Origin of the sequence: Pseudomonas sp. 09C 129 (assembly GCF_002843625.1) — a bacterium.
GTDB lineage: Bacteria > Pseudomonadota > Gammaproteobacteria > Pseudomonadales > Pseudomonadaceae > Aquipseudomonas > Aquipseudomonas chlororaphis.
Genome location: NZ_CP025261.1, coordinates 55,038 through 279,543, shown reverse-complemented (window position 1 = coordinate 279,543; position 224,506 = coordinate 55,038). Strand labels below are relative to the sequence as shown.

The 224,506-nt window shown below is 63.1% G+C and carries 207 protein-coding genes, 1 other RNA gene and 5 pseudogenes (2 of these 213 only partly in view); 126 read left to right on the top strand and 87 right to left on the bottom strand.

Annotated features, from left to right (window positions below):
* From CXQ81_RS01360 to CXQ81_RS01250, 22 genes are all read left to right on the top strand, one after another.
* Positions 1-119, top strand: partial view of a PAAR domain-containing protein gene (locus tag CXQ81_RS01360; RefSeq protein ID WP_087087495.1) — the end only. Its footprint begins 388 nt before the window's first position; 119 of the gene's 507 nt are visible here — the last part of the coding sequence; its start codon lies beyond the left edge, outside the window; its stop codon occupies positions 117-119.
* Positions 120-122: 3 nt separating this feature from the next.
* Positions 123-962, top strand: a complete 840-nt coding sequence (locus tag CXQ81_RS01355) for a hypothetical protein (RefSeq protein ID WP_101336285.1) — start codon at positions 123-125, stop codon at positions 960-962.
* 420 nt (positions 963-1,382) lie between these two features.
* On the top strand, positions 1,383-1,733 hold the full coding sequence (locus CXQ81_RS01345) for a hypothetical protein (protein ID WP_256583122.1): 351 nt from the start codon (positions 1,383-1,385) through the stop codon (positions 1,731-1,733).
* Between the two features lie 20 nt (positions 1,734-1,753).
* Complete coding sequence (locus tag CXQ81_RS01340; RefSeq protein ID WP_157832228.1) at positions 1,754-2,173, top strand: hypothetical protein; 420 nt, start codon at positions 1,754-1,756, stop codon at positions 2,171-2,173.
* Positions 2,174-2,197: 24 nt separating this feature from the next.
* Positions 2,198-3,985, top strand: coding sequence for a type VI secretion system baseplate subunit TssF (gene tssF, locus CXQ81_RS01335; RefSeq protein WP_101336283.1), 1,788 nt, complete (start codon positions 2,198-2,200; stop codon positions 3,983-3,985).
* Positions 3,949-4,956: a type VI secretion system baseplate subunit TssG gene (tssG, locus tag CXQ81_RS01330; RefSeq protein ID WP_007930277.1), complete on the top strand. Its 1,008-nt coding sequence runs from the start codon at positions 3,949-3,951 to the stop codon at positions 4,954-4,956. The genes tssF and tssG overlap by 37 nt, the downstream gene beginning before the upstream one ends.
* Positions 4,957-4,967: 11 nt before the next feature.
* Positions 4,968-7,622 carry a type VI secretion system ATPase TssH gene (gene tssH, locus CXQ81_RS01325; RefSeq protein ID WP_007930275.1) on the top strand — a complete coding sequence of 885 codons (2,655 nt, stop codon included), beginning with the start codon at positions 4,968-4,970 and terminating at the stop codon, positions 7,620-7,622.
* Between the two features lie 10 nt (positions 7,623-7,632).
* Positions 7,633-9,150, top strand: coding sequence for a sigma-54-dependent Fis family transcriptional regulator (locus CXQ81_RS01320; protein ID WP_062824223.1), 1,518 nt, complete (start codon positions 7,633-7,635; stop codon positions 9,148-9,150).
* A gap of 95 nt (positions 9,151-9,245) precedes the next feature.
* On the top strand, positions 9,246-9,386 hold the full coding sequence (locus tag CXQ81_RS01315) for a hypothetical protein (protein WP_007930271.1): 141 nt from the start codon (positions 9,246-9,248) through the stop codon (positions 9,384-9,386).
* A 17-nt stretch (positions 9,387-9,403) separates the two neighbouring features.
* Positions 9,404-10,597, top strand: coding sequence for a type VI secretion system-associated FHA domain protein TagH (gene tagH / locus CXQ81_RS01310; protein WP_101336282.1), 1,194 nt, complete (start codon positions 9,404-9,406; stop codon positions 10,595-10,597).
* Between the two features lie 5 nt (positions 10,598-10,602).
* Complete coding sequence (tssJ, locus tag CXQ81_RS01305; protein WP_007930268.1) at positions 10,603-11,103, top strand: type VI secretion system lipoprotein TssJ; 501 nt, start codon at positions 10,603-10,605, stop codon at positions 11,101-11,103.
* A gap of 2 nt (positions 11,104-11,105) precedes the next feature.
* Positions 11,106-12,437 (top strand): type VI secretion system baseplate subunit TssK, encoded by a 1,332-nt coding sequence (gene tssK, locus CXQ81_RS01300; RefSeq protein WP_007930267.1) that lies wholly within the window; start codon positions 11,106-11,108, stop codon positions 12,435-12,437.
* A gap of 5 nt (positions 12,438-12,442) precedes the next feature.
* The gene (gene icmH / locus CXQ81_RS01295; protein WP_007930266.1) at positions 12,443-13,312 is read left to right on the top strand and encodes a type IVB secretion system protein IcmH/DotU; all 870 of its coding nucleotides are present in this window, start codon (positions 12,443-12,445) and stop codon (positions 13,310-13,312) included.
* Positions 13,313-13,326: 14 nt separating this feature from the next.
* Positions 13,327-16,854, top strand: a complete 3,528-nt coding sequence (tssM, locus tag CXQ81_RS01290; RefSeq protein ID WP_101336281.1) for a type VI secretion system membrane subunit TssM — start codon at positions 13,327-13,329, stop codon at positions 16,852-16,854.
* Positions 16,854-17,582 carry a PP2C family serine/threonine-protein phosphatase gene (locus CXQ81_RS01285; RefSeq protein ID WP_007930264.1) on the top strand — a complete coding sequence of 243 codons (729 nt, stop codon included), beginning with the start codon at positions 16,854-16,856 and terminating at the stop codon, positions 17,580-17,582. The genes tssM and CXQ81_RS01285 overlap by 1 nt, the downstream gene beginning before the upstream one ends.
* Positions 17,579-18,643 (top strand): serine/threonine-protein kinase, encoded by a 1,065-nt coding sequence (locus CXQ81_RS01280; protein WP_101336280.1) that lies wholly within the window; start codon positions 17,579-17,581, stop codon positions 18,641-18,643. Before CXQ81_RS01285 ends, CXQ81_RS01280 begins: the two co-directional genes overlap by 4 nt.
* Before the next feature lie 21 nt (positions 18,644-18,664).
* Positions 18,665-21,025 (top strand): type VI secretion system tip protein VgrG, encoded by a 2,361-nt coding sequence (locus CXQ81_RS01275; RefSeq protein ID WP_101336279.1) that lies wholly within the window; start codon positions 18,665-18,667, stop codon positions 21,023-21,025.
* A gap of 12 nt (positions 21,026-21,037) precedes the next feature.
* A complete protein-coding gene (locus tag CXQ81_RS31395; protein WP_101336278.1) occupies positions 21,038-23,224 on the top strand; it encodes a phospholipase D-like domain-containing protein in 2,187 nt (728 codons plus the stop codon).
* Between the two features lie 43 nt (positions 23,225-23,267).
* Positions 23,268-24,077 carry a tetratricopeptide repeat protein gene (locus tag CXQ81_RS01265; RefSeq protein WP_178081039.1) on the top strand — a complete coding sequence of 270 codons (810 nt, stop codon included), beginning with the start codon at positions 23,268-23,270 and terminating at the stop codon, positions 24,075-24,077.
* On the top strand, positions 24,064-24,930 hold the full coding sequence (locus tag CXQ81_RS01260; RefSeq protein WP_101336276.1) for a tetratricopeptide repeat protein: 867 nt from the start codon (positions 24,064-24,066) through the stop codon (positions 24,928-24,930). Before CXQ81_RS01265 ends, CXQ81_RS01260 begins: the two co-directional genes overlap by 14 nt.
* A 103-nt stretch (positions 24,931-25,033) precedes the next feature.
* Positions 25,034-25,243 carry a hypothetical protein gene (locus CXQ81_RS01255; protein ID WP_101336275.1) on the top strand — a complete coding sequence of 70 codons (210 nt, stop codon included), beginning with the start codon at positions 25,034-25,036 and terminating at the stop codon, positions 25,241-25,243.
* A gap of 200 nt (positions 25,244-25,443) precedes the next feature.
* Complete coding sequence (locus CXQ81_RS01250) at positions 25,444-25,827, top strand: hypothetical protein (protein ID WP_007921172.1); 384 nt, start codon at positions 25,444-25,446, stop codon at positions 25,825-25,827.
* A 76-nt stretch (positions 25,828-25,903) separates the two neighbouring features.
* Here the strand turns inward: CXQ81_RS01250 and CXQ81_RS01245 are convergent, their stop codons facing one another.
* From CXQ81_RS01245 to exbB, 6 genes are all read right to left on the bottom strand, one after another.
* Positions 25,904-27,304, bottom strand: coding sequence for an aminoacyl-tRNA deacylase and HDOD domain-containing protein (locus CXQ81_RS01245; RefSeq protein WP_007921151.1), 1,401 nt, complete (start codon positions 27,302-27,304; stop codon positions 25,904-25,906).
* Between the two features lie 78 nt (positions 27,305-27,382).
* Complete coding sequence (gene recG, locus CXQ81_RS01240) at positions 27,383-29,458, bottom strand: ATP-dependent DNA helicase RecG (RefSeq protein WP_101336274.1); 2,076 nt, start codon at positions 29,456-29,458, stop codon at positions 27,383-27,385.
* A gap of 9 nt (positions 29,459-29,467) precedes the next feature.
* Positions 29,468-30,388: a hydrogen peroxide-inducible genes activator gene (locus CXQ81_RS01235; RefSeq protein WP_009046190.1), complete on the bottom strand. Its 921-nt coding sequence runs from the start codon at positions 30,386-30,388 to the stop codon at positions 29,468-29,470.
* 169 nt (positions 30,389-30,557) lie between these two features.
* Positions 30,558-31,304, bottom strand: coding sequence for an energy transducer TonB (locus CXQ81_RS01230; RefSeq protein ID WP_007921144.1), 747 nt, complete (start codon positions 31,302-31,304; stop codon positions 30,558-30,560).
* Positions 31,301-31,729, bottom strand: a complete 429-nt coding sequence (gene exbD / locus CXQ81_RS01225; RefSeq protein ID WP_007921142.1) for a TonB system transport protein ExbD — start codon at positions 31,727-31,729, stop codon at positions 31,301-31,303. The genes CXQ81_RS01230 and exbD overlap by 4 nt, the downstream gene beginning before the upstream one ends.
* A gap of 6 nt (positions 31,730-31,735) precedes the next feature.
* Positions 31,736-32,722, bottom strand: coding sequence for a tonB-system energizer ExbB (gene exbB, locus CXQ81_RS01220; protein ID WP_101336273.1), 987 nt, complete (start codon positions 32,720-32,722; stop codon positions 31,736-31,738).
* Between the two features lie 187 nt (positions 32,723-32,909).
* On the opposite strand from exbB, the gene CXQ81_RS01215 reads away from it, so the two are divergent.
* Positions 32,910-33,767 carry an SDR family oxidoreductase gene (locus tag CXQ81_RS01215; protein WP_007921137.1) on the top strand — a complete coding sequence of 286 codons (858 nt, stop codon included), beginning with the start codon at positions 32,910-32,912 and terminating at the stop codon, positions 33,765-33,767.
* A 50-nt stretch (positions 33,768-33,817) separates the two neighbouring features.
* Here the strand turns inward: CXQ81_RS01215 and CXQ81_RS01210 are convergent, their stop codons facing one another.
* The 6 genes from CXQ81_RS01210 to CXQ81_RS01185 all read right to left on the bottom strand — a co-directional run bounded on the left by CXQ81_RS01210 (position 33,818) and on the right by CXQ81_RS01185 (position 39,121).
* Positions 33,818-34,558 carry a hypothetical protein gene (locus CXQ81_RS01210; protein ID WP_007921135.1) on the bottom strand — a complete coding sequence of 247 codons (741 nt, stop codon included), beginning with the start codon at positions 34,556-34,558 and terminating at the stop codon, positions 33,818-33,820.
* A 55-nt stretch (positions 34,559-34,613) separates the two neighbouring features.
* On the bottom strand, positions 34,614-34,994 hold the full coding sequence (locus tag CXQ81_RS01205; protein WP_007921133.1) for a RidA family protein: 381 nt from the start codon (positions 34,992-34,994) through the stop codon (positions 34,614-34,616).
* A 36-nt stretch (positions 34,995-35,030) separates the two neighbouring features.
* On the bottom strand, positions 35,031-37,136 hold the full coding sequence (gene spoT, locus CXQ81_RS01200; protein WP_007921131.1) for a bifunctional GTP diphosphokinase/guanosine-3',5'-bis pyrophosphate 3'-pyrophosphohydrolase: 2,106 nt from the start codon (positions 37,134-37,136) through the stop codon (positions 35,031-35,033).
* Between the two features lie 57 nt (positions 37,137-37,193).
* On the bottom strand, positions 37,194-37,457 hold the full coding sequence (rpoZ, locus tag CXQ81_RS01195) for a DNA-directed RNA polymerase subunit omega (RefSeq protein ID WP_007921129.1): 264 nt from the start codon (positions 37,455-37,457) through the stop codon (positions 37,194-37,196).
* A gap of 167 nt (positions 37,458-37,624) precedes the next feature.
* Entirely contained in the window at positions 37,625-38,245 is a 621-nt protein-coding gene (gmk, locus tag CXQ81_RS01190; RefSeq protein WP_007921126.1) for a guanylate kinase, read from the bottom strand.
* A gap of 12 nt (positions 38,246-38,257) precedes the next feature.
* The gene (locus tag CXQ81_RS01185) at positions 38,258-39,121 is read right to left on the bottom strand and encodes a YicC/YloC family endoribonuclease (RefSeq protein ID WP_007921125.1); all 864 of its coding nucleotides are present in this window, start codon (positions 39,119-39,121) and stop codon (positions 38,258-38,260) included.
* 270 nt (positions 39,122-39,391) lie between these two features.
* On the opposite strand from CXQ81_RS01185, the gene rph reads away from it, so the two are divergent.
* Positions 39,392-40,114 (top strand): ribonuclease PH, encoded by a 723-nt coding sequence (gene rph / locus CXQ81_RS01180; protein ID WP_101336272.1) that lies wholly within the window; start codon positions 39,392-39,394, stop codon positions 40,112-40,114.
* 31 nt (positions 40,115-40,145) lie between these two features.
* Complete coding sequence (locus CXQ81_RS01175) at positions 40,146-40,514, top strand: DUF4870 domain-containing protein (protein WP_007921123.1); 369 nt, start codon at positions 40,146-40,148, stop codon at positions 40,512-40,514.
* 61 nt (positions 40,515-40,575) lie between these two features.
* On the opposite strand, the gene CXQ81_RS01170 is transcribed toward CXQ81_RS01175, so the two are convergent.
* Positions 40,576-41,355 carry an exodeoxyribonuclease III gene (locus CXQ81_RS01170; protein ID WP_003176915.1) on the bottom strand — a complete coding sequence of 260 codons (780 nt, stop codon included), beginning with the start codon at positions 41,353-41,355 and terminating at the stop codon, positions 40,576-40,578.
* 81 nt (positions 41,356-41,436) lie between these two features.
* On the opposite strand from CXQ81_RS01170, the gene pyrE reads away from it, so the two are divergent.
* Positions 41,437-42,081 (top strand): orotate phosphoribosyltransferase, encoded by a 645-nt coding sequence (gene pyrE / locus CXQ81_RS01165; protein WP_007921122.1) that lies wholly within the window; start codon positions 41,437-41,439, stop codon positions 42,079-42,081.
* A gap of 138 nt (positions 42,082-42,219) precedes the next feature.
* On the opposite strand, the gene argB is transcribed toward pyrE, so the two are convergent.
* The 4 genes and pseudogenes from argB to coaBC all read right to left on the bottom strand — a co-directional run bounded on the left by argB (position 42,220) and on the right by coaBC (position 46,489).
* Positions 42,220-43,125, bottom strand: a complete 906-nt coding sequence (gene argB / locus CXQ81_RS01160) for an acetylglutamate kinase (RefSeq protein WP_007921120.1) — start codon at positions 43,123-43,125, stop codon at positions 42,220-42,222.
* A 39-nt stretch (positions 43,126-43,164) separates the two neighbouring features.
* Positions 43,165-44,568: pseudogene (locus CXQ81_RS01155) on the bottom strand (phosphomannomutase/phosphoglucomutase); the annotation flags it as partial.
* A gap of 251 nt (positions 44,569-44,819) precedes the next feature.
* Entirely contained in the window at positions 44,820-45,275 is a 456-nt protein-coding gene (gene dut, locus CXQ81_RS01150) for a dUTP diphosphatase (protein WP_009046184.1), read from the bottom strand.
* A gap of 5 nt (positions 45,276-45,280) precedes the next feature.
* On the bottom strand, positions 45,281-46,489 hold the full coding sequence (gene coaBC / locus CXQ81_RS01145) for a bifunctional phosphopantothenoylcysteine decarboxylase/phosphopantothenate--cysteine ligase CoaBC (protein WP_007921117.1): 1,209 nt from the start codon (positions 46,487-46,489) through the stop codon (positions 45,281-45,283).
* A gap of 131 nt (positions 46,490-46,620) precedes the next feature.
* Here coaBC and radC point away from each other — a divergent pair, with 131 nt between their 5' ends.
* Positions 46,621-47,295: a DNA repair protein RadC gene (radC, locus tag CXQ81_RS01140; RefSeq protein ID WP_007921116.1), complete on the top strand. Its 675-nt coding sequence runs from the start codon at positions 46,621-46,623 to the stop codon at positions 47,293-47,295.
* 95 nt (positions 47,296-47,390) lie between these two features.
* Here the strand turns inward: radC and CXQ81_RS01135 are convergent, their stop codons facing one another.
* Complete coding sequence (locus CXQ81_RS01135; protein WP_101336271.1) at positions 47,391-48,977, bottom strand: ABC transporter substrate-binding protein; 1,587 nt, start codon at positions 48,975-48,977, stop codon at positions 47,391-47,393.
* A 546-nt stretch (positions 48,978-49,523) separates the two neighbouring features.
* On the opposite strand from CXQ81_RS01135, the gene rpmB reads away from it, so the two are divergent.
* Complete coding sequence (rpmB, locus tag CXQ81_RS01130) at positions 49,524-49,757, top strand: 50S ribosomal protein L28 (protein ID WP_007921114.1); 234 nt, start codon at positions 49,524-49,526, stop codon at positions 49,755-49,757.
* An 11-nt stretch (positions 49,758-49,768) separates the two neighbouring features.
* Positions 49,769-49,924, top strand: coding sequence for a 50S ribosomal protein L33 (rpmG, locus tag CXQ81_RS01125; protein WP_003177274.1), 156 nt, complete (start codon positions 49,769-49,771; stop codon positions 49,922-49,924).
* A 58-nt stretch (positions 49,925-49,982) separates the two neighbouring features.
* On the opposite strand, the gene CXQ81_RS01120 is transcribed toward rpmG, so the two are convergent.
* The gene (locus CXQ81_RS01120) at positions 49,983-50,345 is read right to left on the bottom strand and encodes a cupin domain-containing protein (RefSeq protein ID WP_007921102.1); all 363 of its coding nucleotides are present in this window, start codon (positions 50,343-50,345) and stop codon (positions 49,983-49,985) included.
* A gap of 235 nt (positions 50,346-50,580) precedes the next feature.
* Here CXQ81_RS01120 and CXQ81_RS01115 point away from each other — a divergent pair, with 235 nt between their 5' ends.
* Both CXQ81_RS01115 and CXQ81_RS01110 read left to right on the top strand, forming a co-directional pair.
* On the top strand, positions 50,581-52,074 hold the full coding sequence (locus tag CXQ81_RS01115) for an aldehyde dehydrogenase (protein WP_101336270.1): 1,494 nt from the start codon (positions 50,581-50,583) through the stop codon (positions 52,072-52,074).
* A gap of 142 nt (positions 52,075-52,216) precedes the next feature.
* Positions 52,217-53,365 carry an MFS transporter gene (locus tag CXQ81_RS01110; protein ID WP_053263102.1) on the top strand — a complete coding sequence of 383 codons (1,149 nt, stop codon included), beginning with the start codon at positions 52,217-52,219 and terminating at the stop codon, positions 53,363-53,365.
* A gap of 97 nt (positions 53,366-53,462) precedes the next feature.
* On the opposite strand, the gene CXQ81_RS01105 is transcribed toward CXQ81_RS01110, so the two are convergent.
* Positions 53,463-55,031: a phospholipase D family protein gene (locus tag CXQ81_RS01105; RefSeq protein WP_101336269.1), complete on the bottom strand. Its 1,569-nt coding sequence runs from the start codon at positions 55,029-55,031 to the stop codon at positions 53,463-53,465.
* A 60-nt stretch (positions 55,032-55,091) separates the two neighbouring features.
* Entirely contained in the window at positions 55,092-56,522 is a 1,431-nt protein-coding gene (locus CXQ81_RS01100; RefSeq protein ID WP_007921095.1) for a PLP-dependent aminotransferase family protein, read from the bottom strand.
* A 180-nt stretch (positions 56,523-56,702) separates the two neighbouring features.
* Between CXQ81_RS01100 and CXQ81_RS01095 the strand changes: the two genes are divergently transcribed.
* Entirely contained in the window at positions 56,703-56,948 is a 246-nt protein-coding gene (locus tag CXQ81_RS01095; RefSeq protein ID WP_007921094.1) for a DUF1127 domain-containing protein, read from the top strand.
* 126 nt (positions 56,949-57,074) lie between these two features.
* On the opposite strand, the gene CXQ81_RS01090 is transcribed toward CXQ81_RS01095, so the two are convergent.
* A complete protein-coding gene (locus CXQ81_RS01090; RefSeq protein WP_101336268.1) occupies positions 57,075-58,388 on the bottom strand; it encodes an FAD-binding oxidoreductase in 1,314 nt (437 codons plus the stop codon).
* A 148-nt stretch (positions 58,389-58,536) separates the two neighbouring features.
* Between CXQ81_RS01090 and CXQ81_RS01085 the strand changes: the two genes are divergently transcribed.
* Entirely contained in the window at positions 58,537-58,890 is a 354-nt protein-coding gene (locus tag CXQ81_RS01085; protein ID WP_007932445.1) for a YkgJ family cysteine cluster protein, read from the top strand.
* 124 nt (positions 58,891-59,014) lie between these two features.
* Here the strand turns inward: CXQ81_RS01085 and CXQ81_RS01080 are convergent, their stop codons facing one another.
* Entirely contained in the window at positions 59,015-59,503 is a 489-nt protein-coding gene (locus tag CXQ81_RS01080; protein WP_007932443.1) for an Lrp/AsnC ligand binding domain-containing protein, read from the bottom strand.
* A gap of 156 nt (positions 59,504-59,659) precedes the next feature.
* Here CXQ81_RS01080 and dadA point away from each other — a divergent pair, with 156 nt between their 5' ends.
* The 6 genes from dadA (at position 59,660) to CXQ81_RS01050 (ending at position 65,793) form a co-directional block, all read left to right on the top strand.
* Positions 59,660-60,961 carry a D-amino acid dehydrogenase gene (gene dadA / locus CXQ81_RS01075; RefSeq protein ID WP_053263273.1) on the top strand — a complete coding sequence of 434 codons (1,302 nt, stop codon included), beginning with the start codon at positions 59,660-59,662 and terminating at the stop codon, positions 60,959-60,961.
* Complete coding sequence (locus CXQ81_RS01070) at positions 60,933-61,286, top strand: RidA family protein (RefSeq protein ID WP_009046176.1); 354 nt, start codon at positions 60,933-60,935, stop codon at positions 61,284-61,286. Before dadA ends, CXQ81_RS01070 begins: the two co-directional genes overlap by 29 nt.
* A gap of 95 nt (positions 61,287-61,381) precedes the next feature.
* A complete protein-coding gene (alr, locus tag CXQ81_RS01065; protein WP_009046175.1) occupies positions 61,382-62,458 on the top strand; it encodes an alanine racemase in 1,077 nt (358 codons plus the stop codon).
* A 128-nt stretch (positions 62,459-62,586) separates the two neighbouring features.
* On the top strand, positions 62,587-63,135 hold the full coding sequence (locus CXQ81_RS01060; protein WP_007932420.1) for a cupin domain-containing protein: 549 nt from the start codon (positions 62,587-62,589) through the stop codon (positions 63,133-63,135).
* Between the two features lie 183 nt (positions 63,136-63,318).
* On the top strand, positions 63,319-63,732 hold the full coding sequence (locus CXQ81_RS01055; RefSeq protein WP_009046174.1) for a cytochrome c5 family protein: 414 nt from the start codon (positions 63,319-63,321) through the stop codon (positions 63,730-63,732).
* 135 nt (positions 63,733-63,867) lie between these two features.
* Positions 63,868-65,793 (top strand): acetyl-CoA hydrolase/transferase C-terminal domain-containing protein, encoded by a 1,926-nt coding sequence (locus CXQ81_RS01050; protein WP_101336267.1) that lies wholly within the window; start codon positions 63,868-63,870, stop codon positions 65,791-65,793.
* 113 nt (positions 65,794-65,906) lie between these two features.
* On the opposite strand, the gene CXQ81_RS01045 is transcribed toward CXQ81_RS01050, so the two are convergent.
* A complete protein-coding gene (locus CXQ81_RS01045) occupies positions 65,907-66,476 on the bottom strand; it encodes a xanthine phosphoribosyltransferase (protein WP_007932417.1) in 570 nt (189 codons plus the stop codon).
* Positions 66,477-66,578: 102 nt separating this feature from the next.
* Positions 66,579-68,588, bottom strand: coding sequence for a DNA helicase Rep (rep, locus tag CXQ81_RS01040; protein ID WP_007932416.1), 2,010 nt, complete (start codon positions 68,586-68,588; stop codon positions 66,579-66,581).
* A gap of 266 nt (positions 68,589-68,854) precedes the next feature.
* Between rep and CXQ81_RS01035 the strand changes: the two genes are divergently transcribed.
* Positions 68,855-70,528, top strand: a complete 1,674-nt coding sequence (locus CXQ81_RS01035; protein ID WP_007932415.1) for a bifunctional diguanylate cyclase/phosphodiesterase — start codon at positions 68,855-68,857, stop codon at positions 70,526-70,528.
* A 34-nt stretch (positions 70,529-70,562) separates the two neighbouring features.
* Here CXQ81_RS01035 and CXQ81_RS01030 read toward each other — a convergent pair whose 3' ends face one another.
* On the bottom strand, positions 70,563-71,972 hold the full coding sequence (locus CXQ81_RS01030; protein WP_178081038.1) for a NorM family multidrug efflux MATE transporter: 1,410 nt from the start codon (positions 71,970-71,972) through the stop codon (positions 70,563-70,565).
* A gap of 156 nt (positions 71,973-72,128) precedes the next feature.
* Between CXQ81_RS01030 and CXQ81_RS01025 the strand changes: the two genes are divergently transcribed.
* The 3 genes from CXQ81_RS01025 to CXQ81_RS01015 all read left to right on the top strand — a co-directional run bounded on the left by CXQ81_RS01025 (position 72,129) and on the right by CXQ81_RS01015 (position 76,300).
* Complete coding sequence (locus CXQ81_RS01025) at positions 72,129-73,049, top strand: LysR substrate-binding domain-containing protein (RefSeq protein WP_007926627.1); 921 nt, start codon at positions 72,129-72,131, stop codon at positions 73,047-73,049.
* A gap of 189 nt (positions 73,050-73,238) precedes the next feature.
* On the top strand, positions 73,239-75,215 hold the full coding sequence (locus tag CXQ81_RS01020) for a methyl-accepting chemotaxis protein (protein ID WP_101336265.1): 1,977 nt from the start codon (positions 73,239-73,241) through the stop codon (positions 75,213-75,215).
* Between the two features lie 113 nt (positions 75,216-75,328).
* Complete coding sequence (locus CXQ81_RS01015; RefSeq protein ID WP_101336264.1) at positions 75,329-76,300, top strand: Ca2+-dependent phosphoinositide-specific phospholipase C; 972 nt, start codon at positions 75,329-75,331, stop codon at positions 76,298-76,300.
* Positions 76,301-76,304: 4 nt separating this feature from the next.
* Here the strand turns inward: CXQ81_RS01015 and CXQ81_RS01010 are convergent, their stop codons facing one another.
* Positions 76,305-77,231 carry an ABC transporter six-transmembrane domain-containing protein gene (locus CXQ81_RS01010; protein ID WP_007926634.1) on the bottom strand — a complete coding sequence of 309 codons (927 nt, stop codon included), beginning with the start codon at positions 77,229-77,231 and terminating at the stop codon, positions 76,305-76,307.
* Positions 77,232-77,345: 114 nt separating this feature from the next.
* On the opposite strand from CXQ81_RS01010, the gene CXQ81_RS01005 reads away from it, so the two are divergent.
* Both CXQ81_RS01005 and CXQ81_RS01000 read left to right on the top strand, forming a co-directional pair.
* Positions 77,346-77,921 carry a TetR/AcrR family transcriptional regulator gene (locus CXQ81_RS01005; protein WP_007926636.1) on the top strand — a complete coding sequence of 192 codons (576 nt, stop codon included), beginning with the start codon at positions 77,346-77,348 and terminating at the stop codon, positions 77,919-77,921.
* 102 nt (positions 77,922-78,023) lie between these two features.
* Positions 78,024-79,238: an aldose 1-epimerase family protein gene (locus CXQ81_RS01000; RefSeq protein ID WP_101336263.1), complete on the top strand. Its 1,215-nt coding sequence runs from the start codon at positions 78,024-78,026 to the stop codon at positions 79,236-79,238.
* Between the two features lie 6 nt (positions 79,239-79,244).
* Here the strand turns inward: CXQ81_RS01000 and CXQ81_RS00995 are convergent, their stop codons facing one another.
* The 9 genes from CXQ81_RS00995 to CXQ81_RS00955 form a co-directional block, all read right to left on the bottom strand.
* Positions 79,245-80,738: a YifB family Mg chelatase-like AAA ATPase gene (locus CXQ81_RS00995; protein WP_101336262.1), complete on the bottom strand. Its 1,494-nt coding sequence runs from the start codon at positions 80,736-80,738 to the stop codon at positions 79,245-79,247.
* A 108-nt stretch (positions 80,739-80,846) separates the two neighbouring features.
* Positions 80,847-81,596: a phosphocholine cytidylyltransferase family protein gene (locus tag CXQ81_RS00990; RefSeq protein ID WP_101336261.1), complete on the bottom strand. Its 750-nt coding sequence runs from the start codon at positions 81,594-81,596 to the stop codon at positions 80,847-80,849.
* Positions 81,597-81,602: 6 nt separating this feature from the next.
* Entirely contained in the window at positions 81,603-82,235 is a 633-nt protein-coding gene (locus CXQ81_RS00985; protein WP_101336260.1) for a gamma-glutamyl-gamma-aminobutyrate hydrolase family protein, read from the bottom strand.
* Positions 82,232-84,634 (bottom strand): PEP/pyruvate-binding domain-containing protein, encoded by a 2,403-nt coding sequence (locus tag CXQ81_RS00980; RefSeq protein ID WP_101336259.1) that lies wholly within the window; start codon positions 84,632-84,634, stop codon positions 82,232-82,234. Before CXQ81_RS00980 ends, CXQ81_RS00985 begins: the two co-directional genes overlap by 4 nt.
* Positions 84,631-85,359: a formyltransferase family protein gene (locus CXQ81_RS00975; protein ID WP_101336258.1), complete on the bottom strand. Its 729-nt coding sequence runs from the start codon at positions 85,357-85,359 to the stop codon at positions 84,631-84,633. Before CXQ81_RS00975 ends, CXQ81_RS00980 begins: the two co-directional genes overlap by 4 nt.
* The gene (locus CXQ81_RS00970) at positions 85,356-85,928 is read right to left on the bottom strand and encodes a hypothetical protein (RefSeq protein ID WP_101336257.1); all 573 of its coding nucleotides are present in this window, start codon (positions 85,926-85,928) and stop codon (positions 85,356-85,358) included. The genes CXQ81_RS00975 and CXQ81_RS00970 overlap by 4 nt, the downstream gene beginning before the upstream one ends.
* Positions 85,922-86,449: an adenylyl-sulfate kinase gene (locus CXQ81_RS00965; RefSeq protein ID WP_101336256.1), complete on the bottom strand. Its 528-nt coding sequence runs from the start codon at positions 86,447-86,449 to the stop codon at positions 85,922-85,924. The genes CXQ81_RS00970 and CXQ81_RS00965 overlap by 7 nt, the downstream gene beginning before the upstream one ends.
* Before the next feature lie 4 nt (positions 86,450-86,453).
* Positions 86,454-87,515: a CDP-glycerol glycerophosphotransferase family protein gene (locus CXQ81_RS00960; RefSeq protein WP_007926647.1), complete on the bottom strand. Its 1,062-nt coding sequence runs from the start codon at positions 87,513-87,515 to the stop codon at positions 86,454-86,456.
* Between the two features lie 235 nt (positions 87,516-87,750).
* A complete protein-coding gene (locus CXQ81_RS00955; protein WP_007926648.1) occupies positions 87,751-88,011 on the bottom strand; it encodes an accessory factor UbiK family protein in 261 nt (86 codons plus the stop codon).
* 416 nt (positions 88,012-88,427) lie between these two features.
* Here CXQ81_RS00955 and glnK point away from each other — a divergent pair, with 416 nt between their 5' ends.
* From glnK to sutA, 4 genes are all read left to right on the top strand, one after another.
* Positions 88,428-88,766: a P-II family nitrogen regulator gene (glnK, locus tag CXQ81_RS00950; RefSeq protein WP_002555808.1), complete on the top strand. Its 339-nt coding sequence runs from the start codon at positions 88,428-88,430 to the stop codon at positions 88,764-88,766.
* 35 nt (positions 88,767-88,801) lie between these two features.
* Positions 88,802-90,139 (top strand): ammonium transporter, encoded by a 1,338-nt coding sequence (locus CXQ81_RS00945; protein WP_007926649.1) that lies wholly within the window; start codon positions 88,802-88,804, stop codon positions 90,137-90,139.
* Between the two features lie 210 nt (positions 90,140-90,349).
* The gene (locus CXQ81_RS00940; RefSeq protein WP_007926650.1) at positions 90,350-90,775 is read left to right on the top strand and encodes a secondary thiamine-phosphate synthase enzyme YjbQ; all 426 of its coding nucleotides are present in this window, start codon (positions 90,350-90,352) and stop codon (positions 90,773-90,775) included.
* 102 nt (positions 90,776-90,877) lie between these two features.
* Entirely contained in the window at positions 90,878-91,201 is a 324-nt protein-coding gene (sutA, locus tag CXQ81_RS00935; protein WP_007926654.1) for a transcriptional regulator SutA, read from the top strand.
* Between the two features lie 104 nt (positions 91,202-91,305).
* Here the strand turns inward: sutA and CXQ81_RS00930 are convergent, their stop codons facing one another.
* The 6 genes from CXQ81_RS00930 to CXQ81_RS00905 are packed head-to-tail and all read right to left on the bottom strand — an operon-like array spanning position 91,306 to position 95,892.
* Positions 91,306-92,010: an HAD family hydrolase gene (locus CXQ81_RS00930; protein ID WP_007926656.1), complete on the bottom strand. Its 705-nt coding sequence runs from the start codon at positions 92,008-92,010 to the stop codon at positions 91,306-91,308.
* Complete coding sequence (gene xerC, locus CXQ81_RS00925; protein ID WP_007926657.1) at positions 92,010-92,906, bottom strand: tyrosine recombinase XerC; 897 nt, start codon at positions 92,904-92,906, stop codon at positions 92,010-92,012. Before xerC ends, CXQ81_RS00930 begins: the two co-directional genes overlap by 1 nt.
* A 2-nt stretch (positions 92,907-92,908) precedes the next feature.
* Positions 92,909-93,634, bottom strand: coding sequence for a DUF484 family protein (locus tag CXQ81_RS00920; RefSeq protein WP_007926658.1), 726 nt, complete (start codon positions 93,632-93,634; stop codon positions 92,909-92,911).
* A 13-nt stretch (positions 93,635-93,647) separates the two neighbouring features.
* A complete protein-coding gene (gene dapF / locus CXQ81_RS00915; RefSeq protein ID WP_007926659.1) occupies positions 93,648-94,478 on the bottom strand; it encodes a diaminopimelate epimerase in 831 nt (276 codons plus the stop codon).
* A gap of 4 nt (positions 94,479-94,482) precedes the next feature.
* The gene (lysA, locus tag CXQ81_RS00910; protein WP_007926666.1) at positions 94,483-95,730 is read right to left on the bottom strand and encodes a diaminopimelate decarboxylase; all 1,248 of its coding nucleotides are present in this window, start codon (positions 95,728-95,730) and stop codon (positions 94,483-94,485) included.
* Between the two features lie 9 nt (positions 95,731-95,739).
* Positions 95,740-95,892, bottom strand: a complete 153-nt coding sequence (locus CXQ81_RS00905) for a lipoprotein (protein ID WP_007926668.1) — start codon at positions 95,890-95,892, stop codon at positions 95,740-95,742.
* Between the two features lie 239 nt (positions 95,893-96,131).
* On the opposite strand from CXQ81_RS00905, the gene cyaY reads away from it, so the two are divergent.
* The 3 genes from cyaY to rnk all read left to right on the top strand — a co-directional run bounded on the left by cyaY (position 96,132) and on the right by rnk (position 97,263).
* Complete coding sequence (gene cyaY, locus CXQ81_RS00900; protein ID WP_007926670.1) at positions 96,132-96,464, top strand: iron donor protein CyaY; 333 nt, start codon at positions 96,132-96,134, stop codon at positions 96,462-96,464.
* Between the two features lie 4 nt (positions 96,465-96,468).
* Positions 96,469-96,702: a DUF1289 domain-containing protein gene (locus CXQ81_RS00895; RefSeq protein ID WP_101336255.1), complete on the top strand. Its 234-nt coding sequence runs from the start codon at positions 96,469-96,471 to the stop codon at positions 96,700-96,702.
* A gap of 147 nt (positions 96,703-96,849) precedes the next feature.
* Positions 96,850-97,263, top strand: coding sequence for a nucleoside diphosphate kinase regulator (gene rnk, locus CXQ81_RS00890; RefSeq protein WP_007926672.1), 414 nt, complete (start codon positions 96,850-96,852; stop codon positions 97,261-97,263).
* Between the two features lie 17 nt (positions 97,264-97,280).
* Here rnk and CXQ81_RS00885 read toward each other — a convergent pair whose 3' ends face one another.
* From CXQ81_RS00885 to CXQ81_RS00875, 3 genes are all read right to left on the bottom strand, one after another.
* A complete protein-coding gene (locus CXQ81_RS00885) occupies positions 97,281-100,130 on the bottom strand; it encodes a class I adenylate cyclase (protein ID WP_101336254.1) in 2,850 nt (949 codons plus the stop codon).
* A 177-nt stretch (positions 100,131-100,307) separates the two neighbouring features.
* On the bottom strand, positions 100,308-100,553 hold the full coding sequence (locus CXQ81_RS00880; protein ID WP_007926676.1) for a TIGR02647 family protein: 246 nt from the start codon (positions 100,551-100,553) through the stop codon (positions 100,308-100,310).
* Positions 100,554-100,739: 186 nt separating this feature from the next.
* Complete coding sequence (locus CXQ81_RS00875; protein WP_007926685.1) at positions 100,740-101,036, bottom strand: hypothetical protein; 297 nt, start codon at positions 101,034-101,036, stop codon at positions 100,740-100,742.
* 125 nt (positions 101,037-101,161) lie between these two features.
* On the opposite strand from CXQ81_RS00875, the gene CXQ81_RS00870 reads away from it, so the two are divergent.
* Positions 101,162-101,818 carry a glutathione S-transferase family protein gene (locus CXQ81_RS00870; RefSeq protein ID WP_101336253.1) on the top strand — a complete coding sequence of 219 codons (657 nt, stop codon included), beginning with the start codon at positions 101,162-101,164 and terminating at the stop codon, positions 101,816-101,818.
* Between the two features lie 71 nt (positions 101,819-101,889).
* Here CXQ81_RS00870 and argH read toward each other — a convergent pair whose 3' ends face one another.
* Positions 101,890-103,284, bottom strand: coding sequence for an argininosuccinate lyase (gene argH, locus CXQ81_RS00865; RefSeq protein ID WP_101336252.1), 1,395 nt, complete (start codon positions 103,282-103,284; stop codon positions 101,890-101,892).
* Between the two features lie 441 nt (positions 103,285-103,725).
* Here argH and CXQ81_RS31670 point away from each other — a divergent pair.
* The 8 genes and pseudogenes from CXQ81_RS31670 to CXQ81_RS00820 form a co-directional block, all read left to right on the top strand.
* A pseudogene (locus tag CXQ81_RS31670) lies at positions 103,726-103,881 on the top strand (sensor histidine kinase); the annotation flags it as partial.
* Positions 103,878-104,624 (top strand): LytTR family DNA-binding domain-containing protein, encoded by a 747-nt coding sequence (locus CXQ81_RS00855; protein ID WP_101336251.1) that lies wholly within the window; start codon positions 103,878-103,880, stop codon positions 104,622-104,624. The pseudogene CXQ81_RS31670 and the gene CXQ81_RS00855, both read left to right, overlap by 4 nt.
* Positions 104,625-104,764: 140 nt before the next feature.
* The gene (hemC, locus tag CXQ81_RS00850; protein WP_007926692.1) at positions 104,765-105,706 is read left to right on the top strand and encodes a hydroxymethylbilane synthase; all 942 of its coding nucleotides are present in this window, start codon (positions 104,765-104,767) and stop codon (positions 105,704-105,706) included.
* On the top strand, positions 105,703-106,470 hold the full coding sequence (locus CXQ81_RS00845) for a uroporphyrinogen-III synthase (RefSeq protein WP_101336250.1): 768 nt from the start codon (positions 105,703-105,705) through the stop codon (positions 106,468-106,470). The genes hemC and CXQ81_RS00845 overlap by 4 nt, the downstream gene beginning before the upstream one ends.
* Positions 106,471-106,487: 17 nt before the next feature.
* Positions 106,488-107,627, top strand: coding sequence for a uroporphyrinogen-III C-methyltransferase (locus CXQ81_RS00840; protein ID WP_101336249.1), 1,140 nt, complete (start codon positions 106,488-106,490; stop codon positions 107,625-107,627).
* Positions 107,624-108,862, top strand: coding sequence for a heme biosynthesis protein HemY (locus tag CXQ81_RS00835; RefSeq protein ID WP_101336248.1), 1,239 nt, complete (start codon positions 107,624-107,626; stop codon positions 108,860-108,862). The genes CXQ81_RS00840 and CXQ81_RS00835 overlap by 4 nt, the downstream gene beginning before the upstream one ends.
* Positions 108,863-109,026: 164 nt before the next feature.
* The gene (locus CXQ81_RS00830; RefSeq protein ID WP_101336247.1) at positions 109,027-109,548 is read left to right on the top strand and encodes a disulfide bond formation protein B; all 522 of its coding nucleotides are present in this window, start codon (positions 109,027-109,029) and stop codon (positions 109,546-109,548) included.
* Positions 109,549-109,756: 208 nt separating this feature from the next.
* Positions 109,757-110,215 (top strand): Rsd/AlgQ family anti-sigma factor, encoded by a 459-nt coding sequence (locus CXQ81_RS00820; RefSeq protein WP_007926697.1) that lies wholly within the window; start codon positions 109,757-109,759, stop codon positions 110,213-110,215.
* 62 nt (positions 110,216-110,277) lie between these two features.
* On the opposite strand, the gene CXQ81_RS00815 is transcribed toward CXQ81_RS00820, so the two are convergent.
* Positions 110,278-110,943: an FKBP-type peptidyl-prolyl cis-trans isomerase gene (locus CXQ81_RS00815; protein ID WP_101336245.1), complete on the bottom strand. Its 666-nt coding sequence runs from the start codon at positions 110,941-110,943 to the stop codon at positions 110,278-110,280.
* A gap of 193 nt (positions 110,944-111,136) precedes the next feature.
* On the opposite strand from CXQ81_RS00815, the gene CXQ81_RS00810 reads away from it, so the two are divergent.
* Positions 111,137-112,330 (top strand): AlgP family protein, encoded by a 1,194-nt coding sequence (locus CXQ81_RS00810; protein WP_101336244.1) that lies wholly within the window; start codon positions 111,137-111,139, stop codon positions 112,328-112,330.
* On the opposite strand, the gene CXQ81_RS00805 is transcribed toward CXQ81_RS00810, so the two are convergent.
* On the bottom strand, positions 112,327-112,791 hold the full coding sequence (locus CXQ81_RS00805; protein ID WP_101336243.1) for a TIGR02444 family protein: 465 nt from the start codon (positions 112,789-112,791) through the stop codon (positions 112,327-112,329). The genes CXQ81_RS00810 and CXQ81_RS00805 overlap by 4 nt on opposite strands.
* A 50-nt stretch (positions 112,792-112,841) precedes the next feature.
* On the opposite strand from CXQ81_RS00805, the gene CXQ81_RS00800 reads away from it, so the two are divergent.
* The 5 genes from CXQ81_RS00800 (at position 112,842) to CXQ81_RS00780 (ending at position 118,921) form a co-directional block, all read left to right on the top strand.
* Entirely contained in the window at positions 112,842-114,752 is a 1,911-nt protein-coding gene (locus CXQ81_RS00800; RefSeq protein ID WP_101336242.1) for an ATP-binding cassette domain-containing protein, read from the top strand.
* Positions 114,752-115,333 carry a mechanosensitive ion channel family protein gene (locus tag CXQ81_RS00795; RefSeq protein ID WP_101336241.1) on the top strand — a complete coding sequence of 194 codons (582 nt, stop codon included), beginning with the start codon at positions 114,752-114,754 and terminating at the stop codon, positions 115,331-115,333. The genes CXQ81_RS00800 and CXQ81_RS00795 overlap by 1 nt, the downstream gene beginning before the upstream one ends.
* Before the next feature lie 238 nt (positions 115,334-115,571).
* Complete coding sequence (locus CXQ81_RS00790; RefSeq protein ID WP_007926706.1) at positions 115,572-116,204, top strand: LysE family transporter; 633 nt, start codon at positions 115,572-115,574, stop codon at positions 116,202-116,204.
* Between the two features lie 260 nt (positions 116,205-116,464).
* Entirely contained in the window at positions 116,465-118,363 is a 1,899-nt protein-coding gene (locus CXQ81_RS00785) for an FTR1 family protein (protein WP_007926707.1), read from the top strand.
* Between the two features lie 102 nt (positions 118,364-118,465).
* Positions 118,466-118,921, top strand: a complete 456-nt coding sequence (locus tag CXQ81_RS00780) for a DUF188 domain-containing protein (RefSeq protein WP_007926708.1) — start codon at positions 118,466-118,468, stop codon at positions 118,919-118,921.
* A 47-nt stretch (positions 118,922-118,968) separates the two neighbouring features.
* Here the strand turns inward: CXQ81_RS00780 and elbB are convergent, their stop codons facing one another.
* Entirely contained in the window at positions 118,969-119,637 is a 669-nt protein-coding gene (elbB, locus tag CXQ81_RS00775) for an isoprenoid biosynthesis glyoxalase ElbB (protein ID WP_007926709.1), read from the bottom strand.
* Between the two features lie 198 nt (positions 119,638-119,835).
* On the opposite strand from elbB, the pseudogene CXQ81_RS31390 reads away from it, so the two are divergent.
* Positions 119,836-120,338, top strand: a pseudogene (locus CXQ81_RS31390) (sterol desaturase family protein); the annotation flags it as partial.
* Here CXQ81_RS31390 and CXQ81_RS00765 read toward each other — a convergent pair.
* Entirely contained in the window at positions 120,319-120,951 is a 633-nt protein-coding gene (locus CXQ81_RS00765) for a DedA family protein (RefSeq protein ID WP_007926712.1), read from the bottom strand. The pseudogene CXQ81_RS31390 and the gene CXQ81_RS00765 overlap by 20 nt on opposite strands.
* Before the next feature lie 207 nt (positions 120,952-121,158).
* Between CXQ81_RS00765 and hemB the strand changes: the two genes are divergently transcribed.
* Positions 121,159-122,172, top strand: coding sequence for a porphobilinogen synthase (hemB, locus tag CXQ81_RS00760; RefSeq protein WP_101336240.1), 1,014 nt, complete (start codon positions 121,159-121,161; stop codon positions 122,170-122,172).
* An 18-nt stretch (positions 122,173-122,190) separates the two neighbouring features.
* On the top strand, positions 122,191-124,410 hold the full coding sequence (gene ppk1 / locus CXQ81_RS00755) for a polyphosphate kinase 1 (protein ID WP_007926716.1): 2,220 nt from the start codon (positions 122,191-122,193) through the stop codon (positions 124,408-124,410).
* Between the two features lie 101 nt (positions 124,411-124,511).
* Here the strand turns inward: ppk1 and ppx are convergent, their stop codons facing one another.
* The 5 genes from ppx to CXQ81_RS00730 form a co-directional block, all read right to left on the bottom strand.
* Positions 124,512-126,014 carry an exopolyphosphatase gene (ppx, locus tag CXQ81_RS00750; RefSeq protein ID WP_007926717.1) on the bottom strand — a complete coding sequence of 501 codons (1,503 nt, stop codon included), beginning with the start codon at positions 126,012-126,014 and terminating at the stop codon, positions 124,512-124,514.
* Between the two features lie 212 nt (positions 126,015-126,226).
* Positions 126,227-126,961 carry an amino acid ABC transporter ATP-binding protein gene (locus CXQ81_RS00745; protein ID WP_097134689.1) on the bottom strand — a complete coding sequence of 245 codons (735 nt, stop codon included), beginning with the start codon at positions 126,959-126,961 and terminating at the stop codon, positions 126,227-126,229.
* Positions 126,948-127,598, bottom strand: a complete 651-nt coding sequence (locus CXQ81_RS00740) for an amino acid ABC transporter permease (RefSeq protein WP_007926721.1) — start codon at positions 127,596-127,598, stop codon at positions 126,948-126,950. Before CXQ81_RS00740 ends, CXQ81_RS00745 begins: the two co-directional genes overlap by 14 nt.
* Entirely contained in the window at positions 127,595-128,263 is a 669-nt protein-coding gene (locus CXQ81_RS00735; protein ID WP_053263061.1) for an amino acid ABC transporter permease, read from the bottom strand. The genes CXQ81_RS00740 and CXQ81_RS00735 overlap by 4 nt, the downstream gene beginning before the upstream one ends.
* Positions 128,264-128,284: 21 nt before the next feature.
* Complete coding sequence (locus tag CXQ81_RS00730; RefSeq protein WP_101336239.1) at positions 128,285-129,070, bottom strand: transporter substrate-binding domain-containing protein; 786 nt, start codon at positions 129,068-129,070, stop codon at positions 128,285-128,287.
* Between the two features lie 254 nt (positions 129,071-129,324).
* Here CXQ81_RS00730 and CXQ81_RS00725 point away from each other — a divergent pair, with 254 nt between their 5' ends.
* The 6 genes from CXQ81_RS00725 (at position 129,325) to CXQ81_RS00700 (ending at position 135,422) form a co-directional block, all read left to right on the top strand.
* Positions 129,325-130,023: a FadR/GntR family transcriptional regulator gene (locus tag CXQ81_RS00725; protein ID WP_101336238.1), complete on the top strand. Its 699-nt coding sequence runs from the start codon at positions 129,325-129,327 to the stop codon at positions 130,021-130,023.
* A gap of 126 nt (positions 130,024-130,149) precedes the next feature.
* Positions 130,150-130,479, top strand: a complete 330-nt coding sequence (trxA, locus tag CXQ81_RS00720; RefSeq protein WP_003206727.1) for a thioredoxin TrxA — start codon at positions 130,150-130,152, stop codon at positions 130,477-130,479.
* 248 nt (positions 130,480-130,727) lie between these two features.
* Positions 130,728-131,987: a transcription termination factor Rho gene (gene rho, locus CXQ81_RS00715; RefSeq protein WP_007926725.1), complete on the top strand. Its 1,260-nt coding sequence runs from the start codon at positions 130,728-130,730 to the stop codon at positions 131,985-131,987.
* A gap of 140 nt (positions 131,988-132,127) precedes the next feature.
* Positions 132,128-133,594, top strand: coding sequence for a 4-hydroxy-3-polyprenylbenzoate decarboxylase (gene ubiD / locus CXQ81_RS00710; RefSeq protein WP_009046125.1), 1,467 nt, complete (start codon positions 132,128-132,130; stop codon positions 133,592-133,594).
* Positions 133,594-134,562, top strand: coding sequence for a CDP-6-deoxy-delta-3,4-glucoseen reductase (locus CXQ81_RS00705; RefSeq protein WP_007926728.1), 969 nt, complete (start codon positions 133,594-133,596; stop codon positions 134,560-134,562). Before ubiD ends, CXQ81_RS00705 begins: the two co-directional genes overlap by 1 nt.
* Positions 134,563-134,774: 212 nt before the next feature.
* Positions 134,775-135,422 carry a gamma-glutamylcyclotransferase gene (locus CXQ81_RS00700; protein WP_007926730.1) on the top strand — a complete coding sequence of 216 codons (648 nt, stop codon included), beginning with the start codon at positions 134,775-134,777 and terminating at the stop codon, positions 135,420-135,422.
* On the opposite strand, the gene glpT is transcribed toward CXQ81_RS00700, so the two are convergent.
* Positions 135,419-136,768, bottom strand: a complete 1,350-nt coding sequence (gene glpT, locus CXQ81_RS00695; RefSeq protein ID WP_007926732.1) for a glycerol-3-phosphate transporter — start codon at positions 136,766-136,768, stop codon at positions 135,419-135,421. The genes CXQ81_RS00700 and glpT overlap by 4 nt on opposite strands.
* A gap of 263 nt (positions 136,769-137,031) precedes the next feature.
* Complete coding sequence (locus CXQ81_RS00690) at positions 137,032-138,009, bottom strand: NADPH:quinone oxidoreductase family protein (RefSeq protein ID WP_007926734.1); 978 nt, start codon at positions 138,007-138,009, stop codon at positions 137,032-137,034.
* A gap of 158 nt (positions 138,010-138,167) precedes the next feature.
* Here CXQ81_RS00690 and CXQ81_RS00685 point away from each other — a divergent pair, with 158 nt between their 5' ends.
* Positions 138,168-138,575 carry a flagellar basal body-associated protein FliL gene (locus tag CXQ81_RS00685; RefSeq protein WP_007926735.1) on the top strand — a complete coding sequence of 136 codons (408 nt, stop codon included), beginning with the start codon at positions 138,168-138,170 and terminating at the stop codon, positions 138,573-138,575.
* Between the two features lie 119 nt (positions 138,576-138,694).
* On the opposite strand, the gene CXQ81_RS00680 is transcribed toward CXQ81_RS00685, so the two are convergent.
* The 4 genes from CXQ81_RS00680 to CXQ81_RS00665 all read right to left on the bottom strand — a co-directional run bounded on the left by CXQ81_RS00680 (position 138,695) and on the right by CXQ81_RS00665 (position 144,076).
* Positions 138,695-139,810, bottom strand: coding sequence for an ABC transporter permease (locus CXQ81_RS00680; protein ID WP_101336237.1), 1,116 nt, complete (start codon positions 139,808-139,810; stop codon positions 138,695-138,697).
* The gene (gene rbbA / locus CXQ81_RS00675) at positions 139,810-142,530 is read right to left on the bottom strand and encodes a ribosome-associated ATPase/putative transporter RbbA (protein ID WP_101336236.1); all 2,721 of its coding nucleotides are present in this window, start codon (positions 142,528-142,530) and stop codon (positions 139,810-139,812) included. Before rbbA ends, CXQ81_RS00680 begins: the two co-directional genes overlap by 1 nt.
* Positions 142,527-143,492 (bottom strand): HlyD family secretion protein, encoded by a 966-nt coding sequence (locus CXQ81_RS00670; protein ID WP_007926738.1) that lies wholly within the window; start codon positions 143,490-143,492, stop codon positions 142,527-142,529. The genes rbbA and CXQ81_RS00670 overlap by 4 nt, the downstream gene beginning before the upstream one ends.
* 134 nt (positions 143,493-143,626) lie before the next feature.
* Complete coding sequence (locus tag CXQ81_RS00665; RefSeq protein ID WP_087092506.1) at positions 143,627-144,076, bottom strand: EVE domain-containing protein; 450 nt, start codon at positions 144,074-144,076, stop codon at positions 143,627-143,629.
* Between the two features lie 195 nt (positions 144,077-144,271).
* On the opposite strand from CXQ81_RS00665, the gene CXQ81_RS31165 reads away from it, so the two are divergent.
* Complete coding sequence (locus CXQ81_RS31165; RefSeq protein WP_007926740.1) at positions 144,272-144,418, top strand: hypothetical protein; 147 nt, start codon at positions 144,272-144,274, stop codon at positions 144,416-144,418.
* Between the two features lie 34 nt (positions 144,419-144,452).
* On the opposite strand, the gene CXQ81_RS00660 is transcribed toward CXQ81_RS31165, so the two are convergent.
* The 4 genes from CXQ81_RS00660 to CXQ81_RS00645 all read right to left on the bottom strand — a co-directional run bounded on the left by CXQ81_RS00660 (position 144,453) and on the right by CXQ81_RS00645 (position 145,941).
* Positions 144,453-145,058 carry a 5-formyltetrahydrofolate cyclo-ligase gene (locus tag CXQ81_RS00660; RefSeq protein WP_087092505.1) on the bottom strand — a complete coding sequence of 202 codons (606 nt, stop codon included), beginning with the start codon at positions 145,056-145,058 and terminating at the stop codon, positions 144,453-144,455.
* Positions 145,059-145,208: 150 nt separating this feature from the next.
* A non-coding RNA gene (gene ssrS, locus CXQ81_RS00655) (6S RNA) lies at positions 145,209-145,387 on the bottom strand.
* Between the two features lie 24 nt (positions 145,388-145,411).
* Complete coding sequence (locus CXQ81_RS00650) at positions 145,412-145,735, bottom strand: cell division protein ZapA (RefSeq protein ID WP_007926742.1); 324 nt, start codon at positions 145,733-145,735, stop codon at positions 145,412-145,414.
* Entirely contained in the window at positions 145,732-145,941 is a 210-nt protein-coding gene (locus CXQ81_RS00645) for a TIGR02449 family protein (RefSeq protein WP_007911197.1), read from the bottom strand. Before CXQ81_RS00645 ends, CXQ81_RS00650 begins: the two co-directional genes overlap by 4 nt.
* A gap of 140 nt (positions 145,942-146,081) precedes the next feature.
* Between CXQ81_RS00645 and CXQ81_RS00640 the strand changes: the two genes are divergently transcribed.
* The 8 genes from CXQ81_RS00640 (at position 146,082) to gcvH (ending at position 155,111) form a co-directional block, all read left to right on the top strand.
* Complete coding sequence (locus CXQ81_RS00640) at positions 146,082-146,639, top strand: YecA family protein (RefSeq protein ID WP_007926743.1); 558 nt, start codon at positions 146,082-146,084, stop codon at positions 146,637-146,639.
* A gap of 27 nt (positions 146,640-146,666) precedes the next feature.
* Entirely contained in the window at positions 146,667-148,001 is a 1,335-nt protein-coding gene (pepP, locus tag CXQ81_RS00635) for a Xaa-Pro aminopeptidase (protein WP_087092504.1), read from the top strand.
* Positions 147,998-149,185: a 2-octaprenyl-6-methoxyphenyl hydroxylase gene (gene ubiH, locus CXQ81_RS00630; RefSeq protein WP_007926748.1), complete on the top strand. Its 1,188-nt coding sequence runs from the start codon at positions 147,998-148,000 to the stop codon at positions 149,183-149,185. Before pepP ends, ubiH begins: the two co-directional genes overlap by 4 nt.
* Before the next feature lie 121 nt (positions 149,186-149,306).
* Positions 149,307-150,524 carry a 2-octaprenyl-3-methyl-6-methoxy-1,4-benzoquinol hydroxylase gene (locus CXQ81_RS00625; RefSeq protein WP_178081091.1) on the top strand — a complete coding sequence of 406 codons (1,218 nt, stop codon included), beginning with the start codon at positions 149,307-149,309 and terminating at the stop codon, positions 150,522-150,524.
* Positions 150,525-150,724: 200 nt separating this feature from the next.
* Positions 150,725-151,726 (top strand): extracellular solute-binding protein, encoded by a 1,002-nt coding sequence (locus tag CXQ81_RS00620; protein WP_053263050.1) that lies wholly within the window; start codon positions 150,725-150,727, stop codon positions 151,724-151,726.
* 94 nt (positions 151,727-151,820) lie between these two features.
* Entirely contained in the window at positions 151,821-153,437 is a 1,617-nt protein-coding gene (locus CXQ81_RS00615) for an iron ABC transporter permease (protein ID WP_007926754.1), read from the top strand.
* 156 nt (positions 153,438-153,593) lie between these two features.
* Entirely contained in the window at positions 153,594-154,676 is a 1,083-nt protein-coding gene (gene gcvT, locus CXQ81_RS00610) for a glycine cleavage system aminomethyltransferase GcvT (RefSeq protein ID WP_085532918.1), read from the top strand.
* A gap of 51 nt (positions 154,677-154,727) precedes the next feature.
* Complete coding sequence (gene gcvH, locus CXQ81_RS00605; RefSeq protein WP_009046109.1) at positions 154,728-155,111, top strand: glycine cleavage system protein GcvH; 384 nt, start codon at positions 154,728-154,730, stop codon at positions 155,109-155,111.
* Positions 155,112-155,209: 98 nt separating this feature from the next.
* Here gcvH and CXQ81_RS00600 read toward each other — a convergent pair whose 3' ends face one another.
* The 3 genes from CXQ81_RS00600 to CXQ81_RS00590 all read right to left on the bottom strand — a co-directional run bounded on the left by CXQ81_RS00600 (position 155,210) and on the right by CXQ81_RS00590 (position 158,337).
* The gene (locus CXQ81_RS00600; protein ID WP_007928247.1) at positions 155,210-155,917 is read right to left on the bottom strand and encodes a hypothetical protein; all 708 of its coding nucleotides are present in this window, start codon (positions 155,915-155,917) and stop codon (positions 155,210-155,212) included.
* Between the two features lie 209 nt (positions 155,918-156,126).
* Positions 156,127-156,810 carry a hypothetical protein gene (locus tag CXQ81_RS00595; protein WP_007928255.1) on the bottom strand — a complete coding sequence of 228 codons (684 nt, stop codon included), beginning with the start codon at positions 156,808-156,810 and terminating at the stop codon, positions 156,127-156,129.
* A gap of 384 nt (positions 156,811-157,194) precedes the next feature.
* Positions 157,195-158,337 (bottom strand): DegT/DnrJ/EryC1/StrS aminotransferase family protein, encoded by a 1,143-nt coding sequence (locus CXQ81_RS00590; protein ID WP_101336234.1) that lies wholly within the window; start codon positions 158,335-158,337, stop codon positions 157,195-157,197.
* Between the two features lie 174 nt (positions 158,338-158,511).
* On the opposite strand from CXQ81_RS00590, the gene gcvP reads away from it, so the two are divergent.
* Complete coding sequence (gcvP, locus tag CXQ81_RS00585) at positions 158,512-161,385, top strand: aminomethyl-transferring glycine dehydrogenase (protein WP_101336233.1); 2,874 nt, start codon at positions 158,512-158,514, stop codon at positions 161,383-161,385.
* Positions 161,386-161,462: 77 nt separating this feature from the next.
* Here gcvP and CXQ81_RS00580 read toward each other — a convergent pair whose 3' ends face one another.
* Positions 161,463-161,777 carry a DUF2388 domain-containing protein gene (locus CXQ81_RS00580; protein ID WP_007928261.1) on the bottom strand — a complete coding sequence of 105 codons (315 nt, stop codon included), beginning with the start codon at positions 161,775-161,777 and terminating at the stop codon, positions 161,463-161,465.
* Positions 161,778-161,964: 187 nt separating this feature from the next.
* Between CXQ81_RS00580 and CXQ81_RS00575 the strand changes: the two genes are divergently transcribed.
* Positions 161,965-162,945 carry a hypothetical protein gene (locus CXQ81_RS00575; protein ID WP_101336232.1) on the top strand — a complete coding sequence of 327 codons (981 nt, stop codon included), beginning with the start codon at positions 161,965-161,967 and terminating at the stop codon, positions 162,943-162,945.
* A gap of 56 nt (positions 162,946-163,001) precedes the next feature.
* Here the strand turns inward: CXQ81_RS00575 and CXQ81_RS31665 are convergent, their stop codons facing one another.
* The 4 genes and pseudogenes from CXQ81_RS31665 to CXQ81_RS00560 form a co-directional block, all read right to left on the bottom strand.
* Complete coding sequence (locus CXQ81_RS31665) at positions 163,002-163,715, bottom strand: methyl-accepting chemotaxis protein (RefSeq protein ID WP_370686844.1); 714 nt, start codon at positions 163,713-163,715, stop codon at positions 163,002-163,004.
* 141 nt (positions 163,716-163,856) lie between these two features.
* A pseudogene (locus CXQ81_RS31660) lies at positions 163,857-164,183 on the bottom strand (HAMP domain-containing protein); the annotation flags it as partial.
* Between the two features lie 498 nt (positions 164,184-164,681).
* Complete coding sequence (locus tag CXQ81_RS00565; RefSeq protein ID WP_101336230.1) at positions 164,682-166,460, bottom strand: GspE/PulE family protein; 1,779 nt, start codon at positions 166,458-166,460, stop codon at positions 164,682-164,684.
* A 126-nt stretch (positions 166,461-166,586) separates the two neighbouring features.
* The gene (locus CXQ81_RS00560) at positions 166,587-166,907 is read right to left on the bottom strand and encodes a hypothetical protein (RefSeq protein ID WP_009046101.1); all 321 of its coding nucleotides are present in this window, start codon (positions 166,905-166,907) and stop codon (positions 166,587-166,589) included.
* 124 nt (positions 166,908-167,031) lie between these two features.
* On the opposite strand from CXQ81_RS00560, the gene CXQ81_RS00555 reads away from it, so the two are divergent.
* Complete coding sequence (locus CXQ81_RS00555; protein WP_007928270.1) at positions 167,032-167,502, top strand: Lrp/AsnC family transcriptional regulator; 471 nt, start codon at positions 167,032-167,034, stop codon at positions 167,500-167,502.
* A gap of 85 nt (positions 167,503-167,587) precedes the next feature.
* On the opposite strand, the gene CXQ81_RS00550 is transcribed toward CXQ81_RS00555, so the two are convergent.
* Positions 167,588-168,955 carry an inorganic triphosphatase gene (locus tag CXQ81_RS00550; protein ID WP_101336229.1) on the bottom strand — a complete coding sequence of 456 codons (1,368 nt, stop codon included), beginning with the start codon at positions 168,953-168,955 and terminating at the stop codon, positions 167,588-167,590.
* 159 nt (positions 168,956-169,114) lie between these two features.
* Between CXQ81_RS00550 and argE the strand changes: the two genes are divergently transcribed.
* From argE to CXQ81_RS00500, 10 genes are all read left to right on the top strand, one after another.
* Positions 169,115-170,263, top strand: a complete 1,149-nt coding sequence (gene argE, locus CXQ81_RS00545) for an acetylornithine deacetylase (RefSeq protein WP_037035237.1) — start codon at positions 169,115-169,117, stop codon at positions 170,261-170,263.
* Between the two features lie 145 nt (positions 170,264-170,408).
* The gene (gene argA / locus CXQ81_RS00540; protein WP_009046098.1) at positions 170,409-171,707 is read left to right on the top strand and encodes an amino-acid N-acetyltransferase; all 1,299 of its coding nucleotides are present in this window, start codon (positions 170,409-170,411) and stop codon (positions 171,705-171,707) included.
* Positions 171,708-172,214: 507 nt separating this feature from the next.
* Positions 172,215-173,588: an OprD family porin gene (locus tag CXQ81_RS00535; protein WP_101336228.1), complete on the top strand. Its 1,374-nt coding sequence runs from the start codon at positions 172,215-172,217 to the stop codon at positions 173,586-173,588.
* 272 nt (positions 173,589-173,860) lie between these two features.
* Positions 173,861-174,499 carry a peroxiredoxin gene (locus CXQ81_RS00530; protein WP_007928285.1) on the top strand — a complete coding sequence of 213 codons (639 nt, stop codon included), beginning with the start codon at positions 173,861-173,863 and terminating at the stop codon, positions 174,497-174,499.
* 208 nt (positions 174,500-174,707) lie between these two features.
* Positions 174,708-175,301 (top strand): NADPH-dependent FMN reductase, encoded by a 594-nt coding sequence (gene ssuE / locus CXQ81_RS00525; protein WP_007928287.1) that lies wholly within the window; start codon positions 174,708-174,710, stop codon positions 175,299-175,301.
* Positions 175,302-175,390: 89 nt separating this feature from the next.
* Positions 175,391-176,359, top strand: a complete 969-nt coding sequence (locus tag CXQ81_RS00520; RefSeq protein WP_101336227.1) for a sulfonate ABC transporter substrate-binding protein — start codon at positions 175,391-175,393, stop codon at positions 176,357-176,359.
* Between the two features lie 25 nt (positions 176,360-176,384).
* Positions 176,385-177,533: an FMNH2-dependent alkanesulfonate monooxygenase gene (gene ssuD, locus CXQ81_RS00515; RefSeq protein ID WP_101336226.1), complete on the top strand. Its 1,149-nt coding sequence runs from the start codon at positions 176,385-176,387 to the stop codon at positions 177,531-177,533.
* Between the two features lie 9 nt (positions 177,534-177,542).
* Positions 177,543-178,331, top strand: a complete 789-nt coding sequence (gene ssuC / locus CXQ81_RS00510) for an aliphatic sulfonate ABC transporter permease SsuC (protein WP_007928299.1) — start codon at positions 177,543-177,545, stop codon at positions 178,329-178,331.
* Complete coding sequence (gene ssuB / locus CXQ81_RS00505; protein ID WP_007928301.1) at positions 178,328-179,134, top strand: aliphatic sulfonates ABC transporter ATP-binding protein; 807 nt, start codon at positions 178,328-178,330, stop codon at positions 179,132-179,134. The genes ssuC and ssuB overlap by 4 nt, the downstream gene beginning before the upstream one ends.
* 108 nt (positions 179,135-179,242) lie before the next feature.
* On the top strand, positions 179,243-179,458 hold the full coding sequence (locus CXQ81_RS00500) for a molybdopterin-binding protein (RefSeq protein WP_007928303.1): 216 nt from the start codon (positions 179,243-179,245) through the stop codon (positions 179,456-179,458).
* 65 nt (positions 179,459-179,523) lie between these two features.
* Here the strand turns inward: CXQ81_RS00500 and CXQ81_RS00495 are convergent, their stop codons facing one another.
* Positions 179,524-180,159, bottom strand: coding sequence for a TetR/AcrR family transcriptional regulator (locus CXQ81_RS00495; protein WP_101336225.1), 636 nt, complete (start codon positions 180,157-180,159; stop codon positions 179,524-179,526).
* Between the two features lie 211 nt (positions 180,160-180,370).
* Positions 180,371-181,747, bottom strand: a complete 1,377-nt coding sequence (locus CXQ81_RS00490) for a glutamine synthetase family protein (RefSeq protein WP_007928314.1) — start codon at positions 181,745-181,747, stop codon at positions 180,371-180,373.
* A 268-nt stretch (positions 181,748-182,015) separates the two neighbouring features.
* Between CXQ81_RS00490 and CXQ81_RS00485 the strand changes: the two genes are divergently transcribed.
* From CXQ81_RS00485 to CXQ81_RS00450, 8 genes are all read left to right on the top strand, one after another.
* On the top strand, positions 182,016-182,813 hold the full coding sequence (locus CXQ81_RS00485) for a gamma-glutamyl-gamma-aminobutyrate hydrolase family protein (RefSeq protein WP_101336224.1): 798 nt from the start codon (positions 182,016-182,018) through the stop codon (positions 182,811-182,813).
* 30 nt (positions 182,814-182,843) lie between these two features.
* Positions 182,844-184,202, top strand: coding sequence for a glutamine synthetase family protein (locus CXQ81_RS00480; RefSeq protein ID WP_007928318.1), 1,359 nt, complete (start codon positions 182,844-182,846; stop codon positions 184,200-184,202).
* A gap of 57 nt (positions 184,203-184,259) precedes the next feature.
* Complete coding sequence (locus CXQ81_RS00475; RefSeq protein WP_087092489.1) at positions 184,260-185,624, top strand: aspartate aminotransferase family protein; 1,365 nt, start codon at positions 184,260-184,262, stop codon at positions 185,622-185,624.
* A 186-nt stretch (positions 185,625-185,810) separates the two neighbouring features.
* Positions 185,811-186,905 (top strand): polyamine ABC transporter substrate-binding protein, encoded by a 1,095-nt coding sequence (locus CXQ81_RS00470; RefSeq protein WP_053263034.1) that lies wholly within the window; start codon positions 185,811-185,813, stop codon positions 186,903-186,905.
* Between the two features lie 186 nt (positions 186,906-187,091).
* Positions 187,092-188,186, top strand: a complete 1,095-nt coding sequence (locus CXQ81_RS00465) for a polyamine ABC transporter substrate-binding protein (protein ID WP_009051375.1) — start codon at positions 187,092-187,094, stop codon at positions 188,184-188,186.
* A gap of 71 nt (positions 188,187-188,257) precedes the next feature.
* Positions 188,258-189,400, top strand: coding sequence for an ABC transporter ATP-binding protein (locus tag CXQ81_RS00460; protein ID WP_007928322.1), 1,143 nt, complete (start codon positions 188,258-188,260; stop codon positions 189,398-189,400).
* Positions 189,401-189,435: 35 nt separating this feature from the next.
* Positions 189,436-190,317, top strand: coding sequence for an ABC transporter permease subunit (locus tag CXQ81_RS00455; RefSeq protein WP_169916015.1), 882 nt, complete (start codon positions 189,436-189,438; stop codon positions 190,315-190,317).
* A complete protein-coding gene (locus CXQ81_RS00450) occupies positions 190,314-191,204 on the top strand; it encodes an ABC transporter permease subunit (RefSeq protein WP_023967929.1) in 891 nt (296 codons plus the stop codon). The genes CXQ81_RS00455 and CXQ81_RS00450 overlap by 4 nt, the downstream gene beginning before the upstream one ends.
* 143 nt (positions 191,205-191,347) lie before the next feature.
* On the opposite strand, the pseudogene CXQ81_RS31655 reads toward CXQ81_RS00450, so the two are convergent.
* The 3 genes and pseudogenes from CXQ81_RS31655 to CXQ81_RS00435 form a co-directional block, all read right to left on the bottom strand.
* Positions 191,348-191,533, bottom strand: a pseudogene (locus CXQ81_RS31655) (hypothetical protein); the annotation flags it as partial.
* A 44-nt stretch (positions 191,534-191,577) separates the two neighbouring features.
* Complete coding sequence (locus CXQ81_RS00440; RefSeq protein ID WP_101336223.1) at positions 191,578-193,989, bottom strand: penicillin acylase family protein; 2,412 nt, start codon at positions 193,987-193,989, stop codon at positions 191,578-191,580.
* 106 nt (positions 193,990-194,095) lie between these two features.
* Complete coding sequence (locus CXQ81_RS00435; RefSeq protein ID WP_053263031.1) at positions 194,096-194,674, bottom strand: DUF6436 domain-containing protein; 579 nt, start codon at positions 194,672-194,674, stop codon at positions 194,096-194,098.
* 108 nt (positions 194,675-194,782) lie between these two features.
* On the opposite strand from CXQ81_RS00435, the gene CXQ81_RS00430 reads away from it, so the two are divergent.
* Positions 194,783-195,706: an alpha/beta hydrolase gene (locus tag CXQ81_RS00430; protein ID WP_101336222.1), complete on the top strand. Its 924-nt coding sequence runs from the start codon at positions 194,783-194,785 to the stop codon at positions 195,704-195,706.
* Positions 195,707-195,842: 136 nt separating this feature from the next.
* On the opposite strand, the gene CXQ81_RS00425 is transcribed toward CXQ81_RS00430, so the two are convergent.
* The gene (locus tag CXQ81_RS00425; protein ID WP_053263029.1) at positions 195,843-196,595 is read right to left on the bottom strand and encodes a DUF2059 domain-containing protein; all 753 of its coding nucleotides are present in this window, start codon (positions 196,593-196,595) and stop codon (positions 195,843-195,845) included.
* A 171-nt stretch (positions 196,596-196,766) separates the two neighbouring features.
* Here CXQ81_RS00425 and CXQ81_RS00420 point away from each other — a divergent pair, with 171 nt between their 5' ends.
* Both CXQ81_RS00420 and CXQ81_RS00415 read left to right on the top strand, forming a co-directional pair.
* Positions 196,767-197,399 carry a 2OG-Fe(II) oxygenase gene (locus CXQ81_RS00420; RefSeq protein ID WP_037034054.1) on the top strand — a complete coding sequence of 211 codons (633 nt, stop codon included), beginning with the start codon at positions 196,767-196,769 and terminating at the stop codon, positions 197,397-197,399.
* 2 nt (positions 197,400-197,401) lie between these two features.
* Complete coding sequence (locus CXQ81_RS00415) at positions 197,402-197,884, top strand: DUF523 domain-containing protein (RefSeq protein ID WP_101336221.1); 483 nt, start codon at positions 197,402-197,404, stop codon at positions 197,882-197,884.
* A gap of 94 nt (positions 197,885-197,978) precedes the next feature.
* Here CXQ81_RS00415 and CXQ81_RS00410 read toward each other — a convergent pair whose 3' ends face one another.
* Positions 197,979-198,752, bottom strand: coding sequence for a transporter substrate-binding domain-containing protein (locus tag CXQ81_RS00410; protein ID WP_007932862.1), 774 nt, complete (start codon positions 198,750-198,752; stop codon positions 197,979-197,981).
* Between the two features lie 133 nt (positions 198,753-198,885).
* Between CXQ81_RS00410 and CXQ81_RS00405 the strand changes: the two genes are divergently transcribed.
* A complete protein-coding gene (locus CXQ81_RS00405) occupies positions 198,886-199,320 on the top strand; it encodes a DUF4399 domain-containing protein (protein WP_101336220.1) in 435 nt (144 codons plus the stop codon).
* A gap of 73 nt (positions 199,321-199,393) precedes the next feature.
* On the opposite strand, the gene serA is transcribed toward CXQ81_RS00405, so the two are convergent.
* Positions 199,394-200,623: a phosphoglycerate dehydrogenase gene (serA, locus tag CXQ81_RS00400; protein WP_007932850.1), complete on the bottom strand. Its 1,230-nt coding sequence runs from the start codon at positions 200,621-200,623 to the stop codon at positions 199,394-199,396.
* Positions 200,624-200,827: 204 nt separating this feature from the next.
* Between serA and CXQ81_RS00395 the strand changes: the two genes are divergently transcribed.
* The 4 genes from CXQ81_RS00395 to CXQ81_RS00380 all read left to right on the top strand — a co-directional run bounded on the left by CXQ81_RS00395 (position 200,828) and on the right by CXQ81_RS00380 (position 205,088).
* Entirely contained in the window at positions 200,828-202,222 is a 1,395-nt protein-coding gene (locus CXQ81_RS00395; protein ID WP_101336219.1) for an FAD-binding oxidoreductase, read from the top strand.
* Between the two features lie 55 nt (positions 202,223-202,277).
* Positions 202,278-202,943, top strand: a complete 666-nt coding sequence (locus CXQ81_RS00390) for a fumarylacetoacetate hydrolase family protein (protein WP_053263025.1) — start codon at positions 202,278-202,280, stop codon at positions 202,941-202,943.
* Between the two features lie 188 nt (positions 202,944-203,131).
* Complete coding sequence (locus CXQ81_RS00385; RefSeq protein ID WP_101336218.1) at positions 203,132-204,061, top strand: SdiA-regulated domain-containing protein; 930 nt, start codon at positions 203,132-203,134, stop codon at positions 204,059-204,061.
* A 115-nt stretch (positions 204,062-204,176) separates the two neighbouring features.
* Positions 204,177-205,088, top strand: coding sequence for an SdiA-regulated domain-containing protein (locus CXQ81_RS00380; RefSeq protein ID WP_053263023.1), 912 nt, complete (start codon positions 204,177-204,179; stop codon positions 205,086-205,088).
* 182 nt (positions 205,089-205,270) lie between these two features.
* On the opposite strand, the gene CXQ81_RS00375 is transcribed toward CXQ81_RS00380, so the two are convergent.
* Both CXQ81_RS00375 and rpiA read right to left on the bottom strand, forming a co-directional pair.
* Positions 205,271-207,223 carry an autotransporter domain-containing protein gene (locus tag CXQ81_RS00375; RefSeq protein ID WP_101336217.1) on the bottom strand — a complete coding sequence of 651 codons (1,953 nt, stop codon included), beginning with the start codon at positions 207,221-207,223 and terminating at the stop codon, positions 205,271-205,273.
* A gap of 297 nt (positions 207,224-207,520) precedes the next feature.
* Entirely contained in the window at positions 207,521-208,192 is a 672-nt protein-coding gene (gene rpiA, locus CXQ81_RS00370) for a ribose-5-phosphate isomerase RpiA (RefSeq protein ID WP_101336216.1), read from the bottom strand.
* Positions 208,193-208,477: 285 nt separating this feature from the next.
* Here rpiA and ilvA point away from each other — a divergent pair, with 285 nt between their 5' ends.
* Positions 208,478-209,992, top strand: a complete 1,515-nt coding sequence (gene ilvA, locus CXQ81_RS00365) for a threonine ammonia-lyase, biosynthetic (protein WP_101336215.1) — start codon at positions 208,478-208,480, stop codon at positions 209,990-209,992.
* A 40-nt stretch (positions 209,993-210,032) separates the two neighbouring features.
* On the top strand, positions 210,033-210,461 hold the full coding sequence (locus tag CXQ81_RS00360) for a DUF2269 family protein (protein ID WP_007927342.1): 429 nt from the start codon (positions 210,033-210,035) through the stop codon (positions 210,459-210,461).
* Positions 210,462-210,510: 49 nt separating this feature from the next.
* Here CXQ81_RS00360 and CXQ81_RS00355 read toward each other — a convergent pair whose 3' ends face one another.
* The gene (locus CXQ81_RS00355) at positions 210,511-211,167 is read right to left on the bottom strand and encodes an HAD family phosphatase (protein ID WP_007927343.1); all 657 of its coding nucleotides are present in this window, start codon (positions 211,165-211,167) and stop codon (positions 210,511-210,513) included.
* A 143-nt stretch (positions 211,168-211,310) separates the two neighbouring features.
* Between CXQ81_RS00355 and CXQ81_RS00350 the strand changes: the two genes are divergently transcribed.
* Together CXQ81_RS00350 and ptsP are read left to right on the top strand one after the other, a co-directional pair.
* Entirely contained in the window at positions 211,311-211,790 is a 480-nt protein-coding gene (locus CXQ81_RS00350; RefSeq protein ID WP_007927344.1) for an RNA pyrophosphohydrolase, read from the top strand.
* A 22-nt stretch (positions 211,791-211,812) separates the two neighbouring features.
* The gene (gene ptsP / locus CXQ81_RS00345; RefSeq protein WP_007927345.1) at positions 211,813-214,092 is read left to right on the top strand and encodes a phosphoenolpyruvate--protein phosphotransferase; all 2,280 of its coding nucleotides are present in this window, start codon (positions 211,813-211,815) and stop codon (positions 214,090-214,092) included.
* A gap of 102 nt (positions 214,093-214,194) precedes the next feature.
* Here ptsP and CXQ81_RS00340 read toward each other — a convergent pair whose 3' ends face one another.
* Entirely contained in the window at positions 214,195-214,941 is a 747-nt protein-coding gene (locus CXQ81_RS00340) for an NRDE family protein (RefSeq protein WP_101336214.1), read from the bottom strand.
* A gap of 123 nt (positions 214,942-215,064) precedes the next feature.
* Here CXQ81_RS00340 and CXQ81_RS00335 point away from each other — a divergent pair, with 123 nt between their 5' ends.
* From CXQ81_RS00335 to CXQ81_RS00325, 3 genes are all read left to right on the top strand, one after another.
* Positions 215,065-215,847, top strand: coding sequence for a sulfite exporter TauE/SafE family protein (locus tag CXQ81_RS00335; RefSeq protein WP_009046067.1), 783 nt, complete (start codon positions 215,065-215,067; stop codon positions 215,845-215,847).
* 78 nt (positions 215,848-215,925) lie between these two features.
* On the top strand, positions 215,926-216,747 hold the full coding sequence (gene lgt, locus CXQ81_RS00330; protein ID WP_007927350.1) for a prolipoprotein diacylglyceryl transferase: 822 nt from the start codon (positions 215,926-215,928) through the stop codon (positions 216,745-216,747).
* 47 nt (positions 216,748-216,794) lie between these two features.
* On the top strand, positions 216,795-217,766 hold the full coding sequence (locus CXQ81_RS00325; protein WP_053263016.1) for a thymidylate synthase: 972 nt from the start codon (positions 216,795-216,797) through the stop codon (positions 217,764-217,766).
* A gap of 138 nt (positions 217,767-217,904) precedes the next feature.
* Here the strand turns inward: CXQ81_RS00325 and cadR are convergent, their stop codons facing one another.
* The gene (gene cadR, locus CXQ81_RS00320; RefSeq protein WP_007930346.1) at positions 217,905-218,354 is read right to left on the bottom strand and encodes a Cd(II)/Pb(II)-responsive transcriptional regulator; all 450 of its coding nucleotides are present in this window, start codon (positions 218,352-218,354) and stop codon (positions 217,905-217,907) included.
* 85 nt (positions 218,355-218,439) lie between these two features.
* Here cadR and CXQ81_RS00315 point away from each other — a divergent pair, with 85 nt between their 5' ends.
* From CXQ81_RS00315 to CXQ81_RS00300, 4 genes are all read left to right on the top strand, one after another.
* Positions 218,440-220,815, top strand: coding sequence for a heavy metal translocating P-type ATPase (locus CXQ81_RS00315; protein WP_101336213.1), 2,376 nt, complete (start codon positions 218,440-218,442; stop codon positions 220,813-220,815).
* A gap of 20 nt (positions 220,816-220,835) precedes the next feature.
* Complete coding sequence (locus tag CXQ81_RS00310) at positions 220,836-221,699, top strand: LysR family transcriptional regulator (protein WP_101336212.1); 864 nt, start codon at positions 220,836-220,838, stop codon at positions 221,697-221,699.
* A gap of 230 nt (positions 221,700-221,929) precedes the next feature.
* On the top strand, positions 221,930-223,006 hold the full coding sequence (locus CXQ81_RS00305; RefSeq protein WP_101336211.1) for a putative 2-aminoethylphosphonate ABC transporter ATP-binding protein: 1,077 nt from the start codon (positions 221,930-221,932) through the stop codon (positions 223,004-223,006).
* A 1-nt stretch (position 223,007) separates the two neighbouring features.
* Positions 223,008-224,506, top strand: the 5' portion of a protein-coding gene (locus CXQ81_RS00300; RefSeq protein ID WP_101336210.1) for a putative 2-aminoethylphosphonate ABC transporter permease subunit. The gene runs 226 nt beyond the window's last position; 1,499 of the gene's 1,725 nt are visible here — the first part of the coding sequence; the start codon lies at positions 223,008-223,010; its stop codon lies off the right edge, out of view.

The window sequence follows — 224,506 nt, the reverse complement described above, 5'->3', positions numbered from 1 at the left end:
TTGTTCGCGAAGATGGCTCGCAGGAAGAAGGGATTACCAACGATGCAGGGCTTACTCATCGGCTTGCTCGACATGAGCGAGCAGAGAAAGTCGAAGTCTACGTAGCCGCGGGAAGCTGATGAATGGCCACTGATACCATCAACACTTCAAGTGGTACTTTCAAAAAAGTCGCTACGGTGCAGAGTTCCCCTACCAAAGAACTTGTGCCCAAGCCGGTTGTAGTTGAGCAAGGGCTGACCGTATTTTTGGGTGGCGCTGGGATGATTGGTGGTTATAACGCCGATATGATCAACGCATTTACCGAGACCGGCATTGCTAACGTTGTCTACGGAAACTATTCATCCCTGATCACTGGGGCCGATGAGTATGTCCATCCAATGATTGATATGCTCGCCGACGCATCGTCGGTTATTTTTTATAATCAGGACAGTAGTCGGCCGGCAGAGTTTGAATATGATCAGGTGGGCGTTGTAAAAGAAAGAACCGATTTGTATGGTTTGGTCGCTGTTAAAAGCACTATGCCGGTTATAGAAAGCCAACCTGCGGATTTTTCCCTTGCTGCCATTGGCATATCAAAGAAGATTCCGACTTCCGGGCAGTTCAATATTGTCGGGTACTCATGGGGGGCGGTAATTGCGGCGCGTAGCGCTATGTATCATGCGCGCAAGGATATTATCGTCGATCACTTGGTTCTGATCGGTGCACCGATCAATCAGGACTTGAAGGATGCGGTAACCGGGCATCCGAAAATAATCAAGACAATAATTATTGACCTGGCGGATAAGGGCGATCCGATTTATGCCGGGATGACGGATGCCGAATTGGTTGGCGTTGCACCCGAGCTTGCGGGGCAGATGTCAGGGACTAACCAAGGACACTTTTACTATTCAGGGGATGATGCAGACGGTCAATTAAGGCATCGGGAACTTGCAAAGCGGCTTTATGACGAAGGGCTTCGATAAAGTGATGCGATATTTCGTTATCTTCATTTCTCTTGTCATGCTGTCTTTGAGCTTTATCGATCCCAAAGCCCCGTGGGGGGTTAGTGTCGACTTTATGGGCTTATCGCTCCCTCAGGCGGGGTATACATTTTTTTTCGTGGTTTGTATTTTTCTTTATCTTCCGATGATAGTTGTCGGTCTTTATTATTTTGTAAAAAGTGCAGTTCGTTTGGTCAGGTTTCGAGATCTCAGGGGTGGGTTCGAGCCGTTTATTTTGTTTGCGCTCATTGTGGTGAGTTTGAGCCGGTTCGGCGATTGGGTTGTTTATGAAATTTTCTAAATTCCAACCTTGTCGCTGCAATCAATGGGTGTCCCGTGAATTGTTCTAACGGGCCAATGCCAGCCATTGCTGCACCCTCGATGAAGGGTAAGGCGTTCAGGTTGCTCAACGCATTCCTTTGCTCAGTCGGCTTGCTGGCGATTCTGCTGCTGTTTGCGCTGCTGTTTACCTGGCAGCGGGATACCCCGCCAAAACTGTTCGCTCATCCCAATGCGCTGTGGGTTGGCGCGGAGGATGGTGGTGTGTTCGTCGAAATCGCCAAGGCCGAGGCGCCGGATTATTACGTTGAGATCCGGCATGAGAATGGGGACATCTGGGGTGAAGGCTGGATTCGGTACGACGGCAAAGATGGCTTTCCGCTGAGTGCCGCGGCCATCACCGGGTTTGATGGCGAGGCGCTTTATCTACAGACCAGCGTTGCGATTACCTCTGAAAAAGCGGGGGCGCAGTAATCATGGGAGAGAGGGGTCGCATGCTCAGTGCAGGCCGCCGTCGCTTGCTTGTCACAGCCCTCTGGATTCCGCTGGCCGTTCTCCTGCTCATGCTGCTGGACGAGTGTCTGAGAGGCACCCCCTTGACCGTCGAGTTGTTCGAGACCTACGCGTCGACCATGGGCATTGTGGCGTACATCGCCTTTGCCCTTCTGGAAATGCGCCTGCTGCGTGGCAAGAGCGAGCAACAAATACTCGCGCGGGTCTGGCTCGGGCCGTTGCTGTTCATCCCTTTTTACGCCGCTTCGTGGGTGCTTTTCCGGTTGGCAAAAATGCTTGGCGGTGATGCCAGTGACGTTGCACCGATGTTGGGTTGGCTGGTTTTCATTCCGTGTGTCCTCATCGTGGGCTACGTGGTTTCCGGGCTGACGGTTGCGCTCTACAGGACGGTTTATTCATGAGATTCAATACCAGGCAGGTAACCCGTGTCCTTTAACCACTACTACCAAAGCGAACTCACCGCGCTGCGCCAGCTGGGTCGCCGTTTCGCCGAGCGTAGTCCGGCCCTGGCGCCGTTCCTGGGCCAGGCCGGGCGGGATCCGGATGTGGAGCGCCTGCTCGAAGGTTTCGCCTTTCTCACTGGTCGCCTGCGACAGAAGCTCGATGACGAGCTGCCGGAACTCAGCCACTCGCTGATGCACTTGCTGTGGCCGAACTACATGCGGCCGTTGCCGGCGTTCAGCATTCTGCAGTTCGACCCGCTGAAGCAGTCCGGGCCGGCCCTGCGCGTGGAGCGTGATACGCCGGTGGAGAGCAAGCCCATCGATGACGTGCGCTGCCGCTTCCGCACCTGCTACCCGACCGAAGTCCTGCCGCTGGACCTGACGGCGCTGAACTACTCGGTGAAAGGCGACGGCGCGCTGCTCAGCCTGCGCCTGGAGATGAGCTGCGACGGCCACCTCGGCGAGTTGAACCTGAGCCGTCTGCGCCTGCACCTGGCGGGCGAGCGCTACATCAGCCAGATGCTCTACCTGAGCCTGCTGCGCAACCTCGAAGGCATCGAGCTGGTGCCGCTGGGCATGGACGGCAAGCCGTTCCCGGGTGTCAGCGGCAATGCCATGTCGTTCAAGATGCCCGGCAACCGCGTGCAGCCGGTGGGCTTCGCCGAGGAAGAGGCGTTGATCCCGTATCCGCTGAATACCTTCCGCGGCTATCGCTACCTGCAGGAGTATTTCGCCTTCCAGGACAAGTTCCTGTTCGTCGACCTGGACGGCCTGGACCTGCTCAAATCGCTGCCGGAGGACACCCTCAAGCAGCTGCACGGCCTGGAAGTGCGCTTCGACATCCGCAAGAGCGGCATCCAGCGCCTGCGGCCGACCCTGGACAACGTGAAGCTGTATTGCACGCCGATCGCCAACCTGTTCAAGCACGACGCCCTGCCGATCCGCCTCGACGGCAAGCAGGACGAGTACCTGCTGCTGCCGGCCGAATACGACCTGGAAAACTGCGGCGTGTTCTCGGTGGAAACCGTGACCGGCTGGAAGCCCGGCGGCCTGGGTTACCAGGAATACGTGCCGTTCGAATCCTTCGAGCACGACCCGAGTTTCGACGTCCCGCAAAGCCGCCCGCACTACAGCATCCGCCAGCGTTCCTCGCTGCTGCACGACGGCCTGGACACTTACCTGAGCTTCGGCATCCGCCACACCGAAGCCCACGAAACCCTGTCCATCGAGCTGACCTGCACCAACCAGAACCTGCCGCGCCGGCTCAAGCTCGGCGAGATCAACCAGGCGTGCGAGGAAACCCCGGAGTTCCTCAGTTTCCGCAATATCACCCCGGCCACCTCGAGCTACGCGCCACCGCTGAACCGCGACTTCCTGTGGAAGCTGATCAGCAACATGTCGCTCAACTATCTGTCGCTGGCCAACGTCGATGCGCTCAAGGTGATTCTCGAAACCTACGACTTGCCGCGCTACTACGACCAGCACCTGGAAAAGGTCAGCAAGCGCCTGCTGGGCGGGCTCAAGTCGATCCGCCACGAGCATGTCGACCGGCTGCATCGGGGCCTGCCGCTGCGCGGTTTGCGCACCGAGCTGACCATCGACCCGGAAGGCTATATCGGTGAAGGCGACATGTTCGTCTTCGCCTCGGTTCTCAACGAGTTTTTCGCTCTTTACGCCAGTCTCAACTCGTACCACGAGCTGCGGGTAAAAAGTACACAGGGAGAGGTGTACCAATGGACACCACGTATGGGTCTACAGCCCCTGCTTTAAGCGGGCTGACCCGGGTCATTCGCGAGTACTCGCTGTTTCAGGCCGTGCTGCTGGTGGTGGACCGGCTGCGCGATTCCCACCCGGGCCTGAGCGAAGAGGATCTCTACGACCAGCTGGAATTCCAGGCCAATCCGAGCCTGGGTTTCCCTGGCAGCGACGTCGATCGCGTGGAGTTTTTCGAAGAGCACGGGCAGATGCGCGCGCGCCTGCGGTTCAACCTGATCGGGCTGTTCGGCTCCGGCTCGCCGCTGCCGGCGTTCTACGGTGAACAAGCCTTGGGCGACAGCGAAGACGGCAACCCGACCCGCAACTTCCTCGACCTGTTCCACCATCGCCTGCAACGGCTGATGCTGCCGATCTGGCGCAAGTACCGTTACCGCGCCAGCTTCAAGAGCGGCGCGCTCGACCCGTTTTCCGCCCAGCTGTTCGCCCTGATCGGCCTCGGCGGCGAAGACATCCGCAAGGCCAAGGAACTGAACTGGAAGCGCCTGCTGCCGTACCTCGGCCTGCTCAGCCTGCGGGCCCACTCGGCGGCATTGATCGAGGCCGTGCTGCGCTACTACTTCAAGCATGCGGACCTGGTGATCGAGCAGTGCATCGAGCGCCGGGTGGAGATTCTCGAAGAGCAGCGCAACCGCCTCGGCCGCGCCAACAGCCAGCTCGGCGAAGACCTGGTGCTGGGCGAACGGGTGCGCGACCGCAGCGGCAAGTTCCGCATCCATATCCGCCAGCTCGACTGGCAACGCTTCCACGAATTCCTGCCGATCGGTTTCGGCTACCAGCCGCTGTGCGCGCTGGTGCGGTTCACCCTGCGTGACCCGCTGGACTACGACATTCGCCTGGTCCTGCGCCAGGAAGAAATCCGCGAACTGCGCATCGGTGAGCAGAACGCCTGTCGCCTGGGGTGGACCAGTTGGCTCGGCCGCGAACGCGCGGACGGCGTGGTGACCCTGGGCAGCAAAATTCATTAAGGACAGATGACATGATCAACGTAGACCTGCAGCAACTGATCCAGGCGCTGGACGCCGAAACCCGCCGTGACCTGGAAAGCTCCGCCGAACGTTGTGTTGCCCGGGGCGGCAGCAAGATCCTGGTCGAAGACCTGCTGCTGGGCTTGCTGGAGCGTCCGCAAGGCTTGCTCGCACGCGCGTTGCAGGACGCCGAAGTGGATGCCGGCGAGCTGAGCGCGGCGCTGCAATCGCGGGTCGAACACAGTGCCTCGCGCAACCCGGTGTTCGCCCCGGAGCTGGTGCAGTGGCTGCAGGACGCCTTGCTGGTGGCCAACCTCGAACTGGGCCAGAGCCAGGTCGAGCAGGCGGCGCTGATCCTCGCGCTGCTGCGCAACCCGATGCGTTATGCCGGTAGCCGTTACCAGCCGCTGCTGGCCAAGCTGAACATCGAGCGCCTGAAGGATTTCGCCCTGTCACAGAAGGAAGAGCCGGCCAGCGGCAAGCCGGCAGCGCCGGGCGAATCGCTGTTGCAGCGCTTCACCCACAACCTGACCCAGCAGGCGCGCGAGGGCAAGCTTGACCCGGTGCTGTGCCGCGATGGCGCGATCCGCCAGATGGTCGACATCCTTGCCCGTCGCCGCAAGAACAACCCGATCGTGGTCGGCGAAGCCGGTGTCGGTAAGACCGCGGTGGTCGAAGGCCTGGCCTCGCGCATCGCCGCCGGTGAAGTGCCGCAAGTGCTCAAGGGCGTCGAGCTGCTGTCGCTGGACATGGGCCTGCTGCAAGCGGGCGCCAGTGTGAAGGGCGAGTTCGAGCGCCGCCTCAAGGGCGTGATCGACGAGGTCAAGGCTTCGCCTAAGCCGATCATTCTGTTTATCGACGAAGCCCACACCCTGATCGGCGCCGGTGGCAACGCCGGCGGCTCCGACGCGGCCAACCTGCTCAAGCCAGCCCTGGCCCGTGGCGAGCTGCGCACCATCGCCGCCACCACCTGGGCCGAGTACAAGAAGTACTTCGAGAAAGACCCGGCCCTGGCCCGTCGCTTCCAGCCGGTGCAGTTGCACGAGCCGACCGTCAGCGAGGCGGTGACCATCCTGCGTGGCCTGGCCCAGGTCTACGAGAAAAGCCACGGTATCTACCTGCGCGACGACGCGGTGGTGGCCGCGGCCGAACTGTCGGCCCGCTACCTGGCCGGCCGCCAACTGCCGGACAAGGCGGTGGACGTGCTCGACACCGCCTGTGCCCGGGTGCGCATCAGCCTGGCGGCGGCGCCGGAGAGCCTGGAGCGCCTGCGTGGCGAGCTGGCCGAAGGTGGCCGTCAGCGTCAGGCGCTGCGCCGCGACGCCGAGGCCGGCCTGGTGATCGACCAGGAAGCCCTGGACGCGCTGGAGGCCCGCCTGGCCGAGGCCGAGGCCGAGCAGCAAGCCCTGGAAACCCTGTGGAGCGAACAGCGCACCTTGGCCGAGCGCCTGCTCGAACTGCGCCAGCAACTGGCCAAGGCCCGCGAGGCCGCGGCGGTCGAGCCGACCGTCAGCGTTGAAGAAGATGCCGAAGGCACGGTGATCGAGACCCTCGCCGCCGAAGTGGAAGAGGGGCAGAGCGTCGAGGCGCTGGAAGCCGCCCTCAACGAAACCCATCGCGCCCTGAGCGATGCCCAGAGCCAGGAGCGCCTGGTCAGCTTCGAAGTCTGCCCGCGCCTGGTGGCCGAAGTGATCAGTGCCTGGACCGGCGTGCCGCTGACGCAACTGGCCCGCGAGCACAACGCCAAGGTCGCGAGTTTCGCCACCGACCTGCGCGCGCGCATTCGTGGTCAGGAGCAGGCGGTGCACGCCCTGGATCGTTCGATGCGCGCCACCGCCGCTGGCCTGAACAAGCCGGACGCGCCAGTGGGCGTGTTCCTGCTGGTGGGCCCGAGCGGCGTCGGCAAGACCGAAACCGCCCTGGCCCTGGCCGACCTGCTGTACGGCGGCGACCGCTTTATCACCACCATCAACATGTCCGAGTTCCAAGAGAAGCACACCGTGTCGCGCCTGATCGGCGCGCCTCCAGGCTACGTCGGCTACGGCGAGGGCGGGATGCTCACCGAGGCGGTGCGGCAGAAACCCTATTCGGTGATTCTGCTCGACGAGGTCGAGAAAGCCGACCCGGACGTGCTCAACCTGTTCTATCAGATCTTCGATAAAGGCGTGGCCAACGACGGCGAAGGGCGCGAGATCGACTTCCGCAACACGCTGATCCTGATGACCTCGAACCTGGCCAGCGACCGCATCAGCGCGCTGTGCGAGAACGGCGAGCGGCCGAGCGCCGAGACCCTGGAAGAGACCATTCGCCCGGTGCTCAGCAAGCACTTCAAGCCGGCGCTGCTGGCGCGCATGCGCGTGGTGCCGTACTACCCGGTGGGCGGCCCGGTGCTGCGCGAACTGATCGAAATCAAGCTGGGCCGTTTAGGTGAACGCCTGAACCGTCGCCAGCTGGATTTCACTCACTGCCAGAACCTGGTCGACCATCTGGCCGAGCGCTGCACCCAGAGCGAAAGCGGCGCGCGCCTGATCGATCATTTGCTCGATCTGCACGTACTGCCGCTGGTGGCCGACCGCCTGTTGGACGCCATGGCCACCGGCGAGAACCTCAAGCGCGTGCACGCGACGCTCGACAGCAGCGGCGGCGTGACCTGCGAGTTCGCCTGAGGTGGGTGTGATGTTCACTCGTGTACCGCAACCGCTGATCTACGCCGAGGCGCTGCTGGCGCAGTTCGCCAGCCTGTCGCGGGCGGCCGACGGTGGCGCGCTGCTGGGCGATTTCGTGCGCGGTGTGGCCGGGCTCAGCGGTTGCGAGCTGAGCCAGCTGTACCTGCTCGATGCCACTCATACCCGGCTCGGCCTCAGCGCCGAATGCCTGGGCGGCATCCTGCAACCGCGGGAAGCGGCAAGCCTGCCGGCGGACTACAACGGTGAGCAGTTGCTGCAGTTCGCCCTGTGCCAGAACCGCGTGGTGAGCCTGGTGGGGTTGAGCGGCAGCCTGCACGAAACCAGTTTTCTGCCGGCCCGGGACACGCCCTGGCAGTCGCTGTTGTGCGTGCCGCTGGTGAACACGCAAAAGGCCGTCGAGGGCCTGCTGCTGTGCGCCAGTCGCGAACATGTCGACCTGCAGGGCTTCGCCGATTCCATGGGCCAGCTGGGCTCGTTCGTGCTCGGGCAATTGCACCTGCTGCAACGCCTGCGGCGTCCGGTGGGCGACGCGGCGCCGGTGGCCAGCACCCCGGTCAGCGCCAGCGGCTACGGGCTGATCGGCAACAGCACGGCCATGCGCCAGACCTACCAGTTGATCAGCAAGGTGCTGCACAGCCCCTACACCGTATTGCTGCGCGGCGAGACCGGCACCGGCAAGGAAGTGGTGGCGCGGGCCATCCACGACTACGGCCCGCGACGCTCCCAGGCGTTCATCGTGCAGAACTGCGCGGCGTTCCCGGAGAACCTGCTGGAGAGCGAGCTGTTCGGCTACCGCAAGGGCGCCTTCACCGGCGCCGATCGCGACCGTCCGGGGCTGTTCGACGCGGCCAATGGCGGCACCCTGTTACTGGACGAAATCGGCGACATGCCGCTGTCCCTGCAGGCCAAGCTGCTGCGCGTGCTGCAGGAGGGCGAGATCCGTCCGCTGGGTTCCAACGACACCCACAAGATCGACGTGCGCATCATCGCCGCGACCCACCGCGACCTGGCGGTGCTGGTCAGCGAGGGCAAGTTCCGCGAGGACCTGTACTACCGCCTGGCGCAGTTCCCGATCGAGCTGCCGGCCCTGCGCCAGCGCGAAGGCGACATCCTCGACCTGGCCCGGCACTTCGCCGACAAGGCCTGCGCCTTCCTCCAGCGCGACCCGGTGAGCTGGTCGGAAACCGCCCTCAATCACCTCTCGGGCTACACCTTTCCGGGCAACGTGCGCGAGCTCAAGGGCCTGGTGGAGCGGGCGGTGCTGCTGTGCGAAGGCGGCGAGCTGCTGGCCGAGCATTTCTCCCTGAGCATCGAAGCGTTGCCGGAGGAACCCGGGCTGAACCTGCGCGAACGCCTGGAGAAGGTCGAGCGTCATCTGCTGCTCGATTGCCTGCGCAAGAACGACGGCAACCAGACCCTGGCGGCCCGCGAGCTGGGGTTGCCCAGGCGCACGCTGCTGTACCGCCTCGGGCGGCTGAACATCAATCTTGGCGACTTCGAGGGTTAGCGCGACATGACTTTCCCCAGCGCCTTTTTCGTTTCGCCAGGCGTCGCCCGCAAGGGTCGGCGCTTTGTGCATTGTCTACCCATGGAGACCCTCTGATGTCTGTTCGTCACTGGCAAGCCGCCCTGCTGGCTCTGATCGTTCTCAGCGGCCTCGGCGGCTGTAGCGGTAATTACAAATTCAACGACAACACCTATCGCCCATTGGGTGATCCGCAGGCGGTCAATCGCGGCAAGTGACCGCAAGGAGCATCATCATGGAACTGGTTTTCGAAATGCTGAACACCAAGCAGTTCGTGCCCACGGAGTTGAGCAGCAAAACCTTCAAGCAGGCCGGCGGGGTGATCGGGCGGGGCGAGGATTGCGACTGGATCATTCCGGACCGCAAGCGTCACCTGTCCAATCACCACGCGATCGTCAGCTACCGCGACGGTACGTTCTTCCTCACCGATACCAGCAGCAATGGTATCCAGGCCAGCGACAGCGGCGCGCGCCTGCGCAAGGGCGAGCCGCAGCGTATCGAGCACGGCAGCGTCTATGTGCTGGGGGATTTCGAGATCCGCGCGCGCCTGGTGCGCGATCCGGCGACCTTCGACACCGAAGTCGGGCGTCCGCAGGCCGCTGGCAGCATCATTCCCGATGACGCATTCCTCGACCTCGACCCGCTCAACGCGCTGGATCAGCAGGAGCGGGTGTATTCGGAAATCGACGAGCTGACCGCGCTCAACACGCCGCGCCAGGAACCACGCCAGCGCGCGGACTATGCGCGCATCGACATGGAAAGCCTGCTGGTGCCGGAACTGGTGGCGCAGCCCGAGGCACCGGTCGCCGTCGAGCCGGCCCCGGTGGAACGCCAGAGCGAAGGCTTCTGGGAGCATTTCGGCGCGGCGCTGGGGGTGGACCTCAAAGGCCTCGATCACGACGCCCGCGAAGCCCTGGCAATCGATGCCGCGCGCCTGCTCAAGCAAAGCATCGGCGGCCTGCAGCAGAGCCTGCGCACCCGCAGCGAGCTGAAAAACGAACTGCGCCTGGCCCTGACCACCGCCCAGGGCGGCAGCAAGAACCCACTGAAGTTCGCCGTGGACGCCAGCGAAGCGCTGGGCATCCTGCTGCAAGGCAACAAACCCGGCCAGTTGCCGGCCGAGCAGGCGATCTCCCGTGCCTTCCGCGATCTGCAGGCGCATCAGGTGGCGCTGCTGACCGCCAGCCGCGCGGCCGTGCGCGGCACCCTCGAGCATTTCTCGCCGCAGCAGCTGACCCTGCGTTTCGAGCGCGACAACAAGCCGTTGCTGGCCACCTCCGGCAGCCGCTGGAGAGCCTACAACCGCTATCACCAGGCCCTGCGTCAGGACGATGACTGGAGCGAACGCCTGCTGGCCCGTGACTTCGCCCAGGCCTACGAAGAACAGATCCGCCTGATCTCCACCCTTCACACCGAACACCAAGGATGATGCGCATGTCTCGCTGCTCGACCCTGTTACTCAAGACGCTGGCCATGCTGACCGCCCTGGCGTTGCTGGCCGGCTGCTCGTCGCTGTCGCCGTACTCGACCATGACCAAGCTCAACCTCAAACTGACCGCCAGCGACCAGCTCAACCCGGACCTCAACGGTCGCCCGTCGCCGATCGTGGTGCGGCTGATCGAGCTCAAGCATCCGGTGGCCTTCGAGAACGCCGATTTCTTCAGCCTCTACGAGCGCGCCAAGGAGTCCCTGGCGCCGGACATGGTGGCCAGCGAAGAACTGGAACTGCGCCCGGGTGAAACCGTGGAACTCAAGCTCAGCGTCGAAGAAGGCAGCCGCTACGTCGGCGTGCTGGCGGCCTACCGCGATATCTCCGAAGCCCAGTGGCGCTATGTGGTGCAGCTCACTCCGGTGGAGCTGACCGAAGCCGATCTGACCCTCGACCAGGCCGGTATCCGCACCAGCAACGCAACGCTCGCCAAGGCGGACAAGTAATCATGAACGTGCATAAAGTCATTTGGCAGGAAGGCATGTTGCTGCGCCCGCAGCACTTCCAGCACAACGATCGCTACTACGACTACCAGATGAAAACCCGCACCCAGTTGCTGGGCAGTTATTCCTGGGGATTCCTGAGCCTGGAGATCGACCTGCAGTTCCTCAACATGGGCAAGCTGGTGATCAGCCAGGCCTCCGGCATCCTGCCTGACGGCAGCCTGTTCGAGCTGGGCGGCAACACCGAACCGCTGGCCCTCGACGTGCCGCCGAACACCGGTAACACCCCGGTCTACCTGGCCTTGCCGCTGGTGACCGGCAACCACATCGAGTCGCGCCGTCCGGAGCAGTCCGATGTGCTGGCGCGCTACACCGCCTACGAGGCGGAAGTGGCCGACTCCAACGCCGGCGACGATTCCAGCAGCCAGGTCAGTTGCGCCCGGCCGGACTTCCGCCTGTTGCTGGGCGAGCAACAGAGCGACCAGGCCTATGTGAAGCTCAAGCTCTGCGAAGTCCTCGACACCACGCCCGACGGGGTGATCAGCCTCGACCCGGACTTCGTGCCGACCTTCATCCACGCCCATGCCTCGAGCTACCTGCTGTCGTGCCTGAAAGAAGTGATCAGCATGCTCAGCCACCGCGGCGACACCATCGCCGACCGGATCCGCTCCAACGGCAAGGTCGGCGGCGCCGAAGTCGGCGACTTCATGATGCTGCAACTGATCAACCGCACCGAACTGCTGCTGCGCCACTACCTGGGCCTGGAGCAGGTGCACCCGGAAGAGCTGTACCGCACGCTGCTGACCATGCTCGGCGATCTGGCGACCTTCGCCAGCGACAGCAAGCGCCCGCGCCTGGACAGCCGCTACCAGCACAGCGACCAGGGCGCGAGCTTTCGCAAGTTGATGGACGCGATCCGCCAGGTACTGTCGATGGTGCTCGAACAGCACGCCATCGAGCTGGTGCTGCAGGCGCGTCAGTACGGGATCATCGTGTCGCCGTTGCACGACCACAAGCTGCTGGGGTCGGCCTCGTTCGTCCTGGCCGCCAGTGCCAACTGCGACTCCGAAGAACTGCGCCATCGCTTGCCGGCGCACCTCAAGGTCGGCCCGGTGGAGCGGATTCGCCAGCTGGTCAACCTGCACCTGCCGGGGATCAAGGTCAAACCCTTGCCGGTGGCGCCACGGCAGATCGCGTTCCACTCCAACAAAACCTATTTCATCCTCGAACTCAGTTCCGAAGACCTGGCGCAACTGGAGCGTTCCGGCGGTTTCGCCTTCCACGTGTCCGGCGAATTCGCCGAGCTTGAACTGAAATTCTGGGCCATCAGGAACTGACCGACATGATCAAGGACATGGAACACAACCAGGACGACAAGACCGTCCTGCTCGATCGCCAGGGCCATGGCCCGGCGCAGAGTCCGCTGACCGATTTCGCCGCGCCGCCGCGCTTCGAGCAACTGGAAGAGCGGATGATCTACGCCGCGCGCCTGCGCCCGGCCGAGGCCTTCAACATCAGCCTGAACGCGCTGGTGGCGGCGGCCTCGGACCTGTTGTCGGAAGTGGTGCGCCTCAAGCACAGCGACACCCGCGAAGACCTGTACGCGCTCAACGAGCGCCTGACCTCGGCCCTGAAGCTGTTCGAGGTGCGCGCCCTGCACAACGGCGCCGAAAGCAGCCAGGTCATGGCCGCCCGCTACGTGCTGTGCACCGTGGTCGACGAGGCGGTGGTCACCACCCCGTGGGGCAATGAAAGCGAGTGGTCGCAGATGAGCCTGCTCAGCAGCTTCCACAACGAGACCTTCGGTGGCGAGAAGTTCTTCCAGCTGCTGGACCGGCTGTCGAAGAACCCGGTCAAGCACCTGCCGATGCTGGAGCTGATGTACCTGTGCCTGTCGCTGGGCTTCGAGGGCAAGTACCGGGTCATGGCCCGCGGCATGCTCGAACTCGAAGGCATTCGCGATGCGCTGTACCGGCAGATCCGCCAGCTGCGTGGCGACGTGCCGCGCGAGCTGTCGCCACACTGGGAAGGCTTGCACGACAAGCGCCGCAGCCTGGTGCGCATCGTGCCGTGGTGGATGGTCGCGCTGTTCACGGTGGTCTGCCTGGTGGTGATGTATTCGGGGTTCGCCTGGGTTCTGGGCGAGCAGCGCGAGACCGTTCTGCAACCTTATCAGCAGCTTGACCCGGCCGTGGTCCAGCCCCAGCCGTAATACAGGGACGTGTGATGAAAAACTTCTTCAAGAAAGTCGGCGCCTTCCTGCGCAAGACGTGGGTCTGGACGCTGTTGCTGGTGCTGTTCGTGGCACTGCTGGTGTGGTTCGTCGGGCCGCTGCTGGCGGTCAACGACTACAAGTTCTGGGAAAGCGCGACCTCGCGCCTGCTGACCATCAGCGTGCTGTTCCTGATCTGGGGCCTGACCATGGTCTTCGTCAGCTGGCGCGCCGGGGTCCGTAAGAAAGAAATGGAAGACAGCGAAGACGGCCAGGAACGCCTGCGCCGCGAAGAGCTGATCGACGAGGAACAGAAAGAGCTGCGCAGCCGCTTCAAGGAAGCCATGCGCACCCTCAAGACCTCCAGCCTGTACCGCGGGCGCAGCGAGCGCTGGCGCAACGACCTGCCCTGGTACCTGCTGATCGGTCCGCAGAGCAGCGGCAAGACCAGCCTGCTGGACTTCTCGGGCCTTGAGTTCCCGATCAACAAGATCGACCGCAAGCTGACCCGCGACACCGTCGGCACCCGGCATTGCGACTGGTACTTCGCCGACCACGGCGTGCTGATCGACACCGCCGGCCGCTACCTGACCCAGCCCGACGCGGAAGTCGACGCCAGCGCCTGGAGCACCTTGCTCAACCTGCTGCGCAAGCGCCGTCGCGGGCGTCCGCTCAATGGCGTGTTGGTGACCATTCCGGTGGAGCTGCTGCTGAGCGGCAACGAGCAGGATCTCGAGACCCTGGCGCGCCAGGTCCGCGCGCGCCTGCAGGACGTGCACCAGAAACTGCATGTCGATGTGCCGGTGTACCTGGTGCTGAGCAAGGCCGACCAGTTGCTGGGCTTCGACGAGTTCTTCGACCAGCTGAGCCGCGAGGAAAGCGACCAGGTGCTCGGCACCAGCTTCCGCAAGGAACAGAACGGCACCGACGTCGCCGTGCTGCGCCAGGAGTTCGAAGAGCTGCTGCGGCGCCTGAACAGCCAGGTGATCATGCGCATGCACCAGGAGCGCGACACCCAGCGCCGTGGCCGCATCCTCGACTTCCCGCACCAGTTGGGCCAGATCGGCGAGCGCCTGTGCCTGTTCGTCGACATGGCGTTCACCGGCAACCGCTACCAGCGGGCCAGCCAGCTGCGCGGTTTCTACCTGACCAGCGCGCCGCACCTGACCGAAAAGCTCGACCCCGACACCGCCAGCATCGGCGCCAGCCTGGGCATGGCGGCCGGCGTGCTGCCGACCCTGCGCAGCGGCCGTTCGCGCTTCATTCACCACCTACTGAGCCGGGTGATTTTCCCCGAGGCCGACCTGGCTGGCCTGGACAAGCGCGAGCGTAATCGCATCCATTGGGGCCAGCGTGCGCTGTACGTTGGCGCGCTGGTGGCCCTGGCCTTGTTCGGCCTGCTCTGGGCCGGCGGTTTCTCCGCCAACTACGAGCGCCTGGAAAACCTGCGCTCCCTGGCGCAGAACTGGAACCAGCAGCGCACCGCGCTGACCGCCCGCGACGACGCGATGGCGGCGCTCAAGACCCTGGACACCAGCTTCGAAGCCACCAAGGTGTTCCCGGCCAAGGGCGACGTCTCGCTGCACGAGCGGGTCGGCCTGTACCAGGGCGAGGAAAGCAACCCGGTGGTGCTCAGCGCCTACGAGCGTGAGCTGCAAGCGCAGCTGTTGCCACGGGTGGCGCAGATGCTCGAAGGGCAGATCCGCAGCAACATGCGCGACCGCGACCGCCTGCTCAACAGCCTGCGGGCGTACCTGATGCTGAACATGCAGGATCGCCGCGATCCGTCCTGGCTCAAGGATTGGGTGGCCACTGATTGGTCGACGCGCTACGCCGGCAACACCGCGGTGCAGAACGGCCTGGGCGCGCACTTCGAACGCCTGCTCAAGCTGCCGTTCAGCTACCCGCTCAACGACACGCTGGTGGCCCAGGCGCGCCAGGTGCTGCGCAGCGAGTCGCTGGCCAACGTGGTCTATCGCGTGCTGCGCGAACAGGCGCGGAGCCTGCCGGAGTACCGCCTGAGCCAGCACCTGGGGCCGCAGGGTAGCCTGTTCGTCGGCACCGACTACGCGATCCCGGGCTTCTACACCCAGCAGGGTTACCAGCAGTATTTCTCGGTCCAGGGCACGGCGCTGGTCACCGATATCCTGCGTGACAACTGGGTGCTGGGCGAAGGCAGCGGCATCAGCGGCATGGACCTGCGCCGCCTGATGGTGGAGCTGGAGCAGCTGTACTTCCGCGACTACGCCAACTTCTGGAGCGAAGCAGTGGGCCAGGTCGGCCTGCAGCCGTTCAACGATGCCGGCGAAGGCGCCGATCAGGTCGCTGGCCTGACCTCGGCCAACTCGCCGGTGCTGCAACTGTTGGTGGAAGTGCGTGAGAACACCCGCTTCCAGGCCATCGCCGAAAGCGCCGAAGACGTGACCGCCGCGGCGGATAAAACCGCCGAGAAGGGCGGGGCGCTGGGCAAGGTCGCGGCGGCTGCCGCGGGCAAGGCCCAGGAAGCTTTGGCCAAGAACCTGCCGGACACCGCGAAGAAGTCGCTGCAACGTCGCTTCGAACCGCTGCACCGCCTGCTGGATGACAACAACGGCCCGGCGGCGGACCTGACGCCAGCGCTGCAAGCGTTGAACGACCTGCAACTGCAACTGGCCGGCCTGGCCCGTGCCAGCGCGCCCGAGCAGGCGGCGTTCGAAATGGCCAAGACCCGCATGAGCGGCCAGCGCGATGCCCTGAGCAACCTGCGCAACGCCTCGGTGCGCCTGCCGCGTCCGGTGAGCGTGTGGTTCAACGTGCTGGCGGAAGACACCTGGCGCCTGGTGCTCAACGACTCCTACCAGTACCTGAACCAGCGCTACCAGAGCGAGCTGTACAGCTTCTATGGCAAGGCCATCAGCAAGCGTTATCCGTTCAGCGCCCACAGCACCAGCGATGTCGCGATCAGCGACTTCCGCGAGTTCTTCAAGGCCCAGGGCATCGCCGATCGCTTCTTTGAAACCTACATGCGGCCTTTCGTCAGCGGCGATCCAGGCAACTACCGCCTGCGCAGCATCGACGGCCATAGCCTGCCGATGTCCAAGGTCTACCTCGACCAGATGGCCGCGGCCCAGGTGATCCGCCAGAGCTTCTTCTCGGAGAACCCGGCGGAGCCGCAGGTGCAGTTCAAGCTGGAGCCCTACACCCTGGACCCGGCGGTGAGCCGTTCCGAGTTCCGTTTCGGCGACAAGACCATGGAATACCGCCACGGCCCGATCGTGCCGGTGTCCTTCAAGTGGCCGACCGATGCCGAAGACGGCCGCACCAGCCTGGTGCTGGACAAGATGGCCGGGCGCCCGGTGGGTATCGAAAAGAACACCGGCCCCTGGTCGCTGTTCCGTCTGTTCGACCTGATGCAGACCGAGTACCTGACCGGCCGTGACGTGCTGGTGCTCAAGGCCGACCTGGGCGGCCTGCGCGCCAACTACCTGCTGATGAGCCAGCGCACGCCGAACCCGTTCGACATGGGTGTGCTGCGTACCTTCCGCATGCCGGTGCAGCTCTGATGCTGGTTGCCAGTACCTGGCGCAGCGCTGCGCGCACCGACCCGGGCAAGGTTCGGGCGCGCAACGAAGATGCCTTCCTCGACTGTCCGGAGCAGGGGCTCTGGGTGGTCGCGGACGGCATGGGCGGGCATCAGGGTGGCGACATCGCCAGCCAGTTGATCGTCGCCAGCCTGGCCGAGTTGCCGGCGCAAGACAGCTTCGACGAGCGGCTCAAGGGCCTGCGCCAGTGCCTGCACTGGCTGAACCGGCGCCTGGGCCAGGAGTTGACCGTCACCGCCGAGCGCCACGACAGCATCATGGGCAGCACCGTGGTCGCGCTGTTGCTGGAAGGCGACCGCGCGGCGTGCATCTGGGCCGGCGACAGCCGTTGTTACCTGTGGCGCGGGCAGCGTCTGTACCAGCTGTCCAAGGACCATTCGCTGCAGCAGCAACTGATCGACGAGCAACAGATGAGCGTCGAGCAGGCGCGGGCCCATCCGGCGGCCAATGCCCTGACCCGGGCGGTGGGCGCCAGCGAGCAGCTGACCCTGGATGTGCTGGAGCTGCAGGTCTACCCCGGCGATGCCTTCCTGCTGTGCAGCGACGGCCTGTACCAGGGGTTGACCAGCGATGCGCTGGGTAATGCCCTGAGCCTGGCTTCGCCGCAGGTGGCGCTGGAGCGTCTGTTCGACGGCGCCCTGCGTGGTTCGGCGCGGGACAATCTGACAGCCGTGGTGATCCGCCAATGAGTGATCTCAAATCCGGTCTGGATAACATCCTGATGAGCGAGGAAGAGGCCAGCAACCTGACCTATTTCGCCTTCGCCAAGGCCAATGAGGCGCCGCGTCCCGTGGCGCCCAAGGCCAAGGGCAAAGGCCGCAACCGCTCCAGGAACCGCCCCCGTTCCAAGGCCCAGGCCGTGGCGCCGGTGGGCGGGTTGCCGGACGTATTGGCCGGACGTTACCGCCTCGAGCGCCTGCTCGGGGCCGGTGGCATGGGCGCGGTCTACCGCGCGCGGGACCTGCTGCATGAGCAGTTCGGCGATCCCGACCCTTACATAGCGCTCAAAGTTATGAGCGAAGAATTTTCCGAGACGCCGGATGCCAGCGCCTTGCTCTACAGCGAGTTCGCCCTGACCCGACGCCTGCGCCACCCGAACGTCGTGCGCCTGCACAGCTTCGAGGTGGACACCCAGTGCCAGCGCGCCTTCATCACCATGGAGCTGATGCGCGGCCTGACCCTGGACAAACTGCTCTGCGAGCGGCCATTGGGCCTGCCGTGGGAAGAGCTGCGCGATGTGGTGCGGCCACTGCTCGATGCCCTGGCGTACAGCCACGCTCGCGGTGTGCTGCACGGCGACCTGAAGCCGAGCAACGTGATGCTCTGCGAAGACGGCGTGCGGCTGTTCGACTTCGGCCTGAGCCAGGCCGAGGAGGGCATCCTTCCCGGCCTGCCGCAACTGAGCCGCAGCCGCTTCAACGCCTGGACGCCTGGCTATGCCGCCCCCGAATTGCTGGAGGGCGGCACCTTGTCGGCCAGCGCCGACCTGTACGCGGTGGCCTGTGTGATCTATGAACTGGCCTGCGGCAAGCACCCGTATCGACGGTTGCCGTCGACCCAGGCCCGCGACGAACGCCTGGACCGCTCGCTACAGGCGCCCAGGCATCTACCCAGACACTGTTGGCCAGCCCTGCGCGCGGCGCTGGCCTTCGACGTGGCGCAGCGCACCATCTCCGCCCAAGCATTGCGCGACACCATGCGCGCGGATTCGTCCTGGCTGCAACGCTGGTTCCATCGGCGTAACGGATGACCATCGAACAGGGAGCAAGCTATGTTCAATCCTTCCAATGAAACCCACTTCAGCCTGACGGTCGACGACTTCCAGGGTGACCTGCAGGTGCTGTCTTTCGAGGGGATCGAAGGTATCAGCCAGCCGTTCCGTTTCGATCTGGAGCTGGTCAGCGAGAACCCCGACCTGGACTTGGAAAGCCTGCTGCACAAGCAGGCTTTTCTAGCGTTTGATCCGCAAGGCAGTGGCATCCACGGGCAGATCTACCGCGTGGCCCAGGGCGATGCCGGCAAGCGCCTGACCCGCTACCAGGTGTCGCTGGTGCCGCAACTGGCTTATCTCGAACACCGCACCAACCAGCGCATCTACCAGCAGCTGTCGGCGCCGAAGATCATCGCGCTGATCCTCGAAGAGCACGGCATCCAGGGCAACGCCTACCGGTTCCAGCTCGGCACCCCGTGCCCGGAGCGTGACTACTGCGTGCAGTACGACGAGACCGACCTGCACTTCATCCAGCGCCTGTGCGAAGAGGAAGGCCTGCATTACCACTTCCAGCACAGCCCGCAGGGCCATCTGCTGGTGTTCGGCGACGACCAGACGGTGTTCCCCAAACTCGGCCAGCCCACCGCCTATATCCAGGGCAGTGGCATGGTCGCCGACGAGCCGGTGATCAAGGGTTTCAACCTGCGCCTGGAAACTCGCACCCGCCGCACCACCCGCCGCGACTACGACTTCGAGAAGCCGCGTCTGCAACTGGAGGCCGCCTATAAACCCGAGGCTGAAAGCGAAGAACCGGACCTGGAAGACTACGACTACCCGGGCCGTTTCACCGACCGCGCGCGCGGCAAGTTCCTCAGCCAGCGCGCCCTCGAACGCCACCGCGCCGACTACCAGCAGGCCGAAGGCTGGGGCGACCAGACACGCTTGGTCAGCGGCCACTTCCTGGAACTGTCCGAGCACCCGCGCAGCGAGTGGAACGACCTCTGGCTGCTGACCCATATCGTCCACGAAGGCAAGCAGCCGCAGGTGCTGGAAGAGTCGGTGACCAGCGACACCACCGACAACAAGGATGACTTCCACCAGGGCTACCGCAACCGCTTTCTCGCCACACCCTGGCAGGTGTTCTACCGTCCGGCCCTGAACCACCCGAAACCGCGTGTCCTCGGTAGCCAGACCGCCGTAGTCACCGGGCCCAAGGGTGAAGAAATCCACTGCGACCAGTACGGCCGGGTCAAGGTGCAATTCCACTGGGACCGCGAAGGCAAAGCCGACGATAAGACCAGCTGCTGGCTGCGCGTGTCCTCCAGCTGGGCCGGCGACCGCTACGGCGCCCTCGTCATCCCGCGCATCGGCATGGAAGTGCTGGTGACCTTCCTCGAAGGCGACCCCGACCAGCCGCTGATCACTGGTTGCCTGTACCACAAGGAACACCCGGTGCCGTACGCCCTGCCGGCGAACAAGACCCGCACCGTGTTCAAGTCCATGAGCTCACCAGGCGGCGGTGGCTACAACGAACTGCGTATCGAAGACAAAAAAGGCGCCGAGCAGATCTTCATCCACGCCCAGCGCGACTGGGATGAAAACATCGAGCACGACCAGAAAATCCGCATCGGCCATGAACGCCACGACACCGTGGTCAAGAACACCTACACCGAGCTCAAGGCCGAAGAACACCGCATCACCCACGCCGACCGCAAGACCGAAACCAAGGTCGACGACCACCTGACCGTGGGCGAAAACCAGCACATCAAACTCGGCACCGCGCAACTGACCAAAGCCGGCCAGGAAATCCACCTCAAGGCTGGCGCCAAGATGGTGATCGAGGCCGGCAGCGAACTGACGATCAAGGCCGGAGGCAGTTTTATCAAACTCGATGCCGGCGGCGTCACGGTGGTGGGGCCGGTGGTGAAAATCAATGCGGGGGGAGCGCCGGGGAGTGGGACCGGGATCGGCATTCTGATGCCGGGCCTGCCGGGGGCGGCCGATGCGGACAAGGCTGGCAGCCTGATGGAGGAAGCATTGGCCAACCCGGCGAAAGAAACCGTGCCGGGTCAGCTGTGCATTCGTATTTCCCCGTTGCCCAACATGCCGGGGTATCCGGATGAGCCCTATCAGCTCTACGCCGATGGCGCACTGATCGACAAAGGCTTCAGCGACGAGAAGGGCAATGTGCTTTTCCAGCATATTCCCGGTACCCGCAACTATTCGGTGGAAACGGTGAACGGACACCGTTTCAACCTGGACATGAGCGAAACCTCGACCGAACAGACGCGCCAACGCAGTGAGCGCCTGGGGCGTGAGGGATATCGCGACTTCCCGGGTGCGGCTGCCTCTCTGGAGGCGTTGAGCAGCAGTGAGGCGTTCCGCCAATTGTGGGCGGATCAAAGCGAGCAGGAAGAGTAAAGGAAGCACTCCATGACATACCTCGATCAGAAACTGTCGATCTCGCTTGAAGAAAGCGCCGCAACCCTGACTTCGGATTGGTTCGCCCACAAGAACAATCCGCTAAGCCCGCCACGTCCGGCAGGCAACGTGGTGACGCCGCTGGTGTGTGGCGAGGAAGCCTTCAAGAAGGTCTATGAATGCATCCAGGCAGCTACGAAAAGCATTGACCTTATCAGTTGGGGCTTCGACCCGGGATTGCGTCTCGACCGGGCCTCGACCGACAGCCCCAGTCTGGGAAAACTGCTCAGGCAGAAGGCCGAAAGTGGTGTCGAGGTACGGGTACTGATCTGGAACAACCGGCTGGCCCAGCTCGGTGAAAACTCGGTGATCGGCGAGGGCTGGAGCGGCGCCGGCGGAACATCGATGGGTTCCGGAATGACCGCGGGCAAGCCGGCTGACACCAGCGCCCTGGGTGAAAAACGGAAAAAGCTCCTGGAAAAACAGCAGCAGGAGCAGGCACGCCTGGAAAAACTTCCGGCAAACGACGAGGCCGGCCGACGAGCCACGCGCGACCGTCTGATCGACATCCAGCAAAGCCTGGATGCCCTGGACAGCGGTTACACCAAGGGCCGTGATTCGGGAGGGACGGTTCAAGCCCCGAACGAACAGGTCGAGACCCGAGATTGGTATCGCTGGGTACACAGCCGCGAAGCCCGCAATATCGAGTTTCGTACGCGGGACTTCAAACTCGTAGGAGAGTTGACCTACGACGATCAAAATGGCCTGCGCATGCATTGGGGGCGTCTTGCCATCCTGTGGCGACTGCTCAAGGACGAGTCTCACGATGTGCCCTTCATGCAGATGCTGGCCCTGAGCCTATTTCCCAGCCATCACCAGAAAACCCTGGTGGTCGACTACATGGACCCGCAAAAAGCGAAAGGTCTTGTGATGGGCCACAATCTGCAGCGCAACTACTGGGACACCACCGCCCACGCCTACGACGATGCAGCCGGCAAGCGCGATCTGGGCTTCGGCCCCTGGCAGGACCTTTCCCTATTTGTACGCGGTCCGGTGCTGTTCGATCTCAATCACAATTTCTGCAATGCCTGGGACAAGAGCAGCAGTTGGATACGCCGTGTCTTCAAGGGGACCCTGAATCACGAGCGGTCGTCGGTCAAACCACTGAGCCTGATCCTCGATGGTGGAGAGCCCGCGCAGATTTGCCGGACTCAACCGGAAGAAGGCCCGGAAAAAACCATTCTCGAGGTATATGAAAAGGCCCTGGGCAATGTGCATCAGTACGCCTATATCGAGAACCAATACTTCCGCTACAAACCGCTGGCCGAACGCCTGAAGAAAGTTGCCGCCGACTATGTCGCTGCCGGCAAACAACAGGACTTGCACCTGTTCGTGGTCACCAACAACCCGGAGAGCGGGCATTTCTCCAGTTCCACCTACGAGATGCTCGACACCCTTGGCCAGGGCGAACTGATGCCCCTGGCCCACCGCGACCTGCTCTACGATCAACGCCAGCTTGCCTATCGCCAGCGCGAACTGAAGGCCCGCGACGAATCGCCGACACGCGATCAGGAGCTGGCCAAGGTACAGACGCAAATGCATGAGCAGGGTATCGATCCGAGTCGCGCCGATGAACTCCTGGCCATGGACCCCAACAAACACTACAACCAGGCCGCGGCTCGCGAACTGGAGCCGGAGATGCTGCCGCCCAAGGGGTTGAAAATCATTGTCGCGACTCTGGTCAGTTGCAAGGACGGCGGCGAAACCGCTACTGCCAAGACGCGCGAGCAGCGCCAGACCGAACGCGATATCACCGAACATCTCGGCCCGGAACAAGGAATGGCGCAGTACAAGTCCATCTATGTACACAGCAAGCTGCTGCTGGTGGACGACCTCTTCTTCACCCTGGGCTCCGCCAACATCAACGAACGCAGCCTGAACTCCGACTCCGAACTGAATATCGCCATGCCAAGCCCGCAAACCACCCGGACCTGGCGGGAGCGGTTGTGGGGGATGCATTCGGGGAAAACAGTTAAAAGCAATAAGCCTACCTTGAGTGAGAATGTTGCAGATGATTATGAAATATGGGATCGAGTAATAACGGACAATTGGGAGAAACAGAAGAAAAAACTTCCGTTGGTTGGAACAGTAGTTCGATTCTGGGATGTGGTGACACCTTATGCAAAAGCTGTTGATTAATACAATATTCGCCATATTTTTTTGTTTGACTGGAGTAGAGGCCATGGCTGACGAATTTAAGTGTGTCCATGAAACAGATGTTGCACCCCCTTTAGATAAACAGGCAGATCAATTTTTTGAACAGGCTCGTACTATTAGCAAAGAACGGCTGCCGGACTGGGTGAAGGTTGCTGATTTGTATCAAAAGGCTGTAGAAAAAAACCACTGGAAAGCCATGCATAATTTGGCGGAATTATATTTGCGTGGAGATGGTGTGCCGAAAAATACAAATAAAGCTATCGATCTTTATATGCGAATGGTCGAGCTTGAGGTTCCGTTGGGCTATTACGATATGAGTGTGATGGTACAACGAGGCGTAGGAGTTGTTCAGTCCGATAAGAGTGCAATGCAGTATTTAATTAAGGCCGCAAATTTAGGTAATCCTCAGGCTTTAACCCATATTGGGTACATATATATATATGAAAAAAATAATGATCAGTTGGGGTTGAAGCTTCTTAAATGTGCTGATAGGCAACATTATGCAGATGCTAGCTATAAAATTGCATCTTATAACAGTAATGTTGATAAGAACTATCCAGTTGCAATGTATTATTATCAGCGGGCTACTGCGTTGGGCATGCGGAAGGCAGCATTGGTCATTGAAAGCACTTTTTCGGATGGCGACTTTGGTTATAAAAAAGATGCAAAAATAGCACTTGCGTACAGTAATATTTCCAGTCAGCTGTACAAAAAGCCCGACCTTCGCTTTCCTGATTTAGCCAAAGAACATCCACTTCCACCCCACCCTATTCAGGGCTATCACGCCGACAAAGACATTAATTGGAAACCTACCGGACGTGATGATGACTATTAAAGCACTGCTGGCTGTTGTGCTATTGGGCAGCAGTGGTTTTTCCATGGCATATGATTTCAAGTGCGTTCATGAAAAAGACACTGCTCCGCCCTTGGACCAGCAAGCAGATCAATGGTTTAAACAAGCTCGGGTGCTTAGTAAAGAACGTCCGGCCGACTGGAGCAAAGTGGTCAGCCTGTATCAGCAGGCAGTAGAAAAGAACCATTGGAAAGCGATGCACAATCTTGCAGAGCTGTATTTGCGTGGTGACGGGGTAAACAAAGACACCAACAAGGCCATCGACCTATATATGCAGATGGTTAAACTGGAAGTGCCGCTGGGATACTACGATATGAGTATGATGGCGCAGCGGGGTATAGGCGTAGTTCAATCCGACAAAGATGCCATGATGTTCCTGCTTAGGTCAGGAGATCTAGGTAGCCCTCTTGCTCAGACCAAGCTAGGAAACATATATATATATGAGATAAAGAAAACCAAGCCTGGAGTAGATTATTTGCGCTGTGCCGCTCACCAAGATGATGCAAAAGCAAACTACGAACTAGCCGCCTATTACAAAATAGTAGACAAGAACTTTCCTGTCGCCATGCACTACTACCAGCGATCGGCAGCCCTTGGCGATATCAAAGGAGCATTGTTTTTCGAGAACACTTTCACAAAAGGTGATCTTGGCTACCCTAAAAACATGAAGATCGCAGCTGACTATAGCCATATATATGATCAGCTTTCTGAAAATCCAGAACTCCGCTTTCCAAAAATAGCTAAAGACTACCCGCTTCCACCCCACCCTATTCAGGGCTATCACGCCGACAAAGACATCAACTGGAAGCCGACCGGACGTGATGACGACTATTAAGAGAAAGCCAATAGCGAGAAACATCCCGAAAAAATAGCTTCAACGAGCCTATGCGAATCATCAAAACGCAACTTATGGGCCGTCCCGATAAAGGAGCCGCACAATGCATAAGATATTCACGGTACTGGCGATCTTACTGCTAGCGATCTCGATACTCAGCGCGTTACTTGGGCTGGCTGGCATTGCTGGTGGGGCAAGCGGCAGTGGGAGGATCTCCGATTCCGTTGACGTTGCGTTCCTGATTGCCAAAGTACTGCTCGCCTTGAGCCTGTTGTCTGGAGTGCTGGCTATTGCCTGGCCGAGGAGTGGATGAGGATCAGGTTTCAGGATTCACAGGGCTATAAGCGGACCGCTTCTCGCCCGATTTGTAAGGTTGCTGGTAAATGAGTGTGACTTGGTAGTCATAATCCCCAATAACGCACTCATCTTCCCTTAACATTGCATAACGGTGGCGTTCCCCTCCGAAGCCGCTACACTGCGCCAGCCGTTCATTTTTCCTTTGGGGCTTTGCGCATGAAATTTCGTTTTCTTCTGTGGATGCTGGGGCTGTTGATGGGCAAGGCCAGTCGGACCAATCCGGCGTTCCAGCAGCAGTTGGGTGACAAGGAACTGGTGTTCCAGCTGCAGACGCTGGATGGCAAGGTGGCGCGGCATTTCCGGGTGAAGGATCAGCGGATTACCAGCAAGGCGGGTGTGTATCCCGAGCCAGCATTCGCCATTGCCTTCAAGGATGCGGCCTATGGTTTTGCCACGATGCAGGCGAAGAACAAGCAACTGGCCTTTATGACCGGGATCCAGGACAAGTCGATCCAGATCAAGGGCAACCCGGCGCTGGTGATCTGGTTCCAGGGGCTGACCAAGTACCTGAAGCCGAAGAAGGCCAAGCCGAAGGCTTGAAGGCGAGCGGTATACACGCCGCAAGATGATCGCGGGCAAGCCTCGCTCCTACGGGAGCGGGGCTTTTTTCTGGGTGTCAGTGCTGGCTGAACTGCGAGGCCAGTTCGCGCAGCAGCACTTCGGCTTCGAGGACTTTGCTGACCACGTCTTCGGCTTTGTCGCGGGACAGGCCGAGGCGTTCGAGCAGGGCTTCAGGGATGTCTTCGACAGGGCCGGAGCCAATGCCGCGGCTGCGCAGCAGGCGCACGGCCAGGCACACCAGGTTCGGGTATTCGGCGTAGGCGCCGTCGTAGCTTGGGTCGTGCTGGAAGCGCAGGGCGGTGGACAACTCGTCCGGCATGTCCCAGTAGCGCATCAGCCAGGCGCCGATCTGTTCGCGGCTGATGCCCAGCAGGTGCTGTTCGACGTAGCTGTGACACAGGTGCGGGTTGACCTCCAGGTGGCGGCAGATCAGCGAGAAGTGCGGCGGGAAGACGTGGGCCAGCAGCAGGTAGCCGAAGTTGTGCAGCAGGCCGGCGAGGTAGGTCAGGCCGGCTTCCGGGCGCTGGGCGCGCGGCATGGCGCGAGTCAGGCCTTCGATGACGGCGGCGGTATAGATCGACTGCTGCCAGTACGGTGTGCTGTGTTGCGGGTGGTCCTTGGGCAGGCTCAGGGTCTTGCCCAGGGCCAGGCCCAGCGCCAGGTTGATCACCAGGTCGAAGCCCAGCACGCGGACGATGGCGTCTTCCACCGAGCGGATCTTGCCCGGCGAGGCGTAGTAGGGCGAAGCCGCCCAGCTCACCACTTGCGCGGCCAGGGCCGGGTCGGTTTCCACCACGCCGGTGATGTCGTCGATGGTGGCGTTGGGGTCGACCCGCAGCTTGATGATCTTCTGCGCGGTTTCGGCGAGCGGCGGAATCTCGATGGTCGCTTCCAGGCGTTGCTGGATGCGCCGGGCGGTGAAGGCCTGCATCGCCTGGGTGATTTCCTCGCGGTCGTCGTCCGGACGGTCGAGGTTCGGGCGGATGCTGCTCAGGGCCTCGCCGAAGTTGCCGGCGCTGGCCTTGCTCAGCATGCCCTTGAAGGCGTCGCTGGTGATTTCCAGCAGTAGGCCCGGCTCGCCGGAGTTGATCAGCAGGGTCGGCTCGCGCAGCAGGCTTTCGTCATACAGGCAGGGCGAGCTGGTGAGCGCCGGCAGGCCGGGCAGCAGGCTCAGGTTGTGTTTGCCGAGCATGCGCTCCAGGCGTTCCGTGGAGACGGCGGTCAGGCGGCGGCCGGTCAGTTCGGCGAGGCGGTTGAGGTCCAGCAACTGGCTCTGTGGGAACAGCACCATCAGCGCGCCGACGGCGTCGTCCAGCAGGACCGCCTGTACCTTGCGCGCGGCCGGCAGGCCAGGATGGTCGAGGACTTCCGTGAAGCCGATGTCCAGCTTGCCGAGCAGCAGCCGGATTACAGACGGAGCGTGCGGGGCTGCGGTGGCGAGGGCAACTTCTGTCATGGTCTGTATCCGTTTTCAAACAATTTCAGGAGTATAACCAGCTTGATCGGGGCATTCGCCCCTTAACTGAGACGCTGCTCACACTTGGCCGTATTGCTGCCCGTGGCGCAGCCAGCGCTCCAGCAGCGGGCTGACGTGGTGCGGCCAGCGCTCGAGCAAGGCCTGGGCGGCATCGCGCACGGCCGGCAGCAGGTCGGCATCGCGCATCAGGTCGGCGACCTTGAATTGCAGCAGGCCGGTCTGGCGGGTGCCGAGCATCTCGCCGGGGCCGCGCAGTTCCAGGTCCTTTTCGGCGATGACAAAACCGTCGTTGGTTTCGCGCATGATGCCCAGGCGCTGGCGGCCGATCTGCGACAAGGGAGGATGGTAGAGCATGACGCAATGGCTGGCGGCGCTGCCGCGACCAACGCGACCACGCAACTGGTGCAGTTGGGCCAGGCCCAGGCGCTCGGGGTTCTCGATGATCATCAGGCTGGCGTTGGGCACATCGACGCCGACTTCGATCACGGTGGTGGCCACCAGCAGCTGCAATTCACCGGCTTTGAACCGGCCCATGACCTCGGCCTTTTCCGTCGGCTTCATGCGCCCGTGGATCAGGCCGACCCGCAGTTCGCCCAGGGCGCTGCTCAGGTCTTCGTAAGTGGTTTGCGCGGCCTGGCAGGTCAGCTCTTCGGATTCCTCGATCAGCGTGCACACCCAATAGGCCTGGCGCCCTTCGGCGCAGGCGGCGCGCACCCGCTCGATGACTTCGACCCGCCGCGAGTCGGTCACCAGCACGGTGTTCACCGGCGTACGGCCAGGGGGCAGCTCGTCGAGGATCGAAGTGTCGAGGTCGGCGTAGGCGCTCATGGCCAGGGTCCGTGGGATCGGCGTGGCGGTCATGATCAGCTGGTGCGGGCACAGGCGTCCGCCCACGCCTTTCTGGCGCAGGGCCAGGCGCTGCTGCACGCCGAAGCGGTGTTGTTCGTCGATGATCACCAGCGCCAGGTTCTTGAACTGCACTTCGTCCTGGAACAGCGCATGGGTGCCGACCACCATCGGCGCGCCGGCGGCGATCTGTTCCAGGGCCGCTGTGCGGTTCTTGCCCTTGAGCTTGCCGGCCAGCCAGGCGACTTCCAGCCCCAGCGGTTCGAGCCAGCGCTTGAAGGTGATGAAGTGCTGCTCGGCGAGGATCTCGGTCGGTGCCATCAGCGCCACCTGATAGCCAGCCTCCAGCGCCTGCAGGGCGGCGAGGGCGGCGACCACGGTCTTGCCGGCCCCCACGTCGCCCTGGATCAGCCGCAGCATCGGCTCGGGCTGGCTGAGGTCATAGGCGATCTCGTTGCCGACCCGTTGCTGCGCGCCGGTGGGTGGAAAGCCGAGGTTCTTCAGGTACAGCGCCGGCAGCCGGGTGGCCTTGGGCAGCGCCGGGGCGAGTTGCGAGCGCAGGCTTTCGCGCAGGCGCTGCTGGGACAGCTGATGGGTCAGCAGCTCTTCGAACGCCAGGCGATGCTGGGCCCAATGGTGACCCAGGGCCAGTTCGTCGACATCGGCGTCGGCCGGCGGGTGGTGCAGGTAGCGAATCGCATCGTCCAGCGGCGCCAGCTGGTAATCCCGCGCCAGCTCTTGCGGCAGCCAGTCCGGCAGGCTGCGCGGGCCGAGCAGGGCCAGGCTCTGCTGGCACAGCATGCGCAGGCGCTGCTGGGTCAGGCCTTCGGTGAGCGGGTAGATGGGGGTCAGGGTCTGGTCCACGGGCGGCGGTTCATCACCGCTGATGGCGCGGTATTCCGGGTGGTAGATTTCCAGCCCCGAGGCGCCGGGACGGGCTTCGCCATAACAGCGCACGCGGGTGCCGCGCTTGAGGCCTTCTTTCTGCGCGTTGCTGAAATGGTAGAAGCGCAGGCTGAGCCCGCCGGTGCCGTCCTGCAGGCGCACCAGCAGGCTGCGGCGCTTGCCCATTACCACGTCGGCGCCGCTGACGGTGCCTTCGATCACCGCGTCCTGCCCGGGGCGCAGCGCGCCGATCGGTACCACGCGGGTACGGTCCTGATAACGCAGGGGCAGGTGGAACAGTACGTCCTGCAGGTTCTCCAGGCCGACCTTGGCCAGCTTCTCGGCCATGGCTTCGCCGACGCCCTTGAGTGCCGTGACCGGCACGTTCGACAGCTCAGTCATCGCGACGGCTTAGCTCGCGGCAGGCGGCTTGGCCACCGAACACAGGCGGATCGAGTCGGCGAGGATCTCGATGGCTTTCGGCCGCGGGAAGCTGGCGCGCCAGGCGATCGCCACGGTGCGGAACGGCACGGGCGCGGTCAGCGGCCGCACTTCGATCACGCCCGGAGCGTAGTGATGGCTGTCCACCGCCGAGAGCGGCAGGATCGAGACGCCAAGGCCGGAAGCGACCATATGGCGGATGGTTTCCAGGGAGCTGGATTCCACCGTGGTGTGCTTGGCGCCGTCGTTGCCCTTGGTCAGGGTCGGGCAGGCTTCCAGGACCTGGTCGCGGAAACAGTGGCCTTCGCCCAGCAGCAACAGGCTCTTGTCGTTGAGCAGGTTGGCGTCGATGCTCTCTTTCTGGGTCCAGGGGTGGGTGCTTGGCATCAGCACGTAGAAGGGTTCGTCGTACAGCGGCAGGGTCAGCACGTCGGCTTCGTTGAACGGCAGGGCGATGATGATCGCATCCAGTTCGCCGTTGCGCAGCTTGTCGCGCAGCACGTGGGTGAAGTTCTCTTCGATGTACAACGGCATCTGCGGGGCAACCCGGTGCAGTTGCGGGATCAGGTGCGGGAACAGGTACGGGCCGACGGTGTAGATTGCGCCGACCTTCAGCGGGGCGGTCAGCTGGTTCTTGCCGGCCTGGGCCAGTTCGCGAATGCCCTGGGCCTGTTCGAGGACCTTTTGCGCCTGGGCGACAATGCCTTCGCCGACCGGCGTCAGACGTACCGCACTCTTGCTGCGCTCGAAAATCAGCACACCGAGTTCGTCTTCAAGCTTCTTCACGCCCACCGACAGGGTCGGCTGGCTGACATGGCAACGCTCGGCCGCGTGGCCGAAGTGCTGCTCTTGGGCGAGGGTAACGATGTAGCGTAATTCAGTAAGAGTCATAGCGGACGTCCATGAGGTTGCGGGCCAAGCATACCGGCTGCAATCGATAGACGCACGTTATCAGACTCAATGCTCGCTGTGACACCGGGCAATGCATGCCGGTCATGCCTGGAAAAGCAAAAAGGCACCTTTGGGTGCCTTTTTGCTGGGGATTGCCTGGGCGTCATGCTCAGCGGCGACGTTTCTCCAGAGAGTAAACGAAGGGCGCGACGATCTCGATCGAGCCGTTGTTGAGCATGTCCGCCGGCGGCTTGGGCAGCGGCTGGGCGCGGCGGATCATTTCCAGGGTGGCCCGGTCCAGATCGGCGTTGCCCGAGCGTCCTACCAGTTCATAGGACAGCACGTTGCCTTGCGCGTCGACCACGAAGCGCAGCCGGTTCAGGCCTTCCTTGCCGCGCGCCTGGGCACCCGGCGGGTACTTCTTGTACTTGGCCAGGTGCGCCAGCAGCGTGCCTTGCCAGCTTTCCTTGGCGGCGATCTGGGCCGGCGACGGGCCCGGAGCAGGTGCCGAGGACGGTGCCGCGGTGGGCGTCGGCGGAGCGTCGCTAGGCTTCTCTTCGCTCGGCTTTTCCTTCGGCGGTTCCGGCTTTTTCTCCACCGGTTTGGGCGGTTGCGGCTTGGGCTTGGGTTTGACCGGCTTGGGCACGGAAATCGTCGGTTTCGGCGCTTCCGCGAGTTTGGGCAGCGGCAGCTCTTCGACCGGAGCCGGCGGCTGCGGTGGCGTCACGACCTTGGGCGGCGCGGGAGGAGGCGGTGCCGGAAGCGGCGCCAGCTCGACCATCATCGCCTGCGGTGGCAGCTCGACCGGCATGGGGGAGCTCCAGTTGAGCGCGAGCAGGATCGCGACCGCATGGACCCCCAGTACGATGGCCAGGCTACCGCTGTAACGCGTCAGTTTTTGGCGCGTCGTGATCATTTCTTGGTAGCCGTCTCAAGTCCGACCAGGCCGACCTTCAGGTATCCGGCGGCCCGCAGGGCATCCATCACGCTCATCAGGTCGCCGTAATCCACGCCTTTGTCGGCCTGGAAGAAGATCGTCGTGTCTTTCTTGCCCTGGGTCTTGGCGTCGAGGGTGGCGCCGAGGGCTTCGGCCTTCACTTCGTCGTCGCCGAGATACAGGCGTTGGTCGGCCTTGACGCTGAGAAACACCGGTTTCTCGGGGCGTGGTGCCGGTTTGGCCGTCGAGGCCGGGAGATCGACCTTGATGTCCACGGTCGCCAGCGGCGCGGCGACCATGAAGATGATCAGCAGCACCAGCATCACGTCGATGAACGGCGTGACGTTGATTTCGTGGTTTTCGGCGAGATCGTCTTCTGCGCCTTCTTTCAAATGCAGGCCCATGGCGGATTACCCTACTTTGGCCACATGAGGTTGCGCAGAGCGCTCGGCGGTCGGCAGGTGATCGAGATCACGGCTGACCAGCAGCAGGACTTCCGCGGAGGCGTCAGAGACCTGGGCCTTGTAGCCGGCGATGGAGCGGGCGAAGACGTTGTAGATGACCACCGCCGGAATGGCCGCGACCAGACCCAGGGCGGTTGCCAGCAGAGCTTCGGCGATGCCGGGGGCGACGACGGCGAGGTTGGTGGTCTGGGTTTTGGCGATGCCGATGAAGCTGTTCATGATGCCCCACACGGTACCGAACAGGCCGACGAAGGGCGCGGTGGAACCGATGGTGGCGAGCACGCCGGTGCCGCTGCTCATGTTGCGGCCGCAGGCGGCTACCAGGCGCTCGAGGCGGAAGCTGACGCGTTCCTTGATGCCTTCTTTCTCGCGGCTGTTGGCCGACAGGCGCATTTCTTCCAGGGCGTCGTGGACCAGCAGGTTGGCCAGGGTGCCTTCTTTGGCGGCGGTGACGCTGGCTTCCTTGAGGGTGGTGGCCTTTTTCAGGTTGAGGATTTCACCGCGCAGACGACGCTTGGCGCCCATCAGCTCGAAGCCTTTGGCGATCCAGATGGTCCAGGTGATGATCGAGGCGATGGCCAGGCCGATCATCACGAGCTTCACGATGATGTCGGCGTTCTGGTACATGCCCCAAGGAGACAGGTCGTGGGCCATGCCCAGGGAGTTGTCCGCTTCGAGGACTTCAGGTGCATCGACGGCTGCTTCGCCTTCGGCAGGTGTCGGTGCTGCAGCGACCGGGGTGGCTACCGGCGCCGTGGCGTCGGCCGGCGCGTGGGCTGCCGCAGGTGTCGCGGCGCCAGCCGGGGCCTGCTCATCGGCGAAGGCCGCGGTCGGTGCCAGCAGCAGGCTGAACAGCAACGCTGCGGCCGCGCTCATGGCGCGCAGCGGGCTTGGGCGTTGGGTTGGCGAAGCGGAGAATTGATTGCGTGTCATGCTGGCCGGACCTGAGAGGGAAAAAGGTAAGTGTCCTTCTAGGCCTCGCAGGGCCGAGAACAAATGGGCCGTCATTATTGCAACTAATTCTTGTTAACAGAAGTAATAGAGTATCTTTTTTTCTTTGATTGCTAGCCGCTCGTCCATTGCCGACGCTAGTCTGTGCCTTTCTGATAGGAGTTTTCTGATGTCCGCCCCTTCTGTTCTGATCGCTGGCTGCGGTGATGTCGGCAGCCGTCTGGCGAAGCAACTGCTGGCTGAAAACTGGCAGGTCTACGGCCTGCGGCGCACGGTTTCGCAATTGCCGGAAGGGGTGATCGGCGTGGCGGGCGATCTTTTCAGTGAGCAGTGTCCGCCAGCCTGGCCCACCACACCGCTGGATTACCTGGTGTACAGCGCGGCCGCCACCGAGCATGACGAGGCGGGCTATCGTGCGGCCTATGTCGAGGGGCTGACCCATGTCCTGGGCTGGCTCAAGCAGAACGGGCAGTCGCCGAAACGCTTGCTGTTCGTTTCCAGCAGCAGCGTATACGGGCAGAAAAATGGCGAGTGGATCGACGAGACCTCGCCGGCCCAGGCCGACGGCTATTCCGGGCGGCTGATGCTCGAGGCCGAGCAAGTGGCCTTGCAGAGTGGCATTCCAGCCAGCCTGGTGCGGTTGACCGGGATTTACGGCCCGGGGCGGGAATGGCTGTTGAATCAGGTGCGTCAGGGTTATCGCGTCGCCATCGATCCACCGCTGTATGGCAACCGCATTCATGCCGACGATGCCGCGGGGTTGCTGGCCTTCCTGTTGCAGGCCGATCGGCGCGGCGTGGTGCTTGAGGATTGCTATATCGGGGTCGACGATGCACCGGTGCCTTTGGCCGAGGTGGTGGGCTGGCTGCGGGAGTACCTGGGCGTGACCGAGTGGGCGGACAGCTCGAGCGTGCGGCGTTCCGGCAGCAAGCGCTGCAGCAATGCCCGCGCCAGGGCCCTGGGCTGGGCGCCGCGTTATCCGAGTTTTCGCGAGGGGTATGCGCAGATTATCGAAGGGCAGGGCTGAGCCGCATCATGAATAAAGAAAAAGGAGCCTTTCGGCTCCTTTTTGCTGGATCACTGTTTTTCCAGTAGCCACTGGCGCGTACCCGGGGTGAGGGAAGGTACCTCGTTCGCCTGGGAGGCGTTGATGGGCTGGAAGATCTCCAGTTGCTTGCCGTTGCGCGCAAAGATCCACGGGTTGCCCTGGCCGTTGAGCTGCAGCCACAGGTTGTCGTAGCCGCCGCTCATCGAGGCGCAGTCGCCGGCGAGGCACAGTGCGTAGCGATCGGCGCCCGGCAGGCCCATGACCTGGCCGTTGGACTGGAACAGCACGGTGCCGCCTTCGCCCGGGCCGTTGACGATTTTCCATTCGCCGCCCAGGTAAGCCGAGTACAGGGCGCGCTCGAAGTTGGCGCCCAGTGGCGCGCCTTCCGGGGCCGGGTCCTTGGGACGATCGAAGACCTGCTCCGGCTCGTTGTCGTTGGCTTCTTGCAGCAGCTGTTTGCCGTCGCGTTTCAATTCGCTGGCGGAGCTGCCGTAGAAATCGATTTTCCAGGCGCCGGACTCTTCAGCCAGCACCTTGCCTTCGACGTTTTCGAAGCCATTGGTGTAGCGCGCCTGGCTGGCCTTGGTGTTGACGTCCCATTCCAGGTTCGGGCCGTAGCCTTGCAGGGCTTCGCGCAGCGGTCCGCCTTTGGCGGCGGCGTCGATGGCGACCTGGTTGATCCAGGTACCACTGATGTCACGGTCGGCGGGATCGCTGGCGCAGCCACCGAGGAACAGGGCGCACAACGAGAGGGCTAGCGCTTTGCGCATGAGAAAATCCTTTCAGAACGGAGACGGCACGGCCTGGGTAGCCGCGCCGGACGTGTTACTCGATGACCAGGATGGCATCCATTTCAACCTGCGCGCCTTTTGGCAGGGCGGCAACGCCGATGGCGGCACGGGCAGGGTAAGGCTGCTGGAAGTACTTGCCCATGATCTCGTTGACCTTGGCGAAGTGGCTCAGGTCGGTGAGAAAGATGTTCAGTTTGACGATGTCCTTGAACGAACCACCGGCGGCCTCGGCCACGGACTTGAGGTTCTCGAATACCTGGACGGTCTGGGCTTCGAAGCCTTCCACCAGTTCCATGGTCTTTGGATCGAGCGGGATCTGGCCGGACATGTAGACGGTGTTGCCTGCCTTGATCGCCTGGGAATAGGTGCCGATCGCGGCGGGTGCCTTGTCGCTGGTGATAACGGTCTTGGTCATGAATGACTCCTTGTAATGGGCGGGCTATATAGCGAGCTATGCACGCATGCGAGTGATGCGAATGACGCCGGTCAGGGCGCGCAGTTTCTTGATCACGCGGGCCAGGTGCACGCGGTCGTGCACGCTGACCACCAGTTGGACCACGCTGATGCGACCATCCCGTTCGTCCATGCTGATTTTCTCGATATTGCCGTCGGCCGCGTTGACGCTGCTGGCCAGCAGGGCGATCAGGCCGCGCTGGTGCTCCAGCTCGACGCGCAGCTCGACGTTGAATTCGCCGGTGACATCCTTGGCCCACGAAAGCTGGATGCATTTTTCCGGGTTGTGGCGGATTTCGCTGATGTTGCGGCAGTTGTCCAGGTGCACCACCATCCCTTTGCCCGCGGACAGATGGCCGACAATCGGGTCGCCCGGGATCGGCGTACAGCACTTGGCATAGCTCAGGACCAGGCCTTCGGTGCCGCGAATGGCCAGCGGACCTTCCGGGCTTGGCAGCTGTTCGCCTTCGCCGAGCAGACGGCGGGCGACCACATAAGCCATGCGATTGCCCAGGCCGATGTCTTCCAGCAGGTCTTCGATCAGCTCCAGGCGATACTCGGTGAGCATCGCTTGCACGCGTTCGGCCGGGATCTTTTCCAGGGCGCTGTCAAAACCGTTGAGCACCTTGTTCAGCAGGCGTTCGCCCAGGCTGATGGACTCGGAGCGGCGTTGCAGTTTCAGTGCGTGGCGGATGTGGGTGCGAGCCTTGCCGGTGACCACGAAGTTGAGCCAGGCCGGGTTGGGGCGTGCGCCCGGGGCGCTGACGATTTCCACGGTGGAGCCGCTTTGCAGCGGTTCGGACAGCGGCGCGAGGCGGCGATTGATTCGGCAGGCGATGCAGCTGTTGCCGACGTCGGTATGTACCGCATAGGCGAAGTCCACCGCCGTGGAGCCTTTGGGCAGCTCCATGATCCGGCCTTTCGGCGTGAACACGTAGACCTCGTCCGGGAACAGGTCGATCTTCACGCTTTCGATGAATTCCAGGGAGTTGCCGGCGCGTTGCTGCATCTCCAGCACGCCCTTGACCCATTGGCGAGCCCGGGCGTGGGTGCCCTTGGGCTGCTCGTCGCCGCTGGATTTGTACAGCCAGTGGGCGGCAATGCCGTTGTTGGCCATCTCTTCCATTTCGCGGGTGCGGATCTGGATCTCGATCGGCACGCCGTGCATGCCGAACAGCGTGGTATGCAGCGACTGGTAGCCGTTGGCCTTGGGGATCGCGATGTAATCCTTGAAGCGACCCGGCAGCGGCTTGTACAGGTTGTGTACGGCGCCGAGCACGCGGTAGCAGGTGTCGACCTTGTCGACGATGATCCGGAACGCGTAGACGTCCATGATCTCGTTGAAGGCCCGGCGTTTGCCGCGCATCTTTTTATAGATGCCATACAAGTGCTTCTGGCGGCCGCTGACCTCGCCCTGGATACCGTCGATGGCCAGGCAGTGGCTCAGGGATTCTTCGATCTTGTTGACGATTTCCTTGCGGTTGCCCCGGGCGCGCTTGACCGCCTGGTAGATCCGCGCGGAACGCATCGGATGCATGGCCTTGAAACCGAGGTCTTCGAATTCGATGCGGATGCTGTGCATGCCCAGGCGGTTGGCGATGGGTGCATAGATCTCCAGGGTTTCCTTGGCGATCCGCCGGCGTTTTTCGCCGGACAGCACTTCCAGGGTGCGCATGTTGTGCAGGCGGTCGGCCAGCTTGACCAGGATCACGCGAATGTCGCGCGCCATGGCCATGGCCATCTTCTGGAAGTTTTCCGCTTGGGCTTCGGCCTTGGTCTCGAAATTCATCTGGGTCAGTTTGCTGACCCCGTCGACCAGTTCGGCCACGGTTTCACCGAACTGCGCTTGCAGCGCTTCTTTGGCGATACCGGTGTCTTCGATCACGTCATGCAGCATGGCCGCCATCAGGCTCTGATGGTCCATATGCATGTCGGCGAGAATGTTTGCGACCGCTAACGGGTGCGTGACGTACGCCTCGCCGCTGCGACGGCGCTGACCGTCATGGGCTTGTTCGGCGTAGAAGTACGCTCGGCGGACCAGATTGACCTGGTCCGTGCCGAGATAGGTCGATAAGCGATCGGCGAGGGCGTCTATGCTCGGCATGATGACTCCTGCCGTAAGCTGTGATCCCGCGCCGTGCTACGTCGACCAGGCATAGGCTTAGACGGCCTCGTTGGACTCGTCCTCGAATGCAGCAAAAAGCGGTTCATCTTCAACGATTTCGGCTTCGGCGATAGCTGCGTAGTCGATCAGGCCTTCAGCGATTTCGCGCAGGGCGACGACGGTAGGCTTGTCGTTTTCCCATGCTACTTTCGGCTCTTTGCCGCCGGTTGCCAGTTGACGGGCACGCTTGGTAGAGAGCATGACCAGCTCAAAGCGGTTATCCACGTGTTCTAGACAGTCTTCAACGGTTACGCGGGCCATGGTCTTCCTCGTAGCAAATGCAATATGCGCGCTGCCCGGATGGGCGAGCGGACTCAACAGTTTAAAAAATCACCAGCGATTAGGGAAGCGCTGATTTTTTAACCAAGCTTTCCGACCCGCTACAAGTGCCAATGTAAAGCCCTTGCAGCGGGTTTGGGAAGTGCTATTCAGCCCAGCAATTCGGCGAGCAATTTGCCGAAACGCTGTTGCTGGCGCTTCTGATGCAGCTGGTTGGTGCGGAAAATCGCCTTCAGATCGTCCAGCGCATGGGCGAAATCGTCGTTGATGATCAGGTAGTCGTAGTCGACGTAGTGGCTCATCTCGCTGACCGCTTCGCGCATCCGGCCTTCGATGATCTCGTCGCTGTCCTGGCCGCGGTTGGTCAGGCGCTGGCGCAAGGCCTGCTGGGACGGCGGCAGGATGAAGATCGAACGAGCCTGGGGCATCAACTTGCGCACCTGCTCGGCGCCTTGCCAGTCGATTTCCAGGATCAGGTCGTGACCTTCGTCCAGGGTCTGCTGCAAGTGGCTTTGGGAGGTGCCATAGAGATTGCCGAAGACTTCGGCGCGCTCGAGGAAGTCGCCGTGCTCGCCCATCTTCACGAACGCTTCGCGCGAGACGAAGTGGTAGTTCACGCCGTCCACTTCGCCCGGGCGCATGGCGCGGGTGGTGTGGGACACGGAAACGCGGATCGACGGATCGGCGTCGATCAGGGCCTTGACCAGGCTGGTCTTGCCCGCGCCCGAAGGGGCGGAAATGATGTAGAGGGTGCCGGTGCTGTGGTTCATGTCGGGGTAGCCTTACTCAATATTCTGTACTTGTTCGCGCATCTGCTCGATCAACACCTTGAGGTTGACCGCAGCCTGGGTGCTGCGCGGGTCGAAGGCCTTGGAGCCCAGTGTGTTGGCTTCGCGGTTGAGTTCCTGCATCAGGAAGTCCAGGCGCCGGCCGGCGGCGCCGCCGGACTTGAGCACGCGGCGCACTTCGATGATGTGGGTGCTCAGGCGGTCCAGTTCTTCGGCGACGTCGCTCTTCTGGGCGAGCAGCACCATTTCCTGTTCCAGGCGCGTGGGGTCCAGCTCGGCCTGCATGTCGGCGAAGCGGTCGAGAACCTTCTGGCGCTGGGTGGCGAGCATCTGCGGGACCAGTTCGCGCAGGGTCACGACGTCTTCCTCGATGGAGGTCAGGCGTTCGTTGATCAGGCGGGCCAGCTCCGCGCCTTCGCGCTCGCGGCCGCTCTTCAACTCTTTCAGCCCCTGGTTGAACAGGCTCAGGGCTTCGTTGTTCAGCGCCTGCGGGTCGCTGGCATCGGCCACCAGGACGCCGGGCCAGGCCAGCACTTCCAGTGGGTTCAGCGCCGCTGGCTGCTTGATCAGGCTGGCAACGGACTCGGCTGCCGCCACCAGTTGCGCGGCGCGCTCCCGGTCGACCTGCAATGGTTTGCCGGTGGTTTCTTCGGTGAAGCGCAAGGTGCATTCGAGCTTGCCGCGCGACAGTCCCTGGCGCAGCGCCTCACGGACCGCGCCTTCCAGGTCGCGAAAGGATTCCGGCAAGCGCAGGTGCGGTTCCAGGTAACGGCTGTTGACCGAGCGCAGTTCCCAGCTCAGGGTGCCCTGAGTGCCGGCCCGTTCTACCCGGGCGAAGGCGGTCATGCTGTGCACCATGGAGGTACCTCCGATACAGGTCCGCCGCCAACCGCGGAGGGTTGCACGGGCCCGATATGAATGAATTGAAGCCGACAGGCTGCGAAGGCGCAGGATTGTAGCGCAGTGCGGTGGATGCTCCCAAACTGCGGGTGTGACAAAGCGCTGCGGGGCGACCGGAGGGCCGTTCCAGAGGCGTCGCCGACGGGCCGGGGTTTTTAGAACTGCCCAGGCAGGGCCGCGGGCTCTATAATGATCGGCAGTTTTCCGTCCCCGTACAGGTATTTCCCTATGAAACGTCCAAGTGGTCGCGCTGCCGATCAGCTCCGCTCGATCCGCATCACCCGCAACTACACCAAACACGCCGAGGGATCTGTACTGGTCGAGTTCGGTGATACCAAAGTGATCTGCACGGTCAGCGTCGAGAACGGCGTGCCCCGCTTCCTCAAGGGTCAGGGCCAGGGTTGGTTGACCGCCGAATACGGCATGCTGCCGCGCGCCACCGGCGAGCGTAACCAGCGTGAAGCCAGTCGCGGCAAGCAAGGCGGCCGCACCCTGGAGATCCAGCGTCTGATCGGCCGTTCCCTGCGCGCTGCGCTGGACATGAGCAAGCTGGGCGACGTCACCCTGTATGTCGACTGCGATGTGATCCAGGCCGATGGCGGTACCCGTACCGCGTCGATCACCGGTGCCATGGTGGCCCTGGTGGATGCGCTGAAAGTGATCAAGAAGCGGGGCGGCCTGAAGGGCGGCGACCCGATCAAGCAAATGATCGCAGCGGTGTCCGTGGGCATGTACCAGGGCGAGCCGGTGCTGGATCTGGATTATCTGGAAGACTCGGCGGCCGAGACTGACCTCAACGTGGTCATGACCAGTACTGGCGGTTTCATCGAAGTCCAGGGCACTGCCGAAGGCGCGCCGTTCCAGCCGGAAGAACTGAACGCCATGCTGGCGCTGGCCAAGAAAGGCATGAGCGAGATCTTTGAATTGCAACAGGCAGCCCTGGCTGACTGATTGCCCGGTAGCTTTCAGCAAGGAGAGCCGCATGAACGACGACCAGCTTCCGCAACCTGTCCCGAGCCATGAGGTGCGTCAGTGGGCGATGTTCTGTCACCTGTCGGCGTTGCTGGGCATCTGGATTCCGTTCGGCACCCTGATCGGTCCGTTAGTACTCTGGCAGATGAAGCGCGAGACCGATCCGTTCATCGATGCCCAGGGCAAGGAAGCGCTGAACTTTCAGATCACCGTGGCCCTGGCCTCGCTGGTCTGCTTCCTGCTGATGGTGGTGCTGGTGGGTTTCCTGCTTTTCGGTCTGCTGGCGATCGGCGCCCTGGTGCTGACCATCATCGCCGGGGTCAAGGCCAATGAAGGGGTGGCGTACCGTTACCCGTTCACCTGGCGATTGATCAAATAGGCCGAGCGCCCACAAAAAAGCCGACACTGATGTCGGCTTTTTTGTGGCTGCGAAAAGGCGCTTAGATGGTCAGCGTCCAGTCGTAGTCCACGATCAGCGGCGCGTGCTGCGAGAAGCGCGGCTGGCGTGGCAGGCGTGCACTGCGCACGAAGCGACGCAGGCCTGGGGTCAGCAGCTGATAGTCGAAGCGCCAGCCCAGGTTGAGCATCTCGGCCTGTTCGTTGTCCGGCCACCAGCTGTATTGATCGCCTTCGCGGCTGACTTCGCGCAGGGCGTCGACATAACCCATGTTGCCGACAATCTCGTCCATCCAGGCACGCTCAGGCGCCAGGAAACCCGGAGATTGTTGGCTGTCACGCCAGTTCTTGATATCCAGCTTCTGTTGCGCCACGTACAGCGAGCCACAATAAATGTACTCGCGACGTTTGCGCCGCTGTTTATCCAGGTAGCGGGCGAAGTCGTCCATAAGCTTGAACTTCTGGTTCAAGTCTTCATCGCCGTTCTGCCCGGAAGGAAGCAGCAAGGTCGCGATGCTGACCTTGTCAAAATCGGCTTGCAGGTAGCGCCCGTAGCGGTCGGCCGTCTCGAAGCCGAGACCGCTGATGACAGCCTTCGGTTGCAACCGCGAATACAAAGCCACACCGCCTTGGGCGGGAACTTCGGCATCGCAGGCATAAAGGAAGTAGCCATCCAGTTGGAAGGCTGGATCGTCCAGTTCAAAGGCGGAGGCGCGGGTGTCCTGCAGGCAGATGACGTCGGCATTCTGTGCTTGCAGCCAACTGAGCAAACCTCGCTCCACTGCAGCCTGAATACCATTGACGTTCACACTGATGATCCGCATAAATGGCCCCAAAAATCACGTGCGTGTATGATACCCGAGGTCTACCTAATTAGCTAAATCCGTGGTATTTGGGGCTTTTTCATGCAGGCGTATCAGCGCGATTTCATTCGTTTTGCCATCGATCGCGGGGTTTTGCGCTTCGGTGAGTTCACCCTGAAGTCCGGGCGTACCAGTCCTTACTTCTTCAATGCCGGCCTGTTCAACAGCGGCTCGGCCCTGGCGCAGCTGGGGCGTTTTTATGCCGCGGCGATCGTCGACAGCGGCATTTCTTTCGATGTGCTTTTCGGTCCTGCGTACAAAGGCATTCCTTTGGCGGCGGCGACGGCCGTGGCCCTGGCCGAGCATCATCAGCGCGATCTGCCATGGTGTTTCAACCGCAAGGAAGCCAAGGCTCACGGCGAAGGCGGCAGCCTGGTCGGCGCGCCATTGACTGGCGACGTGCTGATCATCGACGACGTGATCACCGCGGGCACCGCGATCCGCGAAGTGATGCAGATCATCGAATCCCAGGAGGGCGCCAAGGCCGCGGGTGTGCTGATCGCCCTGAACCGCCAGGAGCGTGGCAATGGTGAGTTGTCGGCGATCCAGGAAGTCGAGCGCGACTTCGGCATTCCGGTGGTGAGCATCGTTTCCCTGACCCAGGTCCTGCAGTTCCTGGCGGACGATCCGGCGCTCAAGCAGCATCTGCCGGCGGTGGAAGCCTACCGCGCGCAATTCGGCGTCTGAGTATTGTAGGAGCGAGGCTTGCCCGCGATAGCGGTCTGACCTGATACACCGCTATCGCGGGCAAGCTCCGCTCCTACGGAAGGCGCAATAAAAAGCCCCCGCCTGGCTTGCCAGACGGGGGCTTTTTATTTGCAGCGCTTAAGGACGCTTGCGATTGCTGATCAGGGTACCGACACCGGTATCGGTGAAGATCTCCAGCAGAATCGCATTGGGTACCCGACCGTCGATGATCAGCGAGCTGCCCACGCCTCCCTGTACCGCTTCCAGCGCGCAGCGAATCTTCGGCAGCATGCCGCCGTAGATGGTGCCGTCTTCGATCAGGGCATCGACCTGCTGGGTGGTCAGGCCGGTCAGGACCTTGCCCGACTTGTCCATCAGGCCGGCGATGTTGGTCAGCAGCATCAGCTTCTCGGCTTTCAGCGCCTCGGCCACCTTGCCGGCCACCAGGTCGGCGTTGATGTTGTACGACTCGCCGTTGGCGCCGACGCCGATCGGCGCGATCACCGGGATGAAGTCACCTTTGACCAGCAGGTTCAGCAGGTCGGTGTTGATGCCGACCACTTCGCCTACGTGGCCGATGTCGATGATTTCCGGGGTGGTCATTTCCGGCGTCTTGCGGGTGACGGTGAGCTTCTTCGCGCGAATCAGCTCCGCGTCCTTGCCGGTCAGGCCGATGGCGCTGCCGCCATGGCGGTTGATCAGGTTGACGATGTCCTTGTTCACCTGGCCGCCGAGGACCATCTCCACCACGTCCATGGTCGCCGCGTCGGTGACGCGCATGCCATCGATGAAGTGGCTTTCGATGGACAGGCGCTTGAGCAGGTCACCGATTTGCGGGCCGCCGCCATGCACGACCACCGGGTTGATCCCGACAGCCTTCATCAGCACGATGTCGCGGGCGAAGCCGGTCTTCAGCTCCTCGCTTTCCATCGCGTTGCCGCCGTATTTGATCACCAGGGTCTTGCCGACATAGCGGCGAATATAAGGCAGCGCTTCGGACAGGACCTTGGCGGTATTGGCGGCGGCATCGCGTTCGAGGGTCATTCAGGGCTCCGGCACTTCAATAAAGGCGCTTGAAGAAAATCAAAACGGTAGTTGGAGGTCAGGTGCAACACGTTTCAGCTGGGTGTGGAACACATCCTTGATGCGCTGCAGTTCGGCTTCGTCATCGGCTTCGAAGCGCAGTACCAGCACCGGTGTGGTGTTGGAGGCGCGAACCAGGCCCCAGCCTTTGGGGTAGTCGACTCGTACGCCGTCGATGGTGGTCAGGTCGGCGCCTTCGCCCCATTGCGCGTCGTGCAGCGCATCAATGATGCTGAATTTGCTCTCTTCGGTCACATGGATATTGATTTCCGGCGTAGAAATATCGTTCGGGAAGGTGGCGAACAGCTCTTCCGCGTTGGATTTTTCCTTGCTGAGGATCTCCAGCAGCCGCGCGGCGCTGTAGATACCGTCGTCGAAACCGAACCAGCGTTCCTTGAAGAACACATGCCCGCTCATTTCACCGGCCAGCAACGCACCGGTCTGCTTCATTTTCTTTTTGATCAGCGAGTGACCGGTCTTCCACATGAGTGGGCGACCGCCGTATTCCTTGATCAGCGGGATCAGGCGGCGGGTGCATTTGACGTCGAAGATGATCTCCGCGCCCGGGTTGCGCGCTACGACATCTTTGGCGAACAGCATCAACAGGCGATCGGGGAAGACGATGCTGCCGGTGTTGGTCACGACGCCAACGCGGTCGCCGTCACCGTCGAAGGCCAGGCCGATATCGGCGTTGGTCTCGGCGACCTTGGCGATCAGGTCTTCCAGGTTCTCGGGCTTGCCCGGGTCCGGGTGGTGGTTGGGGAAGTTGCCGTCCACTTCGCAGAACAGCGGGATGACTTCGCAATTCAGCGCTTCGATCAACTGAGGCGCGATGACGCCGGCCGCGCCGTTGCCGCAATCGACCACCACTTTCAGGCGACGGGCGAGTTTGACGTCGGCAGTGATTTCCTTGCCGTAGCGATCGAGGATGTCGACCTTGGTGATGCTGCCCTGGCCGCTGCTCAGGTTGTTGGTCTTGAGGCGATCGTGCAGGGCCTGGATCTGTTCGTTGGCCAGGGTGTCGCCGGCAATGACGATCTTGAAGCCGTTGTAGTTCGACGGGTTGTGGCTACCGGTCAGCATCACCCCGGATTTGCCAGCCAGCACATTGGCCGCGTAATACAGCGCCGGTGTCGGTACCAGGCCGACATCGCTGACGTGGCAACCACTGTCGTGCAGGCCCTGGATCAGTTGCGCCACCAGCTCGGGGCCGGACAGGCGACCGTCACGGCCTACGCAAACATTGGGTTCGCCCTGGGCCAGGCTCTCGGAGCCAATGGCGCGACCGATCCAGTAGGCGGTTTCAGCGTTCAGGGTTTCCGGAACGGTTCCGCGAATGTCGTAAGCGCGAAAGATGCTTTCAGGGAACTTGGGTACGACTTGGGCTGCATTGCTCATCACTGGGGGTGCTCCGTCTAAAAGGGGGCAGGACAGGCCGGAATACTGACCGGAAGGCTCAAACTGAAGGGTATGACGGCGTTTTTGCCCTTGGGTTCATGGTGCAAAAATGCCATCTGATGAGCGTCAGCTCTTTTTCGATCACCTTGTGCCGTGATTCCGGGTGGTCAAGTCCGCGAATAAACTTGCTGAGTGTTCGTGCTGAAACGCAGCCTACCAATCTTAGGCGAGCCGCTGGCGCGGCCCGGATTTTTTGTTCAATGGCTGCCGGAGTGACCGAAACCGCCCGCGCCGCGCTGGCTTTCGTCGAAGGCTTCGACCACTTCGAAGTGCGCCTGGACCACGGGTACCAGAACCAACTGGGCAATGCGTTCGCCCACCGCGATGTTGAAGGCGGTCTGGCCACGGTTCCAGCAGGAGACCATGAGTTCGCCCTGGTAATCGGAGTCGATCAGGCCGACCAGGTTGCCCAGGACGATGCCGTGCTTGTGACCCAGGCCGGAGCGCGGCAGGATCAGCGCGGCGAGGCCTGGGTCGCCGATGTAGACGGACAGGCCGGTAGGAATCAGCAGGGTCTGGCCCGGTTCCAGGAGGGTGTCCTGCTTGAGCATGGCCCGCAGGTCGAGGCCGGCGGAGCCTGGCGTGGCGTACTGCGGCAGGGGGAATTCGTTGCCGATGCGTGGGTCGAGGATCTTGGCTTGTAAAGCGTGCATGCGAGTTAAACCTGGTTCAGCCGTTCGGCGATGAAAGAGATCAGTTGGCGGGCAATCTTGCCCTTGCTGGTCTGGGCGAAGAGAGTTGCGTGCAACTCCCGGTCAATCACGCTGCAGGCGTTTTCCTCGCTGTTGAAGCCAATGCTCGGGTTGGCCACGTCGTTGGCGACGATCAGGTCGAGGTTCTTGTCTTTGAGTTTGCGTGCAGCGTAGTCGAGCAAGTGTTCGGTTTCAGCGGCGAAGCCGACGCTGAACGGACGGTCGGGGCGGGTGGCGATGGTGGCCAGGATGTCCGGGTTGCGCACCATCTGCAGCAGCAGGCCGTCGCCGTTCGTAGGGTCTTTCTTCAATTTCTGTGGGGCGACGACTTCCGGGCGGTAGTCCGCGACCGCCGCCGAGGCGATGAACAGGTCGCATGGGATGGCGGCCTCGCAGGCGGCGAGCATGTCGCGGGCACTGACCACGTCGATCCGGGTCACGCGATCCGGGGTCGGCAGGTGCACGGGACCGGTGATCAGGGTGACCCGGGCACCGGCTTCGACCGCGGCTTCGGCCAGGGCAAAGCCCATTTTTCCGGAGCTGTGGTTGGTGATGTAGCGCACCGGGTCAATGTTTTCCTGGGTCGGGCCGGCGGTAATCAGCACGTGTTTGCCGGTCAGCGCCAGATGCTGGAAGCAGTCGGCGGCGCACAGCGCCAGATCGTTGGCCTCGAGCATGCGGCCCAGGCCGACGTCGCCACAGGCCTGGCTGCCGGAAGCCGGGCCGAAGACCTTCAGGCCACGGCTTTGCAGCAGTTGGGTGTTGGCCTGGGTGGCAGGGTCGCGCCACATGGCCTGGTTCATGGCCGGGGCGATGGCGACGGTGGCGTCGGTGGCCAGGACCAGGGTGGTCAGCAGGTCGTCGGCGATGCCTTGGGCCAGGCGGGCGATCAGGTCGGCGGTGGCCGGGGCGATCAGCACCAGGTCGGCCCATTTGGCCAGTTCGATATGGCCCATGGCGGCTTCGGCCGCGGGGTCGAGCAGGTCCAGGTGGACCGGGTGCCCGGACAGGGCCTGCATGGTCAGCGGGGTGATGAATTCACTGCCGCCACGGGTCATGACCACACGTACTTCCGCGCCGTGGTCGAGGAGTCGGCGAACCAGCTCGGCGCTCTTATAGGCAGCGATGCCGCCGCCGACGCCGAGAACGATGCGTTTCCGATACAGCCGCTGCATAGGCCTGCCTTTCAGTTCAATGATTGCTGCGTGTAACACCCCCTCCCCAGGGGAAATTCCACGCAAAAAGATGGGCTAAGATAGCACAGCGACCGCTATGGAACAGCGGCGCCCACACACATGGAGGTGCTATGAGCATTCGCGACTGGCCTGCGGCGGAGCGCCCGCGGGAGAAGCTTCTCGAGCAGGGCGCGCTGGCCCTTTCCGACGCCGAATTGCTGGCGATTTTCCTGCGCACCGGGGTCGCCGGAAAAAGCGCGGTCGACCTGGCGCGACACCTGTTGCATCAGTTCGGCAGCCTGCGTGGCCTGCTCGAGGCGGACCAATTGACCTTCAGTCGGCAGCTTGGCCTGGGCCCGGCCAAGTTCGCGCAATTGCAGGCGGTGCTGGAAATGGCGCGCCGGCATCTGGCGGAAAAACTCAGTCGCAATTCGGTGCTGGAAAGCCCGGTGGCGGTCCGCGACTACCTCAAGGCGATGTTGCGCCATGAACCGCATGAGGTCTTCGGTTGCCTGTTTCTCGACTCCAAGCACCGGGTGCTGGCGTTCGAGGCGTTGTTCCAGGGCTCCATCAACACCACCAGCGTCTATCCGCGGCAAGTGGTCAAGCGTGCCCTGGCGCACAACGCGGCCGCGCTGATCCTGTGTCACAACCATCCTTCGGGCGTTTCCGAGCCGAGCCAGGCGGATCGGGTGCTGACCCGCAGGCTCACGGAGGCGCTGGACCTGGTGGATGTGCGCGTACTCGACCATTTCATCGTCGGCGAGGGCGAGCCGCTGTCGATGGCCGAGTACGGCTGGATGTAGAGAAGCAGCGACAAGCTTCAAGCTACAAGCTGCAAGTTAAAGCGGTACGAGGACTGCTCTGAACTTGCAGCTTGTAGCTCGCCGCTTGCCGCTGCTTATCTGAAGCTGACCTTCGAGTAGTCCTGGCGACCGAACGGGCTGACCTGATACCCATGGACATCCTTGCGCGTCAGGGCGAAGGCGGTCGGGTGGGCAAGCGGTAGCCACAGGGCCTGCTGCTGGATCTGGGTTTGCGCCTGCTGGTAAAGCTTGCTGCGCACGCCCTGCTCGGTGGTGGTCTTGCCGGCGGTGATCAACTTGTCCAGGCCGGGGTCGCAGTAGCGGGCGAAGTTGGTCCCGGACTTCACCGCCGCGCAGGTGAACTGCGGGGTGAGGAAGTTATCCGGATCGCCGTTGTCGCCGGCCCAGCCCATGAACAGCAGGTCGTGCTCGCCGGCCTTGGCCCGACGGATCAGTTCGCCCCATTCGATCACGCGGATCTCCGCCTGGATCCCGACTTGTGCCAAGTCTGCTTGCAGCTGTTGCGCGCCCAGGCTCGGGTTGGGGTTCAGCAAGCTACCGGAAGGGCGGGTCCAGATCGTGGTCTGGAAGCCGTCTTTCAGGCCGGCCTTGGCCAGCAATTGGCGGGCCTTCGCCGGATCATGGGCGTAACCCGGCAGCTCCTTGGCGTAGCTCCAGGTGTTGGGCGGGAAGGGGCCGTTGGCGGGTTCGGCGGTATTTTCGAAGACCGCTTTCAGGTAGTTGGCCTTGTCGAAGGCGAGGTTGATGGCCTGGCGTACTTCGGGTTTGTCCAGCGGTGGGTGCTGGCTGTTGATGGCGACGAACGCGGTCATGAAGGCTGCGGTTTTCTCGACCTTGAGCGCAGGCTCCTCAAGCGCGGCGGTCACGTCCAGCGGCTTGGGCGACAGGGCGATCTGGCATTCGTTGCGGCGCAGCTTCTGCAGGCGCACGTTGGCGTCCGGGGTGATGGCGAAGATCAGCGAATCCACCGCCGGCTTGCCGGCAAAATAGTCGGGGTTGGCCTTGTAGCGGATTGATGCGTCCTTCTGGAAGCGGCCGAACACGAAGGGGCCGGTGCCGATCGGCTGGCTGTTGAGCTTGTCCTGGGTGCCGGCTTTGAGCAACTGGTCGGCGTATTCGGCGGAGTAGATCGACGCAAACCCCATGCTCAGGGTGGCGAGGAAGGTCGAATCGGCGTGGTCGAGGGTGAAGCGCAGGGTCAGCGGATCCAGGGCGTCGATCTTCTTGATCAGCGCCGGCAGCTGCAGCGACTGGGCATGGGGATAGCCGCTCTGCGCCACTTTATGCCAGGGGTTGGCCGGGTCGAGCATGCGGTCGAAGCTGAACTTCACGTCTTCGGCGGTCAGCTCGCGGCTCGGATTGAAATACGCGGTGCGATGAAACTTCACTTTCGGGTGCAGCTTGAACACATAGGTCAGGCCGTCGGCCGAGACTTCCCAGCTGTCGGCCAGGCTCGGTACCACCTTGCCGCTGCTGGCGTCGAACTCCACCAGGCGATTCATCAGCACGTCGGCCGAGGCGTTGGTGGTGGTCAGCGAGTTGTACTGCACTACGTCGAAACCTTCCGGGCTGGCCTCGGTGCACACGCTTAATGCGGCGGCGTGGGCCAGCGGGCTCAGAAGAAGAGGGGCGAACAGGAGCGGGAGGGCAGCGAGGCGCATGTTTGGCTTCCTTTGCAGATCGAAGGCCCATCTGCGAGTGCAGTCTGGAAAAAGGCTTACCCTAGTGGCCCCGTTGAAAAATGACTATCCCCTTTTTTCGCTCGTGGGCCGGATACGTTGGCATTTATTGCAGCGTCGAGCCTGTTGGCGGCCGGCAGTCATGGCCACATTAGGCATAAATTGACAGAGGTTTTTTCCATATATTGACGTGGAACGAGCGGTGCGGTGGCTGTGCATGGTGATTCTGCCGCCTGTTTCACCCACGCAGAATTTATTCTGCGACGAGCGGTCAGCCATGGCGCCAGCCTTTGGTGCAGGCATCCGGAGCAAGAAAACAGGGACTTTTCGAAATCCAAAGCACACCGGCTGTTGTTGCTACGGGGTCTTTCTGGTATAAAGCAGCGCTCTTTTCTAGGGGCCCGGTTCCTTCGCTTGTAGGTGTAGCCGGTAAGACCCTAAAGAAACGCGGCGCCTGGCGCCAAATGACTGAGAGATTAAGCGGCCAACCCATGCCGGGTTGGGCATGTGGTTTTAGAGGGCTGAGGCATGTCGAGAGTCTGTCAAGTTACCGGTAAGGGTCCGGTGACTGGGAATAACATTTCCCACGCAAACAACAAAACCCGTCGTCGTTTCCTGCCGAACCTGCAGCATCACCGCTTCTGGGTTGAGTCCGAGAAACGTTTTGTGCGTCTGCGCGTATCTGCCAAAGGCATGCGTATCATCGACAAGCGTGGCATTGATGTCGTGCTGGCCGAACTTCGTCGCGATGGCAAGGTTTAAGGGAGCTAATCATGCGTGAATTGATTCGTTTGATTTCGAGCGCCGGTACTGGTCACTTCTACACTACCGACAAGAACAAGCGCACTACTCCGGACAAAATCGAGATCAAGAAATATGATCCGGTTGTTCGTAAGCACGTGATCTACAAGGAAGGCAAAATCAAGTAATTGATTTTTCTTCTGACAAAAAAACCCGCCTTCAAGCGGGTTTTTTTGTGCCTGCGATTCAGGCTTTCGGTTCGAAGATCACATAGATCTTGCGGCACGGTTCCAGCACCTCCCAGGTGCCGCGAAAGCCTGCGGGAATGACGAAGCGATCGCCGGCGCGCAAGGTCTTGGCATTGCCTTCGCCGTCACGCAGGACCGAAACCCCCTGCACGATCTCGCAGTACTCGTGCTCGGTGTAGTTCACCGTCCACTGGCCGATCGCGCCTTCCCACACCCCGGCGTTCATCTGGCCGCACGGACTGTTGTAGTGGTTGAAGACGGTTTGCTCAGGGTCGCCCTTGAGGACTTTTTCCTGGGCGGGGCGATACCGCTCGGCCGCAGTGTTGGCCTGATTGAAGTCGACGATGTCCTGGATGCTCATGCTGGTATTCCCCCCTGATTGCGCTGCGAATGGCTGGAAAGCCCAAAGTCTATGTTTATTAAAATGAACATAGCAATGGCGTTTTCCTGGCCGCTGTCAAATATATTGAAACTTCGGGTGCCGCTGGTTTAGGGTGGCGAATGCCATGGGCCGAAGCAGGCTGGCCGGGCAGAATTCCTGAAGGTGCCGGCATCGATCGCGTGGCGCCTGTATCCAACAAGAGGAGGACACTCGCATGACCACCCTGACTCGAGCCGATTGGGAGCAACGCGCCCGCGAGCTGAAAATCGAAGGCCGCGCCTACATCAATGGCGAATACACCGCCGCCGTTTCCAACGAAACCTTCGAATGCATCAGCCCGGTCGATGGCCGTCTGCTGGCCAGTATTGCCAGCTGTGACGCCGCCGACGCACAACGTGCCGTGGAAAACGCCCGCGCCACTTTCAATTCCGGTGTCTGGTCGCGCCTGGCGCCGGCCAAGCGCAAGGCCGCCATGATTCGTTTTGCCGGCCTGCTGAAGAAGCATGCCGAAGAACTGGCCCTGCTCGAAACCCTGGACATGGGCAAGCCGATCAGCGACTCGCTGAGTATCGACGTTCCCGGCGCGGCGCAAGCGCTGAGCTGGAGCGGCGAAGCCATCGACAAGATCTACGACGAAGTCGCCGCCACGCCCCACGACCAACTGGGCCTGGTGACTCGCGAGCCGGTGGGCGTGGTCGGCGCCATCGTGCCGTGGAACTTCCCGTTGATGATGGCCTGCTGGAAGCTCGGGCCGGCGCTGTCCACCGGTAACTCGGTGATCCTCAAGCCGTCGGAAAAATCGCCGCTGACCGCTATCCGCATCGCCGCGCTGGCTGTCGAGGCCGGGATCCCGGCCGGCGTGCTCAACGTGCTGCCAGGTTATGGCCACACCGTGGGTAAGGCCCTGGCCCTGCACATGGATGTCGATACCCTGGTGTTCACCGGTTCGACCAAGATCGCCAAGCAACTGATGGTCTACTCCGGCGAGTCGAACATGAAACGCGTCTGGCTGGAGGCGGGCGGCAAGAGCCCGAACATTGTGTTCGCCGATGCCCCGGACCTGCAGGCCGCGGCCGAATCCGCGGCCAGCGCCATTGCCTTCAACCAGGGCGAAGTCTGCACCGCCGGTTCGCGCCTGCTGGTGGAGCGTTCGATCAAGGATAAATTCCTGCCGCTGGTGATCGAGGCCCTCAAGGCCTGGAAACCGGGCAACCCGCTGGACCCGGCCACCAACGTCGGCGCGCTGGTGGATACCCAGCAGATGAACACCGTGCTGTCGTACATCGAGTCCGGTCATGCCGACGGCGCCAAGCTGGTGGTGGGCGGCAAGCGCACCCTGCAGGAAACCGGCGGGACCTACGTTGAGCCGACCATCTTCGACGGTGTCAGCAACGCAATGAAGATCGCCCAGGAAGAGATCTTCGGCCCGGTGCTCTCGGTCATCGCCTTCGACACCGTGGAAGAAGCCATCCAGATTGCCAACGACACGCCTTATGGCCTGGCCGCGGCGGTATGGACGGCCAATATCTCCAAGGCTCACCTGACCGCCAAGGCTCTGCGGGCCGGCAGTGTCTGGGTCAACCAGTATGACGGCGGCGACATGACCGCGCCCTTCGGCGGCTTCAAGCAGTCGGGCAACGGTCGTGACAAGTCGTTGCACGCGTTCGACAAGTACACCGAACTGAAGGCGACCTGGATCAAGCTGTAATTCAAGGGGCGCGGATATCGGGCGTCTGAACAGACGCCACCCCGCGCACCCTTACCCGATCCATATCGCAGCCGGACTTTCCGCAGGGGAGGTCCGGCTGCGTTGTCTCTGTATTAAAAAAACCATCCACAGGAGCGTGGAAATGCGCTGGGCAACTTATTTCGCCGTTTTGGCGGCTGTCCTGAGTGTGGGGCTGGCCTTGGGCGTGAGCATGCCGCTGGTGTCGTTCCGCCTGGAGAGCTGGGGATATGGGCCCTTTGCAATCGGCGTGATGGCCTCGATGCCGGCGATTGGCGTCTTGCTCGGGGCGAAGGTGTCCAGCCGCCTGGCGGCACGCTTCGGCACGGCGGGGCTGATGCGCCTGTGCCTGTGGGGCGGGGCGATCTCCATTGGCCTGCTGGCGCTGTTGCCGAGTTATCCCTTATGGCTGGTGCTGCGGCTGATGATCGGCGTGGTGCTGACCATCGTCTTCATCCTCGGCGAAAGCTGGATCAACCAGTTGGTGGTGGAGCAGTGGCGCGGTCGCCTGGTGGCGCTGTATGGCAGTAGCTATGCCTTGAGCCAATTGGCTGGCCCGCTGCTGCTGGGCGCCTTGGGCACCGAGCATGACTACGGTTTCTGGGTGGGCGTCGTGCTGCTGGTGGTGTCGCCTCTGTTGCTGATGGGCCGCAGCGGCGCGCCGAGCAGCGAGTCTTGCAGCGTGACCTTCGGTGATCTGTGGCGCTTCTGTCGTGGCCTGCCGGCCATTGGCTGGGCGGTGGCGCTGTTCGCCGCGTTCGAGGCGATGATCCTGACCCTGTTGCCGGTCTATTGCCTGCGCCAGGGGTTTACCGAGGACATTGCCCTGGCGATGGTCAGCACCGTTGTAGTGGGCGATGCCTTGTTGCAACTGCCCATCGGTGCCCTGGCCGATCGCGTATCGCGGCGCGCCTTGTTTGCCGGCTGCGCGGTGATCCTGCTGCTGTCGAGCCTGGCCATTCCATTGCTGCTCGACACCCTGCTGATCTGGCCGCTGTGGGTGCTGTTCGGCGCCAGCGCCGGGGGCCTGTTCACCTTGTCGCTGATTCTGATCGGCGAGCGCTACCGCGACGATGCGCTGGTGCGTGCCAATGCCCACGTCGCCCAGCTGTGGGGCATCGGCTGCCTGATCGGGCCGCTGGTGGCGGGGGCGGGCAGCCAGTGGGTCAGCGGGCATGCCTTGCTGTTGCTGATGGCGGCCGGGGCCCTGGGGCTGATTGTGCTGTTGTTGCGCGAAGGCGCGTTTGGCGCGGCCCAGCCACAAACCCTGTAGGAGTGAGGCTTGCCCGCGATAAGGGGCTGACAGTCAACATCTTGATTGAATGTAGTTCCGCTATCGCGGGCAAGCCTCGCTCCTGCAAGGGCTGGGCTCAGAGCATCCGTTCGAGGCCGATGGTATTGCTCATCCAGGCATTGAAGCGCCGCCACCAGCTGCCAGGCTCGCGGGTCAGAGTGTGCAGTTGCTGGTTGTCTTCGGTGACCCAGACCAGCTTGCCGTTCTGCAGCTTCGCCTCGTAGCTCAGGGCCGGCGCCATGCCTTGCAGCGCCAGGCCGCGAACGCGCTCGGCCAGCTCGGGGCTGTCCACCAGCACCCCGACTTCGGTGTTCCACAGCACCGAGCGCGGGTCGAAATTGAAGGAGCCGATAAAGGACTTCTGGCGGTCGAAAATCATCGCCTTGCTGTGCAGGCTGGAGTCCGAGCCAGGATACGACGCGCTATGGAACAGATGAGGGCCGCTGCCGCCGCCGTTACCGGGTTGGCGTCTCAGTTCATAGAGTTTCACGCCGTGTTGCAGCAGCGCCTTGCGATACGGCGCGTAGCCGCCGTGGACCGCCGGCACGTCGGTGGCTTCCAGGGAGTTGGTCAGCAGGCTCACCGCAACCCCGGCGTCGGCACGTCCGGTGAGGTAGACCAGGCCTGGCTGGCCGGGGACGAAATAGGCCGAAACCATCATCAACTCTTTACTGACGCTCTGTAGCTCCGGCGCCAGCTGGGTGGTCAACAGCAGGTGCGGGTCGGGCTCGCCGTTGGACAGGACCTTGCTCGGGGCATCCCACAGCGCCTGGTTCCAGGCCCAGATCAGTTCTTTGCGCCAGACGTCCATGCGTGGCTGGGTCCGATAGGCCTTGAGTTCCTGGAACAGGGCATGCTCCTGCTGCTGGGCGTCGTCCAGCGATTGCTGCAGGCGCAGCCGGGTGTTGGCCAGTTCCTTGGCCGATGGCAGGCGCGACAGAAACTCGCCGATGGGTTTGCTCAGGGCGCTGTTCCAGTACTGGTCGAAGCTGTGCCCGAGCTGTTCGGCCACCGGGCCGAAACCGAGGATGTCGATGTCGGTGAAGTTCAGGTTGGGTTCGGCGTCGAAGTACTCGTCCCCCAGGTTGCGCCCGCCAACGATGGCCGCGCTGTTGTCCGCCAGCCACAGCTTGTTGTGCATGCGTCGATGTTGCAGCGACAGGTTGAACAGACGACCCATGGTACGGGTCACGCCAGTGCTGCGCCCCAGGTGCAGGGGGTTGAACAGGCGGATCTGTATCCGCGGATGGGCGGCGAGGGTGGCCATGATCTGGTCCAGGCCGTCGCTGGTGGTGTCGTCCAGCAGAATGCGGATGCGCACGCCGCGGTCGGCGGCCTTGAGCAGTTCGTCCACCAGCATCCGGGTGCTGATGCCGTCATGGACGATGTAGTACTGCAGGTCGAGGCTGCTTTGGGCGTTGCGGATCAGCTCGGCGCGGGCCATGAAGGCTTCGCTGCTGTCGGACAGCAGGCGAAAGCCCGAGCGTCCCTGATAGGGGGCGGCCTGGGCCTGGATCGAGCGACCGAAGGCCGAGTCGGTGGCCGGCAGTGCCTGGCTGGGCTCGTGAGGCACATCGAGGCTGACGCAGCCGCTCAGGCACAGCGCGATCAGCATAAGGAAGGCCAGGGCCTGTCTGGATCTCAAGTCAGCTCATCTCGAATCGCTGCGATGGTCTAGCTGTGACGCCGGTTTCACAGGAAAAGGTCAGTCCGTTGCGCAATCTTCAGCCAGCAGCTTGATGGCGGCTGCGCCGACTTTGCGCACGGCTTCCTCGATCTGTGCCGTTGGCTTGGCAGCGTAGTTCATCCGCAGGCAGTTGCGGTACTTGCCCGAGGCCGAAAAGATGCTGCCCACGGCAATCTGCACGCCCTGGCCGAGCAGCGCGCGGTTCAGGCGCAGGGTATCGAAACCTTCCGGCAGTTCGACCCACAGCATGAACCCGCCTTGCGGCCGGCTGGCGCGGGTACCCGTGGGGAAATAGCGGCTGACCCAGTCGATCATCAGGTCGCGATTGCGCTGGTACTGGGTGCGCATGCGCCGCAGGTGCGGCTCGAAATTGCCGCTCTTGAGGAACTCGGCGATGGCGATCTGCGGCTGCGGCGCGGTGGAGCCGGTGCTGATGTATTTCATGTGCAGCACTCGTTCCAGATAGCGCCCGGGGGCGACCCAGCCGATGCGCAGGCCCGGCGCCAGGGTCTTGGAGAAGGAGCTGCACAGCAGCACCCGGCCATCGTCGTCGAACGACTTGATGGTCCGCGGGCGCGGGTAGGTGTAGGACAGCTCGCCATACACATCGTCTTCGATGATCGCCACATCGAAGCGCTGGGCCAGGGTCAGCAGGGCCCGCTTGCGCGACTCCGGCATGATATAGCCCAGCGGGTTGTTGCAGTTGGGGGTCAACTGTATGGCCTTGATCGGCCATTGCTCCAGGGCCAGTTCCAGGGCGTCGAGGCTGATGCCGGTGAGTGGGTCGGTGGGGATTTCCAGGGCCTTCATGCCCAGGCCCTTGAGGGTCTGCATGGCGCCGTGGAAGCTCGGCGAGTCGACGGCGACGATATCCCCGGGCTCGCAGGTGGCACGGATGCTGGTGGACAAGGCTTCATGGCAGCCGGTGGTGATCACCAGGTCGTTGGCGCCGAGCTGGCAGCCGGAATCGAGCATCAGCCGCGCCAGCTGTTCACGCAGTTCGTGCACGCCGTAGATGGTGTCGTAATACAGACCGGGCATGTCCTGGCGCCGGCTGATGCGGGCGAGCCCGCGCAGCAGGGGCTTGAGGGTCGGGCTAGTGACGTCGGGCATGCCGCGGCCCAGCTGGACGATGTCCTTGCGCGGCACGCTGCGGATCAGTTCCAGCACCTGGTCCCACTGCGAAATCTCCACCGGCCGCTGCGCCGGGCGACCCACTGCGGGCAGTGCCGGCAGCTCGCGGCTGACCGGCACGAAGTAGCCGGACTTGGGCTTGGGCGTCGCCAGGCCGCTGTCTTCCAGCACCCGATAAGCCTGCTGCACGGTACTCAGGCTGACCCCGTGTTCGACACTCAAGGCCCGTACCGAGGGCAGTCGGTCGCCGGGGCGATAGAAGCCTTGTTCGATACGTGTGCCCAGCAGTTCGGCGAGATTGACATACAGGGTCATGGCGCAGCCTCGGGGTGATTGAATCGGGTAACCAGTACAGATGGCGCAAAATTACAGGATTCAGCCCGGATAGGGGAAATTCTGTATGGAGATAATAGCGGTACTTTGAATCTGTAATGGTTTTTGGCTCCCGTGCATGATGTCTGCTCATAGCGACCCAAGTAAACAGGAGCAGCAAAAATGAACGGCTTGAGCGATGTGCGTCTGTCGTTACACAGTCAGGAACTGGCGGCTGGGCAGGAGCGGGCAGCAGGGGCGACGTCCGTCCACAATGCGCCGTCCGGCCTCGGTCTCTGGGGCCTGTACTGGCATCGACTGCGTACACGCAAGGCACTGCTTGAGCTGACCACCGAACAGTTGCGCGATATCGGCCTGAGTCGCGAACAGGCGCGGCAGGAAGGGCTCAAGCCGTTCTGGCGGCTTTGAAAGCCCTCGCGATCGGTAGCCGCTGGCGCAGCCTGCGATCGGTTGCGCAGCGACCGCAAAAGGCCGCATCCGATTTCCCCGGATGCGGCCTTTTTCATACCTGTCGTGTGGCGGCTATAGATGCCTTCAGACCAGTTCTTTCAACCGATGCCAGAGCATCCCCAGCGCCAGCAGCGGCGAACGCAGGTGCTTGCCGCCCGGGAAAGTGATGTGCGGGACCTGGGCGAACAGATCGAAACCACCGCCCTGCTGGCCGCTGATGGCTTCGGCCAGCAACTTGCCGGCCAGGTGCGTGGCATTCACGCCGTGGCCCGAGTAGGCCTGGGCGTAATACACATTGGGCTGGTCTTTTAGACGGCCGATCTGTGGCAGGCGGTTGGCGCCGATGCCGATCATGCCGCCCCATTGATAGTCGATCTTCACCGCTGCCAGTTGCGGGAACACCTGCAGCATTTTCGGCCGCATGTAAGCGGCAATATCCCGCGGGTCGCGGCCGGAATAGTGGCAGGCGCCGCCGAACAGCAAGCGCCGGTCGGCCGAAAGGCGGTAATAGTCCAGGGCCACCCGCTGGTCGCAGACCGCCATGTTCTGCGGCAACAGGGCGTGGGCCAGCTCTTCGCTCAAGGGTTCGGTGGCGATGATGTAACTGCCGGCGGGCAGCACCTTGCCACCCAGTTGCGGGTTGAGATCGTTGAGGTAGGCGTTGCAGCCCAGCACCAGAGTGCTGGCGCGCACTGAGCCCTGGGCGGTATGGACTTTGACCTGCGGCCCGTAATCGATGCGGGTCACGGCCGAGTGTTCGAACAGGCGCACGCCCAGTTGCTGCGCGACCGCGGCTTCGCCCAGGGCCAGGTTCAGCGGGTGCAGGTGCCCCGAGCCCATGTCGATCAGGCCGCCGACGTAACGGTCGGAACCCACCACGCTGTGCATCTCATGGGCTTGCAGCAGGCGGGTTGCATGGCGATAGCCCAGGTCGCGCAACTCCTGGGCATCTTCGGCGAAACCTTCGAGGTCGCGCGGTTTATTGGCCAGGTCGCAATAACCCCAGGTCAGGTCGCAAGGGATCTGGAAGCGTTCGATACGCTGGCGGACGATTTCTACTGCTTCCAGGCCCATCAGTTTCATCTGGCGTACGCCGTCTTCGCCGATTATTGAGGCGAACTGCTCGAGGCCGTGACCCACTCCGCGAATCAGTTGCCCACCGTTGCGCCCGCTGGCGCCCCAGCCGATCTTGCGCGCTTCCAGCAGAATGACGCTGAGCCCGCGCTCGGCCAGCTCGATCGCGGTGTTGAGCCCGGAGAAGCCGCCGCCGACCACGCATACGTCCGCCTGATGCTCGCCGGCCAGCGCCGGATAATCGGGCTGGGGCAGGCTGCTGGCGGCGTAGTAGGAGGCGGGGTGCGAATGGCCTGGCCCCGACGGCTGAACACGGGTGTTCATGTGGATCATCCTGATTCGTGTGTTTGGAAAATTTGACGGAGCATAAGCCGGACCTTTCCGGCGCGGCAACATTGGTCGGCCAGTGCTGTCTGCTACAAGGCTTTTAGGGCAAAATCGCGGCCTCTCCAGACTCCCGGTAAACGCTTCGATGAGCTGCAACAGCCAGAAAATCCGCACGCTCCGACAGCAGATCCCCTCGTTCGAGTGCGTGCCCGGCTGTCACGACTGCTGTGGTCCGGTCACCACTTCGACCGAAGAGATGTCGCGCCTGCCGCGCAAGACCCGGGCCGAGCAGGACGCGGCGATGGAAGAGCTGAATTGTGTGCACCTGGGGCCCAATGGCTGCACGGTGTATGACGAGCGGCCGCTGATCTGTCGCCTGTTCGGCACCACGCCGAGCCTGCCATGCCCCAATGGCCGGCGCCCGGTGGAGCTGATCCACCCGCGGGTGGAGAAGCAGATCCATGAATACATGGCGAGCACCCGGCAGGTGTTGGTCTGACCCAAAGCAATCGCGGGCAAGCCTCGCTCCTACAGGTTGCACCGGTCCCGTAGGAGCGGCCGGTCCACGCTCGATTGCCCGCGATAGCGATTACCCTGACAACACTGGTCTCGGCTCGTTGCAATCAATCCGGAATCGGCAGGCTCAGGCTCTCTTTCACCTCTTCCATCACGATATAGCTCTTGGATTCGCGCACGTGGGGCAGCTTGAGCAGGATGTCGCCCAGCAGTTTGCGGTACGAGGCCATTTCGGAAATCCGCGCCTTCACCAGATAGTCGAAGTCCCCCGACACCAGGTGGCATTCCAGTACGTGCGGCAGTTTCAGCACGGCGCGGCGGAACTCCTCGAAGGTGTCGCCGGACTTGTAGTCCAGGCTGATTTCGACGAACACCAGCAGGCTACCCTTGAGGTGCTGCGGGTTGAGCCGGGCGTTGTAGCCCATGATGATGCCTTCGCGCTCCAGGCGGCGGACCCGCTCGGTGCACGGCGTGGTCGATAGCCCGACCTTTTCCCCCAGCTCGGTAAAGGAGATGCGCCCATCGGCCTGCAGGATGCGCAGGATATTGCGATCTATCTTGTCCAGCTCACGCTTTGTCTGATGGTTGGTACGCATAGGGGATGCGCCTCCGTGAAAAGGGTTTTTGCCGAGAATTCTCGCCAAATATAGGTGTTTATATAGTGAAAAGCACTGGTCATTGCTTTTTATACTGCGCGCATCTTCGCTCTGAATAACAAACGTCAGCGGTTATCCGCGATGAGGGATATGAAAATGCGCGTTCTGGTCTTGGGTAGCGGCGTGATCGGTACCACCAGTGCCTACTATCTGGCCCGTGCCGGTTTCGAAGTGACCGTTGTCGACCGCCAACCGGCCGTTGCCATGGAAACCAGCTTCGCCAACGCCGGCCAGGTTTCGCCGGGTTATGCCTCGCCCTGGGCCGCGCCGGGCGTACCGCTCAAGGCCATCAAGTGGCTGCTGCAGCGCCACGCGCCGCTGGCGATCAAGGCCACCGCCGACATCGATCAATACCTGTGGATGGCGCAGATGCTGCGCAACTGCACCGCTGCCCGCTACGCGGTGAACAAGGAGCGCATGGTCCGCCTGTCCGAGTACAGCCGCGACTGCCTCGACGAACTGCGCGCGGAAACCGGCATTGCCTATGAAGGCCGCAGCCTGGGGACCACCCAGCTGTTCCGCACCCAGGCGCAACTGGATGGTGCGGCCAAGGATATCGCCGTGCTCAAGGAATCCGGCGTGCCTTTCGAGCTGCTGGACCGCGAGGGCATCGCCCGCGTCGAGCCGGCCCTGGCCAGCGTGACCGACATCCTGGCCGGCGCCCTGCGCCTGCCGAACGACCAGACTGGCGACTGCCAGATGTTCACCACGCGCCTGGCGCAAATGTGCACCAAGCTGGGTGTGGAATTCCGCTTCGACCAGGACATCCAGCGCCTGGACTTCGCCGGTGACCGCATCAACGGCGTCTGGATCGACGGCAAGCTGGAAACCGCCGACCGCTACGTGCTGGCCCTGGGCAGCTACTCGCCACAACTGCTCAAGCCACTGGGCATCAAGGCCCCGGTGTATCCGCTCAAGGGGTACTCGCTGACCGTGCCGATCACCAACCCGGCCATGGCCCCGACTTCGACCATTCTCGACGAAACCTACAAGGTGGCGATCACCCGTTTCGACAACCGTATTCGCGTTGGCGGCATGGCGGAAATCGCCGGTTTTGACCTCTCGCTCAACCCGCGTCGGCGCGAAACGCTGGAGATGATCGTCAACGATCTTTATCCTCAGGGCGGTGATCTGTCCCAGGCCAGTTTCTGGACCGGCCTGCGTCCCACCACCCCGGACGGCACGCCGATCGTTGGCGCCACGCCCATGCGCAACCTGTTCTTGAACACCGGCCATGGCACGCTTGGCTGGACCATGGCCTGTGGTTCCGGTCGTCTGCTGGCCGATCTGATGGCGAAGAAAAAGCCGCAGATCAGCGCCGAAGGTCTCGATATTTCTCGTTACGGTAATCCTCAGGAGCCTGCAAAACATGTCAATCCAGCGCCAGCTCACCAATGAGCGCATGAGCCAGATCGTCGTCCACAGCGGTACTGTGTATCTGGCTGGGCAAGTCGGCGACGACCTGAACGCGGGGATTGAGCAGCAGACCCGTGAAACCCTCGCCAACATCGAGCGTTTGCTGGACCTGGCCGGCACCGACAAGTCGCGCCTGCTGTCGGTGACCATCTACCTGAAGGACATCGATGCGCACTTCGCCGGGATGAACAGCGTATGGGACCAGTGGCTGCCGAAAGGCGTCGCCCCGGCCCGCGCAACCGTCGAAGCCAAGCTCTGCGAACCGGAAATCCTGGTCGAGTTGTCCGTCGTGGCCGCTCTGCCTTAAGCAAGATCCCTCTCCCGGTGCTGTTAATGGATGGCTCACGCCATCCGCCAGCGCCGGTTTTTTCTTCCCACATGACCGCCTAGAAGTCTGCCGCCATGCGTCCTGCCCGTGCCCTGATCGATCTTCAAGCCCTGCGTCACAACTACCAACTGGCCCGCGAAGCCTCGCCGGGCGCCCGTGCGCTCGCGGTGATCAAGGCCGATGCCTATGGCCATGGCGCGGTGCGCTGTGCCCAGGCACTGGAAGCCGAGGCCGACGGCTTTGCCGTGGCCTGTATTGAAGAAGCCCTGGAGCTGCGTGCGGCGGGGATTCGCGCGCCGATATTGCTGCTTGAAGGTTTTTTCGAGGCCGATGAGCTGGACCTGATCGTCGAACATGATTTCTGGTGCGTGGTGCATTCGCTGTGGCAGCTGGAGGCCATCGAGCAGGCCACCGTCGCCAAGCCGCTGACGGTATGGCTCAAGCTGGATTCGGGCATGCACCGCGTCGGCCTGCATCCCAAGGATTACCAGCCGGCCTATCAGCGGCTGCTGGCCAGCGGCAAGGTGGCGAAGATCGTATTGATGAGCCATTTCGCCCGCGCCGACGAGCTCAGTTGCAGCAGCAGCGACGAGCAGGTCGCGGTGTTCGAGGCGGCGCGCCAGGGCTTGTCCGCCGAGATCAGCCTGCGCAACTCGCCGGCCGTGCTCGGCTGGCCGCACATCCCCAGCGACTGGGTGCGCCCCGGCATCATGCTGTATGGCTCGACCCCGTTCGAAGAGCCGCATCCATTGGCCGCGCGCCTGCAACCGGTGATGACCCTGGAGTCGAAGGTGATCTGCGTGCGTGAACTGCCGGCCGGCGAGCCGGTGGGGTACGGCGCCAAATTCGTCACACCACGGCCGATGCGGATCGGCGTGGTGGCCATGGGGTACGCCGACGGTTATCCGCGGCATGCGCCGACCGGTGCGCCAGTGCTGGTGGCGGGGCAGCGTACCCAGCTGCTCGGCCGGGTTTCCATGGACATGCTGTGCATCGACCTGACCGAGGTGCCAGAGGCCGGGCTGGGTTCTACCGTCGAGCTGTGGGGCAAGAACATCCTCGCCAGCGAGCTGGCGGCCGCGGCCGACACCATCCCTTATCAGCTGTTCTGCAACCTGCGCCGGGTGCCACGCGTCTATTCCGGGGACTGAGCGGCACAGCGCATTGCCGAAAGTCGCCTTGCCCCCTGGGATTGGGGCCCAAGTGTTGTAAATACTGAACGCTATCGCCATGATAACGCTCAACTACAACAACGCCTGATCCCTAGGAGGCTGCCGCATTGGACGTCGGTGAACGACTGCAATCCATCCGTAAACTCAAAGGCCTTTCCCAGCGTGAACTCGCCAAGCGCGCGGGCGTCACCAACAGCACCATTTCGATGATCGAGAAGAACAGCGTCAGCCCCTCGATCAGTTCGCTGAGAAAGGTTCTTGGCGGCATTCCCATGTCGATGGTCGAGTTTTTCTCGGAAGAAATCCTCCAGGAAAAACCCACCCAGATCGTCTACAAAGCCAACGAGTTGATCGATATTTCCGATGGCGCGGTGACCATGAAGCTGGTGGGCCGGGCGCATCCTAGCCGGGCGATCGCTTTTCTCAACGAGATCTATCCGCCGGGCGCCGATACCGGCGAAGAGATGCTCACCCATGAAGGCGAGGAAACCGGGATTCTCGTGGAAGGACGCCTGGAGCTGGTGGTGGGTCTTGAGACATTCGTGCTCGAAGCCGGTGACAGCTACTATTTCGAAAGCACCAAGCCGCACCGTTTCCGTAATCCTTTCGATGCACCCGCGCGACTAATCAGCGCAGCCACGCCCGCGAACTTCTAATAGAAGAGGCGTCCTGCAAGGATTGCAGCGGTGCCCGAAGCAGCATTTCGCCTCTCTCTAATCCCCCTTTGAATCTAGGGTTGTTTCGGAGTGGCGGGCTAACCGCTATACTTGCGCCCGCCCGCGAAACCGTGGCCGTGGGCGTGACTAGCCACCATTGAGGGTGTACGCGTGAACCTAATTATGAAAATGCTGGCTGCACCAGCAACCGTATTGGCCCTCTGGGCTGTCAGCGCTCAAGCTGCGACCAACGACGACATTGCCAAGCGCCTTGAGCCGGTTGGCCAGGTCTGCGTCCAGGGTCAGGAATGCAAGGGTATGGAAGTCGCTGTTGCCGCCGGTGGCGGTGGTGCGAAGACTCCAGACGAAGTGATTGCCAAGCATTGCAATGCTTGCCACGGCTCCGGCCTGTTGGGCGCGCCGAAAATCGGCGACGCCGCTGCCTGGAAAGAGCGCGCGGATCACCAGGGTGGCCTCGACGGCATCCTGGCCAAGGCCATTACCGGTATCAACGCGATGCCGCCTAAAGGCACCTGCGCCGACTGCTCCGATGAAGAGCTCAAAGGCGCCATCCAGAAGATGTCCGGTTTGAAATAAGCACGGATCTTGCGCAAAAAAGCCGCTCACGAGCGGCTTTTTTCATGCCTGCGATTCGGCCGCTACTGTTCATTGCAGCAAAGACCCGGCAAGCTCGGTCCAACCTCAAATTCATGGAAGGTTCTGGAGGATCGGATGGTGCAGTCATGTTCTATCGAGCTGGCGGTCGATGAGGTCCTAGCACGCTTGCCGGCGCATATTCACCTGGGCATGCCCCTGGGGCTGGGCAAACCCAACCGCTTCGCCAATGCCCTGTATCGTCGCATCGCGCAACTGCCCGAGCGCCAACTGACCATTTACACCGCCCTGAGCCTGGGCCGCCCGCCGCTGGGCGATGGCCTGCAACGGCGCTTCCTCGAGCCTTTCATCGAGCAGGTCTTCGGCGACTACCCCGAGCTGGACTTTCTCGCCGACCTGCACCGCAACCAGGTGCCGGCCAATATCCATATCGAACAGTTCTTCATGCAGCCCGGCAGCCTGCTCAACAGCCCGGCGGCGCAGCAGGATTATGTCTGCAGCAACTACAGCCACGCCGCGCGCGACATCAATGCCGCCGGCCTGAACCTGGTCGCGCAACTGGTGGCCCGGGACCCGCAGCAAGCCGACCGCCTGAGCCTGAGTTGCAACCCGGACATCACCCTCGACCTGTTGCCAATGATCGCCGAGCGACGTGCCGCCGGCGAAACCATCCTGCTGCTGGGCCAGGTGCATCGCGACCTGCCTTACATGCCGGGCGACGCCGAAATCGACGCCGCGACCTTCGACCTGCTGATCGACGAAGAGGAGGGCAGCACGCTGTTTTCCACGCCGAACATGCCGGTGGGGTTCCAGGATCACTTTATCGGCCTGCACGCCAGCACCCTGGTGCGCGACGGCGGCACCCTGCAGATCGGCATCGGCTCCATGGGCGATGCATTGACGGCGGCGTTGCTGGCACGCCAGGCGGACAACGACGGTTATCGGGCGCTGCTGGCGGACCTGGAGATCCAGGGCTGGAAGCCGCTGATCGAGCGCGAAGGCGGGGTGGAGCCTTTCGCCAAGGGCCTGTATGGCTGCAGCGAGATGTTCGTCAACGGCCTGCTGGCCCTGGCCGATGCCGGCATCGTACGGCGCAAGGTCTACCCTTCGGTGGCCCTGCAGCAACAGGCCAACGCCGGGACGCTGGATGAAAACCAGGCGCTGGGCGGAGTGTCGGTACATGGCGGCTTTTTCCTCGGGCCACGAAGCTTCTACCAGCGCCTCAGGGATCTGCCCAAGAGCAAGCTCGGCGAGTTCAACATGACCGCCATCAGCTACATCAACGAGCTGTACGGCCACGAAGAACTCAAGCGCCTGCAGCGCCAGAATGCGCGGTTCATCAACAGTTCGATCATGGTCACCCTGCTGGGCGCCGGGGTGGCGGATCAGTTGGAAGACGGCCGGGTGCTCAGTGGCGTCGGCGGGCAATACAACTTTGTCGCCCAGGGCCATGCGCTGCGAGGCGCGCGCTCGATCCTGATCCTGCGCAGCTGGCGCGAATCCGCGGGCCTGGTCAGTTCCAACATCGTCTGGGAATACGGCCATTGCACCATCCCGCGGCACCTGCGGGACATTGTGGTCACCGAGTACGGCATCGCCGATCTGCGCGGCAAGACCGATGTGAAGGTCATCGAAGCGCTGCTCAATATCAGCGACTCGCGTTTCCAGCCGGGCCTGATCGAACAAGCGCAGAAGGCCGGCAAGCTGCCCAGGGATTTCCGCCTCGATCCGCGTTTTACCGACAACCACCCGCAACGCCTGCTGGCGATCCAGGCGCGGCACCGGCACCTGTTCCCGGAATATCCGTTGGGCAGCGACTTCAGCGCAGAGGAGCGGGATTTGCTGCGGGCGCTGAACTGGCTGAAGAGCAAGTTCAAGCTCAGCGAGATTCTCGAATTGGGCAAGGCGGCGCTGGATGCCCCACCGCCCGAGGCGTTTCCGGCGCATCTGCAGCGGATGCAGCTGGTGAAGCCCGATGGTTGGCGCGAGGAGATCTATCAGCGTTTGTTGCTGGCGGCGCTGCGGGAGACGGCGCAGGCATGAGGTAGACGCCTGGCGGCGTCATCGCGGGCAATCGAGTGTCGACCGGCTGCTCCTACAGAAGCGGGTGGTCTCTGTAGGAGCGAGGCTTGCCCGCGATCAAGAGGCGAAGCCTCTTAGATAAAGGTCACCACGCCATCGGCCAGGGACTTGACCCGGGCCAGGGATTCCACGCGGTAGCCTTGCGCGTCCAGTTCGGCGCGGCCGCCCTGGAACGACTTCTCGATCACGATGCCCAGGCCGGCCACGGTGGCGCCCGCCTGCTTGATGATCGAGATCAGCGCCTGGGACGCCTTACCGTTGGCCAGGAAGTCATCGATGATCAGCACGCGGTCGCTGCTGGTCAGGTGGCGCGGGGAAATCGCCACGGTGCTTTCGGTCTGCTTGGTGAACGAGTACACGGTCGCCGACAGCAGGTTCTCGGTCAGGGTCAGGGACTGGTGCTTGCGCGCGAAGATCACCGGTACGCCCAGGTTCAGGCCGGTCATGATCGCCGGCGCGATGCCCGAGGCTTCGATGGTGACGATCTTGGTGATGCCCGAGTCCTTGAACAGCGTGGCGAATTCGTCGCCGATCAGCTTCATCAAGGCCGGGTCGATCTGGTGGTTCAGAAAGGCGTCGACTTTCAGGACCTGGTCGGAAAGCACGATGCCTTCTTCGCGGATTTTCTTGTGCAGTGCTTCCATGAAGCTTTCCTCTGTTGACGCCTTGTGCGCCTGAGCTCTGATAAAAGGTGTTCGGTTAAAAATGCTTGGGTTGAAAATGCTGCGGCTAAAAAGTGTTCAATTCTAGCGTTTTAACATCGCCCGTATATCCGCCAGTGCGTTGTTGCCGCGCACGGCTTTGACTTCGGTCGGGGTGTCATCGTTGCCTTCCCACGCCAGGTCGTCCGGCGGCAGTTCGTCGAGGAAGCGGCTGGGCGCGCAGTCGATGACTTCACCGTACTGCTTGCGCTTGGCGGCGAAGGTGAAGGCCAGGGTCTGGCGCGCGCGGGTGATGCCCACGTAGGCCAGGCGGCGTTCTTCCTCGATGGTGTCGGCTTCGATACTGGAACGGTGGGGGAGGATTTCCTCCTCCATGCCCATGATGAACACATAGGGGAATTCCAGGCCCTTGGAGGCATGCAGGGTCATCATCTGCACGCCTTCGGCGCCGTCTTCCTCTTCCTGCTGACGCTCCAGCATGTCGCGCAACACCAGTTTGCCGATGGCGTCTTCGACGGTCATTTCGCCGTCTTCGTCTTTTTCCAGGGTGTTCTTCAGCGCCTCGATCAGGAACCACACGTTACCCATGCGGTAGTCGGCGGCCTTGTCGCTGGAGCTGTTGGTGCGCAGCCAGTTCTCGTAGTCGATGTCCATGACCATGCTGCGCAGGGCGGAAATCGGGTCTTCGCCGGCGCACTGCTCGCGCACCTTGTCCATGAAGCGCTTGAAGCGCGCCAGGCGGTCGGTGAAGCGGCTGTCCAGGTGCTCGCCCAGGCCGATTTCGTCGGTGGCGGCGTACATCGAGATCTTGCGTTCGGTGGCGTAGTTGCCGAGTTTTTCCAGGGTGGTGGAGCCGATTTCCCGGCGCGGCACGTTGATCACCCGCAGGAAGGCGTTGTCGTCGTCCGGGTTCACGATCAGGCGGAAGTAGGCCATCAGATCCTTCACTTCCTGGCGCCCGAAGAAGCTGTTGCCGCCCGACAGGCGATAGGGGATCTGGTGATGCTGCAGCTTCAGCTCGATCAGCTTGGCCTGGTAGTTGCCGCGATAGAGGATCGCGAAATCGCTGTAGGGCCGGTCGGTGCGCAGGTGCAGGCTGAGGATTTCCATGGCCACCCGCTCGGCCTCGGCGTCCTCGTTGCGGCAGCGGATCACGCGGATCTCGTCGCCATGGCCCATCTCGCTCCACAGCTGTTTCTCGAACTCGTGGGGGTTGTTGGAGATCAGCACGTTGGCGCAGCGCAGGATGCGGCTGGTGGAGCGGTAGTTCTGCTCGAGCATCACCACCTTCAAGGACGGGTAGTCTTCCTTGAGCAGCATCAGGTTTTCCGGGCGGGCGCCGCGCCAGGCGTAGATCGACTGGTCGTCGTCGCCCACCACGGTGAACTGGTTGCGCTTGCCGATGAGCATTTTCACCAGCAGGTACTGGCTGGCGTTGGTGTCCTGGTATTCGTCCACCAGCAGGTAGCGCACCTTGTTCTGCCACTTCTCCAGGATGTCGGCGTGTTCCTCGAACAGCTTCACCGGCAGCAGGATCAGGTCATCGAAGTCCACCGCGTTGAACGCCTTGAGCGTGCGCTGGTAGTGGGTGTAGACGATGGCAGCGGTCTGTTCCTTGGGGTTGCGCGCGTTTTCCAGGGCCTGGGCCGGCAGGATCAGGTCGTTCTTCCAGGCGCCGATCATGTTCTTGATCTCGTCGACGCCGTCGTCGCCCGAGTATTCCTTTTGCATGATGTCGGTCATCAGGGCCTTGACGTCGGTCTCGTCGAAGATCGAGAAGCCCGGTTTGTAGCCCAGCCGCACATGCTCCTTGCGGATGATGTTCAGCCCCAGGTTGTGGAAGGTCGACACGGTCAGGCCGCGGCCCTCGCCACTGCGCAGCAGGGTGCCGACCCGTTCCTTCATCTCCCGCGCGGCCTTGTTGGTGAAGGTCATGGCGACGATGTACTGCGCGCGAATGCCGCAGTTCTGGATCAGGTGGGCGATCTTGCGCGTGATTACACTGGTCTTGCCGGAGCCAGCACCGGCGAGCACCAAAAGAGGGCCGCCGACGTAGTTCACGGCTTCTTGCTGCCGGGGATTGAGTCGGGACATGACGAAAAAAGGGGTCTGTAGCGAAATGGGCGGGCATTTTAACAGGCTGGACGGATTCTGCTGCTCTCTCCGACTTGTGACGCAGCACGCTATCTAAATTTGCCGGTTTTGATACTTTCCCTCAGGATGCGCGCTGAATATGCGTCTAATGTTCGAGTTAGAGCGGTACAAGAAATTGCGTTTGATAATCAATATCATTTGTCATTGTTTATCTACGCGTCATAATGCCCGCCGCCAACTTCTATTACAGAGTCTAGGGAGCTAGCTTGTCCAAGCCTGTCGAACCCTTGCGCTTGCTGCTGCTGGCCGAAGAGCCGGCGTGGGCAGCGTTGTTGCGTGAGTGTCTCGCTCCGTTGGGAGACTCGGTGGTGCTGATCAGTGCGCCGACCTGGGAATCTGTCAGCCGTCTGTTCGATGAAGACCGCTCCGCGATTCTGTTAACCGTTCCCCAACTGCAACCGGCTCCCGGTCGTTGCAGCCTGCCCACGGTATTGCTGCTGGAACAGGAGCCGCTGAACACGCCCGCCGGCGCCAGCGACTGGCTGGTGAATAAAAACCTCACTGCCGATACGGTGCGCCGTTGTCTGCGCCATGTGCGCGAGCGCGGGGTGCTGGAAAACACCCTGTTGCGCCTGGCCGAGCAGGACCCGCTGACCGGCATCGCCAACCGCCAGGGCTTCCAGACCCTGCTGGCGGCGCGCCTGGCGGAAAACGAAGGACGCGGGCTGGCGCTGGGGCACCTGGACCTGGACAACTTCCGCCATGCCAACGATGCGCTGGGCCACCAGGCCGGCGACCGGTTGATCCTGCAAGTGGTCTCGCGGCTCAAGAGCCAGCTTGAGGCCGGCGACCAGCTGGCGCGCCTGGGCAGCGACGAATTCGCCCTGCTGATCGATACCCGCCGGGCGCCGCAACGCGCCGAGTGGATGGCCGAACGCATCGCCGAAGTCATGGCCGAGCCGTACTGGATCGATGGCGAAAGCCTGCTGATCGGCTGCAGCCTGGGCATTGCCCACGCGAGGGCGAATGCCGGTGCCGACCCGCTGATGTGGCACGCGCACATCGCCATGCAGCAGGCCAAAAGTACCCAGGGCTGTACCTTTCACATCTTCAATGAACGCATCAATCGCAATGCCCGCAGCCTCGCCGACCTGGAAAGCGAACTGCGCCGGGCCTTGCGCCGTGACGAGCTGGAGTTGCACTACCAGCCGCGCCTGAACCTGCATGACGGGCAGATCGTCGGTCTGGAGGCCCTGGTGCGCTGGCGCCACGGCGAGCGCGGGCTGTTGCCGCCGAGCGAGTTCGTGCCCCTGGCCGAGCAGAGCGGCCTGATCGTGCCGCTGGGCTACTGGGTGATTTCCCGGGCGCTGCGCGACATGCAGGCCCTGCGCGAACGCGGCCTGGCGCCGCTGCACATGGCGGTCAACCTGTCGTTCCGCCAGTTCCAGGACAGCCAGCTGCTGTCGACCCTCAGCCGGCTGATTGCCGAGCGTGGTGTCGAGGCGCAATGGCTGGAATTCGAGCTGACCGAAACCGCGGTGATGCGCCGCAGCGACCTGGTCAAGCAGACCATGGACGCGCTGGGGCGGCTGGGGGTGCGGTTTTCCCTGGACGATTTCGGCACCGGGTTCTCGTCCTTCGTGCACCTCAACAGCCTGCCGATTGCCTTGTTGAAGATCGACAAGAGCTTCGTCGGCGGCATGGAGCAGCGCGAAGAGAACCGCAAGCTGGTGCACGCCATGATCAACCTGGCCCACAACCTCCATCTCGAGGTGGTGGCCGAAGGCGTGGAAACCCCCGAGCAACTGGCCTTGCTGCGCAGCTTCGGCTGCGACCAGGCGCAGGGCTACCTGATCAGCAAGCCGCTGCCGCTGACGGAACTGGTGGAGTACCTGACCTTCGGCAGGAGTCAGCAGGTCCTGGTCGGCGAGGTCATCTGACGGCACTCTGCCGTAGTGGCAGGAGAACCTGCCGCTACAGGGAATCCCGGGCGGTTTGGAAGTTATCCCGCGCGGCAGGCTCCGCGCTTTCCCGGCGAATCATCCGGCGCATCTTCCATTCGAAAGCCAGGGTCAGGCTGATGGCGGCACACGCCAGCCCCGATGCCAGGCCCCACCACACACCAGTCGCGCCCCAGCCCAGGGTGAATGCCATCAGCCAGGCCGCCGGCGCACCGATCAGCCAATAGCAGCCCAGGCCCACGAGGAAGGTGGTCTTGGCGTCCTTGAGCCCGCGAATCGCGCCCATGGCGATGGTCTGCGTGCCATCGAACAGCTCGAACCAGGCCGCGACCGCCAGCAGGCTGACCGCGAGGTTGATCACGTCGCGAAAGGCTGGGTCGTTATGGTCGAGGAACAGCCCGATCAACTGGTTCGGCAGCAGCCAGAAGACCATGGCGAAACCCAGCATGGCCGCGCCGCCAAAGGCGATCCCGACCCGGCCGGCCATGCGCGCGTGCAACAGCTGCCCGGCGCCGTAGTGCTGGCCGATGCGCATGGTGATCGCGTAGGAGATCCCGGCCGGCACCATGAAGGCCACGGAAACGATCTGCAGGGCGATCTGGTGCGCCGCCAGTTGGGTGCTGCCCATGGTGCCCATGCACAGCGCGGCGAAGGCGAACAGCCCGACTTCCACCGCGTAGGTGCCGCCGATGGGCAGGCCCAGGCGCCAGAGTTCCCGCAGGTAGTGGCGATTGGGCCGCGCCAGGCCCTGGCGCAGCGGGTAGGCGGCATAGGCCGGGTGGTGCTTGATGTGCCAGGCCAGCGCCAGGGCCATGCAGTTGGCGACGATCGCGGTGACCAGGCCGATCCCCACCAGGCCCAGCTTCGGCAGGCCGAACATGCCGGTGATCAAGGCGTAGTTGAGCAGGAAGTTGGCCACGGTGCCGGCCAGGCTGATGACCATCACCGGCGTGGCGCGGCCGATGGCGCTGGTGAAGCCGCGCAGGGCCATGAAGCTCAGGTAGCCGGGCAGGGCGAACGGCAGGATCAGCAGGAACTGGCCGGCGGACTGCACGTTGGTTTCGGTCTGGCCGAACAGCAGCAACACCGGCTTGAGGTTCCACAGCAGCAGGCCGGCGACCAGCGCCATCAGCCACGCCAGCCAGAGCCCGGCCTGGGTCAGGCGCGCGGCGCCTTCGATGTCGCCGGCGCCCTGGCGAATCGCGACCAGGGTGCCGACCGCTGCGATCACGCCGATGCAGAAGATCGACACGAACGAATAGGTGGCCGCGCCCAGGCCACCGCCGGCCAGGGCTTCCGGGCTGAGGCGGGCCATCATCAGGGTGTCGGTCAGCACCATCAGCATATGCGCCAACTGTGAGGCGATCAGCGGCCCGGCCAGCCGCAGGATGGCCCAGAGTTCGGTGCGTGCTGGATGCTGCATGGTCATCGGTCTCGATAGGGGGGAGGGAGTTGAGAGGGTTGATTCTCGGCGCTCTGGGCAACTTTCACAAAGGGATAAAAACGATTGGTGGCATGATTAAAACTCATGCTTGCGGATTCTGGTAAGTTGGCGCCATTGCGCCTGTGGAGTGCTGCCATGCCCCGTCGTCTTCCGCCCCTGTATGCCTTGCGCGCCTTTGAAGCCGCGGCGCGATACAGCTCGTTCACCCGCGCGGCCGAAGAGCTGTCGATCACCCAGAGTGCGGTCAGCCGGCATATCCGCACCCTGGAAGACCACTTCGCCTGCCGGCTGTTCCAGCGCAGCGGGCGCAACCTGCAACTGACCGAAGCCGCGCGCCTGCTGCTGCCAGGCATCCGCGAAGGCTTCACCGCCCTCGAGCGCGCCTGCGATACCTTGCGCGCCGAAGACGGCATTCTGCGCATGAAGGCGCCCTCGACCCTGACCATGCGCTGGCTGCTGGCGCGCCTGAGCCGGTTCCGCCATCTGCAACCGGGCAACGAAGTGCAACTGACCAGCGCCTGGATGGACGTCGATTCGGTGGACTTCAACCAGGAGCCCTTCGACTGCGCGGTGCTGCTGAGCAACGGCCACTTTCCGCCGGACTGGGAGGCCAGCTACCTGTTTCCGGAACTGCTGATCCCGGTGGGCGCGCCGAACCTGCTCAACGACCAGCCGTGGGATGTAGCGCGGCTGGCGGCCACCGAGCTGCTGCACCCGACCCCGGATCGCCGCGACTGGCGCAACTGGCTGGAGCGCATGGGCCTGTCCGAGCAGGTTTCGCTCAAGGGCGGACAGGTGTTCGACACCCTGGAACTGGGCATGATCGCCGCGGCCCGCGGCTACGGGGTTTCCATGGGCGACCTGCTGATGGTGGCCGAGGATGTGGCCCAGGGACGCCTGAGCCTGCCCTGGCCGACGGCGGTGGCCAGTGGCGAGAATTACTACCTGGTCTGGCCCAAGACCCGGCCTGGAGGTGAACGTTTGCGCCGCCTCAGCGACTTTCTCCAGAACGAGGTCCGCGCCATGCAATTGCCCGACGTAGAGCGTCTCGGCTGAAACGATGAAGGCCCCGTGACCAGGGGCCTGCGCGATACCCGTCCAGCGCGCTCAAGTATTGATCGGCGCCGCCGAATCCTTGGAAGTGGAGCCTTCGCTCTGAAAGGTTCCGACACCTCATTCTTATTAGAACCATTGCCGAGCGTGTGACGCGATCAGGACGATCCGGTCTCTCGGCCAGGAGCTGTCATGCCTCAACCTCGTGCCCGGATCGCCTCGCAGCTTGGTCTCGCACTCGCCGTGGTACTGGCGATCGTGATCAGCGGCAGTACTGTCTTCGCCCTGCGCTCGCTGGACGCCGCCAACCTCGCCACCCGGGAAGAACACCTGGCCAGTGAGGCACGGCTACTGGCCGACCAGCTCAATACTTTCCACGGCACCCTGCGCGAAAGTACCCAGCGCCTGAGCGGGCTGTTCGAAAAGCGTTTCAGCGGCGGCCTGAGCCTGCACCCGGACCAGCCGGTGACCGTGGCCGGTACCCAGACCCCGGGCCTGCACCTGGGTGATGTTGTGCTGAACAACAATTTCGAGGAGGTCGACGAGTTCAAGCAGATGACCGCCGGCGTGGCGACGGTGTTCGTGCGCAGCGGCGACGACTTCATCCGCGTCAGCACCTCGCTGAGCAAGCAGGACGGCAGCCGCGCCATCGGCACCCTGCTGGACCATGGGCACCCGGCTTACCAGAAACTCATGGCGGGGCAGAGCTATGTCGGCCGTGCGCTGCTCTTCGAGCGCCTGTACATGACCCAATACACGCCGGTGCGGGACAGCGCCGGCGAGGTGATTGCGGTGCTGTTCGTCGGCTTCGACTACACCGACGCGCAGAACGCCCAGTTCGACAACCTCAAGCGCTTCCGCATCGGCCAGACCGGTTCCCTGGCGTTGCTCGACGAACAGCAAAAGTGGCTGGTGCCGCCGGCCGGCGTGCAGGCCCTGGAACCGGCGGGGGCGACCATCGCTGAACTGGCCAGGCAGCCGGGCAAGGGCAACTTCTGGAGCGACAAGAACGAGGACTTCTACAGTGTCGCCGTCCCTTTCGAAGGCGGGCCCTGGTCGGTGGTGGCGAGCATGCCGAAGGCCGAAATCCGTGCGGTGACCTGGAGCGTCGGTCTGCGGCTGGTCATCGGCAGCCTGTTGGCAATGCTGCTGGCGGTGGGCGCCACGGTCTGGCTGCTGCGCAGCAAGCTTGCGCCCCTGGGCGACCTGGTGCGCCAGGCCGATGCCTTGGGTAAAGGCGACCTGAGTGCGCGCCTGAATATCTCCAGTCAGGATGAGATCGGCCAGTTGGCAGGCAGCTTCAACCAGATGGGCCAGGCCCTGTCGACCATGGTCGAGCACATCCGCAAGGCCGCCGCGGAGGTCAATGGCCGGGCCCAGGCGTTGTCCGGGTTGTCGGGCGGGGCGTACGAGGGCATGGAACAGCAGTCGGGCGAGATCAGCAGCATGGCCGGGGCGGTGGAGGAGTTCAGCGCCACCTCGCTGAATATCGCCGACAACATGGGCAACACCGAGCGCCTGGCCCAGGAAAATGCCCAGCAGACCCGGATCGGCCGCACCTCGATGGAGGAAGCCTCGGCGTCGCTGGAGCAGATCGCCGGCGCCTTGAACAGCACGGCCACGGTGATCAATACCCTGGGCCAGCGCTCCGAGGAAATCGGCGGCATCGTTGGGGTGATCACCGCGATTGCCGACCAGACCAACCTGCTGGCGCTGAACGCCGCCATTGAGGCCGCGCGCGCCGGCGAGCAAGGCCGCGGCTTTGCCGTGGTCGCCGACGAGGTACGCAACCTGGCCTCGCGCACCCGCGAAGCCACCGACGAAATCTCGGGGATGATCAACAGCATCCAGCAGGAAACCGGCAACGCCATCGCCACCATGGAGCAGGGCAATGTGCTGATGCAGGAAGGCCTGTCACGCAACGCCAATGTCGCCTCAGCCCTGGCGCGCATCGACGAACAGAGCCGCTCGGCCGGCCAGCAGTTCGCCGCGATCACCACCGCGACCCAGGAGCAGAGCAGCACGGCGACCCTGCTCAGCAGCAACCTTCAGAGCATTGCCCTGGCCAACAGCGAACAGCGCGAAGTGGTGTCGAACCTGGCGATCACCGCCAAGGAGCTGGAGAAGCTGGCGGCGGACTTGCGCCAGGAGGTCGACCGCTTCCGTTGATAGCGGTTGCGTGGCCGTTGGCCACGGCTGGGGAGGCAGATTGCAAATGCGCGGGGCTGGGCTAAACCATAGGGGCGATTTCCCTACAGGATGCCTTCCCGGCAGGAGCTGACATGTCCCGTCTCACTGGTTTTGCCCTCCGTACCGCCGTGCTGCCCCTGGCACTGGCCAGCCAGATGGCGTCCAGCCAGGAGGCCGTGGGATTCATTTCCCCGGCGTCCTGGTACACCGCCTTCAACGCTATCGCCCAGGTGGCATGCCATAACTGCTACGAAAAACAGTACGCCGGCACCTTCACCAGTGTGCTCGATAGCGTGCGCACCCTGGAGCTGGACTTCTGGGACCAACGCGATGCGGTCACCGGAGGTTCGCCCCGCCACTGGTTCGTGCGGCACAACCCCGGCAGCCTGTTCCAGTCCGGCAATGACAACAATTGCACCGGCGACGGCAACGGCACCAACGATCTCGAAGCCTGCCTCAACGACATCAAGCTCTGGAGCGACAGCCATCCCGGGCACTTCCCGATTACCCTGATCCTCGACAAGAAGCAGGGCTGGTCGAAGGAAAGCTCCGGGCGTACGCCGAAAGACTTCGATGACCTGGTCAGCCGGATTTTCCAGGGCAAGCTCTACACCCCGGGCGACCTGGCCCAGCATCTGGGTGTCAGCAGCAGTGCCTTGCAGGGCTCGCTCAAGGGCAAGTCCTGGCCGACCGCCAGCCAACTGCAGGGCAAGGTGCTGCTGGTGCTCAACCACTCGGAGAACCAGAAGCTCTCGCAATACGCCGAGGCCCGCACCACCAGCGCCAAGGTGTTCATTTCCCCGGTCACCAACGGCCAGAACGATGTCAGTGGCGAGGTCAGCGGCATGTCGAGGACGTCGTCCGGCTACGTGGCCATGAACAACATGGGCAAGGGCGACAAGCAGTGGGCCGCGCAAGCCTTTGTCTACAGCCACATCGGTCGGGTGTGGGGTGATGACGGCGTGTCATTCACCCAGCACATCACCGAGAAGGTCAATCTGTCGGCGTATTACAAATTCGCCGAGGCCAAGGATGGCAACGGCTATCGCATCCGACCGTTCTGAGGTTTCAGCGGGGCTCGGCCGGTTCGGCGAGCCCCGGGTCCACCCGCTTGCCGATATCCCGCAGGCGCGCCAGTTGGTCGACCATGGTCGGCGCTTCATCCAGGCTGCTGACAAAGGTCCACAGGTAGGTCATCACCGCGTACACATGCCCGGCCTTGACCCCCTCGGTCAGGGCCAGCTGGCTGATGGCGATCACGAACAGCAGCGCGGCCGCCGAGCCAAGCAGCAGATAGGCCGCCGCCTCGCGGTCCGACAGCCAGATCCGCAGCCGCGACAGTACCCGGTAGTGCCGTTGCAGGGACGTGGCGCCGACCTTGGCCACCAGGCCGATTTCCTTTTCCAGCCGGTCGTTCAGGCGCTCATGCAGCTCCTGATTGCGCCGGGCGAAGCGCGGCAGCAGGGTGACGCACAGCAGCAAGGCCACCAGGCAGGCCAGGCCGACCCAGGGTTCGATCACCAGCAGCATCACCGCCGCGCCGACAATCGAGACCAGCGCGGTGGCGATGGTCGGAACGTGTTTCTCGAAGAAGTCGACGAACTCCCGGGCCAGCACCACCCGCGCCGCGGCGGTGGAGGTGCTCTGGTTCTGCAGGCGCTGGTTGAGGATCACCGGCACCGCGAGGTCGGCGTAGATCCGCGTGAAGGTGCGGGTATCCACCGCCCGCCGCGCGGCCCCGACCACCCAGAATGCCAGCACCACCAGGGCATAGACCAACGCGCTGCCGGCGTCGCCGCGAATGATCGAGTCCACGGCGAACCCGGCAAACAATGGGTAGGCCAGCAGCAACGCGTTCTCCAGCGCCACCAGCGACAAGGTGCAGAACAGCTTGCCGGGGTAGGCGCGGGCGATGGCTTTCAGGGTCTGGCTGGCGGATTGCTGGCCGATTTTCTTGCTTTCATCGATCAGGATTTGTGGGGTAACGGCTGGCATGAGTGCACCGGAGGGAAGATAAGCGCTATTATTGAGCGACTGCTCAATAGTATTTGAGCGATCGCTCAAAACGCAAGCGCCGTCCATCTACCGGCGCCCAGAGGTAATGCCCGCATGTCCCGTACCGACCGCAAAGACCAGATCATCGCCGCTGCCCTGGAGCTGTTCCACAGCAAGGGTTTCGCCGATGTTTCCACCCGCGACCTGGCGGACCACGCCGGCTTGTCCCGCAGCCACATCTATCACTACTTCAGCGACTGGAAGGAGCTGCGCCGCGAAGCCTTCCTGAGCTTTGCCAACGAGCAGCTTGACGAAGTGCGCGGCTCCCTGGGTGATGCGCCGCCGCTACAGGCCCTGCAGGAGTTCCTGCGTTATTGCCTGCCGGACTCTGCCGACGACGGCTGGGCGCTATGGCTGGATGCCTGGGATGAAGCCATGCATGACAGTGCCATGGCCGAGACCTACCTGGCGGTGAACATGCAGTGGCAGGCCTTGCTCGGCGGCATCATCGAGGCCGGGGTGCAGGCGCAGGTGTTCCATTGCGCGTCGTCCGCTCGCGCGGCCCGGCAGATCTTCGCCCAGACCATGGGGTATGGCGACGACCTGCTGCTGCAACCTTCGGCCGAGGCCGCCGCAGCGGCACTGGATGAGGTGCTGGAAGTGGCGGGGCTATTGCTGAAGATTCGCTGAGTCCCTGAGTGGCGTTGTCCCGGCGTAGGTACGGAAATTAAGTTGCTGAAACGATTCATCAGCGCTATAAAAATCCCACAAATCCAATAAAGGCACACGCCCATGACTCCGCTCCGACTGCTGGTCGCTCTTTCCGCGTTCACCGCTGCTTCCCACGCCATGGCCTGGGACTATGTCCTGCTCGATACCGACAAGGCCGCCCAGGATTTCCATATCACCAGCGCGCAGCTGGGAGTAAAAACCGCCAAGCCTTTTTCCGTGACCCTGCGCACCCTGCATGGCGGGCGGCAGGAGGGGGTGAGCATCGTCGATATCGACAACGGTGCGATGAAGCTCTCGGTAGTGCCGACCCGCGGAATGAATGTGCTGCAGGCCTCCGTCGGCAAGGTGCGCATGGGCTGGGACTCGCCGGTCAAGGAAGTGGTCAACCCGGCGTTCATCGAGCTCAACGGTCGCGGCGGCCTGGGCTGGCTGGAAGGTTTCAACGAACTGGTGACCCGCTGCGGCTATGAGTGGGTCGGGCATCCGGGGATGGATAACGGTGAGCTGCTGACCCTCCACGGTCGCGCGGCGAACATCCCGGCGAACAAGGTCACCCTGCATATCGACGAGAAGCCGCCGTACGCCATCAGTCTGCGCGGCGAGCTCAAGGAACAGGCGTTCAAGAAGGTCGATTTCTCGGTGGCCACCGAGCTGGTGACCGAGCCGGGCAGCGTCAGTTTCGCCCTCAACGACACCCTGACCAACAACGGCGACTATCCGAAGGAATACCAGGCGCTGTATCACAGCAACTTCAGCACGCCGTTCCTCGAAGAGGGGGCGAAGTTCGCCGCTGCGGTGAAGCAGGTGTCGCCGTTCAATGACAAGGCCAAGGCCGACCTTGCCGATTGGCAGACCTACCGCGGCCCGACCCGGGATTACGACGAGACCGTCTACAACGTGGTGCCGTACGCCGATGCCCAGGGCGACACCCTGACGGTGCTGCACAACAAGGCCGGCAGCCTCGGTGTGGCGGTGGGCTTCAATACCCGGCAGTTGCCGGTGTTCTCCCTGTGGAAAAACACCGATACCCAGGGCCAGGGCTACGTGACCGGCCTGGAGCCGGGCACCAGTTTCTCCTACAACCGTCGCTACCAGCGCCCGCTGGGCCTGGTGCCGACCATCGAGGCCGGGCAGAGCAAGCAATTCCAGATCCGCTACAGCCTGCTGGCCGACAAGGCGGCTGTGGATAAGTCCCTGGCCGAGATCAGCCAGATCCAGAACGGTCGGCAGACCGAAGTACGGCCGACGCCACTGGTGGACCTGAGCAAGGAGTGATTCTTCTCAACTCGCGGCCGGCCGGTATTGCAGCGCTTCGGCCAGGTGCTCGCGGCTGATCTGCTCGGCCTGCTCGAGGTCGGCCAGGGTACGGGCGACCTTGAGCAGGCGGTGGGCGGCGCGCAGGGACAGGGTCAGGCGTTCGCAGGCGGTTTCCAGCCAGCGCTCGTCGGTTGTGGATAACTGGCAATGTCGGCGCAGGCCCGGCAGGTCGAGAAAAGCATTGGCGCAACCCTGGCGCCGTTGTTGCCGCTCCCTGGCGCGGGCCACCAGGGCCGCGGCTTGCGCGGTGTTATCCCCAGCCTGGGGCTTGGGGTTGAGGGCGGTGCTTTCCCGGGCCACGGTCAGGTGCAGGTCGATGCGGTCGAGCAGCGGCCCCGAGAGTTTGTTGCGATAACGCTGGATCTGCTCCGGGGTGCAGCGGCAGCGGCCACTGGGCTCGCCAAGATATCCACAGGGGCAAGGGTTCATCGCCGCCACCAGCTGGAAACGCGCCGGAAAATGCACCCGGTCGCGAGCCCGGGCGATGACGATCTGCCCAGACTCCAGCGGCTCGCGCAGCACCTCCAATACCTTGCGATCGAATTCCGGCAACTCATCGAGAAACAGCACACCGTGGTGGGCCAGGGTAATTTCCCCGGGTTGTGGTTTCGGGCCTCCGCCCACCAGGGCTGGCCCTGACGCAGAGTGGTGCGGCTGGCGAAACGGCCGCTGCGGCCAATGGCTCAGCGGAGTGTGGCTGGTGACCGACTGGATGGCGGCCACTTCCAGGGCTTCCTGCTCCTCCAGCGGCGGCAACAGGCCGGGCAGGCGGCTGGCCAGCAAGGTCTTGCCGGTGCCCGGCGGACCACTGAACAGCAGGTTGTGCGCGCCGGCCGCGGCTACCAGCAGCGCGCGTTTGGCGGCCAGCTGGCCCTGTACTTCATTCAGGTCGGGGTAGGGCCGGTTCTGGTAGAGCAGGCCATCCGAAACATAGGGTTCGATCGGTGTATGGCCGTTGAAATGCGCAACGGCTTGCAGCAAGTGCTCGACCGCGATCACCTTCAGTCCCGACGCCAGGCAGGCTTCCTCGGCATTCGCGCGCGGCACCATCAGCGTACGTCCGGCCTGGCGCGCGGCCAGGGCTGCCGGCAGCACACCGCGCACCGGACGAACCGCGCCGGAAAGCGCCAGCTCGCCCAGGCATTCGACTTCCTCCAGGGCCAGGGTCGGCACCTGCACGCTGGCGGCGAGAATGCCCAGGGCAATGGCCAAATCGAAGCGCCCGCCGTCCTTGGGCAGGTCAGCCGGGGCGAGGTTGAGGGTGATGCGCCGGGCCGGAAAATCGAAGCCGGCATTGAGAATGGCGCTGCGCACCCGGTCCTTGCTTTCCTTGACCGCCGCTTCGGGCAGGCCCACCAGGGTCAGGGCCGGCAGGCCGTTGGCCAGATGGACTTCGACCGACACAGCCGGCGCTTGCACGCCGGTCTGGGCACGACTGTGGACAATGGCCAGAGACATGACTCGTTCCTTGAGGCTGGGAAACCGCGTCCTGCGGTTGTGCAAGCCTAGCCCCGGCCGGAGCATCATCGCGCCGGAAAATCGGCTCAGGATGTTGCGGCGGGTGGCTCAGCCGCGCCAGTCGTGGGACCAGCCTGGTTGGGCGATGCGCTGTTCGTACAGGGCGATGTCCGACTGATTGTCGACTTCCACCCAGCCGCCGCGAATGGCCACGGTGGCGATGGCGGTGCCGGCCTGGAGCAGGGCGCGCAGCAGGCTGGTCATGTCCAGTTTGTCGATCTGCTGTTCGCTCATGCCGGCCAGCAGCGCCTGGACCTGGCTCCAGCCTGCGGGGGTGAATTTCAGCAGGCCCATGTACTGGCCTTCGATTTCCTCGTGGCTAGTGACCCTTTCACCGATATCCAGCAGTTGGCCGGCCTGTTGGCGGAAGCTTTCGGCATCGCTGAGGGGGTCGTCGAAGCGTGTCGACCACAAGTCCCACCAGTCGAGGTCGTAGGTGATGCTCAGGGGCGCCTGGGAGGCCATCAGGTCACGGACGATGTCCGGGCGATAGACGATGTCGCCGTAGCACACCAGGGTCGGTTCGCTGGATAGCAGGGCGTCGGCGCGTATCAGGCTGCGCACCATGTTGCTGCTGGCCCAATGCGGGTTGTACAGCTGGCTCTGGCCGTAGCCTTCAAGGGCTTCGCTGCAATAGCCGCTGACCAGATGCACCTCGTCGACCCCGGCGTTTTCCAGGGCTTGCAGCTGCCATTCGAGCAGCGGCTTGCCTGCCAGGCAGGCCAGGGGCTTGGGTTGCGCGGCGGTCAGGTGTTTCAGGCGGGAGCCGCGGCCGGCGGCGAGAATTACGGCTTTCATGTCAGGTCACTCAAAGAGCCATTGGCACAGTTGTCGATCGGCTTCGTCCAGCGCTGCTTCGCGCTCGGGATGCCACATGATGCCGGCCACCTTGAGGTGGGTATGCACCAGGGCCTCGCAAGTCCCGGCAGCGTCCACGGCCCAGGGGCGCAGGGCGGCGGGCAACGGGTCGAGCAACTGTTTGCCGTGGAAGGAATTGACCGAGCGCGAAGCGGCCTGGCCCTGTAGCCAGGGCAGCTCGGCGGCGGCCAGCACGTTGATGAGGTGGCGTTGCGCGACGTGCACGTCGTGATCGGCATCGGCCAGCCGGCCGCCGAAAAAGCTGTGGATCAGTTGCAACCCGCGGCAGACCCCCAGCACCGGCAGTCGCTCGGCCACGCAGTGGGCCAGCAGCGCCTGTTCGCTCTGATCGCGCAACGGGTCGCTGCCGAGATCGTCGCCGCCGCTGAAGATCACGCCTTGCACGCCCTGGGCCCGGGCATAGGCCACGGTGTCTTCGCCCAGGTTGGGCAGCAGCAGCCATTGGTGGCCGCAGCCGAGCTCGGCGAAAAAGCGGTACCAGTCCCTGGCCAGGCCATCGCGCGGTTCGTGGTAGGCCTGCGGGTTGCAGGTTCTCAGGGTGATGCCGAGACGTTTCATGGCTGCACCGGGTTCAGGGTCTTGTCGCGACAATTGAGGGCGATGCGCGGGCTGCGCAGGATCCGCTTGAACAGCTGTTCGCCGCAGCCGATGGCCGCCGGAATACCGAACTCGGCGCAGCGGATGGCCATGTGCGAGTTGGCCCCGCCGTACTGGGTGACCAGCCCGGCGATACCACGGGTGAAGACCCAGTCGTAGCCGGGGTCGGCATTTTCGATGCAGACGATCTTGCCCTTGAGCGGCGCCGAGGCCGGGGTGTCCTGGCGCAGTTCCATGCCGATGGCTTCGACATTCTGCCGGGTGATGAAGTTGGGCAGGCTGCGATGCAGCGGCGCGACGAACACATCGTCGACCGCGCTGATCAGGTGCCCGAGCTTCAGCGAGATGCCCTGTTCATAGCTGCGCCGCGCCTGGCTGGCCGACTCCAGCAGGACCCGGTCGGTGTCGTCCATCAGTGGCGCAGTGAGACTGTCGAGCAGCGGGTGGATATCGAGAAAGGACAGGTCTTCCCTGGCCAGGCCGACGTCGGCGCCCCAGCTCACCAGCAATTGCAGGGCATCGGACAGGTCCCGGGTGAACACCAGCTTGGCGTATTCCCGGGCCTGGATGGCCTGGCTGGCGTAGTCCAGCAGGTGTTCGGTCGACAGCGGCCAGCCCTGCTCGTCGATCAGCCGTTGCAGGGCCTGGCGTTCTTCGGGTTGCAGCTGGAATGCCGTCTGCGGGCTCTCGCCGTGACCCAGTTCGACGGTCGCGGCAGCGAACAGGTCGTGGCGCTCGTCGTAGCGCAGTGAGGTGATGTCGTAGGTGCCGGGGCGCAGATGGCCGAACTTGGCGACGAACGCCGGCAGGGTACGGGCGTTGGCGCAGACCTGGGCGTATTCGCGCGTCAATTCGGTGGTGACGGTGTGGATCGACTGCTTCCAGGCCAGCAGGCGCTCGTTGCTCAGGGCGCCCCGGCGGCAGGCCGAGCGCAACAGGGCTTCGGCGATGAACGCGTGCCGGGCGAGCATGGCGAACGGCAGCGTGCCTTGCTCGCGACAGTCCAGCAGCAGGCGGTGGATGCTGTCGAGGTCGGCTGGCAGGACGTCGAGGCGCCGGCTTTGCTGCTGGCGCTCGTGGGCGCGTACCCGATCGAGCAAGGGCGGCAGCGCGCCGGCTCCCTCACCGCTCAGTGCCCGCAGCGTCAGTTGGTCGAGGGCCGTGCGATAGGCCCGTTGTTCGACGGCGCTGAGGCTGTCGCCATAACGCTCGGCGAAGTCGGCGTCGAAGGTGAAGTCCAGGCAAGTCTGGACGACTTCGAACTCGACCTTGTCGTGCCATTGCGGGTGGGACTGCAGGCGCTGCAGCCAGGCGTTGACCAGGCGAGTGCACAACCCCGGTTCCAGGCCCGCCGGCAGGAATGAGTTGAAGCTGCAGCGCACGTCGATATACGGGTGATGGCCGAGCATCACCATCAGGGCCTGGTGTCGCGGGTGGTGGTAACCCATCAGGGCGCGGGCTTCGCGCCAGGTCGAATCCGTCACCAGGCGCCGATACAGTGAGGCCGCCAGCGGGCGCGGGGTGGTGCCGATGATTTCCGCGGGGTTCCAGTCGGGCATCACCCCCAGCAGGGTGCTGTCGCCATACAGACCGGCCTGGGGCGCCAGGCGTTTGCCCAGGAAGCGCTGGATGTGCTCCAGCTGGCGCGCCACCCGTCGCTCAGTGACCGGGTGCCAAGTGTTACACAGGGTGATGCGCCGCACCTGCAACACATACACCTGCTGGTGGCGGTCGACGGCGAACTCGATGTCCAGCGGCACGTTACCGCAGAGCGTTTCCAGCTCCCGGCAGGCATCGATCACCGCCTGCAGGCGTGGGGAGCGTAGCTGGGCGCTCTCGGTGTCGCGGTAGACCAGCACGGTTTTCTGGATACCCTGGCCGCCGGTGATGGTATCGGTCAGGCCGCTCTCGTCGTCGTAGTTCACCACGTAATAAGGGGCGCCATGCTCCAGGTCGTGGGTCATCACCACGCCGCTCATCTGGATCGAGGTCAGCATCGGCTGGATCAGGATCTGGTTGTCCTCGCAACGGTGTTCGGCAAAGGACGCGATCACCTGTTCGATGGCCGCGTTTAGGGCCCGTGGATCCGTGGCGCTGACGTTCAGGCAACTGGTGAACAGGCCGGCCATGGAACTGTTGACGCTGTCTTCGTTCTGCGCGCTGCTGCGCACGATCACGAAAAAGCCGTCAGGCTCCAGTCGGGCAATGTTCTGCAGCACTTCAGCCGGATCGTCCAGCCACTGCCGGGCGGTGAAAAAGTACAGCGGCAGGATCTGCGAACGGGTGACCCGCGGCTGCAGGCGCTCCAGGGTTTCGGACTTGGTCCCGAAACGAACGATATTTTCGGCGACCGGGTTCATGGCGCGTCCTTGTGCTTGTCCACCGCCAGCAGGGCCAGGTGTTTGAGCAACGGGTGAATGATGAAGTAAGGCGGCTTTTCGGCTTCGGCCGGCAGGGGCCGCAGGGCTCGCTCGCCTTCGCGTCGCCAGTGGCCGAGGACTTCCACCAGCAGGTCGGCGCGGATCGCATTGTCATACAGGTAGTCGACATCCATGCCTGGCGGGGGCAGGGGATAGGCCTTGCGCGCCAGCACCGGGCCGGTGTCGATCTGCTCGTCGAGCAGCAGGGCGCTGGCGGCGCATTCACGCTGCTCGATGATCTGGTAGTACAGGGTGGTACTGCCGCGATAGTCCGGCAGCCAGCCGGAGTGGATATGCAGCACCGGGTAGCGACTCAGCAGGGCCGCCGGCACCAGTTGCCCGCCGTAGCCGGAGTAGACGACCAGGTCCGGCGCCTGGCGGGTGATGAGCGTGAGCAGTTGCGGATCGTCGAGAGCCTGGGCCGGGGACACCTCGTGGGGCCAGTCCAGGGCCGCCAGGCAGGTGTCGAGGTCCTGGCTCAGGTCCGGGCAGAACAGCCCCGCCAGTGACTGCACCTGTAACTCGCGGGTGGTTTGCAACGGGCCGCCGCCCTGGCCGTAGACAATTACCGCTTCAGGTTCGATCCCGGCCGCCGCCAAGCCTTGCAAGTAGGCGACCGAGCGCGCGGTGCGGGCGCAGAGGATCAGCAGGCGGGCGCGACTCATAGGCCGGCCTCCCGGGCGACTGTGGCCAGCAGCTGTTGTTCCTGGGTCAGCAGCCAGGCCAGGTAGGCGCCCTGGTCCGGGGCGAGGCGGCCCTGCTGCGACACCAGGGTATCCGTCAGCTTGAGCAGGCCGCTGAGGTAGTAGGCCGCGCCGCTCGCCTGCCAGCCGTGCAGCATGCACTCGGCCAGCAACAGGTAAGGCTGTGTGGACCCATAGCTGCTATGGGGCAGCGGACGGTGCGGAGCCACGGCTTCATAGCCGGCATACAGGCGTTTGCTCACTTCGAATTTTTTCAACAGGAGCGGCAGCCAGTAGCTCGCCAGCGGGCCGGAGACGCCAGCGCCCGCGCGCATTTCCAGGCACAGGTGGCTCAGCAGCGCCGTGCTGTCCCCGGCGTGCGCCAGGCCTTGCGGATGCAGCGCAGGCAAGGCCGGTGCCGGCAGGTGGGCGCATGCGCTCAGGCGCGAGGTGCGCCAGGCGTCGACGAAGGCTTCACCCTGGAAGCTGCTGTAGCGGTAGGTCTGCGGGGTTTCCAGCAGGTCCCCGTCGCTGTAGGCGTAGTTCAGCATGATGGTGGATACCCACAAAGCTGGCGAATGCGTTCCACATAGCCCGGGATGTCGTCGGGCTCGTGACGGTTATGCAGCACCAGGTCCGGGCGTTGCGGCGGCGGATACTCGATATCCACGCCCACCACGTTGCTCTGTTCGCCCCTCAGGGCGGACTGGTAAAGCCCCTTGTTGTCACGGCTGATCAGGGTGCTCAGCGGCACATCGACGAACACTTCACGGTAGCTGGAGAAACGCTGGCGGTTGTCGTCGCTGATGTCCTGGAACATCGACAGGATGCAGCAGACCACATCGATGCCCTGGCTATCGAGCCAGCCGCACAGGGCCTGGATCCGCTCGGCGTTGACCCGGCGTCCGGCGACGCTGTAGGCGTCCGCCCGCTGGTCATGGCGGAACAGCGCGCGAATCTCGTCGCCGTCGACGAACACGGTCTGTGGCCGTTGCGCTTTCAGGCTGGCATACAGGGCCCGGCCAATCGTGGTTTTGCCCGCGCCCGACATGCCGACCAGCCAGATCACCATGCTTTCACCCCTGCTTGAGTATGTTTTCGATGTTGCGCAGCGCCAGTACCGCCAGCTCCGCCGAGAAACCATAGCTGGGGGCGAAGTAATGGCGACGCAGGCGCTGACGGACCGCGGCCTGCCGTTGCCAGAGGTTCTCGTCCCCCAGCAGGTCGGGCAGTTGCCAGCGCGCCTCGGGGTCGAGGTTGACGATGTCGTTGCGCAGCAGCACATCGGGCGATTCCTCGCCGGTCAGTGCGTCCTGCTCGGCGTCCGGGACGTTCAACAGCAGCAGGTTCTTGTCCAGGTACAGGGCGCCGAACGCGGTTCCGCCGTAGTCCGAAACCACATAGTCGGCGCAACGGAACAGGCTGAGGTTGTCGTAGACGCGGGTAATCACCGCGGTGAACGGGTATTGCTCGAGCAGTTTCAGCGCTTCGGGATCGGCCTCGACCGACAGCGGGTGGGTCTTCACGATGACGTTGTAGCGATCGCACAACCCGGCCATGGCGTCGGCGAAGCGGCTGATCGACGACAGCTCCATCCAGGTCGGCAGCCACAGCACGGTCTTTTTCGTCGGGTCCAGGCCCAGGTCCGCCGGATGCTGGCCTTGCAGCGAGGTTTCGCGGAAGTAGGCGTCGTAGCGCGGGTAGCCCATCTGGAAGGTCACGGCGTCGCAGCATTCGCGCAGGCGCTCGGCCTGCCAGGGGCCGAAGCACAGGATCAGGTCGTAATGCCGGTTCCAGCTGGAGAAGTTGTGTTTGTACTTGCCCAGGGCGTACATGAAGCGCACCTGCCGATGGCCCAGCGCCTTGATCATCGGCTGCGAGCCGTGGTCGTACATGCTGTGGTTGGAGACCACCACGTCATAGCGGTGATTGGCTTTGATCACATCCAGGCTGCCGTGACAGCTGTAGCCCAGGCCGCCAATCAGTTCGCGGCTTTGCGCGCGCTCTTCATGGGTGCCGTGCAGGACCACATCGAAAGCATCGGCCCCCAACAGGCTCCAGACCGCCTGATAGTGATTGAGCATCTCGGCGGTATGAACGAAGAAGGCCAAGCGGCTGAAGGGTTTTGGCGCGGTCATAGGGCTACCTGGTGCACAACAAAAATAAGTCGAGGCAAGCGTTGGCGTTGCTTGGCGGTGTCGTGGGGCATGGCTCGCCCCGAGGGTGGCCAGGATCGCAAACGCTGGACATGTTATCGGCGAAGCAGGCGGGAAATGAACGGGCAGGGCGGAAAATCTTTGCTGGCGGGGTCCGGCTCGACCGGCGGCAGGCACTGCATGGTCGAGCCTATGCGCAGGGGCGCGGTCGAGGTGGTTATTGCTCGCTCGGGTTGAGCTTGGCTTCCAGCTCGGCGACCTTCGCCTCCAGGCTTTCCAGGCGGGCCCGGGTGCGGGCCAGGACGACCATCTGGCTGTCGAATTCTTCCCGGCTGACCAGGTCCAGTTTGCTGAAGCCGCTTTGCAGCAGGGCCTTGAACTGGCTTTCGATTTCGGCGCGGGGCAGTGGGGTATCGCCGCTGAACAGGCGGGCGGCATGGCCGCTCAGGGCATCGAGGAGGTCTTTGGGCGCGAGCATGGGAAGTGTCCTGAAAACAATGGCGGGCAGTGTATCACGCACTGTCTATAGTCAATCGGCAGGCGGGGATGCACGCTTTTCGCGCATCGCGCCGGGCAGTGGCGCACTGTTGTTGTGCGTATCCGTGGCGATGATGGCGAAGTGGTTTCTGTCGTGGCGGCCAAGGGACTGAAATCAGTGGGTTTTCGCGAGATGGCAAGGTTTCTGCTTAGTCCCCGATGACCCATGCACTGATGCAGTCGCTGTGACGAATGCAGTGCGGCAGGCGGAGCGGGGAAGTGTTTCGTCAGGAGCGGTTAGCTGGCGTCGGTCTGGTCGAGGAAGGCCGACGATGCGTTACAAAGCCAGGCACTGCGCTTAGACTTGAGTCGGGTTTGTTTTCCTGGGGCAAGTCCACCAATTCGGGAGAAAGTTTCATGAAGCTAGTCACTGCCATCATCAAGCCGTTCAAGTTGGACGACGTGCGCGAGTCGCTGTCCGAGATCGGCGTGCAGGGCATTACCGTTACTGAGGTCAAAGGCTTCGGCCGGCAGAAGGGGCACACCGAGCTGTATCGCGGCGCGGAGTACGTAGTCGACTTCCTGCCCAAGGTGAAGATCGACGTCGCCATCGATGACAAGGATCTTGATCGGGTCATCGAGGCGATAACCAAGGCCGCCAACACCGGCAAGATCGGTGACGGCAAGATCTTCGTGGTCAATCTGGAACAGGCTATTCGCATCCGTACCGGCGAAACCGATACCGACGCCATCTAAGCCGCCCCAAACCCAACGCCCCAGGAGAAAACAATATGACTCTGCGTAAAATCGCAGGGCTAGGAGCCCTGTTGTCCCTCGTAATGCCTGGCCTGGCCATGGCGGCGGACGAAGTGGCAGCCCCAGTCCTCAACTCCGGCGACACCGCCTGGATGCTGACCTCGACCGCCCTGGTGCTGTTCATGACCATTCCCGGCCTGGCGCTGTTCTACGGCGGCATGGTGCGTTCGAAAAACATTCTTTCCGTGATGATGCAGTGCTTCGCCATTACCGGTCTGATCAGCATCCTGTGGGTCATTTATGGCTACAGCATTGCGTTCGACACCACCGGCATGGAGCAGGGCGTCGTCAACTTCAACTCCTTCGTCGGCGGCCTGGGCAAGGCCTTCCTGGCCGGCGTCACCCCGGCGAGCCTGACCGGCCCGGCGGCGCTGTTCCCCGAGGCGGTGTTCATCACCTTCCAGATGACCTTCGCCATCATCACCCCGGCGCTGATCGTCGGTGCCTTCGCCGAGCGGATGAAGTTCTCCGCCATGCTGATCTTCATGGCCATCTGGTTCACCCTGGTCTACGCGCCGATCGCGCACATGGTCTGGTCCGGCAACGGCGGCCTGATGTGGGACTGGGGCGTGCTGGACTTCGCCGGCGGCACCGTGGTGCATATCAACGCCGGTATCGCCGGCCTGGTGGCCTGCCTGGTGCTGGGCAAGCGTAAAGGCTTCCCGACCACCCCGATGGCGCCGCACAACCTGGGTTACACCCTGATGGGCGCGGCCATGCTGTGGATCGGCTGGTTCGGCTTCAACGCCGGTTCCGCCGCCGCCGCCAACGGCACCGCCGGCATGGCGATGCTGGTAACCCAGATTGCCACCGCCGCTGCGGCGCTGGGCTGGATGTTCGCCGAATGGCTGACCCACGGTAAGCCAAGCGCCCTGGGCATCGCCTCGGGTGTGGTTGCCGGCCTGGTGGCGATCACGCCTGCCGCTGGCACCGTAGGCCCGATGGGCGCCCTGGTGATTGGCCTGGCAGCGGGCGTGGTGTGCTTCTTCTGCGCCACCACCCTGAAACGCAAGCTGGGCTACGACGACTCCCTGGACGCCTTCGGCGTGCACGGTATCGGCGGTATCCTCGGCGCGATCCTCACCGGCGTGTTCGCCGCGCCATCGCTGGGCGGCTTCGGCACCGTGACCGACATCGCCGCGCAGGTGTGGATCCAGTGCAAAGGCGTGGGCTTCACGGTGATCTACACCGCGATCGTGACCTTCATCATCCTCAAGGTGCTGGATGTGGTCATCGGGCTGCGTGTCACCGAGGAAGAAGAGTCGGTCGGCCTCGACCTGGCGCAACACAACGAGCGCGGTTACAACCTGTAATCCCGCCAGAAAAAATGCCCGGCTTGCCGGGCATTTTTTTGTCTGCGTTTTGTCATTGAGAGACGGCTGAAAGGTTTTTTCCAGAGCGTGTCAGCCAGTTTGATGACTGCTTTTTTTTCGGGTCAATGACTTACAGCATTGGAGGAATATTCGGCACTTTGTTTTTTCCCAGAGCGCGCTAGAATGCGCGCCGAATGTGCGGAGAACTGTATGTGGCAACAGACTCTGATTACCCTGCGGGCAAGGCCCCGGGGCTTTCATCTGGTAACGGACGAGTTGCTCGCCGGCCTGCCTGAACTGAAGGCATGTCGGGTCGGTCTGTTGCATTTGTGGCTGCAGCATACCTCGGCCTCGTTGACCATCAACGAGAATGCCGACCCTGCGGTTCGTCGTGACTTCGAGCGTTTCTTCAACTCCCTGGTGCCTCAAGGCATGGCCGGGTATGAACATGACGACGAAGGGCCCGATGATCTGCCGGCGCACTTCAAGGCCAGTTTGCTAGGCTGTCAATTGAGCTTGCCGGTATCGGCGGGTCGCTTGGCGTTAGGCAGCTGGCAAGGCGTTTATCTGGGCGAGCATCGCGATCATGGCGGTGCCCGCAAAGTCCTTGCCACCTTGCACGGTGATAAGGCATAAGCCGCTGGTTATCAGTGGATGTTGATTTTTTTCCAGCAGCCTTCGACAGTCGGCTCAGCTGGGCTATAACTAATCTGCTTTTCGCAAGTCATGAGGTAGAACATGAGCGACGATGATCTGGAAAACGACGACCTCGAAGTAGGCGACGAAGACGAAACCGAAGAAGGTCTTGAAGCGGCCGCCGACGATGTGGCGGAAGACGATGGCAGTGATGTTCCTGCCCCGACCGCCAAAGGCAAGGCCAAGGCTGCCGTCTCGGTAGACGAGCTGCCGAGTGTCGAAGCCAAGAACAAAGAGCGTGATGCACTGGCGCGCGCCATGGAGGAGTTCCTGGCCCGTGGCGGTAAAGTGCAGGAAGTCGAGGCCAATGTGGTTGCCGATCCGCCCAAGAAGCCTGATAACAAGTACGGTAGCCGGCCTATCTGAGCGCCTGCCACTTGCTTGCTGAAAAAGCCCGCCGTCGCTGCGGGCTTTTTCATGGGCGCTTGTTGGCGAGAGTGCGGTGTTGCAGTGATTGCGACAGCGTCCGATCAGGCACCGTTGTGCCAGCGCGCCAGCAGTTTCGGCAGCTCGGTCAGGCTGCGGATTTCCGCATCCGGCAACCGATCCGCCTCCCAGGCCTTGCCGGCCGGGTTGAACCAGATGGCCCGCAAGCCGGCTTGCTGGGCCCCGGCGATGTCGTCGCCCGGGTGGTCGCCGATGTGCACGGCGGTGTCCGGTGTCGCCTCGCCCCGTTGCAGGGCTTCGTGAAACAACCGTGAATCGGGCTTGGCGATGCCGATGTCTTCGGCGCACAGGGCGAACTTGAAGTAATCCGCCAGCCCCAGGCGGCGCACGTCGGCGTTGCCATTGGTGACCACGCCCAGCGCGAAGTGGTTGGCCAGCGCTTCCAGGGTCGGCTGCACCTCGGGAAAGATATCCAGCTGGTGCCGCGCATGCAGGAACACTTCAAAACTCTGGTCGGCCAGGGCATTGGCCTGGCCCTGGTCGTAGCCGGCTTCCTCCAGTGCATGAAACAGCACCCGTCGGCGCAGCGCGCTGATGCGGTACTTGAGCCCGGGCTCGTGGTTCAGCACCCGCTCACGGATGGTCCAGAGATGCTCCACCGGTACGCCGCCCAGTTGCGGAGCGTGGTCGGTCAGCCACTGGCGCAGCACGGCTTCGGCGCTGACGATCACGGGCGCGGTATCCCACAGCGTGTCGTCGAGGTCGAAGGTGATCAGCTTGATCGTCATTACTCACCGCCTTTGTTGCGTTTGGCCCGTGGGTGGGCGCTGTCGTAGACCGCTGCCAGGTGCTGGAAGTCCAGATGGGTATAGATCTGGGTGGTCTTGATATCCGAGTGCCCCAGCAGTTCCTGTACCGCGCGCAGGTCCTGGGAGGATTCCAGCATGTGGCTGGCGAAGGAGTGTCGCAGCATATGCGGATGCAGGTTCTGTCCCAGCTCGCGCTCGCCGGCGGCCTTGACCCGCAGCTGGATCGCCCGGGGGCCCAGGCGCCGGCCCTGCTGGCTGACGAACACCGCGTCGTCCGGCGGATTGCTCAGCGCCCGCAGCGGTAGCCACAGCTGCAGCGCCTCGCGGGCCTTCTTGCCAATCGGCAGGACCCGGGTCTTGCTGCCTTTGCCGTGCACCTGCACCAGGCCATCGGCCAGGTCCAGTTGTTCGAGGTCGAGGCTGGTCAGCTCCGACAGGCGCAGCCCGGAGGAATAGAACAGCTCGAGAATCGCCTGGTCGCGGTGCGCGAGGAAATCATCCTCCACCGCGCCATCGAGCAATTGCAGCGCGCGATCGGTGTCCAGGGTCTTGGGCAGGCGGCGCTCGCCCTTGGGCGGCGCCAGGCCGTTGGCCGGGTCGTGATTGCACAGGCCTTCGCGGTTCAGGTAGTGATACAGGCCGCGCACGGCGGAGAGCAGGCGCGCCAGGCTGCGAGAGGATTGGCCCTGCTGGTGCAGGCGCGCAATCATGCTGCGCAGGCCCTGGATGTCCAGGTCGGACCAGCTGCAAACCTGCTGCTTGGCGCAGAAGGCCAGCACTTTTTCCAGATCGCGGCGGTAGGCTTGCAGCGTATGGGGCGACACTTGGCGCTCACTGCGCAGGTGCTCGCAGTAGGCGTCCAGTTGTCGTTCCATGGTCAGCGAACCGAGCGTAGCGAGTGAGTGAAGCGCGGCAGCACGCGGCCCATGACTTCGGCGATATAGCTGAGGAACAGCGTCCCCACCGAGCTTTTGTAGTGCTGCGGGTCGCGGCTGGCGATGGCCAGCACGCCGTGAATGCCCTGATGGGCGATGGCGACCACGGCGCTCGAGCCGATCTGCTGGCGCTGTTCTTCGCCGAACAGGAAGTCCAGCTCATGCTCGCGCAGGCTGCCGCTGATGCTCTTGCCTTCGGTCAGCAAGCCACCGATGGCGGTCTGGGCCTCGGCCGCGGTGACCCAGCGGCCCACTGGCATGGCACTGTCGCTGAACAGGATCAAGCCCACGAAAGGCACCTGGAAGTCCTGGCGCAAGCTGTCTTCGACGCTCATCACCACGTCTTCCAGGCTGTTGGCATCCATCAGCGCGAGAATCAGGCGTCGGGTCTTCTCGAAGAGCCGGTCGTTGTCCCGGGCCACGTCCATCAACTGCGAAAGCCGGTGGCGCATCTCGATGTTGCGCTCGCGCAGGATCTTCATCTGCCGCTCCACCAGCGAGATGGTGTCACCGCGCTGATGGGGAATGCGCAACGCCGGGAGCAGTTCTTCATGCTCGACGAAGAAGTCCGGATGCGCCTCCAGGTACGCGGCGATCGCCGCCGCCTCGAGGTTTTCGGCAGGAGATTCGTCGGGCTGTTCGGCTGGAACCTGAGGCTGATCAGTCATGGTTTTCGCTCATTCAAAGACGCACCTGTCCTTCGTATACGCGCACTGCCGGGCCGGTCATCTTCACCGGTTGGCCAGGGCCTGCCCATTCGATGGACAGGCGCCCGCCCGGCAGGTCGATCAATAGCGGCGAATCCATCCACCCCTGGCTGATCGCGGCCACTGCGGCGGCGCAGGCGCCGGTACCGCAGGCCTGGGTTTCCCCGGCGCCACGTTCCCAGACCCGCAGCTGCGCGCGCTGACGGTCGATGACCTGGATGAAGCCGACATTGACCCGGGCCGGGAAGCGCGGGTGATGTTCGATCTTCGGTCCCAGCTCATGCACCGGCGCGCTGTTGATGTCGTTGACCCGCAGCACCGCATGGGGGTTGCCCATGGACACCGCGGCCAATTCGACGGTCTGGCCATCGACTTCGACCTGGTAACTCAGAGCCTGGGCCGGTGCCACGAACGGAATCTGCTCGGGCACCAGGCGCGGCGCGCCCATGTCGACGCTGATCTGACCGTCGTTGCGCACATCCAGTTCGATGATGCCGCTTTTGGTCTCGACACGGATCTGGCGCTTGGTGGTCAGGCGCTTGTCCAGCACGAAACGGGCGAAACAGCGCGCACCGTTGCCGCATTGCTCCACTTCGGAGCCGTCGGAATTGAAGATCCGGTAGCGGAAATCCACATCCGGGTTGCTCGGCGCCTCGACGATCAGCAACTGGTCGAAACCGACTCCGGTGTTGCGATCGCCCCATTGCTTGGCATGTTTGGGCAGGATGTGCGCGTGCTGGCTGACCAGGTCGAGGACCATGAAGTCATTGCCCAGGCCGTGCATCTTGGTAAAACGCAGCAGCATGGTTTTACTCCGGCAGCAGGCTTTCGCCAGCAAACAACTCGGCTACCGTCTCGCGGCGACGCACTTCAACAGCCTGTTCACCATCGACCAGCACTTCAGCAGCGCGACCGCGGGTGTTGTAGTTGGAGCTCATGACGAAACCGTAGGCACCGGCCGAATGCACGGCGAGCAGGTCGCCCTCTTCCAGCGCCAGCTGACGTTCCTTGGCCAGGAAGTCGCCGGTTTCGCAGATCGGGCCGACGATGTCGTAGGTACGTGCCTGGCCATCGCGCGGGCGCACGGCGCTGACGTCCATCCAGGCCTGGTACAGGGCCGGGCGGATCAGGTCGTTCATGGCAGCGTCGACGATGGCGAAGTCCTTGTGTTCGGTGTGCTTGAGGTACTCGACCCGGGTCAGCAGTACCCCGGCGTTGGCGACGATGAAACGGCCGGGTTCGAAGACCAGTTCCAGGTCGCGGCCGTCGAGGCGTTCGCGCACGGCCTTGACGTAGTCGGCGGCCAGCGGTGGCTCTTCATCGCGATAACGCACGCCCAGGCCGCCACCGAGGTCGATGTGGCGCAGGTAGATGCCGCACTCGCCCAGGCGGTCGACCAGGTCCAGCAGACGGTCGAGGGCATCGATGAAGGGGGCCAGGGTGGTCAGTTGCGAGCCGATATGGCAATCGACGCCGACCACTTCCAGGTTCGGCAGCTGTGCCGCGCGGATGTACACGTCTTCGGCATCGGCGATGGCGATACCGAACTTGTTTTCCTTCAGGCCGGTGGAAATGTACGGGTGGGTGCCAGCATCGACATCCGGGTTGACCCGCAGTGAAACCGGCGCGCGAACCTTGAGTTCGGCGGCGACCTGTTGCAGGCGTTCCAGCTCGTCGCTGGACTCGACGTTGAAGCAGTGCACACCGACTTCCAGGGCGCGACGCATGTCGTCACGGGTCTTGCCGACACCGGAGAAGACAATCTTGTCGGCCGCGCCGCCAGCGGCCAGGACGCGTTCCAGCTCGCCCCGGGAGACGATGTCGAAACCGGCGCCCAGACGCGCCAGGACATTCAGTACACCCAGGTTGGAGTTGGCCTTTACCGCGAAGCAGACCAGGTGCGGCATGCCGGCGAGGGCATCGGCGTACGCGCGGTACTGCGCTTCGATATGCGCTCGGGAATAGACGTAGGTCGGCGTGCCAAAGCGCTCGGCAATGGCGGACAACGCTACACCTTCCGCGAACAGCTGCCCGTCGCGGTAGTTAAAAGCGTCCATGGGGTTCCCTTAGTTGGTGTCGTGCTTGTGCGACTGCGAGTGACCTTGGTCTTCAGGGGATTTGCTGTCATCGGGAAGATACAGCGGGCCTTTTTGACCGCAGGCAGTGACAAGGCAGGCAACCGCGACGAGCGCAGCAAGGGAAGAGATCAGGCGCTTCATGGCGAAATCCTTGAGAATGCGTTAATTGCGCCCGAGTATACCGGCCACCCGACGGCTTGCCTATGCGCTGGAACACCCGTCCGGCGGGCCTTTGCCCCGGGCCCGGGCGCTGGGCGCGGCGGTTGCGGGGATATTTTCTCTGCCGCCCGCGCCCTTGATCGGTATCCTTTGCATTCGCCCGGATGCGCCCGTATCTTGCGGCGCTTGAGCGTGAGTAGACACTTTTCGAGGTTCCCGCAATGAGTTTGACTGAAGCCCGTTTCCACGACCTGGTCGATGCCACCCAGCAGACACTGGAGGACATTTTCGAGGAGAGTGACCTGGATATCGATCTGGAGAGCTCCGCCGGTGTGCTCACCGTCAAGTTCGAAAACGGCAGCCAGGTGATCTTCAGCCGCCAGGAGCCGCTGCGTCAGCTGTGGCTGGCCGCGCGCTCCGGTGGTTTCCACTTCGACTACGACGAAGAAAGCGAGCGCTGGATGTGCGACAAGAGCGAAGAGCAGCTGGGCGAAATGCTCGAGCGCATCGTCCTCGAGCAGGCCGATATCAAGCTTGAGTTCGAAGGGCTCTGAGACCGTGACGCCAGCCGCCCCGGCGCGCCCGTCCAAGCCGCTGTACAGCAATGTCAGCCCGGCCGTGGCCTCGCCCTGCATCAGCCTGTGCCGGCTGGATGAGGAAAAAGTCTGCAAGGGCTGTTTCCGGCATGTGGAAGACATTCGCGAATGGCGCTCGGCGGACGATGAGCGACGGCGAGTCATCTGTCGCCAGGCGCTGGAGCGCAAGCGGGCTGCGGCGCCTGGTATGGGCTAGCCCGGGCACAAAAGCCCGGCGGCTTGTTTATTTGTGCTGCTGTGGTAGTGTCCGGTTACGCCTCGCCACATCGAGGCCAGTGAAAACCCCGTCTTATCTGGACGGGGTTTTGCTTTTTTGTGCCGAAAAAAGGAGTCTGCCTGGATCATGAGCACCGCACCTTCCATCATTCTCACCCGCCTCGACGTGCAGCGTCTGGAGCGCCTGATCGACAGCCTGGACGACACGCTGCCTGGCGTCATTGCGTTGCAGACCGAGCTGGATCGCGCCGAAACCCTGGTGGGCCACGATGAAGTCCCGCCTGGTGTCGTGACCATGAATTCGCGTGTGCATTGTCGCGAAGAGGGCAGCGGCAAGGACTATCACCTGACCCTGGTGTATCCGCAGGACGCCAACGCCGACGAGGGCCGGATCTCTATCCTGGCGCCGGTGGGCAGCGCCTTGCTCGGTTTGCAGGTCGGGCAGTACATCGACTGGCCGGCGCCCGGCGGCAAGACCCTGAAGCTGACCCTGCTGGAAGTGGAATACCAACCCGAAGCGGCTGGCGACTTTCACCTCTGAAGGGCGCCGCTGACCGGCTAGACCTGCTCGAGCGCGTCGTTCAAGGCGCGCTCCAGGTCGGCCTTGTAGCGTAGGTAGAGATTGCTTGAGCCGTGGTGGTCACCGAGCAGGCCGGACAGGTCCAGGTCGGTGATATAGCAGCGATAGCGCTCGGTTTCGCGACGCTGGCCGACAATCTCCTGGGCGACCGCGGCGAACAACTGGTCGCCATGCTCCAGCTCGGAAAACTCCCGTTGATTGCAATACAGAGTGACCTGCACCTGCCCCGGTGCGGCTTTGCCGATGATGCCCTGCACGTCATAAAAGGCTTTGTTCGCTGGTGTCTGGGGGGCCGGGCGTGGCTCGATTCGACGGGCTCTTGTGCTGCCTGAGGGCAATATCTGGTAATACAAAATATCCAGTGGCACCAGAGCCTGGGAGGCCTCCATCGGCAGTTGGGCATCGCGCCGGTAGAGGATCGACTGCAGGAAGCGTTGCAGGGGGACCAACAGGCTCTGTTCGTCGTGGTAGGGCAGGCGTTGCTGCCAGAGCGCATTGAATTCATCCAGCACATACAGCTCGGCCTGAGCCTCGACGACACGGTAGAACACCTGGATGCAATCAGGCTGGCCCATCGGCAGGATCAGCGCCAGGTCGTGTTCTTCCAGGGCCATCGGGTCCAGGTGCAGCGGGCTGTAGCTCGACTGCTCTTCGCCGAGGTAGTCGATCAGCGCCGGCAGGCTTGCCAGCGCCACATGATTGACCTGGCCCGGCACCAACTCCAGCACGTGGTAATGCTGCTGGACCTGGATCAGGTAGCGGTGGTTGAGCTGGCTGAGCAACAGGTTCTGCGCCGTGTCGAACAGCTCTTCGACCCGTTGGGCGATGAACTGCGCGCGGTTGTGGCAGAAGCAGCGCACTCGCAGCTTCGGTTGCTCAGGGCCGCGCGGCAGATTGTTGAGGTAGTCGCGCAGGCAGTCGAGCAGGGCATGGGCGCCGTCGTAACGGCCGACTAATACCTCGTTCCAGCTGTTGAGCGTCACCTGGTCGAGAGTCAGCACGAGGTTCTCCCGCACCCCGGCGTAGCTCAAAGAATCGGTGCGCTCGGTAGTCATCAGGATGTTCAGGTCGCGGTGATGCTTGAGCGGGTCGCGGCCGACATTCACCAGGATCAGCACTTCGCTGGGCACGCTGCTGTGCAGCAGGCGTTCTTCGCTGACGGTGCCCAGGGGCAGGGCGATGGTCTGTTGCAGGCTGCCCAGCAGATTGAACAGCTCGAACTCGCTCAAGTCGCTGCTGCCCGGGTGCAGCGCCAGGCGCGTGCTGCTGTCGATCACGCCGTTGCGATGGCACCAGGTCAGTAGCTCCAGCAGTTCGCGGCTGCGCTTGATCGGCGCGAAGTGTTCCCACTCCAGGGCATTCAGGCTGCCGTTGTACAGGCCCCAGTGGGTTTGCCCCGGTTCTTTCTTGTTGGGCGACTGCACCAGGGTCAGGGTGTCTTCGGCCAGGTCCGGGGCGATGCCGGGGTTGATGAATTCGATCTTGCCGGCCTTGCGTTCAAAGGCCGCGTACAGGCGGCGGCCGAGGATATTCAGGTCGCGCTTGTTGACCAGGCCGAGGGTCTGCTCGGTACGGGCGAACTGGGTCAGGAAGCGGTAGCTGTAGTTCAGCTCATTGACCAGGGCCCGGCGTTCGGCGCTGACCTGGCGGACTTTCCACTGGCTGCGGCTGTCGAGCATTGCCAGCTGGCGTTGATCCCAGCCCCATTCGTGGGCCAGCCGTTCGAGCAGCGAGCGCTGCCAGCTCGGGTTGCGCGCGCCGTTGTTGCCGGTGAGCTTGCGGTTGACCTTCAGGTACAGGCTGCGCCGTACCAGCTCCAGGCGCTCCGGTTCGCCACGGGCCTTGAGGTATTCCTCGATGCGCCGGTAGACCACGATGTACGGATCCAGCTCGTCGAGGTCCAGGCGATTGGCGAACACCGCCTGCTTGAAGCGCAGGCTCAGGCATTCCACCCGCGGGTGTTCGCTGGCGTAGACCTCGGTCAGCAGCAGCTTGAGCACCGACTTGTACGGCGACTCGATGCCCTTGAACAACTGCCAGAGCCCGGCGCCGATGAATTCGCCCGGCGGAATATGAGCCAGATGGCCAAGGTCGAGGTTTTCGTCGGCAGGGATGAAGCGCTTGGACAGCAGCGTATGGGTGTACTGCTGGTAGCGGGCTTCTTCGTACACCGGCACCAGCCACCACAGTGGCGTACGCCCGGCCAGCCAGATGGCCGTGCGATAGAACTCGTCCAGCAGCAGATAGTGCTGAGTGGTGCCGCAATCGTCCGAGCTCAGCTGGGTGTCGCGATCGCCACGGACAAAGCGGCTCGGGTCGATCAGGAAGAAGTGCGCCTCGGCGCCCTGGCCGGCGGCCCAGGCTTCCAGCAGCAGGCATTTCTTGCGCAGTTCGGCGAGTTCGTTTTCGCCGAGATCGGGCGCATGGCAGACCCACACATCCATATCGCTCTGGTCAGCCTGGGCCAGGGTGCCCAGGCTGCCCATCAGGAACAGGCCATGGATAGGTCGGGGTGCATTGCCGGGCCGGACCTTGTAGGAAAACGAGCGGGTCAGGCGCTGGGCTTCGTTGAGCGTTGAGGTGTCGGGTTCGTAGTTCGACAGCCCGGCGGGTGTGCTGCCCGACACATAACCCGGCAATAACGGGTGGTTGACGTGAAAGAACAGCGGCAACAGGTTGAGCACCAGTTGCTGGCGCGGCGATAACCCCTCCATGGCCCGATCCAGACGCCCTTCGTTGAGCTTCAGAAAGCGCGCACGCAGCTGGCTGAGAACCTTGCGATCGATTCCCTCGTCCAGATCTGGGCGGATTTCATGGGTGCGGGTCATTCAAACAGGCTCGCGAAGCTTGAACGTGGGAGGTCTTATAGGTGGAGGAGTTTACAGCCAGTCGAGGGCGAGCTTTAAGCTGAATTTTATTTTTGACGTCAGATTTCCAGCGGACAACTGGAGCTTGCCCGCGGAATCCGACAGGCGGGGATTCCGAGGGCCGTAGGGGGGGAGCGTTCAGGCGGCTTCTTTGACCGTCAGAATGGTCAGCAGGCCTTGGGCATGCTCGGCGGCATCGCGGCCCAGGCTGGTCAGGTAACCACCATCGGGCTGGGTAATGAGCTCTTTTTCGAACAGGCGTCGTGCGGCGGCGATAGCTTGGGGGGCAGCGGTCTGATGGATTTTCAGGCCTTCCTGGGAACTGTCCAGGTTGAAGAGTGCAAGGATTTCCAGTTCGGCAACCAACTCAGGGGTATACGACATAAGGACTCCAGACTTTCTAGGAATTAGACGACAGCGTCCTTAAGGTGACCGCAGTTGGGCAGCCTGTCCAGTGTCCGCTGCGGACTTTTACGCCCCTGGGCGGCGGTATTTGGCCGCAGGGCGCGTACCAGTGTAGTCAAGGCTCGCCATCGCGCCGGCCAGGGGCGGACGCGAGGCGTGGCGGGCTTATTTCTTCTCGGGCGGCAGCTCGGGCAGGGCGCGCAGCGCGGCTTCGTACCATTGGGTGTCGAACGCGCGGTCTTCTTCGAGGATCGCGTCGATTTCCACTGCCAGGACGTGAGCCATGAGGTTGAGGATTTCGTCACGCTCATAGCCGACCAGGGTCAGCTTGTTGAAGGTGGCCTTGGCCGCGGGCGGGTTGTCGCTTTCGATCTGGTTTTCGATCGCTTCGATCAGGGTGTTTTCGGCGAACGCTTCTTCGTCGCTGTCGTCGTTGCTGGTACCGGGGGTTGGCTCGCTCATGGCAGGCTCCTCAAGGAAAGGTCGCCAGTTTACCCGTATTCAGGAGCCTGATGCTGCTGGCCAGTCGGCTGTCGAGGATCTATAAGAGTGGCTGCCAACCCCGCACCCGGCCTGGAGGCTATGTGATGCTCAAGCTTTATGGATTCGCCGTCAGCAATTACTACAACATGGTGAAACTGGCATTGCTGGAAAAAGATCTGCCTTTCGAAGAAGTGCCGTTCTACGCCGGGCAAAGCCCTGAGGCGTTGGCCATCAGCCCGCGCGGCAAGGTGCCGGTGCTAAGGGTGGAGCAGGGCTTTATCAATGAAACCAGCGTGATCCTCGAATACCTTGAAAGCCAGCCTGGGCCGGCGCTGCTGCCCAGTGACCCGTTCGCGCGTGCCCAGGTGCTGGCGCTGGCCAAGGAGATCGAGCTTTACATCGAGTTGCCGGCGCGGGCCTGTTATGGCGAGGCGTTCTTCGGGATGGCGGTCCCCGAGGCTATCAAGGAGAAGTCCCGCAACGAGCTGGTGCAGGGGTTCGCCTCGCTGGCCAGGCACGGCAAGTTCGCCCCTTATGTGGCGGGCAGCAGCCTGAGCGTGGCGGACCTGTATTTCCTGTACAGCGTGAGCCTGGCCTGCGCGGTAGGGCAGAAGCTGTTCGATGTGGATTATCTGGCCGAGATACCGGCAGCCAAGGCCTTGATGGCGCGTTTGGAGCAGATGCCCAATGTGCAGCGGGTCGCGGCGGACAAGGACGCGGCGATGCCGCAGTTCCTGGCGATGATCGCCAGCAAGAAGTAGGAAGGTTTCAGGTCGCTGACTGCGGGCAAGCCGCGCTCTTAAGCTGGAGCGTGGCTTGCCCGCGCTAGCTTTTAGCGGCTGCTCAGCAACGCCTGGCCGCGAACCACCGCCGCCTTGACTTGAGCCGGGGCCGTGCCGCCGATGTGGTCACGGGCGTTGACCGAGCCTTCCAGGGTCAGCACGGCAAACACGTCCTGGTCGATCTGGTCGCTGAACTTGCGCAGTTCCTCCAGGCTCATTTCCGCCAGGTCCTTGCCGGTCTCCACGCCATACTTCACGGCGTGGCCGACGATCTCGTGGCAATCGCGGAATGGCAGGCCGCGGCGCACCAGGTAGTCCGCCAGGTCGGTGGCGGTGGAGAAACCGCGCAGTGCCGCTTCGCGCATCATCGCGTGCTTGGGCTTGATTGCCGGGATCATGTCGGCGAAGGCCCGCAGCGAGTCGCGCAGGGTGTCGGCGGCGTCGAACAGCGGTTCCTTGTCTTCCTGGTTGTCCTTGTTGTAGGCCAGGGGCTGGCCCTTCATCAGGGTCAGCAGGCCCATCAGGGCGCCGAACACGCGGCCGCTCTTGCCACGAACCAGCTCCGGAACGTCCGGGTTTTTCTTTTGCGGCATGATCGAGCTGCCGGTGCAGAAACGGTCGGGCAGATCGATGAACTGGAACTGCGCGCTGGTCCACAGCACCAGCTCTTCGGAGACGCGCGACAGGTGCATCATGGCCACGCTGGCGGCGGCGCAGAACTCAATGGCGAAATCGCGATCAGACACATTGTCCAGCGAGTTGCCGCCGACGGCGTCGAATCCCAGCAGCTGGCAGGTCAGCTCGCGGTCGATCGGGTAGGTGGTGCCGGCCAGCGCGGCGCTACCCAGCGGCATGCGGTTGGTGCGCTTGCGGCAATCGACCAGGCGCTCGTAGTCGCGGCTGAGCATCTCGAACCAGGCCAGCATGTGATGACCGAAGGTCACAGGCTGCGCGGTTTGCAGGTGAGTGAAGCCCGGCATGATGGTGCCGGCTTCGCGCTCGGCCTGTTCCAGCAGGCCTTTTTGCAAGCGGGTGATTTCCGCCAGGATCAGATCGATTTCGTCGCGCAGCCACAGACGGATATCGGTGGCCACCTGGTCGTTGCGGCTGCGGCCGGTGTGCAGCTTCTTGCCGGTGACGCCGATGCGGTCGGTCAGGCGTGCTTCGATGTTCATGTGCACGTCTTCCAGATCGACGCGCCAGTCGAAGGTGCCGGCCTCGATTTCGCCCTGGATGGTTTTCAGGCCGTCGATGATGCTGTCGCGTTCGGCATCGGTCAGTACGCCGACCTTGGCCAGCATGGTGGCGTGGGCGATCGAGCCCATGATGTCGTGACGATAGAGGCGCTGGTCGAAAGTGACGGAGGCGGTGAAGCGGGCGACGAAGGCGTCGACGGGCTCACTGAAGCGGCCGCCCCAGGACTGATTGGTCTTGTCAGTGCTCATGAATTCGCTCGTGATCGGCTGGAAGGGAAATGAGGTGAAAAGCTGCCGCGGATAATAACAGGGTTGCCAATCCTGTAGCTGGCACCGGTCGGCAGGTTTTTATTTCTGCCATGGGGGCCGCGGGCGCTTGTCGCCGACCTCGGGCGCGCAGAGACTAGGCGAGCGACGGCGGGGTGCGAGGAGTGATGTAACGATATTTATCGATAGAGCAATATCGTCTTGGCAACCGTCTACAGTTGGACTGAAGGAACAGCGCAATCCCGGATGTTTCATCGAGTCTGGTCGCTGATCACGCAACCGTTGTCGCATGCGCTCCGGTCCCGCCGCCACCTCGCGATTCGCGAGGGAGGCGGTCGGGGTGGAAGCCGACTATATAGAGAGGGGGTGTTTGTGTCCTGTATCAGCAGTCCCCATGACCATGTCGTGCAGTGGCGGGCCTTGAACGGTATCGAGCAGGCCCGGGTAAATAATGGTGCCCGTCGTGGGGCACTTTTTGGCCCTCGCACTAGTCTTAGCGTGGATCGCCGTGACGGACGTCACTTCACCTGTCTACGCTATCCTTGTGCGAGACTCACGCAGGAATCCAGCGCAATATGAATGTCCTGATCGTTGATGACGAACCCCTAGCCCGCGAGCGACTGAGCCGCATGGTCAGTGAGCTTGAGGGATACAGTGTCCTGGAGCCCAGCGCCACCAATGGCGAAGAGGCATTGGCCCTGATCGACAGCCTGAAGCCGGATATCGTGCTTCTCGACATCCGCATGCCGGGTCTCGATGGCCTGCAGGTTGCCGCCCGTTTATGCGAGCGCGAAGCGCCGCCAGCCGTGGTGTTTTGTGCCGCCCCTGATGAATTCGCCCTCGAGGCTTTTGATGTCAGCGAGGTAGGTCACCTGCTCAAACCGGTGCGTTCCGAGCATCTGCTCGAGGCGCTGAAAAAGGCCGACCGCCCCAACCGGATCCAGCTGGCGGCCTTGACCCGGCCCGCCGCGGAAAGCGGCAGCGGCCCTCGCAGCCATATCAGTGCGCGGACCCGCAAAGGCATCGAGCTGATCCCGCTGGATCAGGTCGTCTATTTCATTGCCGACCACAAATACGTGACCTTGCGCCATGAAAGCGGCGAAGTCCTGCTGGACGAACCCCTGAAGGCGCTGGAGGACGAGTTTGGCGAGCGCTTCGTGCGCATCCATCGCAACGCCTTGGTGGCCCGTGAACGCATCGAACGTCTGCAGCGTACGCCGCTGGGGCATTTCCAGCTGTTCCTCAAGGGTCTCAATGGTGATGCGTTGATCGTCAGCCGACGGCATGTGGCCGGTGTGCGCAAGATGATGCAGCAGCTCTAGATCCGGGCGGCCGGGCGGGTCATGCGCCCCGCCCGCAATGTTCCTGCAGCCAGGGAGGGGCTGTAGTTCCTGATACAAGTCAAAGCTGATTTGGCTGAGCTGTTATCATCTGCCGTATTTTCATCAGTACGGATTGATCCATGTCCTCTCGCGAAATCCGCATCGCTACCCGCAAAAGTGCCTTGGCCTTGTGGCAAGCCGAATACGTCAAAGCTCGTCTGGAAGCCGCTCACCCAGGGTTGATCGTGACGCTGGTGCCCATGGTCAGTCGCGGCGACAAGCTGCTCGACTCGCCGTTGTCGAAAATCGGCGGCAAGGGACTGTTCGTCAAGGAGCTGGAAACCGCGCTGCTGGAAAACGAAGCGGATATCGCTGTGCATTCGATGAAAGACGTGCCCATGGACTTCCCTGAAGGCCTGGGCCTGTTCTGCATCTGCGAGCGTGAAGACCCGCGCGATGCCTTTGTCTCCAATACCTATTCCAGTCTCGACGACCTGCCCGTGGGCAGCGTGGTGGGCACCTCCAGCCTGCGTCGCCAGGCGCAGTTGCTGGCTCGTCGTCCGGACCTGCAGATCCGCTTCCTGCGCGGCAACGTCAATACTCGCCTGGCCAAGCTCGACGCCGGCGAGTACGACGCCATCATCCTGGCCGCTGCGGGCTTGATCCGTCTTGGCTTCGAAGATCGCATCAGCTCTTCGATCAGCGTCGACGACAGCCTTCCGGCTGGCGGCCAGGGCGCGGTGGGCATCGAATGCCGCACGGCCGACAGCGAGATCCATAAGCTGCTGGCGCCTCTGCATCATGTCGATACCGCGGATCGAGTCACCGCCGAGCGGGCCCTCAACAAGCATCTGAATGGCGGCTGCCAGGTACCGATCGCCTGCTATGCGGTACTCGAAGGCGATCAGCTGTGGCTGCGTGGCCTGGTCGGCGAACCGAGCGGCGGTGTGCTGCTCAGCGCCGAGGCCCGTGCTCCACGTAGCGCGGCGGCGGCGCTCGGTGTGCAGGTCGCGGAGGATCTGCTGGCCCAGGGCGCCGACGATATTCTGCGCGCGGTCTATGGCGAGGCTGGCGAAGAGTGAGCGACTGGCGTGTGCTGCTGACCCGGCCCACGGACGAGTCGGCGCTGCTGGCTGAGGTTCTGGGCGAAGCGGGGGTGTTCAGCAGCAGCCTGCCATTGCTGGAAATCCAAGCCCTGCCTGTTGGCGATACCCAGCGCGCCAAAGTGCTTGATCTGCACTTGTACTGTGCGGTGATCGTGGTCAGCAAGCCGGCCGCGCGCATAGCCGTGCAACTGCTCGAGCAGTTCTGGCCGCAGCCGCCGAGCCAGCGTTGGTTCAGTGTGGGCGCCGGCACGGCGCAGGTTCTGGCCGATCACGGCCTGGATGTTTTTTTCCCCGAGCAAGGCGATGACAGCGAAGCCTTGCTTGAACTTCCCCAGTTGCGCGAGGCTATTGCCCGGCCCGGCCCGCGGGTGCTGATCGTGCGCGGGGAGGGTGGCCGCGAGCTGCTGGCTGAGCGTTTGCGCGGCCAAGGTGCTAGTGTCGATTATCTAGAGTTGTACCGCCGCGACCTGCCGCGCTATGCCGACGGGGTCCTGATGCAACGCATCCGAGCTGAACGCTTGAATGGGCTGGTGGTCAGCAGTGGGCAGGGTTTCGAGCACTTGCAGCAGTTGGCCGGCGAGGCCTGGCCACAGGTGGCGCGGCTGCCGTTGTTTGTACCGAGCCCCCGGGTCGCCGAGATGGCGCGTGCCGCCGGGGCCGAGAAAGTTGTGGATTGTCGTGGCGCCAGCGCCGCGGCCTTGCTAACGGCGTTACGGGAGCAACCCGTGCCCGTTCTCTAAACGCAAAGGATGGATACGTGAGCGAAACAGCCTTGCCTAAAGATGATGTCCAGCCGGTAATCGATGCACCGGCTGAACCCGCAACCCCTGCTCCGCAGCGCCGTGGCAACGGGTTGGCGATCCTCGCCCTGCTGCTGGGGGCGGCCGGCGTCGCTGCCGGCGGCTGGGGTGTCTGGCAGGTGCGCAGCCTGCAGGCCAACAATCAACAGCAGTTGGGGCAGTTGCAGGCCCTGGGTGATGAGGCGCAGAGCCTGAAGCTCAACGAGCAGCGCCTGACGGCGCGTCTGGAGCAGTTGCCGGCGGCCGATGAGCTGGAAGAGCGCCGCCGTCTGGTCGCGCAGTTGCAGGGTGACCAGCAGCGACTCAATCAGAAGCTCGAGAGCGTGCTGGGAGCCAGCCGCAAGGACTGGCGTCTGGCCGAGGCGGAACATCTGTTGCGTCTGGCCAGCCTGCGTCTTTCGGCCTTGCAGGACATCAGCAGCGCCCGGGCCCTGGTGCAGGGGGCCGACGAGATCCTGCGCGAGCAGAACGATCCCGGTTCTTTCGCCGCGCGTGAACAGCTGGCCAAGAGCCTCGCGGCCCTGCGCAGTACCGAACAACCGGATCGCACCGGGCTGTTCCTGCAACTGGGCGCACTGCGCGACCAGGTGACCGAGCTCACCGAGCTGGCCCCCGAGTACCGCGACCGTGGCGATTCGTTGCTGGGCCTGACCGCCGACGGTGACGGCGCCAGCCGCTGGGCGCAATGGTGGGACCAGATCTCGCGTTACATTCGTATCGACTTCAACGCGGACAAGAATGTGCGGCCGCTGCTCGCCGGGCAAAGCCTGACGCAGGTGCGCCTGGCCTTGAGCCTGGCCCTGGAGCAGGCGCAATGGGCGGCCCTGAACGGCCAGGCTCCGGTGTACACCCAGGCCCTGGCGGAAGCTCGCGACGTGTTGAAGGGCAACTTCAATCAGGACAATCCGCAGAGCAAACTCATGCTCGAGCGCGTGTCCGAACTGAGCAAACAGCCGGTCACCGTGCAGACGCCGGACCTGGCCAAGACCCTGAGCGCCGTTCAGGCCTACCTGGAGCGACGCAACCTGAGCGCTGAAGAGTCGGTGAAACCACTGGCCAAACCTGCTGCGAATGCCCCGCAGGAGACCAGCCCATGAAGCGCCTGTACGTGATTCTGTTCCTGGTGATCGCCGCCTCGGGATTGCTGGGGTTGGCGATCGCCGAGCATTCCGGGTACATCCTGATTGCCTACGACAGCTTCCGTTATGAGTCGAGCCTGTGGGCGACCCTGGCGCTGGTCGCGGTGATCTGGCTGGTGATCTGGGGTATCAAGGCACTGATCGAACTGGTGATGACCTCCAGCGGCGTGGTCAATCCCTGGTCGCGGCGCAACCGCAGCCGTCGCGTGCAGATTGCCATCGAACAAGGCCAGATGGATCTTGCCGAGGGCCGCTGGGCCAGCGCCCAGAAGCACTTGCATCGTGCCGCGGAAGCCGAGCGCCAGCCTCTTTTGTACTACCTCGGCGCGGCGCGGGCGGCGAACGAGCAGGGAAACTACGAGCAGTGCGACAGCCTGCTGGAGCGTGCCCTCGAGCGCCAGCCCCAGGCTGAGTTGGCGGTGGCCTTGAGTCATGCCCAACTGCAGACCGATCGCGGTGATACCGAAGGCGCTCTGAGTACCCTGCAAGCCATGCACGAGCGTCATCCGCACAGTGTCCAGGTGCTGCGGCAGTTGCAGCGTCTGCACCAGCAGCGGGGCGATTGGTCGGCGGTGATCCGCCTGCTGCCCGAGCTGCGCAAGGACAAGGTCCTGCCCGCCAACGAGCTGGCCGAGCTGGAACGTCGGGCCTGGGGCGAGAACCTGACCCTCGCGGCACATCGCGAAGAGGACGGTACGGTCGGTCTGCAATCGCTCAACCGCGCTTGGCAGCAACTGACCGCGGCTCAGCGTCAGGAACCGCAACTGGTGCTGGCCTACGCCGAGCAACTGCGGCAATTGGGCGCCGGGGCCGAGGCCGAAGAAGTGCTGCGCGTCGCTCTCAAGCGCAAGTACGACAGCCATCTGGCGCGGCTTTACGGCTTGCTGCGGGGCAGTGATCCGGCGCGGCAACTGCAGTTCGCCGAGCAGTGCCTCAAAGACCACCCGAACGACCCGAGCCTGCTGCTGACCCTGGGCCGCCTGTGCCTGCAAACCAGTCTCTGGGGCAAGGCGCGGGACTACCTGGAAAGCAGCCTGCGCCTGCAGCGCAACCCTGAAGCCTGTGCCGAGCTGGCCCGGTTGCTGGCGCAGCTGGGCGATACCGAGCGCAGCAACCAGCTGTTCCAGGAAGGTCTGGGGTTGTTGGACGAGCGCCTCCTGGCATCGCCGCTGCCGGTGCCCGCCAGGGTATAAAACCGCAAGGCTGGGCCGTCCCCGGAGGGGCGGCCCGTCCTGCGACTCCCCCCCGATCTGGCCTTTGTGCCGGTTTGCCGCGCTCGATCTTGTCATGGCGCGCCTTGAAAGGGCCGAGCGCTTTCTCTACCGTGGCAGCCTGTTTCTTCCGTTGTGGATACACCATGTCGCTGGCCGGCTCACGCTTGCTGTTCTCCCTTGTGTTTTTTACCGGTGCCTTGGCCCTGTGGGCTTCGTTTCACCTGGAGTTCGGGGTTGGGCTCGAGCCTTGCCTGTTGTGGGTGGCGCAACGTTTCTTTGCGTTGCTGTTGACCTCGATCAGCCTGGTCGCGGCCCTGCAGGGGCCACAATACCCGGCGAGTGCCCTGTATTGGCTGCTGGAACTGTTCTGCAGCCTGGCGGGTGTCGTTACGGCAGGGCGCCATGTGTTATTGCAGAACATTCCTTCGGATCAGTTGCTGGCGTGCTTGCCGGACATGCCGTTCATGCTCGGCAACCTGTCCTGGGGGCGTGCCTTGCAGCTGGTTTTCACCGGGACCGCGCAGTGCGCGGAGGTCACCTGGACGTTGCTGGACATGAGTGCCGCGGAGTGGAGCCTGCTGTTTTTCATCGCTGTGATGATTTTGAGCGCCTATCGTCTGGCGCGGCTTCTACCATGGGGCCGGCGCAGGGCGGCCGCGACCTGAGTCGTCGATTGGCGATGGGGCGCAAGATTAAACACTTGTATGAACTTTATCTCCTGCGTACCTTGAAGCGGCTGTCGAGCGGGCATAATCTGGCCCGCACGTATCACCGCAATTACGTTGCTCGATGCTGTTCTGCCTGGCCGGATGCTGATGTTCAGTCCAGTGGCGGATTCAGAGCGGCATGACCCATAAGGGAAGAGAGATCGCCATGCTCGAAAGTTGTCAGAATGCTCAGGAACGCTGGGGTGGAGTGCATCTGCTGATCGATCGCTGGTTGCAGGAGCGTCACGAACTGGTTCGGGCCTATGATGCTCTCGGCGCGGAGCCTGAGACGCTGGCTGAAAATCGACAACCGCTGCAGGAGTTCTGCGCAATCCTGGTGGACTACGTCTCCGCCGGCCACTTTGAAATCTACGAGCAGTTGACTGGCGAGGCCAAGGCCTTCAATGATCAGCGCGGGCTCGAACTGGCCGAAACCATTTATCCACGGATCGATGTCATCACTGAAAAGCTGCTGGCGTTCAACGATCTGTGCGACGAAGGAAAATGCGTGGCGGAGAAGTTCAAGGAGCTGGGTGGTCTGCTGCATGAACGCTTCGAGCTGGAAGATTGCCTGATCGAAGTGCTGCACAACGCTCACAAGGAAGAGGCCGCCGTTCAGGCCTGACTTGCCGCGAAAGCTTTACCGAAACGGTGCGCATTGCGCACCGTTTTTCGTTTCTGCGCCCCCTAACCGGTGGCCCCCAGCAGCTCGATTTCAAACACCAGTGGCGTGTAAGGTGCGATCAGGTCGCCCGCGCCATCGGCGCCGTAAGCCTGGGCCGAAGGAATCACCAGGCGCCACTTCGCCCCCGTCGGCATCTGCTGTAAGGCGCTGCGCCATCCGGCAATCACACTGTCCAGGCGAAACCACTGTGGCTGCTGATTCTGATCGAACACCGTGCCATCAGGCAGGCGTCCGGTGTAGCGAACCTGTACCGAACCATTGGCTCCCGGCCGTACTCCGTCGCCGGGTGCCAGCTCGGTCAGCAGGATGCCGTTCTCCAGTTCGCGTACGCCCGGCTTGGCCTTTTCGGCCGAGAGAAAACGCTGTTCGTTTTCCAGCGCCACTTCGATTCGCGGCTTGTCCGCTTGCTCGCCGACCTGTGCTTCATGCTGGGCGAGGATCTGTTCGATACGCTCGTCCTTGAGTGCCAGGGGCTTGCCTTGGTAGGCCTGTTTCAAGCCCTCCACCAATGCCTGGATCTGCAGGTCCGGCACCTCCTGGCGCAGGCGTTCACCGAGGCTGGCGCCCAGGCTGTAGGCGAGATCGTGAGCATCGTTTTTCTGCGAATCTTCGGCGGCCTGAGCCAGTGGCAACAACACACACAAGGATAAAAAAAGGTAACGCGACATGGGCGTTCTCCGGCCTGAGACGAGGGGGATTATGCCAGCGTGGATGTGGCGGCTGGTGAGTAACTTTCTTGTGCGCGAAGAACATTTTCGATCCTCTGCAACGCATGGCATTCGATACTGTCAACATGCCCTAGCGGCGGTAGCAGCAGAGGTCTAGTATGAGCCGCAACTCACGTCAGCCAGGAGGTAAACCATGTCGGCCAATAAGAAGCCTGTAAATACTCCGTTGCATTTGCTCCAACAGCTTTCGAGCAGCCTGCTCGAACATTTGGAAAACGCTTGTTCCCAAGCCTTGGCTGATGCTGAAAAACTGCTCGCCAAACTGGAAAAGCAACGCGGTAAGGCACAGGAAAAACTGCACAAATCGCGCACCAAATTGCAGGACGCCGCGGCGGCCGGCAAGGCCAAGGCACAAGCCAAAGCCAAGGACGCAGTGAAAGAACTTGAAGACCTGCTCGATGCACTCAAGGCACGCCAATCCGAAACCCGCGCCTACATTCTGCAACTCAAGCGCGACGCTCAGGAAAGCCTGAAACTGGCCCAGGGCGTCGGTCGTGTGAAAGAAGCCGCAGCCAAGGTGCTGAGCACTCGCTCCGCCAAACCGGCCGCCGCTCCAGCACAGAAAGCCGCAGCCAAGCCGGCGGCAAAAGCCCCAGCCAAACCTGCCGCTAAAGCACCGGCAAAAGCTGCCAGCAAACCGGCTGCCAAACCTGCCGCCAAGCCAGTGGCAAAAACCGCCGCAGCCAAACCTGCAGCTGCCAAGCCAGCGGCTAAACCGGCTGCTGCAAAAGCACCTGCAAAACCTGCTGCCAAACCCGTTGCGAAAACGGCGGCTGCCAAACCGGCTGCAGCGAAACCCGCTGCCAAGCCAGCAGCAAAACCAGCGGCCAAACCAGCGGCCAAACCCGCCGCCAAGCCAGCGGCTAAAACCGCAGCGGCCAAGCCTGCTGCTGCCAAGCCAGCGGCTAAACCGGTAGCGGCAAAAACGGCTGCGAAGCCGGCCGCCAAACCGGCTGCGGCCAAAGCTCCGGTGAAGGCAGCAGCGAAACCCGCGGCCAAACCGGCAGCTAAACCTGCAGCAGCCAAGCCAGCGGCTTCCACTGCCGCCAAGCCAGCAGCCGCTAAACCGGCTGCAGCCAAACCAGCAGCCAAGCCTGCGGTGAAACCTGCTGCCAAGCCGGCTGCAAAACCAGCCGCGAAGAAGCCAGTCGCCGCCAAGCCTGCTGCTGCCAAACCGGCCACCGCTCCAGCGGCCGCCAAACCAGCCACCCCGGCAACTCCGGCAACCAAGCCGGCGGCACCGGTCTCTTCGCCAGCTCCAGCGGCGACTGCTGCGCCAGCTCCGACTGCCGCTCCCGCCAGCACCACGCCAACCAGCGCTTCCTAAGCGCCGGTCACCGCGACGCGCAGCACCTGCAGCGCGTCGCGGTTGAGGTTGGCGGCTTCGGCCGCCAGTCCTTCCAGCCAGTCCGTCAGATCCTGCGTTTCACCCTTCGACCATTCTCCCGCCAGCGCCTCCAGGCGCAGCAGCAGTTGCCGCTCGGCCTCCAGTTCCAATGCCTTGACCTGTTCGCGCAAGACCGTCAGTTCCGGATCCGCGCTCGCGGCCGGGCGCCATTGCGTGCGCAGTTGGCGTAGCGGCCTGACGACTTCGTCGTGCCAGGGCTGGCCCAGGGTTCGCAGCTGTTGCAGGCGCTGCGAAGTGCAGGTCACTCCGCGCGCGCCGAGCCAGGCCGCGCAGAGTAGAAGGCAGACATTGGCCCCGGCCGCCTGAAGGTTCAGGCAGGCTTCTTCGACGCCCGGGCGGGCGTAGGTCTTGAGGGTGAAGCTCCACAGGTCAGAGGACATAGTGCTACTCGCGCCAGTTGCGAACGAAGCTGGTAGACTCCGCCGCCATTATGATTCGACTTCAGAACCTGACTTTACAGCGTGGTCCGCAACGTCTGCTAGAAGACGCCGAGCTGACCCTGCACGCCGGCCAGAAAGCCGGCCTGATCGGTGCCAACGGCGCCGGCAAATCCAGCCTGTTCGCCTTGCTGCGTGGCGAGTTGCACCCGGATTCGGGCGACTGCTTCCTGCCCGCCGACTGGCGCATCGCCCATATGCGCCAGGAGGTCGATACCCTCGAGCGGCTGGCGGTCGACTACGTGCTCGATGGCGACCTGCGCCTGCGCCAGGTGCAGCGTGAGCTGGCCGCCGCCGAAGCGGCCCATGACGGTGCGGCCCTGGCGCGCCTGCATGCCGAGCTGGACAGCGCCGACGGTTATACCGCCGACGCGCGGGCGCGCAAGCTGCTGGCCGGCCTGGGTTTCAGCAACGAGCAGATGGACCGCCAGGTCGGCGACTTCTCCGGTGGCTGGCGGATGCGCCTGAACCTGGCGCAGGCGCTGATGTGCCCGTCGGATCTGCTGTTGCTCGACGAACCGACCAACCACTTGGACCTCGATGCGATCCTCTGGCTGGAGGACTGGCTCAAGGGCTACCCCGGCACTTTGCTGCTGATTTCCCACGACCGCGATTTCCTCGATGCCGTGGTCGACCATGTGGCTCATGTCGATCAGCGCAAGATCACCCTTTATCGCGGTGGCTACAGCGCCTTCGAGCGCGCCCGTGCCGAACGCCTGGCGCAACAGCAGCAAGCCTACGAGAAGCAGCAGGCGCAGCGTGCGCATATGGAAAAGTACATTGCGCGCTTCAAGGCCCAGGCCACCAAGGCCCGCCAGGCCCAGAGCCGGATCAAGGCCCTGGAGCGAATGGAAGAGCTGTCCGCCGCCCACGTCGACTCGCCGTTCGACTTCGTTTTCCGCGAGTCGGAAAAGATCTCCAGCCCTCTGCTCGACCTGTCCGATGCCCGTCTGGGTTACGGCGAGAAGACCGTGCTGGAGAAGGTCAAGCTGCAACTGACCCCGGGTGCGCGCATCGGTCTGCTCGGCCCCAACGGTGCGGGCAAGTCGACCCTGATCAAGAACCTCTCCGGCGAGCTGTCGCCGCTGGGCGGTCGCCTGACCCGCGGCGAGAACACCGTGGTCGGTTATTTCGCCCAGCACCAGCTGGACTCGCTCGATGCCAAGGCCAGCCCGTTGCTGCATTTGCAGCGCCTGGCGCCGACCGAGCGCGAGCAGCCCCTGCGCGACTTCCTCGGTGGTTTCGACTTTCGCGGCGCGCGTATCGACGAGCCGGTGCTGAATTTCTCCGGTGGCGAAAAGGCGCGCCTGGCCCTGGCTCTGATTGCCTGGGACCGCCCGAACCTGCTGCTGCTCGACGAACCGACCAACCACCTGGACCTGGAGATGCGCCTGGCCCTGACCATGGCCCTGCAAGAGTTCAGCGGCGCGGTGCTGGTGGTCTCCCACGACCGTCACCTGCTGAAAAGCACCACCGACAACTTCTACCTGGTGGCCGACGGCAAGGTCGAAGAGTTCGACGGCGACCTGGACGACTACGCGCGCTGGCTGGTGGACTACCGCCAGCGCAACGCGCCGGTCAGCACGACCACGGTCAACCCGGACAAAACCGACAAGAAGGCCCAGCGCCAGGCTGCCGCGGCCCTGCGCCAGCAGCTGGCCCCGCACAAGCGCGAAGCCGACAAGCTGGAAACCGAGCTGGGCAAGGTCCACGAGCGGCTGGCGAAAATCGAAGCCAGCCTCGGCGACAGTGGTATCTACGAAGCCGCGCGCAAGGATGAGTTGCGTGATCTGCTGGCCGAGCAGGCCAAGCTGAAGGTGCGCGAAGGCGAACTGGAAGAGGTCTGGATGGAAGCCCTGGAACTGCTGGAAAGCATGCAGGCGGAACTGGAAGCCTTGTCCTGATGGAAGCGTTCAAGCTGCCTGTGCCTATCACGTGGGTCGAGCCGCTGTGGGTCACCGTGCAAATCCTGCTGATCCTGCTGGCTGGCTACGTCACCCAGCGGTTTGTCGCGCGCTGCCTGACCCGCCTGGGTGAACGTTACCCGTTCCCGCCGCAGTTGCTGATGCCGCTGCGCGGCGGCTTGCGCTGGCTGATCATGGGCAGCGCGCTGATCTTCGTCCTGGAGCGGCTCGGGGTGTCGGCGACGGTGCTCTGGACTGCCCTGTCCGGTTTTGTCGCCGTGGCTGCGGTGGCCTTCTTCGCCATGTGGAGCGTGCTGTCCAACCTGCTCTGCGCCATCCTGATCTTCACCGTGGGCCCGTTCCGCATCGGCGATGTGGTCGAACTGGTGGATACCCTCGACAAGCCGGGCGTCAAGGGCCGGGTGGTGGCAATCAACCTGCTGTACACCTCGTTGATCGAGGCCGAGGAAGCCGGCACCGGCGGCGTCATGGTGCAAGTGCCCAACAGTCTGTTCTTCCAGCGTTCGGTGCGCCGCTGGCGCGGTAGCGATGCGCTGTCGATAGGCTCCGGCGAGAAATAGTCCTCCTGCGCCGTCTCTGTAGCCGCTGCCGAGCATCGCAAGGCTGCGATCGGCTGCGATGCAGACGTGCTCTTGAGATCGCAGGAAGCTCCTGCATGTCGAGCGCGACCCCGGCCTATCGCAGCCTTCGGCAGTGGCTACAGTTGGCCGGCGATGCCTGTCCGACAAAAATCTATGGTCATCCGCCCGCCGGCGCATTAGCTTAGGCGTCTACGACGAATTCGAGCCGAGGTGTGCGATGGTTCTTGAGACATGGCTGGCGTTTTTTGCCGCCTGCTGGGTGATCAGCCTTTCCCCGGGGGCCGGCGCGATTGCGTCGATGTCCTGCGGTCTGCAATACGGTTTCTGGCGCGGTTACTGGAACGCCCTGGGCCTGCAACTGGGCCTGGCCATGCAGATTGCGATTGTCGCCGCCGGCGTGGGGGCGATTCTCGCGGCATCCTCGACCGCCTTTTACGCGATCAAATGGTTCGGCGTGGCTTACCTGGTCTACCTCGCGGTCAAACAGTGGCGCGCGCTGCCCAGCGACCTGAGCGACGACGCCGCGATCCGGCCGATCGGCAAACCCCTGGCGCTGGTGTTCCGCGGGTTCCTGGTCAACATCAGCAACCCCAAGGCTCTGGTGTTCATGCTGGCGGTCCTGCCGCAGTTCATCGATCCCCACGCACCGCTGGTGAAGCAGTACCTGATCCTCGGCGCGACCATGATTGCCGTCGACCTGATCGTCATGGCCGGCTACACCGGCCTGGCCTCCAAGGTCCTGCGCCTGCTGCGCACGCCGACCCAGCAACGGCGCATGAACCGCACCTTCGCCGGCCTGTTCCTCGGCGCCGCCGGGTTGCTGGCGACCATTCGCAAAGCGCCGGTCTAAGAGGCTGGTCACATAAAAAAGGCGCCCATCGAGGGCGCCTTTTTTGTGCGTGTGCCTCAGGGAAACCGCGAGCATGAACCCGTCCCGGCCGCGCCCGGATTTATTTCATCTTTGTTCAGGAAGCCCCGGACCCCAGGTGATTCAAGGCTTTGGCCCGGCATCAGGAACCACGGCGCCTGGGTGTCTGTATGACAGAGCTTGAGTGAAACTCATTGGAAGTGAACAATGTGTTACTTCGTATTTCCATTTGAGATTCGTTCATGACTGCCCCCTCCCGTTTCCTGGCGTGGCTCGTGCTGCCGGTATTGGCCCTGTGCAGCGCCAACCTGCTGGCGGACACCGTAGAAGGCGCGCCCAAGGCGCTGCACCTGCTCGACTACATTGGCGCGGACTACCCTCCGACGGTCGAGGCGGGCAAGGTCATTGACGACTCCGAGTACCGTGAACAGGTCGAGTTTCTCGGCGTGTTGCAGGGGCTGGTCGCCGATTTGCCGGCCAAGCCGGAGAAGGCCGAGCTGGAGCAGGGCATCGCCAGCCTGAACGATGCGGTCAAGGCCAAGGCGGACGGCGCCCTCGTCGCCCGTCAGGCGCGGCAGCTGGGCGCCAAGCTGGCGGTGGCCTATGAGGTCAGCCAGGCCCCGATCATCACTCCGGACCCGAGCCGTGGCGCGCCTTTGTATGCCCAGCATTGCTCGGTGTGTCACGGCGACACCGGTGCCGGCGATGGCCCGGCTGGGGTCGGCCTGACGCCGCCACCGGCCAACCTGCGGGATGCGGCGCGCACGGATCACCTGAGCCTCTACGCGATCTACAACACCCTCGGCCTGGGCGTCGAAGGCACCGACATGCCGTCTTTCGCCGATCAGCTGGATGACCGCCAGCGCTGGGACTTGGCGACCTATATCGCCGGCTTCACTGCCGACCCGGCCGCGGCGAAGGGTGACAAGAGCTACAACCTCGCCGACCTGGCCCGCCAGACCCCAAGCGAAGTGCAGGCCGCCGAAGGGCCGCAGGCCGCGGCCACCTTCCGTGCCCAGCGCGCCCAGCCGCCACAGGTCAAGCGCGGCCCGGCGCAACTGCTCGACTACACTGCCTCGACCCTGGACAAGAGCCTGGCCGCCTACCGCGCCGGTGACCGCGAACAGGCCTACGACCTGTCGGTGGCGGCGTATCTGGAAGGCTTCGAGCTGGTGGAAAGCTCCCTCGACAACGTCGATGCCAATGTGCGCAAGGACACCGAGAAAGCCCTGATGGCCTACCGTCAGGCGCTGCAGGACGGCTTGCCGGCAGAGCAGGCCGGGCAGCGCCTGGATGCCGCCAAGGCCAAGCTGAAAGAGTCGGCGGGCCTGCTGGGCAGCGATGGCCTGAGCTGGTCCCTGAGCTACATTTCCGGCCTGCTGATCTTGCTGCGCGAAGGCCTGGAAGCGATCCTGGTGCTGGCGGCGATCCTGGCCTTCCTGCGCAATACCGGCCAGCAATCGGCGGTGCGCAGCGTCAACGTCGGTTGGGGGCTGGCGTTGCTGGCCGGCCTGGCGACCTGGGCGCTGGCGGCGTATGTGATCGATGTCAGCGGCTCCCAGCGCGAGTTGCTGGAAGGCGCCACGGCCTTGTTCGCCAGTGTCATGGTGCTGTGGCTCGGCGTGTGGATGCACGACCGCCGGCACGCAGCGGCCTGGCAGGACTACATCAAGAGCAGCCTGGTGGGCGGTGGCGGCCGTTTTGGTTTTGCGGTGCTGGCGTTCTTCTCGGTCTATCGCGAGCTGTTCGAAGTGATCCTGTTCTACGAAACCCTGTGGCTGCAGGCCGGCCCGGCGGGCCATAACGCAGTGCTGGCCGGCGGCGCCACGGCGCTGGTGCTGCTGGTCGGCCTGGCCTGGGTGATCCTGCGCGGTTCGGCCAAGCTGCCGCTGGCGCTGTTCTTCGGCATCAACGCGGCGTTGCTGTGCGCCTTGTCGGTGGTGTTTGCCGGGCATGGCGTCAAGGCGCTGCAGGAGGCTGGAATCTTCGGTACGCGGCCGGTGGCGTTCTTCGACTTCGACTGGCTGGGCATTCACGCCGATGCCTACTCGCTGACGGCGCAGGCGGTGGCGATCGTGGCGATCATCGTGCTCTACAGTCGCAGCCGCATCGCCGAGAAACGGCGGACCCAGGTTTCCTGAGGCATCCGTTTCGCTCATTATCGCGGGCAAACCGCGCGCCCACAGTTCATCGAGATCTGTAGGCGCGCGGCTTGCCCGCGATGCTTTCAGAGGAATAACCCAATGCGTGTCTGGATCGATGCCGACGCCTGCCCCAAGGCGGCGAAGGATCAGGTGGTGAGGTTTGCCCTCAAGCGCCAGTTCGAGCTGGTGCTGGTGGCAGGGCAGCCGCAGATCAAGCCGGCCTTTGCCTGCGTCAAGCTGATCGTGGTGCCCAGCGGCCCGGATGCGGCTGACGATTATCTGGTGGAACACGCAGTGCCGGGCGAACTGGTGATCTGCAGCGATGTGCCCCTGGCCGACCGGCTGGTGAAGAAGGGCGTCGCCGCCCTCGACCCGCGGGGCAAGGAGTTCGATGCGCAGAACATGGGCGAACGGCTGGCGGTGCGTAACCTGTTTACCGATCTGCGCGAGCAGGGGCAGGTCGGTGGCGGGCAAGGCCCTTATGGGGATCGCGAGAAGCAGGCCTTCGCCAATGGCCTGGACCGGATTCTGACGCGGCTGGCGCGTCAGGCCTGACAATTGCCGCGAGGCGAGGGCGCTTGCCGCTCGCCACGGCTTTTGGGTTATTCGTCGTTTTCGTGGGTCAGTTCCAGCACTCGATCCACCAGCTTATTGATGCCGGCCGCGGCTTCGCTGATGGACTGCGCGAGCATGTAGGCCGGGGTGCTGACCAGCTTGCGCGCCTTGTCCTCGATGATATCGCCAACGGTGCACTCGGCATGGGTCGCGCCCATCTTGCTGACGGCGGCCGCGGTGTCGGCGTCGTTGCCGATGGTGCAGGTGACGCCCGGGCCGTAGATCTTCGCCGCCAATGCCGGCGAGATGCAGATCAGGCCCACCGGCTTGCCGGCTTCGGCGAAGGCTTCGGTCAGTGCCAGGACATCCGGCTGGACCGTGCAGCCGGCCCCTTCCACGGCGAAGTTGGAAAGGTTTTTCGCCGCGCCAAAGCCGCCAGGCACGATCAGCGCGTCGAAGTCTTCGGCGTTGGCCTCGCGGATGTCTTTGACCTGGCCGCGGGCGATGCGCGCCGATTCCACCAGAACATTGCGCGATTCGGGCATCTCTTCGCCGGTCAGGTGGTTGATCACATGCAGCTGGGCGATGTTCGGGGCGAAGCACTGCACCTGGGCGCCACGCTGGTCCAGGCGCAGCAGGGTGATGACGCTTTCATGGATCTCGGCACCGTCATAGACGCCACAGCCGGAAAGGATCACTGCAACTTTTTTGCTCATGGTTTTTTCTCCAGATTCATGGCGTTAAATGTCCACTAATTTGTTGCCCGTTGCCATAGGGTTATCCCGCCGCCCGACCTAATCTTCGATCAGGATTGCGATCAGGTCGTGTGATGAATTTCATTCTGTATGCGGTGCCGTTCTTCTTCGTGCTGATAGTCCTCGAGCTGCTGGCCGACCGCTGGCGGGGGGAACAACTATCGGGTCGCGGACGCTCTCTACATGGATCGCAACTACGGCGGCGTGTTCATTATTTGGGACCGGCTGTTCGGCACCTTTCAGGAGGAGGACGACAACGAGCCGGTGGTCTTCGGCGTCACCACGCCCCCTGGCCAGCTGGGACCCGGTGTGGGCCAATCTGCAGTTCTATGCCCGGTTGCTGATGATGCGCGGTGTATGCGGCTCTTGGCAGCTACCTGATGAACCTGGGCGACAGCCTGCCGGTCGCGGCCCCGATGCTGGGCTGGAGCGCCATGGCCTTTGGTCTGTTCGTATTGGGGGTGGCGCTGGAGAATCGCCCGTGGGCGCTGAAGATGGAGCTGCTGCGGCTGGCGTCGGACCTGCCGCTGGTGTGGCTGGCGCCTCTGGTCGGGCTGTGGCCGGCCAGTGCCTTGGGTTGGGCCGGCCTGATCAGTTACAGCCTGCTCAGTGGCATTGCGCTTTACTGCTGCCGGGGTCGTCTTACTCGACTGGCGTCTTAGACTTGCAGCAATCGCTCTGCTCGTTCTGCTTGACCTGTTCGGCTTCGTAGATCGCCTTGGCCAATCGCGCATTCTTGAAGCGGCGGCGCAGCCACAGGGCAAAACCCAGGACCAGCAAGGCGCCGAGCACCCACAGTTCGTACTTCTTGATGCTGCCCAGCATGCCTTCGAGCACAGCGCCGAAGTGATAGGCCGCGGCGGCCAGGGCGGCGGCCCAGATCGCCGCGCCAATGCCGTTGAGCAACAGATAACGTCCCGGCGGATATCCCGACAGGCCGATGGCCACCGGCATCACGGTGCGCAGGCCGTAGACGAAGCGGAAACTCAGCACCCAGATGTCCGGATGCTTGCGGATATGCTCCAGCGCCCGATCGCCCATCAATTGCCAGCGCGGTTTGCGCGCCAGCAGCTTACGCCCGTGCTTGCGTCCCAGGAAGTACCACAGCTGGTCGCCGGCATAGCTGCCGAAGAACGCCACGACCACCACCAGGTTGATGTCCATGTATCCGCGAAACGCGAGGAAGCCGGCCAGGACCAGGATGGTCTCGCCTTCGAAGAATGTGCCGAGAAAGAGGGCGAAGTAGCCGAATTCCTGAAGAAATTGTTGGAGCATTGTCTGGATGCTGGCGAAATGAACGCGCAGCCTAACCCTTCGGGCCCATGGAGGAAAGTATCCAAATGTGTCTCGACGTGAACAAATGCTGGCTGGACAATAGCTGCGACTACCGGTCACAGGGTTAAGCACAACTGTCATCCGTTCGTCATAATGGGCGCTTATAACTGTCACGCTCGCCCGCCTGTGCGGGCTCAGGAGTCTGTCGTGAGCTTTACCCCAGCCAACCGTTTGTTTCCCGCCACTCGCCTGCGTCGCAATCGCCGTGATGATTTTTCTCGTCGCCTGGTGCGTGAAAACGTCCTGACCACCGATGACCTGATCCTGCCGGTATTCGTGCTCGACGGTGAGAATCGTCGGGAAGCGGTGGCCTCGATGCCGGGCGTCGAACGCCTGACCATCGACCTGCTGCTGGAGGAAGCGGCGCAGTGGGTCGAGCTGGGGATTCCCGCGCTGGCGCTGTTCCCGGTGACCCCGGCGGATCTCAAGTCGCTGGACGCCGCCGAAGCCTGGAACCCGGAAGGCATTGCCCAGCGCGCCACCCGCGCGCTGCGTGAGCGTTTCCCTGAACTGGGGGTGATCACCGACGTGGCGCTCGACCCGTTCACCACCCACGGTCAGGACGGCATCCTCGACGAAGAAGGCTATGTGCAGAACGACATCACCGTCGATGCACTGGTCAAGCAAGCCCTGTCCCATGCCGAAGCCGGCGCCCAGGTGGTCGCGCCTTCGGACATGATGGACGGCCGCATCCAGGCGATCCGCGAAGCCCTGGAGCTGGCTGGCCACGTCAACGTGCGGATCATGGCCTATTCGGCCAAGTACGCCAGCGCCTATTACGGTCCGTTCCGCGATGCGGTCGGCTCGGCGCTGAACCTGGGCAAGGCCAACAAGGCCTCCTACCAGATGGACCCGGCCAACAGCCACGAAGCCCTGCATGAAGTGGCCGCCGACCTCGCCGAAGGCGCGGACATGGTCATGGTCAAGCCGGGCATGCCGTACCTGGACATCCTTTTGCGGGTCAAGGATGAATTCAAGGTGCCGACCTTTGTCTATCAGGTCAGCGGCGAATACGCCATGCACATGGCGGCGATCCAGAATGGCTGGTTGAGCGAAGGGGTTATTCTCGAATCCTTGACCGCCTTTAAACGCGCGGGTGCCGATGGCATCCTGACTTACTTTGCCGTTCGTGCTGCTCAATTGTTACGAGAGCAAAAATAGCCCTCCCAGGAACACGCGATGAATACCGAAGGACTCACTGAAGTTGCCGTAAAAGAAGCTCAACCCGTGGTCGAGCAGGTCGTTGAAACACCACCGGAGCTGGAAGCCCCGCCGGTGCAAGCGGACGCACCGCATGTGGCGATGCCGACCCTGGTCATCCCGAGCCTGGATGACAGCAGCCTGTATATCCATCGCGAGCTGTCGCAACTGCAGTTCAACATCCGCGTGCTGGAGCAGGCGCTGGATGAGTCCTATCCGCTGCTGGAGCGCCTGAAGTTCCTGCTGATCTTCTCCAGTAACCTGGACGAGTTCTTCGAGATCCGCGTCGCCGGCCTGAAGAAGCAGATCACCTTCGCCCGTGAACAGGCCGGTGCCGATGGCCTGCAGCCGCACCAGGCCCTGGCGCGCATCAGCGACCTGGTGCACGGTCACGTCGACCGCCAGTACGCGATCCTCAACGACATTCTGTTGCCGGAGCTGGAGAAACATCAGGTCCGCTTCATCCGTCGCCGTTACTGGACCACCAAGCTCAAGACCTGGGTCCGTCGCTATTTCCGCGACGAGATCGCGCCGATCATCACTCCGATCGGTCTCGACCCGACCCACCCGTTCCCGCTGCTGGTGAACAAGAGTCTGAACTTCATCGTCGAACTCGAAGGGGTCGACGCCTTCGGTCGCGATTCCGGCCTGGCGATCATCCCGGCGCCGCGCCTGCTGCCGCGGATCATCAAGGTGCCGGAAGAAGTCGGCGGCCCTGGCGACAACTATGTGTTCCTCTCGTCGATGATCCACGCCCACGCCGATGACCTGTTCCAGGGCATGAAGGTAAAGGGCTGCTATCAGTTCCGCCTGACCCGCAACGCCGACCTGGCGGTGGACACCGAGGACGTCGAAGACCTGGCCCGCGCCCTGCGCGGCGAGCTGTTCTCCCGTCGTTACGGCGATGCGGTGCGTCTGGAAGTGGCCGACACCTGCCCGAAACACCTGTCCGACTACCTGCTCAAGCAGTTCAACCTGAGCGAGACCGAGCTGTACCAGGTCAACGGTCCGGTGAACCTGACGCGCCTGTTCAGCATCACCGGCCTGGACAGCCACCCGGAGCTGCAATACACGCCGTTCACCCCGCAGATTCCCAAGCTGTTGCAGAACAGCGAGAACATCTTCAGCGTCATCAGCAAGCAGGACATCCTGCTGCTGCACCCGTTCGAGTCCTTCACCCCGGTGGTCGACCTGCTGCGTCAGGCGGCCAAGGATCCGCACGTGCTGGCGGTGCGCCAGACCCTGTACCGCTCCGGCGCCAACTCGGAAATCGTCGATGCGCTGGTGGATGCGGCGCGTAACGGCAAGGAAGTCACCGCGGTGATCGAGCTGCGCGCGCGCTTCGACGAAGAGTCCAACCTGCAACTGGCCAGCCGCCTGCAAGCGGCCGGCGCGGTGGTGATCTACGGCGTGGTCGGCTTCAAGACCCACGCCAAGATGATGTTGATCCTGCGGCGCGAAGCCGGCGAGATCGTGCGCTACGCCCACCTGGGCACCGGCAACTACCACGCTGGCAACGCCCGCCTGTACACCGACTACAGCCTGCTGACCTCCGACGACGCTTTGTGCGAAGACGTCGGCAAGCTCTTCAGCCAGTTGATCGGCATGGGCAAGACCCTGCGCATGAAGAAGCTGCTGCACGCGCCCTTCACCCTGAAGAAGGGCATGCTCGACATGATTGCCCGGGAGACCCAGTTCGCCCTGGACGGCAAGCCGGCGCACATCATCGCCAAGTTCAACTCGCTGACCGATCCGAAGATCATCCGCGCGCTGTACAAGGCCAGCCAGTCGGGTGTGCGCATCGACCTGGTGGTACGTGGCATGTGCTGCCTGCGTCCGGGGATCGCCGGTGTGTCGCACAACATCCATGTGCGCTCGATCATCGGCCGCTTCCTGGAGCACACCCGGGTGTTCTACTTCCTCAATGGCGGCGAGGAGCAGATGTTCCTCTCCAGCGCCGACTGGATGGAGCGCAACCTCGACAAGCGCGTCGAGACTTGCTTCCCGGTCGAGGGCAAGAAGCTGATCCTGCGGGTCAAGAAGGAGCTGGAAAGTTATCTCACCGATAACACCCACAGCTGGAGCCTGCAGTCGGACGGTCGCTACATCCGCAACACCCCGACCGGCAACCAGAACCCGCGCAGCGCCCAGGCCACCCTGCTGGAGCGCCTGAGCAACCCGGTGCTGGCGGTGCGCTGAGCCCGGGGCCTATTCAGCCCATGAAAAAGCCGGCTTGCCGGCGATGGTGCCCTTTGGAAGGAGCCCATCGCCGGCAAGCCGGCTTTTTTGTGCGGGGCGTTTCAGTGCACGTTGAGGGTGATCCCGACCCGGGTCAGCCATTCCGCTTCCAGGGCGAAGTCGGCCTGGGTCAGCTGGTTCTCGTCGAGCCAGTTTGCCGGGAACATCACCTCCAGGCTGTCGCCGGCGGCGTGCAGCTTCACCTGGGGCATTTCCTGGGTGCCGCGGATGTGGTGGAACAGGATGGCGAAACGCAGCAGCACGCACAGGCGGATCAGCTTGCTGCCTTCCTCGCCGAATTCGGCGAACTTGTCCTTGGGAATGTTGCGGCGGTGACCGCGTACCAGTAGCGCGAGCATTTGCTGGTCTTCGCGGGAGAAGCCGGCGAGGTCGGAGTGCTCGATCAGGTAGGCGCCGTGCTTGTGGTAATGGTAGTGGGCGATATCCAGGCCCACTTCATGGACCTTGGCGGCCCAGCCCAGCAGTTCGCGCCAGACGCCGTCCTCCAGGTCCCAGTCCTCGGCCACCTGGTCGAAGGCGTGGAGCGCCTTGCGCTCGACCCGGGCGGCCTGTTCCAGGTCGACGTGATAACGCTCCATCAACGAACCCAGGGTGCGCTCGCGCACGTCTTCGTGGTGATGACGGCCCAGCAGGTCGTAGAGCACGCCTTCACGCAGGGCGCCTTCGCAATGGTCCATGCGCTGCAGTTCGAGGGCGTCGAAGATGGCTTCGAGAATCGCCAGGCCGGCGGGGAAGATCGCCCGGCGATCCGGCTTGATGCCTTCGAAGTCGATTTTCTCGGCATCGCCCAGCTTGAACAGCCGACGCTTGAGCCAGGCCAGGCCTTCGGCGTTGACTTCGCCACTGCCGTGGCCGCCGGCCTTGAGCGCCAGGCCAATGGCGCGGATGGTGCCCGAGGAGCCGATGGCTTCATCCCAGGTCAAGCGATGCAGGGCGTGTTCGATGCTCATGATTTCCAGGCGCGCCGCGGTGTAGGCCTGGGCGTAGCGCGCCGGGGTGATCTTGCCGTCGCGGAAATAGCGCTGGGTGAAGCTGACGCAGCCCATCTGCAGGCTTTCGCGCAGCAGCGGCTCGAAGCGCTGGCCGATGATGAATTCGGTACTGCCGCCGCCGATGTCGGCGACCAGGCGCTTGCCCGGGGTATCGGCGAGGGTATGGGACACGCCCAGGTAGATGAGGCGGGCCTCTTCACGACCGGAGATGACTTCCACCGGGTGGCCGAGGATTTCCTCGGCGCGGCGGATGAATTCGCCGCGGTTGCGGGCTTCGCGCAGGGCGTTGGTGCCGACGATGCGCACCGCGCCTAGGGGCATGCCGTTGATCAGTTGGGCGAAGCGCTTCAGGCAATCGAGCCCGCGTTGCATGGATTCTTCGTTGAGCTGACGGTCTTCGTCGATCCCGGCGGCCAGCTGAACCTTTTCACCGAGCCGCTCGAGAATGCGGATTTCATTATGGTGAGCCTTGGCCACGACCATGTGAAAGCTGTTGGAGCCCAGGTCGATGGCGGCGATCAGGGACAGATTCTTGGCTTGGGATTGCGGCATGGTTTGGGGGTCTCGGTCGATAACCTTGCCATCCTGCCACGATCAATCGCTCGCGCCAACGCGCAGTGTCCAATGCGTTGATTCAACGCATGAATCCTTGCGCCACAGCTCCTGTAGCCGCTGCCGCAGGCGCTGTTCTTGAGGGCCCGGGAAGGCCCTGCGACCAGCGTGGCCCGGACCATCGCAGCCTGCGGCAGTGGCTACGGGTAGCATCAAGCGCTTTCGTTGGTCCCGATGAAATTCGCCAGTTCCGGCGTCTGCGGGTTGGCGAACAGCACTTTCGGGTCGCCCACTTCATGCACCTTGCCCTGGTGCATGAACACCAGCTTGTCGCCCACTTCCCGGGCGAAACGCATCTCGTGGGTCACCATGATCAGGGTCATGCCGTCCTTGGCCAGCTGGCGCACCACGCTCAGGACTTCGTTGACCAGTTCCGGGTCCAGGGCCGACGTGATCTCGTCACACAGCAGCACCTTGGGCGACATGGCCAGCGCCCGGGCAATCGCCACCCGCTGTTGCTGGCCGCCGGACAGGCGGTCGGGGAAGGCGTCGAACTTCTCCTCCAGGCCGACCCGCTTCAGCATCTTGCGCGCCAGCTCGGCGGCCCTGGCCTTGGGCACCTTCTGTACCACCTGCGGGGCGAGCATGACGTTCTCGCCGACGGTCAGGTGCGGGAACAGGTTGAACTGCTGGAACACCATGCCGACCTTCTGCCGCAGGCTGCGCAGGTCGGCGCGGGCGGCATCGAGGTATTCGCCGTCGACTTCGATGACCCCGTCGTTGATCGATTCCAGGCCGTTGAGGGTGCGCAGCAAGGTGCTCTTGCCCGAGCCGCTGCGGCCGATGATCGCCACCACCTGGCCTTCCTCGATACTGAGGTCGATGCCCTTGAGCACATGATGGTCGCCGTAATATTTATGCAGGGCGGAAATTCTAAGCAGAGGCATGCAGTCTCCTTTCCAGGTAGCGCGCACTGAGGGACAGGGGGTAGCACAGCAGGAAGTAACCGAGCGCCACCAGGCCGTAGACCATGAAGGGCTCGAAGGTGGCATTGGCGAGCATGCCGCCGGTCTTGGTCAGCTCGGTGAAGCCGATGATCGAGGTCACCGCGGTGCCTTTGACCACCTGCACCGAGAAGCCCACGGTAGGCGCCACGGCAATCCGCAGCGCCTGCGGCAGGATCACATGGCGCAGCTGTTCATAAGGGTTGAGCGCCAGGCTGGAGGAGGCTTCCCACTGGCCGTTGGGGATCGAGTCGACGCAGCCGCGCCAGATCTCCGCCAGGTAGGCGCTGGTGAACAGCGTCAGGGCGATGGCCGCCGCCAGCCAGGGCGAGATATCCACCCCCAGCAGGGCGATGCCGAAGAACACCAGGAACAGCTGCATCAACAGCGGCGTGCCCTGGAACAGCTCGATATACAGGCGGGCGAAACCGCTGGGGAAAGCCTTCTTGGAAATGCGCAGGGTCATGATCAGCAAACCGATCAGCCCGCCGCCGACAAAGGCCACCAGCGACAGCAGCAGGGTCCATTGCAGGCCGGTCAGCAGGTTGCGCACGATGTCCCAGAAGCTGAAATCACTCATTGGCTGCTCCTCGCGATATAGCGGCGCCCGACCCAGTTCAGCAGCTGCCGGATCAGCAGGGCCATGCACAGGTAGATCAGCGTGGTCAGGGCGTAGGTTTCAAAGGCGCGGAAGTTGCGCGACTGAATGAAGTTGGCGGCGAAGCTCAGCTCCTCGGTGGCGATCTGCGAACACACCGCCGAACCGAGCATGACGATGATGATCTGGCTGCTCAGGGCCGGCCACACCTTGCCCAGCGCCGGCAGCAACACCACATGGCGGAAGGCCTCCAGGCGCGTCATGGCCAGGGCCGCCGCGGCCTCCAGCTGGCCGCGGGGGATGGCCTGGATGCCGGCGCGGATGATTTCCGTGGAGTAGGCCCCCAGGTTGATCACCATCGCCAGCACCGCCGCCTGCCACTCGGAGATCTGCAGCCCCAGGGACGGCAGGCCGAAGAAGATGAAGAACAGCTGCACCAGGAACGGGGTGTTGCGGATCAGCTCGACGTAGACGCCGAAGAGGGCCGAGAAGGGCTGGATCTTCCAGGCCCGCACCACCGCGCCGACTATGCCCAGGCCGACCCCGAGCAATGCGCCGATGGCGGTCAGCTCAAGGGTGAACAGGGCGCCGCGCAGCAGCAGGCTGGTGTTTTCCAGCACCGGTAGAAAGTCGAACTGATAAGCCATGGATAACCTCCGCGACCGTGATCAGAGGCCAGCCGGCAATGGCTGCTTGAGCCACAGCTGGGCGTTCTTTTCCAGGCTGCCGTCAGCCTTGGCGGTGGTGAGGATCTGGTTGACCTTGTCCAGCAGCTCCGGCTGGTTCTTGTTCACGCCGACATAGACCGGGGAATCCTTGAGCTTGACCTTCATCGCCGGGATGCGTTTCGGGTTGCGTTCGCTGATGGCGACCATCACCACGTTGCCGCTGGCGATCAGGTCGACCTGGCCGGCCAGGTAGGCGGCGATGGTCGAGTTGTTGTCCTCGAAGCGCTTGATGGTCACGCCTTGCGGGGCCACGGCGGTCAGTTCGATGTCTTCGATGGCGCCACGGGTGACGCTGATGGTCTTGCCCTTGAGGTCGTCGAGGCTGGCGACTGGCGCTTCGGGTGGGCCGAATACTGCCAGGTAGAAGGGCGCGTAGGCCTGGGAGAAGTCGATGACCTTCTCGCGCTCCGGGTTCTTGCCGAGGCTGGAGATCACCAGGTCGACCTTGCCGGTGGTCAGGAACGGAATGCGGTTGGTGCTGTTGACCGGGGTCAGTTCGAGCTTGACCTTGAGCTGGTCGGCCAGCAGTTTCGCGGTGTCGATATCCAGGCCGCGGGGTTTCATGTCCGGACCGACCGAGCCGAAGGGTGGGAAGTCCTGGGGCACGGCCACCTTGAGGGTGCCGCGGGCGACGACATCGTCCAGGCCGCTGGCGTGGGCGGGCGTCTGACTCAGCAGCAGGCTGGCAAACAGGGCAGAGAGCAGGGCGCTGAAACGCTTGGTCATGGCAAATCTCCGGATTCACGGGAAGTGATTTCTGCGCAGCGACACAGCACAGCCCGTGCCAAACGCCGGAAAAAGCCCTGGAGCGCCGGGTTTTGCTGGCGTCCTTCGGTCTTACTGGTCTGAACAGTTGATGGCGTTTCTGCCCCCTTATCGAGCGTCCGGAGATACGCCCGAACCCCCTTGGGGCACGACTTGCCGGGCTCGGCGAATAGCTTTACAACTAGCCTTTTCCTGGACCGGCCAGCCTGCATTCTATGAACTCGATCTCCCGCGCCGTACCCGAGGTGGCGCTGCAAGCCATCCGCCAATTGATCAACGAGCGCGGCTTCGGCCCGGGCGATGCGCTGCCGTCGCAGCGCGATCTGGCCGTGCAACTGGGGGTCAGCCGGGCTTCATTGCGCGAGGCGCTGTCGTCCTTGAGCGCCTTGGGCGTGATCAGCGTGCAGCCTGGCAAAGGCGTGTTCGTGCAGGCCGCGCAATCGCCGGTCAATGGCGCGGGGCTGAGCTGGCCGTTCGCGGCCCAGGCGTCGCCGACGGATATCTTCCAATTGCGCTACGCCCTGGAAGGCTTCGCCGCGGGGCTGGCGGCCGTGACGCTGACCGCCGATGAGCTGGATGCGTTGCAGGATAATGTCGAGGCCATGCGCAACGAGCTGCGGGCGGCGGATTTCGAGGCGGCGGCGCGGCTGGATTTCGAGTTTCACCAGAAGATCCTGCAAGCCAGCGGCAATCAGGCAATGGTGAGCATTCTCAGTACCAGCGCCGAGATCTTCCTGGAGAGCCAGAAACTACCGTTCATCCGGCCCGAGCGGGCCATGGAAACCTGGCAGGAGCATCGCAAGATCCTCCGCGGGCTGGCCCGGCATGCCTCTGGGGCGGCGCAGAAGGCCATGCAGGAGCATGTGCGCGGCGCGGCCCTGCGCACCGGAATCGCCTTCGTCACCCCCGCATAGTTTCCAGTTGAGCTATACCCAAATTCATCGGGCACCATAGCGAGAGTCAATCAACTCCGGCTTCCTGAACGCGGGAAGGGCGGCTATGATGGGCCACGTTTTTTTGCTTACAACCTGGAGACTTCCATGAGCAGCGATCTTATCAAACACGTTAGCGACGCTAGCTTCGAGGCTGACGTACTCAAGGCCGAAGGCGCTGTACTGGTCGACTACTGGGCTGAGTGGTGCGGCCCATGCAAAATGATCGCTCCGGTCCTGGACGAAATCGCTGAAACCTACAAAGGCAAGCTGACCGTTGCCAAGCTGAACATCGACGAAAACCAGGAAACCCCGGCCAAGCATGGCGTGCGTGGTATCCCGACGCTGATGCTGTTCAAGAACGGCAACGTCGAAGCCACCAAGGTCGGCGCACTGTCCAAGTCGCAACTGGCTGCTTTCCTCGACGCCAACATCTAAGCATCGTTGTAAATCGCATCAAAAAAGCCCCGTAAATAGCGGGGCTTTTTCATTATTCAGGGCTAGACGCTCAGAAACTCAGGTGTTACATTCGGCCCCGCACTGGTTTCTCCTCTGCCCCCTGCAAGCCGTCGCCGACGCTCTCCTTTTCGAATAAGTACGCGATCCTGTCGCCTTCTCCGCGGCGCGGCATCATTAAGCCAAAAGCTTAATTTCCCCCCCTCCATAAATGATTACGTCATTCCTATATGAATCTGACTGAACTCAAGCAAAAGCCGATTACCGAACTGCTCGAATTGGCCGAACAGATGGGCATAGAAAATATGGCCCGTTCGCGCAAGCAGGACGTGATTTTCTCCCTGCTGAAAAAGCACGCTAAAAGCGGCGAGGAAATCTCCGGTGATGGCGTGCTGGAGATCCTCCAGGACGGCTTCGGCTTTCTTCGCTCCTCCGACGCCTCCTATCTGGCCGGCCCAGACGATATCTACGTCTCCCCGAGCCAGATCCGTCGTTTCAACTTGCGCACCGGTGACACCATCGTTGGCAAGATCCGCCCTCCAAAGGAAGGCGAGCGTTACTTCGCACTGCTGAAGGTCGACACGATCAACTACGATCGTCCCGAGAACGCGAAGAACAAGATCCTGTTCGAAAACCTGACGCCGCTGTTCCCGACCGTGCGCATGAAGATGGAAGCCGGCAACGGTTCCACCGAAGACCTGACCGGTCGTGTCATCGACCTGTGCGCCCCGATCGGTAAAGGCCAGCGCGGTCTGATCGTTGCTCCGCCGAAAGCGGGCAAGACCATCATGCTGCAGAACATCGCGTCGAACATCACCCGTAACAACCCTGAAGTTCATCTGATCGTGCTGCTGATCGACGAACGTCCGGAAGAAGTGACCGAGATGCAGCGCACCGTGCGCGGCGAAGTGGTCGCCTCCACCTTCGACGAACCGCCAACCCGCCACGTGCAGGTTGCCGAGATGGTGATCGAGAAGGCCAAGCGCCTGGTCGAACACAAGAAGGACGTGGTGATCCTGCTCGACTCCATCACCCGTCTGGCCCGTGCCTACAACACCGTGATCCCGAGCTCCGGCAAGGTGCTGACCGGTGGTGTCGATGCCCACGCCCTGGAAAAACCGAAGCGTTTCTTCGGTGCCGCGCGGAACATCGAAGAAGGCGGCTCGCTGACCATCATCGCCACCGCGCTGGTCGAGACTGGCTCGAAGATGGACGAAGTGATCTACGAAGAGTTCAAGGGTACCGGCAACATGGAGCTGCCCCTGGACCGCAAGATCGCCGAGAAGCGCGTATTCCCGGCCATCAACATCAACCGTTCCGGCACCCGCCGCGAAGAGTTGCTGACCGCCGACGACGAGCTGCAGCGCATGTGGATCCTGCGCAAGCTGCTGCATCCGATGGATGAAGTCGCCGCCATCGAGTTCCTGGTCGACAAGCTGAAACAGACCAAGACCAACGATGAGTTCTTCCTGTCGATGAAACGCAAGTAAGTCGAGCGGGACCGCAAAAGCCGGGGAAACCCGGCTTTTTGCTATCTGATTATTGATGAACGGCAGTTCACTGTTCTGAACAGTCGGGTTCGGCGCTAAACTGCCAGCCCCGAACGCCACGGCCAAAACGAGGCTCACGCATGCAGTATCGCGACTTGCGCGACTTTATCAGCGGTCTGGAACAGCGCGGCGAACTCAAGCGCATCCAGGTTCCGGTGTCCCCAGTGCTGGAAATGACCGAGGTCTGCGATCGCACCTTGCGTGCCAAAGGCCCGGCCCTGCTGTTTGAAAAGCCCACCGGCTACGACATTCCGGTGCTGGGCAACCTGTTCGGCACCCCGGAGCGCGTGGCGCTGGGCATGGGCGCCGAGGCGGTCAGCGAACTGCGGGAAATCGGCAAGCTGCTGGCGTTCCTCAAGGAGCCCGAGCCGCCCAAGGGGCTCAAGGATGCCTGGTCCAAGCTGCCGATCTTTCGCAAGATCATTTCCATGGCGCCAAAAGTCGTCAAGGATGCCATCTGCCAGGAAGTGGTCATCGAAGGCGATGACGTCGACCTGGCGATGCTGCCGGTACAGACCTGCTGGCCGGGCGATGTCGGCCCGCTGATCACCTGGGGCCTGACCGTCACCAAGGGGCCGAACAAGGACCGGCAGAACCTCGGTATCTATCGCCAGCAGGTGATCGGCCGCAACAAGGTGATCATGCGCTGGTTGAGCCACCGTGGCGGCGCGCTGGATTACCGCGAATGGTGCGAGAAGCACCCGGGCCAGCCGTTCCCGGTGTCCGTGGCCCTGGGCGCCGATCCGGCGACCATCCTCGGCGCCGTGACGCCGGTGCCGGACAGCCTCTCCGAATACGCCTTCGCCGGCCTGCTACGGGGCAACCGCACCGAGCTGGTGAAATGCCGCGGCAACGACCTGCAAGTGCCAGCCACCGCGGAAATCATCCTGGAAGGGGTGATCCATCCGGGCGAGATGGCCGACGAAGGCCCGTATGGCGATCACACTGGCTACTACAACGAAGTCGACAGCTTCCCGGTGTTCACCGTCGAGCGCATCACCCACCGGATCAAGCCGATCTACCACAGCACCTACACCGGTCGTCCGCCGGATGAGCCGGCGATTCTCGGCGTGGCGCTGAACGAAGTATTCGTGCCTATCCTGCAGAAACAATTCCCGGAAATCACCGACTTCTACCTGCCGCCCGAAGGCTGCTCGTACCGCATGGCGGTGGTGACCATGAAGAAGCAGTACCCCGGCCACGCCAAGCGGGTAATGCTCGGTGTCTGGTCGTTTTTGCGACAGTTCATGTACACCAAGTTCGTTATCGTCACTGACGACGATATCAACGCGCGCGACTGGAACGACGTGATCTGGGCCATTACCACGCGCATGGACCCCAAGCGCGATACGGTGATGATCGATAACACGCCGATCGACTACCTCGACTTCGCCTCGCCGGTCTCCGGCCTGGGCTCGAAGATGGGGCTCGATGCCACGCATAAGTGGCCCGGTGAAACCACCCGCGAGTGGGGCCGGGTGATCGTCAAGGATGAGGCAGTGACCCGCCGGATCGATGCCATCTGGAATCAGTTAGGAATAGATTGATGCGTGTAACCTTGCAGCCCTCCGGAGCGGTGCTTGAGACGCTGCCCGGCGAGCGGATTCTCGATGCGGCGCGGCGCCTGGGCTATGAATGCCCGCAAAGCTGCCGCAATGGCAACTGTCATGTGTGCTGCGCCCTGCTGGTGGAGGGCCGTGTCCTGCAGGCCGGCGATGTGCGCGATCATGGCGAGTTCTACACTTGCATTGCAGAGCCGCTGGAAGACTGCATCGTGCTGTGGGATGGCGTCCTTGCGCTGGGAGAACTGCCGGTGCGCAGTCTGTCGTGTCAGGTCACCGAGTGTCTGGAGGTCGGCGGCGATGTCTGGCGGGTCCGCCTGCGGGCGCCCGCCGGCAAGCCACCGCGTTATCACGCTGGCCAGTACCTGATGCTCGAGCGGGAGAATGGCGAGAAGTCGGCATTCTCCCTGGCCTCGGCGCCGCACGCCGGGCGCGAGCTGGAGCTGCACGTACTGGTGCGCGAAAGCAGTGCACAAAGCCTGATCGAACAGTTGCAGCGCAACGGTAACGTGCGCGTCGAGCTGCCGTTTGGCGATACCCACCTGGCCGAGCTGCCGGACGGGCCGCTGGTGCTGATCGCCGCCGGTACCGGCATGGCGCAAATGCACAGCCTGATCGAGCATTGCCGGGCCAAGGGCTTCAAATACCCGGTGCACCTGTACTGGGGCGTGCGCCGGCCGGACGACTTCTATCAGATCGAACACTGGGACGAATGGAAGAAGCTGCCCAACCTGTTCCTGCACAAGGTGGTCAGCGACCTCTGTGGCTGGGAAGGGCGCTGCGGCATGCTGCACGAGGCGGTGAGCGAGGACATTGCCGACCTGTCGGCGGTGCATGTCTACGCCAGCGGCTCGCCAGCGATGATCTACGCGACCCTCGACGCGCTGGTCGAAGCGGGCATGGATGCGCACCAGATGCGCGCCGATGTATTTGCCTACGCTCCTCGGTCCTGAGTTCTCGGGGCTGTCCCTCGTTATAACTTCCTATATAGCCCATCGGTATTTATTTAATTAGATAAATACCGGTAGGTTATATGTCACGCATTATTGAAAGTTAAAACTCTTCGATGGCACTTAACTTGCCTTGAAACATATGTGTCTTGGAGTTACAGCCGTGCGTTCTATTAAGTAATTCTTTATACGCGGGGAGCCGAACGCTATTCGCCATGACAGCCATAGAATCCAGTTTTTTGAATCTGGCTTACCCTCCGCGGCTCGACCTGGGGCCGCAGCTCACCCACGAACAGCTTCTCAGCTCGATGCAGTCCACCATGGCGCGCCACAAGGGCGGACCGGTCTGGCTGTTTGCCTACGGTTCGCTGATCTGGCGCCCTGAATGTTCGGCGGTCGAGCGCATGCGCGGGCGGGTGCATGGCTACCATCGCGGTCTGTACCTGTGGTCCCATGAACACCGTGGCACGCCGGAGAAGCCGGGGCTGGTCTTTGGCCTGGATCGTGGCGGTTCCTGCAGCGGCTTCGCCTACCGCTTGCCGCAAGAGCAGCTGGAAACCTCGCTGTATGCGCTGTGGCAGCGCGAGATGCCATACCCGTCCTATCGCCCGCACTGGCTCAACTGCCGCCTCGAAGACGGTAGCCGGGTTCAGGCCCTGGGGTTCGTTCTGGAGCGACACCTGCCCAGCTATGCCGGCAACCTGCCGGACCATGTGCTGAGCCAGGTATTTGAAAACGCCTGCGGGCGCTACGGCACCACTCGCGATTATGTCGAGCAGACCGTGCACGCCCTGCGTAGCCACGCCATGCCAGACCGTAATCTGGAGGCGCGGCTCAAGCGCTGTAAGTCAGCCACCCATTAGGCAATGGCTTCGCGACTCTGGCTGGCGACCTGTTTGTGCCACAGGGTTGGGGCCAGGAAGGCCATCGACAGCAGGCAGGCGCCTACCAGCAAGACAAAACCGCCGTCCCAGCCGAAGTGGTCCACGGTGTAGCCCATCGCCGCGCTGGCCGCGACCGAACCACCCAAATAACCGAACAGACCGGTGAAGCCCGCGGCGGTGCCAGCGGCTTTCTTCGGCGCCAGTTCCAGGGCCTGCAGGCCGATCAGCATTACCGGGCCATAGATCAGGAAGCCGATGGAGAACAGCGCGATCATGTCGATGGTCGGGTTGCCGGCCGGGTTCAGCCAGTACACCAGGGTCGCCACGGTCACCAGGGCCATGAACACCATGCCGGTCAGGCCACGGTTGCCACGGAAGATCTTGTCCGACATCCAGCCGCACAGCAGCGTGCCCGGGATCCCCGCCCACTCGTAGAAGAAGTACGCCCACGAGGTTTTATCCACGGTGAAGTGCTTGGCTTCCTTGAGGTAGGTCGGCGCCCAGTCCAGTACGCCGTAGCGCAGCAGGTAGACGAAGACGTTGGCCATGGCGATGTACCAGAGCATTTTGTTGCGCAGCACGTATTTGACGAAGATTTCCTTGGCGCTGAATTCTTCTTCGTGGCTGGCGTCGTAGCCTTCCGGGTAGTCGTTCTTGTACTTCTCGATCGGCGGCAGGCCGACCGATTGCGGGGTGTCGCGCATGGTGACGAAGGCGAACAGCGCCACCATCAGGGCCACGGCGGCCGGGACGTAGAACGCCGCGTGCCAGTCGTTGAACCAGCCCATGCCGAGCAGGAACAGCGGGCCGATCAGGCCGCCGCCAACGTTGTGCGCCACGTTCCATACCGAAACCACGCCGCCGCGTTCCTTCTGCGACCACCAGTGCACCATGGTCCGTCCGCTTGGCGGCCAGCCCATGCCCTGGGCCCAGCCGTTGATGAACAGCAGGATGAACATCATGGTCACGCTGGACGTGGCCCAGGGTGCGAAACCGAAAATGAACATCACCCCGGCCGACACCAGCAGGCCGAAGGGCAGGAAGTAGCGCGGGTTGGAGCGGTCGGACACCAGGCCCATGAGGAACTTGGACAGGCCGTAGGCGATGGCGATCGCCGACATGGCCAGGCCCAGCTGACCGCGGGTGTAACCCTCTTCGATCAGGTACGGCATGGCCAGGGAGAAGTTCTTGCGCAGCAGGTAGTAGCCGGCGTAGCCGATGAAGATCCCGGCGAAGATCTGCCAGCGCAGGCGGCGGTAAGTACTGTCTATTTTTTCGTCAGGCAGGGGCGCCTGATGTGCGGCAGGTCGAAAGAAAGCAAACATTCAAGAGCTCCAAATTTCTTGTTTTGACTGCGGATGCGAATGTTACAGTTTCGTTACCGAAAATAGCACTGCATCTTATCTGGGAGCACGCAACGCAGGAGCATTTGCATGTTCTTTTACGAACATGTCGCTTAAAGACAAGTAGGGGGCGTTTCTGGTGCCGGCGGCTGCGGCTGGGGGAGAAGAGCGCTTGCTCGCGAGTCGCCGTTGCGGCTGACGGTCAGCCCGTTATCGCGAGCAAGCTTCTATAAAACGAAAGGGATTCAGCGAACCTGGACCACCACCTTGCCCACCGCCTTGCGCTGGCCAAGATCGTTGATGGCGCTGGCGGCGTTGCTCAGCGGGTAGACCTGCGAGACCAGCGGTTTCAACTTGCCTTCGGCGAACCAGCCGAACAGCTGCTGGAAGTTCGCCGCGTTGTCCTGGGGCTGGCGCTGGGCAAACGAACCCCAGAACACGCCGATCACCGCGGCGCCCTTGAGCAGCGCCAGGTTGACCGGCAGCTCGGGAATGCGCCCGCTGGCGAAACCCACCACCAGCAGCCGGCCGTTCCAGGCGATGGCGCGGATGGCCTGGTCGAACAGGTCGCCGCCGACCGGGTCGTAGATCACATCGGCGCCCTGGCCGTCGGTCAGGCGCTTGATCTCGTCCTTCAGGCTGGTTTCGCTGTAGTTGATCAATTCGTCGGCGCCGGCGGCCTTGGCCACCGCGAGTTTCTCGGCGCTGCTGGCGGCGGCGATGACCCGGGCGCCCATGGCCTTGCCGATTTCCACCGCCGCCAGGCCGACACCGCCGGAAGCGCCGAGCACCAGCAGGGTTTCACCCGGCTGCAGGTTGCCGCGCTGCTTGAGGGCATGCATCGAGGTGCCGTAGGTCATGCTGAAGGCGGCGGCGGTGTTGAAGTCCATCGACGCTGGAATCGGCAGCACGTTGTAGCCTGGTACCGCCACTTCCTCGGCGAAGCTACCCCAGCCGGTCAGCGCCATGACCCGGTCGCCGACCTTGAGGTGGCCGACCTTCTCGCCGACGGCGCCGACCACCCCCGCGGCTTCGCCACCGGGCGAGAACGGAAAGGGCGGCTTGAACTGGTATTTGCCCTCGATGATCAGCGTGTCCGGGAAGTTCACCCCGGCCGCGTGCACCTGCAGCAGGATCTCGTTCTTCTTCGGCACAGGACTCGCGACGTCTTCCAGCACCAGCGTTTCGGCGGGGCCGAAGGCTTTGCACAGCACGGCTTTCATCAGGGCTATTCCTTTGGGAGTGATGGCCGATAAGTGTAGGTGGGTGAATAACGCGGTCAACGAGCATGCCCCGGCCTGATAGCCAGCCATAAGCTTTGTGCTTGGGCACAGGCGCAGGGGCCTTTATGCTAGACCGCCTACCGGATAAGGAGCGAATTGTGAAAGCGTGGATCATGTTGATGCTGGCCCTGTCTCTGCCGATGGCAGCCATGGCCGAGGAAGCCAAAGAGGGCGAAGCACCGAAAGTCAGTTACATCAGCCTGAACCCGCCGTTCGTGGGCAACTACGGTCTGGATGGTGGCCCGAAGCTCAAGGTGTACAAGGCCGACGTCGCCCTGCGGGTGACCGGCGATGCCGCCGCTCAGGCGGTGAAGGCCAACGAGCCGTTGATCCGCAACCAACTGGTGGCGCTGTTCGCCCAGCAGACCACGGAAACCATGAACAACGTCGAAGCCAAGGAAAAACTGCGTCAGGAAGCCCTGAAGCAGACCCAGCAGGTGATGAACGACGAAACCGGCAAGCCGGTGGTGGAAGACCTGCTGTTCAACAACCTGATCATCCAGTAATGCTGGATCTGTAGGAGCGAGGTTTGCCCGCGATAGCAATAGGGCGAGCCCCGCCCAGTTCCAGCCTGGCGGCTGATCGCGAGCAAGCTTCGCTCCTACAAGAAGTCATCGAGATCACCTCAGGACGCCAGGCTCTTGCGGAATCGCGCCAAGGCGATGCCGAAGAACAGCAGGCCGATCACCGCCAGGGCTAGCAGGTCTGGCCAGACCACTTCAATGCCGGCGTCGCGAAACAGAATCGCGGCGCTGAGGCTGACGAAGTGGGTCGACGGCGAGCCCTGCATCACCCATTGCAGCCACTGGGGCATGCTGTCCAGCGGGGTACTGCCGCCCGATAGCAGCAACATCGGGATGATCACCGGAATCGCCAGCAAGCCGAATTGCGGGGTCGAGCGCGCCAGCGTGGCGAGAAAGATCCCCAGCGCGGTGCTGGCGAACAGGTAAAGCCCGGTCACCGCGAGGAACAGCGCCAGCGAGCCGGCCAGCGGCACGCCCAGCACACCCTTGACGATCACCTCCAGCGACACCCAGGTGCAGAGCACCACCACCAGCATGTTGCTCCAGATCTTCGCCAGCATGATTTCCAGGGCGGTCAGCGGCAACACCAGCAGATGGTCGAGGGTGCCGTGCTCGCGCTCGCGCAGCAGCGCCGTGCCGGTCAGGACAATGGCCAGGATGGTGATGTTGTTGACGATCTGAATCACCGCGAGAAACCAGCCGCCCTGCAGATTGGTGTTGAACAGCGCGCGACTGGTCAACAGTGCGGGCATCCGGCTCGCCGGGTCGGCCTGGCTGTAGTTGAGCAGTTCGCGCTGGAAAATCCGCCCGATATAACCGGCGCCCATGAAGGCCTGGCTCATGGCCGTGGCGTCGACATTCACTTGCACGCTGGGTTGGCGCCCGGCCAGCAGATCGCTCTGGAAGTTGGCCGGCACATTGATGACGAAGGTGAATTGGCCGCTGTCCAGGACCTGGTCCAACTGGTCGTAGGGCAACTGCACCGGGCTCTGGAATTCCGGTGGTTGCAGGGCCTCGGCCAGCTGGCGCGAGAGCTGGCTGTGGTCTTCGTCCACCAGCGCCACGCTGGCGTTGTGCACGCCGATCACCGAACCGGCCGCCGGCATGTAGATGGCCACGGTGAAGGCGTACAGCAGAAACAGCAGCAACACGCTGTCGTGTCGCAGGCTGGTGAGCTCCTTGAGGCCCAGGCGCAGGATGTGGCTGAACCGGTGCATCAGGCCTCCTGTTTTTTCAGCATCGCCAGGCTCAGCCCGGTGAACCCGAGGAAGAACCCGAACAGCGCCAGGCACTGCGGCCACAGCTGGCGCAGGTCCAGGGCCTTGGTGAAGGTGCCGACGGCAATGTCGAGGAAGTAACCGGCGGGGAACAGCTGCCCCATCAGCGCCGCGGCGCCGTCCAGCGACGAGCGCGGCACGATCAGCCCGGAGAACTGGATGGTCGGCAGGCTGGTGATGATCATGGTGCCGAGGATCGCCGCGATCTGGGTACGGGTGAACGCGGAAATCAGCAGGCCCAGGCTGGTAGTGGCCAGCACATACAGCAGGCCGCCGAAGGCCAGGGTCAGGCCGCTGCCCTTGAAGGGCACGCCGAACAGCCAGCGGTTCATGGCCACCAGCAGCGCCAGGTTGATCAGGCTCAGGCCCAGGTAGGGCGCCTGCTTACCCAGGAGAAACTCCAGGCGCTTGAGTGGCGTGGCGTAGAAGTTGGTGATCGAGCCCAGCTCCTTCTCGCGCACGATGCCCAGCGCCGTGAGCATCGCCGGGATGAACGCCAGGATCAGCGCCATCACGCCAGGGCCGATGGCATTCACGCTGACCACGTCCTGGTTGTAGCGAAAGCGGGTTTCCAGGCGGGCCGCGGGTGCTCGCCCCAGGGCTGGGCTGCTGTGTTCGGCGAGCGATTCGATATTGGCCTGATGCACCGCCTCGACATAGTTGCGGCTGGTCTCGGCGCGAAACGGCATGCCGCCGTCGAGCCAGGCGGCCACCGCAGGCTGGCGCCCGGCGTACAGGTCGCGACCGAAACCGGGGGGAATCTCCAGGGCCAGCTTGATCTCCGAGCGTTGCAGGCGCCGATGCAGTTCGGCGGCGTCGCGGATCGGCTGCTGCTCCTTGAAGTAGCGGGAGCTGCGGAAGGCTTCCAGGTAAGCGCGGCTTTGCGGGGTCTGGTCCTGGTCGTAGACGGCGAAGGCGAGGTTTTCCACGTCCAGGGAAATGCCGTAGCCAAAGATCACCATCATGAACAGCGCCCCGAGCAGGGCGAACCCCAGGCGCACCCGGTCGCGCAACAGCTCCTTGCCTTCGCGGGTGGCCACGGCGATCAGGCGCGACAGGCGCAAGCGCCGACTGTCGCTGTGAATGGCGCTGCTGACTTCGGGCTGGGCGGTCGCCGGGGGAGCAGGTTCCGGCGCGCCCTGGGCGTCTTCCAGGCAGCGGACAAAAGCGGCTTCCAGGGTTTCGCCGGCGAACTGTTGCTGCAGGGCGACCGGTGTATCGCAGGCCAATACCTTGCCGGCGTGCATCAGCGAGATGCGGTCGCAGCGCTGGGCTTCGTTCATGAAGTGGGTGGACAGGAAGATCGTTACCCCCTGTTCCCGCGACAGCTCGATCAACAGCCGCCAGAAGTCGTCGCGGGCCGCCGGGTCCACGCCCGAGGTCGGCTCGTCGAGAATCAACACTTCCGGGCGGTGCAGCACCGCCACCGCCAGGGACAGGCGTTGGCGCAAGCCCAGGGGCAGGGCGCCGGAGGGTTGATCGGCGATCTCCTGGAGAGTGAAGCGGCGGATCAGCTCTTCGATCCGCGGGCCGCTCTCGGCCTTGGGCAGGTCGAACAGCCGGGCGTGCAGCACCAGGTTCTGGCGCACGCTGAGTTCGCCGTACAGTGAAAAGCTCTGGGACATGAAACCCACGCGCTTGCGGGTGGCCAGGTCCCTGGCGTCCACCGGATTGCCCAGCAGCCTGGCGCTGCCTTCGGTGGCCGGCATCAACCCGGTCAGGACCTTCATGGTGGTGGTCTTGCCGCAGCCGTTGGAGCCGAGAAAGCCGAAAATCTCGCCCCGGCCAATGGCGAAGCTGACCTTGTTCACGGCCGTGAAATCGCCGAAACGCAGGGTCAGCTCATGGGCTTCGATAGCAATTTGCTGGTTGTCCGTGGTTCTTGGCGGGATCACCAGCGGCTGGTTGCCGTGCCCGCTGTCGCCTTGAAAGTGGGTGAAGGCATCGTCGAGCTTGCCGCTGGGCGTGGCGATGGCCAGTTCCCGGCTCAAGCCCTGGGCAATCAGCCGGCCGCGGTCGAGCATCAGGCAGTGCTCGAACTGCTCGGCTTCCTCCATATAGGCGGTGGCCACCAGCAGTGTCAGTTGCGGGCGCTGGCGGCGAACCTCGTCCACCAGTTCCCAGAAGCGCCGGCGGGACAGCGGATCGACGCCCGTGGTGGGTTCGTCGAGGATCAGCAGGTCCGGCTCATGGATCAATGCGCAGCACAGCCCGAGCTTCTGCTTCATCCCGCCGGACAGCTTGCCCGCGGGCCGTTCGGCGAAACGCAGCAGGTCGGTGGCCAGCAACAGGTTGTGCATGCGCTGTTCGCATTCGGTTTTCGACAGGCCGAACAGGGTGGCGAAGAAGCGAATGTTTTCCTCGATCGACAGCTCGGGATACAGGTTGCCACCCAGGCCCTGGGGCATGAAGGCGATCCGCGCGTACAGGCTGTTGCGATGGCGGCGTTGTTCGATGGCGCCGCCGAGCACCTGCAGTTGGCCCTGCTGCAGCTTCTTCACCCCGGCGATCAAGCCCAGTAGGCTCGACTTGCCTGCGCCATCCGGGCCGATCAATCCGCAGCGGGTGCCGCCGGGCAGGCTGAAGGCAAGGTCGACCAGGGCCTGTTGCGAGCCATAACGGTGGTTGATGCCCGTGGCCTGCAGCGCCGGTTCGTTCATTGCAGGTTGGCCGGCCAGTCCACGGTCGCGGTGCGCACGTAACCGGCGCCGGGCATGCCCGGCTTGGCCTGCGGTACGGCGCTGGGTTGGGTCAGCCGCAGCTTGACGCGGAACACCAGTTTTTGGCGTTCATCGCGGGTTTCCACTTCCTTGGGGGTGAACTGGGACTTGGCCGCGACAAAGCTGATCTTCGCCGGCAGCGGCTGATCGGGCAGGGCGTCGAGCAGGATCCGCGCCTCGCTGCCGACAGCCAGGCGGCCGGTCACCGAGGCGGACAGGTAGAGGTTCATGTACTGGTCGCTCGGGTCGATCAGCAGCAACACCCGGCCGCCGGCGCCCAGCACCTCGCCCGGTTCGGCCAGGCGCAACTGGATGATGCCGTCGATGGGCGCGCGCAGGCTGCTGTCGTCGATCTCGCTGGTCAGCTGGGCGACCATGGCCTTGGCCGAGCCAATGGCGGCGCGCACCGCGGCGACCTGGGCCTGGGCTGCCTGGACGGCGGCGTTGCCGGTGTTCAGGCGCGCCTGCTGCTGGTCGATGATCTGCTGGCTGGCGTAACCACGGTTGAACAGTTCCCGGGAACGCTTGAGTTCCTGGTTGGCCAGCAGCAGTTCGCTCTGGCGCAGCTGCACATTGGCTTCGGCCGCCGCGAGGTTTTCCCGGGTGCGCACCACGTCGGCCTCGGCCTGGGCGCGCTGGGCCTCCAGGGTGCGGGTGTCCATGCGGGCCAGCAGCTGGTCCTTGGACACTCTGTCGCCTTCGTCGACGAGCACTTCGGCCAGGCGTCCGGGCGTCTTGCTGGCGATCTGCACCTCTGTGGCTTCAAGCCGGCCGTTGCCCATGCTCAGGCCCTCGGGCAGGCGGTCCAGGGTGGACTTCCAGTAACCAAAGCCGCCCGCGATCAGCAGCAATGCCAGCAAGGCGAAGGCAAAAAGGCGGGAGGAACGGTGATTCGTCGGCATTGGGGACATCCCTGCGGCAGTAGCGTCCTAGTCTGGCGGTTCAAGCCGTTGGGCGACTTGATGTCCGTCAAATGAACGGGCAAGCCTAGTACGTTGTGCGCGGGATGCCTGCTTGAGTATCGCTTGCGGCCTGTTCAGCGCAGCGCGAGCACCGCCGCCCACTGTTCGGCGGTCACTGGCATCACGGACAGCCGGCTGCCTTTCTGCACCAGGGGCAGTTCGGCGAGGGCGGTTTGCTGCTTCAGATAATCCAGGCGCAGCACCTTGGGGAAGGTTTCGACATGGGCGACGTCGACGGCGCTCCAGGCATTTTTCTCGGCGCTGGCCTTGGGATCGAAATGCGGGTTTTCCGGTTCCAGGGCGGTCGGGTCGGGGTAGGCGGCCTCGATGATTTGGCCGATCCCGGCAATGCCCGGTTCGGGACAGCTGGAGTGATAAAAGAAGAATTGGTCACCCACCGCCATGCTGCGCAGGAAGTTTCGCGCCTGGTAGTTGCGTACGCCGTCCCAGCGCGCCTGTTTCTTGAGCGCCAGGCCCTCGATCGAGAGTTCTTCCGGTTCGGATTTCATCAGCCAATAGGCCATTTTCTGTGCTCTCCAGAGGGACGTGGGCAAGTTGTCGGGCAATTTTATGACAAACCGACAGTCGGTTGACGCCAGCATTTGCGTGTCGGTTCACGTTATCGCAGAATGCCGGGATTTTAAGCTTGACGCTGCTGCACGGCCTGTTATGGAAACCGTCGCTGTCATCGTGTGGGATTTGCCTGAGGGGGGCAATCGATGCAACGCAAACCGGATTTACTATGGATTTTGGTTATTTTGTTCGGTTTGGGCGTAGTGACAACCGGTTATGCGCAGAGCCTGTGGGCCAACAAGACCGACGCACCGGTCGAGCTCGCGCAACAGCAGCAGCCTTACAAGCGTTGATTCCTTCCAAGGCGCCGCTCTCTCCTGGTGGCGCCTATTTCGCGAAATACCATTTCTTGTCAGTCACCGTTCCTTGCAGCGGTACATCCCAGCTCGCCTGATCCAGTTTCGCGACTTTCTGACATTCGTGGGCCAGCCCCAGTAGCGTCGGCTTGCGCCAGCTTTTGCGCCGCGCCAGATAGGCCAGGCTGCGATCATAGAAACCACCGCCCATTCCCAGGCGTCCGCCCGCCTCATCGAAGCCGACCAGCGGCAACAGCACCAGATCCAGGGCCCAGACCTTGCGTTGCCGGGCCAGACTCACCTGTGGCTCGGGAATGCGGAAGCGGTTGGGGCGCAGCTTTTCGCCGGGGCGAACGCGCTGAAACACCATCTTGGTCCGTGGCCAGGCGCTGAGCACCGGCAGATAAGTCGCCTTGCCCCGGCGTTGCGCGGCCAGCAGCAGCGGGCGCGGGTCGATTTCACCGTCCATGGGCAGGTAAAGGGAGATGTGTTTGGCTCGGCGGAACAACGGATGCTGCGCCAGTTGCCGATACAGCCCACGAGAGGCCTGGCGTTGTTCGCTGGCGGTGAGGGCGCGGCGGGCTTTGCGCAGTATGCGTCGAAGTTGCGGGCGGGAAAGCGGCGCCGGTTCGGTCATGGTCGCTCGGGTCCGGGAGGAGTACGGCAGGACAGCGTACCAAATAACCCCTGATCGAAAAAAACGGAGCCGAAAAAAACGGAACTGAAAAAACGGAGCCCCAAAAAAACAATGCCAGCTATTTGCATAGCTGGCATTGGCATGGAATTCAGGCTCCCCGGATGAACCGCTGTCGACTTAGCCCTTGAACCCGAAAGTTCAAGGCGGAAGATGCAGTAGGCGTTAAGGCTTTCCGTCTAGCGGACATGCACACCGGCCCAACGTGCAACTTCCAGGGTAGTGCGAATCGGCTCAGGGACATCGCCAACTGGCAAGCACCCCAGGGAGTGGTGGGGATTATACCGCAACCACCCTCAGGAATCAGCCTTGGTTGTATCGGTGTCGGTGGCGAGCACCAGATCCACGCGCTCGAGCAGGTCGCGCACCTGTTCGCGGGTCGAACCGCTGGCTTGCACGTCAGGGCGGTCCTGCTTGTGCAGCAGATCGTGGGTGATATTGAGGGCGGCCATCACCGCGATACGATCGGCGCCAATGACTTTGCCGCTGCTGCGGATCTCGCGCATCTTGCCATCCAGGTACCGGGCGGCGCTCACCAGATTGCTACGCTCTTCCTGGGGGCAGATGATCGAATACTCTTTGTCGAGGATCTGCACGGTAACGCTATTGCTTGAACTCATGAGTCTTGCTCCAGGGCCTTGAGGCGCGAAATCATCGATTCGACCTTACGCCGGGCGATTTCGTTTTTTTCAATGAGGTGCGCGCGTTCCTCGCGCCAAGTCTTTTCCTGAGCTAATAAGAGTGCGTTTTGACTCTTTAGTTGCTCGACCCGGCCAATTAGCAGTTCGAGTCTAGCCATCAGCGCTTGCAGATCGGTGTCTTCCATTGGATCCCACTGGATTTGTCTGATGAGTGGCAACTGCCTGGGCAAACGAGTTGACGGCCTCGATGGTCTTGGCGCGTCTGCCGATGCTAGGATACAAGGCCTCCATTCTAGACATTGCGCCGCTTGGCGCCTAGCTGCCCATGCCCATTCAGAATTCCCCGTACAACGCCTTCGCCACCCTGCTCAGCAGCAGCGGTCACCCTGTCTCGCCCGCCGAATTGCATGGCCTGTTGCTGGGTCGCAGCTGTGCCGGCGCCGGCTTCGAAGTCGACGGCTGGCTGATCGACGCCGCCGAACTGCTCGAAGGCGAGCCGCAGGACAATGTTCGCAACGCCTTGATCGGCCTGCAGGAAATGGTCAAGGGCGAGCTGACCAGCGACGACATGACCGTCGTCCTGCTGCTGCCCACCGACGACGCCCCGCTGGCCGAGCGCGCCGCGGCCCTGGGGCAGTGGTGCCAGGGTTTCCTCACCGGCTTTGGCCTGAACTCCCGCGACAGCAGTGCCCTGAGCACCGAGGCCACGGAAGTGCTGCAGGACCTGGCGGCGATCGCCCAGGTACAGGACGCGCTGGAAGAGTCCGACGACGGCGAAAGCGACTACATGGAAGTGATGGAATACCTGCGGGTCGCCCCGCTGCTGCTGTTCACCGAGACCAACAAGACGGTTGAACCGGCCGCCAAGCCTTCTCTGCACTGATCGCTCGATAGGGAAATCCGTCTGCCCATGATCCATATCCCGAAATCGGAATACACCCGCCGCCGCAAGGCGCTCATGGCGCAGATGGAACCCAACAGCATCGCGATCCTGCCGGCTGCCGCGGTGGCGATCCGCAACCGCGACGTCGAGCATGTCTACCGCCAGGACAGCGATTTCCAGTACCTAAGCGGTTTCCCAGAACCCCAGGCGGTGATCGTGCTGATGCCCGGTCGCGAGCATGGCGAGTACATCCTGTTCTGCCGTGAGCGTAATGCCGAGCGCGAACTCTGGGATGGCCTGCGGGCTGGCCAGGAGGGCGCGATCCGCGATTACGGCGCCGACGATGCCTTCCCCATTACCGACATCGACGACATCCTGCCGGGCCTTATCGAAGGCCGCGACCGGGTGTATTCGGCCATGGGCAGCAACCCCGAGTTCGATCGCCACCTGATGGAATGGATCAACGTGATTCGCTCCAAGGCGCACCTGGGCGCTCAGCCGCCGAACGAATTCGTTGCCCTGGATCATCTGCTGCACGACATGCGTCTGTATAAATCGGCGGCGGAAGTGAAGGTGATGCGCGAGGCCGCGCGGATTTCCGCCCAGGCCCATATCCGGGCCATGCAGGCCAGCCGCGCCGGTCTGTACGAGTTCAGCCTGGAAGCCGAGCTGGACTACGAGTTCCGCCGGGGCGGGGCGAAGATGCCGGCCTACGGTTCGATCGTCGCCGCCGGGCGCAACAGCTGCATCCTGCATTACCAGCAGAACGACGCGTTGCTCAAGGACGGCGACCTGGTGCTGATCGACGCCGGTTGCGAGATCGATTGTTATGCCAGCGATATCACTCGCACCTGGCCGGTGAACGGCAAGTTTTCCGCCGAGCAGAAGGCGATCTACGAGCTGGTGCTGGCCTCCCAGGAAGCCGCCTTTGCCGAGATCGCGCCGAACAAGCACTGGAACCAGGCCCATGAAGCGACCGTCAGGGTGATCACCACCGGGCTGGTCAAGCTGGGTCTGCTCGAAGGCGAGGTGGACGAGTTGATCGCCAGCGAAGCCTACAAGGCGTTTTACATGCACCGCGCCGGCCACTGGCTGGGCATGGATGTGCATGACGTCGGCGAGTACAAGGTCGGCGGCGAATGGCGGGTGCTGGAAGTCGGCATGGCCCTGACGGTCGAGCCGGGCATCTACATTGCGCCGGACAATCAGAACGTGGCGAAGAAATGGCGCGGCATTGGCGTGCGCATCGAGGATGACGTGGTGGTAACCAAGCAAGGCTGTGAAATTCTCACCGGTGGCGTGCCCAAGACCGTGGCCGAGATCGAGGCCCTGATGGCCGCCGCACGGAGCTGCGCAGCATGAACCGGGTCAATCTGGCGATCATCGGCGGTGGTCTGGTCGGTGCCAGCCTGGCCCTGGCCTTGCAGGCCGGCGCCAAGGAGCGCGGCTGGAAGATCGTGCTGATCGAGCCGTTCGCTCCGGGCGATACCTATCAGCCCAGCTACGATGCGCGCTCTTCGGCGCTGTCGTTCGGCGCGCGGCAGATCTATCAACGGCTGGGTGTGTGGCAGGAAATCTCCCGCCGCGCCGAGCCGATCAAACAGATCCATGTCTCCGACCGTGGGCGGTTTTCCACCGCGCGGCTGTCGGCCATGGAGGAGGGTGTTCCCGCCCTGGGTTATGTGGTGGAAAACGCCTGGCTCGGCCAATGCCTGTGGCAGGGGCTGGACAAGGACGTGGTGAGCTGGCGCTGCCCGGCCGAAGTCACGCGCATGGAGCCGCTGGAAGATGGCTACCGCCTGACTCTCAACGATGAAACCAGCCTGGATTGCGAACTGGCGGTGCTGGCCGATGGCGGTCGCTCGGGGCTGCGCGAGCAACTGGGGATCGGGGTGAAAAAGCGCCCCTACAACCAGAGCGCGCTGATCGCCAATATCACCCCGAGCGAAGCCCATAACGGCATGGCCTTCGAGCGCTTCACCGACGACGGCCCGATGGCCCTGCTGCCGCTGCCGGACAACCGCTGCGCACTGGTCTGGACCCGCCTGGGCATGGACGCGCAGCGCCTGGCCGCGCTGGACGAACGCAGCTTCCTCAGCGAACTGCAGGGGGTATTCGGTTATCGCCTGGGCACCCTGAAACAGGTCGGCGCGCGGCATCTTTACCCGCTGGCGCTGGTGGAGGCCGAGGAGCAGGTGCGTCCTCACCTGGTGGTGCTGGGCAACGCCGCCCATAGCCTGCACCCGATTGCCGGGCAGGGTTTCAACCTGTCGTTGCGCGACGCCCAGGCGCTGGCCGATGCCTTGCTGGTCAGCCCGACGCCGCCGGGCGATTTCAGTATCTTGCAGGCCTACCGCGAGCGGCAGCGCCTGGACCAGGACCTGACCGTGGGCTTCTCCGACCAGGTCACCCGGCTGTTCGGCAGCAAGCTGCCGCTGGTGTCTCTGGGGCGCAATATCGGGCTGCTGGGCCTGGACCTGCTGCCACCGGCCAAACGCTGGTTCGCGCGGCAAGCCATGGGCCTGGGTACCCGTCCCGATGCGTGAGTGGCTGAGCCCGCGACCGGGCATGGAAATCCAGCACAGTGTCGGCAGCCAGGTAGCGCGGTTCGACAAAACCCTTTACGTGCGGCTCAAGCCGCAAGCGAGACAGGCTTAAAGCATGGAAATGCGTGCAGATCTGCTGATTGTCGGGGCCGGAATGGTCGGGAGCGCCCTGGCGCTGGCGTTGCAGGACAGTGGCCTGGAAGTGCTGCTGCTCGATGGCAGCCCGCTGAAGGTCAAGCCCTTCGACGACGAAGCACCGTTCGAGCCGCGGGTGAGCGCATTGTCGGCGGCCAGCCAGCGGATTCTCGAGCGCCTGGGTGTCTGGAAAGGGGTGACCCGGCGGCGCAGCAGCCCGTATGCCGAGATGCAGGTCTGGGATGGCAGCGGCACCGGGCAGATTCACTTCTCGGCCGCCAGCGTGCATGCCGAGGCGCTGGGCCACATCGTGGAAAACCGCGTGGTCCAGGACGCGCTGCTGGAGCGCCTGCACAACTGCGACATCGGCCTGCTGGCCAACGCCCGCCTGGAGCAGATGCGCCGTTCCGGCGACGACTGGCTGCTGACCCTGGCCGATGGCCGCAGCCTGCGCGCCCCGCTGGTAATCGCCGCCGACGGCGCCAATTCGGCGGTGCGGCGCCTGACCGGCTGCGCTACCCGCGAATGGGATTACCTGCATCACGCCATCGTCACCAGCGTGCGTTGCGCCGAGCCGCACCAGAGGACCGCCTGGCAGCGTTTCACCGACAACGGCCCGCTGGCGTTCCTGCCGCTGGAGCGCGACGGGCTGCACGATTGGTGTTCGATCGTCTGGTCGACCACGCCCAGCGAGGCCGAACGCCTGATGGCGCTGGACGACAGCGACTTCTGCCGTGAGCTGGAACGCGCCTTCGAAGGCCGTCTGGGCGCGGTGTTGAGCGCCGATCCGCGACTCTGCGTGCCTTTGCGTCAGCGTCATGCCAAGCGTTACGTGGCGCAAGGCCTGGCCCTGATCGGCGACGCGGCCCATACCATCCATCCACTGGCCGGGCAGGGGGTCAACCTGGGTTTCCTCGATGCCGCGGTGCTGGCCGAGGTGCTGCTGCAGGCGGCCAGCCGCGGCGAGCGCCTGGCCGACACCAAGGTGCTCAGCCGTTACGAGCGGCGGCGCATGCCGCACAACCTGGCGTTGATGGCGGCGATGGAAGGCTTCGAACGGCTGTTCCAGGCCGATCCGCTGCCGCTGCGCTGGTTGCGTAATACCGGGTTGAAAATGGTCGACCAGATGCCCGAGGCCAAGGCGCTGTTCGTGCGCCAGGCGTTGGGCCTCAGCGGGGATCTGCCGGAACTGGCCAAGGCCTGACCGTTATCGCGAGTGGTCGAACCGCTCAACCGGCGGCTCCCGCAGGGGCCGCGCGGACATGTGTGGGCGCGCGTCTGCTCTGAACCCACGCTGGCGATGCATCAGCAACATCTCGTAACGCCTCGCCCTCCGGTTCAGTTTGAGAAGCTAAATAGTAGTCCTTATCATTTACTCCCCTTTGATTTCGAGAGACCGCTCCCATGTTGGCACCGAAGCGTCTACTGACCGCCCTGGCCCTCACCCTCATTGGCGGCACTGTCCAGGCAGCCGACGAAGTGGTGGTCTACTCCTCGCGTATCGACGAACTGATCAAGCCGGTCTTCGATCTCTACACCCAGAAAACCGGGGTCCAGGTGAAGTTCATCACCGACAAGGAAGCGCCGCTGATGCAGCGGATCAAGGCCGAGGGCGAGAACGCCACCGCCGACCTGCTGCTCACCGTCGATGCCGGCAACCTGTGGCAAGCCGAGCAGATGGGCATCCTGCAGCCGTTCACCTCCAAGGTGATCGACACCAACATCCCCCTGCAATACCGCGCCGCCTCGCACGCCTGGACCGGCCTGAGCCTGCGGGCGCGGACCATCGCCTACTCCACCGCGCGGGTGAAACCGTCCGAACTGACCACCTACGAAGCCCTGGCTGACAAGCAGTGGGAAGGCCGCCTGTGCCTGCGTACGGCGAAGAAGGTCTACAACCAGTCGCTGACCGCGACCCTGATCGAAACCCACGGCGCGGCGAAAACCGAAGAAATCGTCAAGGGCTGGGTCAACAACCTGTCCACCGACGTGTTCTCCGACGACGTCGCGGTGCTCGAGGCGATCAGCGCCGGCCAGTGCGACGTGGGCATCGTCAACACCTACTACTACGGCCGCCTGCACAAGCAGAAGCCGGATCTGCCGGTCAAACTGTTCTGGCCGAACCAGGGTGACCGTGGTGTGCACGTCAACCTGTCGGGCATTGGCCTGACCAAGCACGCACCGCACCCGGAAGCCGCCAAGGCCCTGGTGGAGTGGATGACCACCGAGGAAGCGCAGAAAATCTTCGCCGACGTGAACCAGGAATTCCCGGCCAACCCGAGCGTGCCGCCGTCCGCCGAAGTGGCCGCCTGGGGCAAGTTCGTGGCCGACACCCTACCGGTGGAAGTCGCCGGCAAGCGCCAGGCCGAGGCCATTCGCCTGATGGACCGTGCTGGCTGGAACTGATCCGCTGGTTATACTGCGCCCCGCCTTTGCGGGGCGTTTTGTTTAACCGGTTCGAAATTGCCTTTTATTGATCCATCTCGTTCGAGAGTCTTTCGTGGCCCATCCCGCCCAACGTCGCTGGTACCCGCTGGTTTTTGCCGTCGCCGCCCTGGTGCTGCTGCCGCTGAGCGTGCTGCTGCTGTCGTGGCAGGTGATCGACCAGCAGATCTGGTCGCACCTGTGGGAGACCCAGATGCCGCGCCTGCTGGGCAACACCCTGACCCTGGTGCTGGGCGTCGGTGTCGGCGTGACGCTGCTGGGGGTGAGCCTGGCTTGGCTGACCAGCCTCTGCGAGTTTCCCGGAAGGCGCTGGCTGGACTGGGCGCTGATGCTGCCCTTTGCGATTCCGGCCTACGTGCTGGCCTTTGTCTTCGTCGGTCTGCTGGACTTTTCCGGCCCGGTGCAGACCCTGCTGCGCGAATGGTTCGGCACGGGCCTGCGCCTGCCGCGGGTGCGCTCCACCGGCGGGGTGATCCTGGTCCTGGTGCTGGTGTTCTATCCCTATGTGTACCTGCTGGCGCGCACCGCGTTCCTGGCCCAGGGCAAAGGCCTGATGGAAGCCGCGCGGGTGCTTGGGCAGACGCCCTGGCAGGCGTTCTGGCGCGTGGCCCTGCCCATGGCGCGGCCGGCCATCGGTGCCGGCGTGGCCCTGGCGCTGATGGAAACCCTGGCCGATTTCGGCGCGGTGGCGGTGTTCAACTTCGACACCTTCACCACCGCCATCTACAAGACCTGGTATGGCTTCTTCAGCCTGTCCAGCGCCGCGCAACTGGCCAGCCTGTTGCTGCTGGCGGTGATGCTGGTGCTGTACGGCGAGCGTCGCGCCCGTGGCGCCAGTCGCTCCGGCAACGAGCGGCCGCGGGGCAAGGCGCTGTACCACCTGCATGGCATCAAGGCCCTGGCGGCCACCAGTTGGTGCGCGCTGGTGTTTGCCTGCGCCTTTGTCATCCCAGTGCTGCAGCTGGTGGTGTGGTTCTGGCAGCGTGGCCGTTTCGACCTCGACGAGCGTTATGCCGGGCTGATCCTGCACACCCTGTACCTGGGCGCCATGGCGGCCCTGATCACGGTCAGCGTGGCCCTGCTGCTGGCGTTCGCCCGACGGCTGGCACCGACCCGGGCGATCCGCTCCGGCGTCAGCTTGGCTAACCTGGGTTACGCCTTGCCGGGTTCGGTGCTGGCGGTGTCGATCATGCTGGCTTTCAGTTATCTGGACCGCGAGCTGGTGATCCCGCTGTCGGGCTGGCTGGGTGGGGCGGGCAAGCCGTTGCTGCTGGGCAGCCTGGCGGCGTTGCTGCTGGCCTATCTGGTACGGTTTATCGCGGTGGCCTACGGGCCGCTGGAAAGCAGCCTGGCGCGGATCCGCCCCTCGTTACCGGAAGCGGCGCGCAGCCTGGGGGTCAGCGGACCGCGACTGTTTTTCAAAGTGTATCTGCCGCTGTTGCTGCCCGGCACCCTGAGCGCGGCGTTGCTGGTGTTCGTCGATGTGCTCAAGGAAATGCCCGCCACCTTGCTGATGCGCCCGTTCGGCTGGGACACGCTGGCGGTGCGGATCTTCGAGATGACCAGCGAGGGCGAGTGGGCGCGTGCCGCGTTGCCGGCCCTGACCCTGGTCCTGGTGGGATTGCTGCCGGTGATCGGACTGATCCGACGCTCCGCTCATCGAATCGGTTAGGTGCCAGTGTCACACCTTGCGGCTACAATGCGCGGCATTCGGTGTGGTCGATCTTTCTGATCGGGTCTTTTGAATTATCTGAGAGCCTTCTATTTCACGGCTTCCAGCTCATACAGCGACCGCCCGCACCTTCGCCACGCCCGGAAGGAGAAACCCATGGGACAGCGCACGCCTCTGTATGACCTTCATCTCGCCCTGGGCGCGAAGATGGTCGATTTTGGCGGTTGGGATATGCCTCTGCATTACGGCTCGCAGGTCGAGGAACACCATCAGGTGCGACGCGATTGCGGGGTTTTCGATGTATCCCACATGACCGTGATCGATGTCGACGGCCCCCAGGCCAAGGCCTGGCTCCAGCACTTGCTGGCCAACGATGTCGAACGCCTGCAAAGCCCCGGCAGGGCCTTGTACAGCGCCATGCTCAACGAGCACGGCGGTATCGTCGACGACATGATCGTCTACCGCACCGAAGCCGGTTACCGGCTGGTGGTCAACGCCGCCACCCGTGACCAGGACATGGCCTGGATGCAGGCGCAGCTGGGGGCTTTCCAGGTGCAACTGCACGAACGCTCCGAGCTGGCGATGCTGGCGATCCAGGGGCCTCACGCCCGCCACAAGATCGCCGAGCTGGTGACCCAGTCGCGCGGCACGCTGATCCAGCAACTCAAGCCCTTCGAAGGCCAGGCCGATGGCGACTGGTTCATCGCGCGCACCGGTTACACCGGCGAGGATGGCCTGGAAATCGTCCTGCCGGCTGACCAGGCCCCGGCGTTCTTCAACGATCTGGTGGGCGCGGGTATCTCGCCGATCGGCCTCGGCGCCCGGGACACTCTGCGCCTGGAGGCCGGCATGAACCTGTACGGCCAGGACATTCACCAGGAGGTTTCACCGCTGGTGGCCAACATGGCCTGGAGCATTGCCTGGGAGCCGGCGTCGCGTAAGTTCATCGGGCGCACCGCGCTGGAGGCCGAGCGCGCGGGTGGAGTGAAGCACAAATTGGTCGGCCTGGTGCTGGAAGAACGCGGCGTGCTGCGTGCCCATCAGGTGGTTCGCATCGCCGATGTTGGCGAAGGAGAGATCACCAGTGGTAGTTTCTCTCCTACGCTTAGCAAATCGATCGCCCTGGCGCGGGTGCCCATGGCTACCGCCGACCGCGCAGAAGTGGAAATCCGTGGCAAGTGGTACCCGGTCCGGGTGGTAAAACCGACCTTCGTGCGTCATGGCAAAACCTTGATCTAACTTATTTCCGGCGGGATCTACCGCTGACATTTCTTCTTGAGGACACAGAACATGAGCGATATCCCTGCTGACCTGCGTTTTGCCGAAAGTCACGAATGGGCCCGTCTGGAAGCCGATGGCACCGTGACCGTGGGCATCAGCGACCACGCTCAGGAAGCCCTGGGCGACGTGGTGTTCGTCGAGCTGACCGAAGTCGGCAACGTCTTCGGCGCTGGCGACCAGGCCGGTGTGGTGGAATCGGTGAAGGCCGCTTCCGACATCTACGCGCCAGTGGCCGGCGAAGTGATTGCGGTCAACGAAGACCTGAGCGGCAGCCCGGAACTGCTCAACAGCGACCCGTACGGCGCCTGGATCTTCAAGCTCAAGCCGGCCAACGCTGCTGATCTTGAGAAGCTGCTCGACGCAGCCGGTTATAAGGCCGCTATCGGCGAATAACCGCTACCGCAAGCCAAGCTGTTACAAGAGCGCCGTGTTCCCTTATCGGATATGCGGCGTTTTTCGTTTAAGACAATGCGACAACTCAAGTCACTGGCCTAGCGACGGAGCGATCTGGCCAGCAGCACGGCTTTGCTTACCCTGACATGAAGTTCGGCTATTTCTTCTGTTGTCAGGCTCCGTGCCGGTTCGCCGCTGACCCAGGCGCCCTGGTTGTTGTAGGTGACGGTTTTGGTTTCTCCGTCGTTCACGCTGATGGTGTAAGGATTGGACAGAGTACTGGGGATTAACGAGCCCGCTGTCTGGCCTGGGCCGAACCATAATTGAAACTCGTTCTTGGGTGTCATGGTAGCGACACCTATATTCATGCCGCCTGAACAGTTCACCCAGAGATTGAGTCCGGTAGAGTCCAATAATATTTCGCTGGGGTTGGCCGAAAGTTCGTTATTTATTGAAACATCTCCTGGCGTGCCACCGTTCTTTGCAGGGCTGAATACACCGTACTTAGTCAGGGTGGTTATCTGGCCGGTGTTGATGGGCAGGTTCTTTCCGCCTGAAGTAAAGTTGACATCTCCCTCTTGCACGGGCGTGTTTGTAAAGTTGACCATGTAAGAGTCATTGGTGATATTGAAGACGTTCTTATATTGATAGGACGGCTGGTTGGGTGCGGCGAAGGGGGGCTTTGCAAACCAGATGACGGTGAAAGTACTGTTTACTTTCTTCGCCAGATAGAGGCTGTAGTTGTTTACCTTTTGGGCAACAAGTTGATCTTCTTCGATATAGACGATGATGGTCTGTTTGCTCATGGCTAATCTCACGTTCATCCCGTGGATGATTTCGGTGCAGAGTCTCGAGTCCTGCTGGCCGGGTTCGACGCCATCAACAAAAAACCCTGTAGATCGGCGATATACAGGGTTTTCTTGTTTGAGCGGCGTTTGCGAGCGAAAGACTGCCAAGGGTATCGCGTGGTGCTCTGCGTCCTTCGCGCAACCGATGCTCGAGCCCGTCCCGCGGACTATGCCGCGATCCCGGCCCTGGCGTGAAGTGCCTTGATTTCAGCAGCGCTCAGGCGTTTGGCCGGTTCGCCGGTCACCCAGGTTCCACTGTCGGTGTAGGTAATGGTGATGCTGCCGCCATCCTGCAGGGTCACCACATAGGGGTTGGACAGGTTGGTGGCGATCAACGAACCGGTTTCCTGAATGTTGCCGAACCAGACTTGGTATTGGCTTTTTGGTGTCAGCGTCGCAGTACCGATGTTCATGCCGCTCTGGCGATTCACCCAGATGTTATTGCCGTTGGAGTCCAGGAGGATTTGATGTGGATTGCCTTGCAGCAGGTTGTTGATCAGCACGTCCGAGGGTACGCCGCCATTCTTGGCCGGGGTGAACACACCATTGGCATCGAGGGTGGTGATCTGGCCGGTACTGATCGGCAGGTTCTTGCCGCCGGAGGTGAAGGTGACATCGCCACTGCTGACCGGGTCATTGGTGTAGTTGACCATGAACGACGGGGTGGTGACATCGAAAGTGTTTCTATATTGGTAACTAGGGTTGTTGACGGTGGCAATAGGTCCTTTTGATTGCCAGATGACAGTGAAGTCATTGTTTACTTTCTTGGCCAGATAAAGGCTGTAGTTGTTGTTTTTTTGTGCAATCAACTGCTGTTCTTCGATGTATAGAATTATTTGTTGGCTGCTCATTTCTTGAACTCCATTTCGAATAGATTGAAGCATGGATTTTGTAACGGTCTTTGCAACTACGTAGTGGCCTTTTGTCTCAACTGCGCAGTCATCAGTAAACATAGCATGCAAAAAATTGAACTATAGAACTATTGGCTATTGTCTTTGGTGCTGTCTGTATTGCGGAAATTCAATGTTTTGAATCGTGCTGGCTTATCATGTGTTTATGTGCGCAGTTAGACAAAGTTCTGTCGGGAGTCTGGTTTTTGGCACAAGAAAGTTGGCCGGTGGCGCTGATATATAGCGATTGGCAACTATCTTTATCGCTGAAATAAAAACGCCCAATGCAGGGCATTGAGCGTCTTGAATAGTGCAAGGGCTGGCCGTTCAGGGGCCGGTATCTGTTTATGCCTCTTGCAAGACCGCCTTCACCGCCGCTACCGAGCGTTCGACATCACCCTTGCTCATGGCCGTGAACATCGGCAACGAGACGATCAGGCGTCCCACCCGTTCCGCCACCGGGAACATCCCCTCCTTGAAACCGCGCTCGCGGTACAGGCTCAGCAGGTGAATCGGCGGGTAGTGATAGCCGATGCCGATCCCGCGCTCCTGCATCTGCTCCATAAAGGTCGCCCGCGCCGGTTTGCCGTCATGCCGCTCCGGCAGTACCAGCTGGAACAGGTGCCAGTTGCTGTTGCCGAAGTCCGCCGGGGGCAGCTGGGCGCCGTAGCGGGTTTCGAAGTCGCTGCCCAGGCATTCGAAGTAATGCCGGGCCAGTTCGCGGCGATGAGCGGTGAGGGTTTCGAGGTGGGCGAACTGGCCCAGGCCGATGGCGGCCGCGACGTCGGTCATGTTGAATTTGCCGCCCAGCACGTCCACGTCCAGGCCGTCGAAGCCGTGGCGGGTCACGCCCTGCAGTCGATACTTCTCCGCCAGGCGAGCCTCTTCGGCGGTGTTCAGCACCAGGGCGCCGCCTTCGCTGCAGGTGACGTTCTTGTTGGCCTGGAAACTGAAAGAGACCAGGTCGCCGCCAGCGCCGATGCGTTCGCCATTCCAGCTTGAGCCCAGTGCCTGGGCGGCGTCTTCCACGACCCGCAGGCCGTGCTTGCGCGCCAGGGCGTAGAGGCGTGCCATATCGACCGGCAGGCCGGCGAGAAACACCGGGATGATGGCCTTGGTCCGGGGCGTGATGGCGGCTTCCACCTGGGCCAGGTCGATGTTGCGGGTGATCGGGTCGATGTCGGCGAACACCGGGGTGGCGCCGACTTCGAGAATCACGTTGGCCGTGGCCACCCAGGAGATCGGCGTGGTGATGACTTCATCGCCAGGGCCGATGCCGGCGATACGCAGGGCGATCTCCATGGTGCAGGTGCCGGAATTGAAGGTGCGCACCGGGCGCCCGCCGCAGTACTGCGAGAGTTGCGCCTCGAAGGCCTGGACCTTGGGCCCGCTGGTGATCCAGCCCGAACGCAGCACTTCGCCGACGCTGGCGATGGTGGCTTCATCGATGGTGGGTTTGGAAAACGGCAGGAAAGGCAGCTGGCTCATGACGATGGGATACCCGATAAACAGTGGTCGAGGCAGGGCGGCGGGCCGCGCCGGAGTCGAGCATCATGCTACCGGTTCGCCCGGGGTGCCATACCGTCGGCGTGCGGGATCGGCTGCTATGCTGCTTTGACCGTGTTCCATCGACGCCGAGCGCCGCCTGAGAGAGAGCCCGTCATGTCCCAGTTGCCGTCCTTGAGTCAGTTACGCGATCCCAATGCCTTTCTGCGGCGTCACCTCGGGCCCGACGCCGCCGAGCAGCAAGCGATGCTCGACAGCCTGGGCCTGGGCAGCCGGGTCGAGCTGATCGAACAGACCGTGCCGCCGGGCATCCGTTTCAACCGTCCGCTGGACCTGCCGCCAGCGCTGGACGAGCAGGCCGCCCTGGCCAAATTGCACGGTTACGCCGAGCAGAACCAGGTCTGGACCAGCCTGATCGGCATGGGTTATCACGGCACCCTGACCCCCACGGTGATCCTGCGCAACGTGCTGGAAAACCCCGGCTGGTACACCGCCTACACGCCCTACCAACCGGAAATCGCCCAAGGCCGGCTCGAAGCCCTGCTCAATTTCCAGCAACTGACCATCGACCTCACCGGCCTGGAACTGGCCAACGCCTCGCTGCTGGACGAAGCCACGGCCGCCGCCGAAGCCATGGCCCTGGCCAAGCGCGTGGCCAAGTCGAAAAGCAATCTGTTCTTCGTCGACCAGAACTGCCATCCGCAGACCCTCTCGGTGGTGCAGACCCGCGCCGAAGGGTTCGGCTTCGAACTGGTGGTCGACAGCCTGGACAACCTCAAGCGGCACCAGGTGTTCGGCGCCTTGTTGCAATACCCGGACACCCACGGCGAGATTCGCGACCTGCGGCCGCTGATCGATCACCTGCACGCGCAGCAGGCGCTGGCCTGCGTGGCGGCCGATCTGTTGAGCCTGTTGCTGCTGACGCCGCCGGGCGAGCTGGGGGCCGACGTGGTGTTCGGTTCGTCCCAGCGCTTTGGCGTGCCCATGGGCTACGGCGGGCCCCACGCAGCGTTCTTCGCCAGCCGCGAGGAGTACAAGCGGGCGATTCCGGGACGGATCATCGGCGTGTCCAAGGATGCCCGGGGCAACGTGGCGCTGCGCATGGCCCTGCAGACCCGGGAGCAGCATATCCGCCGCGAGAAGGCCAACTCGAACATCTGCACCGCCCAGGTGCTGCTGGCCAATATCGCCAGTTTCTACGCGGTCTATCACGGCCCGGAAGGCTTGCGGCGCATCGCCCAGCGCGTCCATCGCCTGACCTGCATCCTCGCCGCCGGCCTTGAGCGCAAGGGCATCGAGCGGCTGAACCGGCAGTTCTTCGACACCCTGACGCTGGAGGTCGGCGGTAGCCAGACGGCCATCATCGAGAGCGCCAAGGCCGCGCAGATCAATCTGCGGATCCTCGGACGCGGGCACCTGGGCCTGAGCCTGGATGAAACCTGCGACGAGAGCACCGTCGCCCGGCTGTTCGATGTGTTCCTCGGCGCCGACCACGGGCTGGACGTCGCGCAACTGGATGCTGAAACCCTGGTCCCGGGCATCCCCCAGGACCTGCTGCGCAGCACGTCTTACCTGAGCCATCCGGTGTTCAACAGCCATCACAGCGAAACCGAGATGCTGCGCTATCTCAAGCAACTGGAGAACAAGGACCTGGCGCTGAACCAGTCGATGATCCCGCTGGGCTCCTGCACCATGAAGCTCAATGCCAGCAGCGAGATGATCCCCATCACCTGGCCCGGCTTCGCCAACCTGCATCCCTTTGTCCCGCCGGAACAGGCCCTCGGCTATTCGCTGATGATCGAGGAGCTGGAGCGTTGGTTATGCGCCATTACCGGCTTCGATGCGATCTGCATGCAGCCCAACTCCGGGGCCCAGGGCGAGTACGCCGGGTTGCTGGCGATCCGCAAATACCACGAGAGCCGCCAGCAGGGAGAACGCAATATCTGCCTGATTCCCGCCTCGGCCCACGGCACCAACCCGGCCTCGGCGCAGATGGCCGGCATGCAGGTGGTGATCGTCGATTGCGACGCCGCCGGCAACGTCGACCTGCAAGACCTCAAGGACAAGGCGCAGATTGCGGGCGGACACCTGGCGTGCCTGATGGCCACTTATCCTTCGACCCACGGGGTGTACGAAGAGGGCATCAGTGAGATCTGTGAGGTGATCCACAGTCACGGCGGCCAGGTGTACATGGACGGCGCCAACCTCAATGCCCAGGTCGGGCTGACGCGGCCGGCCGATATCGGCGCCGACGTTTCCCACATGAATCTGCACAAGACCTTCTGCATTCCCCACGGCGGCGGTGGCCCGGGCATGGGGCCGATCGGCGTGCGGGCGCACCTGGCGCCGTTCGTGGCCAACCACCCGGTGGTGGCCATCGACGGGCCGCTGCCGCAGAACGGCGCGGTCAGCGCGGCGCCCTGGGGCAGCGCCAGCATCCTGCCGATCAGTTGGATGTACATCGCCCTGATGGGCCCGCAACTGGCGGATGCCAGCGAGGTGGCGATCCTCTCGGCGAACTACCTGGCCGAACACCTGAGCGGGGCCTTTGCGGTGCTCTACAGCGGGCGCAACGGCCGGGTCGCCCACGAATGCATTCTCGACCTGCGGCCGCTCAAGGCGCAGACCGGCATCAGCGAAGAGGATGTGGCCAAGCGCCTGATGGACTACGGTTTCCACGCGCCGACCATGTCGTTCCCGGTGCCGGGCACGCTGATGGTGGAGCCCACCGAAAGCGAGTCCAAGGCCGAGCTGGACCGTTTTATCGAGGCCATGCTGAGCATTCGCGCCGAAATCGCCCAGGTCCAGGAAGGCAACTGGCCGGCCGAAGACAACCCGCTAAAGCGCTCGCCCCATACCCTGGCGGACATCGCCGGGGTCTGGGAGCGGCCCTACAGCATCGAGCAGGCAGTGATCCCCAGCCCCCACGCCAGGGCGCACAAGTACTGGCCGACGGTGAACCGGGTCGACAATGTCTACGGCGACCGCAACCTGTTCTGCGCCTGCGTACCGGTGGATGCCTATCGCTGAGCTCGAACGACGGGCAAAAAAATGCCGCTCTCGTGAGCGGCATTTTTCGTTGCGTAAGCCTGGCTACAGGCTGGCGGTCACTGGGCGACGGCGTTTTTCGCCAGGATCGCGTTGGCCAGCTCCATGTCGGTGGCCTGCAGGCCCGGGTTGTCGGCACGGACTTTCTGCATCGCGGCTTCCAGGTACGGACCGCGGATGTTGCCTTCGCTGGCGACGAAGCTGCTGGCGTCGTCCTGGGCGGCGCCGATCAGCTTGTGATCCTTGGAAGTCAGGTAGGTCGACGCGGTGGTGGCGCCGGTGGAAAGGATGTTACGCCAGAAGCTGTCGGCCATTGCCGAACCTACAGGCAGGGAAAGCAGGGCCAGGGTGGCGACAGCTGTTTTGAGACGCATGGTGGGTGACTCCAACTAGGGGGGAAAACTGAGCCCTTTGATAGGCGTTGGCCCGATTGAGTTCCCTGCTGCTCCAACAAGCTTTCGCCTGTGTGGACGGGGGCTGAGCGGTACTTCGGCGTTGAGTCGGCGCACTGGAACGCAGCAGTCGCATTTGTCACCATGGGCGACTTTCTCGACTGCACGGATGCTTGCCTTGATTTTTGGCGCGATGATGTATGGAACCCTGCTGAACCTGGTGTTGCTGTCCTTTATCGGACTTCCCTTGCTGTTGATTGCCTTGCTCATTCCGGCCTGCCGACACCGGATGCGTCGTCAGCCCCTGCACTTCGGTGTGCTTGCAGGGGTATGCGTAATTATCGTGGTTTGCGTACTGTGGAAAATCCACCGGGACAATCAACTGAATGAGGCGCACCACCCGCAACTTGAGCAGGGCGTACAGCTTGATGGCCTGCAATTGCCCGCAGGTGCCAAGCTGAATCTGGGAACGCTTGAACCTCTGGATGCGCAAGGCCGGCCGCAACCCTATGGACTGCGCAGCCTTGTTTACGCCGAGTTCGCTGCACCACACAGGATCAACGGCGTAGAGGTTACAGAGTTGCAGATGTACGGCAGCGGCCCTCTCTCAAAGATGCTGCTGAGCCGTGACCAGGTCGTTGCGGGCTGGCCCTGCGCCGGTGGCACCTGGGTAACGCTGGACATTGCCGACGCGGACCGCTTGCAGCCCAGCCGCTGGCGCTTCTCTGACTGCACCCTGGTGACCGGAGCCGATGTGGCCGGGGTGAAGTGGCCGGACTCCAGCGAGGTCAGGCAGTACGACGGCAGGTTCAGCATCGACACCATCGGTCTGGCTTCACCGGCGGTGGTTATCCAGGGGATAGCGCTGTCGGACCTGAGCCTGGACCTCGACGAGCAGCGGCAACCTGGACGTTGGCGTGGGCAACTGGCGCAAGACCTGACCCTGGGCGATTGGCACTACCCCCGCGGCATGAGGGTTCGCCAGGACACGCCGGGGACCCTGATGTTCAGCCCGAGCAAGTCGGACTGCGCGCAGAACCTGCGTACGGGGGAAACGCTCGACGCCGGGCGCTCGATACAGCAACGCCGTGATAACGGAGCGGTGCTGTGGATCAAGCCCAATGCCGGATTGGGTGTCGCCGACTGGTAGCGGGCCGCTGCGGGCTGTCATCGGCGGTATCTTTTCACGGGTGGCCCGGGCCCTTCTTACAACTGAAAACGCGTCACCGAGGTCTGCAGGGTGGCGACGGAGCGCTCCATGTGTTCGACCGTCGTCGCCAGTTCATGCATGGCCTGGCTGTTGCGTTGCGCAACCTGATTGATCATCTCCACCTGTTGCGCCACTTCGCTGCTGGCCTTGGACTGCTCGCCGATGGTGTGGGAAATCTCCTCGACCATCAGCGCCGAGCGTTGCGCGCCTTCGCGGATTTCGTTGATCGAGGTGCCGGCCTGCTGGGCCATGCTCACCCCGTCGTTCACCCGACTGACCCCGGTTTGCATGCTGCGCACCGCCTGGCTGGTGGTTTCGCGGATGCGCTCGATCATGCCGGTGATTTCCCGGGTCGATTGCGCCGTGCGCCCGGCCAGGCTGCGCACTTCGTCGGCGACCACGGCGAACCCGCGCCCGGCCTCGCCGGCGCGGGCTGCCTCGATCGCGGCGTTCAGGGCCAGCAGGTTGGTCTGCTCGGCGATGCTGTTGATCACCTGGATGATCGAGTGGATTTCCTCCGAGGATTGGCCAAGGGCGGTGATGCTTTGCGACGACTGATTGACCGCCTCGGCAATGTGGGCCATGCCATCGACCACCCCAAGGATGACCTGGCCGCCGCTGCCGGCGAGGGATTCCGACTGTGCCGAGATGTCCTGAGCGTTACGCGCATGCTCGGCCACCTGGGCGATATTGCTGATCATCTGCTCCATGGCCGCGGCCATGCTGTTCGCGCCCTGGGCTTGCTCGCTGGCCCCGCTGGCAATGCCCTGGGAGGTCTGGCTCAGGTTGTGGGAGGTGCCTTGCAGGCCTTCGCTTTCGCGGCGAATGGTGGTGATCATGTCCCGCAGGTTGCTCTGCATCTCGCCCAGGGCTTTTTGCAACTGCCCGGCCTCGTCGTCGCTGTCGACGCTGATCGGCAGGCTGAGGTTGCCCTGGGCGATGGCCCGGGCCGTGGCGACCGATTTTTCCAGGGGGCGCAGTACCGAGTGCAATAACCGGCGAGTCAGCAGGCAGAGCGCCAATACGGCCAGCAGGCTGCCGCCAACCAGCCACCAGCCGGCCTGGCGCACGGCTTTTTCGCTGGCTTCGCGAGCCTGCGCGGTACTGGTTTCGATCTTGCTGCTCAGGGCCTCGTTGCGGCTTTCCACCTCGCTGAAGCTCTTGGCGAACGCCGGCATTGCCGCGCGGGCGGCGACAGGGTCGCGCAGCGCCTGTTCGGCAATCTGTTGCGCGGCGCCAATGTAGTTTTCCAGCACCGGCTGCAGCTCGCCGATGGCCTGGCGAATGTCCGGCGCCAGGGGCAGCCCGGCATTTTCCGCGAGGGCCTTGCGGAACCATTCGCCATGTTCGCGCAGGTCGCTTCTGATCTGCTCGCCCTCGCTGGCCGCGCCGGGCGGGCTGGCGAAGGCGGCCAGCACATCGGCCCGCAGCGCGTCGTGCATCATGTCGGCTTCCAGGTGATTGCGCAGCGCGCTGGCATTGAGCTGGCTGTCCGCCAGCGCTTGCGCCAGTCGCACCTGGCCCCACCAGCCGATGCTGGAGACGAGTGCGATGGCCAGTACACTGACCGCTCCGGAGACGATCATTTTCTGACGGATGTTCATGCCCGTTCCCTGCTCGCTTGGACGTGTGGCTAAGCGTAGTCCAGAGGCACGGGAAGCCACTGACGAGGGGCCTTATCGCTGCTCGCTTTGTGGGGTGACCCGCAATATTTCCTCGAGGGTGGTCAGCCCGGCCGCGACTTTCTGCGCCCCGGACAGGCGCAGGCTGCGCATGCCTTCCAAGAAGGCCTGGCGGCGTATGGCGAGCAGGTCGGCGTCGGCGCTGATCAGGGCTTTGAGGCTGTCGCTCAACTGCATGATTTCATATACCCCGGCGCGGCCCCGGTAGCCGGTATCGCGGCATTCCAGGCAGCCGGTGGCGCCGTGGGCATGGCTGGGCAGCGGTGCCTGCCAGGGCCGGGTCAGGCTTTGCCAGTCGCCTTCGTCCAGGGTCAGCGGGGTCTTGCAGTGCGGGCACAGGGTGCGCACCAGGCGCTGGGCCATGACTCCCAGCAGCGTGGCCTTGATCAGGTAAGGCGCGACGCCCAGTTCCAGCAGGCGGCTGATGGCGCCGGGCGCGTCGTTGGTGTGCAGGGTCGACAGCACCAGGTGGCCGGTGAGCGCGGCCTGGATCGCCATCTCCGCGGTTTCCAGGTCGCGGATCTCGCCGATCATGATGATGTCCGGGTCCTGGCGCATCAGCGCACGCACGCCGCTGGCGAAGGTCAGCTCGATGTTGTGCTGGACCTGCATCTGGTTGAACGCCGGCTCGACCATCTCGATCGGGTCCTCGATGGTGCAGAGGTTGACCTCCGGCGTCGCCAGTTTCTTCAGGGTGGTGTACAGGGTGGTGGTCTTGCCCGAACCGGTGGGGCCGGTGACCAGGATGATGCCGTTGGGCTGGCGGGTCATTTCCTGCCAGCGCCGCAGGTCGTCGCTGGAGAACCCCAACTGGTCGAAGTCCTTGAGCAGCACCTCGGGGTCGAAGATGCGCATGACCATTTTTTCGCCGAAGGCGGTGGGCAGGGTCGACAGGCGCAATTCCACTTCGCCGCCTTCCGGGGTCTTGGTCTTGACCCGGCCGTCCTGGGGTTTGCGTTTTTCCGCGACGTTCATCCGGCCCAGGCTTTTCAGGCGGCTGACCACGGCCATGGTGACCTGGGGCGGGAACTGATAGACGTTGTGCAGCACCCCGTCGATGCGAAAGCGCACGCTGCCTTGTTCGCGGCGCGGCTCGATGTGGATATCGCTGGCCCGTTGCTGGAACGCGTACTGGAACAGCCAGTCGACGATGTTGACGATGTGCGCGTCGTTGGCGTCGGGCTCCTGATCGCTGGCGCCGAGGTTGAGCAGTTGTTCGAAGTTGCCCGGGGCGTGGCTTTTCTGGTCCGCGCTGGCGCCGGTGACCGACTTGGCCAGGCGGAAGAACTCCACGGTCAGGCGCTGGATTTCCACCGGGTTGGCCACCACCCGCTTGATCGGCAGTTTCAACACGTGGGTCAGGTCGGCTTCCCAGGCACTGACATAAGGCTGGGCGCTGGCCACCGTGATCGCCTCGGCGTCGATCGACACCGCGAGGATCTTGTGGCGCTGGGCGAAGGCGTAGGACATCAGCGGAGTGACGGCGGCGACGTCGATTTTCAGCGGGTCGATGCGCAGGTACGGCTGGCCGGCCTGTTGCGCCAGCCACAGGGTCAGGCTTTCCAGGTCCAGGCGCCTGCCGGGCCGGCTGAGGTCGTCCAGGTGCTGGCTGGCGAGAAACTCCAGCGGATGCAGCTGGCTGTTGGCGGCATTACGGCGGGTGGTCAGGGCGTGTTCGGCCGAGTCCTGGCTGATGAAACCCTGGGCGACCAGGTCGCGCAGCAGATCGTTGAGATCCAGCCAGTGGTCCTGGGTAACGAGAGGAACGGACATGCGGGCTCCTTGTGAACAATCCGGCAGCAGGCGGGTTAGATGCGCCTCTGACCACGCAATGCCAAGAATAGTCCCGGGATGGCGACCGCCAGTCGCCCAAGCGTTGCAGGGTTTTGCCTGGCGCCCTCAGCCGGCGGCCTGCAGCGGCTCGCGCTCGGCCAGTTGCAGCTGTACCGAACACACGCTGATCAGGTTGCGCAGTTTTTCCGCGATGACCTGGGCGCGGTGCCAGCTCAGGCCGTCGAGCAGCACTTCCATCAGCAGCGAACCGTCCTGCTGTTGCACCTGGACCTGCTGCGGCAGCAGGGACTGCAGGGCGAAATGATTGAGCACCCGGCACAGCACATCGGCTTCGGCGTCGGTGACCAGTTGGTAATGCACCCGGCAATGGGTGTTGGCGACATTCCACACATCGGCGCGGGAACTGACGGCTTCGAGAGAGGGCATGGGGTTCTCCAGATCAATGGAGAAATTTTTACATTCGGTTGCGGGTATTTCTTATCTAAGATGAACGTATTTTCCGGATTATCGAATTGGATGATTCGTCCTTAAAGATTATTGAGGGTTTTCTATGCATAGCGAGCTGGACGCTTACGACCGCCGCATTCTGGCGCTGCTGCAAGAGGATGCTTCGCTGTCCAGCGCGCAGATCGCCGAGCAGGTGGGGCTGTCGCAGTCACCGTGCTGGCGGCGGATCCAGCGGCTCAAGGAGGAGGGGGTGATCCGTGGCCAGGTGACCTTGCTCGACCGCAAGAAGATCGGCCTCAACACGCAGATCTTCGCCGAGGTCAAACTCAACGCCCACGGCCGTTCCAACTTCACCGAATTCACCGAGGCGATCCGCGGTTTTCCGGAGGTGCTGGAGTGTTATGTGCTGATGGGGGCGGTGGATTTCCTGTTGCGCATCGTCACGGCGGACATCGAGGCGTACGAGCGTTTCTTCTTCGAGAAACTGTCGATGGTGCCGGGGATCCAGGAAGTGAATTCGATCGTGGCGCTGTCGGAGATCAAGTCCACGACCAGCCTGCCCGTCCTGCGTTGATGCAGTTGGCGCTATCGCGAGCAAGCTCGCTCCTACAAGGGGTTACCGCCAACCTGTAGGAGCGAGCTTGCTCGCGATCAGGCCGTTACATGCGCAGCAAGGTCTTCCACGCGCGGTTCTGGAACACCGTGATCGCCTGTTGCTTGCGGGCATCCAGGGTTTCGTCGGTGATCGGCTCGTTGGCCAGTTGCGCCAGCTTATTCAACTCGCCGTACAGGCGATCCAGCTCCGGGATTTCCAGCACGTTGCGCGCGTGATGCAACCAGGACTGGATGCGTTCGATGCGCGGCAGTTGCTCGGCCAGGTCTTCTGGCTGTTGCTGGTAGCGTGGCAGTTGCAGGGCGCTGGCTTCGTCGGCCAGCAGGCGCGGCAACCAGCTGCCCAGTTGCGCCGCACCCTGACGGTTGCCACGGGTATTGCGCTCGGCGGTCCAACTGCGGGCCAGCAACCAGCGCGAGGTGTTCAGCGAGAACAGGCCCCAGCGCACGTCCTGCAGCTCTTCGATGAACTGTTCGGGCGCGGCCTTGCGCACGTCTTCGTCGTCCAGGCCGGCTTGCACCAGCGGACGCCAGTCTTCCAGCAGGCCGTCCAGCGACGCGCGCAACTCGGCGGTCGCCTGGCGCGGCGCAGCCTGGCCCAGGCTGCTGACCAGGGCGCGCAGTTCCGCCAGGTTCTCGACCCAGTCCTGCAGCAGACGCCAGTGACCGTTGAAGCGATATTGCTCGGCCAGGCGCTGGCTGCTGCCCAGCAGGTGCCAGGTCAGCGCGGCGAAGGCGTCGTCCAGCGGCGTTTGCGCGCTCAGCTCCAGAGCGGGCAGGCTCAGGGAGTAGCTGTTGGCGTCGAACAGGCGGTAGCCGCGCTCGGCCTTGCTGATATCGCAGGGCATCAGTGGCAGGGTGGCGGCCAGTTCGGCGGCCAGTTCCAGCAGGGCGGCCGGTTCGCCTTCGCGCAGTTCCAGTTCCAGCTCGCAGATCTCTTCCTTCTGCTTGCCGGCGATCACGTGGCCCAGGTCCAGGGCGGCTTCGATCACCACCTTGGCCTTGCCGCGGCCCCAGGCGATTTCCGCGCGTTCGCGGACGAAGTCGGTGGTGAAGATCGGCTTGAGGGTTTTCTTGTCCAGCTCGGCCAGTTGCTCGGGCCAGCATTCGCCGTCGAGTTTCTTCAGGTCGAGCTTGGCTTTGGCCAGGTGCCAGTCGTACTCGTTGCGTTCCGACAGGCCGGCGACGCTCTGGCCGCGGGTCTTGAGGGTCTGGATCACTTCTTCGCCGTCGCGGCGCAGGCGCAGGGCGACCTTGGCGTGGGCCAGGTCGCGCTCGGGCGTGTCGAAGTACTGGTTCATCAGTTCGCGGTGTTCCCAGCCACTTTTGTTGCGTTTTTTCAGGAGCGGGTGCTCACGCAGGGCGGCGAGGGTTTCGCGGCTGACGCGGAGTTTGATTTCGGTTTCTTTCTGCATGGCCGGAAAATCCAGGATCGGGAGCGCAGCCGGGGGAAATGTGTGGCTGCCAAGGCCGTGCAGTGTACAGGACTCGCCGCGTCGAGGTGCCGTGGCGGTTTATTCCTGTCGCAGGATGGCTCTATGATGGACTTCATCTTGGAGCCCGGGAGCCAGCGCATGCCATTGCCGTCCATGAAAGAGCAGTTCGCTGCGCTGATTGCCACACCTTCGGTCAGCTGTACCCAGCCGGCGCTGGATCAGTCCAATCGTGCGGTCATAGACCTGTTGGCGAGCTGGCTCGGCGACCTGGGTTTTGCCTGCGACATCCAGCAGGTCAGCCCCGGCAAGTTCAATCTGCTCGCCAGCTTCGGCAGCGGCCCCGGCGGCCTGGTGCTGGCCGGACACAGCGACACCGTGCCCTACGACGGCGCGTTGTGGCAGACCGACCCGCTGAAGCTCACCGAGGTCGACGGACGCTGGGTCGGCCTCGGCAGCTGCGACATGAAAGGCTTTTTCGCCCTGGTCATCGAGGCGGTCCGGCCGCTGCTGGACCAGCCTTTCAAGCAGCCATTGCTGATCCTCGCCACCTGTGACGAGGAAAGCTCCATGGCCGGCGCCCGGGCCCTGGCCGAAGCCGGCCGGCCACTGGGGCGCGCCGCGGTGATTGGCGAGCCGACCGGGCTGCGGCCGATCCGCATGCACAAAGGCGTGATGATGGAGCGCATCGATATTCTCGGGCGCAGCGGCCATTCCTCCGACCCGAGCCTGGGCCATAGCGCCCTGGAAGCCATGCACGATGCCATCGGCGAACTGCGCGGCCTGCGCCTGGCGTGGCAGCGCGAATTCCGCAATCCGCAGTTCAGCGTGCCGCAGCCGACCCTGAACCTTGGGTGTATCCACGGTGGCGACAACCCGAACCGGATCTGCGGTCAGTGCTCGCTGGAGTTCGACCTGCGGCCGTTGCCGGGCATGGACCCGCAGGCGCTGCGCGCGGCCATTCGGCAGAAGCTGGTGCCCGTGGCCGAGCGGCATCAGGTGAAGATCGACTATGCGCCGCTGTTCCCCGAAGCACCGGCCTTCGAGCAGGCCGAAGACTGCGAACTGGTGCGGGTGGCCGAACGCCTGACCGGCCATCGCGCCGAAGCAGTGGCGTTCGGCACCGAAGCGCCTTATCTTCAGCGCCTTGGCTGCGAGACAGTGGTGCTGGGCCCGGGCGACATCGCCTGTGCTCACCAGCCGGGGGAATACCTCGAAATGTCACGCTTGCAGCCTACCGTGCATCTACTACGTGAACTGATTAACCATTACTGCCTGACGCCGGCCTGATTTCTACTAAATCATCGACGGCCAAGCCCGTACCTCAAGGAGAGCGAGCGTGTCGCCAAGCCTGTTCCGACGATAACCACCAGCCCGCTGTGCGTTTTCCCGTTTCGTCCTTTTATAGGCTGCTTCTTATTTACAGGCTCAGGTTATGCCCGATTACGTCAATTGGCTTCGTCACGCTTCTCCTTATATCAATGCCCACCGCGACTGCACCTTCGTGGTCATGCTGCCCGGCGACGGCGTAGAACATCCGAACTTCGGCAACATCGTCCACGACCTGGTGCTGCTGCACAGCATGGGTGTGCGCCTGGTGCTGGTGCACGGCTCGCGTCCACAGATCGAAGCCCGCCTGGCCGCCCGTGGCCTGACCCCGCATTACCACCACGGCATGCGCATCACCGATGCGGCGACCCTGGAGTGCGTGATCGACGCCGTCGGCCAGTTGCGCATCGCCATCGAAGCGCGGCTGTCCATGGACATGGCGTCCTCGCCGATGCAGGGTTCGCGGCTGCGGGTCGCCAGCGGCAACCTGGTGACCGCCCGGCCGATCGGCGTGCTCGAAGGTGTCGACTATCACCACACCGGCGAAGTGCGCCGGGTCGATCGCAAGGGCATCAACCGCCTGCTGGACGAGCGCTCGATCGTACTGCTGTCGCCCTTGGGCTACTCGCCGACCGGGGAAATCTTCAACCTCGCCTGCGAAGACGTCGCCACCCGCGCGGCCATCGACCTGGCTGCCGACAAACTGCTGCTGTTCGGCGCCGAGCGTGGCCTGCTGGATGAAAGCGGCAACCTGGTGCGCGAACTGCGTCCGCAGCAGGTGCCGGCGCATTTGCAGCGTCTGGGCGGCAACTATCAGGCGGAACTGCTGGATGCCGCGGCCGAAGCCTGTCGGGGCGGAGTAGGGCGCAGCCATATCGTCAGCTACGCCGAAGACGGCGCGCTGCTGACCGAGCTGTTCACCCGTGACGGTGGCGGTACGCTGGTGGCCCAGGAGCAGTTCGAACTGGTCCGCGAGGCGGCCATCGAGGACGTCGGCGGTCTGCTGGATCTGATCAGCCCGCTGGAAGAGCAGGGGATTCTGGTGCGGCGTTCCCGCGAGGTGCTGGAGCGTGAAATCGAGCAGTTCAGCGTGGTTGAGCGCGAGGGGATGATCATCGCCTGTGCCGCGCTCTACCAGATCGCCGACTCCGACGCCGGGGAGCTGGCCTGCCTGGCGGTGAACCCGGAATACCGCCACGGCGGTCGCGGCGACGAACTGTTGGAAAGGATCGAAACCCGGGCCCGGGCCCAGGGCCTGAAAACCCTGTTTGTCCTCACCACCCGTACCGCCCACTGGTTCCGCGAACGCGGTTTCGCACCTAGCAGTGTCGAGCGCCTGCCTTCTGCGCGGGCCTCGCTGTACAACTACCAGCGCAACTCGAAGATCTTCGAAAAAGCCCTCTGAGCATTACTCCCTTCGGCAACCCGCTCTTGACAGGAGCGGGTTTTTGCTGCACCCGCTGCAAGCGATTTGTGTTTCAGAAAAATAAATTCGCGTGACACAAAAACTGTAACAAATTGACGCGACCATCGGCGCGAAGCCATTATTGCGTCGCCTTTTTGATACTGGTTGACGTATCTGGCTTATGTTTTAACTGATCGATCTAAAGATCAGCGGGGAAATACCATTCAGGAATCAGACGGTACGCCGATACCTTGTGCCACGGCTCAAGCAGGCATATCTACTGATATTCCAGAACGGTATGAAAAAGAATGAAATAATTCTTTTTGGGATTATGGAAAACTCATTACCCTGCAAGGAGCAAATCATCGCGATTAGACCTTGGTCGTAGACACAGTTGGTTACGATTGACTTATGAGTCACGGTCTGGCGCTAATCGCCCACCGATGGACCCGGGGCATCAGACCCTGGGCCTGAGTACACAAGAATTAGAAACGAGAGGAGCGAAACATGAACAAGTCCACCTTGGCCCTGGCTGTGGCTGTTGGGGTTCTGGCGCAGCAGGCAGGCGCCGCCGGTTTCATCGAAGACAGCAAGGCCACTCTGGGTCTGCGTAACTTCTATATCAATACTGACAACCGCGATGCCGATACCAAGGCGTCCGGCGCGCAGAGCAAGCAGGAAGAGTGGGGCCAAGGCTTTCAGCTCAACTTCATTTCCGGTTACACCGAAGGCACCGTTGGTTTCGGTCTCGACGCCATCGGCCTGCTGGGTATCAAGCTGGACTCGGGCGGCGGCACCAACGGCGCCTCTGCTACTTCTTACGGCGGCACCGTCTTCCCGAGCGAGTCCAACGGCAAAGCAGTCGATAACTACTCCAGCCTGGGCCTGACTGCCAAAGCCAAGATCTCTCAGACTGAGCTGAAGCTCGGTACCCTGCAGCCAAAACTGCCCGTCATCGTGACCAACGATGGCCGTATGCTGCCGCAAACCTTCCAGGGCGGTCAGATCACCTCGAACGACATCAAGGACCTGACACTGGTTGGCGGTCAGATCGAGCATGCCAAGGGTCGTAACTCCAGCAACAACGAAGAACTGTCGATTGCCGGCGCCAACGCGCACACCGCTGCTGGTCGCGACAGCAACAAGTTCATCTACGGTGGTGGTGACTACAAGATCACTAAAGATCTGACCGCTCAGTACTACTACGGCAACCTGAAAGACTTCTACAAGCAGCACTTCGTTGGCCTGCTGCACAACTGGGCTATCGGCCCGGGCGTATTGAAGTCTGACCTGCGCTACTTCAACAGCCGCGACGACGGTGCCAACGGCCATGACTCGGCCTACTACACCACCGGTGACTACGGTACCGGCATCACCAAGGGCAAGGTTGATAACAACCTGATCAGCGGCCTGTTCCTGTACTCGGTTGCCGGTCATACCTTCGGTGGTGGCTACCAGGTCAGTAACGGTGACAGCGATTTCCCTTGGCTGAACCAGGGTGACGGTTCGTCGGCTTACCTGACTACCGACATGCAGATCGCCAAGTTCGCCCGTGCTGGCGAACGTACCTGGCAAGCTCGCTACTCCTACGATTTCGCCAAGGTAGGCGTGCCTGGCCTGACCGCCGGCGTGATCTATCTGCGTGGCGACAACATCGATACGACTGGCCGAGAGGGTTCCGTTACCCCTCAGCGTTCCGTTTCGGTTACCAACGCCAGCGAGTGGGAACGCGACCTGACCGTGGCCTACGTGATTCCGGAAGGTCCACTGAAAAACCTCGGCCTGACCTGGAAAAACGCCATGTGGCGTAACGACATTCCGGGCCAGCGCTCGCAGGACGAAAACCGCTTGATCGTCAGCTACTCGATCCCGCTGTTGTAATCCGACGTTAAAACCTCGCCCGGCGCAATGCCGGGCGAGGTGTTGTCATCCAGGTCGGACCCACCCCCGTAGGTCCTCCCCGAAACCCCTCTTTACAGCTACTCAAGGCCTTCTCGAACCTTGTCGAGGATGGTGTGCCCTGGGCGTGCGCGAATCCAGTGAAGAGATTTTTAATATTCCTTTACAGTCTAAATAAATCGATATTTATTCTTTTTAAATATTCCCAGGCGCAGGCACAGTAGGGTTCATAACGCACTCACAGGAGCAGCAACATGAGCCTCAGACTTGGCGACATCGCCCCCGACTTCGAACAGGATTCCAGTGCCGGCAAGATTCGCTTCCATGAGTGGCTCGGCGACAGTTGGGGCGTGCTGTTTTCCCATCCGGCGGACTTCACCCCGGTGTGCACCACCGAACTGGGATTCACCGCCAAGCTCAAGGAGCAGTTCGCCCAGCGCGGCGTGAAAGCCATTGCCCTGTCGGTGGACCCGGTGGACTCGCACCACAAGTGGATCGAGGACATCAACGAAACCCAGAACACCCTCGTCAACTTCCCGATCCTGGCTGACGCCGACCGCAAGGTCTCGGACCTGTACGACCTGATCCACCCGAATGCCAACGACACCCTGACCGTGCGTTCGCTGTTCGTCATCGACCCGAACAAGAAGGTGCGCCTGACCATCACTTATCCGGCCAGCACTGGGCGCAACTTCCACGAGATCCTGCGGGTGATCGACTCGCTGCAACTCACCGACAACTACAAGGTGGCCACCCCGGCCAACTGGCAGGACGGTGATGAAGTGGTGATCGTGCCGTCGCTCAAGGACGAAGAGGAAATCAAGAAACGCTTCCCCAAAGGTTATCGCGCGGTCAAACCCTACCTGCGCCTGACTCCACAGCCGAATCGCTGACCCAAGACCGTATTCACAAAGCAGGGGTTTTAAGGCCGTTTCGACGGCCTATTTTTTTGCCTGGAAAATGGCTTTTCTTATATTCATTTAAAGAATAAACAAATGAAAAAATAAGATTTATGGATATATAAATAGGCTGTTAAGGTCTGCTCAGCTCAGCGAGATCGCAAACCGCGAATCGCCCATTACCGCTAAAGGAAACCTCTGCATGCTGGTCGTCTCACTCGGTGGCAGTCCCAGCCAACGCTCCCGCTCCGGGGTGCTGCTGGAACACGCCAAACGCTGGTTGCAGCAACAAGGTGTGGAAGTGGTCGACTATCAGGTGCGGGATTTCCCGGCCGAGGACCTGCTCCATGCGCGCTTCGACAGCCCGATGGTGATCGACCTGTTGCAACAGATCGAACAGGCCGATGGCCTGCTGATCGCCACCCCGGTCTACAAGGCATCGTTTTCCGGTGCGCTGAAAACCGTGCTCGACCTGCTGCCGGAACGCGCCCTGAACCACAAGGTGGTGCTGCCGATGGCCACGGGCGGCAGCATCGCCCACATGCTGGCGGTGGACTACGCACTCAAGCCGGTGCTGTCGGCCCTGAAGGCCCAGGAGATGCTCCAGGGCATCTTCGCCGAAGACAGCCAGATCGCCTACGGCGAAGGCAGCGCCCAGGCGCAGCTGGCACCGGCGCTGGAGCAGCGTTTGCGCGAAGCCCTGGAACAGTTCCACAGCGCCATGGCGCGGCGTCCCAAGCCGCTGGACCCGAATCTGTTGAATGACCGTTTGTTGAGTGCTCGCTGGAGCATTTGAGTCCTACCCGATTCTGAAGTACTGGCCTTACTTAGCCGCCAACGGCCTAGCAGGTGCAGCCAAAACCCAACAGCAAAAAGGAGAGCGCCATGCGCCCTGTGATTTTGCGTCGTGGTCTGGTCGCTCTGTTTGCTGCGGCTGTGTCCTTCGGCGCCATCGTTCAAGCCCAAGCGGCCGAAACCCTGCGTATCGGCTATCAGAAATACGGCACCCTGGTGCTGCTCAAGGCCAAGGGCTCGCTGGAGAAGCGCCTGGCGGAGCAGGGCGTGCAGGTGCAATGGACTGAGTTCCCCGGTGGCCCGCAGTTGCTGGAAGGGCTGAACGTCGGCTCCATCGACTTCGGCGTCACCGGCGAGACCCCGCCCGTATTCGCCCAGGCCGCCGGTGCCGACCTGTTGTACGTGGCCTACGAGCCACCGGCGCCGACCAGCGAAGCGATCCTGGTCCCCAAGGATTCGCCGATCAAGTCGGTGGCGGAGCTCAAGGGCAAGAAGGTGGTCCTCAACAAGGGCTCCAACGTGCACTACCTGCTGGTCCGCGCCCTCGAAGACGCCGGCCTCAAGTACAGCGACATCCAGACCGTATTCCTGCCGCCCGCCGATGCCCGCGCCGCCTTCGAGCGTGGCAGCGTCGATGCCTGGGTGATCTGGGACCCCTATCAGGCGGCGGCCGAGCAGCAGCTGCAAGCCCGCACCCTGCGTGACGGCAGCGGCATCGTCGACAACCACCAGTTCTACCTGGCAACCAGACCCTACGCGCAACAGCACCCCGAGGTGATCAAGACCCTGGTGGAAGAAGTGCGCGCGGTGGGCGAATGGTCCAAGGCCAACCCGGACGAGGTGACCCAGCAGGTGGCGCCACTGCTCGGCCTGCCGGCGGACATCACCCTGACCTCGGTGAAACGCCAGGGCTATGGCGCGCACTTCCTGACCCCGGACGTGGTGGCGGCCCAGCAGAAAATCGCCGACAGCTTCCACCAGCTCAAGCTGATTCCCAAACCCCTGAGCATCAAAGACGTGATCTGGACGCCTCCAGCCGCCGTTGCCAAAGCGCCGTAACTCGATCCCATTAGGAGACAACTCCATGAGCCTCAATATTTTCTGGTTCCTGCCTACCCACGGCGACGGCCATTACCTTGGCACCGCCGAAGGCGCTCGCGCCGTCGACCACGGCTATCTGCAGCAGATCGCCCAGGCGGCCGACCGCCTCGGTTTCGGCGGCGTGCTGATTCCCACCGGACGTTCCTGCGAGGATTCCTGGCTGGTGGCGGCCTCGCTGATCCCGGTGACCCAGCGCCTGAAGTTCCTGGTCGCCCTGCGCCCCGGGATCATTTCCCCGACGGTGGCGGCACGCCAGGCGGCAACCCTGGATCGCCTGTCTGGTGGCCGGGCGCTGTTCAACCTGGTGACCGGCGGCGATCCGGACGAACTGGCCGGCGACGGCCTGTTCCTCAGCCATGAAGAGCGCTACCAGGCTTCGGTGGAGTTCACCCGCATCTGGCGCCGGGTGCTGGAAGGCGAGACCGTCGATTACGACGGCCAACACATCAGCGTGAAGGGCGCCAAGCTGCTCTATCCGCCGATCCAGCAACCGCGTCCACCGCTGTACTTCGGCGGCTCTTCGGAAGCCGCGCAGGACCTGGCCGCCGAGCAGGTGGACATGGTCCTGACCTGGGGCGAACCACCGGCCGCGGTGGCCGAGAAGATCGAGCAGGTCCGGGCCAAGGCCGCCAAGCAGGGGCGCAGCGTGCGCTTCGGCATTCGCCTGCATGTGATCGTGCGTGAAACCAACGCCGAGGCCTGGCAGGCGGCCGAGCGCCTGATCTACCATCTGGACGACGACACCATCGCCCGCGCCCAGGCGTCACTGGCGCGTTTCGACTCGGTCGGCCAGCAACGCATGGCGGCCCTGCACGGCGGGCGTCGCGACAAGCTGGAAGTCAGCCCCAACCTCTGGGCCGGCGTCGGCCTGGTACGGGGCGGCGCGGGCACCGCGCTGGTCGGCGATGGCCCGACCGTGGCGGCGCGGATGCAGGAGTACGCGGACCTCGGTATCGATACCTTTATCTTCTCCGGTTACCCCCATCTGGAAGAGTCGTACCGGGTGGCCGAGCTGCTGTTCCCGCACCTGGATATCGAACGTCCCGAGCTGCCCAAGGGCGCCGGCTACGTCAGCCCGTTCGGCGAAATGGTCGCCAACGACATCATCCCCAAAGCTGCGTCCCAGAGCTGAGGCGCGGCCATGAACAGACAAACCTTGTTCCATCGCCTGGCACCCTGGGCCCTGCCGCTGCTGTTACTGGCGGTGTGGCAGTTGTCGGTCTCGGCCGGCTGGCTGTCGACGCGAATCCTGCCGGCACCCAGCGCGGTGATCGAAGCCGGGGTCGGCCTGGTGCGCAGCGGCGAAATCTGGACCCACCTGGCTATCAGCGGCTGGCGCGCGGCGATCGGTTTCCTGATCGGCGGCGGCATCGGCCTGGCCCTGGGCTTTATCACCGGCCTGTCGAAGTGGGGCGAGCGCCTGCTGGACAGCTCGGTGCAGATGATCCGCAACGTGCCGCACCTGGCGCTGATTCCCCTGGTGATCCTGTGGTTCGGCATCGATGAGTCGGCGAAGATTTTCCTGGTGGCCCTGGGCACCCTGTTCCCGATCTACCTGAACACCTACCACGGCATCCGCAACGTCGATCCGGCGCTGGTGGAAATGGCGCGCAGCTATGGCCTGTCCGGCTTCGCCCTGTTCCGTCAGGTGATCCTGCCGGGCGCCTTGCCTTCGATCCTGGTAGGCGTGCGGTTTGCCCTGGGCTTTATGTGGCTGACGCTGATCGTCGCGGAAACCATCTCCGCCAGCTCCGGCATCGGTTATCTGGCGATGAACGCCCGGGAGTTCCTGCAGACCGACGTGGTGGTGCTGGCCATCGTCCTGTATGCCGTGCTCGGCAAACTGGCGGACCTCGCCGCGCGCGGCCTGGAGCGTGCCTGGCTGCGTTGGCATCCGGCCTATCAAGTGGCCAGGGGAGGTGCGCAATGACGGCTCAACAACCTCCACGCCTGCTGCGCGGTATTCCGCTGGCGGTGCGCAAGCTGCAAAAGACCTTCGGTTCGCGCCAGGTGTTGCGTGAGATCGACCTGCATATTCCGGCCGGGCAATTCGTCGCGGTGGTCGGCCGTAGCGGTTGCGGCAAGAGCACCTTGCTGCGCTTGCTGGCCGGCCTCGACAAACCCACCGGCGGTGAACTGCTGGCCGGTGCCGCGCCGCTGAGCCAGGCCATCGAGGACACCCGCCTGATGTTCCAGGAGGCGCGCCTGCTGCCCTGGAAGAAAGTCATCGACAACGTCGGCCTGGGCCTCAAGGGCGATTGGCGCCCCCAGGCCCTGGAAGCCCTGGAGGCGGTGGGCCTGGCCGATCGCGCCAATGAGTGGCCGGCCGCCTTGTCCGGTGGCCAGAAGCAGCGGGTGGCCCTGGCCCGGGCGCTGATTCACCAGCCACGCCTGTTGCTGCTGGACGAGCCTCTGGGCGCGCTGGATGCCCTGACCCGGATCGAGATGCAGCAACTGATCGAGCGCCTGTGGCAGCAGCATGGCTTCACTGTCCTGCTGGTGACCCACGACGTCAGTGAAGCGGTGGCGGTGGCCGACCGGGTGATCCTGATCGAAGAAGGCGAGGTCGGTCTCGACCTGCTGGTGGAGCTGCCGCGCCCACGGGTGCGTGGCTCCCATCGATTGGCGGCGCTGGAAGCCGAAGTACTCAACCGCGTGTTGTCGCTGCCCGGGTCGCCGCCCGAGCCGGAACCCGTTTCACCCTTGCCCACGCAGTTGCGTTGGGCGCAATAAAAAGCAGCGGCAAGCTTTGAGCTGCAAGCTGCAAGAAGGAGTCGAGTGCTTTGACTTGCAGCTTGCCGCTTGAAACTTGCCGCTTATTTCGACCCGAGGAGAAATCGTATGACTATCAAGGCCATCAACGTTCGCAACCAGTTCAAAGGCACCATCAAGGAAATCGTCGAAGGCGACGTGCTCTCGGAAATCGACGTGCAGACCGCCTCCGGTATCGTCACGTCGGTGATTACCACCCGTTCGGTGCGGGAGCTGGAGCTGGCGATTGGCAGCGAAGTGATCGCGTTCGTGAAATCCACCGAGGTATCGATCGCCAAGTTGTGATCGGTGCGCGACAACCGGCCCCGGACGGCGTGAGCCCTTCGGGGCTTTTTTGTGGGCGCTGACGGCTACAGGGCAGGGCGCTTGGGCAGGTAAGGCGGCAGGTACAGCCCCAGGTAGGCATCGAACACCCGCATGCCTTCCTCGGCCATGCGCTCAGTGATCTGCCCATGCTGCTGGACCGAGCGCGCGTAGACGCGGTCGCCCAGCTCCATGGCCAGGGCGAACACATCGACGTCCGCGGGCAGTACCGGCAGCTGGAAGTGCTGGTCGAACAGCTTGTGCATCAGGTCGCCCAGTTCGATGTCGTGCTGGCGGTCGGCCTGGGTGACCTCGGTGAGGCCATGCTGGGCCAGGATCAACTGGCGGGCCGCGGCGTCGGCGCTGTAGATGGCGAGCATGCGCTGTTCGACCAGGCGCGACAGGTCGTGCCAGCTGCTCAGGGCGGCGTGGTCGATGGGCTCTTGCAGGCAGGCGCGGAACGCGGCGTGGACGTCGGCGGTCAGGGCTTCGAGCAGGGCGGGAACGCTGGCGAAGAAGTGGTAGACCGAGGAGGGAGGAATCTCCGCGCGCTCGGCCACGCTGTAGATCGACAGGCTGGCCACGCCCTCGGCGGCAAGCAGGGTGCGGGCGGCATCGAGTATCGAGTCGATCCGGGCCTGGCTGCGTGCGCGGGGTTTGCGGGGGGTGGCTACGCGTGTCATGGGAGTCTCCTGCGGGGCAGCGGGCATTGTACGAGGCGTGTCGGGTGTTGTCTGCCAGGACGCCTTCGCGGGCAAGCCTCGCTCCTGCAAGATGGAAATGGCATACGCTCCGATCCTGTAGGAGCGAGGCTTGCCCGCGATCCGCCGCAAGGCGGCCATAAAAAAACGCCACGGGCCTTTGCGGCCGGTGGCGTTTTTTTGCTGCAGCCGCTTACACGGTGTGCAGGTACCAGTTGTACTCGAGGTCGGAGATTGAGTGCTCGAACTCCTCCAGCTCGCTTTCTTTACAGGCCACGAAGATATCGATGTATTTCGGATCGATGTACTTGGCCATGACTTCGCTGTCGTCCAGCTCGCGCAATGCATCGCGCAGGTTGTTCGGCAGGCTCTGCTCGTTCTGCTCGTAGGAGTTGCCTTCGGTTGGCGCGCCCGGTTCGACCTTGTTGACCAGACCGTGGTGCACGCCCGCCAGCACCGAAGCCATCAGCAGGTACGGGTTGGCATCGGCACCGGCGACACGGTGTTCGATGCGCACGGCATCGGAAGAACCGGTCGGTACGCGGATGGCCACGGTACGGTTGTCCAGGCCCCAGCTCGGCGAGTTCGGCACGTAGAACTGCGCGCCGAAACGACGGTAGGAGTTGACGTTCGGGCAGAGGAAAGCCATCTGCGCCGGTAGGGTCTCGAGCACACCGCCGATCGCGTGACGCAGTGCGGCGTTCTGCTCGGGATCCTCGCTGGCAAAAATATTCTTGCCGTCCTTGTCCAGGACCGAAATGTGGACGTGCAGACCATTACCCGCCTGGCCTGGGTAAGGCTTGGCCATGAAGGTGGTGTCCATCTCATGGTCGTAGGCGATGTTCTTGATCAGACGCTTGAGCAGTACCGCATAGTCGCAAGCCTTGATCGGGTCGGCGACGTGGTGCAGGTTCACTTCGAACTGCGCCGGAGCACTTTCCTTGACGATGGCGTCGGCCGGGATGCCTTGTTCTTTCGCGCCTTCGAGAATGTCCTGCAGGCAGTCGACGTACTCGTCGAGGTCGTCGATCAGGTAGACCTGGGTCGAATGCGGGCGCTTGCCGGAGATTGGCGAGCGTGGCGGCTGTGGCCGGCCATTCACGTTCTCCTGGTCGATCAGGTAGAACTCCAGCTCGAAAGCCGCGCAGATGGTCAGGCCCAGCTCGTCGAACTTGGCAACGACTTGACGCAGCACTTCGCGCGGGTCGGCGAAGAAAGGGTCGCCTTCGAGTTCGTGCATGGTCATCAGCAGTTGCGCGGTGGGGCGCTTCTGCCAGGGTTCATTGCACAGGGTATCGGGGATTGGATAGCAGATTCGATCGGCGTCGCCGATGTCCAGGCCCAGGCCGGTGCTTTCCACCGTCGAGCCATTGATATCCAGAGCAAATAAAGAGGCCGGCAGGTTGATGCCTTTCTCGTAAACCTTGTGGAGGCTGGTGCGTTCGATGCGCTTGCCGCGCACCACACCATTCATATCCGCAATCAGAAGGTCAACGTACAGAACCTCAGGATGTTCCTTAAGGAACGCGTTCGCTTCGTTAAGCTGAACGGCACGCGGGGGTACCGACATGATGCAACACCTTTGTTGTTAAAAATATCAATCATTGATCTTTTCAGGTTTCAGTCAACCCGAACGGCATGCCGAAGTCAAGCGAGGCCTTTTTTGCCCTAAAAAAGCGCTTGCGGGGCATTTTTGGGGCGCTTTTCTGGCTTCGGAGGGCTTGGCCGCCACGGCCTTGAGCGGGCCGTGTTGTATTTTTTACGGGGGTGTTGTGTAAAAAAATGAACAAGGCTAAGCTCGATTTAAACCCATAACAGCAATAATACCGGGGTGTTTCATGTCTCGCCTGCCGTTAATCGGCGTCACCGCCTGCTCCAGGCAGATCGGTCTGCATGCTTATCACATCAGTGGCGACAAATACGTCCGCGCAGTGGCAGTAGCAGCCAAGGGCGTGCCCATGATCCTCCCGTCCCTGGCCGATATTCTGAGCCCGTCCGATATTCTGGACGGTCTGGATGGCATCCTCTTTACCGGTTCACCCTCCAATATCGAACCTTTTCACTATAGCGGTCCCGCCAGCGCGCCGGGAACCGCGCACGATCCTGCCCGTGATGCCAGCACCCTGCCGCTGATCCGCGCCGCGGTGGCGGCCGGGGTTCCGGTACTGGGGATCTGCCGCGGTTTTCAGGAAATGAACGTGGCCTTCGGTGGCAGCCTGCATCAGCGGGTCCACGAGGCCGGCCCGTTCATGGACCACCGCGAGGACGATAGCCAGCCGGTGGAAGTGCAATACGCTCCGGCCCATGCGCTGCATGTACAGCCGGGCGGGGTGCTGGCCGGCCTCGGCCTGCCGGCGCAGATTGAAGTCAATTCGATTCATGGCCAAGGCGTTGAACGTCTGGCGCCGGGCCTGAAGATAGAGGCCCTGGCACCCGACGGGTTGATCGAAGCCTTCTCTGTCGAGGGGGCGCCGATCGAGGGAGGCAAGGCTTTTGCTTTGGGGGTGCAATGGCACCCCGAATGGCAGGTAAGCTCTAACCCTCACTACCTCGCCATCTTCCAGGCATTTGGCGATGCCTGTCGCAAGCGGGTAATGCAACGCGACGCCAATGCGTCACAAAAACCTGGCTTATAAGAGCCAGGAAACTCACGCCTAGAGGCATTTATGAGTAACAACCTCGACCAGCTCACCGATTGGTTGAAAGACCACAAGATCACAGAAGTCGAATGCATGATTGGCGACCTGACCGGGATTACCCGGGGCAAGATCTCGCCGACCAACAAGTTCATCGCCGAAAAAGGCATGCGCCTGCCCGAGAGCGTGCTGTTGCAGACGGTGACCGGCGACTATGTCGAAGACGACATCTATTACGAACTGCTGGACCCGGCCGACATCGACATGGTCTGCCGTCCGGACCAGAACGCGGTATTCCTCGTGCCCTGGGCCATCGAGCCGACCGCCCAGGTGATCCACGACACCTACGACAAGCAGGGCAACCCGATCGAGCTGTCGCCGCGCAACGTGCTCAAGAAGGTCCTGAAACTCTACGCCGACCACGGCTGGCAGCCGATCGTGGCGCCGGAGATGGAGTTCTACCTGACCAAGCGCAGCGACGACCCGGACTACCCGTTGCAGCCACCGGTCGGTCGTTCCGGGCGCCCGGAAACCGGTCGCCAGTCGTTCTCCATCGAAGCCGCCAACGAATTCGACCCGCTGTTCGAGGACGTCTACGACTGGTGCGAACTGCAGGAGCTGGACCTCGACACGCTGATCCACGAAGACGGCACGGCGCAGATGGAGATCAACTTCCGTCACGGCGACGCCCTGTCCCTGGCCGACCAGATCCTGGTGTTCAAGCGCACCATGCGCGAAGCCGCGCTCAAGCACGAGGTGGCCGCCACCTTCATGGCCAAGCCGATGACCGGCGAGCCGGGCAGCGCCATGCACCTGCACCAGAGCATCATCGACATCGAGACCGGCAAGAACGTCTTCTCCAATGAAGACGGGACCATGAGCCAGCTGTTCCTCAATCACATCGGCGGCCTGCAGAAGTTCATCCCCGAGCTGCTGCCGCTGTTCGCGCCCAACGTCAACTCGTTCCGCCGCTTCCTGCCGGACACCTCGGCACCGGTGAACGTGGAGTGGGGCGAAGAGAACCGCACCGTGGGCCTGCGCGTGCCGGATGCCGGGCCGCAGAACCGTCGGGTGGAAAACCGCCTGCCGGGCGCCGACGCCAACCCTTACCTGGCCATCGCCGCCAGCCTGCTGTGCGGGTTCATCGGCATGGTCGAAGGCCACAACCCGAGCGCTCCGGTGGTCGGCCGCGGTTACGAGCGCCGCAACCTGCGCCTGCCGTTGACCATCGAGGACGCCCTGGAGCGCATGGAAAACAGCAAGACCATCGAGAAGTACCTGGGCAAGAAATTCATCACTGGCTACGTCGCGGTCAAGCGGGCCGAGCATGAAAACTTCAAGCGCGTCATCAGTTCGTGGGAGCGGGAATTCCTGCTCTTCGCCGTCTGATGCGCGGGGCGCCGCCGTCACCGGCGGCGCCCTCACCGGAAAATCAGGAGAGTTCCAATGACCAGCAACAACCCGCAAACCCGTGAGTGGCAAACCCTCAGCAGCGAGCACCACCTGGCCCCGTTCAGCGACTTCAAGCAATTGAAGGAGAAGGGCCCGCGGATCATCACCAACGCCGAGGGCGTTTATCTCTGGGACAGCGAGGGCAACAAGATCCTCGACGGCATGGCCGGGCTGTGGTGCGTGGCCATCGGTTATGGCCGCGAAGAACTGGCCGACGCCGCCAGCAAGCAGATGCGCGAGCTGCCGTACTACAACCTGTTCTTCCAGACCGCCCACCCGCCGGCGCTGGAACTGGCCAAGGCAATCTCCGATGTGGCCCCCAAGGGCATGAACCATGTGTTCTTCACCGGTTCCGGTTCCGAAGGCAACGACACCATGCTGCGCATGGTTCGCCACTACTGGGCGATCAAGGGCCAGCCGAAGAAGAAAACCATCATCAGCCGGGTCAACGGCTATCACGGCTCCACCGTGGCCGGCGCGAGCCTGGGCGGCATGACCTATATGCACGAACAGGGCGACTTGCCGATCCCGGGCATCGTGCATATCCCGCAGCCTTACTGGTTCGGCGAAGGCGGCGACATGACCCCGGACGAGTTCGGGATCTGGGCGGCCAACCAGCTGGAAGAGAAGATTCTCGAAGTCGGCGTCGATAACGTCGGTGCCTTCATCGCCGAGCCGATCCAGGGCGCGGGCGGCGTGATCGTGCCGCCAGAAAGCTACTGGCCGCGGATTAAGGAAATCCTCGCCAAGTACGACATCCTGTTCGTCGCCGACGAGGTGATCTGTGGGTTCGGGCGGACCGGTGAGTGGTTCGGTAGCGATTTCTACGACCTCAAGCCGGACATGATGACCATCGCCAAGGGCCTGACCTCCGGCTACATCCCCATGGGTGGCCTGATCGTGCGCGACGAAGTGGTGGCGGTGCTCAACGAGGGCGGCGATTTCAACCACGGTTTCACCTATTCCGGGCACCCGGTGGCCGCCGCCGTGGCCCTGGAAAACATCCGCATCATGCGCGACGAAAAAATTATCGAGCGCGTCAAGGCAGAAACGGCACCTTATTTGCAGAAACGCCTGCGGGAACTGAACGATCACCCGCTGGTGGGTGAGGTTCGCGGAGTCGGCCTGTTGGGCGCCATCGAGCTGGTTCAGGACAAGGCCACCCGTGCGCGGTATGTCGGAAGAGGCGTCGGCATGATCTGCCGGCAGTTCTGCTTCGACAATGGCCTGATCATGCGCGCCGTGGGCGACACCATGATCATCGCTCCGCCCCTGGTGATCACCAAGGAGGAGATCGATGAGCTGGTGAGCAAGGCCCGCAAGTGCCTGGACCTGACCTTGAGTGCGTTACAGGGCTAAGTGCTAGGCTCTGAGCGGAGTACCCCACGGTACTTCGCTCGGGGCGGCCATAAAGGATGGGGTCTTCTGTTGAAAGCCCGCCTTGGAACTTGCCAGACTACCGCCTGTTTTTAGTTGCCTGGCAACCGGTCGCTGAACACAAGGTTAAAAAGAATAATTGGAGCATGACGCATGAAGGCAATAGGTATGAAGAAAGCTGGCAAGACCCTCCTCGCCATGTCCCTGATGGGCGCGATGGCGGCAGTGGCCCAGGCAGACGACAAAGTGCTGCACGTTTACAACTGGTCCGACTACATCGCACCTGACACCATCGCGAACTTCGAGAAAGAGTCCGGGATCAAGGTGGTCTACGACGTTTTCGATAGCAACGAGACCCTGGAAGCGAAACTGCTGGCAGGCAAGTCCGGTTACGACGTGGTCGTGCCGTCGAACAACTTCCTGGCCAAACAGATCAAGGCCGGTGTTTATCAGGAGCTGGACGTCTCCAAGTTGCCCAACTGGAAAAACCTGAACCAGGATCTGCTCAAGGCGGTTTCGGTCAGTGACCCGGGCAACAAGCACGCTTTCCCATACATGTGGGGTTCCATCGGCATCGGCTATAACCCGGAGAAGGTCAAGGCTGCGCTGGGCGTCGACAAGATCGATTCCTGGGACACCCTGCTCAAGCCCGAGAACATCGCCAAGCTCAAGGGCTGCGGCGTGAGCTTCCTCGACTCGCCAACCGAAATGATCCCGGTCGCCCTGCATTACCTGGGCCTGCCGACCGACAGCCAGAAGAAAGACGACATCAAGAAAGCCGAAGAGCTGTTCCTCAAGATCCGTCCTTCGATCACCTACTTCCACTCCTCCAAGTACATCTCGGACCTGGCCAACGGCAACATCTGCGTAGCGGTCGGTTACTCGGGTGACGTGCAGCAGGCCAAGTCCCGCGCCGCCGAAGCCGGCGACAAGGTAAAAGTCAGCTACGTCATTCCGAAAGAAGGCGCCGGCACCTTCTACGACATGGTCGCTATCCCCAAGGATGCGGAAAACGTCGAGGGCGCCTACAAGTTCATGACCTTCCTGCAGAAGCCTGAAGTCATGGCCGGCATCACCAACGCCGTGCGTTTCCCGAACGGCAACGCCGCCGCAACGGCACTGGTAGAAAAAGACATCACCAGCGATCCGGGCATCTACCCGCCAGCCGACGTGCAGGCCAAGCTGTATGCGATCGCCGATCTGCCGGCCGCTACCCAGCGTGAGCTGACCCGCAGCTGGACCAAGATCAAATCCGGCAAATAAACCGGTTTGAGGCAGCAACCGCTGGCCGTCGTCCCCGCGAGGGCGGTCAGCGGTGCAATTAAATGACAGAAAGTTTTGCTGGATCGGTTTATCGAAGGTAAGTTGCGCGCCGGTTTTGTTGCTGGGCAGCTCTTGGCTGTCATGTAGTGCGGGCAACTCAGGCCCAACTGTTGAGAGGACCTCCACTTGCCTATTTCTTTATTTCGCAAAGCCATGCTGGTGGGCGCCGGGCTGACGCTGGCCGTCAGCGCTTATGCCGCGCCGACCGTGCATATTTATAACTGGTCTGACTATATCGGTCAGAGCACATTGGCGGACTTCGAAAAGGCCACCGGCATCAAGCCGCTGTACGACGTGTTCGATTCCAACGAAACCCTGGAAGGCAAGTTGCTCGCCGGTCGTACCGGTTATGACGTGGTCGTGCCGTCCAACCACTTCCTGGGCAAGCAGATCAAGGCCGGGGCGTTCCAGAAGCTCGACAAGGCACAGCTGCCCAACTATTCCAATCTCGATCCGGTGCTGCTCAAGCGCCTGGAAAAGAACGATCCGGGCAACCAGTACGCCGTGCCTTACCTGTGGGGCACCAACGGCATCGGCTACAACGTCGAGAAGGTCAAGGCCGCGCTGGGCGTGGACAAGATCGACTCCTGGGCCATGCTGTTCGAGCCGGAAAACATCAAGAAGCTGTCGAGCTGCGGCGTGGCCTTCCTCGACTCCGCCGATGAAATGCTCCCGGCGGTGCTCAACTACATGGGCCTGGACCCCAACAGCCAGAACCCCGACGACTACAAGAAGGCCGAAGCCAAGTTGCTGGCGGTGCGGCCTTACGTGACCTACTTCAACTCCTCGAAATACATCTCCGACCTGGCCAATGGCGAAATCTGCGTGGCCGCGGGTTTCTCCGGCGATGTGTTCCAGGCCAAGGCGCGCGCCGCCGAAGCCGGCAAGGGCATCGAAATCGCCTATGTGATTCCCAAGGAAGGCGGCAACCTCTGGTTCGACATGCTGGCCATTCCCAAGGACGCCGGTAACGTCAAGCAGGCCCATGCCTTCATCAATTACCTGCTCAAGCCTGAGGTGATCGCCCAGGTCAGCGATTCCGTCGGTTATGCCAACCCGAACCCCAAGGCGGGCGAGCTGATGGACCAGTCGGTCCGCAAGGACGAAGCCGTTTACCCGGCGCAGGAGATTGTCGACAAGCTGTACGTCAACTCAGAGTTGCCGCCCAAGATCCAACGACTCATGACCCGCAGCTGGACCAAGGTCAAGTCGGGCAAATAGCGTCAATCGCTCAAACTATCCAGAGTTCGCCCGCATGGGGCGAACTGCAAATTCTGTTGGGAGTTTCGTAAATGGCAGTTGCCTCCGGCGCCTACAAGAAAGCCCTCGAGGGCGACCAGACACCGAAGCAGGTGTTGGTCAAGATCGACCGGGTCACGAAGAAGTTCGACGAGACGATTGCCGTGGACGATGTGTCCCTGGAAATCAAGAAAGGCGAGATATTCGCCCTGCTCGGCGGTTCTGGCTCGGGTAAGTCCACCCTGCTGCGGATGCTCGCGGGGTTCGAACGGCCCACGGAGGGGCGCATCTACCTGGACGGTGTGGACATCACCGACATGCCGCCCTACGAGCGGCCGATCAACATGATGTTCCAGTCCTATGCCTTGTTCCCGCACATGACCGTGGCGCAGAACATCGCTTTCGGCCTGCAGCAGGACAAGATTCCCAAGGCCGAGATCGATGCCCGCGTGGCCGAGATGCTCAAGCTGGTGCAGATGAGCCAGTACGCCAAGCGCAAGCCGCACCAGCTGTCCGGCGGCCAGCGCCAGCGCGTGGCCCTGGCCCGTTCCCTGGCCAAGCGGCCGAAACTGCTGCTGCTCGACGAACCCATGGGCGCCCTGGATAAAAAGCTGCGCTCGCAGATGCAGCTGGAACTGGTGGAGATCATCGAGCGCGTCGGCGTGACCTGCGTGATGGTGACCCACGACCAGGAAGAAGCCATGACCATGGCCGAGCGTATTGCGATCATGCACCTGGGCTGGATCGCCCAGATCGGCAGCCCGATCGACATCTACGAAACCCCGACCAGCCGCCTGGTCTGCGAGTTCATCGGCAACGTCAACATCTTCGAAGGTGAAGTGATCGACGACGCCGAAGGCCACGCGACCATCACCTGCAAGGACCTGGACCGCAACATCTACGTGGGCCACGGCATCAGCACCTCGGTGCAGGACAAGTCGGTGACCTACGCCATCCGCCCGGAAAAACTCCTGGTGACCCCGGACATGCCGACCTGCGAATACAACTGGTCGAGCGGCAAGGTGCACGACATCGCCTACCTGGGCGGCCACTCGGTGTTCTACGTCGAGCTGCCGAGCGGCAAGCTGGTGCAGTCGTTCGTGGCCAACGCCGAGCGTCGCGGCGCGCGTCCGACCTGGGGCGACCAGGTGTACGTCTGGTGGGAAGACGACAGCGGCGTGGTACTGCGCTCATGAACATGCGAAAGCTCAAGCGCCGCCTCAATCGAATAATTCCCGGTGGCCGCCAGATGGTCATCGGGGTTCCGTTCCTCTGGCTGTTCCTGTTCTTCATGCTGCCGTTCTTCATCGTCCTGAAGATCAGCTTCGCCGAAGCGGATGTAGCCATTCCGCCGTACACCGAGATCTACAGCTTTATCGACCAGAAGCTGCAGGTGCTGCTCAACCTGGGCAACTACGCGATGCTCGGCGACGACGAACTGTATATCGCCGCCTACCTTGGCTCGCTGAAGATGGCGTTCTTCAGTACCCTGCTGTGCCTGCTGATCGGCTACCCGATGGCCTATGCCATCGCCAGCGCCCGCAAAGAGCTGCAGACCGTGCTGGTGCTGCTGATCATGATGCCGACCTGGACCGCGATCCTGATCCGCGTCTATGCCTGGATGGGCATCCTCAGCAACAACGGCCTGCTCAACGGCTTCCTGATGAGCATGGGCTTGATCGACGAGCCGCTGCAGATCCTCAACACCAACCTGGCGGTGTATATCGGCGTGGTCTATTCGTACCTGCCGTTCATGATCCTGCCGCTCTATGCCAACCTGGTGAAGCACGATACCAGCCTGCTGGAAGCCGCTTCGGACCTGGGTTCGAGCACCTTCAACAGCTTCTGGAAAATCACCGTGCCGCTGTCGAAGAACGGCATCATCGCCGGCTGCATGCTGGTGTTCATCCCGGTGGTGGGCGAGTTCGTGATCCCGGAGCTGCTCGGCGGTCCGGAAACCCTGATGATCGGTAAAGTGCTCTGGCAAGAGTTCTTCAACAACCGTGACTGGCCGGTGGCATCGGCCCTGGCAGTGGTGATGCTGGCGATCCTGATTGTGCCGATCATCCTCTTCAACCGCAGTCAGGCCAAAGAAATGGAGGGCAAGGAATGAAGCGCTTCAGTTTCTCGAACCTGATGCTAGTGGTGGGTCTGCTGTTCATCTACCTGCCGATGCTGATCCTGGTGATCTACTCGTTCAACGCCTCCAAACTGGTGACGGTCTGGGGCGGCTGGTCGGTGAAGTGGTACGTCGGCCTGCTGGACAACTCGCAACTGATGGGCTCGGTGGTGCGTTCCCTGGAGATCGCCTGTTACACCGCGATCGCCGCGGTGGCCCTGGGTACCCTGGCGGCCTTCGTCCTGACCCGTATCACCCACTTCAAGGGCCGCACGCTGTTCGGCGGCCTGGTCACCGCGCCGCTGGTAATGCCGGAAGTGATTACCGGCCTGTCGCTGTTGTTGCTGTTCGTGGCCATGGCGCAGATGATCGGTTGGCCGCAGGAGCGTGGCATCGTCACCATCTGGATCGCCCACACCACGTTCTGCGCGGCCTATGTGGCGGTGGTGGTGTCGGCGCGTCTGCGCGAGCTGGACTTGTCCATCGAGGAGGCGGCCATGGACCTGGGTGCGCGGCCGTGGAAGGTGTTCTTCCTGATCACCATCCCGATGATCGCGCCGTCGCTGGCGGCGGGCGGCATGATGTCCTTCGCCCTGTCCCTGGACGACCTGGTGCTGGCGAGCTTCGTCTCCGGCCCGGGCTCCACCACCTTGCCAATGGAAGTGTTCTCGGCGGTGCGCCTGGGGGTGAAACCGGAGATCAACGCCGTGGCCAGCCTGATCCTGCTGGCGGTGTCGCTGGTGACCTTCCTGGTCTGGTACTTCAGCCGCCAGGCCGAAGAGCGGCGCAAGCGCGCCATCCAGCAAGCCATCGAAGAGGCCGCGGCCGACTCCTGGAAGCAGCCGGACGTGCGCCGCGCACAGGCCCCGGAAGCGGCCTGATACGCGACAGTCGCAAGGCGTTGACCGCGACAAGACATCGCCCCTGTTCAGGGGCGATGTCGTTTTCGGGGGTGGCCGCTGCCGCAGGCTGCGATCGACCGGAACGGTCGCAGCGGTCTCAAGGTCGCCGAGGTCCTTCGGACCTATCGCAGCCTGCGGCAGCGGCTACAGCAGAAAACGCCTCGGCTCTTCAGCGAGTCGTATGCCGCCAGGGCGTGCAGTGAATAGACATAGGCCGTTCCGGCATTCAGTGAGATGGCGGTGGCCAGGGTGGCGGCAATCTCTTCACGGGTGGCCCCGGCCTTGAGTGCCGCGTCGACTGGATCGCCAGCCAAGCTGGCTGCTGCGGGTCAGGCGTCGTTCACCAGAGGGGTTACTGCGCCGTTCGCGCCGGCAACAGCTTCAGGGTGCTGTGGGTATTGGCCGTGACCTCTTCTTCGTTGAAGTGCGCCTGCTGGTACACCCCTTCGATATAGGCCTCGGCCTGATCCTGATAATGCTTGTCGAACAGCACGCCGCTTTGCCCGACCGGGTTGATGCTCAGGCTGTGGGCCGGATCGGCGAAGTCGATCAGGCGCCGGGTGGACGGACCATAGGTCACCGGCCAGGGCGCGGGGCCGATCTTGGCCGATTGATTGTTCGGCACTTCGTGGGTGCCGGGCGCGGCGAACGGGCCGACGTTGAACACCCGGTCCAGGGGCTTCTGCAGGCCCAGCGGATGACCGTGGGTCAGGGTATGCGCCTGGCCCCACAGCCACTTCGTCGAGTCGTCGCCAAAGGTCGCCTTGAGATGAGCGAGGCTGGCGCGCCAGGCGACCCTGACGGTGTCGGCGCGGCTTTCCTGGCCCAGGGTGTTGCGGTTGTCCCACCACGGCGAGTCGGCGGAGGCGGCCAGGCGTGGCAGCGCGGCGTCGATCACCCGGGTGGACAGCAGGGTGTCGAAGAAGGCGTCGCCCAGCTCGTCATGGAAAGCGGCATCGGTGAGGTTGAACAGGAACTGGTTGAACAGGGTGGCGCTGGTGGAGTCCAGCGGGTAGTCGCCTTTCCACTGCGCCAGTTGCTCCACCAGCTTGAGCTCCTGCGGGTCGCTCACTACTTCGCGCAGGACTGGCAGCAGCGGCGCCAGCAGGCGCGGGCCATAGGCGGTGGTGGTGCCCAGCTGGAGTTTCTGGCTGGCGTCGATATCCCATTTCACGCTCTTGTCGCTGAGCTGGCGGTCCAGTTGCTGGCCACGGTCGGCGAGGTTGTAGTAGCCGGGAATCTCCATGCCGGTGGGTGAGACCGGCTGGAAGTTGGCCGAAACGATATAGCCGCGCGCCGGGTTTTCTTCCTGGGGGTTGGCGCTGAATGGGTGGAAGCCCTCTTTGTCCGCCAGCGAAGTGCTGCCGTCGAGGATGAACGTGCCCTTGGCGCCGATCGGGCGTTTCGGCAACAGCGCCGCGGCCCACCAGCCGATGTCGCCCTTGGCGTTGGCCCAGACGATGTTCAAGCCCGGCGCCTGGACCTTGGACGCGGCACTGCGGGCCTTGGCCAGGGTGTCGGCGCGGTTGAGCTGGTAGAAGCCGTCGAGGATCGGGTTCGGCGTCTCGAGGAAGGCCCACCACATGGCGATCGGCGTCTTGCCGGCATTGGCCCCGAGCACGTCGTTGACGATCGGTCCGTGGGGCGACTGGCGCAGGATCTGGGTGACCGGCGGCTGGCCCTTCACCGCGATCCGCTGCTCGCTGTTGACCAGGTCGACCCACTTGCCGCGGTACCAGACCTGGTTGGCGTTGTTCGGGTTGACCTTCTCGGCGATCAGGTCCAGATCGTCGTTCTGGAACATGGTCAGGCTCCAGCCGAAGTCCAGGTTGTGGCCGAGAAAGGCGAAGGGCACCAGCGCCTGGTGATGACCGTAGAGTTCGAAGCCCGGTGCCGACAGCTGGGCCTCGTACCACACCGACGGCACCGCGAAGCGGATGTGCGGGTCACCGGCCAGCAACGGCTTGCCGCTCTTGGTGCGGGTGCCGGACACCGCCCAGGCGTTGCTGCCCTCGAATTGCGGCAGGCCGGCGTCGGCCAGGGCCTGCTCGCTCAGCCGGGCGATGGCGCCCAGGTCCTGCCAGTCGCTGGCGGCCAGGCTTGGCGCCAGCGGGCCACGGCCCTTGGCCAGGGCGCCCTTGGGCTGCCAGTCGAGGTCGAAGACTTTCAGGTAGTCGCTGCCGAGCTGGTCGCGCACGTAGGTCAGCAGCGGCTCGGTGCGGAAGGCCGCGGCGAAGCTGTAGGCCATGTAGCCGGCAACGCTGATGCTGTCTTCGGCGGTGAAGGAACGCTTGGGAATCCCCAGGACATCAAATTCGATCGGTTGCGGATGGCTGTTCTGATACTGGTTGACCCCGTCCAGGTAGGCTTGCAGGCCCTTCCAGGCAGGGGACTGGCGATCCAGCCCGGCGACGTAGCTGTCGGCGCGCTCGCGGATGCGCAGGCTGCGGAACAGTTTGTCGGTGTCGAGCAGTTTGGGGCCGAGTATCTCGGCCAGCTCGCCGCGGGCCAGGCGCCGCATGACCTCCATCTGGAACAGCCGGTCCTGGGCGTGGACATAACCCAGCGCGCGGTACAGGTCGGTTTCGTTTTCCGCGCGGATATGCGGCACACCGCGTTCGTCGTAGCGCACCGTGACCGAGCCCTGCAGGCGCTCCAGCTCGACCTGGCCCTGGCGCGACGGCTGCTTGCTGTACAGGTACCAGCCCCCTCCCGCGGCAAGGGCAAGGATCAGGACGACGAGTACGGTCAGGCTGCGTTTCATGGCGACTCCTTGTTCTTTCTGCGATTTGCCTGCCGTGGGGAAGGCAAACATTTAGCACAGGCCTTCTGTGCCGGGCATCCGTTGTCTGCGAAAAGTCAGGAATGCCTTAATCCGTCTGTTTCGGCCATGGACAATAACAGCCCACCGCCAAGGTGTGGGTGGCGCTGACCGCGCGGCCTTCGTGCAGGGCCTGGAGGATAGGTTCGATAAAGCTGTTGCTGGAATTGCAGGTCAGGCCTTCGCTGTAGGGGCCGAAATAGGCCAGGGTGCCATTGCGGTCCCAGATCGCCACGGCCGGGCTGGCGGGGATCTGCTCCGAGCCGGGCAAGCCGTCGAGGATTTTCAGACGGCTCAGGGTGGCGGGCAACTGGCCGTGGCTGCCGGCCTTCTGTACCGAGTAGAACTCCACGCCCTGCGGGCCGTAGTGTTCGATCAGCTCGGCCAGATGCTGCTGGTTGCCGACATTGCACGGGCAGGCCGGGTCCCAGAAATGCACCAGGCGGATGGCGCCTTTGCCGGCCAGCCCGGGCGGCAGTTGCAGCGGGTCGCCGGAAAACACCGCGGTGTGTTCGCTGAAGGTGCGCAGAAAACGTCCCTGGAACCAGTCGTAGGCGACCCACAGCACCCCGGCGCACAGGAGGGCGAGCAGGCTGGCAAGCAGGGTCGTGCGGTAGGGCAGACGCATACGGATCATTCCTCGAAGGTCGCGTAGCTTGCCATGCTTGCCCCGACAGATGAATATCGCAGGCCGATAAAGCCTGTTTCGCGTTCCGCGCCACCCTGGGAAACCCTTATGTCTGCGACCTTCGACCCCGACCCTCTGCGCGCCAGCCTGCGGCCCTTGGCCGAGGCGCAGCCGCTCTCGGCCCAGGCGCAGGCCTATCAGCGTTTCTATGGGCTGGATCTGCCGGTCAAGCGTGGGCTGGGGCGTTTCGCGGTCGGCGGTTTTGAGGTGGTCGGCCAGGTCTGGTGGCCCGAGCAGCCGGTGGCGACCTTGTTTCTGTTGCACGGTTTCTACGATCACATGGGCTTGTACCGGCATGTGATCGAGTGGGCGCTGCAGCGGCAGTGGGTGGTGATTGCCTGCGACCTGCCGGGTCATGGCCTGTCCAGCGGCGAGCGCGCCAGCATCGATGATTTCGCGGTGTACCAGGCGGTGCTGCAAGGCTTGTTCGACGAAGCCCGGTCCCTCGATCTGCCCCAGCCCTGGCACCTGTGCGGGCAAAGCACGGGCGGGGCGATCGTGATCGATCACTTGCTCAACCAGGGCGCGCAGAGCCCGGCCCAGGGCCAGGTGATCCTGCTCTCGCCGCTGGTGCGCCCGCGTGCCTGGGGCTGGTCGAAGCTCAGCTATTACATGCTCCGGCCTTTCGTCAAAGGCATCGCCCGGCGCTTCAGCGAGAACTCCACCGACCCCGATTTCCTGCCGTTCCTGCAGCGCGACCCGTTGCAACCCCTGCGCCTGCCGACCGCCTGGGTCGGCGCGTTGGCGCAGTGGATCAAGCGAATCGAACTGGCCCCGCGCAGTAGCCGGCAGCCGCTGATCGTTCAGGGGCAGGCGGACATGACAGTGGATTGGCAGCACAACCTGCAGGTGATCCGGCAGAAGTTCCAGCAGCCCCAGGTGCTGATGCTGCCCGAGGCGCGGCATCACCTGGCGAACGAGGCGGCGTGCATTCGCCAGGAATACTTCGCCTTCCTGAACCAGCATCTTTGAATGGATTTACGCGCCTGTAGCCGCTGCCGAAGGCTGCGACAGGTCCGCAGGACCTCAGTGGTCGCAAGATCGGCGCGACCGTACCGGTGATCGTCCGAACGCGGCCCGAGCCTGCGGCAGCGGCTACAAGGGGCGCCTAGGGCGCGAGGCTGGAAGTGCTCTGGCCGACGGCCAGCCCGGCGCGGATCGCGGCCAGGGCGGCTTGATAGTAGGCCTTGCCTTCGGCGGACTCGGCGAAGTTGGCGAACTCTTCCAGCTCGGGGTCGGACAGGTCGCGATAGACGTACAGCAGGGTGTTGTTCAGGTCATTGCCGATCTGCACCATCAGCCGCTGGCGCTGGCCGTTGAGCATGTTCTGCGCCTGGCCGGCCCCCAGCAGGCCGGGGATCATCTGGCTCAGGCTGTCGGCAGCCACGCCGGCGATGGCCAGGCTGACTTCCGCGCCGGCTTCACGGGCCGGCAGCGCCTGGGCCAGGTGGCCGATAATCAATTGACGGGTATCGCTGGCCTGCATCTTCGGCAGGCCCTGGGCATTCTTCGCCAGTTGGTCGCGGCGGGTCGCCAGCAGTTCGGCGGCAACGATCTTGCGCCCCAGCGGCGACTGGAAAAACGCCAGGGCCGGTTTCGGATCGGCGAGGTTCTGCCGCAGCTGCGCCTGGGCGCGGCGGTCCATGGCCTGCGGCGCGAAGCGCTGGTTGCTGTTATTGACCAGGGCCTGATAGACCGCTGGCGGCAGGCTATTCTGGTAACGCTGCTGGGCGGCGGTGAGGGCATCGTTGAAATGCGCGCGTTGTTCCGGCCAGCCGGCGACCTTGTACAACTGGTCGTGGCCGTCTGCCCAGGCGGGCAACACACAGAACATCAACAGTGAAAAAAGCAAACGGCGCATAAGGACTCCTGTCGGCAGCCCACTATTCTCCGGGGCGAGGCGATGGTTGTCGAGAATTCGTATCAGGTTCAGTACGCAAACTGTCCGATCGAACGACGAACAGAGGCAGCGCCAGGCTGCTTGGTCAGAATTATCTCGCGGATCTGTCGGATTCATCTGGGTGTGGATACTATGCGCGCCATGCAAATACCCTCTGATCACCCCCTGCTGTTACGCATTGTCGATGACCTGGCCACCCGTGGCTGGTCGCAGCAGAACATCTTCCTGCCAGAAGCCCTGACCCTGGAGCTGGCGGCCGAGTGCCGCAAGCGCGCGGCCGAAGGCGAACTGGCGCCAGCGGCGGTTGGCCGTGGCCCGGCGCAGGAGATTCGCGAGGGGATCCGTGGCGATCATATCCAGTGGCTCGAGCCCGGCCAGGCCGACTGCTGCGATACCTACCTGGGCTTGATGGACAGCCTGCGCGAGGCGCTGAACCGCGGGCTGTTCCTCGGCCTGGAAGACTTCGAAAGCCATTTCGCGCTGTACCCGCCAGGGGCGTTCTACCTCAAGCACGTCGACCGTTTCCGCGACGATGACCGGCGCATGGTGTCGGCGGTGATCTACCTCAATCAGGACTGGCTGCCGGAGCAGGGCGGGCAACTGCGCATGTACTTCGATGGCGAGACCGAATACGACGTCGATCCCGCCGGCGGCCGGCTGGTGGTGTTCCTCTCCGGCGAGGTGCCCCACGAAGTCCTGCCCGCGACCCGGGAGCGCCTGTCCTTGACGGGCTGGTTCCGCCGGCGCGGCAACGAGCCGTTCTGATCATGCACAAGATCCTGGTCAGTCGCTGCCTGTTGGGCCACCGCGTGCGTTACGACGGTGGCGCCAGCGGGCCGTTCGATCAATTGGCGCGCTGGCAGGTCGAGGGCCGGGTGGTCGCACTGTGTCCGGAAGTCGCCGGCGGCTTGCCGACGCCACGGGCGGCCGCGGAAATACCCGGCGGACAGGGCGGTGAAGTGCTCGATGGCCTGGCGCGGGTCATCACCACCGAGGGCGAGGATGTCAGCGCCGAGTTCCTCAGCGGCGCCCGGCAGGCGCTGGAGCTGGTACGCGAGCATGGGATTCGCATCGCCGTGCTCAAGGCCAACAGCCCGTCCTGCGGCAACCTGCTGACCTACGATGGCAGCTTCAGCGGGGTCAAGGTCAGCGGCGAGGGCGTCACCGCCGCCTTGCTCAAGCGCGCCGGGGTGCAAGTGTTCAGCGAGCTGGAACTGGCCGAGGCCGCCGCAGCCCTGGCGGCGCTCTAGCCCCTGTAGCCGCTGCCGCAGGCTGCGAAAGCTCCGCAGGAGCTCAGCGATATCAAGTTTTCCGCGGCTGCAGCCTGCGGCAGCGACTACCACATCAAGGCTTGGGCGGCTTGCTCGCATCCATGCCGAACCATTTCTCCGACAACGCCATCAACCGGCCATCGGCCTTGATGCGCTGCAGCGCGCCATCGAGGCTCGCCTGGAACGCCGGGTTACCTTTCTGGAACGGGATCGCCAGGCTCAGGGTTGGCCCGACCTTGGCGCCTTCCTTCACCGGCAAGCGGCTGTCGCGAATGGCGTAGGGGATCAGCAGGCGGTCGCTGATGGCCGCGTCGAGCTGCTTGTCGGCCACATCCTTGATGGGTTGCTGGGCGTTCGGGTAGCTGCGCAGGTCGATGCCTTCAACGGTGCGTGCCTGCTCGGCGAACTGGCTGCCCTGGGCCACGCCGAGGGCTTGGCCCTGGAGCGCTTGCAGGCTGCCCAGCGTGCGCTCTTCTTCCTTGCGTACGATCAATTGTGCGCTGGAATAACTGTAAGGCTCGCTGAAGTCGAAACGATCCTTGAGTTCCGGGGTCATTGCTACGTGATTGATGGCGATGTCGTAGCGGCCGCTTTCGACGCCAGGTAGCAGGTCGGCAGCGTCGGCGACCACGAAGTCCGCCCGCACATCCAGTTCCCGGGCGAGCAGTTGGCCCAGCTCGACTTCGAAACCGGTGAGTTTGCCGTCGTCCTTGAAGTTGAAGGGCGGGGTATTGGCCTCCAGCGCGATACGCAGTTCCCCGCGATCGTTCACATCGTCGATCAGTTCGGCTTGAGCGTAAGTGCTCACAAGAGGTAGCAAAAGTATCAGGCCAGGCAGGAAACGCATGGTCACTCCTTGAATTTATATGTGCGATGCGCTGTTCAGGCTCGCTTTGCTATGGTGTTGATTGCCCTTCGACAACGATATGCCACGAAGTTGTCATAACCGTACCGATTTTGCGGAAAAACTGGAGAATAGAATGAAAACCTTTATATCTCGTGCTGCGTTGACCGGCCTGCTGCTGGGGGCCTCGATGCTGGCTTCTGCGGATATGCCTCGCACCAAGGCGCCGGAAGGTGCTTCTGTATTTATCGTCACCCCGGTCAATGGCGATACCGTGGCCAAGACCTTCAAGGTCAAGTTCGGCGTCAGCGACATTTCCCTGGCTCCCGCCGGCGACCAGACTCCGCACACCGGGCACCACCACCTGCTGGTCGACGTCGACAAGCTGCCAGCCGAAAACATGCCGATCCCGGCCGACGCCCAGCATATCCACTTCGGTAAGGCCCAGACCGAAACCGAGCTGACCCTGGCCCCGGGCAAGCACACCCTGCAGCTGGAGCTGGGCGACAAGAACCACGTGCCGTTCGACCCGCCAATCGTTTCGGAAAAGATCACCATCACCGTCAAGTAAGCGCGGACGGTAAAAACTGCCTGTAAACAAAAAGGGAGGCCCCAGGGCCTCCCTTTTTATTGCCAGCGAGTGCTTAGAACAGCACGCGGCTGCGGATGGTGCCGTTGACGTGTTGCAGCTTCTCTTGCGCCAGCTCCGAGTATTCGGCGTCGACGTCGATCACCACGTAGCCCACCTTCTCGTTGGTCTGCAGGAACTGACCGGAGATGTTGATGCCGTTTTCGGCGAAGACCTTGTTGATCTCGCTCATCACACCCGGGATGTTCTCGTGGATGTGCAGCAGACGGTGCTTGCCAGGGTGAGCCGGCAGGGCCACTTCCGGGAAGTTCACGGACGATACCGAAGTACCGTTGTCGCTGTACTTGACCAGCTTCTCCGCTACTTCCAGGCCGATGTTGGCCTGGGCTTCGGCGGTCGAACCGCCGATGTGCGGGGTCAGGATCACGTTGTCCAGGCCGCGCAGCGGGCTTTCGAACTCTTCGTCGTTGGAGCGTGGCTCCACCGGGAACACGTCGATGGCGGCGCCGATCAGGTGCTTGTCCTTGATCGCTGCGGCCAGGTGGTCCAGCTCGACCACGGTGCCGCGGGCGGCGTTGATCAGGATGCCGCCTTTCTTGATGGCGCGGATTTCCTTCTCGCCAATCATCCACTGGGTGGCAGCGGTTTCCGGAACGTGCAGGGTGACGATGTCAGACATGCCCAGCAGCTCGTGCAGGTTGCCGACCTGGGTGGCGTTACCCAGTGGCAGCTTGGTCACGGTGTCGTAGAAGAACACCTGCATGCCCAGGCCTTCGGCCAGGACCGACAGTTGGGTGCCGATCGAGCCGTAGCCGACGATGCCCAGCTTCTTGCCACGGATCTCGAAGGAGTTGGCCGCGCTCTTGATCCAGCCGCCACGGTGGCAGGAGGCGTTCTTCTCTGGGATACCGCGCAGCAGCAGGATCGCTTCGGCCAGCACCAGTTCGGCTACGGAACGGGTGTTGGAGTACGGTGCGTTGAACACCGCGATGCCGCGCTCGCGAGCCGCGTCGAGGTCGACCTGGTTGGTGCCGATGCAGAAGCAGCCAACAGCGACGAGCTTCTTCGCGTGATCGAAGATTTCTTCAGTCAGCTGGGTGCGGGAGCGAATGCCGATGAAGTGCGCATCGGCGATCTTTTCCTTCAGTTGGGCTTCCGGCAGAGAACCGGTGAGGTACTCGATACTGGTGTAGCCCGCGGCCTTGAGGACGTCGACAGCCGATTGGTGGACGCCTTCGAGAAGAAGGAACTTGATCTTGCTCTTATCGAGAGAAGTCTTGCTCATCTGCGTAAACCTGTGTCCCGGAGAAAAATGGCAGGAAATGGTCAACAGATGCTGACCCGGACGGCAGGAAAGCCGTCGCCGCAGAACGCCCTTCGGCACTATTCTGCGGGGGGTCGTATGCTAGCATACGGACCCCGCGAAACACTCGTTCCTGCGACGTGAAGCGTTCTCAGGATGACCATGAATTGTTCGAGAGTTCTGTCGATGACCAATCCTGCGCTGATTGATGAGCTGAAGACCCTGGTCGAGGCTGGCAAGGTCCTGACCGATGCCGACTCCCTGAATGCTTACGGCAAGGATTGGACCAAACACTTCGCCCCGGCGCCGAGCGCCATCGTCTTTCCCAAGAGCATCGAGCAGGTCCAGGCCATCGTGCGCTGGGCCAACCGGCACCGGGTCGCGCTGGTGCCGTCCGGCGGCCGTACCGGCCTGTCGGCTGCCGCCGTGGCGGCCAGTGGCGAAGTGGTGGTGTCTTTCGACTACATGAACCAGATCCTCGACCTGAACCTGACCGACCGCACCGCGGTCTGCCAGCCGGGTGTGGTGACCGAGCAGTTGCAGAACCGCGCCGAAGAAAGCGGCCTGTATTACCCGGTGGACTTCGCTTCCGCCGGTTCCAGCCAGATTGGCGGAAATATCGCCACCAATGCCGGCGGGATCAAGGTGATTCGCTACGGCATGACCCGCAACTGGGTGGCCGGTCTGAAAGTGGTCACCGGCAAGGGCGACCTGCTGGAGCTGAACAAGGACCTGGTCAAGAACGCCACCGGCTATGACCTGCGCCAGCTGTTCATCGGTGCCGAGGGCACCCTGGGCTTCGTGGTCGAGGCCACCATGCGCCTGGAACGCGCGCCGAACAACCTCACGGCGATGGTGCTCGGTACGCCGGATTTCGACTCGATCATGCCGGTGCTGCATGCCTTCCAGGGCAAGCTCGACCTGACCGCCTTCGAATTTTTCTCCGACAAGGCCCTGGCCAAGATCCTCGGCCGCGGTGACGTCCCGACGCCGTTCGAGACCGACTGCCCGTTCTATGTGCTGCTGGAGTTCGAAGCCAGCAACGAGGACGTGGCCAACGACGCCCTGGCCACCTTCGAGCATTGCGTGGAGCAGGGCTGGGTGCTGGACGGCGTGATGAGCCAGAGCGAGCAGCAACTGCAGAACCTGTGGAAATTGCGCGAGTACATCTCCGAGACCATCTCGCACTGGACCCCGTACAAGAACGACATTTCGGTCACGGTATCGAAGGTGCCGGCTTTCCTGAAGGATATTGACGCGATCGTCGCGAAAAACTACCCGGACTTCGAAGTGGTCTGGTATGGCCACATCGGCGACGGCAACCTGCACCTGAACATCCTCAAGCCGGACGACCTGAGCAAGGACGAGTTCTTCGCCAAGTGCGCCACCGTCAACAAGTGGGTGTTCGAGACTGTCGAGAAGTACAACGGCTCGATTTCCGCCGAGCACGGGGTGGGCATGACCAAGCGCGATTACCTGACCTACAGCCGTTCGCCGGTGGAAATCGACTACATGAAGGCGGTCAAGGCGGTGTTCGACCCGAACGGCATCATGAACCCGGGCAAGATTTTCGCTGTTTGACCTAAGGGTCACTCAAGCAGCGGTACCTGATGAACCAAACGAGCAGGAGTCGGTAATGAGCTATCAGCACCAGTATGTCGATGGTACCCGTATTCATTTCCCGGTCGGCAAGATCGTGTGCATCGGGCGCAACTATGCCGAGCACGCCAAGGAACTGGACAATCCGGTGCCGAGCGAGCCGCTGCTGTTTATCAAGCCGGGCAGTTGCGTGGTGCCGCTGGAAGGCGGTTTTGCCATCCCCACCGAGCGTGGCTCCGTGCATTACGAGGCGGAAATCGCGGTATTGATCGGCAAGCCACTGTCGACCCAGCCCAGCCGCGAAGAAGTGCTGGATGCCATCTCCGGTTTCGCCCCGGCCCTGGACCTGACCCTGCGCGACAAGCAGGCCGAGCTCAAGGCCAAGGGCCTGCCGTGGGAAATCTCCAAGTGCTTCGACGGCGCCTGCGTGCTGGCGCCCTTTGTGGTCGGCAGTACGTTCCCGGACCTGACCGACATCAATATTCGCCTGACCATCAACGGCGAGGTCCGTCAGGACGGCAACAGCAGCATCATGCTCAACCCGATCGTACCGATGATCCAGTACATGGCCGGCTGCTTCTCCCTGCAGGCGGGCGACGTGATCCTGACCGGTACGCCGGTGGGCGTCGGTCCGCTGAACGTGGGCGACGAGCTGGTGCTGGAGCTGCCGGGCGTCAGCCGCTTCGAAAGTCGCGTTAGCTGATCCAGCGGTTTTCGACGCGAGGCTCGCCTGCAATGGGCGGGCCTCTTCAGCGAAAGTGCCGGCGCCTGGGGCATTTCCGACCTTTTGCCGTTTTTTTCACATCCGTTCTGGATAATTTTCCGATTACAGACGTCTGAGTCTGCCCCGATGTGCTATTACCCATAGCTGGTTTTCTGGAACGCGCTCCCATGTCCGTGCCTCACACCCCCGAGCTTCAAACTGTTCGCCGCCGCGGATTGTTCGCCATGCGCTGGTATTCCTGGCTGTTGCTGGCGGGCATCGTGAGCTATGGCATCGCGATCGCCATGCACTGGGACGACCGTGGCCTGCTCTGGGTGCTGGAGCGTTTCGAAACCCCGGCCGAGCGCCAGGAAAGTGTCTGGCTGCCGGATTACCGCGCGGTCATCGACGCCAAGGTACTGCCGGGCATGGAGAAGGACGAGGCCTCCGACCTGGCCTACAACCCGCAGACCAAGACCCTGTTTGCGGTGATGGGCAAGAACCCGTTCCTGGTCGAGCTGAACCTGCAGGGCGATGTGCTGCGCAAGATGCCGCTGGTGGGCTGGAGCAACCCGGAAGGGGTGACGGTCATGGGGAACGGCCTGCTGGGGATTGTCGACGAGCGCGATCACCTGCTGACCATCGTCAAGGTGGATGCCAATACCCGCGAGCTGAATATTTCCGACTTCCCGAAATACGACCTGGGGCCTTCGCAGGACCAGAACAAGGCGTTCGAAGCCGTGGCCTGGGATGCGCGCAAGCAGCAGTTGCTGCTGGGCGAGGAGCGTCCGCCGGCGCTGTTCACCTGGAACAGCGACGGCAGCCAGACCCTCAAGGGTGACAAGCAGAAACTGGAAAGCGATGAGCTGGACCTGCGCAACCTGTCCGCCCTGAGCATCGACCCTCGCACCGGTCATACCCTGGTGCTGTCCGCCGATTCGCACATGTTGCTGGAACTGGACGAAACCGGCGAGCAAGTCAGCTTCATGACCTTGCTGGGCGGTTTCAATGGCCTCAAAGACACCATTCCGCGGGCCGAGGGCGTGGCCATGGATGAGCAGGGCAACCTGTACATGGTCAGCGAACCCAATCTGTTCTATCGCTTTGAGAAGCACTGATTCAGAGGTTTCTGGCGGCAAAAGGCCATAATCCGGCATACGCCCGCTGCGATTAAGTTTAAATTCATCCGGCTGTGATATTTCATCCGCCTGATTTGTATTTGAGCTTGCCAGCATGCGTCGACTCGCCTATCCCAAACCGCTGTTCCTCCTCCTGTGTTTTATCGTGCTGGTGCTGCTGGGCATTGCCGGGCAGCACCACCGCTACTTCGAGCGCCTGTGGTTCAACTGGCGGGTCATGTCGCAGCCGGCCAACACCGATGCCATTGGCCTTGATGGCTATCGGGTGACTCTCGAAGCACAGAAGATCGAAGGCCTGGATGACGTCTCGGCGCTGACCTACGATCCGGTGCGCAAAAGCCTGTTCACCGTGACCAACAAGAATGCCGAGCTGATCGAGCTGTCGCTCGACGGGCGCATCCTGCGGCGCATTGCCCTGACCGGGTTTGGCGACCCGGAAGCGGTCGAGTTCATCAGCGCCGACACCTATGTGATCACCGACGAGCGCCAGCAGCGGCTGATCAAGATCCATCTGGAGGAGGACACGGTGTTCCTCGACGCGGCGGACGCCGAGCAGATGACCCTGGGTGTGCACATGAGCGGCAACAAGGGCTTCGAGGGCCTGGCCTACGATTCGGTGGGCAAGCGCCTGTTCGTCGCCAAGGAACGCGACCCGATGCTGATCTACGAGGTCAAGGGGTTCCCGCATTACGACCCGGAGAAGTCCTACGCGGTGCATGTGGTCAACAACCCCAAGCGCGATGCCGGGTTGTTCGTGCGTGACCTGTCCAGCCTGCAATACGACGAGCGCACCGGGCATCTGCTGGCGCTGTCGGATGAGTCGTGGCTGGTGCTGGAACTGGACGTGGATGGTCGGCCCCTGAGCACCATGTCGCTGCGCAAGGGCCGGCAAGGCTTGCAGGCCACGGTGCCGCAGGCCGAAGGCATTGCCATGGACGACGACGGTACCCTGTACCTGGTCAGTGAGCCGAACCTGTTCTACGTCTTCAAGAAGCCCGCCCCGTAACCCCGTAGCCCTGTAGCCGCTGCCGAGCCCGCGAGGCTGCGCCCGGGCGCGCAGCGGCCGTAAAACCAGGCGACCTTTCTGTTCCGGCAATTCGTATACCCCCGAACCTGCGAGGACCGCGTCGCAATACCGCCCACCTCGTACGCGGCCTCGCAGGCTCGCCAGCGGCTACCAAAGCGCGTTCAAAACTGCCACTGCACGCCGAGGGAGTAGCCGGTCTGGCTGCCTTCGGCGTGGCCGATCCGGCCGTTGACCTCGGCGTACAGCCCCAGCTGCGGGGTGATCGCCAGCTGGCTGCCGAGTTGGGCGCGGCCGAAGCTCTTGTCCACGCCGCCCAGGCGAGCCACGCGCACTTGACCATCGGCGCGGCTGGTCAGGTCCAGGTCGTCCAGGCGGCCATCCGCCAACTCCTTGACCCAGGCCAGGTCGCCATAAGGCAGCAGGTTCATGCCGTAAGGCAGGGCCATGGCGCCGCGAATGCGCCAGCCGAGGCTGGCTTCCAGCGAATCGAATGACTGCTCCTCATAACTCAGCGCTGTGCGCAGGTCCTGCTTCTCGTGGAAGCGGTCGATGCGGTAGTGGGTGTAATCCAGGCCGGCGAAGGGGCCGCTCTTGATCGCACCGAAGTCCAGGTCGTAACCGCCGAGCACGCGGGCGCCCAGGGTCAGGGCGTCGGTATCGCCCGTCAGTTTCTGGTTCAGCAGCACCGGGCCGCCGTTGGCCTGGATCACCAGGTTGCGCTTGGATTCGAAGCGGGTGCGACCGACGCTCAGGTCGCCGGCCAGCCATTGCGGGCCGCCATCATTGAGCAAGGCGTAGACCGCCGCCTGCCAGGTATCGCTGTCGAGCTTGCCGCGGTGCTCGAGTTTGTCGCGACCGTTCTGGTAGCTGAGGCTGGCGCCGACATTCAGGCTCGAATTGAGCTGGTAGTCGCCCAAGGCATGCACCCCCAGCCGACGCGCCTCGGGATTGGGCGCGCTGTCGAAACCGCTGTCGGGGCTGTATTCGCCGTCGATGCCGATCTCGCCATCGAAACTGCCGACTTCCCGGCCCATCGCCTGCAAGGTCAGCCAGCGCCGGTCGTGCAGCCGGACCATGGCCTGATGCTGGCGTTGCAGATGATCCTGCTGGTTGCGCGCCACAGCGCCGCCGGAAGCGGTGGAGGCCAGCAGGTCGGCGTTGGTCAGCTCCAGGACCAGGCGGCTGAGCAGGCGCGAGTAATCGCGCAGGCGCTGGTCGATGCGTTCCTGGCCGAAGGCGTTGGTCAGCACCGCCTTATTGTCCTCGGCGGGATCGTGCCAGGTGGAGCCGCCGGGGATGGCCGGGTTGGTGGTCTGGGTGTAGCCGTCCAGGTCGCCGATTTCCCAGTTGGTGGCCTCGATGTAGAGAATCGGGATGTTCAGCCCTTCGAAGGCTTCGCCGTCGCTGCAGCAGCCGGTGCCCGCGGGGTATGCCGGGTCGAGGCCGGGGTTGGTGAACAGATTGATCTGCAGTTCCCTGGCGATCTGCAGGGTATGTTCGCGCAACGAGGCCAGGGCCGGGTTGGCGCTGCTGTTCTGTCCGGCGTGGGCATACATCATGTCGCCAGTGATCAGGCTGTCGAGGTTGATCATGGCCAGCATGTTGGCGCGCTGGCTGGCGCTGAGGGAATCGACGAACGCCCTGGAGCCGCGCAGGCCTTCCTCCTCGGCGCCGAAGCCGACCACCTGCAAGCCGTTTTCCAGCGGCAGCCCGCCGAGGTTGCGGGCGATTTCGGTCAGCACGCTGGCGCCGGAGCCGTTGTCGTCCAGGCCTTGCAGGGTCGGGCGGCCGAAATAGGTATCGAAGTGCGCGCCGACCACCACGTATTGCGGCTTGGTCCCGGCGGCGTAGGCCACCACGTTTTGCGAGCTGCGGCTGTTGCCGCCGGCGGTCCAGGAAAAGTCCTGGCGGCTGATGCCGTAGGCGCTGCCCATCTGGCTCTGCATCCAGTCGGCGGCACCGGCGAAGTTGGCGGTGCCACGGTAGCGGCCGGGGTAGTCGTTGATCAGTTTGTCGAGGGTGGTGGCGGCGTGTTCGCCGTATTCATAGGCGAAGGCCTGGGTGGACAGCAGAACGCTGGCGAGACTGACGGCAAGCGTGAGGGGCTTGAGCACGGTGATCTTCCTTGAGGGATGAAAAAACGGGGGCAGTTGCACAATGCGCGCCTCATTCCTTGGGCGACCTTGTATTGGCGCATTGCTTAAACCGAACGTCGCCTGGCGTTAATTTGTAACGGATTTGATACCGGAAGTCGTGGGCCGCACTGAGACCTGGTGCGCGAATCCGGATATTTCTGCGGCTAAATGCAGCGAAAAGTAGCAGTAGTGGCGAGGTTGGTGCGGGAGGGCAGGGCGGGGCTGGATGGGAGAGCTTTCGCCCCCGCCATTGCGGCAGGGGCGAAATCGGCGGCATCAGGCGGTGAGGGTCTTCACGCCGTCGCTGGTGCCCAGCAGCAGCACGTCGGCCGGGCGGGCGGCGAACAGGCCGTTGGTGACCACGCCGACAATCGCGTTGATCTGCGCTTCCAGCTCCACCGGATTGGTGATCTGCATGTTGTGCACGTCAAGAATGATGTTGCCGTTGTCGGTGATCACGCCTTCGCGGTAGACCGGGTCGCCACTGAGCTTCACCAGCTCGCGGGCCACGTGGCTGCGGGCCATGGGGATCACTTCCACTGGCAGGGGGAAGGCGCCCAGCACCGGCACCAGCTTGCTGGCGTCGGCGATGCAGATAAAGGTCTTGGCTACCGCCGCGACGATTTTCTCGCGGGTCAGGGCCGCGCCGCCGCCCTTGATCAGGTTCAGGTGTTCGTCGCTTTCGTCGGCGCCGTCGATGTAGAACTCCAGATCGCTGACGGTGTTCAGTTCGTACACCGGGATGCCGTGGCCCTTGAGGCGCGCCGCGGTGGCTTCGGAGCTGGCGACCGCGCCGTCGAAGGCGGCCTTGTGCTGGGCCAGGGCGTCGATGAAGCAGTTGGCGGTGGAGCCGGTGCCGACCCCGACGATGCTCTTGTCATCGAGTTTCGGCAGGATGAGGTCGACGGCAGCCTGGGCCACGGCCTGTTTGAGTTGATCCTGGGTCATGCGGGCTCCGGAAGCGGGCAAGGGGGAACGGAAAGGCCGGCATTATAGGCCGGTGTCCTGAGCAGGTCATTGCCCGTTTGGCGAACCGCTCTTTGTAGCCGCTGCCGAAGGCTGCGATCGACCGTCAGGTCGTGACAGACGAGAGTGGCCGGAGGACCTGCAGACCTATCGCAGCCACCGGCAGGGGCTAGGGGGCTTTTAAAACCTCTGGATTCGTGTGGTCGCCCGGGTAAACGCTGGGTTAGACTCGCTGGCCCTGCCCAACCCGCTCAGTGATGCTTTCCGATGCTCGAACAGTACGTCAAAAAGATCCTCACCTCGCGCGTTTACGACGTTGCCGTAGAAACCCCGTTGCAGACTGCCCGCCAGCTCTCCGAGCGGCTGGGCAATCAGATCTGGCTCAAGCGCGAAGACTTGCAGCCGGTGTTCTCGTTCAAGATTCGCGGCGCCTACAACAAGCTGACCCAGCTCAGCGATGCCGAGCGCGCCCGTGGCGTGGTCACCGCCTCGGCCGGCAACCATGCCCAGGGCCTGGCCCTGGCGGCCAAGGTGCTGGGGGTGAAGGCGACCATCGTGATGCCCAAGACCACCCCGGAGATCAAGGTTGAAGGCGTGCGTTCGCGCGGCGGCAAAGTGGTGCTGCACGGTGATACTTTCCCGGAAGCCCTGGCCTACTCGCTGAAGCTGGTGGACGAAAAAGGCTACGTCTATATCCACCCGTACGACGATCCACACACCATTGCCGGGCAGGGCACCGTGGCGATGGAAATTTTGCGCCAGCATCCGGGGCGCCTGGACGCGATCTTCGTGCCGGTCGGCGGTGGCGGCCTGATTGCCGGAATCGCGGCCTACGTCAAATACCTGCGGCCGGAAATCAAGATCATCGGCGTCGAGCCGGACGACTCCAACTGCCTGCAAGCGGCCATGGCCGCCGGCGAACGCGTGGTACTGCCGACTGTGGGCATCTTCGCCGACGGTGTCGCGGTGGCGCAGATCGGCCAGCACACCTTCGATATCTGCAAGGACTACGTGGATGAAGTGATCACCGTCAGCACCGACGAGATCTGCGCGGCGATCAAGGACATCTACGACGACACCCGCTCCATCACCGAGCCGGCTGGCGCCCTGGGCGTGGCCGGGATCAAGAAATACGTCGAGCAGCGTGGCGTCAGCGGGCAGACCCTGGTGGCCATCGATTCCGGCGCCAACGTCAACTTCGACCGCCTGCGCCATGTCGCCGAGCGCGCCGAGCTGGGCGAGGGCCGCGAAGCCATCATCGCCGTGACCATTCCGGAGAAGCCGGGCAGCTTCAAGGCCTTCTGCGAAGCGATCGGCAAGCGCCAGATCACCGAATTCAACTACCGCTACAACACCGGCAGCGAAGCGCACATCTTCGTGGGCGTGCAGACCCACCCGGAAAACGATCCACGCAGCGCGCTGATCGCCAGCCTGTCCGAACAGGGCTTCCCGGTGACCGACCTGACCGACAACGAACTGGCCAAGCTGCATATCCGTCACATGGTCGGTGGCCATGCCGCGCGGGTCAGCGATGAAGTGGTGTTGCGCTTCGAGTTCCCGGAACGCCCGGGCGCGCTGTTCAACTTCCTCAACAAGCTCGGCGGGCGCTGGAACATCTCGATGTTCCACTACCGCAACCATGGCGCGGCCGATGGCCGGGTAGTCGCCGGCCTGCAAGTACCGGCGAGCGAACGCCATCTGGTACCGGCGGCGCTGGCGCAGATCGGTTACCCGTACTGGGACGAGAGTGATAACCCGGCGTACCAGCTGTTCCTCGGCTGAACGGCTACGCTGGTGGGCAAGGCCTCAAGGAGTTAATGACATGGAAACGCTGACCGTCCTCAAAACCGTCCATATCCTGGCCACCGTGTTGCTGCTGGGCAGCGCGCTGGGGCTGGCGATCTGGGTCTGGCGCGCTCGTAGCAAGGGTGACGCAAGCATCTACAGCCGGCTGTTGCGCCGGCCGCTGGTGTTCGTCTGGCTGTTGCTGGTGATCTGCCTGGCCAGCCTGCCGTTCAGTGGCTGGTGGCTGGTGCATCTGCTGGGCTGGTCGCTGGGGCAGACCTGGATCCTGGCCTCCAGCCTGATCTACACCGTGGGTGCCCTGAGCTGTTTCTGGCTGTTGGCGCGGCTCAACCGCGTGCGGATCGCCTCGGGAGTAGGAAGTCCGAAGTTCACCCTGGCGCTGGCGGTGTTCAGCTTCGTGTGTTTCTTCGCCATTGCCGGGTTGATGGGCGCCAAGCCTGTTTGACGGCCTGATCGCGAGCTCGCTTCTATAGGGCGAGCTCGCGCTAGCTTTCTCAGTCGCGCAGGCTGATCACCGGCCAGCCACGCTGCTGGGCCAGGGCCCGCAGATTCGGGTCCGGGTCCACGGCGATCGGGTTCGCCACCAGATCCAGCAACGGCAAGTCATTCATCGAATCGCTATAGAAGTAGCTGTCTTCCAGGCTATGGCCGGTTTCCTCGAGCCAGCGCGTCAGGCGGGTGACCTTGCCTTCGCGAAAGCACGGGACGTCGGTGCTGCGACCGGTGTAGCGGCCATCCTGCATCTCGCACTCGGTGGCGATCAGGGTTTCCACGCCCAGGCGTTCGGCGATCGGCGCGGTGACGAAGCGGTTGGTGGCGGTGATGATCACCAGCTTGTCGCCGGCGGCCTTGTGCTTGGCCAGCAGTTGCGCGGCCTTGGGCAGCAGCAGCGGCTCGATGCAGTCGCGCATGTAGTCGCGGTGCCATTGGTCGAGCACGTCCATCTCGGTGCGGCCGAGAACCTCCAGGCAGAAGTTCAGGTAGGCGGCATTGTCGAGCTTGCCGGCCAGGTAGTCCTGGTAGAACTCGTCGTTGCGGGCCTTGTAGGTGACGGCGTCGAGGAAGCCCCGTTCGCACAGGTAATCGCCCCAGGCGTGGTCACTGTCGCCGCCCAGAAGGGTGTTGTCCAAGTCGAATAAAGCCAGGCGCATCACGGTTACTCGCTGATAAGTCTGAAAAAAGGCGATCAGAATACGGTCTTTTCACAAGAGTGCACATAAGGTAGGAAGCCTCGTTGCTGCTTTCACAACCTTTGTGGAACAATGCGGCGACATGCGTTTGCGAGGTTGTTGCCGTGATCGACCCCGATGGTTTCCGCCCCAATGTCGGGATCATTCTGACGAATGATGCCGGCCAGGTGCTATGGGCTCGCCGTATCAATCAAGATGCCTGGCAGTTTCCGCAAGGGGGGATCAACCCCGAAGAGACGCCGGAAGACGCTTTGTACCGCGAGTTGAACGAAGAAGTAGGCCTGGAACGCGAAGATGTGCAAATTCTCGCCTGCACCCGGGGCTGGTTGCGCTATCGTTTGCCGCAACGCCTGGTCCGTACCCACAGCCAACCGCTGTGCATCGGCCAGAAACAGAAATGGTTTCTCCTGCGCCTGATCTCCAACGAGCAGCGGGTGCGGATGGATTTGACCGGTAAACCGGAGTTCGATGGCTGGCGCTGGGTCAGTTATTGGTATCCGTTGGGCCAGGTGGTGACATTCAAGCGCGAGGTTTACCGCCGCGCTCTCAAAGAGCTTGCCCCGCGCCTTCTAGCGCGCGACTGACGACGGAGTTCGACCCCGAGCCATGCTCAATACGCTGCGCAAGATCGTCCAGGAAGTTAACTCCGCCAAGGATCTCAAGGCGGCGTTGGGGATTATTGTGTTGCGCGTCAAAGAGGCCATGGGCAGCCAGGTCTGCTCGGTCTATCTGCTGGATCCGGAGACCAACCGTTTTGTCCTGATGGCCACCGAGGGCTTGAACAAGCGCTCGATCGGCAAGGTCAGCATGGCACCCAACGAAGGTCTGGTCGGCCTGGTCGGTACGCGCGAAGAACCGCTGAACCTCGAAAACGCCGCCGATCACCCGCGTTATCGCTACTTCGCCGAGACCGGCGAGGAGCGTTATGCCTCCTTCCTCGGTGCACCGATCATTCACCACCGCCGGGTCGTCGGCGTCCTGGTCATCCAGCAAAAGGAGCGTCGTCAGTTCGACGAGGGCGAAGAAGCCTTCCTGGTGACCATGAGCGCGCAGCTGGCGGGCGTTATCGCCCATGCCGAAGCCACCGGCTCGATCCGTGGCCTGGGCCGCCAGGGCAAGGGCATCCAGGAAGCCAAGTTCGTCGGCGTGCCCGGCTCGCCTGGCGCGGCGGTCGGTACCGCGGTGGTCATGCTGCCGCCCGCCGACCTGGACGTGGTGCCTGACAAGAGCATTACCGACATCGACGCCGAGCTGGCGTTGTTCAAGACCGCCATCGAAGGCGTGCGCGCCGACATGCGCACCCTCTCGGAAAAACTCGCCACCCAGCTGCGTCCCGAAGAGCGGGCGCTGTTCGACGTCTACCTGATGATGCTCGACGATGCCTCCCTGGGCAGCGAAGTGACCACCGTGATCAAGACCGGCCAATGGGCCCAGGGCGCGTTGCGCCAGGTGGTCACCGATCACGTCAACCGTTTCGAACTGATGGACGATGCCTACCTGCGCGAGCGGGCGTCGGACGTCAAGGACCTGGGCCGCCGCCTGCTGGCCTACCTGCAGGAAGAACGCCAGCAGACCCTGGTCTACCCCGACAACACCATCCTGGTCAGCGAAGAACTGACGCCGGCCATGCTCGGCGAGGTGCCCGAAGGCAAGCTGGTCGGTCTGGTCTCGGTATTGGGTTCGGGCAACTCCCACGTGGCGATCCTGGCCCGGGCCATGGGCATTCCGACAGTGATGGGCCTGGTCGATCTGCCGTACTCGAAAGTCGACGGCATCCAGATGATCGTCGACGGCTACCACGGCGAGGTCTACACCAACCCCAGCGACGTGCTGCGCAAGCAGTTCGCCGATGTGGTCGAGGAAGAGCGGCAACTGGCCCAGGGCCTGGATGCACTGCGCGACCTGCCATGCGTGACCCTGGACGGCCACCGCATGCCACTGTGGGTCAACACCGGCCTGCTGGCGGACGTGGCGCGGGCGCAGAAGCGTGGCGCGGAGGGCGTGGGCCTGTACCGCACCGAAGTGCCGTTCATGATCAACCAACGCTTCCCGAGCGAAAAGGAGCAGCTGGCGATCTATCGCGAGCAACTTTCCGCCTTCCACCCGCAACCGGTGACGATGCGCAGCCTGGACATCGGCGGCGACAAGTCACTGTCGTATTTCCCGATCAAGGAAGACAACCCCTTCCTCGGCTGGCGCGGCATTCGCGTCACCCTCGACCATCCCGAGATTTTCCTCGTCCAGACCCGCGCCATGCTCAAGGCCAGCGAAGGCCTGAACAACCTGCGCATCCTCCTGCCGATGATTTCCGGCACCCATGAGCTGGAAGAAGCATTGCACCTGATCCACCGCGCCTGGGGCGAAGTGCGCGACGAAGGCACCGACGTGCCGATGCCGCCGATCGGGGTGATGATCGAGATCCCGGCCGCGGTGTACCAGACCAAGGAGCTGGCGCGCCAGGTGGACTTCCTGTCGGTCGGCTCCAACGACCTGACCCAGTACCTGCTGGCCGTGGACCGCAACAACCCGCGGGTGGCGGACCTCTACGACTACCTGCATCCGGCGGTGCTGCAAGCCTTGCAGACCGTGGTGCGCGACGCCCATGCCGAAGGCAAGCCGGTGAGTATCTGCGGCGAGATGGCCGGCGATCCGGCGGCGGCGGTGCTGCTGATGGCGATGGGCTTCGACAGCCTGTCGATGAACGCCACCAACCTGCCGAAAGTGAAGTGGATGCTGCGTCAGATCAATCTCAGCAAGGCCAGGGAACTGCTGGCCGAACTGATGACCATCGACAACCCGCAAGTTATCCACAGCTCGCTGCAACTGGCGCTGAAGAACCTGGGACTGGCGCGGATGATCAATCCGGCGTCGGCCAAGACCCTTTAAAGGCGATCGCGAGCAAGCTCGCTCCTACAGAGACGCTGCCAAACCCTGTAGGAGCAGCCGGTCGACGCCCGATTGCTCGCGATAGCGTACTTTCAGACGCCGCTAAACCCTCAGCTCCACTTCCCCCAGATGCCCGCCATAGGGCCCGAAGCTGCGCTCGACTATGTGCCTGGAACCATCGGCCTGGACGATCAGCGCCGTGCTGGCCCGCGTGCCGTAGCTGGGGCTGGCGATAAACACGCTCGACAGCAGGCTCTCGGTGGCCAGGCCGACCCCGGTATCGGGAAGGTCGGCAAACGGCGCGGTCTGCGTATCGCTGAGCAGGGCGAGCAGAGCCTGGGGCTGCGGGTCATGCAGTACTTCCTGTAATGCTGCCTTGGCCTTGAGCAGCTTGGGCCAGGGCGTGTCGAGGCCGGCATTCGACAGGCCATACACGCCGCTGCCCAGTTGCTGCGGCTCACGGGCCTGGGCGTTGTAGTGCCAGAGCTGATCGGGGGTACCCACCAGCAGATTGAAGCCGGCATATTCCAGCGATCGGCCGACAACGTCGCTGAAATAGTCGTTTATCGACATCCTGCTGCTGAGAAAACGCGCCACCAGTTCGCCTCGGGAGCGGCGCGCGGGGGGCTGATGGGGATTGCGGATATTGGTCAGGGCGGCGAAGCGTCCGTCGGCGCCCAGGCCGAGCCAGGTACCGCCCGCTTCCAGGTCGCGTCCGGCATAGATATCGGGGGCTTCGGGCCATTGCGCCAACGGCAGGCTGGGGCGGGCGTAGAACTCGTCACGGTTGGCCGCGACGATCAGGGGCAGGGCGTGGCCCGGCCGCCAGGCGAATACGATCAAGCACATCAGGTTGTCCCTTTTGTGTTTTTTGCTCACTTTACGCACAGAACGACTGGGTATCCATCGCCATCCAGTGGAGCCAAGGGCCGTGCATCCGTTACCATGCCGCTCTCTTTTCGGGGTGCCTCCATGGAATTTCTGCTCTATCTGCTGCTGGGGGCCTGCGCGGGCATATTGGCCGGTCTGTTTGGCGTAGGTGGCGGCATCATCATCGTTCCCGTGCTGGTATTCAGCTTCACCCTGCAAGGTTTCGATCCGTCGATCCTGACCCACCTGGCCGTTGGCACGTCGCTGGCGACCATCATTTTTACCTCGGTCAACGCGGTTCGCGAACACCAGCGCAGGGGCGCGGTGCGCTGGCCGATCTTTGCCTGGATGACCCTGGGCATCCTGCTCGGCGCCGGAGTCGGGGCGCTGACGGCCGAAGCGATTTCCGGGCCGAACCTGCAGAAAATCATCGGCATCTTCGCCCTGGTGGTCGCCCTGCAGATGACCCTGGACCTGCGGCCCAAGGCCAGCCGCGACGTTCCCGGCAAGCTGGGGCTGACCCTGGCCGGCAGTGTGATCGGCTGGGCCTCGGCGATTTTCGGCATCGGCGGCGGCTCGCTGACCGTGCCGTTCCTGACCTGGCGCAGCGTGCCGATGCAGCAGGCGGTGGCCACGTCTTCGGCCTGCGGTTTGCCGATTGCCGTGGCCAGTGCAATAAGTTTCATGATTCTGGGCTGGCATGATCCGTTGCTGCCGGCTCATAGTCTGGGTTTTGTGTATTTGCCGGCGCTGCTGGGCATCGCCCTGACCAGCATGGTCTTTGCCCGGTTCGGCGCGCGCCTGGCCCATCGGCTGTCGGCGCGCCTGTTGAAGCGCCTGTTCGCCGGCCTGCTGTTTGTGGTCGGGCTGACGTTCCTGCTCTGACAGGTTCCGCAATCCTGGCTTAATCCGCGCGTGACATGGTCGCGGCGCAATCGAGTTTCACTCTAACGAGGAGTCGCAATGCTGCCTTACCCGCAGATCGACCCGGTGGCCCTGGCCATCGGCCCGCTGAAAATTCACTGGTACGGCCTGATGTACCTGATCGGCATCGGTGGCGCCTGGCTGCTGGCGTCGCGCCGGTTGAACCGCTTCGACCCGACCTGGACCAAGGAGAAGCTCTCCGACATGGTGTTCTGGATGTCGATGGGGGTCATTGTCGGCGGGCGCCTGGGCTATGTGCTGTTCTATGACCTGAGCGCCTACCTGGCCAACCCGACGCTGATCTTCGAGGTCTGGAAAGGCGGCATGTCGTTCCACGGCGGTTTCATCGGGGTGATGCTCGCGGCCTTGTGGTTCGGCAAGAAGAACGGCAAGTCGTTCTTCCAGCTGATGGACTTCGTCGCGCCGATGGTGCCGATCGGCCTGGGCGCCGGGCGCATCGGCAACTTCATCAACGCCGAGCTGTGGGGCAAGCCGACCGACCTGCCGTGGGCGATGATCTTCCCGCCGTTCAGCGACCCGGCCCAGCTGCCACGCCACCCTTCGCAGCTGTATCAGTTCGCCCTGGAAGGCGTGGCGCTGTTCCTCATCCTCTGGCTGTTCTCGCGCAAACCCCGTCCAACCATGGCGGTTTCCGGGATGTTCGCCCTGTTTTACGGTATTTTCCGTTTTATCGTCGAGTTCGTCCGGGTCCCGGATGCGCAACTGGGTTATCTGGCGTGGAACTGGCTGACCATGGGCCAGGTGCTGTGCCTGCCGATGATCATTGGCGGCCTGTTCCTGATCTGGCTGGCCTATCACCGCGCTCCAGCGGCACCGGCGGCGAAAGACGCCGCGCTCTAATTCGGATCGCAGGGCGCGAGCCCTGCCTTCAAGGACACAGGTAATACATGAAGCAATATCTCGATCTGGTCGCCCACGTCATCAAGAACGGCACCAAGCAGGCCAACCGCACAGGCGTGAACACCATCAGCTTCCCCGGCGCGATGCTGCGTTACGACCTGAAAGACGGTTTCCCGGCGATCACCACCCGCAAGATGGCCTTCAAGTCGGCCATCGGCGAGATGTGCGGTTTCCTTCGTGGGGTGAACAACGCCGCCGAATTCCGTGCCCTGGGCTGCAAGGTCTGGGACCAGAACGCCAATGAAAACGCCCAGTGGCTGGCCAACCCCTTCCGCCAGGGCGAGGACGACCTGGGTGAGATCTACGGCGTGCAATGGCGCAAGTGGCCGGCGTACAAGCAGATCCCCCTGAGCAACCCGGCCGCCATCGAGCAGACCCTGGCCCAGGGCTACCGGCAGATCGCCGAAGGCGAGGAAAACGGCCAGGCCTATGTGGTGCTGTACAAGGCCATCGACCAGGTGCGCCAGTGCGTGGACACCATCATCAAGGACCCGGGCAGCCGCCGTATCCTGTTCCACGGCTGGAACTGCGCCCAGCTGGATGAAATGGCCCTGCCGCCGTGCCACCTGCTGTACCAGTTCCACCCGAATGTCGAGACCCGGGAGATTTCCCTGACCCTCTACATCCGCTCCAACGACCTGGGCCTGGGCACACCGTTCAACCTCACCGAAGGCGCCGCGCTGCTGAGCCTGATCGGGCGCCTGACCGGCTACACCCCGCGCTGGTTCACCTATTTCATCGGTGATGCCCACGTCTACGAAAATCACCTGGACATGCTCAACGAGCAGCTCAAGCGCGAGCCGTTCCCGATGCCGAAGCTGGTGATTTCCGAGCGTGTACCGGAGTTCGCCAAGACCGGCGTGTACCAGCCGGAGTGGCTGGAAAAGGTCGAACCGAGCGACTTCTCGCTGGAAGGCTACGAGCACCACGCGCCGATGACCGCGCCGATGGCGGTCTGATCGATACACCCGGCGGCGGCTCCTGTAGCCGCTGCCGCAGGCTGCGATAAGGCCCGCAGGGCCTTCTAGCAATCCCGGAGACCACGCCTACACGTGGTCGATACGGGGCATCTGCCTCTCTGTAGGAGGTTGATGGTTTCAATGCCCGTGGCTACGGCCCACATGAGAGTCTTCGGCTTCGCTGGGGGCCACCGAGCCGCTGACTTCCAGGCGCTGCAAAATCCCGCACTGATCCAGATCCGGCCCTTCGCTGCAGCGTTGGCGCAGGTCGAGCAGCTGTGTCTGCAAGGCCAAGAGTCCGTCGATCCGCGCCTTGACGTGGTGGATGTGTTCGTCGATCAGCGCGTTCACGTTCTGGCACTGGTCCTGGGGGCTGTCGCGCAGGTTCAGCAGGCTGCGGATCTCCTCGAGGGTCATGTCCAGGCTGCGGCAGTTGCGGATGAAGGTCAGGCGTTCGGTGTGGGCCTGGGTATACAGGCGGTAATTGCCCTCGCTGCGGGCCGGTTCCGGCAGCAGGCCTTCGCGCTCGTAGTAACGGATGGTTTCGACCTGACAGTCGGTCAGTTTCGCCAGCTCGCCAATTTTCATCGCGACAATCTCCGAAAGGGGGCTTGACCCTATAGTGGCTACAGGGTGTTCACTTGGCAACAGGCACCTTTTCGGACGCGACCTTATGAGCGATTCCCTGCACACCCACGGCAAGCCCGGCGCTGACTCCAAGCATGCTGGCCACGATCACGATCACGATCACGATCACGATCATGGCCATGGCGCAAAACTGCATCCGCTGAAAAAACACGACCATGCTGGCCACGGCGCTTCCTGCTGCTCGTCGCCGTCGCTGGTCCAGTTGAGCGAGCCCCAGGCTGCCAGTCACGGCGATTCCTGCTGTTCGTCGGCCGCCGCGCCGTCGCGGGTTGTGCTCGGCGCGGCGTCGAGCGCCAATGCGCGCCTGAGCAGCTTTCGCATCGAGGCCATGGACTGCCCGACCGAGCAGACGCTGATCCAGAACAAGCTGGGCAAGCTGGCGGGTGTGCAGCAACTGGAGTTCAACCTGATCAACCGGGTGCTGGGCGTGACCCACGACCTGCAGGACGTCGCCCCGATCATCGCCGCCATCAAGTCCCTGGGCATGGAAGCCGAGCCCATCGGCCTGGGCGGCGAATCCGATGCCCCGGCCGCGGCCCCGGTGAAAAAGCACTGGTGGCCGCTGGCGCTGTCCGGCATCGGCGCGCTGGCCGCGGAGGTGATCCACTTCACCAGCGCCGCGCCGACCTGGGTGGTGGCGGTGATCGCCCTGGTATCGATCCTCAGTGGTGGCCTGGGCACTTACAAGAAGGGCTGGATCGCCCTGAAGAACCGCAACCTCAACATCAACGCCTTGATGAGCATCGCCGTGACCGGCGCCGTGCTGATCGGCCAATGGCCGGAAGCGGCGATGGTGATGTTCCTGTTCACCGTGGCCGAGTTGATCGAGGCCCGGTCCCTGGACCGCGCGCGCAATGCCATCAGTGGCCTGATGCAGATGACCCCGGAACGGGTCACGGTGCGGGAGGTGGACGGCAGTTGGGTCGAACGGGAAGCGAAAAGCATCGAGCTGGGCGCGCTGGTACGGGTACGTCCGGGTGAACGCATCGGCCTCGACGGCGAGGTGGTGGCCGGCAGCTCGACCATCGACCAGGCACCGATCACCGGCGAAAGCCTGCCGGTGGAAAAGACCCTGGGCGACAAGGTCTTCGCCGGCACCATCAACCAGGCCGGCTCGCTGGAGTACAAGGTGACCGCGGCGGCCAACAACTCGACCCTGGCGCGGATCATCCATGCCGTGGAACAAGCTCAGGGCGCGCGCGCGCCGACTCAGCGCTTCGTCGACAGCTTCTCGAAAATCTACACCCCCGCAGTGTTTGCCTTTGCCCTGGCCGTGGCGGTGATTCCGCCGCTGTTCATGGGCGCCGCCTGGTTCGACTGGATCTACCGTGCCCTGGTGCTGTTGGTGGTGGCGTGCCCGTGCGCGCTGGTGATTTCCACCCCGGTGACCATCGTCAGCGGCCTGGCCGCGGCAGCGCGCAAAGGCATCCTGATCAAGGGCGGGGTCTATCTGGAGGGCGGCTACAAGCTCGACTACCTGGCGCTGGACAAGACCGGCACCATCACCCATGGCAAGCCGGTACAGACCGATTTCCTGTCCCTCGACCCGCTGGCGGACAGCAGCGCCCCGGCCATCGCCGCCAGCCTGGCGTCCCGCTCCGACCACCCGGTGTCTTTGGCCATTGCCAATGCGGCTGTGGATAAACAGCTGAGCCTGCACCTTGTGGATAACTTCGAAGCCCTGGCCGGCCGCGGTGTACGTGGCGAAATCAACGGCCAGCTCTACCACCTGGGCAATCACCGCCTGGTGGAGGAGCTGGGGCTGTGCTCGCCGGAGCTGGAAGAGAAGCTGTTCGCCCTGGAGAAACAAGGCAAGACTGTGGTGCTGTTGCTCGACAGCGCCGGCCCCCTGGCCCTGTTCGCCGTGGCGGACACGGTCAAGGAGTCCAGCCGCGAAGCGATCCAGCAGTTGCACGAACTGGGCATCAAGACCCTGATGCTGACTGGCGACAACCCGCACACCGCCGAAGCCATCGCCGCCCAGGTGGGCATCGATCAGGCCCGCGGCGACCTGCTGCCCACCGATAAACTGCAAGCTATCGAAGACCTGTACGCCCAAGGGCACCGGGTCGGCATGGTCGGCGACGGCATCAACGACGCCCCGGCCCTGGCCCGCGCGGAGATCGGTTTCGCCATGGCCGCGGCAGGCACCGACACCGCCATCGAGACCGCCGATGTCGCCCTGATGGACGACGATCTGCGCAAGATTCCGGCCTTTGTCCGGCTGTCCCGGCAGACCTCGAACATCCTCGTACAAAATATCGCCCTGGCCCTGGTCATCAAGGCGATCTTTCTTGGGGTAACCTTCTTCGGGTTGGCCACCATGTGGATGGCCGTGTTCGCCGACATGGGCGTCAGCCTGTTGGTGGTCTTCAACGGTTTGCGCCTGTTGCGCAAATAAAGGGATAACGAGAGCGTGCAGTGCTGAGTGCCGAGCTGAAGGCGTTTTACCTGGTGGCCCGCCTGGGCAGCATCACCCTGGCGGCGAAAAAGCTCGGCCTGAGCCAGCCCACGGTGACCACCCAGATCCGTCATCTGGAAAGCCAGTATGCGGTCGAGCTGTTCTATCGCGGCGGCCGCCGCCTCAGCGTCAGCGAAGAGGGTGCCCGGCTGTTGCCGATGGTCAAGGCGCTGTTGCAGCAGGAAGCCGATATCGAGTTTTTCCTGCGCAATAGCGGCCAGCTGCAAGGCACCCTGCGGATTGCCGCCACGGCGCCGTATTACATCCTCGATCTGGTGAAGACCTTCCGGGAGCGCCTGCCCCAGGTGGAAGTGTCGGTGGAAATCGGCAACTCGCAGCAGGTCCTGGAATCGCTGGAGGAATACCGGGTCGACATCGCCGCGTCGTCGCAGCTGCTGGAAGATTCGCGCTTGATCCGCCGGGTGCTCGGCAGCGACCCGCTGGTGCTGGCGGTGCACCGCAATCATCCGTTGGCGGCCCTCGACCACGTGCCCTTGAACGCCCTGGCCGGGCATACCCTGCTGATGCGCGAGCCGGGCTCCACCACCCGGCGCCTGACCGAAGAGCTGCTCGACGGCGCCCGGGTCAGCTTCGGGCCGCTGCTGGAGATCGGCAGCCGCGAGTCGATCCGCGAGGCGGTGCTGCGCAATATCGGCATCAGCATCATTGCCCGTCAGGAAGTCCCCCACGATCCGCAGTTGCGGGTGCTGACCATCGAGAACGCGCCGCAGATCGCCGAGTACCTGTACTGCCTCAAGGAGCGCAAGGGTGCGCGCCTGCCGGCGGCCTTCCTCGGGCTGGCGCAGGAAATGGCGCCGGCCTGATCCGCCCACACCTCATCCGTAGCCGCTTCCGAGCGCAGCGCCCGCAAAAGGCGCCCTGCGGTTGCTGCGCAACCGTTCGCAGCCTCGCGGGCTCGGCAGCGGCTACAAGGCTCTGCGTTCTCTTGAACCCAAATCCGCCAATACCACTATCGGCAGCTTTTGCCTCACTGCCACAGTAACTACGCATTCGTTCCCTAGGATGGCCTGCATCTGCTTGATGAGGTCCGTCCATGAACAACCCGATCGCAACTGCCCTGAGCAACCCCGGCGCGCCGATGAAAGTGCGCGGCATGCAGAAACGCTTTGGCGCTTTCACCGCCCTGGATAACGTCTCCCTGGACGTGGCGGCCGGCGAGCTGGTGTGCCTGCTCGGTCCGTCGGGCTGCGGCAAGACCACCTTGCTGCGCTGCATCGCCGGCCTCGAGCGCCAGGACCGGGGCGAGTTGTACCTGGGCAGCCGCGACGTCTCGCACCTGGCGCCCCAGGCCCGGGACTACGGCATTCTGTTCCAGTCCTATGCGCTGTTCCCCAACCTCAGCGTCGAAGCCAACATCGCCTATGGCCTGGCCGGCAGCGGTCGCGACGAAGTGCGCAAGCGCGTGGCGCAGATGCTGGAACTGGTGGGCCTGACCGGCAGCGAAAAGAAATACCCCGGCCAGCTGTCGGGCGGCCAGCAGCAGCGGGTGGCCCTGGCGCGCGCCCTGGCCCCGGCGCCTTCGTTGTTGTTGCTGGATGAACCGATGTCGGCGCTGGATGCGCGGGTGCGCGAGCACCTGTGCACCGAGCTGCGCCAGCTGCAGCGGCGCCTGGGCATCACCACCCTGATGGTCACCCACAACCAGGACGAGGCCATGTTGATGGCCGACCGCATCGCGGTGATGAACAACGGCAAGGTCGAGCAGTACGCCACGCCGCAGGAAGTCTATGATCGCCCGGCCACCCCGTTCGTCGCCGAATTCGTCGGCCAGGGCAACTGGCTGCCGTTCCGCCGCAGCAGCGACAGCCACGCCCAGGTCGGCGGGATGAACGTGCGGTTGGCGGCCGACTCCGGCAAGGCCGCCTCGGGTCGGTTGTTCTGCCGCCCGGAGGCGATCAGCGTCAACCCGCCGGTGCACGAGGAAAACCTGTTCCCGGCCAAGGTCCGGGAGATCACCTTCCTCGGCAACCGCTGCCGCATGAGTTTCGAACTCAACCAATTGCCCGGCCATCCGCTGCTGGCCGAGCTGGCCCCGGAAGCCATGCCGCGCCTCGGTGCCCAGGACATCTGGGTCGCCTTGCCACCGCGCAGCCTGCAGGTGTTTGCCTGAGATGGCCGTTGAACTGACCCTGCCGCTACCCGAAAAACGGGCGCGCCAGGCGGCCCGTGCGCAAATCGGCGACCGCCTCTTCGTGCTCGGCGGCAAGCTGGTCCTGCTGGTGCTGCTGGGCCTGGCGGTGCTGCTGCCGTTGCTGGCGATCTTCTGGCGCGGTTTCAGCGGCGAAGCCGGGCAGGGCGGTGGCCTGGTTGCGGCCCGTGAGCTGGTGACCAGCGCCAACTTCCACTGGCTGTTGGGCAACAGCCTGAAAGTCTCCCTCAGCGTGGCCGCCATCGTGGTGCCGCTGGCCTACCTGTTCGCCTATGCCCTGCAACGCACGCTGATTCCCGGCAAGGCGATCTGGCGCGGCCTGTCGCTGCTGCCGCTGATGGCGCCGTCGATGCTGCCGGGGATCGCCCTGGTCTATCTGTTCGGCAACCAGGGCCTGCTCCGTGGCCTGCTCTCGGACAATATCTACGGTTTCTGGGGCATCGTTCTCGGCGAGGTGATCTACACCTTTCCCCACGCCCTGATGATCCTGCTGTCGGCCCTGTCCCTGGCCGATGCGCGGCTGTTCGATGCCGCGTCGAGCATGGGCGCCAGCCCGGCCAAGGCCTTTCGCAGCATCACCTGGCCGGCCACCCGGCAGGCGGTGTTCGCCGCGTTCTGCCTGGTGTTCACCCTGACCATCACCGATTTCGGCGTGCCGGTGGTGGTCGGTGGCGACTATCAGGTGCTGGCGCTGGAAGCCTACAAGGCGGTGGTCGGCCAGCAACAGTTCGGCCGTGGCGCCTTGATCGGCATGGTGCTGTTGCTGCCGGCGCTGTTCAGCTTCGGTGTTGATGCCTGGCTGCGCCGTCGTCATGGCGATTCCATGAGCGGCCGGGCTCAGGTGTTCCAGCCGGCGCCTTCCCGGCTGCGGGACGGTTGCTACCTGGCGATCGTCCTGCTGATCTGCGCGGCGCTGCTGCTGGTGTTCGGCATGGCGGTGTTCTCGTCGCTAGTGAAGTTCTGGCCCTATAACCTTTCGCTGTCGCTCAGCCACTACCAGTTCAACGACACCGCCGGCGGCGGCTGGCTGGCCTACCGCAACAGCCTGACCATGGCCCTGTGCACGGCGCTGATCGGCAGCGCGCTGATCTTCACCGGCGCCTACCTGATGGAGAAGACCCACACCCAGCGCGGCCTCAACCTGGCGCTGCGCATGCTCAGCTTCGTGCCGATGGCGGTGCCGGGCCTGGTGCTGGGCCTGGGCTACGTCTTCTTCTTCAACCTCAGCGGCAACCCGCTGCATGTGTTCTACGGCAGCATGACCCTGCTGGTGGTGTGCACCATTGCTCACTACCTGACCACCGCGCAGATGACCGCCACCACCGCGCTGCGCCAGCTCGATGCCGAATTCGAGGCTGCGGCGCTGTCGCTCAAGGCCCCGCTGTACCGCCATTACCTGCGGGTCACCGTGCCGATCTGCCTGCCGGCGCTGCTGGATATCCTGCGCTACCTGTTCGTCTC

What these genes read in the sequence shown, in the direction of transcription:
- CXQ81_RS01355 (WP_101336285.1), top strand. Translation starts at nt 123, where the DNA reads ATGGCCACTGATACCATCAACACTTCAAGTGGTACTTTCAAAAAAGTC.
- CXQ81_RS01340 (WP_157832228.1), top strand. Translation starts at nt 1,754, where the DNA reads ATGCTCAGTGCAGGCCGCCGTCGCTTGCTTGTCACAGCCCTCTGGATT.
- tssG (WP_007930277.1), top strand. Translation starts at nt 3,949, where the DNA reads ATGGACACCACGTATGGGTCTACAGCCCCTGCTTTAAGCGGGCTGACC.
- tssH (WP_007930275.1), top strand. Translation starts at nt 4,968, where the DNA reads ATGATCAACGTAGACCTGCAGCAACTGATCCAGGCGCTGGACGCCGAA.
- CXQ81_RS01320 (WP_062824223.1), top strand. Translation starts at nt 7,633, where the DNA reads ATGTTCACTCGTGTACCGCAACCGCTGATCTACGCCGAGGCGCTGCTG.
- CXQ81_RS01315 (WP_007930271.1), top strand. Translation starts at nt 9,246, where the DNA reads ATGTCTGTTCGTCACTGGCAAGCCGCCCTGCTGGCTCTGATCGTTCTC.
- tagH (WP_101336282.1), top strand. Translation starts at nt 9,404, where the DNA reads ATGGAACTGGTTTTCGAAATGCTGAACACCAAGCAGTTCGTGCCCACG.
- tssJ (WP_007930268.1), top strand. Translation starts at nt 10,603, where the DNA reads ATGTCTCGCTGCTCGACCCTGTTACTCAAGACGCTGGCCATGCTGACC.
- tssK (WP_007930267.1), top strand. Translation starts at nt 11,106, where the DNA reads ATGAACGTGCATAAAGTCATTTGGCAGGAAGGCATGTTGCTGCGCCCG.
- icmH (WP_007930266.1), top strand. Translation starts at nt 12,443, where the DNA reads ATGATCAAGGACATGGAACACAACCAGGACGACAAGACCGTCCTGCTC.
- tssM (WP_101336281.1), top strand. Translation starts at nt 13,327, where the DNA reads ATGAAAAACTTCTTCAAGAAAGTCGGCGCCTTCCTGCGCAAGACGTGG.
- CXQ81_RS01285 (WP_007930264.1), top strand. Translation starts at nt 16,854, where the DNA reads ATGCTGGTTGCCAGTACCTGGCGCAGCGCTGCGCGCACCGACCCGGGC.
- CXQ81_RS01280 (WP_101336280.1), top strand. Translation starts at nt 17,579, where the DNA reads ATGAGTGATCTCAAATCCGGTCTGGATAACATCCTGATGAGCGAGGAA.
- CXQ81_RS01275 (WP_101336279.1), top strand. Translation starts at nt 18,665, where the DNA reads ATGTTCAATCCTTCCAATGAAACCCACTTCAGCCTGACGGTCGACGAC.
- CXQ81_RS31395 (WP_101336278.1), top strand. Translation starts at nt 21,038, where the DNA reads ATGACATACCTCGATCAGAAACTGTCGATCTCGCTTGAAGAAAGCGCC.
- CXQ81_RS01265 (WP_178081039.1), top strand. Translation starts at nt 23,268, where the DNA reads ATGGCTGACGAATTTAAGTGTGTCCATGAAACAGATGTTGCACCCCCT.
- CXQ81_RS01260 (WP_101336276.1), top strand. Translation starts at nt 24,064, where the DNA reads ATGATGACTATTAAAGCACTGCTGGCTGTTGTGCTATTGGGCAGCAGT.
- CXQ81_RS01255 (WP_101336275.1), top strand. Translation starts at nt 25,034, where the DNA reads ATGCATAAGATATTCACGGTACTGGCGATCTTACTGCTAGCGATCTCG.
- CXQ81_RS01250 (WP_007921172.1), top strand. Translation starts at nt 25,444, where the DNA reads ATGAAATTTCGTTTTCTTCTGTGGATGCTGGGGCTGTTGATGGGCAAG.
- CXQ81_RS01245 (WP_007921151.1), bottom strand. Translation starts at nt 27,304, where the DNA reads ATGACAGAAGTTGCCCTCGCCACCGCAGCCCCGCACGCTCCGTCTGTA.
- recG (WP_101336274.1), bottom strand. Translation starts at nt 29,458, where the DNA reads ATGACTGAGCTGTCGAACGTGCCGGTCACGGCACTCAAGGGCGTCGGC.
- CXQ81_RS01235 (WP_009046190.1), bottom strand. Translation starts at nt 30,388, where the DNA reads ATGACTCTTACTGAATTACGCTACATCGTTACCCTCGCCCAAGAGCAG.
- CXQ81_RS01230 (WP_007921144.1), bottom strand. Translation starts at nt 31,304, where the DNA reads ATGATCACGACGCGCCAAAAACTGACGCGTTACAGCGGTAGCCTGGCC.
- exbD (WP_007921142.1), bottom strand. Translation starts at nt 31,729, where the DNA reads ATGGGCCTGCATTTGAAAGAAGGCGCAGAAGACGATCTCGCCGAAAAC.
- exbB (WP_101336273.1), bottom strand. Translation starts at nt 32,722, where the DNA reads ATGACACGCAATCAATTCTCCGCTTCGCCAACCCAACGCCCAAGCCCG.
- CXQ81_RS01215 (WP_007921137.1), top strand. Translation starts at nt 32,910, where the DNA reads ATGTCCGCCCCTTCTGTTCTGATCGCTGGCTGCGGTGATGTCGGCAGC.
- CXQ81_RS01210 (WP_007921135.1), bottom strand. Translation starts at nt 34,558, where the DNA reads ATGCGCAAAGCGCTAGCCCTCTCGTTGTGCGCCCTGTTCCTCGGTGGC.
- CXQ81_RS01205 (WP_007921133.1), bottom strand. Translation starts at nt 34,994, where the DNA reads ATGACCAAGACCGTTATCACCAGCGACAAGGCACCCGCCGCGATCGGC.
- spoT (WP_007921131.1), bottom strand. Translation starts at nt 37,136, where the DNA reads ATGCCGAGCATAGACGCCCTCGCCGATCGCTTATCGACCTATCTCGGC.
- rpoZ (WP_007921129.1), bottom strand. Translation starts at nt 37,457, where the DNA reads ATGGCCCGCGTAACCGTTGAAGACTGTCTAGAACACGTGGATAACCGC.
- gmk (WP_007921126.1), bottom strand. Translation starts at nt 38,245, where the DNA reads ATGAACCACAGCACCGGCACCCTCTACATCATTTCCGCCCCTTCGGGC.
- CXQ81_RS01185 (WP_007921125.1), bottom strand. Translation starts at nt 39,121, where the DNA reads ATGGTGCACAGCATGACCGCCTTCGCCCGGGTAGAACGGGCCGGCACT.
- rph (WP_101336272.1), top strand. Translation starts at nt 39,392, where the DNA reads ATGAAACGTCCAAGTGGTCGCGCTGCCGATCAGCTCCGCTCGATCCGC.
- CXQ81_RS01175 (WP_007921123.1), top strand. Translation starts at nt 40,146, where the DNA reads ATGAACGACGACCAGCTTCCGCAACCTGTCCCGAGCCATGAGGTGCGT.
- CXQ81_RS01170 (WP_003176915.1), bottom strand. Translation starts at nt 41,355, where the DNA reads ATGCGGATCATCAGTGTGAACGTCAATGGTATTCAGGCTGCAGTGGAG.
- pyrE (WP_007921122.1), top strand. Translation starts at nt 41,437, where the DNA reads ATGCAGGCGTATCAGCGCGATTTCATTCGTTTTGCCATCGATCGCGGG.
- argB (WP_007921120.1), bottom strand. Translation starts at nt 43,125, where the DNA reads ATGACCCTCGAACGCGATGCCGCCGCCAATACCGCCAAGGTCCTGTCC.
- dut (WP_009046184.1), bottom strand. Translation starts at nt 45,275, where the DNA reads ATGCACGCTTTACAAGCCAAGATCCTCGACCCACGCATCGGCAACGAA.
- coaBC (WP_007921117.1), bottom strand. Translation starts at nt 46,489, where the DNA reads ATGCAGCGGCTGTATCGGAAACGCATCGTTCTCGGCGTCGGCGGCGGC.
- radC (WP_007921116.1), top strand. Translation starts at nt 46,621, where the DNA reads ATGAGCATTCGCGACTGGCCTGCGGCGGAGCGCCCGCGGGAGAAGCTT.
- CXQ81_RS01135 (WP_101336271.1), bottom strand. Translation starts at nt 48,977, where the DNA reads ATGCGCCTCGCTGCCCTCCCGCTCCTGTTCGCCCCTCTTCTTCTGAGC.
- rpmB (WP_007921114.1), top strand. Translation starts at nt 49,524, where the DNA reads ATGTCGAGAGTCTGTCAAGTTACCGGTAAGGGTCCGGTGACTGGGAAT.
- rpmG (WP_003177274.1), top strand. Translation starts at nt 49,769, where the DNA reads ATGCGTGAATTGATTCGTTTGATTTCGAGCGCCGGTACTGGTCACTTC.
- CXQ81_RS01120 (WP_007921102.1), bottom strand. Translation starts at nt 50,345, where the DNA reads ATGAGCATCCAGGACATCGTCGACTTCAATCAGGCCAACACTGCGGCC.
- CXQ81_RS01115 (WP_101336270.1), top strand. Translation starts at nt 50,581, where the DNA reads ATGACCACCCTGACTCGAGCCGATTGGGAGCAACGCGCCCGCGAGCTG.
- CXQ81_RS01110 (WP_053263102.1), top strand. Translation starts at nt 52,217, where the DNA reads ATGCGCTGGGCAACTTATTTCGCCGTTTTGGCGGCTGTCCTGAGTGTG.
- CXQ81_RS01100 (WP_007921095.1), bottom strand. Translation starts at nt 56,522, where the DNA reads ATGACCCTGTATGTCAATCTCGCCGAACTGCTGGGCACACGTATCGAA.
- CXQ81_RS01095 (WP_007921094.1), top strand. Translation starts at nt 56,703, where the DNA reads ATGAACGGCTTGAGCGATGTGCGTCTGTCGTTACACAGTCAGGAACTG.
- CXQ81_RS01090 (WP_101336268.1), bottom strand. Translation starts at nt 58,388, where the DNA reads ATGAACACCCGTGTTCAGCCGTCGGGGCCAGGCCATTCGCACCCCGCC.
- CXQ81_RS01085 (WP_007932445.1), top strand. Translation starts at nt 58,537, where the DNA reads ATGAGCTGCAACAGCCAGAAAATCCGCACGCTCCGACAGCAGATCCCC.
- CXQ81_RS01080 (WP_007932443.1), bottom strand. Translation starts at nt 59,503, where the DNA reads ATGCGTACCAACCATCAGACAAAGCGTGAGCTGGACAAGATAGATCGC.
- dadA (WP_053263273.1), top strand. Translation starts at nt 59,660, where the DNA reads ATGCGCGTTCTGGTCTTGGGTAGCGGCGTGATCGGTACCACCAGTGCC.
- CXQ81_RS01070 (WP_009046176.1), top strand. Translation starts at nt 60,933, where the DNA reads ATGTCAATCCAGCGCCAGCTCACCAATGAGCGCATGAGCCAGATCGTC.
- alr (WP_009046175.1), top strand. Translation starts at nt 61,382, where the DNA reads ATGCGTCCTGCCCGTGCCCTGATCGATCTTCAAGCCCTGCGTCACAAC.
- CXQ81_RS01055 (WP_009046174.1), top strand. Translation starts at nt 63,319, where the DNA reads ATGAAAATGCTGGCTGCACCAGCAACCGTATTGGCCCTCTGGGCTGTC.
- CXQ81_RS01050 (WP_101336267.1), top strand. Translation starts at nt 63,868, where the DNA reads ATGGTGCAGTCATGTTCTATCGAGCTGGCGGTCGATGAGGTCCTAGCA.
- CXQ81_RS01045 (WP_007932417.1), bottom strand. Translation starts at nt 66,476, where the DNA reads ATGGAAGCACTGCACAAGAAAATCCGCGAAGAAGGCATCGTGCTTTCC.
- rep (WP_007932416.1), bottom strand. Translation starts at nt 68,588, where the DNA reads ATGTCCCGACTCAATCCCCGGCAGCAAGAAGCCGTGAACTACGTCGGC.
- CXQ81_RS01030 (WP_178081038.1), bottom strand. Translation starts at nt 71,972, where the DNA reads ATGCAGCATCCAGCACGCACCGAACTCTGGGCCATCCTGCGGCTGGCC.
- CXQ81_RS01025 (WP_007926627.1), top strand. Translation starts at nt 72,129, where the DNA reads ATGCCCCGTCGTCTTCCGCCCCTGTATGCCTTGCGCGCCTTTGAAGCC.
- CXQ81_RS01020 (WP_101336265.1), top strand. Translation starts at nt 73,239, where the DNA reads ATGCCTCAACCTCGTGCCCGGATCGCCTCGCAGCTTGGTCTCGCACTC.
- CXQ81_RS01015 (WP_101336264.1), top strand. Translation starts at nt 75,329, where the DNA reads ATGTCCCGTCTCACTGGTTTTGCCCTCCGTACCGCCGTGCTGCCCCTG.
- CXQ81_RS01010 (WP_007926634.1), bottom strand. Translation starts at nt 77,231, where the DNA reads ATGCCAGCCGTTACCCCACAAATCCTGATCGATGAAAGCAAGAAAATC.
- CXQ81_RS01005 (WP_007926636.1), top strand. Translation starts at nt 77,346, where the DNA reads ATGTCCCGTACCGACCGCAAAGACCAGATCATCGCCGCTGCCCTGGAG.
- CXQ81_RS01000 (WP_101336263.1), top strand. Translation starts at nt 78,024, where the DNA reads ATGACTCCGCTCCGACTGCTGGTCGCTCTTTCCGCGTTCACCGCTGCT.
- CXQ81_RS00995 (WP_101336262.1), bottom strand. Translation starts at nt 80,738, where the DNA reads ATGTCTCTGGCCATTGTCCACAGTCGTGCCCAGACCGGCGTGCAAGCG.
- CXQ81_RS00990 (WP_101336261.1), bottom strand. Translation starts at nt 81,596, where the DNA reads ATGAAAGCCGTAATTCTCGCCGCCGGCCGCGGCTCCCGCCTGAAACAC.
- CXQ81_RS00985 (WP_101336260.1), bottom strand. Translation starts at nt 82,235, where the DNA reads ATGAAACGTCTCGGCATCACCCTGAGAACCTGCAACCCGCAGGCCTAC.
- CXQ81_RS00980 (WP_101336259.1), bottom strand. Translation starts at nt 84,634, where the DNA reads ATGAACCCGGTCGCCGAAAATATCGTTCGTTTCGGGACCAAGTCCGAA.
- CXQ81_RS00975 (WP_101336258.1), bottom strand. Translation starts at nt 85,359, where the DNA reads ATGAGTCGCGCCCGCCTGCTGATCCTCTGCGCCCGCACCGCGCGCTCG.
- CXQ81_RS00970 (WP_101336257.1), bottom strand. Translation starts at nt 85,928, where the DNA reads ATGCTGAACTACGCCTACAGCGACGGGGACCTGCTGGAAACCCCGCAG.
- CXQ81_RS00965 (WP_101336256.1), bottom strand. Translation starts at nt 86,449, where the DNA reads ATGGTGATCTGGCTGGTCGGCATGTCGGGCGCGGGCAAAACCACGATT.
- CXQ81_RS00960 (WP_007926647.1), bottom strand. Translation starts at nt 87,515, where the DNA reads ATGACCGCGCCAAAACCCTTCAGCCGCTTGGCCTTCTTCGTTCATACC.
- CXQ81_RS00955 (WP_007926648.1), bottom strand. Translation starts at nt 88,011, where the DNA reads ATGCTCGCGCCCAAAGACCTCCTCGATGCCCTGAGCGGCCATGCCGCC.
- glnK (WP_002555808.1), top strand. Translation starts at nt 88,428, where the DNA reads ATGAAGCTAGTCACTGCCATCATCAAGCCGTTCAAGTTGGACGACGTG.
- CXQ81_RS00945 (WP_007926649.1), top strand. Translation starts at nt 88,802, where the DNA reads ATGACTCTGCGTAAAATCGCAGGGCTAGGAGCCCTGTTGTCCCTCGTA.
- CXQ81_RS00940 (WP_007926650.1), top strand. Translation starts at nt 90,350, where the DNA reads ATGTGGCAACAGACTCTGATTACCCTGCGGGCAAGGCCCCGGGGCTTT.
- sutA (WP_007926654.1), top strand. Translation starts at nt 90,878, where the DNA reads ATGAGCGACGATGATCTGGAAAACGACGACCTCGAAGTAGGCGACGAA.
- CXQ81_RS00930 (WP_007926656.1), bottom strand. Translation starts at nt 92,010, where the DNA reads ATGACGATCAAGCTGATCACCTTCGACCTCGACGACACGCTGTGGGAT.
- xerC (WP_007926657.1), bottom strand. Translation starts at nt 92,906, where the DNA reads ATGGAACGACAACTGGACGCCTACTGCGAGCACCTGCGCAGTGAGCGC.
- CXQ81_RS00920 (WP_007926658.1), bottom strand. Translation starts at nt 93,634, where the DNA reads ATGACTGATCAGCCTCAGGTTCCAGCCGAACAGCCCGACGAATCTCCT.
- dapF (WP_007926659.1), bottom strand. Translation starts at nt 94,478, where the DNA reads ATGCTGCTGCGTTTTACCAAGATGCACGGCCTGGGCAATGACTTCATG.
- lysA (WP_007926666.1), bottom strand. Translation starts at nt 95,730, where the DNA reads ATGGACGCTTTTAACTACCGCGACGGGCAGCTGTTCGCGGAAGGTGTA.
- CXQ81_RS00905 (WP_007926668.1), bottom strand. Translation starts at nt 95,892, where the DNA reads ATGAAGCGCCTGATCTCTTCCCTTGCTGCGCTCGTCGCGGTTGCCTGC.
- cyaY (WP_007926670.1), top strand. Translation starts at nt 96,132, where the DNA reads ATGAGTTTGACTGAAGCCCGTTTCCACGACCTGGTCGATGCCACCCAG.
- rnk (WP_007926672.1), top strand. Translation starts at nt 96,850, where the DNA reads ATGAGCACCGCACCTTCCATCATTCTCACCCGCCTCGACGTGCAGCGT.
- CXQ81_RS00885 (WP_101336254.1), bottom strand. Translation starts at nt 100,130, where the DNA reads ATGACCCGCACCCATGAAATCCGCCCAGATCTGGACGAGGGAATCGAT.
- CXQ81_RS00880 (WP_007926676.1), bottom strand. Translation starts at nt 100,553, where the DNA reads ATGTCGTATACCCCTGAGTTGGTTGCCGAACTGGAAATCCTTGCACTC.
- CXQ81_RS00875 (WP_007926685.1), bottom strand. Translation starts at nt 101,036, where the DNA reads ATGAGCGAGCCAACCCCCGGTACCAGCAACGACGACAGCGACGAAGAA.
- CXQ81_RS00870 (WP_101336253.1), top strand. Translation starts at nt 101,162, where the DNA reads ATGCTCAAGCTTTATGGATTCGCCGTCAGCAATTACTACAACATGGTG.
- argH (WP_101336252.1), bottom strand. Translation starts at nt 103,284, where the DNA reads ATGAGCACTGACAAGACCAATCAGTCCTGGGGCGGCCGCTTCAGTGAG.
- CXQ81_RS00855 (WP_101336251.1), top strand. Translation starts at nt 103,878, where the DNA reads ATGAATGTCCTGATCGTTGATGACGAACCCCTAGCCCGCGAGCGACTG.
- hemC (WP_007926692.1), top strand. Translation starts at nt 104,765, where the DNA reads ATGTCCTCTCGCGAAATCCGCATCGCTACCCGCAAAAGTGCCTTGGCC.
- CXQ81_RS00835 (WP_101336248.1), top strand. Translation starts at nt 107,624, where the DNA reads ATGAAGCGCCTGTACGTGATTCTGTTCCTGGTGATCGCCGCCTCGGGA.
- CXQ81_RS00830 (WP_101336247.1), top strand. Translation starts at nt 109,027, where the DNA reads ATGTCGCTGGCCGGCTCACGCTTGCTGTTCTCCCTTGTGTTTTTTACC.
- CXQ81_RS00820 (WP_007926697.1), top strand. Translation starts at nt 109,757, where the DNA reads ATGCTCGAAAGTTGTCAGAATGCTCAGGAACGCTGGGGTGGAGTGCAT.
- CXQ81_RS00815 (WP_101336245.1), bottom strand. Translation starts at nt 110,943, where the DNA reads ATGTCGCGTTACCTTTTTTTATCCTTGTGTGTGTTGTTGCCACTGGCT.
- CXQ81_RS00810 (WP_101336244.1), top strand. Translation starts at nt 111,137, where the DNA reads ATGTCGGCCAATAAGAAGCCTGTAAATACTCCGTTGCATTTGCTCCAA.
- CXQ81_RS00805 (WP_101336243.1), bottom strand. Translation starts at nt 112,791, where the DNA reads ATGTCCTCTGACCTGTGGAGCTTCACCCTCAAGACCTACGCCCGCCCG.
- CXQ81_RS00800 (WP_101336242.1), top strand. Translation starts at nt 112,842, where the DNA reads ATGATTCGACTTCAGAACCTGACTTTACAGCGTGGTCCGCAACGTCTG.
- CXQ81_RS00795 (WP_101336241.1), top strand. Translation starts at nt 114,752, where the DNA reads ATGGAAGCGTTCAAGCTGCCTGTGCCTATCACGTGGGTCGAGCCGCTG.
- CXQ81_RS00790 (WP_007926706.1), top strand. Translation starts at nt 115,572, where the DNA reads ATGGTTCTTGAGACATGGCTGGCGTTTTTTGCCGCCTGCTGGGTGATC.
- CXQ81_RS00785 (WP_007926707.1), top strand. Translation starts at nt 116,465, where the DNA reads ATGACTGCCCCCTCCCGTTTCCTGGCGTGGCTCGTGCTGCCGGTATTG.
- CXQ81_RS00780 (WP_007926708.1), top strand. Translation starts at nt 118,466, where the DNA reads ATGCGTGTCTGGATCGATGCCGACGCCTGCCCCAAGGCGGCGAAGGAT.
- elbB (WP_007926709.1), bottom strand. Translation starts at nt 119,637, where the DNA reads ATGAGCAAAAAAGTTGCAGTGATCCTTTCCGGCTGTGGCGTCTATGAC.
- CXQ81_RS00765 (WP_007926712.1), bottom strand. Translation starts at nt 120,951, where the DNA reads ATGCTCCAACAATTTCTTCAGGAATTCGGCTACTTCGCCCTCTTTCTC.
- ppk1 (WP_007926716.1), top strand. Translation starts at nt 122,191, where the DNA reads ATGAATACCGAAGGACTCACTGAAGTTGCCGTAAAAGAAGCTCAACCC.
- ppx (WP_007926717.1), bottom strand. Translation starts at nt 126,014, where the DNA reads ATGCCGCAATCCCAAGCCAAGAATCTGTCCCTGATCGCCGCCATCGAC.
- CXQ81_RS00745 (WP_097134689.1), bottom strand. Translation starts at nt 126,961, where the DNA reads ATGCCTCTGCTTAGAATTTCCGCCCTGCATAAATATTACGGCGACCAT.
- CXQ81_RS00740 (WP_007926721.1), bottom strand. Translation starts at nt 127,598, where the DNA reads ATGAGTGATTTCAGCTTCTGGGACATCGTGCGCAACCTGCTGACCGGC.
- CXQ81_RS00735 (WP_053263061.1), bottom strand. Translation starts at nt 128,263, where the DNA reads ATGGCTTATCAGTTCGACTTTCTACCGGTGCTGGAAAACACCAGCCTG.
- CXQ81_RS00730 (WP_101336239.1), bottom strand. Translation starts at nt 129,070, where the DNA reads ATGACCAAGCGTTTCAGCGCCCTGCTCTCTGCCCTGTTTGCCAGCCTG.
- CXQ81_RS00725 (WP_101336238.1), top strand. Translation starts at nt 129,325, where the DNA reads ATGAACTCGATCTCCCGCGCCGTACCCGAGGTGGCGCTGCAAGCCATC.
- trxA (WP_003206727.1), top strand. Translation starts at nt 130,150, where the DNA reads ATGAGCAGCGATCTTATCAAACACGTTAGCGACGCTAGCTTCGAGGCT.
- rho (WP_007926725.1), top strand. Translation starts at nt 130,728, where the DNA reads ATGAATCTGACTGAACTCAAGCAAAAGCCGATTACCGAACTGCTCGAA.
- ubiD (WP_009046125.1), top strand. Translation starts at nt 132,128, where the DNA reads ATGCAGTATCGCGACTTGCGCGACTTTATCAGCGGTCTGGAACAGCGC.
- CXQ81_RS00705 (WP_007926728.1), top strand. Translation starts at nt 133,594, where the DNA reads ATGCGTGTAACCTTGCAGCCCTCCGGAGCGGTGCTTGAGACGCTGCCC.
- CXQ81_RS00700 (WP_007926730.1), top strand. Translation starts at nt 134,775, where the DNA reads ATGACAGCCATAGAATCCAGTTTTTTGAATCTGGCTTACCCTCCGCGG.
- glpT (WP_007926732.1), bottom strand. Translation starts at nt 136,768, where the DNA reads ATGTTTGCTTTCTTTCGACCTGCCGCACATCAGGCGCCCCTGCCTGAC.
- CXQ81_RS00690 (WP_007926734.1), bottom strand. Translation starts at nt 138,009, where the DNA reads ATGAAAGCCGTGCTGTGCAAAGCCTTCGGCCCCGCCGAAACGCTGGTG.
- CXQ81_RS00680 (WP_101336237.1), bottom strand. Translation starts at nt 139,810, where the DNA reads ATGCACCGGTTCAGCCACATCCTGCGCCTGGGCCTCAAGGAGCTCACC.
- rbbA (WP_101336236.1), bottom strand. Translation starts at nt 142,530, where the DNA reads ATGAACGAACCGGCGCTGCAGGCCACGGGCATCAACCACCGTTATGGC.
- CXQ81_RS00670 (WP_007926738.1), bottom strand. Translation starts at nt 143,492, where the DNA reads ATGCCGACGAATCACCGTTCCTCCCGCCTTTTTGCCTTCGCCTTGCTG.
- CXQ81_RS00665 (WP_087092506.1), bottom strand. Translation starts at nt 144,076, where the DNA reads ATGGCCTATTGGCTGATGAAATCCGAACCGGAAGAACTCTCGATCGAG.
- CXQ81_RS31165 (WP_007926740.1), top strand. Translation starts at nt 144,272, where the DNA reads ATGCAACGCAAACCGGATTTACTATGGATTTTGGTTATTTTGTTCGGT.
- CXQ81_RS00660 (WP_087092505.1), bottom strand. Translation starts at nt 145,058, where the DNA reads ATGACCGAACCGGCGCCGCTTTCCCGCCCGCAACTTCGACGCATACTG.
- CXQ81_RS00650 (WP_007926742.1), bottom strand. Translation starts at nt 145,735, where the DNA reads ATGAGTTCAAGCAATAGCGTTACCGTGCAGATCCTCGACAAAGAGTAT.
- CXQ81_RS00645 (WP_007911197.1), bottom strand. Translation starts at nt 145,941, where the DNA reads ATGGAAGACACCGATCTGCAAGCGCTGATGGCTAGACTCGAACTGCTA.
- CXQ81_RS00640 (WP_007926743.1), top strand. Translation starts at nt 146,082, where the DNA reads ATGCCCATTCAGAATTCCCCGTACAACGCCTTCGCCACCCTGCTCAGC.
- pepP (WP_087092504.1), top strand. Translation starts at nt 146,667, where the DNA reads ATGATCCATATCCCGAAATCGGAATACACCCGCCGCCGCAAGGCGCTC.
- ubiH (WP_007926748.1), top strand. Translation starts at nt 147,998, where the DNA reads ATGAACCGGGTCAATCTGGCGATCATCGGCGGTGGTCTGGTCGGTGCC.
- CXQ81_RS00625 (WP_178081091.1), top strand. Translation starts at nt 149,307, where the DNA reads ATGCGTGCAGATCTGCTGATTGTCGGGGCCGGAATGGTCGGGAGCGCC.
- CXQ81_RS00620 (WP_053263050.1), top strand. Translation starts at nt 150,725, where the DNA reads ATGTTGGCACCGAAGCGTCTACTGACCGCCCTGGCCCTCACCCTCATT.
- gcvT (WP_085532918.1), top strand. Translation starts at nt 153,594, where the DNA reads ATGGGACAGCGCACGCCTCTGTATGACCTTCATCTCGCCCTGGGCGCG.
- gcvH (WP_009046109.1), top strand. Translation starts at nt 154,728, where the DNA reads ATGAGCGATATCCCTGCTGACCTGCGTTTTGCCGAAAGTCACGAATGG.
- CXQ81_RS00600 (WP_007928247.1), bottom strand. Translation starts at nt 155,917, where the DNA reads ATGAGCAAACAGACCATCATCGTCTATATCGAAGAAGATCAACTTGTT.
- CXQ81_RS00595 (WP_007928255.1), bottom strand. Translation starts at nt 156,810, where the DNA reads ATGAGCAGCCAACAAATAATTCTATACATCGAAGAACAGCAGTTGATT.
- CXQ81_RS00590 (WP_101336234.1), bottom strand. Translation starts at nt 158,337, where the DNA reads ATGAGCCAGCTGCCTTTCCTGCCGTTTTCCAAACCCACCATCGATGAA.
- gcvP (WP_101336233.1), top strand. Translation starts at nt 158,512, where the DNA reads ATGTCCCAGTTGCCGTCCTTGAGTCAGTTACGCGATCCCAATGCCTTT.
- CXQ81_RS00580 (WP_007928261.1), bottom strand. Translation starts at nt 161,777, where the DNA reads ATGCGTCTCAAAACAGCTGTCGCCACCCTGGCCCTGCTTTCCCTGCCT.
- CXQ81_RS00575 (WP_101336232.1), top strand. Translation starts at nt 161,965, where the DNA reads ATGCTTGCCTTGATTTTTGGCGCGATGATGTATGGAACCCTGCTGAAC.
- CXQ81_RS31665 (WP_370686844.1), bottom strand. Translation starts at nt 163,715, where the DNA reads ATGGAGCAGATGATCAGCAATATCGCCCAGGTGGCCGAGCATGCGCGT.
- CXQ81_RS00565 (WP_101336230.1), bottom strand. Translation starts at nt 166,460, where the DNA reads ATGTCCGTTCCTCTCGTTACCCAGGACCACTGGCTGGATCTCAACGAT.
- CXQ81_RS00560 (WP_009046101.1), bottom strand. Translation starts at nt 166,907, where the DNA reads ATGCCCTCTCTCGAAGCCGTCAGTTCCCGCGCCGATGTGTGGAATGTC.
- CXQ81_RS00555 (WP_007928270.1), top strand. Translation starts at nt 167,032, where the DNA reads ATGCATAGCGAGCTGGACGCTTACGACCGCCGCATTCTGGCGCTGCTG.
- CXQ81_RS00550 (WP_101336229.1), bottom strand. Translation starts at nt 168,955, where the DNA reads ATGCAGAAAGAAACCGAAATCAAACTCCGCGTCAGCCGCGAAACCCTC.
- argE (WP_037035237.1), top strand. Translation starts at nt 169,115, where the DNA reads ATGCCATTGCCGTCCATGAAAGAGCAGTTCGCTGCGCTGATTGCCACA.
- argA (WP_009046098.1), top strand. Translation starts at nt 170,409, where the DNA reads ATGCCCGATTACGTCAATTGGCTTCGTCACGCTTCTCCTTATATCAAT.
- CXQ81_RS00535 (WP_101336228.1), top strand. Translation starts at nt 172,215, where the DNA reads ATGAACAAGTCCACCTTGGCCCTGGCTGTGGCTGTTGGGGTTCTGGCG.
- CXQ81_RS00530 (WP_007928285.1), top strand. Translation starts at nt 173,861, where the DNA reads ATGAGCCTCAGACTTGGCGACATCGCCCCCGACTTCGAACAGGATTCC.
- ssuE (WP_007928287.1), top strand. Translation starts at nt 174,708, where the DNA reads ATGCTGGTCGTCTCACTCGGTGGCAGTCCCAGCCAACGCTCCCGCTCC.
- CXQ81_RS00520 (WP_101336227.1), top strand. Translation starts at nt 175,391, where the DNA reads ATGCGCCCTGTGATTTTGCGTCGTGGTCTGGTCGCTCTGTTTGCTGCG.
- ssuD (WP_101336226.1), top strand. Translation starts at nt 176,385, where the DNA reads ATGAGCCTCAATATTTTCTGGTTCCTGCCTACCCACGGCGACGGCCAT.
- ssuC (WP_007928299.1), top strand. Translation starts at nt 177,543, where the DNA reads ATGAACAGACAAACCTTGTTCCATCGCCTGGCACCCTGGGCCCTGCCG.
- ssuB (WP_007928301.1), top strand. Translation starts at nt 178,328, where the DNA reads ATGACGGCTCAACAACCTCCACGCCTGCTGCGCGGTATTCCGCTGGCG.
- CXQ81_RS00500 (WP_007928303.1), top strand. Translation starts at nt 179,243, where the DNA reads ATGACTATCAAGGCCATCAACGTTCGCAACCAGTTCAAAGGCACCATC.
- CXQ81_RS00495 (WP_101336225.1), bottom strand. Translation starts at nt 180,159, where the DNA reads ATGACACGCGTAGCCACCCCCCGCAAACCCCGCGCACGCAGCCAGGCC.
- CXQ81_RS00490 (WP_007928314.1), bottom strand. Translation starts at nt 181,747, where the DNA reads ATGTCGGTACCCCCGCGTGCCGTTCAGCTTAACGAAGCGAACGCGTTC.
- CXQ81_RS00485 (WP_101336224.1), top strand. Translation starts at nt 182,016, where the DNA reads ATGTCTCGCCTGCCGTTAATCGGCGTCACCGCCTGCTCCAGGCAGATC.
- CXQ81_RS00480 (WP_007928318.1), top strand. Translation starts at nt 182,844, where the DNA reads ATGAGTAACAACCTCGACCAGCTCACCGATTGGTTGAAAGACCACAAG.
- CXQ81_RS00475 (WP_087092489.1), top strand. Translation starts at nt 184,260, where the DNA reads ATGACCAGCAACAACCCGCAAACCCGTGAGTGGCAAACCCTCAGCAGC.
- CXQ81_RS00470 (WP_053263034.1), top strand. Translation starts at nt 185,811, where the DNA reads ATGAAGAAAGCTGGCAAGACCCTCCTCGCCATGTCCCTGATGGGCGCG.
- CXQ81_RS00460 (WP_007928322.1), top strand. Translation starts at nt 188,258, where the DNA reads ATGGCAGTTGCCTCCGGCGCCTACAAGAAAGCCCTCGAGGGCGACCAG.
- CXQ81_RS00450 (WP_023967929.1), top strand. Translation starts at nt 190,314, where the DNA reads ATGAAGCGCTTCAGTTTCTCGAACCTGATGCTAGTGGTGGGTCTGCTG.
- CXQ81_RS00440 (WP_101336223.1), bottom strand. Translation starts at nt 193,989, where the DNA reads ATGAAACGCAGCCTGACCGTACTCGTCGTCCTGATCCTTGCCCTTGCC.
- CXQ81_RS00435 (WP_053263031.1), bottom strand. Translation starts at nt 194,674, where the DNA reads ATGCGTCTGCCCTACCGCACGACCCTGCTTGCCAGCCTGCTCGCCCTC.
- CXQ81_RS00430 (WP_101336222.1), top strand. Translation starts at nt 194,783, where the DNA reads ATGTCTGCGACCTTCGACCCCGACCCTCTGCGCGCCAGCCTGCGGCCC.
- CXQ81_RS00425 (WP_053263029.1), bottom strand. Translation starts at nt 196,595, where the DNA reads ATGCGCCGTTTGCTTTTTTCACTGTTGATGTTCTGTGTGTTGCCCGCC.
- CXQ81_RS00420 (WP_037034054.1), top strand. Translation starts at nt 196,767, where the DNA reads ATGCGCGCCATGCAAATACCCTCTGATCACCCCCTGCTGTTACGCATT.
- CXQ81_RS00415 (WP_101336221.1), top strand. Translation starts at nt 197,402, where the DNA reads ATGCACAAGATCCTGGTCAGTCGCTGCCTGTTGGGCCACCGCGTGCGT.
- CXQ81_RS00410 (WP_007932862.1), bottom strand. Translation starts at nt 198,752, where the DNA reads ATGCGTTTCCTGCCTGGCCTGATACTTTTGCTACCTCTTGTGAGCACT.
- CXQ81_RS00405 (WP_101336220.1), top strand. Translation starts at nt 198,886, where the DNA reads ATGAAAACCTTTATATCTCGTGCTGCGTTGACCGGCCTGCTGCTGGGG.
- serA (WP_007932850.1), bottom strand. Translation starts at nt 200,623, where the DNA reads ATGAGCAAGACTTCTCTCGATAAGAGCAAGATCAAGTTCCTTCTTCTC.
- CXQ81_RS00395 (WP_101336219.1), top strand. Translation starts at nt 200,828, where the DNA reads ATGACCAATCCTGCGCTGATTGATGAGCTGAAGACCCTGGTCGAGGCT.
- CXQ81_RS00390 (WP_053263025.1), top strand. Translation starts at nt 202,278, where the DNA reads ATGAGCTATCAGCACCAGTATGTCGATGGTACCCGTATTCATTTCCCG.
- CXQ81_RS00385 (WP_101336218.1), top strand. Translation starts at nt 203,132, where the DNA reads ATGTCCGTGCCTCACACCCCCGAGCTTCAAACTGTTCGCCGCCGCGGA.
- CXQ81_RS00380 (WP_053263023.1), top strand. Translation starts at nt 204,177, where the DNA reads ATGCGTCGACTCGCCTATCCCAAACCGCTGTTCCTCCTCCTGTGTTTT.
- rpiA (WP_101336216.1), bottom strand. Translation starts at nt 208,192, where the DNA reads ATGACCCAGGATCAACTCAAACAGGCCGTGGCCCAGGCTGCCGTCGAC.
- ilvA (WP_101336215.1), top strand. Translation starts at nt 208,478, where the DNA reads ATGCTCGAACAGTACGTCAAAAAGATCCTCACCTCGCGCGTTTACGAC.
- CXQ81_RS00360 (WP_007927342.1), top strand. Translation starts at nt 210,033, where the DNA reads ATGGAAACGCTGACCGTCCTCAAAACCGTCCATATCCTGGCCACCGTG.
- CXQ81_RS00355 (WP_007927343.1), bottom strand. Translation starts at nt 211,167, where the DNA reads ATGCGCCTGGCTTTATTCGACTTGGACAACACCCTTCTGGGCGGCGAC.
- ptsP (WP_007927345.1), top strand. Translation starts at nt 211,813, where the DNA reads ATGCTCAATACGCTGCGCAAGATCGTCCAGGAAGTTAACTCCGCCAAG.
- CXQ81_RS00340 (WP_101336214.1), bottom strand. Translation starts at nt 214,941, where the DNA reads ATGTGCTTGATCGTATTCGCCTGGCGGCCGGGCCACGCCCTGCCCCTG.
- CXQ81_RS00335 (WP_009046067.1), top strand. Translation starts at nt 215,065, where the DNA reads ATGGAATTTCTGCTCTATCTGCTGCTGGGGGCCTGCGCGGGCATATTG.
- lgt (WP_007927350.1), top strand. Translation starts at nt 215,926, where the DNA reads ATGCTGCCTTACCCGCAGATCGACCCGGTGGCCCTGGCCATCGGCCCG.
- CXQ81_RS00325 (WP_053263016.1), top strand. Translation starts at nt 216,795, where the DNA reads ATGAAGCAATATCTCGATCTGGTCGCCCACGTCATCAAGAACGGCACC.
- cadR (WP_007930346.1), bottom strand. Translation starts at nt 218,354, where the DNA reads ATGAAAATTGGCGAGCTGGCGAAACTGACCGACTGTCAGGTCGAAACC.
- CXQ81_RS00315 (WP_101336213.1), top strand. Translation starts at nt 218,440, where the DNA reads ATGAGCGATTCCCTGCACACCCACGGCAAGCCCGGCGCTGACTCCAAG.
- CXQ81_RS00305 (WP_101336211.1), top strand. Translation starts at nt 221,930, where the DNA reads ATGAACAACCCGATCGCAACTGCCCTGAGCAACCCCGGCGCGCCGATG.